Origin of the sequence: Rugamonas rivuli (assembly GCF_009380165.1) — a bacterium.
Lineage (GTDB): Bacteria > Pseudomonadota > Gammaproteobacteria > Burkholderiales > Burkholderiaceae_D > Rugamonas > Rugamonas rivuli.
This window is the reverse complement of sequence record NZ_WHUF01000005.1, coordinates 1-199,155: the sequence shown is the minus strand read 5'-3', so window position 1 is coordinate 199,155 and position 199,155 is coordinate 1. Positions and strand designations below refer to the sequence as shown.

Annotated in this window: 177 protein-coding genes, 7 tRNA genes and 5 pseudogenes; 113 read left to right on the top strand and 76 right to left on the bottom strand. The window is 62.1% G+C overall.

Features of this window, described 5'->3' with window-relative positions; all coding sequences use genetic code 11:
- Positions 1-232: 232 nt before the first annotated feature.
- Positions 233-1,831 carry an ATP-binding protein gene (locus tag GEV01_RS19565; RefSeq protein WP_175023145.1) on the top strand — a complete coding sequence of 533 codons (1,599 nt, stop codon included), beginning with the start codon at positions 233-235 and terminating at the stop codon, positions 1,829-1,831.
- 116 nt (positions 1,832-1,947) lie between these two features.
- Positions 1,948-3,054: a serine hydrolase domain-containing protein gene (locus GEV01_RS19560; protein ID WP_152807250.1), complete on the top strand. Its 1,107-nt coding sequence runs from the start codon at positions 1,948-1,950 to the stop codon at positions 3,052-3,054.
- A gap of 68 nt (positions 3,055-3,122) precedes the next feature.
- Here GEV01_RS19560 and GEV01_RS19555 read toward each other — a convergent pair.
- Positions 3,123-3,207 (bottom strand) — tRNA-Leu (locus tag GEV01_RS19555).
- Positions 3,208-3,549: 342 nt separating this feature from the next.
- Between GEV01_RS19555 and rnr the strand changes: the two genes are divergently transcribed.
- The 4 genes from rnr to GEV01_RS19535 all read left to right on the top strand — a co-directional run bounded on the left by rnr (position 3,550) and on the right by GEV01_RS19535 (position 8,366).
- Positions 3,550-6,048 carry a ribonuclease R gene (gene rnr, locus GEV01_RS19550; protein ID WP_152807249.1) on the top strand — a complete coding sequence of 833 codons (2,499 nt, stop codon included), beginning with the start codon at positions 3,550-3,552 and terminating at the stop codon, positions 6,046-6,048.
- On the top strand, positions 6,049-6,795 hold the full coding sequence (rlmB, locus tag GEV01_RS19545) for a 23S rRNA (guanosine(2251)-2'-O)-methyltransferase RlmB (RefSeq protein ID WP_116989836.1): 747 nt from the start codon (positions 6,049-6,051) through the stop codon (positions 6,793-6,795).
- A gap of 135 nt (positions 6,796-6,930) precedes the next feature.
- A complete protein-coding gene (gene cysE / locus GEV01_RS19540; RefSeq protein WP_070359162.1) occupies positions 6,931-7,677 on the top strand; it encodes a serine O-acetyltransferase in 747 nt (248 codons plus the stop codon).
- Positions 7,678-7,688: 11 nt separating this feature from the next.
- Positions 7,689-8,366 carry a YceH family protein gene (locus GEV01_RS19535; RefSeq protein WP_152807248.1) on the top strand — a complete coding sequence of 226 codons (678 nt, stop codon included), beginning with the start codon at positions 7,689-7,691 and terminating at the stop codon, positions 8,364-8,366.
- A gap of 10 nt (positions 8,367-8,376) precedes the next feature.
- On the opposite strand, the gene GEV01_RS19530 is transcribed toward GEV01_RS19535, so the two are convergent.
- The 4 genes from GEV01_RS19530 to GEV01_RS19515 are packed head-to-tail and all read right to left on the bottom strand — an operon-like array spanning position 8,377 to position 11,289.
- A complete protein-coding gene (locus GEV01_RS19530; RefSeq protein WP_152807247.1) occupies positions 8,377-9,111 on the bottom strand; it encodes a hypothetical protein in 735 nt (244 codons plus the stop codon).
- Between the two features lie 2 nt (positions 9,112-9,113).
- Positions 9,114-10,067 carry a hypothetical protein gene (locus GEV01_RS19525; protein WP_152807246.1) on the bottom strand — a complete coding sequence of 318 codons (954 nt, stop codon included), beginning with the start codon at positions 10,065-10,067 and terminating at the stop codon, positions 9,114-9,116.
- Complete coding sequence (locus GEV01_RS19520; RefSeq protein WP_152807245.1) at positions 10,064-10,921, bottom strand: ABC transporter ATP-binding protein; 858 nt, start codon at positions 10,919-10,921, stop codon at positions 10,064-10,066. Before GEV01_RS19520 ends, GEV01_RS19525 begins: the two co-directional genes overlap by 4 nt.
- Entirely contained in the window at positions 10,918-11,289 is a 372-nt protein-coding gene (locus GEV01_RS19515) for a GntR family transcriptional regulator (protein ID WP_152807244.1), read from the bottom strand. The genes GEV01_RS19520 and GEV01_RS19515 overlap by 4 nt, the downstream gene beginning before the upstream one ends.
- A 156-nt stretch (positions 11,290-11,445) precedes the next feature.
- Here GEV01_RS19515 and GEV01_RS19510 point away from each other — a divergent pair, with 156 nt between their 5' ends.
- Complete coding sequence (locus tag GEV01_RS19510; RefSeq protein ID WP_235914450.1) at positions 11,446-12,018, top strand: DUF1439 domain-containing protein; 573 nt, start codon at positions 11,446-11,448, stop codon at positions 12,016-12,018.
- Between the two features lie 24 nt (positions 12,019-12,042).
- Here GEV01_RS19510 and GEV01_RS19505 read toward each other — a convergent pair whose 3' ends face one another.
- The gene (locus GEV01_RS19505; protein WP_152807243.1) at positions 12,043-13,437 is read right to left on the bottom strand and encodes a DUF1501 domain-containing protein; all 1,395 of its coding nucleotides are present in this window, start codon (positions 13,435-13,437) and stop codon (positions 12,043-12,045) included.
- Positions 13,438-13,445: 8 nt separating this feature from the next.
- A complete protein-coding gene (locus GEV01_RS19500; RefSeq protein WP_152807242.1) occupies positions 13,446-14,981 on the bottom strand; it encodes a DUF1800 domain-containing protein in 1,536 nt (511 codons plus the stop codon).
- A gap of 141 nt (positions 14,982-15,122) precedes the next feature.
- Here GEV01_RS19500 and GEV01_RS19495 point away from each other — a divergent pair, with 141 nt between their 5' ends.
- From GEV01_RS19495 to GEV01_RS19485, 3 genes are all read left to right on the top strand, one after another.
- Positions 15,123-15,734, top strand: a complete 612-nt coding sequence (locus tag GEV01_RS19495) for a DUF6622 family protein (RefSeq protein ID WP_328595560.1) — start codon at positions 15,123-15,125, stop codon at positions 15,732-15,734.
- 79 nt (positions 15,735-15,813) lie between these two features.
- Positions 15,814-16,566 (top strand): tetratricopeptide repeat protein, encoded by a 753-nt coding sequence (locus GEV01_RS19490; RefSeq protein ID WP_152807240.1) that lies wholly within the window; start codon positions 15,814-15,816, stop codon positions 16,564-16,566.
- Positions 16,567-16,636: 70 nt separating this feature from the next.
- Positions 16,637-17,668, top strand: coding sequence for a dienelactone hydrolase family protein (locus GEV01_RS19485; protein WP_152807239.1), 1,032 nt, complete (start codon positions 16,637-16,639; stop codon positions 17,666-17,668).
- Here GEV01_RS19485 and GEV01_RS19480 read toward each other — a convergent pair whose 3' ends face one another.
- Complete coding sequence (locus GEV01_RS19480; RefSeq protein WP_152807238.1) at positions 17,669-18,445, bottom strand: substrate-binding periplasmic protein; 777 nt, start codon at positions 18,443-18,445, stop codon at positions 17,669-17,671.
- A gap of 78 nt (positions 18,446-18,523) precedes the next feature.
- On the opposite strand from GEV01_RS19480, the gene GEV01_RS19475 reads away from it, so the two are divergent.
- Positions 18,524-19,132, top strand: a complete 609-nt coding sequence (locus GEV01_RS19475) for a transglutaminase-like domain-containing protein (protein ID WP_152807237.1) — start codon at positions 18,524-18,526, stop codon at positions 19,130-19,132.
- Here GEV01_RS19475 and GEV01_RS19470 read toward each other — a convergent pair.
- Genes GEV01_RS19470 through GEV01_RS19460 form a run of 3 tightly spaced genes read right to left on the bottom strand, consistent with a single transcriptional unit; the run spans position 19,119 to position 21,066 of the window.
- Positions 19,119-19,895, bottom strand: a complete 777-nt coding sequence (locus tag GEV01_RS19470; protein ID WP_235914449.1) for a UDP-2,3-diacylglucosamine diphosphatase — start codon at positions 19,893-19,895, stop codon at positions 19,119-19,121. The genes GEV01_RS19475 and GEV01_RS19470 overlap by 14 nt on opposite strands.
- A 3-nt stretch (positions 19,896-19,898) precedes the next feature.
- Positions 19,899-20,393 (bottom strand): peptidylprolyl isomerase, encoded by a 495-nt coding sequence (locus GEV01_RS19465; protein WP_070359172.1) that lies wholly within the window; start codon positions 20,391-20,393, stop codon positions 19,899-19,901.
- A 43-nt stretch (positions 20,394-20,436) separates the two neighbouring features.
- On the bottom strand, positions 20,437-21,066 hold the full coding sequence (locus tag GEV01_RS19460; RefSeq protein WP_152807236.1) for a peptidylprolyl isomerase: 630 nt from the start codon (positions 21,064-21,066) through the stop codon (positions 20,437-20,439).
- A gap of 258 nt (positions 21,067-21,324) precedes the next feature.
- On the opposite strand from GEV01_RS19460, the gene cysS reads away from it, so the two are divergent.
- The 8 genes and pseudogenes from cysS to GEV01_RS19420 all read left to right on the top strand — a co-directional run.
- Positions 21,325-22,716 carry a cysteine--tRNA ligase gene (cysS, locus tag GEV01_RS19455; protein ID WP_152807235.1) on the top strand — a complete coding sequence of 464 codons (1,392 nt, stop codon included), beginning with the start codon at positions 21,325-21,327 and terminating at the stop codon, positions 22,714-22,716.
- Positions 22,716-23,375, top strand: a complete 660-nt coding sequence (locus GEV01_RS19450; RefSeq protein ID WP_152807234.1) for a DNA-3-methyladenine glycosylase family protein — start codon at positions 22,716-22,718, stop codon at positions 23,373-23,375. The genes cysS and GEV01_RS19450 overlap by 1 nt, the downstream gene beginning before the upstream one ends.
- Positions 23,376-23,439: 64 nt before the next feature.
- Positions 23,440-24,414: an acetyl-CoA carboxylase carboxyltransferase subunit alpha gene (locus GEV01_RS19445; protein WP_008447525.1), complete on the top strand. Its 975-nt coding sequence runs from the start codon at positions 23,440-23,442 to the stop codon at positions 24,412-24,414.
- Positions 24,415-24,477: 63 nt separating this feature from the next.
- Positions 24,478-25,896 carry a tRNA lysidine(34) synthetase TilS gene (tilS, locus tag GEV01_RS19440; protein ID WP_152807233.1) on the top strand — a complete coding sequence of 473 codons (1,419 nt, stop codon included), beginning with the start codon at positions 24,478-24,480 and terminating at the stop codon, positions 25,894-25,896.
- A 143-nt stretch (positions 25,897-26,039) separates the two neighbouring features.
- Entirely contained in the window at positions 26,040-27,287 is a 1,248-nt protein-coding gene (locus GEV01_RS19435; RefSeq protein WP_008447528.1) for an aspartate kinase, read from the top strand.
- A 113-nt stretch (positions 27,288-27,400) separates the two neighbouring features.
- Positions 27,401-27,493 (top strand) — tRNA-Ser (locus GEV01_RS19430).
- Between the two features lie 289 nt (positions 27,494-27,782).
- The gene (locus GEV01_RS19425) at positions 27,783-28,973 is read left to right on the top strand and encodes a tyrosine-type recombinase/integrase (RefSeq protein WP_152807232.1); all 1,191 of its coding nucleotides are present in this window, start codon (positions 27,783-27,785) and stop codon (positions 28,971-28,973) included.
- A gap of 345 nt (positions 28,974-29,318) precedes the next feature.
- Positions 29,319-29,486: pseudogene (locus GEV01_RS19420) on the top strand (IS110 family transposase); the annotation flags it as partial.
- Between the two features lie 90 nt (positions 29,487-29,576).
- Here GEV01_RS19420 and GEV01_RS19415 read toward each other — a convergent pair.
- Both GEV01_RS19415 and GEV01_RS19410 read right to left on the bottom strand, forming a co-directional pair.
- Positions 29,577-31,727: a peptidase domain-containing ABC transporter gene (locus GEV01_RS19415; RefSeq protein ID WP_152807231.1), complete on the bottom strand. Its 2,151-nt coding sequence runs from the start codon at positions 31,725-31,727 to the stop codon at positions 29,577-29,579.
- A 15-nt stretch (positions 31,728-31,742) separates the two neighbouring features.
- Positions 31,743-33,014 carry an HlyD family secretion protein gene (locus tag GEV01_RS19410; RefSeq protein ID WP_152807230.1) on the bottom strand — a complete coding sequence of 424 codons (1,272 nt, stop codon included), beginning with the start codon at positions 33,012-33,014 and terminating at the stop codon, positions 31,743-31,745.
- A gap of 432 nt (positions 33,015-33,446) precedes the next feature.
- On the opposite strand from GEV01_RS19410, the gene GEV01_RS19405 reads away from it, so the two are divergent.
- Both GEV01_RS19405 and GEV01_RS19400 read left to right on the top strand, forming a co-directional pair.
- Positions 33,447-33,800 (top strand): hypothetical protein, encoded by a 354-nt coding sequence (locus GEV01_RS19405; RefSeq protein ID WP_152807229.1) that lies wholly within the window; start codon positions 33,447-33,449, stop codon positions 33,798-33,800.
- A 1,471-nt stretch (positions 33,801-35,271) separates the two neighbouring features.
- Positions 35,272-35,478 (top strand): hypothetical protein, encoded by a 207-nt coding sequence (locus GEV01_RS19400; protein WP_152807228.1) that lies wholly within the window; start codon positions 35,272-35,274, stop codon positions 35,476-35,478.
- A gap of 329 nt (positions 35,479-35,807) precedes the next feature.
- On the opposite strand, the gene GEV01_RS19395 is transcribed toward GEV01_RS19400, so the two are convergent.
- The 3 genes from GEV01_RS19395 to GEV01_RS19385 all read right to left on the bottom strand — a co-directional run bounded on the left by GEV01_RS19395 (position 35,808) and on the right by GEV01_RS19385 (position 38,309).
- Positions 35,808-37,013: an IS110 family RNA-guided transposase gene (locus GEV01_RS19395; RefSeq protein ID WP_152807227.1), complete on the bottom strand. Its 1,206-nt coding sequence runs from the start codon at positions 37,011-37,013 to the stop codon at positions 35,808-35,810.
- A 616-nt stretch (positions 37,014-37,629) separates the two neighbouring features.
- Entirely contained in the window at positions 37,630-37,830 is a 201-nt protein-coding gene (locus tag GEV01_RS19390; protein ID WP_152807226.1) for a helix-turn-helix transcriptional regulator, read from the bottom strand.
- A gap of 125 nt (positions 37,831-37,955) precedes the next feature.
- Complete coding sequence (locus GEV01_RS19385) at positions 37,956-38,309, bottom strand: hypothetical protein (protein ID WP_152807225.1); 354 nt, start codon at positions 38,307-38,309, stop codon at positions 37,956-37,958.
- A 271-nt stretch (positions 38,310-38,580) separates the two neighbouring features.
- Here GEV01_RS19385 and kleE point away from each other — a divergent pair.
- The 6 genes and pseudogenes from kleE to GEV01_RS19355 all read left to right on the top strand — a co-directional run.
- Positions 38,581-38,883 (top strand): annotated as a pseudogene (kleE, locus tag GEV01_RS19380) (KleE stable inheritance protein); the annotation flags it as partial.
- A 68-nt stretch (positions 38,884-38,951) separates the two neighbouring features.
- Entirely contained in the window at positions 38,952-39,965 is a 1,014-nt protein-coding gene (locus tag GEV01_RS19375; protein ID WP_152807223.1) for a ParB/RepB/Spo0J family partition protein, read from the top strand.
- 121 nt (positions 39,966-40,086) lie between these two features.
- Entirely contained in the window at positions 40,087-40,431 is a 345-nt protein-coding gene (locus GEV01_RS19370; protein ID WP_175023143.1) for a KfrB domain-containing protein, read from the top strand.
- A 214-nt stretch (positions 40,432-40,645) separates the two neighbouring features.
- On the top strand, positions 40,646-43,489 hold the full coding sequence (locus tag GEV01_RS19365; protein ID WP_152807222.1) for a type VI secretion system Vgr family protein: 2,844 nt from the start codon (positions 40,646-40,648) through the stop codon (positions 43,487-43,489).
- A 26-nt stretch (positions 43,490-43,515) separates the two neighbouring features.
- Positions 43,516-45,867 carry a M23 family metallopeptidase gene (locus GEV01_RS19360; RefSeq protein ID WP_152807221.1) on the top strand — a complete coding sequence of 784 codons (2,352 nt, stop codon included), beginning with the start codon at positions 43,516-43,518 and terminating at the stop codon, positions 45,865-45,867.
- A gap of 2 nt (positions 45,868-45,869) precedes the next feature.
- Entirely contained in the window at positions 45,870-46,385 is a 516-nt protein-coding gene (locus GEV01_RS19355) for a hypothetical protein (protein ID WP_152807220.1), read from the top strand.
- Positions 46,386-46,419: 34 nt separating this feature from the next.
- On the opposite strand, the gene GEV01_RS19350 is transcribed toward GEV01_RS19355, so the two are convergent.
- The 3 genes from GEV01_RS19350 to GEV01_RS19340 are packed head-to-tail and all read right to left on the bottom strand — an operon-like array spanning position 46,420 to position 48,022.
- Positions 46,420-46,854, bottom strand: a complete 435-nt coding sequence (locus tag GEV01_RS19350) for a conjugal transfer protein TraM (RefSeq protein ID WP_152807219.1) — start codon at positions 46,852-46,854, stop codon at positions 46,420-46,422.
- Positions 46,854-47,579, bottom strand: a complete 726-nt coding sequence (locus tag GEV01_RS19345) for a nucleotide-binding protein (protein ID WP_152807218.1) — start codon at positions 47,577-47,579, stop codon at positions 46,854-46,856. The genes GEV01_RS19350 and GEV01_RS19345 overlap by 1 nt, the downstream gene beginning before the upstream one ends.
- Positions 47,579-48,022 (bottom strand): TraK family protein, encoded by a 444-nt coding sequence (locus GEV01_RS19340; protein WP_235914445.1) that lies wholly within the window; start codon positions 48,020-48,022, stop codon positions 47,579-47,581. Before GEV01_RS19340 ends, GEV01_RS19345 begins: the two co-directional genes overlap by 1 nt.
- A 280-nt stretch (positions 48,023-48,302) precedes the next feature.
- On the opposite strand from GEV01_RS19340, the gene traJ reads away from it, so the two are divergent.
- The 8 genes from traJ (at position 48,303) to GEV01_RS19300 (ending at position 58,352) form a co-directional block, all read left to right on the top strand.
- Positions 48,303-48,683: a conjugal transfer transcriptional regulator TraJ gene (traJ, locus tag GEV01_RS19335; protein ID WP_152807216.1), complete on the top strand. Its 381-nt coding sequence runs from the start codon at positions 48,303-48,305 to the stop codon at positions 48,681-48,683.
- Positions 48,684-48,709: 26 nt separating this feature from the next.
- Positions 48,710-51,100 carry a TraI/MobA(P) family conjugative relaxase gene (traI, locus tag GEV01_RS19330; RefSeq protein ID WP_152807215.1) on the top strand — a complete coding sequence of 797 codons (2,391 nt, stop codon included), beginning with the start codon at positions 48,710-48,712 and terminating at the stop codon, positions 51,098-51,100.
- Positions 51,097-52,998 (top strand): type IV secretory system conjugative DNA transfer family protein, encoded by a 1,902-nt coding sequence (locus tag GEV01_RS19325; RefSeq protein ID WP_152807214.1) that lies wholly within the window; start codon positions 51,097-51,099, stop codon positions 52,996-52,998. The genes traI and GEV01_RS19325 overlap by 4 nt, the downstream gene beginning before the upstream one ends.
- Positions 52,995-53,555, top strand: coding sequence for a conjugative transfer signal peptidase TraF (gene traF, locus GEV01_RS19320; RefSeq protein ID WP_152807213.1), 561 nt, complete (start codon positions 52,995-52,997; stop codon positions 53,553-53,555). The genes GEV01_RS19325 and traF overlap by 4 nt, the downstream gene beginning before the upstream one ends.
- Before the next feature lie 3 nt (positions 53,556-53,558).
- Complete coding sequence (locus GEV01_RS19315) at positions 53,559-53,792, top strand: conjugal transfer protein TraD (RefSeq protein ID WP_152807212.1); 234 nt, start codon at positions 53,559-53,561, stop codon at positions 53,790-53,792.
- The gene (locus GEV01_RS19310) at positions 53,789-57,004 is read left to right on the top strand and encodes a zincin-like metallopeptidase domain-containing protein (protein WP_456239007.1); all 3,216 of its coding nucleotides are present in this window, start codon (positions 53,789-53,791) and stop codon (positions 57,002-57,004) included. The genes GEV01_RS19315 and GEV01_RS19310 overlap by 4 nt, the downstream gene beginning before the upstream one ends.
- Positions 57,005-57,073: 69 nt before the next feature.
- Complete coding sequence (locus GEV01_RS19305; RefSeq protein ID WP_152807210.1) at positions 57,074-57,430, top strand: hypothetical protein; 357 nt, start codon at positions 57,074-57,076, stop codon at positions 57,428-57,430.
- Between the two features lie 10 nt (positions 57,431-57,440).
- Entirely contained in the window at positions 57,441-58,352 is a 912-nt protein-coding gene (locus GEV01_RS19300; RefSeq protein ID WP_152807209.1) for a hypothetical protein, read from the top strand.
- Here the strand turns inward: GEV01_RS19300 and GEV01_RS19295 are convergent.
- From GEV01_RS19295 to GEV01_RS19225, 15 genes are all read right to left on the bottom strand, one after another.
- Complete coding sequence (locus GEV01_RS19295) at positions 58,337-58,678, bottom strand: hypothetical protein (RefSeq protein WP_152807208.1); 342 nt, start codon at positions 58,676-58,678, stop codon at positions 58,337-58,339. The genes GEV01_RS19300 and GEV01_RS19295 overlap by 16 nt on opposite strands.
- A gap of 32 nt (positions 58,679-58,710) precedes the next feature.
- Positions 58,711-59,241: a hypothetical protein gene (locus tag GEV01_RS19290; protein ID WP_152807207.1), complete on the bottom strand. Its 531-nt coding sequence runs from the start codon at positions 59,239-59,241 to the stop codon at positions 58,711-58,713.
- 4 nt (positions 59,242-59,245) lie between these two features.
- Positions 59,246-59,803, bottom strand: coding sequence for a transglycosylase SLT domain-containing protein (locus tag GEV01_RS19285; protein WP_152807206.1), 558 nt, complete (start codon positions 59,801-59,803; stop codon positions 59,246-59,248).
- Between the two features lie 21 nt (positions 59,804-59,824).
- Entirely contained in the window at positions 59,825-61,432 is a 1,608-nt protein-coding gene (trbL, locus tag GEV01_RS19280) for a P-type conjugative transfer protein TrbL (RefSeq protein WP_152807205.1), read from the bottom strand.
- Between the two features lie 5 nt (positions 61,433-61,437).
- Entirely contained in the window at positions 61,438-61,638 is a 201-nt protein-coding gene (trbK, locus tag GEV01_RS31545; RefSeq protein ID WP_408014834.1) for an entry exclusion lipoprotein TrbK, read from the bottom strand.
- A 33-nt stretch (positions 61,639-61,671) separates the two neighbouring features.
- Positions 61,672-62,436: a P-type conjugative transfer protein TrbJ gene (trbJ, locus tag GEV01_RS19270; RefSeq protein WP_152807203.1), complete on the bottom strand. Its 765-nt coding sequence runs from the start codon at positions 62,434-62,436 to the stop codon at positions 61,672-61,674.
- Positions 62,437-62,502: 66 nt separating this feature from the next.
- Positions 62,503-63,864: a TrbI/VirB10 family protein gene (locus tag GEV01_RS19265; RefSeq protein WP_152807202.1), complete on the bottom strand. Its 1,362-nt coding sequence runs from the start codon at positions 63,862-63,864 to the stop codon at positions 62,503-62,505.
- Between the two features lie 5 nt (positions 63,865-63,869).
- The gene (locus tag GEV01_RS19260) at positions 63,870-64,358 is read right to left on the bottom strand and encodes a conjugal transfer protein TrbH (protein WP_152807201.1); all 489 of its coding nucleotides are present in this window, start codon (positions 64,356-64,358) and stop codon (positions 63,870-63,872) included.
- 2 nt (positions 64,359-64,360) lie between these two features.
- Entirely contained in the window at positions 64,361-65,257 is an 897-nt protein-coding gene (gene trbG / locus GEV01_RS19255) for a P-type conjugative transfer protein TrbG (RefSeq protein ID WP_235914443.1), read from the bottom strand.
- Between the two features lie 12 nt (positions 65,258-65,269).
- Positions 65,270-66,028, bottom strand: a complete 759-nt coding sequence (locus tag GEV01_RS19250; protein ID WP_152807200.1) for a conjugal transfer protein TrbF — start codon at positions 66,026-66,028, stop codon at positions 65,270-65,272.
- Positions 66,025-68,562 carry a VirB4 family type IV secretion/conjugal transfer ATPase gene (locus tag GEV01_RS19245; protein WP_152807199.1) on the bottom strand — a complete coding sequence of 846 codons (2,538 nt, stop codon included), beginning with the start codon at positions 68,560-68,562 and terminating at the stop codon, positions 66,025-66,027. The genes GEV01_RS19250 and GEV01_RS19245 overlap by 4 nt, the downstream gene beginning before the upstream one ends.
- Positions 68,559-68,870, bottom strand: coding sequence for a conjugal transfer protein TrbD (locus GEV01_RS19240; protein WP_152807198.1), 312 nt, complete (start codon positions 68,868-68,870; stop codon positions 68,559-68,561). Before GEV01_RS19240 ends, GEV01_RS19245 begins: the two co-directional genes overlap by 4 nt.
- A 2-nt stretch (positions 68,871-68,872) precedes the next feature.
- Complete coding sequence (trbC, locus tag GEV01_RS19235; protein WP_152807197.1) at positions 68,873-69,289, bottom strand: conjugal transfer system pilin TrbC; 417 nt, start codon at positions 69,287-69,289, stop codon at positions 68,873-68,875.
- A 13-nt stretch (positions 69,290-69,302) separates the two neighbouring features.
- A complete protein-coding gene (gene trbB / locus GEV01_RS19230; RefSeq protein WP_152807196.1) occupies positions 69,303-70,262 on the bottom strand; it encodes a P-type conjugative transfer ATPase TrbB in 960 nt (319 codons plus the stop codon).
- A 134-nt stretch (positions 70,263-70,396) separates the two neighbouring features.
- Positions 70,397-70,768 (bottom strand): transcriptional regulator, encoded by a 372-nt coding sequence (locus tag GEV01_RS19225; protein WP_152807195.1) that lies wholly within the window; start codon positions 70,766-70,768, stop codon positions 70,397-70,399.
- A 426-nt stretch (positions 70,769-71,194) separates the two neighbouring features.
- Here GEV01_RS19225 and GEV01_RS19220 point away from each other — a divergent pair, with 426 nt between their 5' ends.
- Genes GEV01_RS19220 through GEV01_RS19210 form a run of 3 tightly spaced genes read left to right on the top strand, consistent with a single transcriptional unit; the run spans position 71,195 to position 74,997 of the window.
- Positions 71,195-71,626, top strand: coding sequence for a nucleoside triphosphate pyrophosphohydrolase family protein (locus tag GEV01_RS19220; protein ID WP_152807194.1), 432 nt, complete (start codon positions 71,195-71,197; stop codon positions 71,624-71,626).
- A gap of 15 nt (positions 71,627-71,641) precedes the next feature.
- A complete protein-coding gene (locus tag GEV01_RS19215; RefSeq protein ID WP_152807193.1) occupies positions 71,642-72,799 on the top strand; it encodes a hypothetical protein in 1,158 nt (385 codons plus the stop codon).
- The gene (locus tag GEV01_RS19210; protein ID WP_152807192.1) at positions 72,799-74,997 is read left to right on the top strand and encodes a hypothetical protein; all 2,199 of its coding nucleotides are present in this window, start codon (positions 72,799-72,801) and stop codon (positions 74,995-74,997) included. The genes GEV01_RS19215 and GEV01_RS19210 overlap by 1 nt, the downstream gene beginning before the upstream one ends.
- A gap of 284 nt (positions 74,998-75,281) precedes the next feature.
- Here the strand turns inward: GEV01_RS19210 and GEV01_RS19205 are convergent, their stop codons facing one another.
- On the bottom strand, positions 75,282-76,313 hold the full coding sequence (locus GEV01_RS19205; protein WP_152807191.1) for a ComEC/Rec2 family competence protein: 1,032 nt from the start codon (positions 76,311-76,313) through the stop codon (positions 75,282-75,284).
- On the bottom strand, positions 76,310-78,742 hold the full coding sequence (locus tag GEV01_RS19200; RefSeq protein ID WP_152807190.1) for a hypothetical protein: 2,433 nt from the start codon (positions 78,740-78,742) through the stop codon (positions 76,310-76,312). The genes GEV01_RS19205 and GEV01_RS19200 overlap by 4 nt, the downstream gene beginning before the upstream one ends.
- 612 nt (positions 78,743-79,354) lie before the next feature.
- On the opposite strand from GEV01_RS19200, the gene GEV01_RS19195 reads away from it, so the two are divergent.
- The gene (locus tag GEV01_RS19195; protein WP_152807189.1) at positions 79,355-80,182 is read left to right on the top strand and encodes a hypothetical protein; all 828 of its coding nucleotides are present in this window, start codon (positions 79,355-79,357) and stop codon (positions 80,180-80,182) included.
- A gap of 56 nt (positions 80,183-80,238) precedes the next feature.
- Here the strand turns inward: GEV01_RS19195 and GEV01_RS19190 are convergent, their stop codons facing one another.
- Positions 80,239-82,935: a TonB-dependent receptor gene (locus tag GEV01_RS19190; protein ID WP_152807188.1), complete on the bottom strand. Its 2,697-nt coding sequence runs from the start codon at positions 82,933-82,935 to the stop codon at positions 80,239-80,241.
- A 309-nt stretch (positions 82,936-83,244) separates the two neighbouring features.
- On the opposite strand from GEV01_RS19190, the gene GEV01_RS19185 reads away from it, so the two are divergent.
- On the top strand, positions 83,245-83,571 hold the full coding sequence (locus GEV01_RS19185; RefSeq protein WP_175023141.1) for a FlxA-like family protein: 327 nt from the start codon (positions 83,245-83,247) through the stop codon (positions 83,569-83,571).
- A 3-nt stretch (positions 83,572-83,574) separates the two neighbouring features.
- On the opposite strand, the gene GEV01_RS19180 is transcribed toward GEV01_RS19185, so the two are convergent.
- Positions 83,575-83,650: transfer RNA gene (locus tag GEV01_RS19180), tRNA-Glu, on the bottom strand.
- 25 nt (positions 83,651-83,675) lie between these two features.
- Positions 83,676-83,751, bottom strand: a tRNA-Ala gene (locus GEV01_RS19175).
- A 401-nt stretch (positions 83,752-84,152) separates the two neighbouring features.
- On the opposite strand from GEV01_RS19175, the gene GEV01_RS19170 reads away from it, so the two are divergent.
- The 13 genes from GEV01_RS19170 (at position 84,153) to GEV01_RS19110 (ending at position 96,792) form a co-directional block, all read left to right on the top strand.
- A complete protein-coding gene (locus GEV01_RS19170) occupies positions 84,153-84,983 on the top strand; it encodes an alpha/beta hydrolase (RefSeq protein WP_152807186.1) in 831 nt (276 codons plus the stop codon).
- A gap of 25 nt (positions 84,984-85,008) precedes the next feature.
- Positions 85,009-85,254 (top strand): phosphopantetheine-binding protein, encoded by a 246-nt coding sequence (locus tag GEV01_RS19165; protein WP_070272855.1) that lies wholly within the window; start codon positions 85,009-85,011, stop codon positions 85,252-85,254.
- Complete coding sequence (locus tag GEV01_RS19160; RefSeq protein WP_152807185.1) at positions 85,251-86,486, top strand: beta-ketoacyl-[acyl-carrier-protein] synthase family protein; 1,236 nt, start codon at positions 85,251-85,253, stop codon at positions 86,484-86,486. The genes GEV01_RS19165 and GEV01_RS19160 overlap by 4 nt, the downstream gene beginning before the upstream one ends.
- Entirely contained in the window at positions 86,483-87,181 is a 699-nt protein-coding gene (locus tag GEV01_RS19155; protein ID WP_328595559.1) for a MipA/OmpV family protein, read from the top strand. The genes GEV01_RS19160 and GEV01_RS19155 overlap by 4 nt, the downstream gene beginning before the upstream one ends.
- Before the next feature lie 28 nt (positions 87,182-87,209).
- The gene (locus GEV01_RS19150; RefSeq protein WP_217428444.1) at positions 87,210-87,539 is read left to right on the top strand and encodes a hypothetical protein; all 330 of its coding nucleotides are present in this window, start codon (positions 87,210-87,212) and stop codon (positions 87,537-87,539) included.
- A 21-nt stretch (positions 87,540-87,560) separates the two neighbouring features.
- On the top strand, positions 87,561-88,475 hold the full coding sequence (locus tag GEV01_RS19145; RefSeq protein WP_152807183.1) for a sulfurtransferase: 915 nt from the start codon (positions 87,561-87,563) through the stop codon (positions 88,473-88,475).
- Between the two features lie 215 nt (positions 88,476-88,690).
- Positions 88,691-89,962: a dicarboxylate/amino acid:cation symporter gene (locus GEV01_RS19140; RefSeq protein WP_328595558.1), complete on the top strand. Its 1,272-nt coding sequence runs from the start codon at positions 88,691-88,693 to the stop codon at positions 89,960-89,962.
- Between the two features lie 21 nt (positions 89,963-89,983).
- Positions 89,984-90,985 (top strand): porin, encoded by a 1,002-nt coding sequence (locus GEV01_RS19135; protein WP_152807182.1) that lies wholly within the window; start codon positions 89,984-89,986, stop codon positions 90,983-90,985.
- A gap of 38 nt (positions 90,986-91,023) precedes the next feature.
- Positions 91,024-92,898, top strand: a complete 1,875-nt coding sequence (locus tag GEV01_RS19130; RefSeq protein WP_152807181.1) for a sensor histidine kinase — start codon at positions 91,024-91,026, stop codon at positions 92,896-92,898.
- Complete coding sequence (locus GEV01_RS19125; RefSeq protein WP_070272863.1) at positions 92,895-94,226, top strand: sigma-54-dependent transcriptional regulator; 1,332 nt, start codon at positions 92,895-92,897, stop codon at positions 94,224-94,226. The genes GEV01_RS19130 and GEV01_RS19125 overlap by 4 nt, the downstream gene beginning before the upstream one ends.
- A gap of 98 nt (positions 94,227-94,324) precedes the next feature.
- Complete coding sequence (locus GEV01_RS19120; protein ID WP_152807180.1) at positions 94,325-95,083, top strand: ABC transporter ATP-binding protein; 759 nt, start codon at positions 94,325-94,327, stop codon at positions 95,081-95,083.
- A 12-nt stretch (positions 95,084-95,095) separates the two neighbouring features.
- A complete protein-coding gene (locus GEV01_RS19115; RefSeq protein WP_152807179.1) occupies positions 95,096-96,295 on the top strand; it encodes an ABC transporter permease in 1,200 nt (399 codons plus the stop codon).
- A gap of 35 nt (positions 96,296-96,330) precedes the next feature.
- A complete protein-coding gene (locus GEV01_RS19110) occupies positions 96,331-96,792 on the top strand; it encodes a hypothetical protein (protein ID WP_152807178.1) in 462 nt (153 codons plus the stop codon).
- A 39-nt stretch (positions 96,793-96,831) separates the two neighbouring features.
- Here GEV01_RS19110 and GEV01_RS19105 read toward each other — a convergent pair whose 3' ends face one another.
- Positions 96,832-97,398 carry a carboxymuconolactone decarboxylase family protein gene (locus GEV01_RS19105; RefSeq protein ID WP_152807177.1) on the bottom strand — a complete coding sequence of 189 codons (567 nt, stop codon included), beginning with the start codon at positions 97,396-97,398 and terminating at the stop codon, positions 96,832-96,834.
- Positions 97,399-97,488: 90 nt separating this feature from the next.
- The gene (locus GEV01_RS19100) at positions 97,489-98,985 is read right to left on the bottom strand and encodes an MFS transporter (RefSeq protein ID WP_152807176.1); all 1,497 of its coding nucleotides are present in this window, start codon (positions 98,983-98,985) and stop codon (positions 97,489-97,491) included.
- A gap of 102 nt (positions 98,986-99,087) precedes the next feature.
- Between GEV01_RS19100 and GEV01_RS19095 the strand changes: the two are divergent.
- Positions 99,088-99,960, top strand: a pseudogene (locus GEV01_RS19095) (LysR family transcriptional regulator); the annotation flags it as partial.
- On the opposite strand, the gene GEV01_RS19090 reads toward GEV01_RS19095, so the two are convergent.
- A complete protein-coding gene (locus GEV01_RS19090) occupies positions 99,857-104,359 on the bottom strand; it encodes a DEAD/DEAH box helicase (protein ID WP_152807175.1) in 4,503 nt (1,500 codons plus the stop codon). The pseudogene GEV01_RS19095 and the gene GEV01_RS19090 sit on opposite strands and share 104 nt — an antisense overlap.
- Positions 104,360-104,493: 134 nt before the next feature.
- On the opposite strand from GEV01_RS19090, the gene GEV01_RS19085 reads away from it, so the two are divergent.
- Together GEV01_RS19085 and GEV01_RS19080 are read left to right on the top strand one after the other, a co-directional pair.
- A complete protein-coding gene (locus GEV01_RS19085; RefSeq protein ID WP_152807174.1) occupies positions 104,494-106,845 on the top strand; it encodes an FdhF/YdeP family oxidoreductase in 2,352 nt (783 codons plus the stop codon).
- Positions 106,846-106,849: 4 nt separating this feature from the next.
- Positions 106,850-107,770 carry a bestrophin family protein gene (locus tag GEV01_RS19080; RefSeq protein WP_152807173.1) on the top strand — a complete coding sequence of 307 codons (921 nt, stop codon included), beginning with the start codon at positions 106,850-106,852 and terminating at the stop codon, positions 107,768-107,770.
- Here GEV01_RS19080 and GEV01_RS19075 read toward each other — a convergent pair.
- Positions 107,763-109,202, bottom strand: coding sequence for an aminotransferase-like domain-containing protein (locus GEV01_RS19075; RefSeq protein WP_152807172.1), 1,440 nt, complete (start codon positions 109,200-109,202; stop codon positions 107,763-107,765). The two genes, GEV01_RS19080 and GEV01_RS19075, sit on opposite strands and share 8 nt — an antisense overlap.
- A 93-nt stretch (positions 109,203-109,295) precedes the next feature.
- On the bottom strand, positions 109,296-110,180 hold the full coding sequence (locus tag GEV01_RS19070) for a LysR family transcriptional regulator (RefSeq protein WP_152807171.1): 885 nt from the start codon (positions 110,178-110,180) through the stop codon (positions 109,296-109,298).
- Between the two features lie 122 nt (positions 110,181-110,302).
- Here GEV01_RS19070 and GEV01_RS19065 point away from each other — a divergent pair, with 122 nt between their 5' ends.
- Positions 110,303-111,412 carry an alkene reductase gene (locus GEV01_RS19065; RefSeq protein WP_152807170.1) on the top strand — a complete coding sequence of 370 codons (1,110 nt, stop codon included), beginning with the start codon at positions 110,303-110,305 and terminating at the stop codon, positions 111,410-111,412.
- 66 nt (positions 111,413-111,478) lie between these two features.
- Positions 111,479-112,147 carry a FecR family protein gene (locus tag GEV01_RS19060; RefSeq protein WP_152807169.1) on the top strand — a complete coding sequence of 223 codons (669 nt, stop codon included), beginning with the start codon at positions 111,479-111,481 and terminating at the stop codon, positions 112,145-112,147.
- Here GEV01_RS19060 and GEV01_RS19055 read toward each other — a convergent pair whose 3' ends face one another.
- Positions 112,148-113,152: a zinc-dependent alcohol dehydrogenase family protein gene (locus GEV01_RS19055; RefSeq protein ID WP_152807168.1), complete on the bottom strand. Its 1,005-nt coding sequence runs from the start codon at positions 113,150-113,152 to the stop codon at positions 112,148-112,150. It lies immediately after the preceding gene.
- 138 nt (positions 113,153-113,290) lie between these two features.
- Here GEV01_RS19055 and GEV01_RS19050 point away from each other — a divergent pair, with 138 nt between their 5' ends.
- Positions 113,291-114,208 carry a LysR family transcriptional regulator gene (locus tag GEV01_RS19050; RefSeq protein WP_328595557.1) on the top strand — a complete coding sequence of 306 codons (918 nt, stop codon included), beginning with the start codon at positions 113,291-113,293 and terminating at the stop codon, positions 114,206-114,208.
- On the opposite strand, the gene fur is transcribed toward GEV01_RS19050, so the two are convergent.
- Positions 114,171-114,623 carry a ferric iron uptake transcriptional regulator gene (fur, locus tag GEV01_RS19045; protein WP_008447620.1) on the bottom strand — a complete coding sequence of 151 codons (453 nt, stop codon included), beginning with the start codon at positions 114,621-114,623 and terminating at the stop codon, positions 114,171-114,173. The genes GEV01_RS19050 and fur overlap by 38 nt on opposite strands.
- Before the next feature lie 393 nt (positions 114,624-115,016).
- On the opposite strand from fur, the gene GEV01_RS19040 reads away from it, so the two are divergent.
- From GEV01_RS19040 to GEV01_RS19030, 3 genes are read left to right on the top strand one after another with little or no spacing between them, the layout of a single operon-like run.
- Positions 115,017-116,276 (top strand): porin, encoded by a 1,260-nt coding sequence (locus GEV01_RS19040; RefSeq protein ID WP_152807167.1) that lies wholly within the window; start codon positions 115,017-115,019, stop codon positions 116,274-116,276.
- Positions 116,277-116,287: 11 nt separating this feature from the next.
- Entirely contained in the window at positions 116,288-116,716 is a 429-nt protein-coding gene (locus GEV01_RS19035; protein ID WP_152807166.1) for a type 2 periplasmic-binding domain-containing protein, read from the top strand.
- Positions 116,713-119,367: a bifunctional diguanylate cyclase/phosphodiesterase gene (locus GEV01_RS19030; protein WP_152807165.1), complete on the top strand. Its 2,655-nt coding sequence runs from the start codon at positions 116,713-116,715 to the stop codon at positions 119,365-119,367. The genes GEV01_RS19035 and GEV01_RS19030 overlap by 4 nt, the downstream gene beginning before the upstream one ends.
- Here the strand turns inward: GEV01_RS19030 and GEV01_RS19025 are convergent.
- The 4 genes from GEV01_RS19025 to GEV01_RS19010 all read right to left on the bottom strand — a co-directional run bounded on the left by GEV01_RS19025 (position 119,354) and on the right by GEV01_RS19010 (position 122,153).
- Entirely contained in the window at positions 119,354-119,974 is a 621-nt protein-coding gene (locus GEV01_RS19025; protein WP_152807164.1) for a helix-turn-helix transcriptional regulator, read from the bottom strand. The genes GEV01_RS19030 and GEV01_RS19025 overlap by 14 nt on opposite strands.
- Entirely contained in the window at positions 119,971-121,197 is a 1,227-nt protein-coding gene (locus GEV01_RS19020) for an MFS transporter (protein ID WP_152807163.1), read from the bottom strand. The genes GEV01_RS19025 and GEV01_RS19020 overlap by 4 nt, the downstream gene beginning before the upstream one ends.
- Positions 121,198-121,272: 75 nt before the next feature.
- Entirely contained in the window at positions 121,273-121,929 is a 657-nt protein-coding gene (locus tag GEV01_RS19015) for a VOC family protein (RefSeq protein ID WP_152807162.1), read from the bottom strand.
- A gap of 5 nt (positions 121,930-121,934) precedes the next feature.
- Positions 121,935-122,153: a DUF6500 family protein gene (locus tag GEV01_RS19010; protein ID WP_008447627.1), complete on the bottom strand. Its 219-nt coding sequence runs from the start codon at positions 122,151-122,153 to the stop codon at positions 121,935-121,937.
- An 80-nt stretch (positions 122,154-122,233) separates the two neighbouring features.
- On the opposite strand from GEV01_RS19010, the gene GEV01_RS19005 reads away from it, so the two are divergent.
- Positions 122,234-122,755 (top strand): hypothetical protein, encoded by a 522-nt coding sequence (locus tag GEV01_RS19005; RefSeq protein WP_152807161.1) that lies wholly within the window; start codon positions 122,234-122,236, stop codon positions 122,753-122,755.
- On the opposite strand, the gene GEV01_RS19000 is transcribed toward GEV01_RS19005, so the two are convergent.
- The 8 genes from GEV01_RS19000 to GEV01_RS18965 form a co-directional block, all read right to left on the bottom strand.
- The gene (locus GEV01_RS19000; RefSeq protein ID WP_152807160.1) at positions 122,703-123,344 is read right to left on the bottom strand and encodes a Vat family streptogramin A O-acetyltransferase; all 642 of its coding nucleotides are present in this window, start codon (positions 123,342-123,344) and stop codon (positions 122,703-122,705) included. The genes GEV01_RS19005 and GEV01_RS19000 overlap by 53 nt on opposite strands.
- Positions 123,345-123,437: 93 nt before the next feature.
- Positions 123,438-123,938: a hypothetical protein gene (locus tag GEV01_RS18995; RefSeq protein ID WP_152807159.1), complete on the bottom strand. Its 501-nt coding sequence runs from the start codon at positions 123,936-123,938 to the stop codon at positions 123,438-123,440.
- Positions 123,939-124,452: 514 nt separating this feature from the next.
- Positions 124,453-124,788, bottom strand: a complete 336-nt coding sequence (locus tag GEV01_RS18990) for a hypothetical protein (protein WP_152807158.1) — start codon at positions 124,786-124,788, stop codon at positions 124,453-124,455.
- Positions 124,789-124,969: 181 nt separating this feature from the next.
- The gene (locus GEV01_RS30940; RefSeq protein ID WP_217428441.1) at positions 124,970-125,476 is read right to left on the bottom strand and encodes a hypothetical protein; all 507 of its coding nucleotides are present in this window, start codon (positions 125,474-125,476) and stop codon (positions 124,970-124,972) included.
- A gap of 23 nt (positions 125,477-125,499) precedes the next feature.
- Entirely contained in the window at positions 125,500-125,979 is a 480-nt protein-coding gene (locus GEV01_RS18980; RefSeq protein ID WP_152807156.1) for a hypothetical protein, read from the bottom strand.
- Positions 125,980-126,040: 61 nt separating this feature from the next.
- Complete coding sequence (locus tag GEV01_RS18975; protein WP_152807155.1) at positions 126,041-127,066, bottom strand: transporter; 1,026 nt, start codon at positions 127,064-127,066, stop codon at positions 126,041-126,043.
- 73 nt (positions 127,067-127,139) lie between these two features.
- Entirely contained in the window at positions 127,140-127,979 is an 840-nt protein-coding gene (locus tag GEV01_RS18970; RefSeq protein WP_070272655.1) for an HDOD domain-containing protein, read from the bottom strand.
- 195 nt (positions 127,980-128,174) lie between these two features.
- Positions 128,175-129,458, bottom strand: a complete 1,284-nt coding sequence (locus GEV01_RS18965; RefSeq protein WP_152807154.1) for a D-amino acid dehydrogenase — start codon at positions 129,456-129,458, stop codon at positions 128,175-128,177.
- Between the two features lie 101 nt (positions 129,459-129,559).
- On the opposite strand from GEV01_RS18965, the gene GEV01_RS18960 reads away from it, so the two are divergent.
- The 5 genes from GEV01_RS18960 to GEV01_RS18940 all read left to right on the top strand — a co-directional run bounded on the left by GEV01_RS18960 (position 129,560) and on the right by GEV01_RS18940 (position 134,457).
- Positions 129,560-130,057, top strand: coding sequence for an Lrp/AsnC ligand binding domain-containing protein (locus GEV01_RS18960; protein ID WP_008447634.1), 498 nt, complete (start codon positions 129,560-129,562; stop codon positions 130,055-130,057).
- 87 nt (positions 130,058-130,144) lie between these two features.
- Positions 130,145-131,707, top strand: coding sequence for a hypothetical protein (locus GEV01_RS18955; protein WP_328595556.1), 1,563 nt, complete (start codon positions 130,145-130,147; stop codon positions 131,705-131,707).
- A 54-nt stretch (positions 131,708-131,761) separates the two neighbouring features.
- The gene (locus GEV01_RS18950; protein WP_152807153.1) at positions 131,762-132,517 is read left to right on the top strand and encodes a transporter; all 756 of its coding nucleotides are present in this window, start codon (positions 131,762-131,764) and stop codon (positions 132,515-132,517) included.
- Between the two features lie 110 nt (positions 132,518-132,627).
- Complete coding sequence (locus tag GEV01_RS18945) at positions 132,628-133,113, top strand: hypothetical protein (RefSeq protein WP_152807152.1); 486 nt, start codon at positions 132,628-132,630, stop codon at positions 133,111-133,113.
- 33 nt (positions 133,114-133,146) lie between these two features.
- On the top strand, positions 133,147-134,457 hold the full coding sequence (locus GEV01_RS18940) for an NAD(P)/FAD-dependent oxidoreductase (RefSeq protein ID WP_152807151.1): 1,311 nt from the start codon (positions 133,147-133,149) through the stop codon (positions 134,455-134,457).
- Between the two features lie 4 nt (positions 134,458-134,461).
- Here the strand turns inward: GEV01_RS18940 and GEV01_RS18935 are convergent, their stop codons facing one another.
- Positions 134,462-135,181, bottom strand: a complete 720-nt coding sequence (locus GEV01_RS18935) for a sensor histidine kinase (protein WP_152807150.1) — start codon at positions 135,179-135,181, stop codon at positions 134,462-134,464.
- 80 nt (positions 135,182-135,261) lie between these two features.
- A complete protein-coding gene (locus tag GEV01_RS18930) occupies positions 135,262-136,884 on the bottom strand; it encodes a response regulator (protein ID WP_328595555.1) in 1,623 nt (540 codons plus the stop codon).
- A 224-nt stretch (positions 136,885-137,108) separates the two neighbouring features.
- Here GEV01_RS18930 and GEV01_RS18925 point away from each other — a divergent pair, with 224 nt between their 5' ends.
- Entirely contained in the window at positions 137,109-137,498 is a 390-nt protein-coding gene (locus tag GEV01_RS18925; protein ID WP_152807149.1) for a hypothetical protein, read from the top strand.
- 31 nt (positions 137,499-137,529) lie between these two features.
- On the opposite strand, the gene GEV01_RS18920 is transcribed toward GEV01_RS18925, so the two are convergent.
- From GEV01_RS18920 to GEV01_RS18910, 3 genes are all read right to left on the bottom strand, one after another.
- Positions 137,530-138,504: a diguanylate cyclase domain-containing protein gene (locus GEV01_RS18920; RefSeq protein ID WP_152807148.1), complete on the bottom strand. Its 975-nt coding sequence runs from the start codon at positions 138,502-138,504 to the stop codon at positions 137,530-137,532.
- A gap of 274 nt (positions 138,505-138,778) precedes the next feature.
- On the bottom strand, positions 138,779-141,001 hold the full coding sequence (locus GEV01_RS18915) for a hybrid sensor histidine kinase/response regulator (RefSeq protein WP_152807147.1): 2,223 nt from the start codon (positions 140,999-141,001) through the stop codon (positions 138,779-138,781).
- A 128-nt stretch (positions 141,002-141,129) separates the two neighbouring features.
- A complete protein-coding gene (locus GEV01_RS18910; RefSeq protein WP_152807146.1) occupies positions 141,130-141,957 on the bottom strand; it encodes a response regulator in 828 nt (275 codons plus the stop codon).
- Positions 141,958-142,275: 318 nt separating this feature from the next.
- Here GEV01_RS18910 and GEV01_RS18905 point away from each other — a divergent pair, with 318 nt between their 5' ends.
- The 5 genes from GEV01_RS18905 (at position 142,276) to GEV01_RS18885 (ending at position 144,467) form a co-directional block, all read left to right on the top strand.
- Entirely contained in the window at positions 142,276-142,503 is a 228-nt protein-coding gene (locus GEV01_RS18905; RefSeq protein WP_152807145.1) for a hypothetical protein, read from the top strand.
- Positions 142,504-142,693: 190 nt separating this feature from the next.
- A tRNA-Arg gene (locus GEV01_RS18900) sits at positions 142,694-142,770 on the top strand.
- A gap of 136 nt (positions 142,771-142,906) precedes the next feature.
- Positions 142,907-142,983, top strand: a tRNA-Arg gene (locus GEV01_RS18895).
- A gap of 241 nt (positions 142,984-143,224) precedes the next feature.
- A complete protein-coding gene (locus GEV01_RS18890) occupies positions 143,225-144,328 on the top strand; it encodes an acyltransferase family protein (RefSeq protein ID WP_152807144.1) in 1,104 nt (367 codons plus the stop codon).
- Positions 144,329-144,390: 62 nt separating this feature from the next.
- Positions 144,391-144,467: transfer RNA gene (locus GEV01_RS18885), tRNA-Arg, on the top strand.
- A 62-nt stretch (positions 144,468-144,529) separates the two neighbouring features.
- Here the strand turns inward: GEV01_RS18885 and GEV01_RS18880 are convergent.
- Together GEV01_RS18880 and GEV01_RS18875 are read right to left on the bottom strand one after the other, a co-directional pair.
- Positions 144,530-145,414: a PEP-CTERM sorting domain-containing protein gene (locus GEV01_RS18880; RefSeq protein WP_152807143.1), complete on the bottom strand. Its 885-nt coding sequence runs from the start codon at positions 145,412-145,414 to the stop codon at positions 144,530-144,532.
- Between the two features lie 76 nt (positions 145,415-145,490).
- Positions 145,491-145,694, bottom strand: a complete 204-nt coding sequence (locus tag GEV01_RS18875; RefSeq protein ID WP_152807142.1) for an entry exclusion lipoprotein TrbK — start codon at positions 145,692-145,694, stop codon at positions 145,491-145,493.
- Positions 145,695-145,777: 83 nt separating this feature from the next.
- Between GEV01_RS18875 and GEV01_RS18870 the strand changes: the two genes are divergently transcribed.
- The 13 genes from GEV01_RS18870 to GEV01_RS18815 all read left to right on the top strand — a co-directional run bounded on the left by GEV01_RS18870 (position 145,778) and on the right by GEV01_RS18815 (position 159,196).
- Positions 145,778-146,923, top strand: a complete 1,146-nt coding sequence (locus GEV01_RS18870; RefSeq protein WP_152807141.1) for an alpha-hydroxy acid oxidase — start codon at positions 145,778-145,780, stop codon at positions 146,921-146,923.
- Positions 146,923-147,801, top strand: a complete 879-nt coding sequence (locus GEV01_RS18865) for a class I SAM-dependent methyltransferase (protein ID WP_152807140.1) — start codon at positions 146,923-146,925, stop codon at positions 147,799-147,801. Before GEV01_RS18870 ends, GEV01_RS18865 begins: the two co-directional genes overlap by 1 nt.
- A 158-nt stretch (positions 147,802-147,959) precedes the next feature.
- Entirely contained in the window at positions 147,960-148,097 is a 138-nt protein-coding gene (locus tag GEV01_RS30790; protein WP_008447650.1) for a hypothetical protein, read from the top strand.
- A gap of 91 nt (positions 148,098-148,188) precedes the next feature.
- Positions 148,189-149,163: a TOMM precursor leader peptide-binding protein gene (locus tag GEV01_RS18860; RefSeq protein WP_152807139.1), complete on the top strand. Its 975-nt coding sequence runs from the start codon at positions 148,189-148,191 to the stop codon at positions 149,161-149,163.
- Between the two features lie 3 nt (positions 149,164-149,166).
- Positions 149,167-150,498, top strand: a complete 1,332-nt coding sequence (locus tag GEV01_RS18855; RefSeq protein WP_152807138.1) for a YcaO-like family protein — start codon at positions 149,167-149,169, stop codon at positions 150,496-150,498.
- A 12-nt stretch (positions 150,499-150,510) separates the two neighbouring features.
- The gene (locus GEV01_RS18850; RefSeq protein WP_152807137.1) at positions 150,511-151,359 is read left to right on the top strand and encodes a SagB/ThcOx family dehydrogenase; all 849 of its coding nucleotides are present in this window, start codon (positions 150,511-150,513) and stop codon (positions 151,357-151,359) included.
- Entirely contained in the window at positions 151,356-153,710 is a 2,355-nt protein-coding gene (locus GEV01_RS18845; protein WP_152807136.1) for an ATP-binding cassette domain-containing protein, read from the top strand. The genes GEV01_RS18850 and GEV01_RS18845 overlap by 4 nt, the downstream gene beginning before the upstream one ends.
- Positions 153,707-154,828, top strand: coding sequence for an ABC transporter permease (locus GEV01_RS18840; protein WP_152807135.1), 1,122 nt, complete (start codon positions 153,707-153,709; stop codon positions 154,826-154,828). Before GEV01_RS18845 ends, GEV01_RS18840 begins: the two co-directional genes overlap by 4 nt.
- 22 nt (positions 154,829-154,850) lie before the next feature.
- Positions 154,851-155,387, top strand: a complete 537-nt coding sequence (locus GEV01_RS18835; RefSeq protein WP_217428440.1) for a DUF2141 domain-containing protein — start codon at positions 154,851-154,853, stop codon at positions 155,385-155,387.
- Between the two features lie 10 nt (positions 155,388-155,397).
- Positions 155,398-156,072 (top strand): ABC transporter ATP-binding protein, encoded by a 675-nt coding sequence (locus GEV01_RS18830; protein ID WP_152807134.1) that lies wholly within the window; start codon positions 155,398-155,400, stop codon positions 156,070-156,072.
- Positions 156,069-157,301 carry an ABC transporter permease gene (locus tag GEV01_RS18825; RefSeq protein WP_152807133.1) on the top strand — a complete coding sequence of 411 codons (1,233 nt, stop codon included), beginning with the start codon at positions 156,069-156,071 and terminating at the stop codon, positions 157,299-157,301. Before GEV01_RS18830 ends, GEV01_RS18825 begins: the two co-directional genes overlap by 4 nt.
- A 75-nt stretch (positions 157,302-157,376) precedes the next feature.
- On the top strand, positions 157,377-158,048 hold the full coding sequence (locus GEV01_RS18820; protein ID WP_175023136.1) for an outer membrane lipoprotein-sorting protein: 672 nt from the start codon (positions 157,377-157,379) through the stop codon (positions 158,046-158,048).
- Positions 158,045-159,196: a porin gene (locus tag GEV01_RS18815; protein WP_152807131.1), complete on the top strand. Its 1,152-nt coding sequence runs from the start codon at positions 158,045-158,047 to the stop codon at positions 159,194-159,196. The genes GEV01_RS18820 and GEV01_RS18815 overlap by 4 nt, the downstream gene beginning before the upstream one ends.
- A 21-nt stretch (positions 159,197-159,217) precedes the next feature.
- On the opposite strand, the gene GEV01_RS18810 is transcribed toward GEV01_RS18815, so the two are convergent.
- Together GEV01_RS18810 and GEV01_RS18805 are read right to left on the bottom strand one after the other, a co-directional pair.
- Positions 159,218-159,580: a hypothetical protein gene (locus GEV01_RS18810; protein ID WP_152807130.1), complete on the bottom strand. Its 363-nt coding sequence runs from the start codon at positions 159,578-159,580 to the stop codon at positions 159,218-159,220.
- A gap of 67 nt (positions 159,581-159,647) precedes the next feature.
- The gene (locus GEV01_RS18805; protein WP_152807129.1) at positions 159,648-160,082 is read right to left on the bottom strand and encodes a hypothetical protein; all 435 of its coding nucleotides are present in this window, start codon (positions 160,080-160,082) and stop codon (positions 159,648-159,650) included.
- Between the two features lie 225 nt (positions 160,083-160,307).
- Between GEV01_RS18805 and GEV01_RS18800 the strand changes: the two genes are divergently transcribed.
- Positions 160,308-160,841 carry a hypothetical protein gene (locus tag GEV01_RS18800; protein ID WP_152807128.1) on the top strand — a complete coding sequence of 178 codons (534 nt, stop codon included), beginning with the start codon at positions 160,308-160,310 and terminating at the stop codon, positions 160,839-160,841.
- Between the two features lie 230 nt (positions 160,842-161,071).
- On the opposite strand, the gene GEV01_RS18795 is transcribed toward GEV01_RS18800, so the two are convergent.
- Complete coding sequence (locus GEV01_RS18795; RefSeq protein ID WP_152807127.1) at positions 161,072-161,509, bottom strand: GNAT family N-acetyltransferase; 438 nt, start codon at positions 161,507-161,509, stop codon at positions 161,072-161,074.
- Between the two features lie 89 nt (positions 161,510-161,598).
- Here GEV01_RS18795 and GEV01_RS18790 point away from each other — a divergent pair, with 89 nt between their 5' ends.
- Entirely contained in the window at positions 161,599-162,285 is a 687-nt protein-coding gene (locus GEV01_RS18790) for an SDR family NAD(P)-dependent oxidoreductase (RefSeq protein WP_175023134.1), read from the top strand.
- Positions 162,286-162,288: 3 nt separating this feature from the next.
- Here the strand turns inward: GEV01_RS18790 and GEV01_RS18785 are convergent, their stop codons facing one another.
- Together GEV01_RS18785 and GEV01_RS18780 are read right to left on the bottom strand one after the other, a co-directional pair.
- A complete protein-coding gene (locus GEV01_RS18785; RefSeq protein WP_152807125.1) occupies positions 162,289-163,260 on the bottom strand; it encodes a D-2-hydroxyacid dehydrogenase in 972 nt (323 codons plus the stop codon).
- On the bottom strand, positions 163,257-164,213 hold the full coding sequence (locus GEV01_RS18780) for a LysR family transcriptional regulator (RefSeq protein WP_152807124.1): 957 nt from the start codon (positions 164,211-164,213) through the stop codon (positions 163,257-163,259). The genes GEV01_RS18785 and GEV01_RS18780 overlap by 4 nt, the downstream gene beginning before the upstream one ends.
- A gap of 125 nt (positions 164,214-164,338) precedes the next feature.
- Here GEV01_RS18780 and GEV01_RS18775 point away from each other — a divergent pair, with 125 nt between their 5' ends.
- From GEV01_RS18775 to GEV01_RS18755, 5 genes are all read left to right on the top strand, one after another.
- On the top strand, positions 164,339-164,548 hold the full coding sequence (locus tag GEV01_RS18775) for a hypothetical protein (RefSeq protein ID WP_152807123.1): 210 nt from the start codon (positions 164,339-164,341) through the stop codon (positions 164,546-164,548).
- Positions 164,545-165,411, top strand: a complete 867-nt coding sequence (locus tag GEV01_RS18770) for an alpha/beta hydrolase (protein ID WP_152807122.1) — start codon at positions 164,545-164,547, stop codon at positions 165,409-165,411. Before GEV01_RS18775 ends, GEV01_RS18770 begins: the two co-directional genes overlap by 4 nt.
- A gap of 144 nt (positions 165,412-165,555) precedes the next feature.
- Complete coding sequence (locus GEV01_RS18765) at positions 165,556-166,797, top strand: efflux RND transporter periplasmic adaptor subunit (RefSeq protein ID WP_152807121.1); 1,242 nt, start codon at positions 165,556-165,558, stop codon at positions 166,795-166,797.
- A 5-nt stretch (positions 166,798-166,802) separates the two neighbouring features.
- Complete coding sequence (locus tag GEV01_RS18760; protein ID WP_152807120.1) at positions 166,803-169,991, top strand: efflux RND transporter permease subunit; 3,189 nt, start codon at positions 166,803-166,805, stop codon at positions 169,989-169,991.
- A 13-nt stretch (positions 169,992-170,004) separates the two neighbouring features.
- Entirely contained in the window at positions 170,005-171,498 is a 1,494-nt protein-coding gene (locus GEV01_RS18755; protein ID WP_152807119.1) for an efflux transporter outer membrane subunit, read from the top strand.
- A 92-nt stretch (positions 171,499-171,590) separates the two neighbouring features.
- Here GEV01_RS18755 and GEV01_RS18750 read toward each other — a convergent pair whose 3' ends face one another.
- Entirely contained in the window at positions 171,591-171,941 is a 351-nt protein-coding gene (locus GEV01_RS18750) for a hypothetical protein (protein ID WP_152807118.1), read from the bottom strand.
- Positions 171,942-172,144: 203 nt separating this feature from the next.
- Here GEV01_RS18750 and ligD point away from each other — a divergent pair.
- The 3 genes and pseudogenes from ligD to GEV01_RS18735 all read left to right on the top strand — a co-directional run.
- A pseudogene (ligD, locus tag GEV01_RS18745) lies at positions 172,145-172,899 on the top strand (non-homologous end-joining DNA ligase LigD); the annotation flags it as partial.
- Positions 172,900-172,988: 89 nt separating this feature from the next.
- Entirely contained in the window at positions 172,989-173,678 is a 690-nt protein-coding gene (locus tag GEV01_RS18740) for a PEP-CTERM sorting domain-containing protein (protein WP_152807117.1), read from the top strand.
- 215 nt (positions 173,679-173,893) lie between these two features.
- Entirely contained in the window at positions 173,894-175,378 is a 1,485-nt protein-coding gene (locus GEV01_RS18735) for a GGDEF domain-containing response regulator (protein ID WP_235914439.1), read from the top strand.
- A gap of 3 nt (positions 175,379-175,381) precedes the next feature.
- Here the strand turns inward: GEV01_RS18735 and GEV01_RS18730 are convergent, their stop codons facing one another.
- Positions 175,382-176,518 carry a thiolase family protein gene (locus tag GEV01_RS18730; protein WP_152807116.1) on the bottom strand — a complete coding sequence of 379 codons (1,137 nt, stop codon included), beginning with the start codon at positions 176,516-176,518 and terminating at the stop codon, positions 175,382-175,384.
- Between the two features lie 90 nt (positions 176,519-176,608).
- Between GEV01_RS18730 and GEV01_RS18725 the strand changes: the two genes are divergently transcribed.
- The 5 genes from GEV01_RS18725 to GEV01_RS18705 all read left to right on the top strand — a co-directional run bounded on the left by GEV01_RS18725 (position 176,609) and on the right by GEV01_RS18705 (position 185,702).
- Positions 176,609-177,181 carry a TetR/AcrR family transcriptional regulator gene (locus GEV01_RS18725; protein ID WP_152807115.1) on the top strand — a complete coding sequence of 191 codons (573 nt, stop codon included), beginning with the start codon at positions 176,609-176,611 and terminating at the stop codon, positions 177,179-177,181.
- Positions 177,182-177,288: 107 nt separating this feature from the next.
- Positions 177,289-178,935 (top strand): SulP family inorganic anion transporter, encoded by a 1,647-nt coding sequence (locus GEV01_RS18720; RefSeq protein WP_152807114.1) that lies wholly within the window; start codon positions 177,289-177,291, stop codon positions 178,933-178,935.
- Positions 178,936-179,063: 128 nt separating this feature from the next.
- Positions 179,064-181,640 carry an ATP-binding protein gene (locus tag GEV01_RS18715; RefSeq protein WP_152807113.1) on the top strand — a complete coding sequence of 859 codons (2,577 nt, stop codon included), beginning with the start codon at positions 179,064-179,066 and terminating at the stop codon, positions 181,638-181,640.
- Positions 181,641-181,695: 55 nt separating this feature from the next.
- Positions 181,696-183,900, top strand: coding sequence for a GGDEF/EAL domain-containing response regulator (locus tag GEV01_RS18710; RefSeq protein WP_152807112.1), 2,205 nt, complete (start codon positions 181,696-181,698; stop codon positions 183,898-183,900).
- Between the two features lie 62 nt (positions 183,901-183,962).
- On the top strand, positions 183,963-185,702 hold the full coding sequence (locus GEV01_RS18705) for a DUF885 domain-containing protein (RefSeq protein WP_235914438.1): 1,740 nt from the start codon (positions 183,963-183,965) through the stop codon (positions 185,700-185,702).
- Here the strand turns inward: GEV01_RS18705 and GEV01_RS18700 are convergent.
- A complete protein-coding gene (locus GEV01_RS18700; RefSeq protein WP_175023132.1) occupies positions 185,699-187,051 on the bottom strand; it encodes a reverse transcriptase family protein in 1,353 nt (450 codons plus the stop codon). The genes GEV01_RS18705 and GEV01_RS18700 overlap by 4 nt on opposite strands.
- Before the next feature lie 327 nt (positions 187,052-187,378).
- Here GEV01_RS18700 and GEV01_RS18695 point away from each other — a divergent pair, with 327 nt between their 5' ends.
- On the top strand, positions 187,379-188,668 hold the full coding sequence (locus GEV01_RS18695; protein ID WP_152807109.1) for a DUF945 family protein: 1,290 nt from the start codon (positions 187,379-187,381) through the stop codon (positions 188,666-188,668).
- 6 nt (positions 188,669-188,674) lie between these two features.
- Here the strand turns inward: GEV01_RS18695 and GEV01_RS18690 are convergent, their stop codons facing one another.
- Together GEV01_RS18690 and GEV01_RS18685 are read right to left on the bottom strand one after the other, a co-directional pair.
- Positions 188,675-189,571, bottom strand: coding sequence for an NAD-dependent epimerase/dehydratase family protein (locus GEV01_RS18690; RefSeq protein ID WP_152807108.1), 897 nt, complete (start codon positions 189,569-189,571; stop codon positions 188,675-188,677).
- A gap of 128 nt (positions 189,572-189,699) precedes the next feature.
- A complete protein-coding gene (locus GEV01_RS18685; RefSeq protein WP_152807107.1) occupies positions 189,700-190,389 on the bottom strand; it encodes a PEP-CTERM sorting domain-containing protein in 690 nt (229 codons plus the stop codon).
- Positions 190,390-190,572: 183 nt separating this feature from the next.
- Here GEV01_RS18685 and GEV01_RS18680 point away from each other — a divergent pair, with 183 nt between their 5' ends.
- Genes GEV01_RS18680 through GEV01_RS18645 form a run of 8 tightly spaced genes read left to right on the top strand, consistent with a single transcriptional unit; the run spans position 190,573 to position 196,195 of the window.
- Positions 190,573-191,445 carry an urease accessory protein UreD gene (locus GEV01_RS18680; protein WP_152807106.1) on the top strand — a complete coding sequence of 291 codons (873 nt, stop codon included), beginning with the start codon at positions 190,573-190,575 and terminating at the stop codon, positions 191,443-191,445.
- Between the two features lie 8 nt (positions 191,446-191,453).
- The gene (locus GEV01_RS18675) at positions 191,454-191,756 is read left to right on the top strand and encodes an urease subunit gamma (protein ID WP_152807105.1); all 303 of its coding nucleotides are present in this window, start codon (positions 191,454-191,456) and stop codon (positions 191,754-191,756) included.
- 11 nt (positions 191,757-191,767) lie between these two features.
- Positions 191,768-192,094, top strand: a complete 327-nt coding sequence (locus GEV01_RS18670) for an urease subunit beta (RefSeq protein WP_070272645.1) — start codon at positions 191,768-191,770, stop codon at positions 192,092-192,094.
- Position 192,095: 1 nt separating this feature from the next.
- Positions 192,096-193,796, top strand: a complete 1,701-nt coding sequence (gene ureC / locus GEV01_RS18665; RefSeq protein ID WP_152807104.1) for an urease subunit alpha — start codon at positions 192,096-192,098, stop codon at positions 193,794-193,796.
- 6 nt (positions 193,797-193,802) lie between these two features.
- Complete coding sequence (gene ureE, locus GEV01_RS18660; protein ID WP_152807103.1) at positions 193,803-194,303, top strand: urease accessory protein UreE; 501 nt, start codon at positions 193,803-193,805, stop codon at positions 194,301-194,303.
- Positions 194,303-194,983 (top strand): urease accessory protein UreF, encoded by a 681-nt coding sequence (locus GEV01_RS18655; RefSeq protein WP_152807570.1) that lies wholly within the window; start codon positions 194,303-194,305, stop codon positions 194,981-194,983. Before ureE ends, GEV01_RS18655 begins: the two co-directional genes overlap by 1 nt.
- 13 nt (positions 194,984-194,996) lie before the next feature.
- Positions 194,997-195,641: an urease accessory protein UreG gene (gene ureG, locus GEV01_RS18650; RefSeq protein WP_070272648.1), complete on the top strand. Its 645-nt coding sequence runs from the start codon at positions 194,997-194,999 to the stop codon at positions 195,639-195,641.
- Positions 195,638-196,195, top strand: coding sequence for a HupE/UreJ family protein (locus GEV01_RS18645; RefSeq protein ID WP_152807102.1), 558 nt, complete (start codon positions 195,638-195,640; stop codon positions 196,193-196,195). The genes ureG and GEV01_RS18645 overlap by 4 nt, the downstream gene beginning before the upstream one ends.
- Positions 196,196-196,197: 2 nt before the next feature.
- Here GEV01_RS18645 and GEV01_RS18640 read toward each other — a convergent pair whose 3' ends face one another.
- Entirely contained in the window at positions 196,198-196,818 is a 621-nt protein-coding gene (locus tag GEV01_RS18640) for a 1-acyl-sn-glycerol-3-phosphate acyltransferase (RefSeq protein ID WP_152807101.1), read from the bottom strand.
- A gap of 174 nt (positions 196,819-196,992) precedes the next feature.
- Between GEV01_RS18640 and GEV01_RS18635 the strand changes: the two genes are divergently transcribed.
- Together GEV01_RS18635 and GEV01_RS30785 are read left to right on the top strand one after the other, a co-directional pair.
- The gene (locus tag GEV01_RS18635; RefSeq protein WP_152807100.1) at positions 196,993-198,366 is read left to right on the top strand and encodes a sigma-54 dependent transcriptional regulator; all 1,374 of its coding nucleotides are present in this window, start codon (positions 196,993-196,995) and stop codon (positions 198,364-198,366) included.
- A 251-nt stretch (positions 198,367-198,617) separates the two neighbouring features.
- Positions 198,618-199,155 (top strand): annotated as a pseudogene (locus GEV01_RS30785) (hypothetical protein); the annotation flags it as partial.

Sequence of the window (199,155 nt, the reverse complement as noted above, 5' to 3'; positions counted from 1 at the left end):
GGGCACTGTACTGCTTTGCTGCTTTCCGTCGCTGCGTGTGCTGCAACAGAGGCCAGAATCATAGGGGAGCGGCGTGTCCGCGTCAAGAGCGAAATGCTGATTTTTGAGAAAGATTGCATGCGGCCGCACGGGAGCGCACCGGAGATTTTTCCTGCTTGCTTGTTTGCTCACACTTTCGTAAGCTCCTGTGTGCTACCCCGCCACCCGTAACAACCGGAGACAGGCAATGGACATGCTGAGCAGTTGGTTCGATAGCCAGGGTTTCATGCCGCACGGGCATTGTTTTTTGTGGATACCCTCGATACTGTGGATGAGCGTGATTTCCGACGCGCTGATCGCACTGGCCTACCTGACCATCCCGGTCACGCTGTTGTACTTCATCCGCAAGCGCCGCGACATGCCGTTCGACTGGATGTTCATCGCCTTCGGCGTCTTCATCCTGGCCTGCGGCGGCACCCACCTGGCCGACATCTGGGTGATCTGGCACCCCGACTACTGGCTGTCCGTGATCCTGAAGGCGATCACCGCCGTCGCCTCGGTGGTGACGGCCATCGTGCTGGTGCGGCTGGTGCCGGTGGCGCTGCGCATCCCCAGCCCGGCGCAGCTGGAAGCCGTCAACGCCGAACTGCTGCAAGCCAACCAGGACTTGCGCGCCGCCATGGAGCGCGCCGAGGTGGCCAACCGCGCCAAGAGCGCCTTCCTGGCGTCCATGAGCCACGAGCTGCGCACGCCGCTCAACGCCATCCTCGGCTATACGCAAATCCTCAAGCGCGACAAGGGCTTGAGCGCCTCGCAGCAAACCGGGGTCAGCACGATACAGCAGGGCGGCCAGCACTTGCTGGCGCTGATCAACGACGTGCTCGACCTGTCGCGGGTGGAGGCCGGCAAGATGGAGTTCCATCCCAAGCCGGTGGCGCTGGGCGAGCTGCTGTCGGTGGTGGCCGACATCATGCGCGTGCGCGCCGAGCAGAAGCAGCTGCATTTCGAGCTGGAGCTGGTGGCCGGCCTGCCGGTGGCGATCGACGTCGATGAAACCCGGCTGCGCCAGGTGCTGCTGAACTTGCTGGGCAACGCCGTCAAGTTCACCGACCGCGGCACGGTGCGGCTGCGCGTGCAGCCGCTGCCGTCGGCGCCCGGCGATGCGGACGATGTGGCGCAGCTGCGCTTCGAAGTGCAAGACGAAGGCATCGGCATCGCGGACGACCATGTCGAGACCATCTTCCGTCCGTTCGAGCAGGTGGGCGAGGCGTCGCGTCGCGCCGGCGGCACCGGCCTCGGGCTGGCGATCAGCGGCCAGCTGGTGCGGCTGATGGGCGGCGAGCTGAAGGTGGACAGCCGGCTGGGGCAGGGCAGCCGCTTCTGGTTCGACGTGCCGATGCGGGTGGTGGCCGCGCCGGCCGCCGTCAGCAGCGACGGCCATACGGCCACCGGCTATCTGGGCCCGCGCAAAACCATTTTGGTGGTGGACGACGTCGCCACCAACCGCGCCCTGCTGCGCGACCTGCTGGGCGCGCTGGACTTCCGCATGCTGGAGGCCGACAACGGCGTCGCCGCCCTGCGCCAGGTGCAGGCGCGCGTGCCGGACCTGGTGCTGCTGGACATGGTGATGCCGGACATGGACGGCATCGAAACCACGCGCCGCCTGCGCGCCGACGCCCGCACCGCCAACACGCCGGTGCTGATCATCTCGGCCAGCTCGACGCCGGAAGAGGAGGCCCGTTCGCTGCAGGTGGGCGCCAACGCCTTCCTCAGCAAGCCGGTCGACGAGCGCGAACTGCTGCGCGAGATCGGCGCCCATCTGCGGCTGGAATGGAGCACGGCGTTGCAATGAGGCCGCGCACATGACTTTCGGCACTCCCCGCTGACGGCGGCCCGGGCCTAACATCACTCATCGACTCGCCGCATGCACCGCACGCGGCGGTCACTATCTTTCGACGATGAGGTGACATGGTTACGCGACGCGACATGATGATGTTGGGCCTGGCCGCCCCCTGGCTGACCGCCTGCGGCGGCGGTGGTTCCGGCGGTGGCGCCGGGCCGGAAAACGTGGTCCTCTCGGCCATCATCGATGATGACTGGAACCGGGCCGCGCCGGAGGGCGAGGGCGTGCCGGCGGCGCTGATGCAAACCCTGCTGGCCGAGGGCGCGCAGATTCCATCGCTGCGCAGCCTGCTGGTGGTGCGCAACGCCCGCATGATTGGCGAGCGCTACTATGCCGACGGCAAATCCTCCGACCTGCGCCACATCCGCTCGGCCACCAAGACAGTCAGCAGCCTGCTGGCGGGGCAGGCGATACGCGACGGGAAAATACCCGGCGTCACCTCCACGCTGGCCGAGTTGCTGCCCCGGGAGATGGCCAGGGTGCCGACCTCGGTGGCCGGCAACGTCACGCTGGCCCAGGTGCTGCGCATGCGCAGCGGCCTGGCCTGGGATGAGGATGTCCACATGCAGGAGCTGCTGCACGCGCCCGACCTGGCCAGCCTGGCGCTGGGCTTGCCGATCGCGCCGCTGGGGCCGAACGGGCCGTACTGGAACTACAACTCCGCCGTCTCGCACCTGGTGTCGCCCATCGTCGCGGGCGCTTATGGCGAGGACACGCTGGCGGTCGCCACGCGCAACCTGTTTGCGCCGCTCGGCATCCGCCAGGCGGCCTGGCAGCGCGATGGGACCGGGGCGATCATCGGCTCCTTCGGCCTGCAACTGCGGGCGCGCGACCTGATGAAGCTGGCGTGGATGGCGCTCGACGGCGGCATGTGGCAAGGCAAATCGGTGGTGCCGGCCGCGTGGCTGAACGAGAGTTTCACCAATCACGTGCATATCGGCCCGATAGGCGATATGAGCGATGTCGGCTACGGTTATCTGTGGTGGCGCGGCATGCTGGGCGGCCACCAGGTGATTACGGCTTATGGCTTCGGCGGGCAGTTCGCCATGCTGGTGCCAGATTTGCGCATAACCATCGCCACGGCCGCGCTGTGGGATTTGCCGATAGATGAGGGCAGCAAGAACGAGGAACTGATATTCAACCTGATCGGCCGCTTCCTCTCCAAGCTGTAAAAGCCGGCAGGTAATGAAAAAAGCCGCAGGCCTTTTGAGGGGCGCTGCGGCTTTTTTGCGGAATTTTGTGGTGCCCACGGAGGGACTCGAACCCCCACACCTTGCGGCACATGGACCTGAACCATGCGCGTCTACCAATTCCGCCACGTGGGCACTGATGCTTCTAAACAACTCTGCTATTATAACGACGGGGAAGGTTTCGCGCCAGATGAGCTTTCGCTCCTTACTGCACATCAACCCTGTCTAGCAATTCTCACTTTGCCGCTGTTTTTCAACATTGTCGCTGCGAGAGACCAAGATTATAGAGGAATTTTGCGGGATGTCAAATGCCCCAGCATAAAAAATCCGCTCGGATTCGCATAAACGGCCGCAAATTAGTCAATCAGGGCGTTTCCAAGTACACTACGCCTGTCGTCGTGTCATATATATGCACCTGACGATTTTGCCAGGCCGGATTTCCTCTGAACACTGTCAATAATAACTACAGAAATACTTTTGAACCAATCTACCCATACCATTCCCAGCCGGGAGGAAATTCTCGGCATCTTCCGCAGCGCCAAGGCGCCGCTCGATCTGCGCGCACTGTCGAAGTCGCTGAAGGTCGCGACCGAGGCCCAGGCCGTGTTGTCGCGCCGGCTGAACGCCATGCAGCGCGACGGCCAGATCGTCTCCGACGACACCGGCCACTTCTCGCTGGCCACCGACACCGGCTTCATCTCCGGCCGCGTCAGCAGCCACAAGGACGGCTTCGGTTTCGTGATCCCGGATGAGCCGGGCGAAGACCTGTTCCTGCCCGAAAAGGAAATGCAGAAAGTCCTGCATGGCGACCGCGTGCTCGCCAAGGTCATCGGCGTCGACCGCCGCGGCCGTCCGGAAGGCACCATCGTCGAGGTGGTCTCGCGCGCCAACACCCACATCATCGGCCGCCTGCTGAACGAAAACGGCGCCTGGATCGTGGCGCCCGAAGACCAGCGCATCGCCCAGGACATCCTGGTCGAAGGCTCGATCGGCAAGGCCAAGTCGGGCCAGATCGTCAGCGTCGAATTGACCGAGCAACCGATGCGCTTCAAGCAGCCGGTCGGCAAGATCGTTGAAATCCTCGGCTCGCTGGACGACCCCGGCATGGAAATCGAAATCGCCGTGCGCAAGTTCGGCGTGCCGCATGTGTTCTCGGACGCCGCGCTCAAGCAGGCCAACAAGCTGCCGGACGTGGTGCGCGATATCGACCTGGCCGACCGCGTCGACCTGCGCGACGTGCCGCTGGTGACCATCGACGGCGAAGACGCGCGCGACTTCGACGATGCGGTTTACTGCGAACCGGTCAAGATCGGCCGCACCAACGCCTACCGTTTGATCGTCGCGATTGCCGACGTCAGCCACTACGTCAAGCCGAACGATGCGCTCGACGCCGACGCGCTGGAGCGCAGCACCTCGGTCTACTTCCCGCGCCGCGTGATCCCCATGCTGCCGGAAAAGCTGTCCAACGGCCTGTGCTCGTTGAACCCTGCGGTCGACCGTTTGACGCTGGTGTGCGACGCCGTCATCACCGCCAAGGGCGAGATCAAGGCTTACCAGTTCTATCCGGCCGTGATCCACTCGGCCGCGCGCCTGACCTACACCGAAGTGGCCGACATCCTCGGCAACACCAAGGGACCGGAAGCCGCGCGCCGTCCAGGCATCGTGCCGCACCTGCTGAACCTGTACGAGGTGTACAACGCGCTGCTGAAGGCGCGCACCGAACGCGGCGCGATCGATTTCGAAACCACCGAAACCTACATCGTCTGCAACCCGTCCGGCAAGATCGAAAAGATCATCCCGCGCACCCGCAACGACGCCCACCGCCTGATCGAAGAATGCATGTTGACCGCCAACGTCTGCGCGGCCGACCTGCTGATCCGCCACAAGCATCCCGGCACCTACCGCATCCACGCCAGCCCGACTGCTGAAAAGCTCAAGCAGGTCCGCACCTTCCTCAAGCAGGTGAACCTGAGCCTGAACGGCGGCGACAAGCCGACCGCCGGCGATTACGCCGAGCTGATGCGTCAGGTCAAGCAGCGTCCGGACGCGTCGCTGCTGCAAACCATGCTGCTGCGTTCGATGCAGCAGGCGGTCTACAGCCCCGACAACATCGGCCACTTCGGCCTGGCGTACGAGGCCTATGCCCACTTCACCAGCCCGATCCGCCGCTATCCGGACTTGCTGACGCACCGCGCCATCAAGGCCATCCTGCTCGGCAAAAAGTACGAGCCGAAAGTGGCCAGCACCAGTGTGCTGAACACCAACGTCTCGAACGCCACCCGCAAGCAGCAGGCCAAGGACAAGGCAGAGGGCAAGGAAAAGAAAGCCGCCGACCTGACCGTGTGGGACGCGCTGGGCGTGCACTGCTCGGCCAACGAACGCCGCGCCGACGAAGCGTCGCGCGATGTCGAGAACTGGCTGAAGTGCTACTTCATGCAGGACAAGCTGGGCGAGGAATTCACCGGCATCATCACCGGCGTGACCACCTTCGGCATCTTCGTGCAGCTGGACCAGCTGTTCGTTGAAGGCCTGGTGCACATCACCGACCTCGGCGCCGACTACTTCCAGTACGACGACGCCCGCCACGAACTGCGCGGCGAACGCACCGGCAAGAAGTTCCAGCTGACCGACCACGTCAGCGTGCAAGTGGTGCGCGTGGACCTGGAATCGCGCAAGATCGATCTGCGCCTGGCCGGCGCCGACGCGCCGCCGCCGCGCGCCGACAAGGCCGATGCGCAATCGAAGGACCGCAAGACCAACATCAAGCCGGGTCCGGCCGTGCCGAAAGCGCAGCCGGTCAAGGCTGTCGCCAAGAGCCCGGCGGGCAAGCCTGCCGCCGGCAAGCCGGCCGCCGCGAAGAGTACCGCCAAGCCCGCAGCCAAGGCCAAGGGCGGCCGCAAGACTAATGCCGGGGCGGCTGCCCCGGTAGCACCCCGAGCAGCGAAGACTGTCTCAAAAAGTAAAAAGAAGCGATAAATGAGTAAGAATAAAATGATTTTCGGTTTCCACGCTGTCACGTCGCGCTTGCGCCATGAGGCATCGTCCGTGGAAGAGATTTTTGTCGACATCGGCCGCGACGACCGCCGCATGAAGGACCTGATCGCCAACGCCAAGGCTGCCGGCGTGCGCGTGATGCCGGTCGATTCGGCCCGCCTCGACAAGATCGTCGGCACCCGCCGCCACCAGGGCGTGATCGCCTTCGCCTCGCAGCTGGCGCTGGCGCGCAACCTGGATGAACTGCTGGACGCCATCGAAGGCCCGCCGCTGCTGCTGGTCCTGGACGGCATCACCGATCCGCACAACCTGGGCGCCTGCCTGCGCGTGGCCGACGGCGTCGGCGCACACGCGGTGATCGTGCCTAAGGACCGCGCCGTGGGCTTGAACGCCACCGCCGCCAAGGTCGCATCGGGCGCGGCCGAGACCGTGCCTTACATCACCGTCACCAACCTGGCGCGCACCCTGCGCGACCTGAAGGACCGCGACATCTGGCTGATCGGCACTTCCGACGACGGCGAGAAAGGCCTGTACGAAGCCGACTTCACCGGCCCGACCGCGCTGGTCATGGGTTCGGAAGGCGAGGGCATGCGCCGCCTGACCCGCGAGACCTGCGACATGCTGGTCAGCATTCCGATGTTCGGTTCGGTTGAGAGCTTGAACGTATCCGTCGCATCCGGCGTCTGTCTGTACGAGGCACGCCGCCAGCGTATCGCCAAAGACATTTAAGCGATATGCACTACCGGCGGCCTGATACGAGGGTCGCCGGGTTACACTCCCGCCTCCCCCGAAGCAAGCCGCTTCCCAGCAACCACCGACCGAATACGCTACCATTAGCGTTTCAGTTGCAATCCCGACCACCCCATGTTCCATCGCCTGCGCCAAGACATTAACAGCATCATCGAACGCGATCCTGCGGCCCGCAACGCCTGGGAGGTGCTGACCTGTTACCCCGGTTTGCAAGCCATCGTCATGCACCGCTGGGCGCACTGGTGCTGGCTGCGCCGCATGAAATGGCTGGGGCGCTTCATTTCTTACCTGGCCCGCATCGTCACCGGCATCGAGATCCATCCGGCCGCCACCATCGGCCGCCGGGTCTTCATCGACCACGGCTTCGGCGTGGTGATCGGCGAGACCGCCGAGGTCGGCGACGACTGCACCATCTACCAGGGCGTGACCCTGGGCGGCACCTCGCTGCACACCGGCGCCAAGCGCCATCCGACCTTGGCGCGCGGCGTCATCGTCGGCGCCGGCGCCAAGGTGCTGGGCGGCTTCACGGTGGGCGAGTACGCCAAGGTCGGCTCCAACGCCGTGCTGCTGAAGCCCGTGCCTGCGGGCGCGACGGCGGTCGGCAATCCCGCGCACATCGTGCAGAAGGAGCCGGCGTCGGCGACCAGCGCCACGGCCAATCTGTTCAGCGCCTACGGCGTTACGCCGAACGGCGACGATCCGCTGTCGAAGGCCTTGCACGGCTTGATCAGCCACGCCGTCAAGCAGGAAGAGCAGATGGAACGCATCCTCGCCACGATGAAGGCGGCGGGCTTGCAGTGTCAGGGCGTGCCCGAATGTGATAAATTGAATTCCGACCAACTCAACAAGCTCGTTGAATAAGGATGATGTCTATGGAATCGTCGCCCGATGGCGCAGAAGTGCTGGACCCGTTTGAAATCCGCGTACTGGCCGTGCTGGCCGAAAAGGAAGCGCTGACGCCGGATAACTATCCGCTGTCGCTGAACGCGCTGGTGAATGGCTGTAATCAGTTGTCGAGCCGCGACCCGGTGATGGCGCTGTCGGAAGAGACGGTGGCCGAGGTGCTGCAGCGGCTGATGCAGCGCAAGTACGTCAACGGCATCACGCAGGCGGGCGCGCGCGTGACCAAGTACGAGCACCGCATGCGCATCAAGTGGTCGCTGGAGCAGGACAAGCTGGCCGTGCTGAGCATCCTGATGCTGCGCGGCCTGCAGACCGCCGGCGAGATCCGCACCCGCAGCGGACGCCTGCACGAATTCAAGACCGTCGGCGATGTCGAGCAGGCGCTGCAGTTTCTGATCGATAAATATCCGCCGCTGGTGTCGAAGCTGGCGCTGGCGCCCGGCACGAAAGAACCGCGCTACGGCCAGCTGCTGGGCGGGGAAGAAGCGCTGGCCCGCGAAGAAACCGCGGCCGGCCTGGGTGGCGTCGTGAGTCCGGCGGGGCAGGGCGGCCGCGTCGCCGCGCTGGAGCAGGAAGTACAACAACTGCGCCAGCAGGTCGAAGACCTGACGGCGCAGTTCGCTGAATTCCGCAAGCAGTTCGAATAAGGCCGGGCTTCTATTCGAACCTGAACTCGATCAAGGCGTCGCTGGAGTAGGTTTTGTCAGCCAGCGGCACCGAGTACATTTTTCCATACTCGTCGACCTTGAGCTCAAGCCTGCGGGCGCCGTCGACCAGCGTGGCGCTGGTGATGGGGCGGTCGCTGCGTACGTTCATGTTGAAGTCCTTGTACGAACACCAGTCTGTCGTCAGCGTGACGGTGTTGATCATCGCGCGTACCAGGAAGGGTATGTAGTTCTTCGCGATCGCCATCAGCACCCGGCACTCCAGCTGGATATCGCCCAGGCGCCGCATGTCCGCCGGCACGCCGGCGCTGCGCACGTCCGGCATCCAGCCGTAGTCGCTCTTCTTCCGGTTCAGCACCACATCGGCGTTGTCGTCCTCCGCCGCCCGGTTGCGCGGCAGGGTGAAACTGTGGTCCGCCGCCAGCGGCACCGCGATGTCGGTCTCGCTGCCGGACAGGCGCACCACCACATTGTCCATCGCGTCGGCGGGCGCCTTCCTTTTGGTGTGCAGGCGAAAGCGCAGTTGCTGCGCATTCGGCGCCAGCGCGTGCTGGCTGTCAAAGGCGTCCAGGCCGGACAGCATGTAGCGGTAAGGCTGCATTTCCGGACTGCGGGTGCCGTTGATGACGACCATCTGCTCCGAGCCTTCCGTTTCGGCCGCCGTGGCCGGCAGCGCCGTCACGGCGGCTGCCAGCAGCGCGGCGGTCATGAAGTGCTTGCTCGCCATGCTCAGCCTTCTTCGCGGCGGCGGCGCATCCAGACGGCGGCGGCGATCATCGCCACGCCGGCTGCCACGCCTATCCATACGCTGGCGCCGGTCAGCGTGCCCCACGATGCGTTGAAGATCGATTGCGGGACCTCCAGCTTTTGCATGTCATGGTGATTCATGGCGTTGTCGGCGTCGAACACCAGCCACGAACCAGGGATCACGCCGAGCAGGATGCGGTCGACCACGCGGGTGACGAACCAGCTGGCGTTGAAGCCGAAGTGCAGCACCTTCTCGGCCCACACCAGCAGCAGCGCCGTCGCCAGCGGCGTACCCACCGCCCACAGGAACACCTTGGAGCGCGCCATGCTCGACACCATCAGCAGCCAGCCCACCGTCGGCAAGGCCCACAGGATGTAGACCGGCAGCAGTCCCACCAGGCGCAGCGGCGTCAGGTACAGGTCCGGCGCGGCCAGCAATGCGCCGAACAGGTTGGTGCCGTGCGCCAGCACCGCCACGCAGCCGGCCAGCAGGATCACCAGCGACAGCACGATGCCGATCGCCATCGTGATCAGTGGTGCCACCACCAACGCCAGTACGACCTTGGACAGCACGGTGGTCAAGTCCGACACCGGCAGCGATTTCCAGAACAGCAGGCTGCGGTCGCGGCGTTCGTCGTGCAGCGCGCCCAGGCAGTAGAAGAACACCAGCAAGCCCAGCACCATCATCACCGGCATCGCCGACAACATATAGGCCTGCGACGCGGTTTCGACGATGCGGGTGCGCATCGCGCCTTCGATGGTGACGGTGCCGATCTGCACCGCCTGGCCCTCTTCGTTGAAGTTGACGTTATGCCCCAGGAAGATGCCGGTCAGCGCCAAGGCCGCGACCAGGCCGGCGATGACGATGGGCGCCCAGAACAGCATGCCCTTGTGCTCCCACAGCTCGCGCTTGATCAGCCATTTCATCGTTTTCATGCGTAGGTTCCTTTCATGGTCGCGACAAACAGGTCGGCAACGCTGGGCGTGCGCAATTCCCCGAAGGTCGACAGTTGCAGGCGCGGCACGCCATCGAACAGCATGATGGGCTTGCCGAACACGGTGCGCTGGCTCATCGGCTTGAGCGCGTTGGCGGCGGCGACGAACTGCGGCTCGACCATCACCTCGGTGAAGCGCTCGCCCACTTCATCCATCGACGCCGCCAGCGAGATCTGGCCATCCTGGATGAACATCAGGTCGGTCAGGATGTGCTCGACTTCCTCGATCTGGTGCGTGGTGATCAGGATGGTCTTGTTCTCGTCGAAGTAGTCTTCCAGCAGGTTCTGGTAGAACTGCTTGCGGTACAGGATGTCCAGGCCCAGCGTCGGCTCGTCCAGCACCAGCAGCTTGGCGTCGATCGCCATCACCAGCGCCAGGTGCAGCTGCACCACCATGCCCTTGGACATGGCTTTGACCTTCATGTCCGGGCTGAGCTTGGTGTTGGCCAGGTATTTCTCGGCCTTGCTGCGGTCGAAGCGCGGGTGCACGCCTTCGACGAAGTCGATCGCATCCTTGACCTTCAGCCACTTCGGCAGGATGGCGACGTCGGCGATGAAGCAGACGTCGTTCATCAGGGCCTCGCGCTGGGTGCGCGGGTCCATGCCCATCACCGACAGCTCGCCTTCGAACTGGGTCAGGCCCAGGATGGCTTTGAGGGTGGTGGTCTTGCCGGAACCGTTGGGGCCGATCAGGCCGACAATGCGGCCTGCCTCGACCGTGAAGCTGGCGCCGTTCAGCGCGGCCTGCTTGCCGTACTGCTTGCTGATCCTGGTCGCGGTGATGATGGCGCTCATGACGCACCTCCGGGGGCGGCGGACTTGAGCAGGGTTTCCAGTTCCAGGCCCAGACGGCGGATGCGTTCCAGCATCAGCGGCCATTCTTCGCGCAGGAAGCGTTCACGTTCAGTGGCCAGCAGTTTGTCGCGGGCGCCGTCAGTTACGTACATACCTAGTCCCCTTCTTTTTTCTACGAGTGTCTCGTCTACCAGCTCCTGGTAGGCGCGCGATACGGTAATCGGGTTGAGTTGATAATCCGCCGCCACCTGCCGTACCGAAGGCAGGGCGTCGCCCGGTTTGAGCAGGCCGTCGAGCATCATGCCGATCACTTTTTCCTTGAGCTGCCGATAAATCGGCGCATTGTCATTCCAGCCTATCGTGGACATACATGTGGTCCCCTAGTGTGTGTTGATGGAGTGGTGTTGTAGTGAACTATAACACTGTAATTAAAAAAAACAAGCGTTTCGTCAGGCATGTTGTTTTTTATTTGAGGCCGGCGGTGGGTCATAATGCCAGCGTTGCACACTCTTCCGAAAGACGACATGTTGAATCTTAAATCCTATGCCCGCCATGCCGCGCCGCTGATGGTGGCGGCTGTGGTGGCCACTGCGCTGGCCGCCTGTTCCACGCTGATCGGTCCGCGCCAGGTGGAATTGCCGCAAGCGCGCTTGCAGCAGAACCTGGAACACAAATTCCCCGTGCACCGCCGCGTGCTGGGCATCTTCGAGGTGGAGCTGAGCCATCCGCAGCTGGCCATCCTGGCCGACAACGACCGCGTCGCGCTGACGCTGGACGTGAACGTGTCGCCGCTGCTGGCACGCCAGTCGTGGCACGGCAGCATGGCGGTGTCGGGCCGGCTGAAGGTGGACAACGTGCGCAACACCATCTACATCAGCGATGCGCACATGGACCGTTTCACGGTGGACGGCATGGACGAGGGCAAGCAGAACCAGATCGCCAGCGTCGCCAATCTGCTGGGCGAGAACACGCTCAAGGACGTGCCGGTGCACACTTTCCGTCCGGAAGACTTGCGCTACGCCGGCGTGCAGTTCGTGCTGACCGGGATCAGCACGCGGCCCGGCGCGCTGGTCGCCAACCTGCAGCCGGCGCAGTAAGCCGATGCAGCGGATCCGGCCCGCTCAGACGAAGCCGAGATTGCGCGCGCTGGCGTTGTAGTTGGTCAGGTTGGGCAGCATGGCCAGCAGGTCGGTGTTCGACACGCCCAGCCAGCTGCCCAGCGTGGCCGCATACTGCTCGATCGAGGTGGTCGGCAGCAAACGGCCCTGGCCGACATCGTCCGGGCCGTCGCTGGCCACCACCGGCGCCTTGCCGTAGTAGCGGCCGCCCTTGACGGCGCCGCCCAGCATGAAGTGCATGCTGCCCCAGCCGTGATCCGAGCCGTCGTTGTTGCCGCTCAGCGTACGGCCGAAATCGGATGCGGTGAAGGCCGTCACCTGGTTCGCCACGCCCAGCTCCACCGTGCTCTGGTAGAACGCCGCCATGGCGTCGGCCACGCCTTTCAGCAGGCCCGGATGCACGCTGACCAAACCGTCGTGCGTATCGAAACCGCCCATCGACACAAAGAACACTTGCCGCTTGGCGCCCAGCGCCGAGGCGCTGGAAATCATGCGCGCCACCATCTTCAACTGGTCGCCGAGGTTGCTGTTGGCGGGGAAGGGCGTGTTGATCGCCGGGGCGCCGGCCAGCGCCGAGGTCAGCACGTCGTTGGCCGAGATCGCCCGCTGCGTCACGCGCGCATAGTCGGATTGCATCGGGTGTCCATGCGGCTGGGTGAGCAGCGTCTGCAACGCACTGCTGCAACTGGCCGAACCGAACAGCGGACTCTGCAAACCGCTGAACGGCACCGAACCCTTGGTCGACACCTGATACTGCACCGCCTGCTTCCCGGACAGGAACACGGCGTTGCCGGACACATTGATGCAGGTGAAGGTGGCGTTGCCGTTGCCGTTGCCCGATTCGAACAGGTCGCCCATGCGGCCGCCCCAGCCCGAAGTCGCGCCCTCCGGCATCGACGATTGCCATTCCGATTGCTGGTCGTTGTGCGAGAACAGCTTGGACGGCAGCGGCACCGACCTGGCCAGGTATTGCTGCTTGGTGGTCGGCTGCACCAGCGTGCCGACGTTGAGCAGCACGCCCATCTTGCCGGCGTTAAAGATCGGCAGCAGCGGCGCCAGTTCCGGCGCCAGCGCGTACTGGTGGGCGACGCCGTTGACGTCGACCGGAGGCGCCGCCGTGTTGAGCAGGGTGCCCGTCAGCGCGCTTTGCTGGTAGGCCAGCTTGGAGCGCAGCGCATAGTAGGCGTTGTAGCTGGCGGCGTCGTACGGCACCAGCGTGTTGGCGTAGTCGTTGCCGCCGTACAGGAACACGCAGACGATGGCCTTGTAGTCGCTGGCGTTGGCGGCCGCGGCTTCGGCCATGGCCGCCAGGTTGACGGCCAGCGGCGCGGCCACGCCGCTCATGGCCAGCATCGAGGCGCGCTGCAGGAAGGCGCGGCGGGAAGTATTGGTGGTCATGGCGGCTCCTATTGTTGGACCAGGTATTCCGGCGCGGCCATGACCATGGTCAGTGCGGCGTAGATGCGGTTGCGCAGCGCGGCGTCGGTCTTGGCGGACATGGTGTCGATGGCGCCGCGTATCAGGCCCACGGTGGCGCTGCTCAGCTGGCCGGCGGCCAGCACCAGGTTGATTTCGTCGACCAGCTGCTGGCCGTTGGCGGCCAGCGGCAACAGCGTGCCGTAGTCCGGCAGCACATCGCCCACGCCCTTGCTGACCGCGCGCTGCATGTAGTTGACGTAGCCGACCACCGAGGTTTCATTGGTCAGCTGGAATTCCGGCGCCACCAGCCCGGCCTTGGACACGGCGCTGTTGGGCGGCACGTAGCCGGGGCGGTAGAAGTTGAATACCGACGGCGAGCGCAGCGGACTCTGGCCCAACCGGCTGGACGCGTCGCTGGTGTTGCCGATGGCCCAGGCGTCCGAAGCCGAGGCTGCACTGTACGCGCGCGCCCAGCCGATGAAGCGCAGCATCGGCTCGCGCAGCTTGCCGTAGTTGGGGCCGATGTAGGTGTCGGCGCGCGCCTCGGGATCGAGCAGCAGCGCCTTGACCACCGCCGCCAGGTTGCCCTTGACGCCACGGCCGTCGTTGTTGAAGACGGCGGCGATGCGCGCCACGTAGGCCGGCGAGGGATTGCTGGTGACGAGTTTCTGGATCAGCTGGCGGCTGATGAAGGGCGCCACGTTGGCGTGGGCGTAGATGATGTCCAGCGCCGCCTTCAGCGCGTCGGCGCCGGACAGGCCGGCCGCCACCGTGCTGCCGAGGAAAGTGGAGGCGCCGGTCTCGTGCCGCTTGGGCACCTGCGTCATCGGCCGGCGCAGGAAGTCCGGCACGGCGTTGGTCTGGGTGCCCATGTCGAAGTCCCAGCCGGTGAGCACGCGGGCCAGGCCGGTGATGTCGGCCAGGCCGTAGGTTTCCTTGGGGGCGCCGTTGCGCAGTTGCGGCGTGCCGTCGGCGTTCAGCTGCACCAGGCCGATGCTGAACAGCTGCATCAGCTCGCGCGCATAGTTTTCGTCGGGCAGGGCGCCGGTGCTGGGGTTCTGCTTGACGTTGCCGCGGAAGGTCAGGTACTGGCCCATCGGCGCGCTGGTCGAGATCGCACCGAGCAGCGCGCGGTAGTTGCCGAAAGCGTAGTCTTCCAGCAGGTCCAGGTAGGCCGCCGCCGAAAACGACCGCCAGGGTGCGCCGACCAGGCCGTCGATCGCCACCACGCAGATTTCCGACAGCGCCAGCGTGACGCGCTGGCGCAGCGTGTCCGGCGCGCTGATCAGCTTGCGCCAGGCGCAGGCGTCGAAGCCGTTTTCGGAATTGCGGTTGGCGACATCGTTAAAGCCTTTGGCGATCAGCCAGTCCCAGCGGGTGCCGGAGCGGGGCGCGGCCAGTTGGGCGTCGATCCAGCCGGCGTAGCCCAGTGCTTGCACTCTGGCGATTTCGGCGCGGCTGGCGCCCATCGAGGCTTGCGCCAGAAAGCGGGCGGCGGCGGCCGCGGTCGGTGTTGGGGTCATGGCGAGGTTCTCCGTTGGGGGCTCGGATATTGCTATGCAGTAATTTATGCCGAGTTCGTTTGACTCGCCAGAAATATTTTGTAACCAGACATTGCCGTACAACGGTCGGGCTATTGATCGCCCGCATCTTGCGCGCTCCGCTTGCATTTCGCGCCGTTTTGCGGCATTTCGTCGCATCGTGGCCCGCGCCGTCGCGCCGCCGGGCATAGTGGCGTCACCTTAACCAGCCATGCGGAGCGGATCATGATGCAGCAGATTGTCAGCCACACCCCCATCTACGTTTGGGCCTTGCTGGCCTTTCTGCTCTATCGCGGCCTGTGGGCCAGCCGCGACCGCGAGATCAGCCTGCAGAGGCTGTTCATCATTCCGGCTGTGATGCTGTGGTTGTCGCTGTCCGGCACGCGTGCGGATGGCGTGCTGGGCGGCGGCGTCTGGGGTGTCTGGCTGCTGGGCTTGCTGGCCGGCGTGGCGCTGGCCTGGACGCTGGGCCGCGCCACGGTCATTCAGGTCAACCGCGCCGCCGGTAGCGTGCTGCTGCGCGGCAGCTGGGTGCCGCTGGTGCTGATGGCCGCCATCTTCGTGACCAAATACGCGGTGGCGGTGGTGACGGCCATGCACCCGGAAACCCGCAGCAGCCTGCCGTTCATGGCGGCAGTTACCAGCATGTTCGGCTTGTTCAACGGCGTGTTTGTCGGCCGCCTGGCGCGCTGTGTGGCGGCCTGGCTGCAATCGGCCGAGCCTGTGGCGGCTTAATGGATTTGCAACTTTCCTTGTAGTGCAGGGCAAGAGCTTCTACAATTCGCGACATTGACGAAATGTTGGAGCAAGCTTCATGACGATATTTGGAATTGGATTGCACGTGCTGGTGGCCTTGTTCTTCGCCGTGCACGTGATCCGCAGCGGGCAGCAGATGTACTGGCTGATGATCTTGTTTGCCTTCCCGCTGCTGGGCAGCGTGGTGTACTTCGTCGCCGTCTACCTGCCGGACTCCCGGCTGGAGCACGGCGCCCGCAAGATGGTGACGGCGGCCGCCCGCACCCTCGATCCGGGCCGCGAGCTGCGCGAAGCGCGCGACGCCTACGCCTACACGCCCACCGCGCAAAACCAGATGCGCCTGGCCACGGCGCTGCTGGAGGCCGGCAACGCCGATGAGGCGGCGTCGACTTACGAAGCCTGCTTGCAAGGCCCGTTCTCGGGCGACCTGGAAATCCGCTACGGCGCGGCGCGCGCCACGCTGGCCAGCGGCCGCGCGGCGGCGGCGGTGGCGCACCTGCAGACTATCCGCGCCAGCGACGCCAACTTCCGCGGCGAGCAAGTGTCGCTGCTGCTGGCCCAGGCGCTGGCCGCAGCCGGCCGCCAGGACGAGGCGAAGGCCGAGTTTGAATTCGCCCTCGGCCGCTACAACAGCTTTGCCGTGCAGGCCGAGTTTGCGATCTGGGCCGCCGGCAGCGGCGACGCGGCGCGCGCCGGCCAGCTGCACGCCGAACTGCAGCGCACCATGGAACGCTGGACCCGCCACACGCGCGACATGAACCAGGAATTGATACGCCGCCTGAACGCCGCGATGACGGCGGTGAAGCGCTAAACATAAAAAAAAGACAATTGCCTCGAAGTGTCATAAAATCAAGCATGGTTTAACGACATCGGAGTGGCAGATGAAGCGTAAAGCAATCCTCGCAAGTTGGTGGCTATCGGTGCTGGTCTTCGCCATGCCTGTCGCCCAGGCGCAAGACCAGACGACGGACCGCCGGGGAACCGAGCGGGTCAACTTCGACAGCTATACGCCGCCGACGATGTACGATCTGGCGCGCGAACGGCGCCAGAACTGGGCGCCGCAACCGGTCTGGGGCTACCTGACCGTGCCGCAAAAAAAGGAAAAAGTGCCGGCCATGGTGATCATGCACGGCAGCGGCGGCATCGAATCCAACACGCAGATGTGGGTGGCAGCGCTGAACCGCATCGGCGTGGCCAGCTTCGTCGTCAGCAGCTTCGAGCCGCGCGGCATCACCAGCACCGTCGTGAACCAGACCTTGCTGTCGCCCGCCGCCAACCTGATGGATGGCCTGCAGGCGCTGCAAGTGCTGGCCGCCGATCCGCGCATCGACGCCGAGCGCATCGGTGTCATGGGCTTCTCGCGCGGCGGCGAAGTGGCGTTCCGCACCGCCATCGAACCGCTGCGGCATGCGGTGATCAAGTCCGACCTTAAATTCGCGCTGCACATTCCGCTGTACAGCGGCTGCAACCAGATCTACTGGTCGCACCAGATTACCGGTGCGCCGATACTCAACCTGGTCGGCGGCATCGACGACTACACCGGCGTGGCCTCGTGCGAACGGCTGGCGTCGCTGTACGAGGGGGCCGGCGCCCAGATCCGTACCATCAAATATGACCATGCCTACCATTCCTTTGACGCGACCTATGGCGTCAAATTCCTGCCCAATGCGCCGACCACCATACCCTGCGGCGTGGTGCGCTGGGAGATCGACAGCTGGACCATCTATTCGGAGCTGACCGGCGGCATTCTCGATCCTGCGGCGCTGCCTGAGTTCTACCGCAAGTGCACCAAATACGGCGTGCATGTGGGCCGCAACACCGCCGCGGCGACGCAGGCGCGCAGCGACGTGGTCGCCTTTGTGCAGCAAGTGTTCTTCGGCATTCAGCCGACGCAGCAGGAAAACCAGCCCTGACTATTTCGGCTTGACGCTGTGGCCGGGGTTGTTCGTGCCCCCGGTCGCGGCGATGGCCTGGTTGAGCTTGGCCATGGTCTCGGCCGGCACGTCCTTGCTGCACAGGATGTGGCGTTTCATCCCCGGCGGCATGTCGGGGAAATCGTGGCGCACCGCCACGTGCAGCGTCTTCTCGCGTGCGCGGAAATATTCCCAGTCCTCGCGGTCGACGAACATGAACGAGGCGCGGCCCACCGTCAGCATGCGCATCATCAGCGTGGTTTCCACCGTGCGGCTCATGATCTGGTTCTTGCTGTCCTTGATCATCTGGTCCAGCGCCGGCCCGTAGGACACGCCTTCCACCACGCCCAGCGTCAGGCTGGGATCGTCCAGCAGCGAGCTCAGGGTCGGATGCGCCTTCACGCGCTGCACGGCGGCCTGCGAGATCAGCACCGTATGCGGCAAGTCTTCATGGATGGGCGAGGTGTATTGCGCCACGGCCTCGCGCTCCGGCAGGCGGTACCAGCTGATCGAGCAGTAGTTGGTGGCGCCATGCGTGAAGTTGGCCCAGATCCGCTTCTGCGGCTCGTTGACGAACTGCACGGGAACGCCGGCCACGCTGAAGATGTTCTTCACGCGCTCCAGCAGGAAGCCTTTGGCTTCGCCCTGTTCGGTGTAGTGGTAGGGCGGCTTGTCGCGCCAGGCCACGGTCAGCGGCGGCGCGCACCAGCCGCTGGCGCTCAACATGGCTGTGGCGGCAAAGGGCAGGCTGCGAAAGAACAGGGCGCGTATCGTCATGGGCCAATTATAGGACCATCCGCTGCGCCGGCGTGAGAACTGTGGGAAAATCTTGTACGTTTGATAAACAGGAGACCCATGAGCACCTTGCCGTCCGCCTTTGTCGCCGCCTGCGACGCCGTCGATTTTCATCACCCGGAAGTGCAGCGGCTGGCGCGCTCGCTGGCCGCCGCCACGCCGCGCGCGACCGCGCAGCGCTGCTTCGAATGGGTGCGCGACCAGATCGAGCACAGCATCGATTTCAAACGCGACGAGGTCAGCGTCGATGCGTCCGACGCGCTGGCGAAGGGCACCGGCCTGTGCACGGCGAAAAGCCATCTGCTCGTGGCGTTGTTGCGCGCCAACGGCATTCCGTCCGGCTTCTGCTATCAGCGCCTGACTTTGCGCGACGCCGGTTCGCCGTTCTGCACGCACGGCCTGGTGGCATTGTGGCTGGAAGAGGGCGGATGGTACCGCTGCGATGCGCGCGGCAACAAGGCCACGGTGCAGTGCGAGTTCACGCCGGGCGCGGAGAACCTGGCCTTCCCGGTGGCGAATGAGGGCGAGCAGTTGTACCCGCAGGTGTGGGCGCAGCCCTGGCCCGAGCTGGTGCGGCGCATGCGTGAATTGCCGTCGATCTCGGCCTACTGCGTGACGCCGATCGACGCCGCGCCGCCAACAGACGGCGTGGCGCTTACGCTGGAATGACGTTGCCGCCGAGGTCGTGGCGCGTGATGGCGCCGTGGCCGTCGATGGCGATCCAGCCGCCGCGCGGCGGCGTCGCTTCCGGTTCCCAGTCCGGCAGCACGTAGCGGCGCTTGCCGTCCACATGGTGCAGCGCGGGGCGGTGGGTGTGGCCGTGGATCATGACGTCGGCGCCGGTGGCGGCGAACACGTCGCGGATGGCTTGTGGCGTCACGTCCATGATCTCGTAGGATTTGTCGCCCTGGTCCTTGCGGCTGTTCTCGCGCATGCCGGCGATGATGGCCTTGCGCTGCGCCAGCGGCATCGCCACGAACTGCTGCTGCCACGCGGGCTGCCGCACCATGGCGCGGAATTCCATGTACTTGATGTCTTCGGTGCACTGGGCGTCGCCGTGCAGCACCACCACACGCTGGCCTGCGATATCGGTGACGAAGGTTTCCGGCAGCAGCGTCAAGCCTGCTGCGGCGGCGAACTGCGGACCGACCAGGAAATCGCGATTACCGGCGATCCAGTAGACGGCCACGCCCGCATCGCTGACGCGGCGCAGCGCGGCGATGATCTGTTGGTGCAGGGGATCGCTGATATCGTCGTCGCCGGCCCAGTATTCAAACAGGTCGCCGAGCAGATACAGTTGTTGCGCGCGCCGCGCATGCCGCTCCAGGAAGTCGAAGAACGCCTCGCTGGTGGCGGGATGCGCGGGCTGCAAATGCAGATCGGAGATAAACAGCGCGCAGGCCTGGCCGGCGCGCATGTTGGCATCGCTCATTAATTAAGCAGCCAGTTCGATCTTCTCGATGATGATGTCTTCTGCCGGCACGTCGGCGAACATGCCGCTGCGGGTGGTTTTGACTTTTTTCATTGCGTCGACCACGTCGGTGCCTTCGATGACTTTACCGAACACGGCGTAGCCCCAGCCGTCCTGGCCTGGGTAGTCCAGGAAGGAGTTGTTCTTGACGTTGATGAAGAACTGGGCCGATGCCGAGTGCGGTGCCGAGGTGCGGGCCATGGCCAGCGTGTATGGCTCGTTTTTCAGGCCGTTCTTGGCTTCGTTTTCGACGGTGTCGTCGGCTGGCTTCTGCTTCATGCCTGGCTCGAAACCGCCGCCCTGGACCATGAAACCGTCGATCACGCGGTGGAAGATGGTGTTCGAGTAGTGGCCGGCTTCCATGTATTTCAGGAAGTTGGCGACCGATTTCGGCGCTTTCTCGTCGTTCAGTTCGACGGTCATGTTGCCCATGTTGGTGGTGATGATTACGTTGGTCATTTTTATGTCCTGAGGTAGTTAAAGAAAACGGCAGGCCGCTATTTTACAGTTTTGGCTGGATCGGGGTCTTCAAAATCGTCGCCGACTTGATCACGACCGGGATCACCGGGATATTCTGGAAGCTGCCTTTGTCGTCGACCAGCACGCCCTTGATCTTGTCGACCACTTCCTGGCCCTTGATCACTTTGCCGAACACCGTGTAGCCGAAGCCGTCGCGGCCCGGGTAGTTCAGGGCGTCGTTGTCGGACACGTTGATGAAGAATTGCGAGGTGGCGGAGTTAGGATCGCCGGTGCGGGCCATGGCCAGCGTGTAGGTGTTGTTGGTCAGGCCGTTCTGCGATTCGATAGGCACCGGCGGGTTGGTTTTCTTTTGCTTGAGCTTTTCGTCGAAGCCGCCGCCCTGGATCATGAAGCCGTCGATCACGCGGTGGAAGATGGTGCCCTTGTAGAAGCCTGCCTTCACATAGGTCAGGAAGTTGTCGACCGATTTGGGGGCTTTTTCGTGGTTGAGCTCGACGACGATATCGCCCATCGAGGTCTTGATCTCGACCTGCGGCGTGGCATTGTTGGCGGCGGGTGCGGCAGGTGCGGCTGCCAGCGCGGCGCCGGACAGGGCGACGCCGGCAAACATGGTCATCAGTTTGGCGAACAGCGATGGCTGAGTTTGGTGCATTGTTGCTTCCTCATATAGGTTTTATCAGTGGGAATAGTCAGACTTGCCAAAAATCCTAAGACAGATTGGGTCTATGCTGTTTTTATCAATGCTATACTTGTTCATTCTACCCCTTAGAAGGTGGAAAGAATAACTACCGAGTGTCAGCCGGTCCCCAACGTGATGCAATGAACCAGGTGCGCCCCAACTGTGCCGCGCCCGGTTCTCGTATTGCCTGCGACCCCGACGCGCGCTTACAAGAGAATACGCAAGAGCCCGATGAGCAATTTAAAGATTTACAACACGCTGGCGCGTGACAAGCAGACATTCGTTCCCATCGAAGCCGGCAAAGTCCGCATGTACGTCTGCGGCATGACCATCTACGACTACTGCCACATCGGCCACGCCCGCATGATGATGGCGTTCGACGTCATGTACCGCTGGCTGCTGGCCTCCGGCTATGAAGTCACCTACGCCCGCAACATCACCGACATCGACGACAAGATCATCAAGCGCGCGGTCGAGAACGGCGAGACCATCTCGCAGCTGACCACCCGTTTCACGCAATACATGGACGAAGACACTGGCGCGCTGGGCATCCTGCCGGCCACGCTGGTGCCGCGCGCCACCGAATACGTGCCGCAGATGCTGGCGCTGATCGAAACGCTGGAGAGCAAGGACCTGGCCTACCAGGGCAGCGACGGCGACGTCAACTACGCCGTGCGCAACTTCCCGAACTACGGCCGCCTGTCGGGCAAGTCGCTCGACGACCTGCGCGCCGGCGAGCGCGTCGACGTCAACACCGGCAAGCGCGATCCGCTGGACTTCGTGCTGTGGAAGGCCTCGAAAGAGTCCGAGCCGGACGAGGTCAAGTGGGATTCCAAGTGGGGCAAGGGCCGTCCGGGCTGGCACATCGAGTGCTCCGCCATGTGCTCCGCGCTGCTGGGCGAACACTTCGACATCCACGGCGGCGGCGCCGACCTGCAGTTCCCGCACCACGAAAACGAGATCGCGCAGTCGGAAGGCGCGTTCGGCCGCACCATGGTCAACTACTGGGTACACAACGGCTTCGTGCGCGTGGATAACGAGAAGATGTCCAAATCGCTGGGCAACTTCTTCACCATCCGCGACGTGCTGAAGAAGTACGACGCCGAAGTGGTGCGCTTCTTCATCCTGCGCGCCCACTACCGCAGCCCGCTGAACTATTCGGACGCCCACCTGGACGACGCCCGCGTCGCGCTGACCCGCCTGTACACCGCGCTGGACGGCGTGGAAGGCGACGGCCTGGCGCTGGACTGGCAAGAGCCGCATGCCGTGCGCTTCGCCGAAGCGATGGACGACGACTTCAACACGCCGGTCGCGCTGGCCGTGCTGTTCGACCTGGTGAGCGAGCTCAACAAGTCGAAATCGCCGGCGGTCGCGCGCCAGCTGAAGGCCCTGGCCGGCGTCATCGGCCTGCTGGCCCGCACGCCGCAGGAGTTCCGCCAGGCCGCCGTCGGCGAGACCGACACCGATGGCGACGCCGCCATCGCGGCCCGGATCGCCCAGCGCATCGAAGCCAAGAAGGCGCGTAACTTCGCCGAATCGGACAAGATCCGCGCCGATCTGCTGGCGGCCGGCATCATCCTCGAAGACAAGCCTGACGGCACGACCAACTGGCGCCGCGCATAATGGTCAGCGCCAAGGATAACGAGGGCGCAGGCGGCCCGGTATCGGCCGTGCCGCCGTACTGGGAAGAGGCCAAGATCGAGCTCATGAAGCGGGACCGCATCATGAAAAAGCTGATCCCGCAATTTGGCGACCTGCACCTGGTCGGCCATGACGACCCGTTTACCACCTTGGCGCGTTCCATCGTCGGCCAGCAAGTGACCACCAAGGCGGCCGACGTCGCCTGGAAAAAGCTGCTGCTGGTCAGCCCGAAATGCACGCCGGCGCAGATCATCAAGGCCGGCGCCGAGCAATTGGCGGCCTGCGGCCTGTCCAAGCGCAAGACCGAATACATCCTCGACCTGGCCGACCACTTCAAGAACAAGCGCGTCCACACCAGCCAGTGGGACCAGATGGATGACGAAGCCGTCATCGCCGAACTGGTGCAGATCCGCGGCATCGGCCGCTGGACAGCCGAGATGTTTTTGATATTTAATCTGTTGCGACCGAATGTTCTGCCGCTCGATGACCCCGGCCTGATCCAGGGCATCAGCCAGAATTATTTTTCCGGCGAACCCGTCTCCCGCAGCGATGCGCGCGAGGTTTCGGCCAACTGGGAACCCTGGCGCACCGTCGCCACCTGGTACTTATGGCGTAGTCTGGACCCGGTTGCTGTAGAATAGATGCTCTAATCGCTGTGCGAGGCTTTTTCGTGCCCGCATGGCTGAGAATAATCACGGAGGTACAATGACCAAAACGACTTTCCTCAACTTTGAGCAACCGATCGCCGAACTCGATGGCAAAATCGAAGAGCTGCGTTTCGTTCAGGACGATTCGGCTGTCGATATCTCTGAGGAGATCGACCGTCTGGCCAAAAAGAGCCAGCAACTGACCAAAGACATCTACGCCAAGCTGACCCCTTGGCAGGTTGCGCAAATCGCGCGCCACCCGCAGCGTCCATACACGATGGACTACGTCAACGAAATCTTTACCGACTTCCACGAACTGCACGGCGACCGCAGCTATGCCGACGACCTGTCGGTAGTCGGCGGCCTGGCGCGCTTCAACGGCCAGGCTTGCATGGTCATCGGCCATCAAAAGGGCCGCGACACCAAGGAACGCGCGATGCGCAACTTCGGCATGCCTAAGCCTGAAGGCTATCGCAAGGCCATGCGCCTGATGAAGCTGGCCGAAAAATTCGGCATCCCTATCTTCACCTTCGTCGATACGCCGGGCGCGTTCCCAGGCATCGACGCTGAAGAGCGCGGCCAGTCGGAAGCGATCGGCCACAACCTGTACGTGATGGCGGAACTGAAAGTGCCGCTGATCGCCACCATCATCGGCGAAGGCGGCTCCGGCGGTGCGCTGGCGATTGCCGTCGGCGACGCTGTGCTGATGCTGCAATACGCAACCTACTCGGTGATCTCGCCGGAAGGCTGCGCATCGATCCTGTGGAAAACGTCCGAGCGCGCCGCCGATGCGGCCGAAGCGCTGGGCCTGACCGCGCACCGTCTGAAGGCCATGGGCCTGATCGACAAGATCGTCACCGAGCCGCTGGGCGGCGCGCACCGCGATCCGAAGCAGATGGCCACGCTGCTCAAGCGCGCGCTGGCTGATTCGCTGCGCCAGTTCCACGGCATGAAGACCAAGGACCTGCTGGAAGCCCGTCACGAAAAGCTGATGAGCTACGGTAAGTTCAAAGAAACCACGCCGCAAGAGTAATCGCGCGCGGCATGACACAACGACCGGGGGCGCATGCCCCCGGTTTGCATTTTGGAGCAGCAATTGAAGAAGCAACAGATCCCGACCCTGACCTCGACCTTTGAGCAAGCCGTCGCCGCCGCGCTGGCGCAGCAAGCGAATGCAGCAGCGGCGCCACGCATGGCCGTGGCCCTCAGTGGCGGCCTCGACTCGTCAGCGCTGCTCCACCTGGCGCACGCCTACGCGCAAGCGCATGGCGTGGCCTTGTACGCCTTCCACATCCATCACGGCATCAGCGCCAATGCCGACGCCTGGCTGAGCCACTGCGAGCAAGCCTGCGCCGCGCTGGGCGTGACCTTCGAAGCGCGCCGCGTGCAACTGGCGGACCAGCAGAAGAGCGGCACCGAAGCGGCCGCCCGCAAAGTGCGCTACGCCGCGCTGGGCGCGCTGTGCGCCGCGCACGGCGTGCCGCTGCTGCTGACCGCGCACCACCTCGACGACCAGGCCGAGACCGTGCTGCTGCAACTGCTGCGCGGCTCCGGTCCGGCCGGCCTGTCCGGCATGGATGCCGCCAACGCCGCGCCGGAACTGCTGGCCAATCCCGGCCTGGTGATGGCGCGTCCGCTGCTGCCGGCCTCGCGCAAGCAGCTGTCGGCTTACGTAGCCGAGCACGGCATCGCCCACATCAACGACGAATCCAACGACGATCCACGCTTCGCCCGCAACGCGCTGCGCCACAAGGTGATGCCGGCGCTGGCCGAGGCCTTCCCCGGCTTCCAGGAACGCTTCGCGCGCAGCGCCCAGCACGCGCAGTCGGCCCAGCGCCTGCTGACCGAGTTGGCGCAGCAGGACTTGGCGCTGTGCCTGGTCGACGACTGCATCGACATCGCCCAGCTGCGCCTGCTGAGCCTGGACCGCAGCTACAACATGCTGCGCCACTGGTTCGGCACCCGCAACCTGCGCATGCCGAGCGCGGCCTGGCTGTCCGAGATGCTGGCTCAACTGCTGGAAGCGCGCGACGGCGCCCAACCTCTGGTAACGCACCCCGATTGTCACGTAAGACGCCACCGTGATCGCCTGCACATCACACCCAAGCTGGCCGACCTGGAGGGCACGCGTGAAGACGAGTTCGACAAAACGCCGGGCACCACCTTCAGCTGGAACGGCGAGACGGAACTGGCGTTCCCGGCCTACGGCGGCGTGCTGCATTTCGACCCGGCCGGCGAAGACGAAGCCGGCCTGGACGGCGACTGGCTGCGCGGCCAGCAACTGCTGATCGAATTCCGCAAAGGCGGCGAGCGCCTGAAGCCGGCCCACAACCGTCCGACACGCGGACTCAAGTACCATTACCAGGCGCTGGACATTCCAGCCTGGGAGCGTTCGCGCCTGCCGGTGCTGAGCGCCGGCAAGCAGGTCTTGTTCGCGGCCGGGGTCGGAATGGATTGCAACCAGCTGGTAGGTGAGGGCGCTTCACGCTGGCGCCTGCGTTGGCAGGCTGTATAGACAATCACCCCTATCTGCCGAATTTTGTATGTAGATATGTCTATTCGGTATGACTTTATGAGTTTTTTGACTTGTTATTTTGCAGTGCGACATGTAGAGTTAAGGGTTCCATTTACCTTTATTTGAGCGGAAAACTCACTGTTATGGCTTTAATCGTGCACAAATACGGCGGTACGTCGATGGGTTCGACGGACCGTATCAAGAACGTGGCGCGGCGTGTCGCCAAGTGGCATGACGCCGGGCACCGCATCGTCGTCGTGCCATCGGCAATGTCCGGCGAGACCAATCGCCTGATCGCCCTGGCCAAGGAAATTCAAGAGCAGCCTGACCCGCGCGAACTGGACATGATCGCCTCCACCGGCGAGCAAGTATCGGTTGGCCTGCTGTCGATGGCGCTGCTGGCGATCGGCAAGAAAGCCGTGTCCTACGCCGGCTGGCAAGTCGCGATTAAAACCGATTCCGCTTTCACCAAGGCCCGCATCCAGTCGATCGACAATGAAAAGGTCAACCGCGACCTGGACGACGGCAAGATCGTCATCATCACCGGCTTCCAGGGCGTGGATGAGGGCGGCAACATCTCGACCCTCGGCCGTGGTGGTTCGGACACTTCCGCCGTGGCGATCGCCGCCGCGATGAAGGCCGACGAATGCCTGATCTTCACCGACGTCGACGGCGTGTACACGACCGATCCGCGCGTGGTGTCGGAAGCGCGCCGCCTGAAGGCGATCACGTTTGAAGAAATGCTGGAACTGGCGTCGCTGGGCTCGAAAGTGCTGCAGACCCGTTCGGTCGAATTCGCCGGTAACTACCGCGTGCCGACCCGTGTGCTGTCGTCGCTGACCGACCCCATGCTGGACCTGGAAGTAGAAGCCAACTCGGGCACCCTGATTTCGTTTGAGGAAGACACACATATGGAACAAGCAGTCATCTCCGGTATCGCGTTCAACCGCGATGAGGCCAAAATCACCGTACTGGGCGTGCCAGACCGTCCGGGCGTGGCGTACCACATCCTGGGCCCGGTGGCCGACGCCAACATCGAAGTCGACATGATCATCCAGAACCAGTCGGTCGATGGTAAAACCGATTTCACCTTCACCGTCTCGCGCAACGACTACCAGCGCGCCGTGGACGTGCTGAACGGCACCAAGGAAGAGCTCGGTGCTGCCAGCATCACCGGCGACGCCAAGGTATCGAAGATCTCCGTGGTCGGCGTCGGCATGCGTTCGCACGTGGGCGTGGCGTCGCAGATGTTCCGCACCTTGTCGGAAGAGGGCATCAACATCATGATGATCTCCACGTCGGAGATCAAAATCTCCGTGCTGATCGACGAAAAATACATGGAGCTGGCCGTTCGCGCGCTGCACAAAGCGTTCGAATTGGAAAAGGCATAATTTTTCAAAAAATATCGTCGGGTAGCCTTGACCAAATGTGTCTCGGTCTATACTATGACGCTCGTCTGCTCTAGCGCAGTTTGGTAGAAAAGACATAGTTGAGTAATCGACTAGGAGACGTGGCCGAGTGGCCGAAGGCACATCCCTGCTAAGGATGCATACGGCTTATACCTGTATCGTGGGTTCGAATCCCACCGTCTCCGCCAGTACACTAAAAACCCGCTTCGGCGGGTTTTTTTATTTGTACGTTCTCATAGGAGAAACGGCCTTTTTATTGTCCAGTGACGTCCGCCGTTGACCGCCCAAAGCCAGCACTCGCAGGGGGGTAGGCAGGGGGGTAGGATTTATGGCGGAACAGCGCTCCGTTGCGCCGTCGGAGGTCCATCGTGCCACCTTTCGCCGTCGGCAGTGCCTCGCAGCACACACCCGCAGCATCAAATGCTCATACAGGCCTGAGCGCTAAAATGACCTCTGCGCACCGCGCGAGGGGCGATCATGGTCCAAATAAACAGGCTGACAGCGCTGGGTGTCAGCAAGACACGGCAACCGGGCTACTACGTCGACGGCGGCGGCCTGCTGCTGCAGGTGTCCCGCACTGGCACCAAGAGCTGGATTTTTCGCTATACGCTCCATGGCAAGCGGCACGAGATGGGTCTGGGCGCCTGTAGCGTCGTCGATCTTGCGCGTGCCAGGGCGCTGGCCAGGGGCTGCCGGCTACAGATCGCCGAGGGCATCGATCCGCTGGCCGCGCGGCGCGTAGCAGCGACCGCCCTCGCGGCCGAGAACGCCAAGAGGATGACGTTTGACGAGTGCGCCGCCGCGTACATCGCCGCGCATCGGGCTGGCTGGCGCAATCCTAAGCATGCTGCGCAGTGGAGCAGTACGCTGAAAGCCTATGCGTCCCCGGTCATCGGTGTCCTGCCTGTGGCAGACATTGACACCAACCTCGTGGTCAAAGTGCTCACGCCGATCTGGAACACCAAAACGGAGACGGCTACGCGTCTGCGCGGCCGCGTCGAGAGCATCCTTGATTGGGCGACCGTGAGCAAGTTCCGGCATGGGGAGAATCCGGCGCGCTGGCGCGGACACCTGGACAATCTGCTGGCCAATCCGAACAAAGTGGCCCCGGTCAAAAACCATCCAGCTCTGCCTTGGCGGGAAGCGGGCGCCTTTATGGTGGCGTTACGCCTTTGTGTGGGCATGTCTGCGCGGGCTTTGGAGTTTGCCATCCTGACGGCGGCGCGGTCTGGGGAGGTGCGCGGTGCCGTGTGGGAGGAAGTGGATGTGCACGCGCGACTATGGATTGTGCCGGCGGAGCGGATGAAGGCTGGCAAGGAGCATCGGGTGCCATTGTCGGATGCAGCCTTGGCGCTGCTGAACGCATTGCCGCGTCGATGCGAATTGCTCTTTCCGGGAATGAAAGACCGACCGTTGTCCGATATGAGCCTTACGGCTGTGCTGCGGCGCCTGCAGCGCACCGATATCACCGTCCATGGCTTCCGCTCCACTTTCCGCGACTGGTGCGCCGAGGCGGCCGGTAACGCCTTTACGCGGGAGGTTTGCGAACATGCGCTTGCCCACAGCTTACCCGATCGGGTTGAGGCCGCCTACAGGCGCGGCGACCTGCTGGACAAACGTATCGCGCTGATGCAAGCTTGGGCCGACTTCTGTAGCAATCCCTATTAAGGAATCCCTGGGCGCACTAGGCGGCTCGGATGTCGCCGGCACCGCGTGCCGCTTATGATCAATAGACGTAAGCTGTTGGCCATTGGTCATTTTCGCCGAGGTCTAGGTTCCCTTCTTTGTGACTGGTTTGGTACCTAGCGCTCCCAAGTTTGACCGGGGCTGGCCATGAGAACGAGCCCCAGCTTGTGAAGAAAGGACATTACCTCGTTCTCCGGAACTCCTTGAATGGCAAGTGCTGCGGCATAGTTCGCCGGGTCGGCAGCTCGATTTAGCGGTGACAGGCTTTGTAGCATCTCTTCCAGATGGACAGCATAGGTGGACCCGGCCAAAAGTTGGGCTGCTGTTCCATCTCGACGTGGAAACAAAGTACTCAAGCTAGCGTTGTTCCTATCTGCCTTCGCGGCGCTACGAGACCCCGTATCACGGGCTTACTATGCCCGAAAGATTAGCCAAGGCAAGTGCCACAACCAAGCATTGATTGCTCTCGCCAGACGCCGATGCGATGTCATGTAAGCCATGATGCGAGACGGAACAGTTTATTGCCAGGCACCGCGTATAAATGCTGGACGAAGGACATAGGGACACCCCAGGTGCAAAACTGCGCTATGCAACCTTTTGTCCGTTTTCAGCATTTGCGACGGGGACTGCAGAGTCATGCACAACTTTTCCGCCCGTCAGTACAATTACCCGATCGGCTGTGGCGATCGTTTGGGGTCGGTGCGCAATGATAATTCGTGTGATGTCCAGTGCTTTGACCGCTGCGTTCACCTCATATTCCTTGTCGATGTCCAGATGGCTGGTGGCCTCGTCAAGGAACAGGATCCTGGGCCGTTTGTACAAAGCGCGTGCTAAGAGCACACGTTGCTTTTGTCCTCCCGATAGCACGGTGCCCATGTCACCCACCAGCGTGCGGTAGCCCATTGGCATGCCCTCTATCTCTGGGGCGATTGCCGCCATCTGCGCGCATTCCTCGACCCATTGCTGATCCACTTGGGGATCGAAGAAGCTGATGTTGTCGGCGATGGAGCCGGCGAACAGAACGTCGTCTTGCAGTACGGTGCCGACCATCCCCCTCAGTGCATCGATGCCCACCTGCTTGAGGTTAATGCCACCGATCAGGACATCGCCCTCGCTGGCAGGCAATATTCCCAACAGCACATTCATCAGCGTGGTCTTGCCACATCCTGATGGGCCGATGATGGCCACCGATTCGCCGGCTGCGATTCTCAGGCTGATGTCGTCGATGACATAGGGTTCTTGTTCGGCGTAGCGATAGCGCAGATTGCAGATCTCGATGTCTTCCGTTAACTTGACACACAGGTGTGATTCGCGGGTTCCGTGTAGATCCTCCGGTTCGGTCAGGACGATGTCCGCCAGCCGCTCGCCTTGCAGCTGCAGCATCTTCACCTCCATGAATTTGTCTATCAGTGAGCCCACGCGAGAGTCGAACTGCCCTTTGTAGGCGATGAAGGCCATCAACACGCCAACGCTGAAATTCCCATCCAAAACCATCTTGGCGCCAAGCCAAATGATTAGAATGTTTTCGATCCCAAACAGCACCCCATTGAGGAGCCGGTAAAGCAGCTGAAGCTTTTGCACGCGGACATCGGCATTGATCTGGTCGACCAGCAATGTTAACCAACTGGCGCGCCGCTCGTCTTGGCGTTGAAATAGCTTGATCGCCTTGACGCCGCGTACGGTTTCAAGGAAGTGGCTTTGCTGCTTGGCAGCATGGACGATTTGTTCTTCAGTTGCATTCAGCAGTGGCCGATACCAGGCCCAGCGGGAGAGGGCATAGAGCGCCATCGCGCCCACTGCGATCCACCCCAGAACCGCGCTAAAGATAAACATCACCACCAGCGTCACAACCGCCATGAGGCCGTCAAGGATCGCTTCCAGGAACGACGTCGTCAGAGTGTGTTGAATCTGATCAATCGTCCCGAATCGCGACACTACGTCGCCCAGATGGCGCTTTTCGAAATATTGCATCGGCAAGCGGATCAAATGAGTGAATACATTGGCGCGCCACTGAATATTGAGGGTCGTTCCCATGTACATGATCACCCAGGAACGAATTCCGCCCACCGCTTGCTGCATCAGCATCAACAAGCCAAAACCGAGCGCTAATGTTGTAAGCAGATCGCGATCGGCCGACACGATGACGTTGTCCAACACCCATTGCAGGAAGAAGGGACTGACCAACGCGAACACTTCAAGAGACATCGCCAGCAGCAGGATCTGGCTGAAGGAGCGCGACAGGCCGGTTATGCGGCCGGTCAGACTGCGCAGCCTGACCGGCAGTTTTTTTTCCCGAGGCTTGAAATTGGCATCGGGCCACAGCTCTAGCGCCACCCCGGTGAATGACTTGGACGCCTCGTCGAGCGACAGCTTGCGCATGCCGAAGGCGGGATCATGGATGGTAATAGTCTTGGTGCCAACCTCTTTGAGCACGACGAAATGGTTGAAATTCCAATGCAGCACGCACGGAAGTTTTAATCGCCCCAAATCTTCGATATCGAGCTTGAGAGGGCGCGTCCCCACACTTAGGCGATTGGCGATCTTGATCAGGTGTGCTAGCGTTGCCCCTTTTAGCGAGATCGGGAACCGTTGCCGCATGCTGGCCAGGTCGGTTCGGTAGCCATGGTAGCCAGCGACCATTCCAAGACAGGCCAGGCCACACTCAGTCGCCTCCGTTTGCAGGATCATGGGTAACTTGGCGCCGAAGCCGAAGCTAATGTCGGAGAGAAAGGACATACGTAAGTTTGCTTATCAAAGTTTGCCGGTAAGGCTGTACAGCGGTTCCAACACCCACTCGTAGAGGCGCCGACGTTCTTGCAGTATGTCCGCGTCAAGCGACATTCCTGCTTGCAGCTTTTGAGGCTGCCCATAGGCGTTCACGGTCTGAGTGACCAAATTGACGGTGATGCGGTACAACGGTTCGCTACCGAGGGTGCCGTTACCAACGGCGTTGGTCATGCTGGCGAGTTCGTTGCCGGACAGCGCGATCTTGGAAACGAACGCGACGCTACCCTGCGCCTGGCCGAACTTCTGGTAAGGGTAGGCTTGATAGCGCAGCAGCACCTTATCGCCAGGCTTGACGAAGCCAATAGCTTTGCTCGGTGCGTACAGCTGTGCCTGTAACCTCGCACCTGCGGGAACGATGCTGACCAATGGCTTGCTGCCATCGATCATCTGGCCAATTTCAGCTACGACCGCCGTCGCGATGCCTGCTTCCGGTGCCGTGAGTTCAAGCCGGCGCTTGGCTTCGCTTTCGGTCAACTCCTGGCTGAGACTGGTGATGCCTCGCTTAAGCTGCGCGAGCTGGTTCTGATGCCGCAGCGGCAGGCTTGTCAGCTCGTCTCGTTGGCTCGTCAGGTCGCGTCTGGTGTTGATGTGATCGCGTTCCAGTGCCTGCAGACGGGCTCGTTGATCGAGTAGGTCTGCCTGCTTTTGTTGTAACTGCTCTTTGGATATAAAGTTTTGCGCAGATAGGTCGCGCATCCGCACCACGGCGTCCTCTGCGAGTTTGATGCGGCTGGACTGGCCCTCGATCTGACTGTTGATCTTGGCCAGTTCCGATTCCAAGGCATCGATTTTCTTGACCAGCGCGGCGCTTTCGTCCTGTTGCAAGCGACGCGTCTTGTCCAGCTCATCCAGCAAGGATTCTTGACGGACGTTGACTTGTCTGCTGATGGACGCCTGTATGCCGCCTTGGGTACTGCTTTGGCGTTCGCTTGACAGAACATACAAGACGTCGCCCCGCTTAACGGCTTGCCCCTCGACCACATTCTTTCTCTCGACGATACCGAACTGAGGGGTGTAGATCTTTACTAGGCCCAAGTCAGGAAGCAACAGCCCGGTAACGGTGACACGCTTGGTGTAGGAGCAGAAAAACAGAAAAATAAGAATCACTGCCGCCAGCGCCACAGCGAATGTACATAGAAAGGAAAAAGTCATTGGGCGGACTAATACTATTTCACCAAGCCATCTGACTTGCCGCGCGTCGAGCGCTTCGGACCGGTATAACTGTTTGATGCTCATAAAATTCTTCGCGAAATAGCCTTTGTTGGTAATGGCGCCCTAATTTTTTTTATGAATAAATAGGACGGGCGCCGTGTGCAGTTGTTATTTTGTGACAAAAAATTATTATTCAGCGACAGCCCTTAAACTGGAGAGACGCGAAAAAATGCCCCTTTTTAGAAACAACTTGCGTTCCTCTAGTCGCAGATGAAACTTGTTTTTGAAGTTGTCCAGGTCGTATCTGGTCATAGAAATTAAGTCAGCATCGGTACCTCGATATTATGCTAGAACTGAAGCATTTTTCGAGGTTCGCCTCAGTCAAAAAAAGCCGTCGCCAAGATGAGTATTGAGTTAATCATCATGTGGGGTAAAAAAGCGGCGACAAAGGCAAGAAACTTGGATGCCTTTAGCCAAATGAGAAAAAGTATCGTAAAAACATAAAACGACCAGACCGTGCCAAAGAACCATAATGGTGAGATAAAACCATGTGCTGCACCAAATAACACAGCCAAAATCGTTGCGCACGCCGATTTATTAATTCCTATATTCCTTAGCAAGATCGCTAAGGCACCGAGTATTAAGGTCTCAAAAAGAGGAGCAAGCAATCCAACACCTAAAAAATTCAGAATTGTTAGAGTTTGTGCTGGGGCATTCAAGCTTGAATTATGGAAAAATAAAGAAGAGCTTACTATTGCGGTGGCATATAGTAGGAGAGACGGAATGAGCGTAAAAGGGATAGCAGAAAAAGTTGTCGAGAATAAACTGGACCTTCCGCTCTTGTCTAACCGTTTTGAAACAATATTATAAATTACTTCCATAGTATAAATTAGAAAATAGTAATCGATAAGAACATCTTCTTTGAGTCGGAAATGTCGCAAGTTTAACAGCGATTCCTAACCTAAGATGTTAGCCCATAAACTCACCCCTCTCTATGTTTTCGAGGAGCGCTAATACCGCTTTGGATTGGGGCGCGATGTTTCAAATCCTTCAATGTTTGTAGCAGGGAAAAAACTACTTACTTTGAGAAGGCTAAACAGTGCGCTTAGAGAAAAATCCGATGAGCTTTAGTGGATATGGTTTTGCAGGCCGACCGAATCGCATCATCATCCATGCGACTTAATGGAGGAATTACTGTACCTTTCAAAATCTCTGATGCCCTATATGAATTTATAAGATGAAAGCTTTATGTTATTAAGCTGAGCTTATCCAATTTTTCAATTTTTCAATAAGAAAAAATAGTGTGAAGAAACATGCGCTAATAAAAAAAGCTTTAAAAAAATTTAATGAACCATGAAAAGTCAAATCGTAAATCACAGATCCAAGTGCTGTAGCAATAAAGGTTTTTATATTTTTTTTCAATTATTTCTCCTCTCGGAGCCAAATAAAACATGGCGATGAGATATCAATGGGAATACTAAATCTAAGGAACTCGTATTTCGCGCCTTGTTTTATATTGCTAAAAGTTCATGAGATGTGTGTGCTTGATGCTTGATGCTAGAGGCAAGTGGTATAAGCGGTAGCGTAACCCAGATGTTTGGACTTGTGCAATATATTCGACTTTTAGCGAAGCTTCGGGAACCCCGGGAGAAACCACAACTCTGTCACGATGTCGAAGATCTGACGCTGACTCTGCCCCGATACTGATGATCAAATACGGCCAGTTTGCTGACCAAGAATGTGGAGCGAAGTTTAACGAGTTCGATGCGCTACGGACGCTGGAGCAGCGTGTCGACTTCGCTCCGCTCGCTGCGGCTGACGCCACAAGCGTTACATCTTAACTTGAATGTCGCCGCCTACAACTTGCAACGCTATCCCTACCGAGAGTCACCGGTATCGTGGCGCTGTAAAGACTAACGTCCTTCCGCACGGCCGAAATTGCTGCCCTGGACAAAATCTACAGAATCAGATCCGGGTAACGGCAGCGCCTCCACTCGCCGCGCAACTCTTTCAGCGTTCAACCCAGAATCTTCGTTTATTCGAGGCCCTGAGCAAAAGTCAAGTCGTTAGAATTGGATAGAATTGGTTTGTCGTTAGAATTGGATAGAATTATCTGGCCGTTAGAATTGGATAGAATTATCAGGCAGTTATAATTGGATAGAATTTCAAAATCAGAACGACAATGAGAATATTACATTTGTAAGATAAGCTAAATTGGAAACTTTTATTTTGTTTTAGCAATTTTAGTTGACAAAATAAAATATCTTATACAGACTCTCTTCGCGGCCTCTAATTAAGGCTGCGTATTACATGCTTTATTTCTGAAATCTTTGGAGGAAAAATGAAAGAATTGACACAAGCTGAAATCGAAGTAGTTTCTGGTGGTCGTTCTCTTGCAGGGGACATTGTCGTTGGCGCCCTCGGTAGCGCTTTATTTGAAGGCGTAAAAGCTTACGCTGGTTGGCTGGCCAATACCGGTCGTAGTAACGTCGGTATGCACATGACCCCGGAAATGACCGCCATAAACGGCGGTAATATGGGCGCCTAATCGCCTGTCTAATATGTGGATTCAATAGCAACACTGGCGGACAGCGAAGTGGACGCGACCGAACAAATCATTCGGCGTTACGTTGAAGGGAAACCAGCTTGCTGCAGGAAGAACGGCACCTTCAGGTGCCGTTTTTTATTTCAGTTCAATAATCGAGATTAGATGTGATTCCATCTGCCGCTTTTCTATCCTTCGCTTGCAGAATCCAACGGTTAGGTTTTGTTCCAGACGAACTACTATTCCAGCTGCATAGGCTTGCTAACAGTCATAATCAATCGTCCGGTCGATCACGTGTTTGACAAAAAGGGGGAGTGTCCCTATGTCCTTCGTCAAGCAGTTGTAAGCGGCGCGGAGCAATAAAGTATTCCGTCTCGCATCATGGCGTACATCACGTCGCAGCGACGCCTGGCGAGAGCGATCAGCGCTTGGTTGTGCCGTTTGCCTTGGCCGATCTTTCTCGCATAGTAAGCTCGCGAGACAGGGTCTCGCAGCGCCCCAAACGCCGGCAAGAACAATGCTCGTTTGAGCACCTTGTTCCCGCGTCTTGATGGATGTTTTCCGCGAATCGAAGAGCCTGATCGACGTGTGACCGGGGCCAGTCCAGCATAAGCGGCGAGGTGAGCGGCCGAGGCAAACGCTTTAGCAGCGACCTCTGTCAGGAGTCGGGCAGCGGTCCTGACGCCGACTCCTGGCATGCTGGTCAGGACCGAGTAAAGAGGGTGCGCTTGCACCAGTCGCTCAACTTCCTGGGCGACTTCATCACGCTGACTGCGTAGGGCCGCGAGCTGGTGTGCCAAGCGCGGCAAGACAATCGTGGCGGCGTTCGTTCCTGGCACAATCACCGTTTGCTCGGAAAGAGCCAAGCAAATTTCATGGGCCAAGCCGTTGCCCATTCTCGGCGCGAGCTTGCTGAATTTGTTCGCTAGGCTCTTCTCGCTGACGGCAGCAAGGCTAGCCGGTGAGGGATGCCGCTGCAGCAGATCCAGCACAGCCGGGTGGTCAAGCCGTGGGCCAAGTACACGCTCTAGTGCAGGATGGATTTGTGTCAGAAGTCCGCGAATACGGTTACTTGTCTGTGTAATTTCATCGGCCAGATCATCGTCACAGCCGCACAGCATGGTCAATTCCGCCAACTGTTCGTCATCGAGGCGAAGTGAACGCAGCGCATGTGGCATAGAGCGTGCCGCTTCGGCGATGATGGCGGCATCTCGCGCGTCGGTCTTGGCTTCGCCTGCGTGCAACTCCGCAATTCGGCGCATGGCAAGGCCGGGAAGATAAGCCACCAGGATACCCTCAGCTCTGGCGACGGTCACTGGCAATGCTCCGATGGTTGTAGGCTGATCAACGACCAGCAGCAGTTTGCCATGTTCCTTGAGACTGGAAATCAGTGCGCGCAGTCTCGTTTCGTCATTCGGCAGGGCTTTATCGAATAAGCGTTTGCCGACTCTGCTAAGTGCAACGGCATGGTGTTCGCCTTTGCCAACGTCAACGCCAATAAAAACGTCTACAGCATCGTAATGTTCAATCGCGTTCATGCGACCTCCCGCTACAAGAGGTTCTAATGGCCAAGGGCTTACGGCAGCAGGTCTCGGCATCCACGTTACGGATGGCCTCAGGCTTTTCCTGGAGCAAGTCCCTATCAGCGATCACCAGCCACCCACCAAGTTCGGTGACAACACCCCCCGGATCATGGACGACTGGGTGCAACAATCATGCCGAACTTGGCTGGCCAAAACCTTGAGGATCAAGGTCTGTATATAGTAACGGGGCGTTAAGAACTAAACAAGTCGACAGGGTCGACCACTAATGCCGCAGCAAGCTTTTCAACGTTGTCTCAGCGAGGCTACATTTTCATCCGCTGATAACTGCTGCTTGGGCCGAGCGGCCATGCCATTCAACAGCCATCCTACCGACTTTCTAACTCAAGCGATGGCAATGCTGTAGCCTGCCCCGCTGGTGAAAACGGATAGTTGTCTGCTTTAATCATCCAGCATACCGACGCTCACCTATTGAAAAAATGAAAATTTTGGTTTGAAAAAAACGTACAACAAGAAACGTTGAGCTTATCCAGGAATAAATAGCTCGCTGCTGCTGATCGATTTGATGCAATGCGTTGATCGCTGACCGATGAGAAGGCCCCTCGTCACTTGCCTATCTGCGACTGGCCTTGATGCAGCCTTCCGCCCACTGGATCACCTCGCTCCATATCCAGGCGGAGGAGCGTCCGCGCAGCTTGACTGGTGCGGGGAACTCGCCTTTCTTGATGGCGTCGTAGATGCTGCTTCGCGACATTCCGCAAATCGCGAGCACTTCCTTTATGCGGATTAAGCGCAGGTCGTGTTGGTAAATCATGGGCCGCCAGTCTTGGTGCGGCGTCGGTGGTGCCCCTGCAGAAACTTGGTTGCGCAAGCTGCTGTCCACCGGCGTACGCGCGGGCGTCCGACTTTCTTGTTTACTGGGGATCAAGTTGGCCACCTTTATCCCGGCGTGTGAGTCTCTGCATCACTGTGGACACATTGCGACTGAACGGCCTTACGGATGGCATCCATCATGTGATGCACCGCGCGTAGCGGAACGACCTCACGTTCCGCGCGCACGGGCCTGATCTCGTTGGCGTAGTTGGTGCAGACGTGCGTCATATCCTCTTCGCGCACTACTGCCAGCGCGTAGATTTCGCCATCGGATTGCGTCAGGAGTGCGCCGCCGCTGCCGGAGTGGATGGCATCGTCGACTGCGTCACGCAAGGCGTACAGTGCCGCCAGATCGCCGACTAACGCGCCGATGTCCTCGTAGCGGGATGGGACAAGAATATGCAAAATCAGCTCGCTCATGTCTTCCTCCAATTATTTTTGAAATTCGATATTTCGAAATTCATGATCGAGTATGTCGTTGACCGGATTGAGAGGCAAATAGAACGCGACCCTGATGTCGAATAGATCAATGTTCGACGGCGGCGCGGTGGCGTGTGACTTTAGCGGCTAAAACATTCGCCAGCCGTCGACCGGCGACGCAGCGCTGCCCTTTGATGCTGATCAAAGCGTGGATGTCTGACGGTGTGAGGATGGCTCTGACGCTGCAAAAAAACTGACGAGGGAGAGGGCCATGGGAAGGATCTTTCAATTTCCGACGCAGCCCAGAATGCGTGCCCGACAAACTTATGCGCCCCGCAAGGCTGATGCCAGCAAACCGAGGTCTGCCCTGAGCGAAAATCTAATCATCCAGATACTTGCTGGCGTGATTGTGTTTGTGGCGATCTGCACCTGGCCAATTTTGCGATGGCTGCTGTGCGCAGATTTGATTGTCCAAGTCCTCCGTATGGCTTTTCTCAGCGGCTGGGCAAGTTTTGCGGCTTTTTTGCACATTTTGTTTTTGGGCGTCTTGGTTTACGTGATCTTGTTAGTAGTACCGGCGTCACCTAAATGAACGACATAAGGTTCGGTCTCTTCAGGGAGTAGCATGACGGATTTTTTTAGATGACCGGCGCTATCAAAGAACGACGCGGCCCTAATGCCGTGCTGCGAAAGCTGCCGGCCCGTTCGGCGGGTAGAGGTGACATCGTGGCTGGCAAAGAGGGATCGCCAACGGCAGAGACGGCACATGGTGGGCCGCTCATGCTACGGCTCGACCTGATCGATGAAGACCCCCTTCAGCCGCGTACGAAAAATAATCCAGGCTTTTCCCCATCAAGTCTCACCGAGCTCTCCGCCGCGATCCTGCTGCGCGGCGTGAAGACGCCTATCTCCGTGCGTCCGAACTTTGACATCCCTGGACGTTTTCTGATCAATCACGGCGCCCGTCGCTTCCGTGCGTCGCGTCTGGCCGGGTTGACGCACATTCCCGGTTTCATTGACTCGAATTATAGCCAGGCCGACCAGGTTGTCGAAAACCTGCATCGTAATGAACTGACGGCGCGAGAAATCGCCGACTACATTGGCCGCGAACTGGCGAAGGGTCTGCGCAAGGGAGAAATCGCCCGGCAAATCAGCAAGTCTGCGGCGTTCGTTACGCAACACGCGGCGCTGCTAGACCTGCCGGAAGCGATTGCGGCAGCCTTCAACACGGGGCGCGTGCGCGACGTCACCTTGGTCAACGAATTGATATTCGTTCATCGCAAGGCACCGGCTGACGTGTCGGTCTGGCTGGCGGATGAAACGCAGGAAGTGACAAGAAGTTCCGTGCGCATGCTGCGAGCATTCATTGAGCAAAAGCTGGAACGACGTCAGCCTTCCGGTGCAACGGAGGGAGACGCGCCGTTGTTTGTGATCGCCGGAAAGCAAAATGATGCGAGTGACGGATCAGGGATGTCACAGTCTTTGCCGTGGGTGAATCCGGTGCTGGCGATACGGCATCAAGGCAGGGAAGGGCGGCTCCTGGTTCGGCGACGCCCTTCTTCTGCGGGCAAGGCCTGGTTGCGGTACGACGACGATTGCGCGTTGGTGGAGGTCGATCTTATCGACGTTCAGCTCATAGCGTTGGTGGAGGGCTAAAAATGCATGAGAACCATTGTATACAGATTTTGAATCGGGCCATGCCGCCTCTATCCTTGGCGCATGTCCCGATGATGAAAAGGACTGGCCACATGACGATCCTTAAGCGGGGACGTAGGTAATGAAGCAACGCATATTAGTGATGAATGGGCAGCGTATAGTCCAGAGCGAGTTCGACAATCAATGGACCACCACCAAAGTTGGCAAGGCCGGTCAACTTCAGCCCGGCATCTACAATCTTAGCGCGGCTGTTCCTGCCAGTAAGGACAAGACCTACGATGGCGTCGTGCTGCACTGCGATCAGGAGCATCTCTACCAGCAGGTAGGCAAAATCTGCATTCGTCACTCAGCCCATGATTTTTCGAAATTGCCAGCGATTGGAACTCATGCCGCTATTCGGTATGACGCCAATCAGGGTACAGCGGCTCAGGAAGGTGTCAATCGCGGCCGGGGCGTCAAACGGTAAGGTCCGCGCGCTGACGGCGAGGTCTGACGCCATTTAGTTCCGTCTTCAACGAAAGCGCTAAACGCGTGGACGCTAGAAAGCCACGTGGCCGAAGCAGAACAATTTCAATCGTGCGCCCTTGCTGAAAGCAAAATCGTCCTGTTTAATGTTGCTTGTCAATAAATAAATTCTGCAACTTCAGCAATGATAGATGCAACGTTATCCAGGCAAGCACATGAGTATCGCTTTACTTGAACAAATCACGACTGCCCTCGCGCAGTTTTCCAGCGCCACGCGGTTGTACGCGTTGAAGCTGGGTGACGATGGCGCTGACCTGGGTTCAGGAGGCTTGCTGGTGGAAGCCTTTTCCGCAGACGACATGGTGCAGGGTATCGGCGCGCGTGACATTATCGTGCTGTCGACCAACGCGCACTTGGAGCTTGCGCAGCTGCTGGGTAAGCCGGCCAGCCTCGAAGTGAGCCTGGTAGATGGCAGCAGAACCACCTTCAGTGGCGACATCACCCAGGCTGCCATGCTAGGCAGCGAAGGCGGTCTGGCGCGTTTCCGCCTGCGGCTGACGCCGTGGCTGTGGCGCCTGAGCCAGGTGCGCAACAGCCGCGTATGGCAGGACAAGACGGTGATTGAGATCGTCGAAGCGGTGTTCGCCGCCTATCAACCGCTGGCGCAATGGCGCTGGAGCGAAGAGGTCGACAGCTTCCTGGCCGACGTCTCCGCACGCAGCTATTGCTGCCAGTACCGCGAATCCGACTACGACTTCGTGCTGCGTCTGCTGACCGAGGAGGGCCTGGCCTGGCGCTTCGAGGAAACCGAAGACGGCTTGAACATGGTGCTGTTCGCCGACAGCAGCCAGCTCGGCGCCGTGCCCGAGGATGCCAGCAGCGCAGCCGGCGGCGGCATCCGCTTCCATGGTGTGCGCGCCGGCGAGAAGCAGGACACGATACAGGCCTTGCAGGCAAGACGTAGCGTGACGGCGACGTTGACGACCTTGCTGAGCTACGACTACAAATCCCGCAAAGCCGTCGCCGCCAGTGCGCCGTCCCAGCAGCAATACAAGAAACTGCCGCAGCTGGAAAGCTACGATGTGCCCGGACAATATGCGTACGCAAGCGGTGACCAGGCGCAGCACTACGCCTTGCTGCAGATGCAGGCGCGCGAGGCGCGCAGCCAGCAATGGCGCGGGCGCTCGACGGTGCGCACCCTGGCGGCCGGGCGTCGCATCAACGTCACGCAGGGGCCGCTGGCTGCCGCTGACGGTGCGGAGACTCCGGCTTATGCGGTGCTGCGCGTCACCAGTGTTGGCGTCAACAACCTGCCGTCGCCGGCCTCGCATGGGCTGGCCGAACTGTTCGGGCCGATTCCGGAATTGCTGGAGGAATTGGCGCCGGCGTATGACGACGATTTCGCATTGGTGATCGAGCAGGCGCGGCAGACCGGCTACGCCAACAGCTTTGAAGCGGTCGCCGCCGATGTGATCTGGCGTCCGCAACGGCCGGACAGCGATGGCCGCAACCATCACAAGCCGACCGCGTCGGGCGCGCAAAGCGCCATCGTCATCGGTCCCGACGGATCGGACCAGCCGGCCGGATCGGACGAGCTCCATTGCGACGCGCTGGGCCGCGTGCGCATCCGCTACCACTGGCAGGACAGCGGCGACGCGACCTGCTGGGTGCGCGTTGCGCAGCGTTCGGCCGGCGGCGGCATGGGCAGCCAGTTCCTGCCGCGCGTGGGACAGGAAGTGCTGGTGCAGTTCATCGAGAACGATATCGACCGGCCCGTCATCCTCGGCGCCTTGTACAACGGACAGGGCGAGGGCGGCGTGGCGCCGACCCCGGCGGGACAGGCGGGCGGCGACAGCCAGGCTGCGCTGTTCAATCCGGCCAGCGACCATGCACCTTCGGCGCAGGGTAATCTGGCGGCGGGCAACAGTCCCTTGTGGCACGGCGCGTCCGCCGATACGGCCGGCCATGGTAACGCGGCTGCGCAGTGGGGCGTGCGCAGCAAGGAGTTTGGCGGGACGGGGTACAACCAGCTGCTGTTCGACGACACCGATTCCCAAGGGCGCGTGCAACTGCGCTCGACGCACGCCGCCAGCGAGTTGACGCTGGGCCATCTGATCCATAGCGCGGACAATTATCGCGGCAGTCTGCGCGGGCAGGGCGCCGAGCTGCGCACGGATGCTTATGGCGCGGTGCGTGCCGGCGCCGGGCTGCTGGTTTCGAGTTATACGATCAGCCACAGCGCCAGCGAGCGTGAGCCGATGGGTGACAACACGGCTGGTATCGCGCTGTTAAAGCAGGCAGTGCAGTTGGGGCAGACCTTCAGCGAGGCGGCCAAGACGCATGAAACGGTTGCGCTGGCTACGCATATTGGCGCAACCAAAGCCGATAAGAGCGCGCTGGACGACAAGTCGGCGCCAATGAAGGCGATGCTGGCTGCGGTGTCGGGTATGGTTGGCAACCGCACTGTTGATGCGGCCAGGGCCGACGCTGGTAGCAAGAAAACAGCGCCGGGTGATGATCAATTGCCGCACGCCAGCTCGCCGATTATCGCGCTGAGCGGCAAGAGCGGCATTGGTGTCACCGCAGGACAGGCTGTGCAGTTGGTCAACGGCGAAACGATCTCGCTGATGAGCGGTGGCGACAGCCAGTTCGTCACCGGCGGCCAGATGCGCGTCCACAGCGGTCAGGCGTTTGGCGTGCTGGGCGGCGCGGTGAAAGCGGGAGAGGGCAACTTCGGCGTGCAGCTGATAGCGGCCAAGGACGCCATGGAGATTCAGGCGCAGGCCGACAATTTGAAGGTGCAAGCGCGCGACGAAGTCAACGTTATCACCGCCAATGGCGGTGTGGACTGGGCGGCAGCCAAGAGTATCAGCTTGTCGACAGCGGGCGGTGCGAACATCACCATTGAGGGCGGCAATATCACGGTGCAGTGCCCAGGTAAGCTTACCATCCACGCCGGCACGAAGAGTTTCGCTGGTCCGCAGCGCTTGGCATACCCGATGCCATCATTACCGCGTGCGGACTTTGTCCCTAACAAAAAATTCCCTTTCTCTTCCTAATGTTCCAGCAAAATACTATTTGACGCATGATTATCAGCCCTCCATTTTTGCCAACCCGAGCCGCCGGCGCGAGCGATGCGGATTACATCGCTGAGGCGATGCCTGCTGCGGCCGTCAACTGTCCCGGCACCAGCGTGCCGGAGGGCAGCTTTCCGGTTAGCCTGAAACTTGGTTGGCATGGCGGTAGCCACCTGCATGCGCCCACTGCGGGATCGGGTGTTTTACCTGTTCGCGCCGTGGCAGATGGAGAGATCGTTTATGCCCGGCGGCCTACCGCGCAGGTCAACGACGCTGCGCATCCATTGAATTACAACCCTTATGGCAACTCACCATCATGGACTGACGATGGCATGGTTGTCATCCGTCACCGCACCGATACCGGATCGGGTGCAAACGCCGAAACGGTGGAGTTCTATTCCATCTTCGTGCACTTGTCTGCCCTGCGGGGCAATGCACTGAAAGTGGCGCAAGGTACGGCTTCGGCCGCCGAGCACCGGCTGTATCGCAAGGATGAACTGGGCGCCGCAGGCCGTATCTATGGTTCGGCCGACCACCTTCATGTCGAAATTGTGTGTGACGATGGCAATTTGAATAAACTAGTCGGGCGCAGCAGCGGTGCGGTGGCGTTGAACGCAGACGGCCGCCATGATGCCGTGTTCGGTGAAGTTTATTTTCATGTTCCGGCTGGAGCTCACCTGTACGCCGACAAGCCAGCAGGTAATGTCACAGCGCCGGCGGCAGAGGCGACGGGAACCACATCGACCGATCTTATTATCGGCATACGCTATGCCAGCGGCGATGGAGCCGCCGCGCAACGAGGTAGCGCATGGCTGACCACTTATAACGCTGACGGTACCGTCATCGGCACACCTATCGAGGATCGGAACGCCGACTATGAGCTGTATGCTCGAGCGAGCGACATAAGTCACGCCTATCCGGAGAGCGCTCGTCCGGCACCTAGTGCCGTGTATGAACTATTGCGCTTTGGCCGCATCCTGAACGCGCCCAATGAGGTGCTGGCGCCAACTGATTGCCCGCATTGGCGCCGAGTTCAAGGTAACACCCAGTCTGGCTGGGTGAATCTCAACGCCGCTGGCGTCCATAAATTCAGCGATGCGGATTTTCCGGGCTGGAAGGGCTGGAAGTTAGTTGATGATGACACCGATGAGGACAGCAGGGCGGAGTCGGCGATGTTGCAAGCCGTGATTGAAGATGCCGCCAATGCCGATGGCCGCTTGTCACGCGAGGAATTGGAGCAGCGCATGGGGTTGCCCGATGTACGTATGGCGCTGTCGCGATGCGTTTGCAAATTTCCAAGTGAGTGGAACCGCGATAGCATCGATGCGCGTTGGGGGTGGTTGCAAGCCGATCCGGATTATGGTGTCACCGGTGAGGACTGGACCAAGTTGCGCTCCCATATTGCAGCATTGACGGTGCCTGCAGCATCACTGCCCGCCGCGTTGGTGGCCGCGCATTGGCACTTTCAACCGCAAGCATTCATTGCCCACTTCCGAAAATGCCAGTGGCTCAGTGCCGATGAATTTAGACAGCTGGTGCCACGGCATGCGATGCGCCGACATGCGGGAACATATTTATGGGAAGCGGTGCAAACCAATCTGGCCTCACCGACCTCAGTGGCCGCTAGCCAGCGGGTGGGCTTGAACCGGATGACGCGTAAATACGGCATCAATTCGCCGCTGCGGCTTGCTTCCTTCTATGGCAACGCGATTCAGGAGACACAATGGTTGGGTGTGCTGTCGGAAGGCAGCGGGTCTACGCTTTGGTATGCCCCGTGGTATGGACGAGGCTTTTTGCAATTGACGAATCCGGAAAACTTTATTAACTATTGGCGTTTTCGAGGCAGGCAGGTTCCGGACACGCTGAAGAATGCTCTGTCGCAGGCATACAGCGCTATTGCCAGTCAGCCGGTGGCACAACGTAGCAATGCCACGCTAAGCGACACGCATTATCCGCAGTTGACGGTGCAAATGCGCGGGTGGCGGGACGAAGTCAAAGGCGTCGCCATGGCAAATTCCACGGACTCCGGTTATGCACCTTCCGATAGCGCCGGTTTCTATTGGGCGAAATTGCGTATGGCGTCTTATGCCGATGTCGACCATGCTCTGTCACGAGTGTCGGTCACAACTAACCAAGGGGCCAAGGTATATTATCGAAGCCCGAGTTTCTGGCGCGCTTCGGCTGCGGTCAATCTTCCAGGCGCTATCAACAATCAATATTCCACGGCCCTGAATGGATTTGATGCACGGTGCGTGGCCTATGCGTATTCGCTCGCACTGTTGTCCGAGACGCTGTTTCCAGACGCTGCGGGTAATCTCACATTGATGTTCCCTGAAGGCTATTTGCCGAGAAGAGGTTAGCTATGAAACGAAATTATCTGCTGTCATTGATCGTCGTGTGTGCCGGGGCGATAGGGTGTCCCCAAGTTGGGATGTCCGCATCACAGGAGCTGACCATACCCAATTTTGATCCGGATAGCCCGGCCTGCGTTGTGAAGCTGCCTGATACGCCGACGCAATGTACGGTGGAGAGCTGTAAGCTGCCGCTGCTCAAAGGTTCTACGCTCGAAGCTTTGCAGCTTAACTTCAGTTGCCTTCCTAAGTCGGCTCCTACTGGATTTGAGAATCCGGCACCGGAGGTGAAAGTACAGTCTATTCGTGCGAAAAATTCTAAGGGTCATGTTTCCCTCATGGATGATGTGCAGTCGGCACCTGCAGAACGATTGCGGGAGTTGAATTTTTGCTTGTATGGGAAATTGAATAATTTTTGTGGGAACGCGAAGGTGCTCCGATTGAAGGACGGCGCCAAGTTGGATGGTACCAACACCGTTAAAGCGTTTATTCAAGGAATGGAACTGCAGAACGAGATATCAAAGTAAAGCGGCGATGACCCGTCACTTCATTCGCACAGCGTTACTTGAAAGACCACACAGCAGCTATGACGGCAACTGTTGTCAAGCACGAAGCGATCAGATTGAGCAACGCTGCCCGATGTGCTTCGCGCGCGTGGTTGGATACTGCAGCTAGCGCGTTATCCAGTTCGGATCGAAAAATCTTGGACGTGGCGCTGGCTCCCTCCTGCAGGACTTGGTCCATCGCGCACTTACTGGCAGCGAGCGCCGCGTTGACAACGCGCTCGGCTTTATCCTTTGCATCGGTTTGCCACCGTAACGAGACACCTTCCAGTTCTTCCTTGAACTGATCGAGTTGTGCTTGCTGTGCTGCCGCGCTGTCTTGCAGTAATCGGTTGTTGATTGTCTGCAGGACGAGGACGGGATCGTCCCGAGCCACGGCGATGCCGTGCTTCGCGGCGATTTCCCGGATTAACTCTTCGATTTGGTCGGCCATCAGATCACCGTCGCTTGGTCAAGTTGTTTGAACAGTAGCCCTTTGATGATCTTGATCCTTTGGCGCGTCATGATGGCGAGCGAGCTCAAAGCCAATGCTTCGTCAAACGTCAATCGTGCCCGCAACATGTCTCCGAGGTCCCGCCCGTAGGTTTCGTCCTTCAATTGCGGGATGCGTGCGATGGCCGAGACCCGGTGCTTGTTGGACAAATACGCTTTCATTTGCTCGAATCCCTTGCCCTCGTGTTCGATCGGCCCCCAGTAGGGGTTGAGCCAGGTCACGAACAACGTCTCGTCGGGGAATTGGCTGGTGAGATGGGCGAAGCCGCTGACCGTATCGAGCAGCGCCTGGCCGCCGGTGATTACCGTGTGCACGACCAGTTCATGTCCCATATCCGCCAACAGGGAGGGGACCTGATTGCTGATCAGGTAGTGCGACAGAGGTACGAAGGAACTGGCGCCGCTGTCGATGACCGCTGCACTGGTCAATGGTGCCAGCATTTCGATTAGCGCATCGAACTTGCGGGAATTGATCTCGTCGTCTTCCATGATCTGCAGGCGCTGTACGTCCAGCGCCTGGTAGCCGTGGAACGTTGAGTTGACCGGATCGATGTCGATGCATGCCGGCTTATCCGCCTTGCTTGCGATGTATTGAGCGAGAACTGTGGCAACTATCGATTTGCCGACGCCGCCTTTTCCCTGCAGGGTTATATGAATTCTGGCCATCACAAGAGCTCCTCTTTTTTTGGTGCAGAGTTGAAAACAAAGCCGGCCGGTTTGGTCGGCTTGACGGTGGGGGACGAGACTGCCCCCTTTGCCTGTTTGTTGCCTGCCTTTGCAGGCTCGTCCAGGAATTTGTGGACGTAGCGTAGAAAGCCTCCGTAGCTGAGTTCTATGCGCTTGGCTTCGCGCAAATTGCTCCAGATGGTCTTGGCTGCATAGCCGGCATCGAGTGCCGCGCGGACATCATCTCGCACCGCCAGGAATGCGACCAGATTATGGTCGCGCATGGCTGCTTCACGGCGCTTAACCCAGGCGCCAAGTTGGTCGGGATAGCTTTTCCCCATGTCGATCTCATCCTGGTATTTAAACGCTACTAAGTGCACATGAGATGAAATTTTCGCGCTACTGAATGCAATTAAACGCAACTGAATGACTACCGAGTGCAACTAACCGCGATTTTCTCGATACTTAACGCGTTTCGATATGTTGGCTCCTTCAGTTGCGTTCAGTTTGAGATTCCGCAAAGGTTAAATCGAAAGCCCGGGCGCACAATTTAGTGGAAAAATGCCCTCGAAAACGCGGGCAGGATATGTGAAGTTAGCTAACCGGCGCGCCGGTTATCTATCTTCACTTCCCTTATTCGCGCCTTCGGCGCTCAACGGGAACCTGCTCTGCGAGGCCAGGCCGCTGCCGCCGCCAAGTGCGCAGACCCAAGGAGTCAACACCATGGAACCAACCAGCAAAGCACCCACCCGGAAAGCGCTGCACCTGCGCGTGCCGGTGCTGCAGGAAGAGGCGCAAGCCATACGCCTGCTGGCCTCCAACGCAGGCCTGCCCGTGGCAACCTACCTGCGCAAGGTCGGCTTGGGCTACCGGGTGCACGGCATCCTGGACCACCGGCGCGTCGAGGAACTGGCGCGCATCAACGGCGATCTCGGACGGTTGGGAGGCCTGCTGAAGCTGTGGCTGACGGACGATGCGCGTACCGCCCGGTTCGGGGAAACAACCATCCTCGCAGTGCTGTCGAAGATCGAGGACACGCAGCGCGCAATGCAGGACATCATGCGCGACGTGGTCTTGCCGAATTCACCGCGCAAACATCTTTAGCGGCTAAAGCGACATGCGGTGCGACCATGATTGCCAAACAGGTCTCGATGCGGGCAATGAAGCGAAGCGACTACGCCAGCCTGGTGCGCTACCTGCTCGATACACAGAACAAGAACGAGCGCGTCGGCGAGGTCCGCGTGACAAACTGCCAGTCCGCCGACCCGGTGATCGCGGCCATCGAAGTGTTGAACACTCAGTCGCTGAATCGGCGTGCCAGCGGAGACAAGACCTATCACCTGGTGCTGAGTTTCCGCGCCGGCGAGCAGCCCGATGCCAAGACGCTGCGTGCGCTGGAGGACCGCGTGTGCGCGGCGCTTGGCTATGCGGAGCACCAGCGCGTGAGCGTGGTCCACCATGACACCGACAACCTGCACGTCCACATCGCGATCAACAAGATTCATCCGGTCAGGCACACCATGCACAGCCCCCACAACGATCACATCACGCTGGGGCGTATCTGCCAGACGCTGGAGCGCGAGCATGGCCTACAGCGCGACAACCACCGCCCCGGCAAGAAGCGCGCGGAGAACCAGTCTGACGACATGGAGCACCACGCGGGCGTGGAGAGCCTGATTGGCTGGATCAGGCGCGGTTGCTGGAGCGAGCTATCGAGCGCCACCAGCTGGGCCTCGCTGCACGAGGTCATGGTGGCCAACGGACTGAGGCTGCATGAACGTGGGAATGGCCTGGTCATCACCGCTGCCGATGGCACAACGATCAAGGCAAGCTCACTGGACAGGCAATTCTCGAAAGCCAGGCTGGAGGAACGGTTCGGCTGCTTCCATGGCGGTCCGGAGGCCAATGGCGAGCGCGAACCGGCCAGACACTATGAGCACAAGCCTTTCCGCTTTCGTGCCGATACGTCAGCGCTTTTCCAGCAGTACAAAGCCCGGCACGATTTCGAAGCGCTGGCGGGCGACCGCGTGCAGGAATGGGAGAGAGCCCGAGAGCGCAAGGCGCAGCGGATCGCCGCCATCAAGCGTCAGGGCAAGCTCAAACGGTCCGTCATCAAGCTGCTGTCGTGCGACAAGGTGAGTAAGCGCATTTTGTTTTCTGCTGTGTCCAGGACTCTGCTATCCGAGATCGAGCAGGCCAACCTCGAGTATTTCAAGGAACGCCAGCGCATCTACCTGAAATACAAGCGCGCGACCTGGGCGGACTGGCTGCATGCCGAGGCCATGCAAGGAAACGACGAGGCCTTGTCAGTGCTGCGTTCGCGCGAGGGCGCGAGCGGGAACGGTATCAATACACTGGCGGGCCGGAGGCCGGGCAAAGCGCAACGCCCGGCCGCCGCAGACGGTCTCACGAAGCACGGCACGATCATCATCTGCGCCGGCAAGACGGTGCTGCGCGACGACGGCGACAAGCTGGCCGTCACGCGCGGCTTCGAGGAGGCGGGATTGCAGGCGGCGTTGCGTTTTGCCGCGGAGCGCTACGGAACGTCCCTGCGCGTTGATGGCACGAACGAATTCCGGGAACGGATCGCGCGCGCCGCTGCGAGCGCCCGGCTATCCATCACGTTCGACGATGCCGCGCTGGAAGCGCGCAGGCGCGAACTCATTCAAGCGACGACCACCAAGGAGGCAAGCGATGAACCCAGACAGCACACACGGCAGGGACGACCTGCTGACAGCGGCATTCAGGCAGATGGAGGAGGGGGAATTGGCACCGCCTCACCAGTCCGAACCACCGGCAGCCGAAAGCCGAACGTTGACGGGCCTGGAAAAGCGCCGCCGCCCCAATCCCAGAACCGTCTGCGAAGGCTGTCCCAACTCGGTATGGTTCGCCTCCCCGGTGGAGGTGAGGTGCTATTGCCGGGTGATGTACCTCGTCACCTGGAGCAGCAAGGACCCGCAGCAGATCACCGCCTGCGACGGCCTGTTTCTGGGGCAGGACAGCTAGCTCGGAAGGCCGGCCGCGCGCAAGCCGGGCACGCGCCGGCGAAAGTCGCGCGATCGCGAATTGGCGTGAAGCCTCCGCCGGCGGGGCGTGGCCGCCTGCGCGAGCTGCACGATCCTGGCGCCGAAGGAGGCGGCGGCCCGATGCTGCAGGCCGACACGAAAAGCACCGCAATGCGCGACCGACAGAAAAACGCTTCCGCCAGCCAACCTGTTCCGCAGCACGAAACCTCAGCAATTGCAGCCTCGGCGAAGTACGCGTTTGAGCGGGAGCAAAGAAGGCGGACTTTGTCCGATATACCGAAACACATTGCCTATGATGGATTTCAAGGCCCGGCCGCTTTCGCCGGACTGCGCACCGTCGATGACCAGCAACTCGCCCTGCTGAACCGTGGTGGCGAAATCATGGTCGTGCCGGTCGATGAAGCGACCGCACGCCGGCTCAAGCGGCTTAAACGCGGCGACGTGGTGACGGTCGCCAGCCATGGCGCCATCAAGACCCAAGGGAGGAGCCGATGAAAGACCGCTTCAACAACGCCGTTGGGCCGCAGGTCCGGTTGCCGGCCAGGCGCACCAAGGTGACGATTCCGATCCTGTCCTTGCTGGTGCTGGGCGCAGGCCTGCAAAGCGCCACGCAATTTTTCGCGCACAGCTTCAGGTACCAGCCGGCGCTGGGCCGTCACTTCCATCAGGTCTTCGCTCCCTGGGACATCTTCAAATGGGCTGCCCGGTGGTACGGCATGTATCCCGATGCGTTCATGCGCGCGGGCAGCGTCGGGATTTGCGTCGCCGGGGGAGGGCTGGCTGCGCTGGTGGTGGTTAAGATGGTGATGGCGAATACCGCGCAGCCGAACGAGTATCTGCACGGGTCGGCACGGTGGGCCAACGTCAAGGATATCCGCGCCGCCGGCCTGTTGCCCAGGACGCGGACTTTGATGCAGCGGCTGTCCGGAAAGCTGGCGCCGAGCCATGGCGGGGTGTATGTCGGCGCATGGATAGACCGGAAGGGCCGCACACATTACCTGCGCCATGACGGTCCTGAGCATGTGCTGACCTATGCGCCGACCCGTTCCGGCAAAGGTGTCGGCCTCGTTGTTCCCACACTGCTGTCATGGAGCCGGAGCGCCGTCATCACGGACCTGAAGGGCGAACTGTGGGCGCTGACGGCGGGTTGGCGCCAGAAGCACGCGCGCAACAAGGTGCTGCGCTTTGAACCTGCGACTGCGAGCGGCAGCGTTTGCTGGAATCCACTGGACGAGATACGGGTTGGGACGGAGCACGAAGTTGGCGACGTGCAGAATCTTTCGACGCTCATCGTCGATCCTGATGGCAAAGGGCTGGAGACCCACTGGCAGAAAACCAGCCAGGCGCTGATCGTCGGCGTGATCCTGCACGCGCTGTACAAGGCGCGCGCCGAGGGGACGCCTGCCACGCTGCCGGCGGTCGATGCCATGCTGTCGGACCCGAACCGCGCGATCGGCGAACTCTGGATGGAAATGATCACGTATGCCCATGTCGATGACAAGAACCATCCCGTGATCGGTTCTGCGGCGCGCGACATGCTGGACCGGCCGGAGGAGGAAGCCGGATCGGTCCTGTCCACCGCGAAGTCCTATCTCTCCCTGTACCGCGACCCCATCGTGGCGCGCAACGTGAGCAAGTCCGAATTCCTCATTCAGGACCTGATGCACCACGACAGCCCCGTGAGCCTGTATATCGTGACGCAGCCCAATGACAAGGCCCGGCTTCGGCCACTGGTGCGGGTGATGGTCAACATGATTGTGCGCCAGTTGGCGGACCGGATGAATTTTAGGGAAGGCCGGTCCATCGCCCATTACAAGCACCGGCTGCTCGTCATGTTGGACGAATTTCCCAGCCTGGGCCGGCTCGACATCATGCAGGAGTCGCTGGGCTTCCTGGCCGGCTATGGCATCAAATGCAATCTGATCTGCCAGGACATCAACCAGTTGAAGAGCCGCGAAAACGGCTATGGCCACGACGAGAGCATTACGTCCAGTTGCCATATCCAGAATGCCTTTCCTCCGAATCGCATCGAGACGGCGGAGCATCTGTCCAAGCTGACGGGCCAGACCACGGTGGCGAAAGAGCAGATCACCACCAGCGGCCGGCGTACCAGCGCGCTGCTTGGCCAGGTGTCGCGGACGATACAAGAGACGCAGCGTCCCTTGCTCACGCCGGACGAGTGCTTACGCATGCCAGGCCCGGTCAAGGACGCCAACGGCGACATCACGCGGGCGGGGGACATGGTGATCTACGTGGCCGGCTATCCGGCGATCTATGGCCGGCAGCCGCTCTACTTTCAGGACCCGGTTTTCAAGGCGCGCGCCGCTGTTCCCGCGCCGGAAGCGAGCGACAAGCTGCGCGCAATGTACGACATGGAGGGAATCAAGCTATGAAAGGCCTCGCTAAGAAAGCTGGAATCGCTATCGCCGTCAGCGCGCTGGCGCTGCTGATCCAGGGCGCCTTCCTGTACATGCTTGGTGCGCGCATCAACACGACGCTGAGTATTCCTGTGGGCCTGTACTGGCGCGTCAGCGATCCGGTGACGAAAGGGCGTTACGTGATGTTTTGCCCGCCGCCGCTGGAAGTGTTCGATAAGGCGAAAGCGCGCGGCTACATCGGCGCGGGCTTTTGCCCCGGCGGCTATGGCTACATGATGAAGCAGGTCGCCGCTACGACGGACGACAGGGTGGAAGTGCATAGCGATGGCGTCCGCATCAACGGCCGGCTGCTCGACGACAGTGCTCCGCTGCGGGCCGACAGCGGAGGGCGCGTGATGCCGAAGTTTCAGGCGGATACCTACGTCTTGAGCGAACACCAGCTGCTGCTGATGGGCGACTGCAACGCGCGCTCGTTCGATGCGCGCTATTTCGGCCCCGTGCAGCGCCGCCAGGTGAAGGAAGTCATCACCCCGATTTTCACCTGGGGCCAACCAACCAGGACTGCGAGGTAGCCAATGAGCGAATCCAACAGAACGCCCGCTGCCGGTGTCGCCGGCGCCGATCCGGTGACGGAGGCGGTACTCAACGAAAAGCTGGCGGATGCGCAGACGCCAGGCTTTTGGGCTGAATTTGCGCCTGACGAAGCCGAACTGGCGGGGGCGTTCGAGGAGGCCGCGCTGGAAGAGGGCGATGCGGCGGCAAGCGATATCGACTCGCCCTCGCTGGAGGAAAACAATGCGAAGGAGTGACGATCATGAACGAAATGACCAGGTCATTTGTGGAAATGGTGGCTGACAGGTTGATCGAGCAGCTTAAGGAAGGTGTCGCCCCTTGGCAGAAGCCTTGGCAGCCCGGCGAGGCGGAAGCGTCGATGCCGACCAATCCGGTGACGGGCAACCGCTACAAAGGCATCAATGCGCTGCATTTAATGAGCCAGGACCGCGTCGACCAACGCTGGATGACCTACAAGCAGGCCGAGTCGATCGGCGCCCAGGTCCGCAAGGGTGAAAAAGGCACGCCGATCCAGTACTGGAAGTTTAGCGAGGAGCAGACGCTCACTGACGCGAACGACAAGCCGCTGCTGGACGCCGACGGTAAGGCCGTCAAACAGACGGTCAGGCTGGAGCGCCCGTCGCTGTTCATGGCGACCGTGTTCAACGCCGAGCAGATCGACGGCTTGCCGCCACAGATACCCCGCAAGGAACAGAGCTGGACTGCCAGCGAACGCGCCGAGGGTATCCTGAAAGCAACCGGGGCGGCGATCCTCCACGGAGAGCAGGACCGGGCATTTTATCGACCCGCGACCGATACCATTCATTTGCCGAACAGGGAACAGTTTGACAGCGCCGACCGATACTACGCGACCGCCCTGCACGAACTGGGGCACTGGACCGGCCATCCGTCCCGCCTTGACCGGGACCTGGTCCATCCGTTTGGCAGCGAAGGCTACGCACGCGAGGAATTGCGGGCCGAGATAGCCAGCATGATCGTCGGAGATGAATTGGGCATCGGCCACGATCCCAGGCAGCACGCGGCCTACGTTGGCTCCTGGATCAAGGCGATAAAAGACGATCCGCTGGAGATCTTCCGCGCGGCGGCCGATGCGGAGAAGATCCAGGACTATTTACTCGGGCTGGAGCGCAGGCAGATGCAGGAACACGACGAGGCGCAAAAGGTGGCGGACTTCATCGGAATGAATCAGAGACTACCGCCCGGCGCGGTTGTGCAGAACACGCTGGACGCCGAGCCGGAACTGAAATCCATTCTGGCGGATGAAGCGAAGATGAAGGCGCTGGATGAACGGGTCAATGCGCTCCTGCAGGGCGTCAACCGCTCGTATATCGACGAGACCCGGGCGGTGATCGCATCGACGCTGGCGCAAGCCGATGATCGGGATTCGTTTATCGCGTCGGAGTCGCTGCGGGCGGCCTACCCGGCGGTGCCCGATGCCGACATCGATGACGCGCAGATGGTCGCGGACTTCATCGCGGCCAACATGACTGTGCCGCCGGAGACTGTATCGGCTAACACGCAAGCCGCGCCGCCGGTATTGACGGCGATACTCGCCAGCGGCGCGCGGATGAAGGCGCTCGACACGCAGGTCGATCAGCTGCTGCACAATCTCAATCAGGCGTCCATCGACGAAACCCAGTTGATCATCGCGTCGACGCTGGGGCGCGGCGACACGCTCCAGCGCGCGGCAGCCTCCCTCACACGAGCAGGCACGGAAAGCCTTCCCACGACCAGCTCGGGCGAGACGGTCGTGGACGGGGAGACGGGGGACATGCGCCAGTCGATCGACGCGCCGTCGGACGGGAACGAGCGTGAAAAGGCCGCAGAGCTGGCGCGGCTCCGCGAGGAGGCCGTGAAGCATGATCCGCAGAGCACCGACGAAGATATCGCGGCTGCACGCGAGGCGCGCAAAGACGCGGAGTTCAATGCGACCCTGACTGATGCCGATCTGGTGCGCCGGATCGCGGAACTGGAACGATTCCGTTTGCTGGGTCAGCAGACGCCGGCTGGCGTGCCGACCTATCTGTCCGTGGCATACCAGGACAAGGACGAGGCCAAAGCGCTTGGGGCAAAATGGGATCGTAGGGAGCAGGCGTGGTACGTGCCGGCCGGCGCTGATCCTGCGCCGTTCGAGAAATTCGCCCGGCAAGGCCCTAAACAAGCGCCAGGCGGGCCTGAAGCCGAAGGAATGAAGTTACCCACCGGCGGCGCGGATGCAGCGCTGGCGGGCCGCATTTACCTCGCCGTGCCATATGGCGAGCGCCATGCCGCCAAAGCGGCCGGCGCGCACTGGGATAAGGCCGCCAAGTCCTGGTATGCGGGACCTGCGGCAAATATGGGAAAGCTGGGGCGGTGGAAGGTCAATAACGTGTCCATTCAGCAGAATCCTGCCATGACCCCTCGCGATGAATTCGCCGAGGCGCTAAGAGCGGTCGGGTGCGTGGTGGGCGGCGACCATCCGATCATGGACGGGCAAAGGCACCGGATCAGCGTGGCGGGAGAAAAGCATAGCGAAAAAGCCGGCTCTGGGTTCTATGTCGGCCATCTGGACGGACATCCCGCAGGCTACATCAAGAACAACAAGACCGGCGTGGAGATGAACTGGAAGTCGAAAGGGTACACGCTTGATCCGGAGCAGAAAGCCATGCTGTGCGCGCAGGCCGCGACCAGGCTGCAGGAGCGCGGCGAGGAGCAGACACGCCGATATGCGCAGACGGCTGACCGACTGGCGCGGCAGACGGCCAAACTGGTGCCTTTAACGAAACCGACGCCCTATCTGCTCGCCAAAGGTCTGGAAGCGATGCCGGGCGTGTTCACCGACCGGACAGGAAAAACGACATATGTTCCCGCCACCGATGCCGATGGCAAGCAGTGGACGACGCAATACATTCAGGAAGATGGCTCGAAGCGGTTTGCCAGGGACAGCCGGAAAACGGGATGCTTCCACGCCGTGGGAGGGATCGATGCGCTGGCCAGGGCGCCCGCGCTGGTGATCGCGGAGGGATACGCCACCGCCGCCAGCCTTGCGCGCTCGCTTGGCCACGCCACGGTCGCGGCCTTCGATTCCGGCAATTTGCCGGCCGTTGCGACGGCGCTGCATGCAAAGTTCCCGGACAAGCCGGTGGTGATCGCGGGCGATAACGACCTGCACCTGCAGGCCACCCAAGGTATCAATCCAGGCAGGAAGAAGGCGCAGGAGGCTGCACGGCTAACCAGTGGCCGCGTCGTGCTGCCGGTCTTCGCGCCCGGCGAGATCGCAAAGAATCCCAGGGACTTTACTGACTTCAACGACCTTGCCAATAAGAGCAGGCTTGGGGAGGAGGGACTGGGCCGGCAGGTTCGGCCAGTGGTCGCCGCCGCAGTGGAAAAGCATCGGGCAACGACAGAGCAGGAGTCCCAGGATCTGCGGCACTCGCTGGGGCAACGGCACACCATGAAGATCGGCTAGCCGACGGAATACAGGCCAGGTATTCCCATCCTGTTGAAGCAACGTGTTTCTATTTTGAGGAGAAAAGCCATGCATCCTATGATCCAGAAAACCTTCGGAGGACTGACGCCAAGCTACTATGCCCGTCATTTATTCTTCGGTTGTATCTTCCTCTTTCTGTATCTGTTCGTCGCCGTTCATGGACAGTCGATCAGTTTCGCGGGGGGATTCCTGGCGTTCCTGAACACCTTTCTTTATCCCTATGCGCGCTTTGCCTACGAAGGCGTTGTCGGCTACATCGTGGGGAAGAACGTCTTTATCCTGCCTGCGGGCTTGATGTTGCTGACCAAGGTCATTACGATGACCATGTGCTGGTTCCTGGCGGTCTTCATCGCACCGGTCGGACTGGCATACCTGTATGTTTATCACAGCCGCAGATTGCGTTAGGGGTATCTGAATGGAATCCGCACAGAACCGCATCACTGGCGAGGTTGTCGATGCGGAGCAGTTGTGGTTGCTCCACGTGGTGGACAAGGATAGTTATGTGTGCCGGGGCTGCGGTGTCAAGGTGCTGCCTGCGTCGTTCCGTCCGACCAACCTGGTTCGGCCTTACTTCACCGTCGGCAGCAATGGTGTTCATTTGCCTGAGTGTGATGTCGACGGCGAACAGCGACTGATCCAGCAAGCCCGCCAGGAAAGGGTGAGTACACCTCGCGTTGGTTTTCCGGCACCCTATCCATCAAAGCTGGTTCTGAAGGACTACCGTGAGGTGGTCGACGCCGGCACTCCCGATGACGATACGGCGCAAAGAGGACGGAGCGACGCTTCATCGCGGCCCCCGCGCAGCGCCTCAACCGTGCAAAGGAAGCGCGCGGTGTCGACGATACGCCAGATCTGCCGCACCTTCATCAATTTCCCATACGACCGCGATTTGGAGCTCAGCGTGCCTAGTGTTGAGGCCGATAAATACTACGCCGTTTTCAAGAAGCTGAAGTGGGACGAATTGCAGCGGTATCCCGACGCCAGGATATTTTATGCGGCGATGCGCTGGGGCAAACCGACCGATGAGGCCACACACATGGAGATCGGGTTGGATGCCGGCCAGCGGGAAGGAAGCAAGCTCGTCGTCGGGCATCGTGTGCGTATTGAGTGGTCCGGCTGGAGCGATGCCCGGAAGAACTCTGTTCGCAGGGAGCTGGAGGTGGCACGAGAGGAGGCTAAGCGAGCCTTCGAGGCGGGCCAGAAACAAAAGAAAGCCTTTGTTTTCTTTCTCGGGATCCAGGACGCGGTTGATCCTGTGCTCTTCCGCGTGGTTGACCATCGGCTGATCTGTTGTATTGTCGACGAGATTATCTATCCGAAATTCTGAGCGGCGACTGGCGTCGACGAAGTGGACTCTTCCTCGGCCTCCCGTTTCCACAGTGTTTTCTTTTCCGTCCCGAAGGTCACGGTCGTGATCCTGTCAGGAATGGGGATATAGAGGTCGAACAGGCCGCTTTTTCCCGGCCGGGTGAGGGCCATCGATACGAGGATGTGGACGGCATGCTGCTCTGGATAGAGGTCCACATGATCGGCGACGATTGAACTGTGAAAGATCAATCCCTTGACGTGCAACAGGTGATTTTCAGCCACCTGCACTTCGTCGATATTGTGGAAGGCAACGTCGGCGCATTCGGCAAATTCAATATGATTCATGTCGATTCTCCCTTCTCATACAGTTTAGCGCTTCATCTGCGGCGTGAGCGGCTTTTTCGCGGTAGGGTCTGCTTGCTGGATTTGCTGTTGCCGTTGCCCGCGTCAGCGGGCGTGTGGTTGCTGGGGATGCTCATCTTTCCGTGGGCGGCGACGGCATCCCGCTGGTTTGCCTCGATGATGGACTTGGCCAGCCTGGCAGGAGTGCTGACGAGCGCCGTCTGGTGGACCAGCTGCTCGCCGGTCGCGCGGCCCCAGGCCTCGGCCGCGAACGTGGAACATGGTGTGCGCAGGGTCCATGCCTGGTCCCCGCGTTGTCTATAGGTTTCAATGATTTCGAATAGACGGCGTTCCTGTTCGTGATCGATCACCTGGCTGCGTGTGGCGTTGGCTTTCAAGGTCGGCGGCTCGGCGTTTTCCAGCAGGCCATTGCCTTCGCCGGTGGGATTGTTTCCCCACGTCCCATAGGTCATCGATTGGCCGTCAATCGGGCAGTATTCAATCCAGCTGTGCCCGATACGAAGTGTGCCAGCGGTGGTTGAGTGGATTTTGAGTACGCCTGCCATGGTATCAAGGCGTTGGGGCTGGCGTTATCATGCGCGGGGTGTAGTAGGGCATCGCCAACGGCCGCTCGGCCGGGCCGGTGGCCGTCCTGGGTTCCGTGCCCTCAGGTCGGTGCGTCGGCGCCTGGAGACATTCTTTAGCGGCGCAGTGCTGCAACCAGGTGGCCCAGTGCGTAGCCCTGGTGATCAGATCCAGGCGGTAGCGGATGTTGTACCGGGGTGTGCGTGAATGATAGTTGGCCGCCCTGGTCCATAGATCACCCTGGTCTAACCGCAGGTGTTGCCTCAGCCGCCATGCCGCCAGGTCGTAGGCATAGCAGCCCGGCGCGGCAACCGCCTGCGAAGTGATCCCATACTGGGCAAGCGCTGACAGGTAGGCCGTGTTGAACTGCATCGGGCCGACGTCGCTGGTACCGTTGGTGTTCTTCATCCATAGGCCCGGCGTACCCGCTTCCTTCTCGGCGACAGCGAGCATGAGGTTGGCCGGGATGCCGTATCGGGCAGCTGCCGCGATGCTGCACGACACGCGCTCGTTCAACTGAAATGGGAGATCGGCGGAGGACATGACGGGAGGCCTATGCGGGGACTAGGTTTTGGACGGGTCGGAATCGTCGCCGTCTTTCCCGTCGCGGTCTCTGAAAGCGGAAATTTCCGCTTGCGGGTCGAAGTCGTCATTTTTACCAGCCGAAAGCGTGTTGGTGTCGGAATTGCCGTCTCCGCCTTTGCGGCTCTCACGAATAGCCGCTGCGATTTTTCCGCCGATGGTATTGGAGACGCGATCGTTTATGGAATTTTTTGCTACCTGGAACGCGCCACCAACAAGGCTTCGCGTCGCGCCACCGGCGATTCGGACCGCCTTGGCACCCGCGCTATTGTTTTTTCCTTTTCCGCTTGCGGACGAGGAGGCGCCGGATTTTGCTGCGCCGCCGCCGCCGCCGCCGCCGCCGCCGCCACTCCCACTGCCAGTGCCGCCGCTCCCATTCGTGTCCGAATTACCGGATTGTTGGGTGCTTTGACTGGACGAATCAGCAGATGAGGAACCCGAAGAAGGGGCGTCGCCACCCATGGCCTGCGCAAATGAGCTTTCGCCGGTATTCCCACCTTGCACCTCAGAACCCGACTGGCCAGACATGAAGTCTTGTGATAGCCCACTCGATTCGCTTTCAGCAGCACTCCCTTTTTCAAATGCAGCCATTAGCGCCTGTGCACCGCCGGCTATATTTGCCGCCGCGCCTCCAATTGCTTTGCCAACAGTCGAGATAGCTGCTGCTGCCATCGATGCCGCCGCTACTGCCGAGCCGGCAGTGAATCCGCTGCCAAGTGCGCCAGTTCCTCCTCCTGAAACCAGCCCTGCAAGCAAACCAGGGAGTTTATTGATTAGCGCCAGCATGACGACAACCACCACCATCACGGCGGCCATTTCATTTAGTTTCATGCCGGCGCTCATGCGGGAATAAAAAGTGTCGATAAATGTCTTCCCAACACCAACGAGCAACACCATCACCAAAAGTTGTGCACCGACTCCCAATACTGTTTTGAAGTAGCTTATGGCCATATCTGAGGTCCAGCGAGAACCGCCAAAGCCGAGAAAGAAAATTCCTGCGTAAGCTAACACCCACGCACTGATTAACAGGATCAGAATGTTCACAGCCATCAAGGCCAGTGAAAGTAATATGACAAGGCTGATCAGTACTCCTACAAAGCTTGCAAAAGGTGACCATACCGACGAGTTGTTGACTACTTTCGAAAAAATATCGAACCCGATGTCGACGATGCTACTTGGAGACGGAAGTGGATAACCGTAGGCGTGCGTTCCCGCGCTGGCGCTGCCACCAATAGAACGCATGGAGTCGATTATGGCAATTGCAATCGCTGGGCCGTTGTCTAGTAACCACCAGTAAAAGCCGGTAAAGATGGTGAACCTTACGAATTCTGCAAAGAACTCACCTACGTCGGCGCTTCGAAGCGCCATCATGCCAAATGTCCACACCATGCTAATCAATGCTAGCGTCCAGAAAAGACGGGTGGCGTGCAGCTTTATTACTGCGGCCCATGCGGTTGCTGCCGTTGCGTAAACATCGTGCACGTTATCCAGAATGTCACTGGTCTCAATTGTCGCGTGAGCCGCAATTGGGACCAGCATCAAGAATAACAACAGCGGACACACAGAGTTTTTGCAGAGTAGCTTTTCCATGTTGATTACCACCCTCTAGGCTTACTGGGCTTGTAAGTGCTCATTTTCGCGCAAAGATCGATGAATCTATTTCGCGCGGCTGTGTCGTGGATTTGCGTGTATTTTTCCGGCACGCAGTTTTGGTCATTGACTTCGGGCAGTTTTGGGTCCGCCTCAGTCCGTGTGCACCCCAGTAGTATCACGACCGTCAGGAGCGACGCTCCCATCAGGAAACGGGCAATGGATTGCATGATATTCACCTACCATCCACGAGCACGTGAGGGACGATACGTGCTCTCCAGTACGATTGAATCTGATGCGCGAGCAAGGGCTTCGCGATCCGCCTGTGCTTGAAAACGAGTTGCGATGACGTTCTGCTGTGCGATTAGTAATGCTCGAATCTGCAGCAGCTGATTGGCCTGCTGGCTGGCAAGTTGGTTTGCATATCCCACTGCCTGCATTTGGCCATTAGCACTCTGTGCTGCGGCCTGTAGTCGCTGGAGTTGCCTCGCGTCGGCTTCCATCGAATCTTGTTGCTTATCGAGAGCCAGCAGAAGCGCATCGGTCGATTTTTTCTCGGCTTGGGATGCGATTTCCTGAGATTGGTTTAATAAGGCCCAATCACCAGCAGAACACCCCCGCGTTGTGAAACATGGCGAACTTCGATAGCCGGCCGTGTCCTTGAATTTTCCGAGGTAAGCGCTGACGCTACCAAGATTGGTTTTGTAATACTGTAGCGTATCCATGGAAGCGCGGAGGTCGCTCATCGTTCTGGTCGCCATGTCCCAGATGTACATGGATGGCGCTACCGTATTCTGGAGCATGTTTTGATACTGTTGCAGTTGAGTCTGGTATTGCTGAATTTGCTTTAACGTGTGGGCGACATTCTCGATCGCTGTCACTGTATTCTGGGATAGGTTGACCCCATCAATGACGGGTAGCGCAGCGAATGCGCCCCCCGTCGGCATGCTCAACGCAGCAAAGGTTAGGCTGCCAAACAGTTTTTTTTGTGAGCTGAATTTCATGGTGACTTCTCCTTTTTGAGCTTGATGGGGCATGCGATGGGAAAACTGTCATTGCTGTTTTTGCCGTCAGTAGTCAAACGCTTTGTACGGCTTGGAGAACGTTAAGTCCTTGGTGACGACCACGTTGAAGCGGTAGCCCGGGCGGATTTCCAGGGTCGGCGAAATGCCCATATTCTTTGAAATCATTTGCGCGGTGACCGTTCCGAGTTGTTGACCAAGCGCCTCGCTCATCGCGCTGCGGGCGCTTTGGCGATTGGAGTACAGCGAATCGGGCTGACTTAGCGCGATGCCGGCGGTAACGCCAGACATCAGCAGGGCGGAGCCAAAGACGCGCAGGTAGTGGTTGTTGACCTGGTCGTGGAAACCGGCATAGCCGGCGCTGTCGGCGCCGGGCATGGCGCCGATGTCGAGTGCTTTTCCATCGGGGAAGACGATGCGTTGCCATGCGATCAGCACGCGCGCCTGTCCGTATGCGACTTCGCTGGAGTACTGGCCGATGAGGCGCGAACCTTGCGGTATCAATTTCCACCTGCCTGTAGCGGTGTCGAACACGTCCTGGCTGACCTGCCCAATTACTTGACCAGGGAGGTCTGAATTTATTCCCGAGATCAGTATGGCCGGTAGCACAAAGCTGGCCCTTATTTCGTAAGGTGAGCGGGGCGCTTGGGTTTGTGAATCCAGACGCCAGCGGTCTTGTTGCGAACCACCGTCGAACTGCCCGTAGTTCTTGCCGGAAGATGCCGCCATTTGCGGGCCTTGCTCCGATGGCACCGCACTTTGACTTCCCGTGCTGGCAGCGGATGCCGCAACCAAGCCTGCTTGACGTAGTTGCTGGACGCGGGCTTGATACATGGCGGTCGGATCGTCCTCGCCCGGCATGTCGTTTTGCTGAGGAGTCACGGCGCCGCCTCTCTGCGCAGCGGTCGGCGCGGAGCCGGCGCTACGTGGCGCCATAGCCTGAACGGTTGTCTTTGCTTTTATCGCTTCCTCCAGCATGTGCATCTTTTCCATCGCGACCAAGACGCGAGGATCTTGCTGCGGAGCCGGAGCAGGGGACTGCGCTGCCCCGGGCGGAAGCGGCGGCATCTCCAGCGCCTCGGGGTGAGCGACTGGGGCCGCCGCACTCGCGGCTGGACTATCCGGCGGGATCAAAGGAGCCGCCTTTGCCGCCGGAATAATGCCGTCCTTTTCCTGGCCGGCCAGTTCGGATGCAAACATGCTGGCGCTGGTGGCCTTTGTATCGTTTGTCTCTGGCGGGCGTTGCTGTTTCTCCGCGCGATCCGCCGCGACCAGTGCCATGATCAGCAGGAACCCCGCCAATAGGACGCATAGGATGTAAATTGGCAGGTTGTTCACCCGTCGCACGCCGCTGCTACCGGTTGGAGTGCCGGGGGAGGAATCCGGGGACATGTCCACAGCATCGGCCATAATCGCTACTCCTTGCGTACCCATGCGCCTGCAGGGTGAATGGTTTCGTTTTGCGATACGTAGGCGCGGCTTATCGTCTGGGTTCCCAGCGTCAGTGTGACGCGGTATAGTCTTGGCGAGGCGATTGCATCCAAGACGTAGTTGAACGGAGTGCTTGTCGCAGCATCGCTGGGGCTTGCCGCAGATAGCGCCGCACTGGTGATTGGCGGTGTGTCTGCCAAGGGCTGCACCTCCTGCAGTGCATATCCCTGACCGCGCAACAGTTCTACCAAGTGCTTGCCGAAGTTGTCGGTCATGATCTGTCTGAACTCCAGGCGGGTGCTGGCCGGCGGGTATAGAAGCACTAACTGGCGGGTTGCGTCGTCTGCCAGTAGTCGTTCTTGCGTTGGCGACGCATTCGCCATGAAGTTGCCGAACGAGGTGTCCGCCTTCTTGCTGCTGGCCGCGCAGCCCACGAGGAAGATCGCGATAGCTAGGGTGAGTAGGTTGCGCATCACTATTTCTCCCGAGTGATCGTGATACGATCCTGACTGCTACCCACGCCGGCGATCAGCAACGCCTTGTCGAACACGGTATCGACTATGTAGCGATCGCCCTGCACGCGGTAGTTCACCATGACCATTTCGGCATCGGTAAACCAACCGCCATCCTTGCGCACTACGAGCAGCGTCGGGGCCTCAGTCTGCGCCATGGCTGCTGGCATTTGAATAATGGTCTTGGTCCCGTCGTTGTAGACTCTTATCGGCTTCCAGGTCGCACTGCCTGACACGTCATAGGCGAAACTCAGATCGCCCAGATATTCGCCGGTCTGCGGTATCGTGCGTTCCTGCTTTTCCTTGACCTCACGGGTTTTGATGACGTTCCACTTTGCCAGCGCATCCTCTGTGTAAGTGAACGCGACTCGGGACATGAATTCCGTGCGGTGTGAGCGCAGCCGAAAATGATAGGTCCTGCGGTTGGTGGTAACAATCAGCGACGTTTCAAGGCCTATGTCCATGGGCTTGATGATCAGGTGCTGCACTTCCGCAGCGCCATTGCCTGTGATGGCCGGCTCCACGATCCAGCGGGCTGTATCCCCGAGGTGTATGGAGTTCACTTGTTCACCCGCCTGCAGTTCTACGTCGCAGACCTGAAGAACGGCGCAGACGATGCTGGGCTGCTGCGCGCCATAGAGGTAGCGGATGGTGCCGTCGGTGCCGATGGCGGGTCGTATGCCGGTGGGGCTGGCGCCGCGCCATTGCTGTGAAGCTTCCAGCGCGTCGCGCTCCTGCTGCGTCAGCGTCAGGTTTTTGCCGGAGAAGTACAGGTCGGCGAGCTTCTTGTCGGTTGGTTCCGCCGCAGTTGCGATTGTGCTGGTCACGCAGGCGAGGAAAAACATCATCTGTTTGTTCATGTTCTGGACTCCTTACAACTGTTTGGACCACGAGTAATCGCGTACGTAAATGCTGAGCGGGTTGTTGCGCAACTGTTCTTCGGTGGTCTGAGGTGTAGTGGGCGATATGTAGACGGTAAGTAGCGCGCGCATGCGAAATGGCTTTCCCTTCAAGGTGCCCTGACGATCACGCGCGGTCTCAATCCAGTCCACCTGCCAGGTGTCGGCAGTCTGGGGAAGGACTGAGGCTATTTCGATGCTGACAGTTTCGTTCCCCGCGCGTTTGAACGGGCTGCTTTCTTCCGTTCCATTTAGCCACTCGTTCGTTTTGGCCGTGGCAGGATCGTGTGCGGACAGCATGGAGTAGAGGCGAAAAACGGCTTTCCTCTGTAGCGCGATATCAGGCGTCACCATGCGGGAATCACTGACAAAGGACGCTACTGCCGCCCGAACGACACGGTCATTTAGTGCAGGCGATTGCTGCGCCGGAGCGACGGCGACGGGTTGTCCCAGCTTGTCTACTTCTACCACATAGGGTACGAATTTTGACTGGCTGCCGATATGAATAATTCCCCCGACGGAGGCCAGTGCGACGAGTAGCGATAGTATGGCCAGCAGTTGCCAGTTGCGGCGTGATGCGACGACGCCCCCGACATGGTCGTTCCATGTCCTGCGCGCGGACAAGTAGGGGTTCTCGTTTTCCCCTTTTCTTCGGCCGCCGTCGATAGCCGCCGCTTCTGGCATCACGTCGTTTGCGTTTTTACGCGCTAGGATATTTGGAAAGAGATTCATAGGTTCACCCCATAGTCTTGGAGGCTGAGTCCTCTGGACGACAGCCATTCGTGTATCCAAAGGTCGCCGTGTTTTGCCTCAAGCGTTTTAATGGCTGCTATCGATTCCTTGTCGGTGGCGCCCATGAACGCGAGCGCCAGCGGTCCAAGCGCCAGTTCATAAAGACGGCGCCCTTGTTCGGACACGAAGTAATACTGTCTCTTAGGGATTGCCGATGCGAGGATGTCGATCTGGCGATTGTTCAAGCCCATGCGCCTGTACAACGCGGCAGTGTCTTCGTCTCGGGCGTAAATATTCGGCAGGAAGATCTTGGTTGCGGTCGATTCAACGATGACATCCAGAATGCCGGAGTTTGCGGCATCTGAGACATTCTGGGTCGCCATAATGACCATGCAGTTTGCTTTCCCGAGTGTCTTCAGCCAGACGCGAATCTTCTCCCTGAAGACTTTATGACCGAGCATCAGCCAGGCCTCGTCCAGTATGATTGCTGCAGGCTGGCCTTTCAGGCTGCGTTCGATCCTGCGGAACAGATAGAGAAGCACCGGCAGGGCGTACTTGTCGCCGAGGTTCATTAGCTCTTCAATTTCGAACACGGTGAAATCGCTGAGTGCTAAACCGTCTTCTTCGGCATCCAGCAGATAGCCCATACACCCGTCGACCGTATACTGCCGAATGGCTTCGCGGATAGTCCTGTCCTGTATCGTCACCGAGAATTCGGATAGCGTCCTGGCACCGCTGGCGTGCATGTTCATCACCGCCTCGCCGATTTCATTGCGCTGGGCAGGTGTCGTTTCGACGTTGTTCAGCGCCAGTATCGTATCGATCCATTCCATCGCCCATGCCCGATCACTCTTTGAAGCCAGGAACTGGAGTGGGCAGAATGAGAGCTTGTCGTCGTCGCCGGCGACGTTGAAGTGCCTTGCCCGGACAGCCTTGGCGATTGGGTAGCTCGACATTCCCTTTTCGAAAATGTAGATCGTCATCCCCAAGTATCGACGCAGCTGCGCCGCTATCAGGGCGAGATGTGCAGACTTCCCGCTACGTGTTGGGCCGAACATCAATGTATGAGCAAGGTCACGCACATGAAGATTGAACCAGAACGGCGTGGCCCCTTGTGTGACGCATTGCATAAGTGCTGGCGCGTTTGGCGGGTACAGAGGGCAAGGGGCTTTTGTCTGACCTGTCCAGATTGAGCTGGTAGGCAGCAGGTCCGCAAGATTCAATGTATTGAGCAGTGGCCGGCGTACATTCTCGACGCTGTGGCCCGGCAGGCTACCGAGGTAGGCATCCATGGTGTTGATGGTTTCGACCCGCGCGGCGAACCCGAGCCGGTTGATCGCCTTCTCCACCTGACGAGAGGCTGCTTCCAGTCGTTCCCTGTCTTCGTCCATCAGGACCACTACGCTGGTGTAGTATCCGGCCGCTACGAGTCCACTATTGACTTCCGCAATAGCGGACTCCGCGTCGGCGACCATATCCACGGCGTCCTTGTCGATATGACCTGTATGGGTGTTAAAGACCTGATCGAAGAAGCCCCGGATCTTTTGGCGCCATTTTTTTCGGAACGTATTCAGATGGGCCAAGGCTTCATGCGTGTCCAGGAAAATGAAGCGGGAAGACCAGCGGTATTCACATGGCAGCTCCCCAAGTGCCGTGAGCATGCCTGGGGCCGAGTTCAAGGGGAAGCCTTCGATGGCAACGACCTGAATAAATTTTCGCCCGATCTTAGGCACGACGCCTGCGCGCAGTTCCTGTCCTCCGAGGACTGCATCAAGGTACACCGGATTGGTCGGCAACTGCACTGGATGGTTTAATCCTGTAATGCAGAACTGCAGCCATCTCAGGAAGTCGTCGTGAGTGACGGTCGTCCCGTCCTCGTTTGTTATCGTGGTTCCCATGAGCCGGTCGAGCTTCAGTGCAGATGACAGGCGAGACTGGACGTTGGCGCATTCGCGCTGGAAGTAGTCGATCAGCGCGTGCGTGCGCGCCTTGTGGTCAGGCGCGCTGGCTTCGTCATCAAACATCATCTCGACGAAGCGGCTTTGTGCAAGGAGCGGCGGGAGATAGGTGAGCGTCAGTACGAAGTAGCCCTCGTACATCGCGCCAAGTTTTTCAAAGAGACGTCGGCGTTCTTCGTCGATCGCGGCGGATACCGGGTCAGGAAATTGCGAGAGTCCTGCATTTGCGTACCCCGGCGCACTGCGACGCACAGCGTCCACGTGTATCATCCAGCCGCTTCCGAGATGGGATGTGGCTTGGTTGATTCGAAGGGATGTCCGTTCGCGGTATTCATCGGTGCTGCTTGCGTTATCGTCGCCCTTATATGCCCAGGCGGCCATGAACGAACCATTTTTTCCTACAATGACTCCATCCGCTACTTCCGCAGAGTAGATCAGCAGATCGGCCAATGAGGGCCCGGTCTTGCGGTGTTTTGTGAGCAGAGCTTCGGCGTTGATAGATCGGATGCGGCCATACAAAATCGCCAGCATCGCGCTGCCAAGGGCGGATATGCCGATCGTGAGCTGTTCGATCATTTGTATTGCCTCCCCTGGCTACCGGAGTTCGAGCGGAAGGGCGTGCTGCGCGGTGGATAGAACCGTACGTATCTCCTGTGCCGCAAGTACACCTGACGCATTTTCGGATCGTGCTTCGCCATCAGACGGCACCCATACAATGTGCTGAACCACAGCGTGAGACCGAACACGGTGGCGCGCAGCTCTTGCGCAGCGAAGATCAGCGCGAAGGCCAGTAAGCCGGCAAACATCACCAGTTCACGGTCGCCACCCATGAACAGGTTGTTGCGGTTGCCGGCCCGCCGGATCGGTATCGTACGCAGCGCCATGATCAGGCATCCCGGATCCCTGCAGTGCTCACGCCATCCGGCAAGTGATGATCCAGCATCGCTACTACCGCGCCACGGGCGAAGAATGTGCTCATCACGTTCTGTGCGCCGACGATCAGCGCCATGACAAGTACCAGGAAGATCAACGTTCGGAAGAAGCCGTTCAGATCGCCGCCGAAGATCAGGACCCCGCCGGCGATGACGATGCCGACGATGGACAAGGTGAAGGCAACTGGCCCGGTGACTGAGTTCCGAAGGTTTTCCAGCCAGCTTTCGTAGGGGAGGGAACCGCCGGTGCCGACGCTGGCCGATGCGTTCAGCGGGATCATCAATACCAGCAAGAGAGCGAACAGCAAAAAGGTTAGGGACAGCGCATCCTGCCGGCGTTGGGCGGAATGGCGATGAAACGGCTGATTCATGATCAATGTCTCCTCAAAGATTGTTGGTGATGTAGTGGCCGTCCGTGTAGCCGGTTACAGCAAGTACTTCCTGGACACTCCGACCTTCGGGCGTCCGTGCTATGTGGACGACCAGGTGAACGACTTCCCCAATGAGCGACTCGATGTCGGTGGGAGCGGATTCGTTGCGTGTAATGAGCGACTTCAGACGGATCAAACCTGCGGCCGGATTGTTTGCGTGCAGGGTGGCGGCGCCACCCTCATGTCCGGTGTTCCAGGCATCGAGCAAATCAAGCGCCTCCGGGCCTCGTACCTCTCCGACCAGGATGCGGTCGGGCCGCATGCGGAGCGTGGTGCGGAGCAGGGCGGTCATCGTGACATCAGATGTGGTGTGGTACTGCATGAAATTCTCGGCTGCGCATTGAATTTCGCCGGTATCTTCGATGATGAATATCCGTTCCGAAGGATCGAAGTAAACCATTTCGTTGATGATGGCGTTGACCAGGGTGGTCTTGCCCGATCCGGTACCGCCGACGACAAGAATATTTCGGTGGTCGGCCACAGCGCGCCTAATGGCGGTGCAGTGCGCGAGCGACAGGATGCCATTTGCCACATACTGCTCCAGCGTGAAAATGGCGATGGCTTTCCTGCGGATCGCAAACGTCGGCGCGGTGACTATCGGTGGAAGCTGACCCGCGAAACGCGAGCCGTCCAGCGGCAGCTCACCTTCCAGCGTCGGCTTCCCGTGCGTGACTTCTTTTCCGTGGTAGCCGGCCACTGTTTTGATGATGGCCTCGGCTTGCGCTGTACGCAGCGTGCCGATGCACTTCATGGATTCGCCCAACCGCTCCTGCCAAAGGCGCCCGTCTGCATTGAGCATGACTTCGACTGTCTTCGGATCGTACAGCGCAGCCAGGAGCAGCGGCCCCATGTCGCGTTCGAGCTTCTTCTTAGCCCGATCCTTTAGCGTCGAGAAATCTTCTGCATCAGCCATGATCGATATACCTTTGGTGCGTGAACGTGATGTCACTCAATCAAAGGCTATATCGTGAAAATCTCAGCGGTTTGACCCGGCACAAACGTTATGCCCATTTTGGAGCATTGGGCATGGCGCTGAGCAATAAGTGCTTACTTTTTTTGTGCTTGGGAAATCAGTTGCCGATTGGCTTGGTCCCACTGCTGTACAGTGAATGCTTGGTACTCAGTAAGGATGGCAGAAGCTCTGATGTAGCCCGCTGGTAGGGACGTTGAAGGTGGATTCGCCGACAGCATTGAAATCGATTGCCGGTCAAGGTCCGTTGTTTCAAGCAAAGCTGGCAAGGGTTCATTTAGTGCCTGCGCGATGGACTCCATGATTTTTAGGGACGGATTGGCTTTGCCATTGGTTAGATCCGACAAGAACGATATGGAAATGCCTGCCTGATCAGCTAGTTCGTACTTTGTAATCCCCCGCTCATCGAGCAGCCGTAGCACGTTGGTAAAGAAGATGAGACTGTACAAGGGGCTTCTCCGATCATTTAGCTGCTAAAAAACAGTGAGAATTTTCAAACGTAAGGTTAGCTTATCCGTATATTTTTCGAGCTGTATCTTTCGTTGGGGAGGGGCTCATCTCTTTGGTCTTTCAGTAGTCTGGCAGTATTGCCGCGCCGTTCTATGAGCTCTGTCACTTGCTACCCAGCTTTCCGCCTCAGTGGTATGGCCGGAAAAGACCCCGTAAGCGTAATCTAACTCATGGCCCTGCTAGTCCAAGTTCGTCGCAAATTCAGATATTTCGATCACTTTTGCCTAGAATTATGGCTCAAGGGCGTCTACAAGACTCGTGGCGATTCACGCGTGGTATCGAATTAAGTTGAGATATACTCAAGTGATTAAGGTATTGGAGTGATTGGCTAGCGGACAATTGCTCGTTCACATATGGAGAGCACGATGAAGAGAACTTTTGCGGAACGAATAGCCCTCATGAATTCGATGTACGGTCTACCGGCGCATTCGACGCCTACGATTCCAGAAAACGTCCAAGACCGGCTCAAAAAGTTCAAGGCGACGCTGGCCGATGAGGTGAACGAAATCGACGACATCGTAAAACTCGCTGACGACGGCGCTAGTAAGGAGGACGTTGCTGTGGCGATCGCGGACCTTCTAGGTGATGTAATCGTGTACTGCCGGTCGGAGGCATTGAAGTACGGGATTCCTCTTGAGCAGGTTTTAGACCTTATCATGGACAGCAATGAGAGCAAACTTGGGGCCGACGGAAAGCCCATTTACGACTCAAATGGTAAGTTCCTTAAAGGTCCTAACTATTGGCGTCCCGAACCAAAGATTCGCGAGCTTCTCGATTCAGCGTCAGCTAACACCTAGTTTTTTTTCATAGTTATGGACCCTATTGTTCTCTCAGATTTAAAGACACTCGCTGAGGTCGAGGCAGGACTTCGCTCAATTCACGAAAGCCCTGGCGCTGCGCTTCAGGTTAAAGGGGATGCGGTTAACAAACGTAACGGTGCTTTGTACGATGCTGCGCGTCTTCAGCTGTTTGTGACATGGGCGCGAGCAGCGAAGGACAAGACTATCCATTTTCATGCCTCGAATAACATCGATACTGTGGTGGAGAAGCTCTGTGATTATGCGCCAGGCATCGCCGCGCTTCGTATGGCGGCAGGTGTGCAAGTCGGTGACCAATTCATTGACCGTCGTGACGCGTTGCGGCAGGCCAGAGAAAAGATGCAATCGACGGATGATGAAGATTTCGGAAGTATCATCAAAGGTCGATGTATCGATATGACCTGTGTCAGCGGCATGCGCTTGCAGTATTTAGCGCCGCTATTCACGGCTCGATCTCCAGAAGCATCCAAGGATGCAGGAGCGATGCTGGCATTATTCAAGAAGCTATTTTTCCGCGTGAATCAGCAGGATCAAGAACTGGTGCCTGAGTCGTTCTTAAAGGCAGTTGGAATTTTTACGAGTGAGCTGTTCAGTAACACTCAAGAGCATGCGACGAGCGATTATCGCCATATCGATTACATCGCTCACGTCGAAGGATTCATCGCAAGTTGGGTAGTTATGGAAGAGCGACTCTTCAAGTCTGATTTCGACGGTCACCACAAGCTAAGGAATTTTTGGTCGCGTGAATCGTTGGTTTCGCGGGAAGCGTTTAGTGAACCAGGTATGAGCTCGATGAGGTGTCTACAGCTAAGCTTCTTTGATTCTGGGCCGGGCTTTGCGAGCCGAGCAACGGGGAAGCGGACTCGCGAATTGTCTAGGGACGAAGAACGAAATGTTCTAATTCGGTGTCTCCAGAAGAATTTTACAACCAAGCAGCAGACTGGAGCTGGGCAAGGCATTCCTGGCGTACTGGCGGCGCTTAAGGAGATCGGGGGGTTGATCAGAATTCGTTCTGGTCGCCAAGCAATCTTCAATTGTTTCGGTATGGGCGAGTCAAACCACCTTTTTGAATTCGACGACTGGAATAGCGATGAACTTGTTGAGGTCGCTGGTGCAGTGATTACGATCATCATTCCTTTGCGAGTCAATTGATGGACAAGTCTTTCTTCTTTAACGCCAAGAGCATTTGTCAACAGACTAAGTTTGCCATTGATGTGGCGTGCATGTTCTTCGATGGCCGTCGCGAAATATCCAGCGTCGAGTTTTTCTCTGAACTCCAGACTGCGTTGAAAAGCAATGATACAGTGCCAGATTGCATGGTTGTCATTGCGAGTCCAGAGGTGATCGTGTCGCTGCAACAACACTGGGGCTCAACGTCTCTCCAAGCGACCTTTGTGGCGCGCGGAGTTCGTAATCAAGTTCAGTATCTCAAGGCGTTTCACTTTTACGCTTGGGATGCGGAGCAGATAGTTGAGCACTACACTCAAGTGACCACTCCCGGAGCACCGCAGTTCACGCTAAACATCACTGATATCTTAAACCAAGGTTTAACTGACTTGGTCGCGCGAAATGATGTTATCCAAGTCGCGCCTGCTGGTCACGTGTTCAAGCATCCGTCTGGAACCATTAACAAAATCTTCATCCAGGCAAGGGAATTAGCGAAGTCTGAGCCTCAACTCTGCTTTATTGGGCGGTTGATTGTTGCTCGACTTGGCAACGATGTCAGAAGCGACTTAAGTATGGTGTTCATCGATACTATGAGCATCTATCACTATGTCCACGAGGCACTGAGGTTCTTGGGGAGTTCGGCCCGGATACTTAGCTTCCATTCCTATGATGATGTAAAGAAAATTGTCCCTCCATCTGAGCCCTACCTCGTGGTGATCTCCGCTTCTACGTCTGGAGGAATGGCTCGTCAACTTCATGAGAGTCAGGGCTTTGATGAAAGGAGGTTGGTGACGTTGGTCGATATGAGTTCCCAAGGCCGGAGTGGCTCGGTATTGGTTGCTTTGGACCAAGTCGACAAGCAGCTCAAGAAGCTAACGGTTAACGGAGCGGAGACGGAAATAGAATTAGTTGGCGAACACTTCTCTTCCAAGGCTAAGCCTCCACGTGCTGTGACGTTGGGTTTGCCGCATGCCCCTAAAGATTTGAAGGCCGCGCTTAAATACTTTGATGCAACCGGATTTTCTGGCATCAATGCCGGCGAGCAGCCCAGCCGAACCCGCGTTGTATCATTAACTCCCCCTGCGATCCAGGTGGACGACTCTTTTGATAACTGGTTGAACGCTGAAATTCGCTGGAGTGTTTCTGCGTCGATAGACTTTATCGTGCATACCAACGATGCCAGCTCGCTGGCACTAGCCAACCGTGCCTCAGCTATTCTTGCCGACGCCAAAGGGCATGGTCCGGTGCCGATCCTATCCAGCGCGGACATTAGTCAGGAAACACTGGCACTGGCGAAAGGTATTCTTGTCGTTACCGCGCTCGCGGGAGATGGCGGGCAGCTTCGTGAGATTAGCAGGGATTTGCGCGAGTACGTGGCGCCGCTTTTGCCACGCCATTTCCTCATCGGAACTGGGTTGCCGCAGTCAGAAGAGGCATGGGAGAGACTGAAGCAGTTCTTGGAGCGAAACACGTCACATCGGCGTTATGGCTTTTCTGCCAGATTGGTACTGCCAACAGGACCTGATAATCCCGATAATGCGTGGCGCGCTCTGCATGGGCTGGCCTCTAAAGCCGAAGTGGATCCCCTTGAGGCGGATTCGGTCAAGCCAGAGGTCGTAACTCAATCTCTGCGGTCTGCCGCTGATGCTTTGCAGGCTGCGAGCAATGGTTTCTTGGCAAAGCCCGATGGTACCGAGCTAAGTCTGTCTGAAGGATTTCTGTTCTTTGATGGCGTCTACCAAGACCGGCTCGCCGAGGTGCCACCAGCAGCAGTCTTTATGGCAATGAGCTGTGCTTTACAGGCTGCGCGCGAATGTAAAACGCCGGGGAATCAATTGAAGCCTTCTGGCTATGAGTCGGTTGTGATTTCACCAGAATGCTTCCTGCGATTTAATGACAATATCCTCCAGGCTTGCCTACTGCGGGCAACGCTTCCATCTGAGTTGGACTATTCTGCGAGCCCTCACTTGAGCAAGTTAATGAAGGAATTCTTGGGGAAAATATTTGACCGATACACTCACGCGTACGGGGCTGCGGCGTTAGAGTTCGCTGCGGCGTTGGCCACTGGGCACTTGAGACTGAAACAGAGTGATCAGGAGGAGCTGATCGACAAGGCAATTGAACAGTTGAGGGACGCCCCCTCACCTCTGCTTGGTTTACTGCTACTTGCCAGAGAAGCCTAGGGGGACCCAGGTCGCGTGCCGTGGTTATCATAACGATGGCAGCGTGTGCTGGATAATGTTGTCGCGTTTGTTCTAGATACAAAAAAGCACTCTAAAAGAGTGCATTTTTGCAATGGTGGTGCCCAGGCCGAAATCGAACCGGCACGCCTTGCGGCCGGGGGCGTACCTGCTACGGCTTTCGCCGCTTGCACAACGCAGTTTGGGGTCTGGAGCACGCCTTCACCATGCCTAGATGTTGTCTTGTCGATAGATGAAGCCGCTGATTTTGGCACGCGCCCGGCAATTCACACGGTCACGCGTACAAACGGGCCGATGCCGCACGGATACGAAGTGCGATACCTGGGCCAGGTTGGCGGTCGATTCTGCCATCTTGCCGTCAATGCTGTTTCGTAGTTAAAAATGAGCTCTGCATTGCTGTTCGATCCGATTACACGGGCGATCGCAGCCTGATCTGGATGTGCGTGTATTTTGCCATTTGTACTAATTGCAAAACGGCAGCACTCTATGAGGTTGAGGAGCGCTACTGAAGTATTCGACTGACTCCCATGGTGAGAGACCTTTAGTAAATCTATTTTCAGAACTTGATTGGGCCAATAGGTCGCCAGTGACTCGTAGATGACTTCTGCGTGGGCGTCACCGGATAGGAGGACCTGCTTGCGCGCGAACTTTAGCAGCAACGCGATGCTTGCCGCGTTCGATGCGGACTCGTCCGGCGGTGAGCGTGTTTCAACCAAGCTAAAGAATGACGACGGCGGCCAAGTGTCGTGGCGTCCAAGTCGATCTCTAGTCGTTGAATGATCGTTGTTCGGTGTGTCCGCTGGCCATTGTTTCGCCAGCGCGGACAATTCCTTTTCGGTTGGCGACAGAATCCAAATTGACATGCCACCAGGTAAGTCAACGCTCCTGCCGTCGTGGGTGGTGACTGCATTTTCCTGAAACGCTAAATTCCATGGAAGGTGAGTTTGGACAAGAATTTTGGCTAAGGCATCACTATGTCTTGGTCCAAGCAAATCACGGGGGAGCAGGTGTTTGTGCCCGTTGAACCAAATATCGTTGATCTTCAGCCAATCGGGTTTTTCTTCCAATAGGGCGATAATGCCGCCAATGTGGTCGAAGTCATAGTGGGTGACCACTATGACTTCGAGCGTCAGGCTACCAGCAACGCACGCCGCAGATAGTACTTCAAGCAAATAAGGTAATGTCTGCCTGGGCCCGCCATCGACGAGGATGTGACGTACTGGGGAGTGGCCGTAGCTTACGAGGATTGCATCGCCATGTTCGGCCTGGATCAGCTTCACTTCAAAGAAGTCGCTCATGGTTGCTGGCCTCCTCCCAAGCAGCAGTCCGCATCGCCGAAAGCAATTAGCGCCATGCCCAATGCGTTATTTTTTTCTAGGAACTCACGGCGCATGCTGGTGACTAACTCTCCGATTGTAACGGCCGCGCTTGCTGTCGATGCTGCCATCAATTTTGATGTCAGGTCGGCGGTAGCGATATTGGTAAAGCGGCCGAGCACGCTGGTGGTTGCGGCGATCACTACCTTCGCTCCTTCGCGCAGTAGTATTGCAGGTAAGCTGGCATTAGGTATGAGGCCGATGGCAGAATTACAGCCAATGGCGATCACGACCGGCTCGGAGTTGCCGATATGGGGGCGCCGCAGCGATCCCAGCGCGAGTTTTTCTTCGTTGCCAATATATAAATGGTTGTTTTCGATGTGCGGCACCAGGACTAGCAGTTTGGGGTGTATCGCAGCAATGGCTTGACTCCAGTCGTGCCAATTGTACTTGCGCTGCGCGTTGGCCAGTAATTCAATATCCTGTGTGCGTACCGTCGAAAATTGCGGGGGAACGTCGTAGTCATTGAATTCGTCGGCTCTGTTCGAAGCTGCAAACAGTACGCGTCGCAATTCGGCAATTCGATTACGACTGGAGAGGGCGGTGGCTTGCTTCAGCCATACTGTCTTGTCCATTGTTCTGTCCCAAGTCCGACGTTCAATTACCGAAGTTATGCCCAGGAATCCCATCGGACATAACTGATGCCGCGTAGCTCTAATTGAACAGTTTTCTCTCGCAATGCCTGATGTGAGACAGCCAGACCGGTCATCACACAGGGCGGCGTCTTCATTGTCGGGAATTTCACCATCGTAAAGACATTCAACAGGGAAATACCCGTTTGACGGTGTTGTCAGTTGCACTCTGTCCATGGTTGTAGGCCAACTAGGAGTTAGATCCTTCAGCGCATCCAACAAGAGTTTTCCGTTATTTGCTAGATTAAAGAGCGCAGAATTCAGAGCGGCTTTTGGCCTCAGACACTCTTCAAGTGCCAAACGCAACTGTTCGCGCGCCGATCCAATCTCGGTAACGTCCAGTTCCGTTAAGCGTATTCCTTCGCTGGTCAAGATGGTCGCGCTCGGCGTGTTCCCCAAGCTGTCGTTAACTAGCAAGGAAACATCAAAACGGGTTTTATGATGGTCAACTGGCGAGTTGAATACTTCAACAAAGAAAATGATGGCGTCACCGGCACGCCCTTGCAGCCTTGCTGTCTGGAGAATAGAGGCGCCGTCGCTGACTAGGAATCGAACATCGATCGCACGGTCTGCAGGTATCGCATAATCGAAAATGGCTGGCTCCGAGGCTCCGTTGCGAGGTAAGAACAAAGGAGCTGACCGTGGCTCAGAACCGACTTCAGTGAGGTGAACCTGTAACGGTTTCAGATCTTCATTCCAGTGGAGGTTTTGCTCCGGAAAAGCAGGGGGGGCGAATTTTAGTGGTGAGACGGGCTGGATGCTGATCTGCACATTAACGCTGCCATCTTGCGGGAATGCCATCACAGGCTGTCCATCGTGCTCGATCCGCGCATCCAATACGCGAATGGTGGGAGGTGGCGCCTCCATTCTTACCCCTTCAATTTCCAGATTCGGCGGCGGCAACTGTCTCCTCCGGGCAGGCGGTGCGAGTCTTGCTGAATCAACGGCTGCTGGGTTCTTCAGCGTTTCATTGCGTTCCCTCTTGCGTCTGGCCGACGGAAAGAAGGTGCGGTTAGACTGAACCATAAATGTTTGAGTTGACGCGAGGAAGACTCCACTCCGCTCGATTTCCCGGTTTGCTTGGCTCAAGGCCGAGTCAATGGGGGCCTGCGCCGCTATTTGTGCACCGAAAACCTGCAGCCAGAGATGAATGTTTGGCTGATCCGCAGGTAAAAAGATTGCACACTGGGCGCCAGTCCCCGCGCGTATTGTATCCACATGCGGGATTACCGCCTCCCGGTAGGTATCCAGGATAATCAGCAGTTCACTTGAGAATTGGTTCGTCAAGAGATCGTCTAGCGTGACAACTGCTATGGTCGCGGGTTGGTCCGATGGACCCCAGCTTGCGCTGGGGAGTGACTTGAGGAGTGGACTGGTGATCTCCGCCAGCCGCTCCGACGATGTGATACTCAAGCCTTGCTTGGTTGAGGCAGGTGGACGGCGGGAGCGGCGGTCTGTAGGCCATTCGACGAAGATGCGTTCGAGGTCGTAGGCGCGGGCGAGGTCGTCGCAAATTGCATGTATGGGCGGGACAGCGTCCCAGGAATATATAGCACGCTGGATCTTTAGACGCAGGTCGCCTTTACGTCTTGCGACCACCACCCGAAACGCTTGGGCTATTTCCAGTGCCGTGTTGAGATCAAGCCACTCGGACGCATTTAATACCGCCGGGTCTCCGCCCCATTCGGCAATTCCAGAGACGGCGACAGCGTCAAGCATAATTGTCGAAGCCGCGCCAGGGTGATGCCACCAAGTCCAGTCACCCCGCGCCAGTAATATGCCTAGTCCTGCACGGACTATAGGCCCAGCCAATGCTTGTTCGCCCAACCATGCGCTATCACTGGGTATCATTTTTATTCCACTTGTTAAACGTAGTTGCTATGTTAGCACTGCAACCAAAATTTACCTTGGGAAATTTACATTTGCTCTACGCACGATGGGCAGACGCTCAATGGCTGCGTCGCGGCCAAGTATAGCCATTCATGCGGTTGGCTGGATACCGTTGTCTATTAACGTAGACATTATGCTTGTTGATGCTAGTCAACATAGGTTGGAACGGTGCCCGTGGTTGAAAAGCGAGCGATAAGAGGGGGGTAAGCGAGGGGGGTAAGGCCATTTAGGCGGGTGTTTTCATAGGAGAGTTCGACGGACACCGTCTCCGCCAGTATTTTTAAAAACCCGCTTCAGCGGGTTTTTTCATTTCTGCCGATGCATATTGGAAACTATTTGGGCAAATGGAAATTGTCCGCTAGAGTGACTGTCAAGAGCTCTGATTTGAAAAAGAGTATAAACAGTTTGTAGGGAATTTGATTGAAGGGTAGGTATGCCACCATGGTGAAAACAAAAGAGGATATGCCGCATCCGATGTCTGCATTGCGGGAGCGCTATGCCTATCCGCCAGGTCGCCTGATGACTCAGCCCAAGGATGGCGGTGATGTGATTGAGATTGGCAACCGTCGCCTGCATGTGGCTGTGCCAAGCACCGCCGAATGGGCGCGCGTGGAAGTGCGTGCGCGTCACTCATCGGTGGCGCTGGACGAGTTTCACATGACCCTGCTGCGGTCCGGCGACGGCGAGGACAGGCTGCAAGGCCTGCTCTCCGCCGTCGTGTGGGGATATGTATCCGGTACTGACCTGGTCATTCGCCCCGAGCGGGCACTCGGCAAGGCGCGCATGCTGCTGCATGGTGCGGGCGCCAAGAAGGCGCAGTCGAGCGCTGAGGTATTGCGGCTGCTTGGCGTTGCCAAGATCGCTGCGGAGGCCGGCGACCTGGCAGCGGCGCTGCGTGCTTGCCTGGAAATCAAATTTCTCGGGCCTTCCTTTGCCAGCAAACTGGTGATGAAGCTGCGGCCGGATATTGCTGTCGTACTGGACGCGGTCATCAACGATCGCTTTCTCGGCCATCCTGATGCCGAGCTCGCAGCGCTGCATGGATCGATGGCGGCGAAACAGTCCATGGCGAGCCGGGAGCGGTTCGTGGCCCGCTATGTGATCTGGTGCGACTGGTGCACTCGCCAGGCGGCCTGGCTCAATGCGCGTAAAGTGACGTGGAAAGACTGGGATGGCAGCACCCACGCCTGGCGGGCGGTCGACATTGAGCGCGCTTTCTTTGCCATGGGGCGCGACGCCCGGCCGGAAGCCTGCGGCACGGCGACATAAAAAAGCCGCAGCGCTCTGGGTGAGCGCTGCGGCGGTTCAGTGTTACGGTGAGTGGATTAGAATGCGTAACGCGCGTTCACATACACATAACGTCCCACGACATCGTTCAAGCCTTGCACATAGGTGTTCACGTTAGCCGTGTTGGCATACACCATGGCCTTATCGAACGCATTGTTGATGCCTACGTTCACCGTCAGCTTAGGGTTGACTTTGGTGCTGTAGTTCAGATCCCAGACGGTGTACGAAGGAATGCGTGCGTTCGTCACGGCCGCATCCTGCGTGTGCGTAGGATCGTCGATGTTGAGCGTGCTGGCGGCGGTGCGTGCGGTCGCGGAGAACTGGCTCGTACCATACTCATACGCGGTGCTGAAGGAATTGCTCCAGCGCGGATGGTAGATGGAGTCCAGGCGGCTGACCGGCGCATCGTCAGGCGTGATGCTCTGATCGAACTTCAGCGTGCGGTTGATCACTTCGTTGAAGCGCAGCTTGCCGTACGCGCCCAGCGACAGATCATATTTCAGGTTCATATCGAAACCGGAAATCTTGGTCTTGCCGACATTGCTGTAAGGCGTGGTGATGTTGTTGATGCGACCCTTGTTCAGGCCCGGATGGGTGGCTTCCAGTGCCTTGTTGCGTGGATCGCGGCCGATCAGGGCGGCAAAGCCCGGGATGCTGTCTTCATGATCCAGCACGTATTGCGGGTCCAGCGCCTGGATGGTGTCGCGCTGGTCGATGCCATACCAGTCCAGCGACATGACCAGATCCTTCACCGGCTGCAGCACGATGCCAACCGAATAGTTCTTGGCCTTTTCCGGCTTCAGGTTCGGATTGCCCTTCAGGTATTGCTTGGGGCTGTAGGCGCACTGGGAGCCCACATAGCCCAGCGGACCGCAACGGGCCCAGTCGGCCACGCTGGCGTAGGCGGTGGTGGTGGCGCCGATCTCAGGCAGGGTAGGCGCCTTGAACGAGGTGGTGGCGGAGCCGCGCACCAGCACCGTTTCGGTCGGACGCCAGGCCAGTGCCAGCTTGGGGTTGTAGCTGTTGCCGAAGTCGCTGTAGTGGTCGGCGCGCGCGGCCACTTGCGCGTCCAGGTTGGCCAGCAGCGGTACCGCCAGCTCGCCGTACACCGAGTACAGAGTGCGCGACGCCACACTGCCGGTGGTGCCGTAGTCGACGATATTGCCCGCCAGCGTTTGGTCATCCGGCACGTCGTCGATCGATTCATGGCTCGCTTGCGCGCCCCAGGCGAAGCCTACCGAGCGGTCCTGCAGCTTGAACAATTCCGGCGTGCTCATCTTCCATTCAGCCGTGCCCAGTCGCGAGGTGGCGGCGTGGTGGATGGTGTGCATCATCGATTGCACCATGCTCAGCGAATTGGCCGGATTGAATGGATCGTAGCCGCCTTTGCCCAGCACGCCTTTGCCCAGCAGGTCGTTGGAGATATCCTTCAGCACGCCGTTGGTGGTGTCGTCGACCAGCTTGCTCTGGTTCAGGTTGACGGCAAACTCGCTGTCCCAGCCTTGTACCTTGCCGCGCCAGCCGCCGACCACGCGTGCGGTGGTGTTGGTGATGGTCTGGACGCTGCGGCCCGCTTCGGTGATGTCATGGAAGATCTGCAGGCGATCGCCGGGCGTGAAACCGTTGGTGGTGTCGGTCTCTCCAGGCAGGCCCAGCACGCCGGGATTGGTGGTGCCGGCGGTCGGCACCAGGAACTGGCTGCTGAAGCTAGGATAGCCTTGCTGGTAGCTCGACTTGTTGCGATTCAGGCCCAGCTCGGCGAACAACTCGTCGCCGCCGCCCAGGCGTTTGGTGACGATGGTCGAGACGCCGAAGCGCTGGATGGACGGCGTCAGGATGCGTTCCGGATTGGTGAAGCAAACCTGGTCGCCGGTGTCGGCCTTGCCGACCTGGCCTTTGCAGCCTGGAATGGCGTAGCCTGGCTCGCCATTGTCATAGTCGCGCACCCAGCCCTGGAACGAGGTGGTGGCGAGTTTGTTGGTGCCGCCGTATTTGCGGTAGTCGGGCAGGGCCAGCGCCGAGTGCTTGGAGCTGCGCAGCGAATTGCGTTTCAGCGCATCCACCGACAACAGCAGGTTGTAGCCGTCGGCGTCGATATCGCCCCAGCCCTTGGTGGCGCTGATGTTGCCGGTCGAGCCATCGCCCTTGATGTTTTCACCCAGGCGGCCGGCCACTTCCAGGCCCTGGTAGTTGGTGCGGGTGCGGAAGTTGATCACGCCGGCCACTGCGTCCGAGCCGTAGATGGCGGAGGCGCCGTCGCGCAGGATCTCGACCGATTCCAGCGCCGCCAGCGGCAGGGTGTTCAGGTCGACAAAGCTGTTTTCCGCGCCGTCGGCGAAGCCGTAGTTGGCCAGGCGGCGGCCGTTCAGCAGGATCAGCGTGTATTTCGGATCGAGGCCGCGCAGGCCGACGGAGGCGGCGCCGCCCGCGAAGGAGCTCTTGCTGTTGCCGTCAAGCTGGACGCCGATCGACGGCAGCTTGCTCAGCAGTTCGACGACGGTGGAGGCGCCGCTGCGGTCGATCTGGACGCGGGTGACGATTTCCACCGGGGTCGCGCCTTCGCCGGCGATGCGGGCGATGTTGGAGCCGGTGATGACGACCTTGGTCGGCTCGGAGGTTTTATCGCTGCTGGTCGCGGTCTGCGCTTGCACAGCGCCGGACAGCAGTGTGAAACCGGCCAGCACGCTCAGCGCCAGGCGGACGGAAAGGACTCCCTGTTTCTCTTTCAACTTCATTCATGCTCCCGAGTTTATATGTGTATGCGGTCGTGATTGACTGCGGACACCCGGCGGCTGTGTTGCAGCGCAAGGTGGGTGTTTAGTCTCACATAAGAAAGGGGCGTTTGCCAAAAGGAAAACAGTGTTATTTGTATAAACCATTTACAAAAGCTGTTTTTTTGCCACAGAAACGAAAGTTGGCCGGCTTGCCGCTTTCGAATCGGCGCTATGGTTTCTTTGATTTATACCGTTTACACCATCAAGAACATGATCGGATGAATTTATTGTTAAAATAATACATTTGAAAATATGGCATGGGAGGCGGATATGGTCACAGCAGTGGGAGCGGTCGGCGCCGGCGGCGCTTCGGGCGGCAACAGCGCCATTGAAGTGCTGCAAAGGAGAATGGGCGATTTGATGAAGAAGCTGCGGGAGGCGACCCAGGATAGGAGCCCGGGCGCGAAAGAGCGCCTGAAGCTGCTGCAGATCCAGATCCAGGCGCTGCAGACGCAGATCGAGCAACTGCAATCGGCCGCCGCGCAGAAAGCCGCGCTGGAACAGTTGAAGCATCAGCAGGAGTTGTCGGCCGCCGCCGCCCGCAAAGCGAAATCCAGCGATGCCACGGTAGGAAGCGTGGTCGATACGACCGCGTGATGATGGCGTCCCCAGGGGGATTCGAACCCCCGTACTCACCGTGAAAGGGTGATGTCCTAGGCCTCTAGACGATGGGGACTGTGAACTGCCAAATTGAAACACATTGGTGGAGGTAAGCGGGATCGAACCGCTGACCTCTTGCATGCCATGCAAGCGCTCTCCCAGCTGAGCTATACCCCCCTGTGTGCGGGCGAGATTATAGCCAAACGGTCTGCGCAAAGCAAAGGAATTTATCGCGTCGCCGGGCAGGGCGCTTTGCCTTTCCAATCTGTAATAAAGTGGTCATCCTGCCGATAGCCTGGAACGGCTAAAATTCGCCGACCCTACGGGCTGGATGATTTTATCCTTGAACTATTCCACTGCATCAATGTCAACGCATCGATGATCACAGCGAGCTGATCGGGCAAGCGTTGCACACCCTCGGCAAAAAAACTGCATGTCGACGGCATTCCGGCGCGGCGGTAACTGGAATTTCTGCGCAAAACGAGGGTATTATGACTCCATATATTGACGATCACGGCGACAGCGTCTAGCGGCCGTTCCTCGGTCAATAATAATAAGATTTTCTTGAACAGGGTAGTATGAAGACTATTGAATTGGCAGGCGGCCCACATGCCGTGCTGGCGCTGCACGGCCTGCTGGGCAACCCGCTGGAAATGCAGTATGTGGGCAAGCGCTTGCAACGTGCAGGATATACGGTGGTCATCCCGCTGATACCGGGTTATGGCTATTCGTCCGGCCAGGCCGACTCTTATCGGACCACGCGCAGCGAGCGCTGGTTCGAGGAAGTGTCGCGCCTGTTCGACCAGCTCAAGCAAACCCACGAGAGCGTGTCGGTGGTCGGTCTGTGTATCGGCGCGGTGCTGGCCTTGCGTCTTGCTATCGAGCGCGGCGACGAAGTGGCCGCCCTCGGCCTGCTGGCCACCACCTTGTCGTACGACGGCTGGAGCATTCCCAAGTATCGCTTCCTGCTGCCGCTGGCGTACTACACGCCGGCCCGCCACTGGTACTCCTACCAGGAGCGCTACCCTTACGGCCTGAAAAACGAAAACCTGCGGCGCTGGATCGCGCGCGAAATGAAGGTCAGCGATTCGTCGGCGGCCGGCGCCTCGCGCCTGTCGGCCGAGGGCATCTTCCAGGCCCACCGCCTGATCAAGCAGGTGCGCAGCCAGTTATCCAAGGTGGTCGCGCCGGCGCTGATCATCCATGCCGAAGAAGACGACGTCGCCAGCACCAAGAGTGCCGACCTGGTCGAACGCAGCATCAGCTCGCCGAGCCGCCGCAAGATCATCCTGCACGACAGCTACCACATCATCACCCTCGACAATGAGAAGGAACTCGTTGCCGACGAGACGATCGCGTTCTTCAACCAGCACCTGCCTGTCGAAGACGCACTGCTGAACCGCGCTTAACACATTCCATACTGAGACTATTTTTATGAATTCCTTTCCCACCGTAGCCAAACTGCTCGCCAAAAGCCTCGACCTGCCTGAAGACAAGATCCAGCCGCAAACCGAACTCGAAGCGCTGGGCGCCGATTCGCTGACCGTGATCGAACTGATCTTCGACCTGGAGGAAGAGTTCGGCATCGAAGTCGGCGACGAGCGTCCCAAACTGGTCGTGGTGCAGGACATCGCCGACCAGATCGATACCTACCTGGCCGGCAAGGCTGCCCAGGCATGACCGCGCAGCGCGTGGTGATCACCGGCCTGGGAGCGATTTCGTCCCTGGGCGTTGGCGCCGACCATAATTTCGAGCAGGCGCTGGCCGGCCGCAGCGGCATCGGCCTGTTGCAGCTGGGCGGCGACCGCCAGCGTCCGGGTACGCCGGCCGCGCAGATCCGCATTCCGTTGCCGGAGCTGGTCAAAACTTCCGAGCTGCCGGTGTTCGACCGCTTCGCGCTGCTGGGCTGGGCTGCCGCCAGCGAGGCGCTGGCCCAGTCGGGCCTGGACGCCACCGTCGCGCCCGAACGCAGCGGCGTGTTCTGGGGCAGCGGCATGGGCGGTGCGCTCACCGTCGAATCCGGCTATGTCGATTTGTTCGTCGAAGGTAAAACCCGCGTGCGGCCGATGTCGGTCGTGGCCGGCATGAACAATGCGGCTGCGGCGCAGATCGCGTTGCGCTGCGGCTTCAAGGGCAGCGTCAACAACTACAGCAGCGCTTGCGTATCGTCGGCGCAGGCCATCGGCGAGGCCTATCGCCACATCCGCCACGGCTACGCCGACCGCGTGCTGGCCGGCGGTTCGGAAGCCTTGCTGAGCTACGGCGTGGTCAGCGCCTGGGACGCCTTGCGCGTGCTGGCGCCTGTCGATGCCGAGCATCCCGAGCGTTCGTGCCGGCCGTTCTCGGCCGGGCGCGGCGGCCTGGTGCTGGGTGAAGCGGGCGCGGCGGTCATGCTGGAATCGCTGGAATCGGCGCAGGCGCGCGGCGCCACCATCCTGGGCGAACTGGTCGCCTACGGCACCAGCAACGACGCCACCCACATCACCAAGCCCGACGCCGGCGGCCAGGAGCGGGCGATGCGCCAGGCGCTGGAGCAGTCCGGCCTGCCGCTGTCGGCGATCGGCTACATCAACGCCCATGGCGCCGGCACCGCCGCCGGCGACGTCGCCGAGACCACGTCGATCAAGCAAGCCTTTGGCGAGCTGGCGCGCAAGCTGCTGGTCAGCTCCACCAAGTCCATGCACGGCCACACGCTGGGCGCGGCAGGGGCATTGGAATTCGTGCTGACCACGCAGGCCGTGCGCCACGGCGCCGTGCCGCCGACGGCTTTCCTCGACAAGTCCGATCCCGAGTGCGATCTCGACTACGTGCCGCGCGAATGCCGGCGCGGACTGGACTTGCAGGCCGCGATGTCGAACTCTTTCGCTTTCGGCGGCAGCAATGTGGCGCTGATCGTCAGCGCCTTCCGGTGAGCGCTCCGCATCGGCGCTGGGCCGCGCTGTCCCTGCTGTGCGCGGGCTGCGCGCAGGCGCAAGAGGCTGGCTACCATCTGGTCGGCGATGTCGGCCTGGGCGTCAGCGCCGCGCCGGTCGCGGTGGCGGCGCAGTCGCGCAGCACCGGCGTCGTCCCGTACCTCAACTTCGACTACGGCCCCGCGTTTGCGCGCATCGACACCTTCGGCGTCAAGCTGGCGCCGGCGGGCTACGGCAGCGTCGAGCTGGTGACGCGCGCGATGGAGGACGGCTACCGCGCCAGCGCGCCGCCGCAAGCACGCCAGAGTTCGTCGCTGCCGCTGGGACTGGGCACCTTGCAGGTGACGCCGGTCGGCGCCTTCATGGCCAATCTGTACCGCGACCTGGGCAAATCGCACGGCGCCATGCTGGACCTGATGTATGCGGCGGAAATCGAGCAGGGGCGTTACGCCTTCTACCCGCAGGCCGGCCTCGAATACCGTTCGTCCAGCTACGTGCGCTATTACGACGGCGTGGCCCGCCATGCCAGCAATCCGTTCGTCGGCCTGCTGGTGGAGGCGCACCTGGGCGGACACTGGTACCTGGTCGCCAACCTGCGCCGCAGCTGGCTGGACGACTCCATCCGCAGCAATCCCGCCGTGCGCCGGCGTTCGCTCGATTCCGGGCTGGCCGCGCTCAGCTACCGCTTCGATTGAAAATCTTCAACTTCACGCATAAACGATGATGAAACCAATTTCCTATCTTATCGCGCTGTTTGCTGTCGTATTCTCGATATCCGCCTACGCGGGCAACGCCGCCAAAGCGCCTCGCCAGGATGGCGGCAGCAGTAGCAGTATCGAGGTAACCGATGACGGGGGCGTGGCGACCATCCGGGGCAGTGAGGGTATCGCCCTCATGAAGGAAGACAAGTTGCAACTGACGAAGCGCACCGTTTATTTGAACGGCCGTTCCTACGGCACGGTGCCCGAGGTATGCGAAATCAAATACGTCGTAACGAAGACCGCGCGCACGCTGTATGTCGATGGCAAGCCGCGCAGCCCCGCTGCAAAATAAGGCAAGCCGCTCAGGCGCGCTATGAATACCGCCAGCAGCATTCCTCAAATAGCTGCCGCAGGCTTCCGCGCGGACCTGGTCCGTTGGCGCCAGCTCGTCACGCCGGGCTGGCTGGCTGCACTGACTGCGGGCGCGGCGGTCGAGGCTGCACCGGCGGCCGGCTGGCGCTTGTTCGAGGCCGGCTGTGACAGCGCGGCGCTATTTGAACAGTCCCACATTCCCGGCGCCGCGTATTTCGATACCGGCTGCATCGAGCAGGAACCCTTGTGGAATAAGGTCTCCGATCAGGCCATGCAGGCGCTGCTGCTGGCGCGCGGCGTGCGCCACGATACCACCGTCATCGTCTATGGCCGCAACAACCTGGCCGCCGCACGGCTGGCGCACCTGCTGCTGTACGCGGGCGTGGCCGATGTGCGCCTGCTCGATGGCGGCTACGCCCGCTGGCTGGCCTGCGGCCATCCTTGCGCCGCCGGCCCGGCAGCGTCCCCCGTTGCGGCAGCCGACTTCGGCATCGCCTTTCCCGCACATCCCGAATACCTGATCGGCACCGCCGAGGCGCGCGCGCTGCTGGCGCGTGGCGACGCGGTACTGGCCAGCATCCGCACCGAGGCCGAATTCACCGGCCGGGTTTCCGGCTACAGCTACATCGCCGCCGGCGACATCCCCGGCGCGCGCTGGGGCAGGGCCGGCGAGGACGGCGACGTCAACAGCATGAGCGCCTACCACCTGGCCGACGGCAGCATGAAGCCGGCCGCCGACATCGTCGCGCAATGGGCCGAGTACGGCATCGTCCGGGGCACGCCGACGGCGTTCTATTGCGGCACCGGCTGGCGCGCTTCCATGGCCTTTTTCTACGCCTGGCTGATGGGCTGGCCCGACATCAGCGTCTACGACGGCGGCTGGTTCGAGTGGAGCCAGACGGCGCCCGCCGTCTGAGCACTGTCCAACTTTCCATACAGGGCCACCGTGCGGCGTATGGATTTCGGGACGCCACACCCGCCCCGTCAAATGTTTCCATAATGAATTATATTTAGAATCAAGGACTTGCTTCCGAATTTAAGCTTGTTTCATGCTGGCACAACCATTGCTAACTAGCCCAGACCCACGGCGCATGCCGAGGGACTACGACAACAAGAATTTGGAGAAGCCAAGTGAAAAAGAAACGTCCATTAACCCTCTACATCCTGATCGCCATGGTGCTCGGCGTGCTGGTGGGGTATGCCTGCCACGACACGTTCCCGGACAAGAAGATCGCCGCCGACATCGCCGGCAACATCTCGATCGTCACCGATGTCTTCCTGCGCCTGATCAAGATGATCATCTCGCTGCTGGTGTTCTCCACGCTGGCGGTCGGCATTGCCCACATGGGCGACGGCAAGGCTGCCGGACGCGTCGGCATCAAGGCCATGGGCTGGTTCGTGATCGCCTCGCTGGTATCGCTGACGCTGGGCATGGTGCTGTCGAACTTCATGCAGCTGGGCACCCACCTGGGCCTGCCGCTGCCGCCGGTTGACGCCGCCACCGGCCTGAAAACCTCGGCCTTCACGCTGAAGGACTTCGTCAGCCACATGGTGCCGAAGTCGCCGATCGAGGCCATGGCCAACAACGAAATCCTGCAAGTGCTGGTGTTCGCCATCTTCTTCGGCAGCGCGCTGAGCGCCCTGGGCGAAGCCGGCGCCAAGCTGACCGCCGTGATCGACCAGCTGGCGCAAGTCATGCTGCGCATCACCGGCGCCATCATGAACCTGGCCCCGCTGGCCGTGTTCGCTGCCATGGCTTCGGTCATCACCACCAACGGCCTGGGCATCCTGGCCACCTTCGCCAAGTTCATGGGCGGCTTCTACCTGGGCCTGGTGTGCCTGTGGGCGCTGCTGATCCTGGGCGGCTTCGCCTTCATCGGCAAGCGCGTGTTCCGCCTGATGGCGCTGATCCGCGAACCGTTCCTGCTGGCGTTCTCGACCGCGAGCTCGGAAGCGGCCTACCCGAAACTGCTGGTGGCGCTGGACCAGTTCGGCGTGCAACGCAAGATCTCCAGCTTCGTGCTGCCGATGGGGTACTCCTTCAACCTGGACGGCTCGATGATGTACTGCACCTTCGCCGTGCTGTTCATCACCCAGGCCTATGGCATCGACCTGTCGCTGGGCACCCAGATCACCATGCTGCTGTTGTTGATGGTGACGTCCAAAGGCATCGCCGGCGTGCCGCGCGCCTCGCTGGTGGTGATTGCCGCCACGCTGAACCAGTTCCACATTCCGGAAGCGGGCCTGCTGCTGTTGATGGGCATCGACCAGTTCCTGGACATGGGCCGTTCCGCCACCAACGCGGTCGGCAACGCCGTCGCCACGGCCGTTGTCGCCAAGTGGGAAGGCGCGCTGGAAGAAGAAGTGCAGCAACCTGCCGTCGCCACGATGCGTGCGGCTTGAAAAAATAGAGGGGACTGAAAGATGCAAAAGTATGTGATCAGCGCACTGGCGCTGGGCCTGGTATCGGCCGCGGCGCAAGTACAAGCGCAATCGAGTGTGACCGTCTACGGCGTGGTCGACGCCGGCCTGGTGCTGGAGCGCGGCGGCGCCGCCGGCAACACGCAGAACATCAGCAGCGGCGTGGCCTCCGGCTCGCGCATCGGCTTCAAGGGCAAGGAAGACCTGGGCGGTGGCATGACCGCAGGCTTCGTGCTGGAGAACGGCTTCACCGTCGATACCGGCGCCGCCGGGCAGGGCGGCCTGCTGTTCGGCCGTCAGGCCTATGTGTGCCTGTCCAGCAAGGAGGCCGGCGCCATCAGCATCGGCCGCCAGTACTCGCCGTACTACAAGGCCACGCGCGACGTGGCCGATCCTTTCGTGATCGGCCTGGCGGGCAGTGCGCAGAATATCTTCTCGCCCAATTCGCGGGTCGACAATTCGGTCGAGTACACCACGCCGCGCTACAATGGCTTCTCGGCCGACGTGCTGTACGGCTTCGGTGAAGTGGCCGGCGACAGCGCCAAAAACCGCGCCATCGGCGCCGCCGCCAGCTACGACAACGGCCCGCTGAGTCTGGTGCTGGTCCATCACCAGCGCGACAACGCCACCGCCACCGCGCACAGCCGCAACACCATGCTGGCCGGACGCTACCGCATCGGCGGCGTCACCACCCACGCCGCCTACTCGCGCAACCAGGACTTGCTGGGCAACACCAGCAAGGACGGCCTGCTCGGCGTCAGCGTGGCGCTCGGTGCGGGCAAGCTGCTGGCCTCGTACGTCGACCATCGCGACGACTCGGCCGCGCAGCAGCGCGCGCGCCAGATGGCGGTCGGCTATGTGCATCCGCTGTCGGTGCGCACCGACCTGTACACCGCGTACGGCCACATCATCAACCGCAACGGCGCCAATTTCCACGTCGGCAATGCGACCGACAGTGGCGCCGGTACAACCGGACTGAACCTCGGCGTGCGCCATGTGTTTTAATGTGAGCGGATGAAACTACAATAACAACAGGGGAGCTTATGGCAGCAGCAGCGCAGACCGTCTTGCCGTCCGTGTCGGGAAGCCGGCTGCTGCGCCGGTTCGTGCTGTGGCTGCTGGTGCTGGTGTGCTGCCTCGGGCTGGCGCTGCTGGTCTGGCGCTGGACCGAGAACGCCGCCATCGACAAGCTGCGCCTAGCCGGCGCGCAACGGCTCGACAGCTACGCCGTCAGCCTGGAAAACCTGTTGTCCAAGTACGATTTCCTGCCCGGCACGCTGGAGCTCAACAAGGACGTGATCGCCTTGCTGCAGCAGCCCGACGACGAGCTGCTGCGGGCCGAGGTCAATGCCCATCTGGAGCAGTTGAACAAACTCTCCAAGTCCACCACCATCTACATCGTCAACCTGCAAGGCTTGACGCAAGCCTCCAGCAACTGGCGCGAGCCGGACAGCTTCGTCGGCGACAACGTCGCCTTCCGTCCGTATGTGCGCGATGCGCTGCGGCGCACGCCGGGCGGCTTCTACGGCGTCGGCACCACGCGCGGCGAGCCGGGCTACTTCTTCGCGCACGGCATTTATCACAACGGCCGCATGCTGGGCGTGGCCACCGTCAAGGTCAATATCGAGAAGCTGGAGAAGGGCTGGGTGCAGGGCACGGACAAGGTGATGTTGACCGATGCCCACGGCGTCGTCTTCCTGAGCTCGGTACCCGACTGGAAATACCACGCGCTGGCGCCGCTGGAGCCGGCCGTGCTGCAGGAGCTGGAAGTGTCGCGGCAGTATTTCTCGCACGCCTTGCTGCCGCTGGGCTTGCGTGAATTGCGCCAGCTCGACAACGGCGCCAGCATCGTCGCCACGCCGGCCCCGGCCGAACGCACACGCATGCTGAGCCAGACGCGTTCGCTGTCGCCGCGCAAGTGGCAGTTCGTCTACCTGTCGGACCTGGCGCCGGCCGAGGCCAGTGCGCGCAACGCCTTCCTGTTCACCTGGCTGTCCGAAGCCTTGCTGGTGATGCTGGTGCTGTACGCACGCCAGCGCCGCCGGCTGGGACGGCAGCGGCAGCGTGCCCGTCTGGACCTGCAGCGCGCCTACGACCATCTGGAAACCATGGTGGCCGAACGGACCGCCAGCCTGCAGCAGATGACGCACAATTTGAGCGAGGAAAACGTCGTGCGCCGGCATGCCGAACAAAAGCTGCGGCAGGCGCAGAGCGACCTGGTCCAGGCCGGCAAGATGGCGGTGCTGGGGCAGATGTCGGCCGGTATCACGCATGAACTGAACCAGCCGCTGACGGCGCTGCGCACCATGTCCGACAACGCCCGCGTGCTGATCGAGCGCGGCCGTCTCGATGAAGCCAAGGGCAACCTGGCGACCATTTCGCAGCTGATCGCCCGCATGGGCGCGCTGACCGGGCAGCTGCGCCAGTTCGCCCGCAAGGCCGACGCCAGCCTCAAGCCGGTGCCGGTGGCGGCCGCGATCACCGCCGCGCTGTTCCTGGTCGAGCGGCGGGTGGAGCAGGAGCGGGTCAATTTCCGCATGTCGATGCAGAGCCAGGACGTGCACGCGCTGTGCGACAGCAACCGGCTGGAGCAGGTGCTGGTCAACCTGTTCACCAACGCGCTCGACGCCATGGACGGCTGCGAAACGCGGCAGCTGACGGTGAGCGTGACGCGCAGTTTTCAGAAAGCGATGATCGCCGTCTCCGATACGGGGCCGGGCATACCGGAGGCGATCCGCAACCATTTATTCGAACCATTTTTTACAACAAAACCGCAAGGGCAGGGGCTGGGCCTGGGGTTGGCGATTTCCGAGCAGATCATCCGCGAATTTGGCGGCATGCTGCTGGTTGAATCGACCACCGCAGGCGGGGCCCGGTTTATCATCGAACTGCCGATTGCGGAGCCGGAGACAACATGAAAGTATTATTGATTGAGGACGACGCCACCGTGCGCGCAGGCAGCGCGCAGGCGCTGGACCTGGCGGGCATCGACGTGCAGGCCTTCCATACCGCCGAACAGGCACTGCCATTGATTACGCCGGGCTTTGACGGCGTGGTGGTCAGCGACGTGCGCCTGCCCGGCATGAGCGGGCTGGACCTCATGGCGGCCGTCAAGGCCATCGACGCGCAACTGCCGGTGGTGCTGGTGACGGGCCATGGCGACATCACGATGGCGGTGGGCGCGATGCGCGACGGCGCCTACGACTTCATCGCCAAGCCGTATTCGTCGGAGCAGTTGACCGAGGTGGTTCAGCGCGCGATGGAAACCCGGCGGCTGGTGCTGGAAGTGGCCGCACTGCGCCACCGCATCGAGCACGGCGAGGGTATCGAAGCCACGCTGCTGGGCGATTCGGCCGCGATCCGCGATCTGCGCCGCCTGATCCTGGACCTGGCCGACGAGCCGGCCGATGTGCTGATCTACGGCGAGACCGGCACCGGCAAGGAAATGGTGGCGCGCTGCCTGCACCAGTTCAGCCGGCGGCATCAACGCAACTTCGTCGCCCTGAACTGCGGCGCGATACCGGAGACCATCTTCGAGAGCGAAGTGTTCGGCCACGAATCGGGCGCCTTCACCGGCGCGGCCAAACGGCAGGTGGGCAAGATCGAACACGCGGACGGCGGCTCGCTGTTCCTCGACGAGATCGAGAGCCTGCCGATGGCGTTGCAGGTGAAGATGCTGCGCGTGTTGCAGGAGCGCTACGTCGAACGCCTGGGCTCCAACAGCCCGGTGCCGGTGGATGTGCGGGTGATCGCGGCGGCCAAGGTCGATCTGAAGGAATGGTCGGACCAGCAGAAATTCCGCAGCGATCTGTACTACCGCCTGAACCTGATCGTATTGAACCTGCCGCCGCTGCGCGAGCGGCGCGAAGATATCCCGCTGCTGTTCGAACACTTCCTGCTGGGGGCGGCGGCGCGCTACAAGCGCACGCCGCCGCCGGTGCCGGGGCCGTTGATGCAGTCGCTGATGGCGCACGACTGGCCGGGCAATGTGCGCGAACTGCGCAACATCGCCGAGCGCTTCGTGCTGGGATTATCAAGCGGCGCCGACGGCCTGCTGTCGGCCCGCAGCATGGCGCCGCTGCCGTTGGCGGATCAGGTAGGCTGCTTCGAACGCGCCGTCATCGAGCAGGAGCTGCGCCGGGCCAGCGGCAGCGTCACCGAAGTGAGCAACGCGCTGGGCGTGCCGAAACAAACGCTGTACTACAAGATGCAAAAGTACGCGCTGACGCCGGACGACTACAAGTAAGTCAATAATTTCCACAATGCAGTATTGCCATATCAAGTATATAATTTGTCCACGCAGCAACAGCGAAGGCGCTGGTCTGTTTAGTCAAAAGGGCAAACATGATAGAGGCAGTGGGGCTTAAGAAAGACTTCAAATCGACCGCCAAAGGCGCCAAGGGCCAGACGGTACAAGCGGTTAAATCGGTGTCGTTCACCTGCCGTCCTGGCCAGGTGCTCGGCCTGATCGGTCCCAACGGCGCCGGCAAGACCACCACGCTGCGCATGCTGTCCAGCGCGATTGCGCCGACCGCAGGCGAAGTGCGGGTGCAGGGCTTGCGCCTGACTCAGGAACAGATGGATGCGCGGCGCCAGATCGGATTCCTGTCCGGCCATACGGGTTTGTACCAGCGCCTGTCGGTGCGTGAAAATATCGAATATTTCGGCCGCGCCTATGGCCTGCGCGGCGCCGCACTTAGCGGCAGGACCGATCAGCTGATCGACCAGTTCGGCCTGCGGCAATATGCCGATCAGCAGGTCGACAAACTCTCCTTTGGCAACAAGCAGCGCGCGGCGATCGCCCGCACGGTGGTGCACACGCCGGCCATCCTGATCCTCGACGAGCCGACCACGGGGCTCGATATCCTCGGCGCCAAGCTGGTCAACGATTTCGTGCTCGACTACAAGCGCAGCGGCGCGGCGGTGATCTTTTCCACGCACCATATGCACGAGGTCGAAGACCTGTGTGACGAAGTCTGCATCATCAACAGCGGCGTCAGCGTGTACGAAGGTCAGGTGGCGGCCTTGCTCAACGAGACCGGCACCACCTCGCTGCACGGCGCTTATCTGCACAAGATCACCACTCCCCAAGTTTCAGCGTAAAGGCCTATCCCCATGTGGAATGTGTTTTATAAAGAATTGCTAGAGGTGCTGCGCGACAAACGCACGCTGATGTTCATGCTGCTGATGCCGGCCGTGATTTTCCCGGCCTTGACCTTCGGCTATATCAAGCTGGCTTCAGACAAAGCACAGCAGGAAGGCACGCGCGAGCTGCGCTATGCATTGGTCGCATCCGATGGCGCGCCGTTGCTGCGCGCGGTACTGGAAGCGTCGCCCTTGCTCAAGCCGGTGCCGGCCGCAACGGAGGAGGCCGCTGTTGCCGGCATCCGGGCCAAGCAGATCGATTTCGCCTTGATCTACGGCGCCGGCGGCGAGCGGGCGATCCTGGCGGGACAGCAACCGCAATTGTCGCTGCGCTATGACACCGCCATCGTGTTCGACAGTGTCGGCAAGCGCATCAAGCCGCTGTTGTCGGCTACCTATACGGACAAGCTGCGCAGCGAGCGCCTGGCCGTGCTGGGCGTGGCGCAGGGCGCGTCCGCCTCGCTGAGCGAGCCGTTCACGCTGCAAGTGAGCAGCACCGCCAGCGACCGCCAGGAGCAGGGCGAAAAGATAGGCGCGATGATCCCTTATCTGCTGTTCACGATGGGATTGTTCGCGTCCATCGCGGTGGCCATCGATATGGGCGCTGGCGAAAAAGAGCGCGGGACGATGGAATCATTGCTGCTGTTGCCTTTATCGCGTGCCAGCCTGGTCGTGCCCAAATTCCTGGTGATACTCTGCGCCGCGGCGATTTCCGGTGGCATCGGCATCACGTCGATGGGCATCTGCGCAAGCTACGTGCTGGGCAATGCGGGTGGTGAGTTGAATGCCATCACCCGATATATCCAGCTGCCCGAGCTGTTGATGCTGGGCTTGCTGATACTGCCGGCGTATGCGATGGTCTCCGCGCTGCTGCTCTCGATTTCCTTCTATGCGCGCAGCCACAAGGAAGCGGCCAGTTATTCGCAGCAGACCATGATCATGGTATTTTTGCCGATCATGGCATCGATGCTGCCGGGGATGAAGCTGGGCGACGGCTGGTCGCTGGTGCCGATCATCAATACCTCGCTGGCGATCAAGGAAGTAGTCAAGGGGACCATCACGGTAGCGGACTACGCCAGCGTCTTCGCATCGACGCTCGCCGTCGCGGGCTTGCTGCTGGCGCTGAGTGTGTATTGGTGCAAGCGGGAAGAGGTGCTTTTCCGTTCGTAAGGCAATTTCGAATCAGAGAGAATTCAGGAGCGTAGATGGCATTTTCACTAGAGGTTCAGAGCGATGTGCGTCCAGCCAACTTACCTTCGATATGGGTACAGGCCTTGGCTCAACATGGCATAGCAATCGAGTTTCCACCAAATTTTTTATCTGAGTGTGAAACAGGCGTGCTCATTATGAAGGTATTGGCCGCGCCGGCCGCTCTCACGAGAGAAGACGTGAATGAACCAGCGTCGGCGTATTTCGAATTTTGGACGGATGAAGATGGCTTTGGATTTAGTACGGCTAGCGGCCGTAGCACCTTAGACTTCGCGGTTCAATGTCTCTGCGCTGCTACATTGGCTGATCACCTTGATGCAGTATACGTCGATCCACAGATGGGGAAATCAGCCAGGGGAGCAGACGCACTATCCTTGGCAATGGAAGAGATTAAGTACTTTATCAGTACGCCAGATGAAGAGGTTTACCGGAAGTTCGTCGGCTGGAATACTCTCTAGCTGGCTTTTGTCGGCCAACAGCGGGCCTGACCGATTGGGCTACTCTCTTTCCGGCACCGGCACGTTGAAGCCGTTCAGCGTGACCGACACCAGCGCATACAGCCCGACCAGGTAGATCAGCTCATTCGTGCCGTGCTGGCCGAAAGTGTGGATGGCCAGGCGGTACACGGGTTCCGGCAGCGTACCGCCGCGGCTCAGTGCATAGGCCATGTCGTAGGCTATGCTTTCTTCCTTGCTGAGGTCCGCTGGCTTGACGTCCGCCACCAGCGTGGCCAGGCGTTCGGCCGACATGCCTTCGCGCTCGGCGACGGCGATGTGGGCGTAGATTTCGTAGGCCGCGTTGTAGCTGGCGCCGACCACCAGGATGGCGATCTGCCGCACGTTGTCGGGCAGCTTGGCGTTGGCGGTCATCGCCAGGGTCAAGTCCCAGATCGCCTTGCCGATGCCTGGTTCGTGCAGCCATGGATTCCACGGCCCCATCAAGGCGCCATCCTCGCGCACGGCGATGAAATCGTTGAAATTGCTGGTGATACCCTTGCGCATATTGTCGTACAGGGATGCTTGCTCGCGCGTCAGGTCTTGCGGGGCGATCAGGGGCAGGCGCATGGCGATTCCTTCGATGGTTGAATTGGCATCCTGCAGCGTAAGCAGGAACCGCCGCGCGCTCTGTACGCTATCGCACCATGGCGGCCGTTGTTACACTTTGCACTCGCGGCGACCAGGCTCGGCCGAGAAGACAAGATAGCTGCTCACGGCCAGCACAAACACGCTGACCGCACCATACGTCATCACGCTGCCGAAGCCGGACACCAACGCCGCCGTGATGCCGTCGCCGGCTGCTGCCTGGGAGTCGCCGGCGGCGATCTTCTCCGCGAACAGCCGCAGGCTGGCGCTCTCCGGCATGTTCAACGTGTTGCGCAGATGCGTGATGATGCCCTCCACCAGTATGCATCCCATCAAGGCAATGTTGAAGGCCAGCGAAATCATGCGGGCGCTGGTGTCCGCACCCGACGCCATGCCCACGCGGTCGGCCGATACGGACGCCGTGACCGTATTGGTGACAGTGGTGTTGGTCAGGCCCAGGCCTATGCCTGCCAGCACGCATCCCGGCAGGATCAGCGAACCCGGTTGTGTGGACAGGCTGCCGATCTTCATCAGCACGAAGCCCACGCCGATGACCGATAGCCCCAGCGGTATCACGATGCCCGACTGGTAGCGTTGCGACAGACGCTCCGCCACCATCGGCACGAACAGCGTGGGCAGGGTATAGGCCAGCAGGGCCAGTCCGGTCTGCACGCTGTCGTAGCCGAGCCCGACGTGGAAATAGATCGGCAGGTAAATGATGAACGGCCAGAAGCTGAAATTCATCCCCATCGAACCCAGAAGCGCCCCGGAAAAATGGTGGCTCTTAAAAGCCGAGAAATCGATCATGGGCCGCTTGCTGACTTTCTCCGCGACGATGAATCCGGCGAAGCTCACAACAGACAGCCCGATGATGCCGAGCGCGGACCAACTGGTGAAGCCAAGCACCGGCCCCTGAGTGACGAACAGCACCAGGCAGAACACCGCCAGCGACAGCGTCACGATCCCGGCAACGTCCAGGCTTTTGGCATGCGGATCGCGCGATTCCTGCACGCCCGCGCGGCTCAACAAATACGTAATGACGGCCAGCACTCCGTGCACGAGGAACACCCACTCCCAGCTGGCTAACGCCAGGATAGCGCCGCCGATGATGGGGCCGAAGCCCAGGCCTGCGCCGAACACAATGCCCCACCACGCGAACGCCGCGCCGCGTTCACGCCCGTCCCGGAACTGGGTGGACAGGATGGCGATCTGGCAGATCAGCATCATCGCTGCGCTCATGCCTTGGAAAAATCGGGCGACGATCAGCACGGCCGCACTGCCGGTCAATCCGCAAACCAGCGACGTGACGCCGAACGCCACGATGCCGATGGTGAACATGCGCTTGCGGCCATAACGGTCGGCCAGCGTGCCGACGGCCATCAGGATGGTCGTCATGGCGATGGTGTAGGAAGCCATGACCCACTGGAGCTGCCGGAAGCTGGCGCCCATCACGCGCTCGACAGTGGACAGAATCGGTGGAACGCTGGAGATTTCCAATCCCAGCATCAAGGCGGACAAACAGATAGCGGCCAGGGCAAGCGTGCCTTGGCGTAAAGAGGTAACAGTCATGAGCTACTTTCTAAAGGACTGGAGTGAACGGTAACTGTAGGGAAGACTCATTCATTCCACAATGCTATGATTGGCTATATCAGTAACAACAGATTCGAATAGATGATGAACAGAGTGACGTTGGATGTGGAAGCGGTGCAGGCGTTCGTCACCATCGCCGACTTTCAGAGCTTCACCAAAGCGGCGGAAGCGCTGGGTACGACGCAAGGCGCCATCAGCGTGAAATTGAAGCGCCTGGAAGAACGCCTGGGGCACAAGCTGATCGAACGCACGCCCAGGCTGGTGCGGCTGTCCGCGCAGGGGGCCGTGTTCCTCAATGCCGCACGCGATTTTATCGCCGCGCATGACAGCGCAATCTCTGCGCTGTCGTCAGAGCGCCGGCGCTTCCGGCTTGGTATCGCCGCGCATGTGGCTGGGCCGGAGGTGCCGACCTTGCTGGCACGCCTGAATGAACGCGACCCGGCCTTGACCATCGAAGTACGACTGGAAAATTCACGCAGCCTGCTCGATGCTTTCGACAACGGCGAACTGGATGCGGTGATCGTGCGCCAGGAAGACGACGGCCGCAATGGTGAGGATCTGGGGCCGGAGCACTTCGGCTGGTTCGCCGCGCCGGGTTTCAACCAGCGCTGTGGGGAGCCGCTGCGACTGGCGGCTTTGGCGCCTGGCTGCGGCGTGCGCGATATCGCCACGCGCGCATTGAACGGCGCGGGCATAGCATGGGTCGAAGTCTTTGTGGGCGGCAGTGCTGCTGTTGTTGCTGCCGTTTCGGCCGGGTTGGCGGTGGCGCCATTTTCCTGCCGCCTCGCGTCGGCTGACGTGATCGAGGTCGGTCAGCTGCTTGGATTGCCGGACTTGCCTTCGTCCCGGATCATGCTGCATTCGACCTTGTCGGATCAACGTTCTCGGGAAGCCTTGCGGACGTTGGCGGCCGCGTATCGGGAGCATAGGCATGCACCAGCGCGTGGTGCAGCGCTTCCCGATCTTCGGCTGAAGGCTGGTAAAGGTAGTTGAATTTTCCGGCCACCATGGTCGCTACCGGCAGCCCGTCGCGGAACAGCACGCGGTTGCCGGCCAGGGCGGGGATTTTATCGCCGGGCAGCAGCGTGCCGCACAGATTGAGCGGGTCGATGCCGGAGATGCACGCCAGGCTGCCGTCGTGTTTGCGGCGGCGCATGTCGCGCAGCAGGGGTATGGCTTCGGGCAGGGCGAACTGTTCTCCGGACAGGCCCGCGATGAAGCGCCCGCCGCGTATCTCGCCGCGCGCTTCGAGGCGGTGGTAGATGGGCAGCAGCTCGCGCCACGACGGCATCCATGCGGCTTCGCGCTCTAGCAGCCGCCAGAACATCACGCCATAGCGCCGCAGCAGCGTCATGGCGATGTGCTCCAGCGTTGCGGGATCGGTGCGCGGTTTGCGCGGCGGGGCAGTGGCGCGACCTGCGTTGGCCTTGCCGCCGGCGGGCGAGGGCGCTATGCCGTCGATACCTGCGGCGATCTCGCTCACGCGTTCGCGTACGGTCACGCCTTCCCCGCGCCGGACCAGCGCCCAGCGGCCGGCTTCCTCCATGGTCGGCGCCGCGCCTGCGCCACGATGGCGGCGCTTGTCGTTGCTGGACTTCTTGTTCGCCGGTAGCAGCATGGCGCGCAGACCGACGAAACTGTCGGCGTTGACCAGGCCTGTCGCCACCAGTTCGCCCAGGGTGTTTTCCAGTTCCACCGGCAGCAGGCGCGCATCGTGCGACAGCTCGTCGAAGAACATGGCGCCGTCGCGCCGCAGCGCTTCCAGCACGCGTGCGGCGCGCGGCGACACTTCGATCTCGCCTGCGACGGCTGGCAGCGCGTGCCACAAACCCAGCTGACGGCGCGGCAGCAGCACCAGCGGCGTATTGCGCACCGGCCCACCGGCGGCGCTGGCCGGTGCGCCGATGCGCGTCCAAACCAGTTTGCCGCTGCGGCACAGATCATCGAGCCAGGACTTCGAATAGTCCCGCATGCGCAGCGACAGCAGATCGCTCTCCCACGCGCCGGCGCCGGCTTCGTAGCCTTCCAGTTGGGCCAGTAGCAAGGGTAGCGAATCCTCGCCTTGCAGTTGCGTGTCCGCTGACAGGTGCTGCCAGTCGAACAGGAAGCGCATGAAGTCCTGGCGCTCCACCGGTTCGATCTCGCGCCGCAGGCTCTTGATGGTGTAGCGGTGGATGCGCGCCAGCAGGTGGCGCTCGCACCATTCCTCAGGGCCGGCGCCGGGCGTGAAGCGGCCGCGCATCACATAGCCTTCGCTTTCCAAATGGGTGAGGGCGATGGTGGCGCTGCTGGCGCTCAAACCCAATGCGCCGGCAATCGCGTCCACCGTCAGCGGACCGAAGCCGCTCAGCCGGGCACGCAGGATTTCGACCAGCGCGGTGTCGGCGGTCCATTCGTTGTCGTTGTCGATGCTGGCGGGCGGCGCGGCCAGCGGTGGCGTGGACCGCGCCTGTGGATACGCGGCCTGCACGCAGGCCAGGCGCTCCAGCGGCACCCAGAAGTCGAAGCCGCCCGCTTCATTGCGCATGCGCGTCGCCCGTCCTCCGGCAGCCAGTGCATCCAGCCAGCCGATCCAGCCATCGTTGGCAGCCGCCTCCGCATGCGTGATGCAGGCCAGCGACATCAAGGCCTCATGCATCTCGTCTGCATTGCGCGCATTCGGCCAGGCTTCCTCCGCCACGCTGGCGATGGCGCCCGCATCGAGCGCGCCCAGGTCGTCGGTCGATGCAGGATCGGTCCAGCGCCGGTTGATGACGGCCTGCGTGCGCCGCTCCTCCAACGGCGCATCGTCGAGGAAGGCGTAGGGACGGGCATTGAGAATCTCCATCGCCAGCGGCGACGGCGCCGGCAGGTCGCGCGCCAGCAGCGTCACTTCGCCCGCCTCCATGCGGCGCAGCAGGGCAAGCCAGCCCTCGCTGTCCATGGCTTCATGCAGGCAGTCGTCGAGCGTCTGATCTACCAGCGGATGGCTGGGCAGCTCACGCTCGCCGACGATATTCTCCAGGCACGCCGCCTGGTCGGGGAAGACGGAAGCCAGCAGATCGTCGCTCTTCATGCGCTGCAACTGCGGCGCCACCTTGCGGCCGCCCGCGTAGCGCGGCAGGGCCAGCGCGGTCGTGGCGTTCCAGCGCCACCGCACGTTGAACAGCGGCGCGTCGAGCAGCGCCTGGATCAGTATGTGTTCGGCGGTGGCGGAACGCAGGTAGCGCCACACCTCGTCCAACGGGAAGCTGTGCGCGATCGACAGCGACAGCACGATGGCATCCTCGGTGGCGGCGGCCTGCAATTCGAAGTTGAAGCTGCGGCAGAAGCGCTTGCGCAGCGCCAGTCCCCAGGCCCGGTTGATGCGGCTGCCATACGGCGAGTGCAGCACCAGCTGCATGCCGCCCGATTCGTCGAAGAAGCGCTCCATCACCAGCGTGTCGCGGGTCGGCAGCGCGCCCAGCGCGGCGCGGGACCGGGCCAGGTACTCGACGATCTGCCGCGCCGCATCCTCGCCCAGGCCGAGATGCTCGTACAGCCAGTCGACGGCGCGCTCGATGGCGGCCACGCCGTCCGGGGCCGCGTCCGGGCTGCCGGCCAGCTGCCGCTCGATCTCACCGCGCAAACGCGCAACGCCCATCGACAGCTCGTCGCTGCGGCCCGGCGCTTCGCCCAGCCAGAACGGGATATTGGGCGCCGCGCCATGCGCATCCTCCACCCGCACCTTGCCCGCTTCCACGCGCTGGATGCGGTAGGAGGTATTCCCCAGCTGGAAAACGTCGCCGGCCAGGCTTTCGACTGCGAAGTCCTCGTGCACCGTGCCGACCATCTGGCCCTGCGGCTCCAGCACCACCGTGTAGTCGGCGTTGTCCGGGATGGTGCCGCCGGAGGTGACGGCGGTGAGCTTGCCGCCGCGCCGGCCGCGCAGTGCGCCGGCCACCGTGTCGCGATGCAGATAGGCGCCGCGCACGCCGTTGCGGCCCGTGTAGCCCTCGGCCAGCATGCGGATCACGGCGTCGTAACGGTCGCGGGGCAACAGGGAGTAGGGCGCAGCGCGGCGCACCATGGCGAACAGCTCGTCCTCGCCCCATTCGCAGCAAGCCACTTCGGCGACGATCTGCTGCGCCAGCACGTCCAGCGGCGCGACGGGGATGTGTAGCAGGTCCAGTTCATCGCGGCGCACGCAGTCCAGCAACGCCGCGCATTCGATCAAGTCGTCGCGAGAGGTCGGGAACAGCCGGCCCTTGGGCAGGCCGCCCACGTGGTGGCCCGAGCGGCCCACGCGTTGCAGCAGCGCGGCGATATTCCTCGGCGATCCGATCTGGCACACCAGGTCCACATCGCCGATATCGATGCCCAGCTCCAGCGAGGCGGTGGCGATCAGCACCCGCAGTTCGCCGCGCTTGAGGCGCTGCTCGGCATCGAGCCGGTATTCCTTGGACATGCTGCCGTGGTGCGCCGCCACCAGCTCCGCGCCCAACCGCTCGCCCAGGTGGCGGGCCATGCGCTCGGCCATGCGGCGGGTGTTGACGAAGATGAGCGTGGTCTTGTGCAGCACCGACAGTTCGGCGAGGCGGTCGTACACGCGCTCCCACACCTCGTTCGGCATCACAGCCTCCAGCGGCACCGGCGGCAGCTCCAGGCCCAGGTCGCGCGCCCGCACATGGCCGACGTCGACCACCGCGCAATCGCCGCCCGCGCCGACCAGGAACTGCGCTACCAGCGACAGCGGCTTTTGCGTGGCCGACAAGCCCACCCGCACCGGCGGCCGCGCGCACAGCGCATCCAGCCGCTCCAGGCTGAGGGCCAGATGGCTGCCACGCTTGCTGCCGGCCACCGCGTGGATCTCGTCGACGATCACCGTTCGCACGGACGACAGCATGGCGCGGCCGCTGTCTGAGCACAGCAGCACGTACAAGGACTCCGGCGTCGACACCAGGATGTGCGGCGCGCGGCGGCGCATGGCGTTGCGTTCGGCCTGGGTGGTGTCGCCGGTGCGCACGGCGCTGCGGATGCCGTGGTCGGCCAACCCCATCGCGGCCAGCTCGCGGCTGATGCCTTCCAGCGGCGCCACCAGGTTGAGACGGATATCGTTGGACAGCGCCTTCAACGGCGACACGTACAGCACCCGCAATTCGTCGGGCAGCGAACCGCTTGCGCTTTCGGCCACCAGCGCGTCGATGGCGGCCAGGAAGGCGGTCAGCGTCTTGCCGGAGCCGGTGGGCGCTGCCACCAGCACCGGTCGCCCGCCCTGGATCAGCGGCCAGGCCCGCCGTTGCGCCTCTGTTGCCGATGGGAATGTCGAGCGAAACCATGCCGCCACGGCGGGGTGGAAGTCTTGCCACAGGTCGGAGGCGGACGGTTTGCGCATGCCGCTATGGTTGGCGATGTCGCGCCGGATGTCAATCGTGGCGACTGTACTGCATGGCGACGATGCGATCTGTACCCGCGTGGAGGGGGCGACGGGAATTATGCTCACCCATACGACATCAAGGAGCATCCGCCATGGAAGACAGCAAGCCGCCAGCCCCCGCAGGCAAGATCGAACCCTACACCCATCCCGCCGCCGGCTGGGGGGCGTTGAAGTACGTCGCGCTCAACCTGTTCAAGGAGCGGGTCAGCGGCGTCAATTACAAATCGCTGTTCGCGCAGAACCAGCCGGACGGCTTCGATTGCCCGGGCTGCGCGTGGCCCGACCGCGAACACGGTTCGACCTTCGAATTCTGCGAGAACGGCGTCAAGGCGGTGGCTGCGGAATCGACCAGCAAGCGCGTGACGGCGGACTTCTTCGCCACCCACACCGTGGCCGAACTGCTCCAGCAATCCGACTATGAGCTGGAGCAGCACGGCCGCCTGACACGGCCGATGCGTTATGACGCCGACAGCGACCGCTATGTGCCGGTATCGTGGCACGAAGCGTTTGCGCTGGTGGCGCGCGAGCTGCAGGCGCTGGACCATCCGGACCAGGCGGCGTTCTACACCTCCGGCCGCGCCAGCAACGAGGCGGCCTTCCTGTACCAGCTGTTCGCACGTGCCTATGGCACCAACAACTTTCCCGACTGTTCGAATATGTGCCACGAGGCGACCAGCCGGGGCCTGCCCGGCACCGTCGGCATCGGCAAGGGCACGGTGACGCTGGACGATTTCGAACATGCGGATACGCTGCTGATCTTCGGCCAGAATCCCGCCACCAACCACCCGCGCATGCTGGGCGAGTTGCGCGAATGCGCTCGGCGCGGCGCCACCATCGTGTCGATCAACCCGCTGCGTGAGCGCGGGTTGGAGCGCTTCACCAGTCCGCAGCATCCGGTGGAGATGCTGACCATGTCCAGTACTCCCATCAGTTCGATGTTCATCCAGCCGCGCCTGGGCGGCGACTTCGCGCTCATCAAGGCGCTGGCCAAGCGATTGCTGGAGCTGGACGACCACGTGCAGCTGGATGGCGGCAAGCGCTTGCTGGACCTGGACTTCATCGCCCATCACACCACCGGCTTCCAGGAGTTCGCGCAGGACTTGCGCATGGAGAGCTGGCCGCTGCTGATCGAGGAATCCGGTGTGCCGCGCGAGGAGATCGAAAAACTGGCCCAGGTCTACATACGCGGCGAGCGCGTGATCGCCACCTGGGGCATGGGCCTGACTCAGCATAAGAACTCGGTGCCGACGATACAGATGCTGTCCAACTTGATGCTCATGCGCGGCAATATCGGCCGGCGCGGCGCCGGTCTGTGTCCGGTGCGCGGCCACTCCAACGTGCAGGGCGACCGCACGGTCGGCATCGAGGAACGTCCGACCGAGGCCTTCCTCGACCGCATGCGCGAGGTCTTCGATTTCGAGCCGCCGCGCCATCATGGCTACGACGTGGTGGCCACCATCGCGGCGATGGCTGAGGGGAAGGTCAAGGTGTTCGTTGGCCTGGGCGGCAACTTCGCCGTCGCCACGCCGGATACGCCGCTTACCTACAAGGCCTTGCAGTCCTGCGAGCTGACGGTGCATGTCGCCACCAAGCTCAATCGCAGCCATCTGATTCACGGCCGTCAGGCGCTGATCCTGCCGACGCTGGGCCGCACCGAGATCGATGTGCAGAACGGGGTGCCGCAGGGTGTGACGGTGGAGGATTCGATGAGCATGGTGCACATCTCGTACGGCATCAACAAGCCGGCGTCGGAGGAGCTGTTGTCGGAGATCGCCATCGTGTCGCACATGGCCGAGGCCACGCTGGGCAGCGGCGCCGGACGCGGACGGCATGCGCTGGCATGGCCGGACTACCGCGACGACTATGCGCGCATCCGCGACGATATCGAGAAGGTGTTCGACGACTTCTACGACTACAACGCACGCGTGGCGGTGCCGGGCGGCTTCCATCTGAAGGTGGCCTCGCGTGAGCCCGAATGGAACACCGCCAGCGGCAAGGCGCAATTCGTGCCGCACGCGGTGGAACGCGACACGCCGATCGCGCGCGCCCGCATCCGCTACGGCGAGCGCCTGATGGTGATGATGACGACCCGTTCGCACGACCAGTACAACACCACCATCTACGCGCTGGACGACCGTTATCGCGGCGTGTTCGGCATGCGCCGGGTAATCTTCATCAACCAGGCCGATATCGACATGCTGGGCATGAAGGCTGGGGACTGGGTCGATGTGCGCAGCGTGTGGGATGACGGCGTGGAGCGCCGCGCCGACGGCTTCATGCTGGTGGCCTACGACATTCCGCGCGGCTGCATAGGCGCCTACTACCCGGAGACCAATCCGCTGGTGCCGCTGTCCAGCGTGGCCGATGGCGCCGGCACGCCGACGTCGAAGTCGATCCCGGTGCTGTTGTCGCCGGGCGTTATTCCGGCTAACGGCGGGAAGTGAAGCCATGATAGTCCGTCCATCCGCCAACTGGCTGCGCATGCTGTTCGTCTGGGACGGCTCGGTGCTCAAGTCCATTATTCCGCAACTGCTGCTGATACTGGCGATCAGCTCATTGGCTGTGGCGACGGACGGCCGCATCGCCGGCATCAAGATCCCTCTGGATACGGCGCCGTTCCCGCTGGTCGGCGTCAGCCTGGCGATCTTCCTCGGCTTTCGCAACAACGCGGCGTATGCGCGCTTTGTCGAGGCCCGGCAGATCTGGGGCCGCATCCTGATCGCGGCGCGTTCGCTGACGTCGCAGGCGCTGACCTATCTGCCACAGGAGGACGACGGCTTCGCCCGCAAGCTGTTCGTGCGGCGCCTGATCGCCTTCGTCTACGCGCTGACGCACCAGCTGCGCGGTACCGATCCCAGGCCGGACCTGGCCCGCTACCTGAACGAGGAAGACCTGGAACACTTGAGCGGCATGGACTACATCCCCGTGGCGCTGCTGGATCGCCTGCGCCTGATGCTGGCGCGCGCAGCCCGCAAGGGGCAGGGCCCGGAGCAGATGCTGTGGATGCTGGACGCGCAGGTGGGCGAGCTGGCGGCGGCGGTGGGCGGCTGCGAGCGTATCAGCAATACGCCCATCCCGTATTCCTATGGGGTGCTGGTGCACCGCACCGTCTACCTGTACTGCTTTCTGCTTCCTTTCGGCCTGGTGGACGCCATCGGCCTGGCGACGCCGCTTATCTCCGTGTTCGTCGCCTACACGTTGTTCGCGCTGGAGGCCATCGCGCAGGAGATTTCCGAGCCCTTCGGCACCGACCCGAACTGCCTGGCGCTGGATGCGATGACGCGCACGATCGAACGCTCGCTGCTGGAGCAGTGCGGCCAGCCCAAGCCCGAGCCGGTTGTCGCCAATGCAGCCTACAACATCAATTGACTGTCAATTCGCCCGCCAGTTGGCCCAGCATGCGTACCGCCGCGTCCACCTCGGCGCTCCACGGATAGCTGTAGTTCAAGCGGATGCAGTGCTGCCAGGCGTCGCCGGTGGCGAACATATTGCCGGCGCCGATGCTGATGCCGCGTTCCTGCGCCCGGGCATACAGCTCCAGCGCGCGCACCGACGGCGGCATCGTCACCCACAGCAGATAGCCGCCGGCTGGCTGCGTAACGCTGGTCCCCTGCGGGAAGAAGCGGCGCACGGCGGCGGACATGATGGCGGCCTGCTGCGCGTAGGCCTTGCGCAGCTTACGCAAGTGGAAATCGTAGCCGTCGTTCTTCAGGTATTCGGCAATGGCCAGCTGCGGCAGCGCGGCGGTGTTGAGCGAGTTGAGGAACTTGAGCTTCTCCACCTGCGCGCGGTAGCGGCCCGGCAGCGTCCAACCGATGCGGTGGCCGGTGTCCAGGCTTTTGGAGAATGAATTGCAGTGCAGGACCAGGCCGTGCCTGTCGTACTGCTTCAACGAGCTGGGATGGGTGTCGCCGTAATACAGCTCGTGATAGACATCGTTCTCGATCGCCGGCACGTCGTGCCGTGCCAGCATCTCCACCAGCGTGCGTTTGCGGTCGTCGCTCATCATGAAGCCCAGCGGGTTCTGGAAGTTCGGCATCAGTATGCAGGCTTTGACGCCCTGGCTGACGATGGCGGATTCCAGCGCGGCGATGACTATGCCTTGTTCCGGATCGGTGGCGACTTCCAGCACGCGCATGCCCATGCGCTCCAATGCCTGCAGCAGCGCGTAATAGGTCGGCGATTCCACCGCCACCAGGTCGCCCGGCTGCGCCACCGCTTGCAGGCACAGGTTGATCGCTTCGGTGGCGCCGGTGGTGATGATGATTTCGGCCGCATCCACTGTCAGTCCGTTCTCCAGATGGCGGCGGGCGATCTGGCGTATCAGCTCCGGATTCCCCGGCGGCAGATCGGACAGCTGCTGGTTCTGGCCCACGCGCCGCGAGACGACGCCCGCATGGTAGTTGAGCCGCGCCCAGGGGAAGGCCGCTGGATCGGGGAAGGGCGATCCGAGGGGAATGCTGCCCTGGCCGATGGAGCGCAGCGTCGTCAGCACCAGCGTGCTGGTATCGAGTGCCGGCGCGCGCGCCAGGTCGGCCGGCGAGAGCGGTGCGGAGATGGCGTCCTTACGCGCCGGGGTATCCGGACGATGGCGGACAAAGTAGCCGGACTGCGGCCGCGCTTCGATGATGCCTCGGCTTTCCAGCAGCAGGAAGGCGCGGATCACCGTCGAGATGCTCAACTGGTGGTGCTGGGCGGTCTGGCGCACCGACGGAATGCGCTCCCCCTCGCGCAGCACGCCTTGCGCGACCTGGTCGGCGATGGCTTCCGCCAGCGTTTCGTAGAGTTTCGCGGTTTTCATGGCTAACAGCGTAACGGAAACTGCGCGCGGCCGCCACTATCGGCAGGACTGCTCCTGTAGTGGCGTGGCTATTTGGTGCGGATCCGCTTGCCGTCAGATCCTCATGTTCTGCACGACGTAGTCGATGAACACGCGCAGCTTGGGGGAGGCGTAGCGGCTGGCGGGCCACAGCATCGTAAACGTCACCGTCTGCTCCATGTAGTCGGCCAGGATGATTTGCAGGCGCTTGTCCTTCAGCTCATCCTCGATGATGAAGGTGGGCAGGAAGGCGATGCCTTCGCCCTGCAGCAGCGCGTAGGTGATTGCTTCGACGGTGCTGCAGGTCATGCGCTCGTTCAGTTGCGGTTCCGGTTCACCGTCCGCCAGCTTGAAGGGCCAGCGCTCGATGCGGCCGCTGGCCGGGAAGCGGTGCAGCAGGCAGTGGTGCTGTGCCAGTTCGCGCGGGTGCGAAGGCGTGCCGTGCTTCGCCAGGTAGCCGGGTGAGGCCACCACCACCTGCGGGCAGGCGCCGATGCGGCGCGAGGCCAGACGCGAATCGTGATGGGAGCCCGTGCGGATCACGGCGTCGTAGCCTTCTTCGATGATGTCGACCATGCGTTCGGACAGGTCGATCTCCAGTGCGATGTCGGGATAGCGGCGCATGAAGCCTGTCAGCGTCGGCATCACCAGGCCGGTGAGCTGCGGCGTGCTGACCCGCAGGCGGCCGCTGGGCGTGCCGGATAGTTCGGACAATTCGGCCTCCGCCGCTTCCACTTCGCTGAGGATGCGGCGGCAGCGTTCCAGGAACAGTGTGCCCTCGGCGGTGAGGGTGATGCTGCGGGTGCTGCGGTGGAACAGCCGCACCGCCAGCCGCTGCTCCATGCGGGCGATGCTCTTGCCCACGGCGGACGAGGAGATGCCGAACTGCGTGCCGGCCTTGGTAAAGCTGCGCGCCTCGGCGACGGCGACGAACAGTGAAATGCCGCTCAGGCTGTCCATAGATCACTCGTGATTGGGAAGGATTGCGGAAGTATGAGTCCGATATCTTTGGAATTGCAAGCTATTTATCTTCAATGTGGGAAGCCTTACATTGGCTGTATTCCCAACTTAGTGAGCGAATCATGAACAAGCTGATGTCCCCTGTAGCAATCGGTCCTTACACCTTCAACCACCGCGTGGTACTGGCGCCGCTGACCCGCATGCGCGCCGAAGCCGGCGCCCGGCCTGGCCCGCTGATGGCCGAATACTATGCGCAGCGCGCCTCGCAGGGCGGTCTGCTGATCGGCGAGGCCACCATCGCTGCCGAAAACGGCAACGGCTATCTCGGCGCCCCTGGTCTGTATGACGATAGCCAGATCGCAGGCTGGAAACTGGTGACGGAGGCGGTGCATGCCAGGGGCGGCAAGATATTCCTTCAGCTGTACCATGCTGGCCGCCAGTCCAACAAGGATGTGCAGCCGGCAGGCAGCACACCGGTAGGCCCGTCGGAAGTGCCACATGGCGGCGTGGCCTACACGTCGGAAGGCTGGGTGCCGAACACGCCCAACCGGGCGTTGACGATTCCGGAAATCGAAGGACTGGTCGAGAGCTTCCGTTTGGCCGCCATTCGTGGCCGCGAGGCGGGCTTCGACGGTGTTGAACTACATGCTGCCAACGGCTATCTGTTCGACCAGTTCCTGCAGGACGGCAGTAACAAGCGCACCGATATCTACGGCGGCTCGTTTGAAAACCGCGCGCGCTTCCTGCTTGAAGCTACCCGCGCTGTGATCTCGGTCTGGGGCAGCGACAAGGTGGCGGTGCGGATCGGCCCAAGCGGCAGCTGGGGCGATATGTCGGACCGTGATCCCGAGGGCTTGTTCAGCTACGTGGCGGAACGGTTGTCGGAATTGAAGCTGGCCTACCTGCACCTGATCGAACCGCGCATCGCCGGCAATGTCGAAGATGAGACGCGCAGCCAGGCGCCGGTGGCCGCACAGCTGATACGCAAGCACTACGCGGGCACCATCATCGCCGCCGGTGGCTTCGACCAGCAATCGGCCGAAGCGATCATCGCAGCTGGCGATGCGGACCTGGTGGCATTCGGCCGCCACTTCATCGCCAATCCGGATCTGCCTGAGCGCCTGCGCAACGGCTGGCCGCTGAACGAGTACGACCGCGAGAGCTTCTTCGGCGGCACGGCGGCGGGCTACACCGATTATCCGTTTTACCAAGCGGAGGCGCTGGCGGCTTGAACTGTCTAATCCGATCAAATGCCGGCCGTGGTATAAAGGCCTGTTGACTTTCGGGGAAGGTGACTCATGTCGATCAAGTTCGTATTGGCGTTGTTGATGTGGTGCTGTGCGGCGCTGGCTTCGGCGGCGCAGGTGGCTGGCGTGGTGGCGCAAGCCAGTGGTCCGTTGACGGCGCGTTCGCCCTCCGGTGCGGTCAGGCAGCTCAAGTTGCAATCCGAAGTGGAAAACGGCGACACGCTGGCCACTGCCTCCGGCGCCTGGGCCACCATCCGCTTCATCGACAACAGCGAACTGACGCTGAAGCCCGGTACCACCATCGCCGTCGAACAGTTCTCCTTCGATGGCGACAAGCCGGAGGCAGACCACGCGGCCTTCACTCTGGTGAAGGGCGGCCTGCGTTCGCTGAGCGGCTTGCTCGGCAAGCGTAACAAGGAAAAGTTTGCGATGAAGACGCCCAGCGCCACGATCGGCATTCGCGGCACGACCTTCTTCCTCGAATACCTGACCGGCAAGGGCGATGCCGATCCGTCGCCGGGACTGGAGCCCGGCCTGCACGTGCACGTCAGCGCTGGCGGCATCTCGATCGACAACGAGGCCGGCCACTTCCAGTACGATCCCGGCCAGTTCGGCTTCATCAAGAACAACAGCACCCGGCCGGTGAAGATGTTCGCCAATCCGGGCATGCAGTTCGCTCCGCCGGCCTCGTTCGGCGAGGCCGATACCCTCAAGCCTTAATTAAGCCTCCGCCACCTGCACCACCACCTTGCCGCGCGCCGTGCCTTCGGTAAGCGCGGCGTGGGCGGCGGTGACGCTGGCAGCGTCCAGCGTGTAGATGCCGACATCCAGCGCCACCTTCAATTTTCCAGCCGCAGCCAGCGCGCCTGCTTGCAGCATGATCGCGCCGTGGTGCGCGCGGCCTTTGCCCGACAACAGCGGCAGCAGCGTGAACACGCCCGAATACGTCGCGGCGCGGAACGACAGCGGCGCCAGCGCATGCGTACCCCAACCGAGACAACTCACCACGTGGCCGCCGTACTGGCGCGCTGCGCGGAACGATGCGTCCAGCGTGGCGCCGCCCACCGTGTCGTAGACCACGTCGTAGCCTTCGCCGCCAGTATGCTGCTGGACGTATTGTTCGACGCTAGTGCTCTGGTAGTCGACGAAGGTAGCGCCCATGTTCTCGATGACGGCGCGCTGCCCGGCGCTGCCGGTGGCGTAAACTTCCGCTCCTAGCGCCACCGCCAGTTGCACCGCCATGTGGCCAACGCCGCCCGCGCCGCCATGCACCAGCACCTTCATGCCCGCACCGACACGTGCGCGATCGACCAGGCCTTCCCAAGCGGTGATGAAGATCAGCGGCATGGCGGCGGCTTCGCGCATCGACATTTGCTCGGGCACGTGCGCCAGCAGGTCGGCGTCAACCGCCGCGTACTGCGCCAGCGAGCCTTGTACGCCGCCTATCCCGCCCGTCATGCCGAAGACGCGGTCGCCGCGTGCGTAGCCTTGCACGCCTTCACCCACACTCTCGACGATGCCTGCGATGTCGATGCCCAGCACTGCGGGCAGTTGTGCGCGGGCGTGGTCTGCCTTGCCGGCGGCGATTTTGGTGTCGAGCGGATTGATGCCGCTGGCGATCACGCGCACCAGCACCTGGCCGGCGGCTGCGACAGGGCGGGCGACCTGCATATCCGACAGCGGGGCGCCAAAGGCGTTCAGTACGACGGCTTGCATGGTGTTCATGGTGCTGCTCCTTGATGGTTGGTTGATGGAGCTATTCTGCGGCCGCACGGCTGCGCGAAAAAGTGGGCGCCGCCGCATTCAGTATCCCGGAATCGTGAATAATCAGGCTAGAATCGCCTTATCAAACAGGGAGAAACCGTGGACCGTCTGGATGCACTGAAGGTGTTTTGCGCCGTCGTCGATGCAGGAGGCTTCAGCCGCGCTGCGGCCAAGCTCGGGATTTCGACATCGTCCGTGACCCACCAGATCGGCGTGCTGGAGGCGCACTTCGGCGTCAAGCTGCTGAACCGCACCACGCGCAGCATGTCGCTGACCGACGAAGGCCGTCGCTGCGTGGAGCAGGCGCGTGTCCTGCTGGCGGAGATGGATGAACTGGAAAGCAGTATGAGCGACGCCCATCAGACGCCGCGCGGCAGCCTGAGGGTGGACATGCCCGGCATATTGGCGCGTCAGTTCGTGGCGCCGGCCTTGCCGCGCTTCCTGGCGGCGTACCCGGAACTGAGCGTGCGCCTGACGGCCACCGACCGCCTGATCGACATGGTGGACGAGGGCGTGGACGTCATGCTGCGCATCGGCGAACTACCCGATTCCGGCCTGGTGGCGCGCAGCGTTTTCAAGAACCGCTACATCTGCTGCGCCTCGCCGGACTTCATCGCTCGCCACGGACGGCCGCGGCATCCGGATGAACTGAACGATCTCCCTTGCCTGAACTTCGTCTATCCCAAGGCCCGCCAGCTGCGGCCGTGGACCTTCCAGCAGGACGGCCAACCCTTCACCAGCATGCCGCGCGGCGCAGTGGCGATGGACCACGTGGAATCGCTGATCGAGATGGCGGTGCAGGGCGGAGGCGTGGTGCAGCACCTGTCCGTGTCGCTGATCGAGCCGCTGCGCAGCGGCGCGCTGGTGCCGCTGCTGGAGCAGTGGCAGGCGCCGGGGCCGGATGTGTCGGTGCTGTACCAACAGCGGCACCAGCGCGCCGCCCGCGTCGCGGTGTTTGTCGACTTCGTCGACGCGTTGTTCAAGAACGCCGCAGCTTCCGTCCCGCCAGCGGATTGATGGTGCCGGCGCAGTCGCCGCAGAAACCATACAGCGACAGCGAGTGCTCATGCAGCACGAAATTACGCTCGCGCGCCACGGCCTCCTGGCGCTGCTCGATTTCGGCGTCGAGGAACTCCTCCATGCGGCCGCAGTTGGTGCAGATCAGGTGGTCGTGGTGGCCGCCTTCGTTCAGCTCGAACACCGAGGCCACCGATTCGAAATGCCGCCGTATCAGGATGCCGGCATCGGCAAACTGCATCAGCACGCGGTACACCGTGGCCAGGCCCATGTCGATGTTCTCCGCATGCAGCAGGCGGTAGACGTCATCCGCGTTCAGGTGCTTGCTTTTCGATTCCTGAAACAGCTGCAGTATGCGCAGGCGGGGCAGGGTTGCTTTCAATCCGAGCTTGCGCAGCTCTTGAGGAATATCCATGTATCTCCATAATGATAATGATTCTTATTCTCATAATATATGGAATTTATTTTATTGGCAACCGTCTCGGAAGATGGTCGTCGAGACAATACATTCGATAGCTGGATGCTATGCAAATTAATATTTAATTATTAAAATCCGTGGTTTTTCGATAGATTTTTTGGTGTTGTGCTCTAATCCATCGACAGTTGCCGTATGGCAGTATAAAGTGACTGCATCCGATTCAGTTCTTCGGAGCGGCGCCTTAGCCACGTGCCTCGCGTGTTAGCCGCGACCTTCCCACCTTGTTGAGTTTTTCCCCGTCCTTGCGGACGGCGCTCGCGTATTCGCGCGTCCTGAACACGGTGCACTTGGCAGAACATGCCGTATGTAGACGACAGACAGGAACCACGAATGACCGTTGATTTTTCACCGCTGCGCACCGCCAGGGTCGCGTTGACCTTTAGCTTGACGATGCTGGCCTGCGCCATGGCGCAGGCCGACGACACCGCCGCCGCGCCGCTGTGGACCTTTGGCGGCTACGGCACGCTGGGTTTCGTGCACAGTAACGACAGCCAGTCCGATTTCACCGCCAACGTGCTCAATCCCGGCAACGCCGGCGCCAGCCACGAATGGAGCGCCACCGTCGACAGCCGCCTGGGCATGCAACTGGGCCTGAACCTGAACAGCCGATGGTCGGCCGTGCTGCAGGTGGTGTCCGAGCGCACGCTGCAAAGCGGCTACGCGCCGATGGTCGAATGGGCCAACATCAAATACCAGGCCACGCCGGACCTGAACCTGCGGGTAGGGCGCATCGCGCTGCCGCTGTTCCTGGCGGGCGACTACCGCAAGGCCGGCTATGCGCTGCCGTGGGTGCGGCCGCCGGTCGAGTTGTACGGCGCTATCCCGATCAGCAACAGCGACGGCATCGACGCCAGCTACCGCTGGAGCGCGGCGGGCGTCCACAACGTCACCCAGGTCTTTTTCGGCCGCACCGACATCGCAGTGACGCCGCAGGCGCACGCCACGGCGCGCGCGATGACGGGCCTCTCCAACACCACCACCAGCGGCGCGTTGACCGTGCGCGCCAGCGCAATGACGACCGAACTGACGGTCAACCTGGCGCGAGAACTGTTCGCCGGCTTGAACCAGTTCGGGCCGCAGGGCATGGCGTTGGCCGCGCGCTATGACGTCAACGCCAAGCGCGCCGACGTGGTCACGCTGGGCGCCAGCTACGATCCGGGCGCCTGGTTCCTGATGGGCGAAGTGGGGCGCATGAATGCCCGTTCCTACCTGGGCGACAAGACCGCCGCCTACCTCAGCGCCGGCTACCGCTATGGCGACCTGACGCCGTATGCCGGTTACGCGATGTCGCGCTCGCGCACGCCGGCCCGTATCGACGGCCTGGATTTGCGCGGCCTGCCGCCGCCGATAGCCGCTGCCGGCGCCCAGCTGAACGCGGGCCTGAACCAGATGCTGGCCACGATTCCTCACCAGCGCAGCATCAACGCCGGCCTGCGCTGGGACGTGCGCGCCAACTACGCGCTCAAGCTGCAGTACGACCGATTGACGCCGCTGCGCGGCTCGAACGGTACCTTCATCAACGTGCAGCCAGGCTTCCAGTCCGGCCATCCGATCAGCGTGATCAGCGCTTCGGTCGATTTCGTATTCTGACGGAGGATGCCATGACTATCCTCCGCTTGATACTGCAAGTGCTGCTGCTGGCGCTGGCCTGCGCCCATGCCGGCGCGGCCGAACTGGTGGTCATCGTCTCGGCAAAAAATCCGGTGATGGCGCTGCGCGCCGACCAGGTGGCCGACATTTTCCTGGCGCAGACCGGCCGCTTCCCCGGCGGCGATGAAGCGATGGCGCTGGACCAGCCGGTCGGCAATCCGCTGCGCGATGAGTTCTACAGCAAGGTGGCGGCCAAGTCGCCGGCACTGATGAAGGCTTACTGGACCAAGATGGTGTTCACAGGCCGCGGCCAGCCGCCGCGCGAGCTGCCCAACAGCGCCGCCGTGCGTAAGATGGTGGCGGAGAATCCGTCGATGATCGGCTACATCGACCGCGCGGCGCTGGACGCCAGCGTCAAGACCGTGCTGGTGGTGCGATGAAGACCCGGAGACTGCGGCGCTGGCTGAGGCGCGGACTCGATACGCACTTCTCGCTGCCGCTGTTCGCCTTGCTGCTGCTGGTGGCGATCTGGGTGGTGACTTTCCACGAGATCGACGCCGAGCGCATGCATGCGCGCGAAGCCGCCACCGATACGCTGCGCGAAATGATGGGCACCTACGAGGCACAGGTGGCGCGCAGCCTGGACGGCATCGACCAGACGCTGCGCGTGTTGAAGTACGCCGTCGAACGCAAGGGCGCGCTGGGCGCGTTGCCGGAACTGGGCCGCGAAGGCCTGCTGCCGCCGGGCGTGGTGTTCGTGGTCAGCATCGTCGACCGCAACGGCCTCACCGTCGCCAGCAACCCCAAGGCGCTGCCGATTTCGGTGGCCGATCAAAGCTATTTCAAGTTCCACCAGGAGCGCGACAGCGGCGCCACCTTCGTCAGCCACGCCACGCGCGACGCCGCCAACACCGAATGGCATTTGCACTTTACGCGCCGGCTGGACGACGATACGGGCAACTTCGCCGGCATCGTCATCGTCGAAACCGATCCTGCCTATTTCACCAGCAGCTATGAGCGCAGCCGTCTCGGCGAGCACGGCATGCTCGGCCTGGTGGGCGGCGACGGCGTGGTGCGCTCGCTGCGCATCGGCGACAAGCTGACCTTCGGCCAGCGCATGGAAAAAATGGCCGGAGAGATCACCGTCATGGACGGCGTACGGCGCTACAGCGGCATGCGCGAGCTGCACGGCATTGCGTTGAACGTGGTGGTCGGCCTGGCGGAGAAGGAGCTGATGGCGGGATTCGAACGCCAGCGCCGCGAGAAGATTGCGGAGGCCTCGGTGGCCAGCACGGTGCTGGTGATTAGCACGGCCTTGCTGTGGCTATGGTCATGGCAAGGTGCGCGCAACCGCGCCCGCGTGCGGCGCGCGCAGGAAACCTATGCTGCGGCTTCGGCGGCCAGCCTGGATGCCTTCTTCGTCATGCGCGAAGTGCGCAACATCGCCGGCGAGATCATCGACTTCGTCTTCGTCGACGCCAACTCGCGCGCCGAGAAAATGACCGGCTACACCAAGGAGCAGCTACGCCTTATGACGCTGTGCGGCATGATGCCGCAGGCACGCGACAACGGCATGTTCGAGCATCTGGTACACGTGACGCGGGTCGGTGGCGTGCATGAACAGGAATGGGAGAGCAGCATCCCGCAACTGCGGGCGCGCTGGCTGCACCAGCAGGTGGTGCCGGTCGAAGGCGGCATCGTCGCCATCGTGCGCGACATCAGCGAGCGCAAGCTGGCCGAGGAGCGCATGCAGCACCTGGCGCACCACGATACGCTGACCGGCCTGCCGAACCGCAGCATGATCGCCGACCGGCTCGGCCTGACCATTACGCAAGCGGGCCGCCACGGCGGCTCGGTGCTGGTGGCGTTTATCGACCTCGATGGTTTCAAGCTGGTCAACGACGGCCTGGGACACAACGCCGGCGACGAGCTGCTGAAAGTGGTGGCCGAACGCATGAGCGGCTGCCTGCGTGCCGGCGACATGGTCGGCCGTTTCGGCGGCGACGAATTCGTGCTGGTGCTGAATGAGCCGCGCCACGGCGCAGACGCCGCGCCGGTGCTGGAGCGCGTGCGCGAGGCGGTGCTGGCGCCTATCACGTTGAGCGGGCAGGATGTACAGGTCAGTTGCAGCATAGGCGTGGCGGTCTATCCGCACGACGGCGCCGACGCCGATACGCTGCTGATGCACGCCGACGCCGCCATGTACCGCGCCAAGGACATGGGCAAGAACAACTGCCAGTTTTACACCCGCGAGATGAACGCCTGCATCGAAGAGAAGCTGGTCATGCTGGAAGGCCTGCGCAGCGCGCTGGACGAAGGCCAGTTCCGCCTGGAGTACCAGCCCAAGGTGGACCTGCGCACCGGCCGCATCTTCGGCGTCGAGGCGTTGGTGCGCTGGGAGCATCCGGAGCATGGCTGCATCGGGCCGGATCGATTCATCCCGCTGGCCGAGGAGAGCGGGATGATCGTCGCACTGGGCGAGTGGGTGCTGCGCACCGCCTGCCGTCAGAACAGGGCCTGGCAGGATGCCGGCCTGGCTCCGATGCTGGTCTCGGTCAATGTGTCGCCGCGCCAGTTCGAGGAACAGCGGTTGGTGGAACGCGTAGCGCAGGCGCTGGCCGACAGCGGCCTGGCGCCCGAATGGCTGGAGCTGGAGGTGACGGAAGGCGTCATCATGCGCGACCTGCAGCAGGCCGTGGCCAAGATGGCGGAAGTGCGGGCGATGGGAGTGTCGCTATCGATCGACGATTTCGGCACCGGCTATTCGAGCCTGTCGGCGCTGAAGTCCTTCCCGATCAGCACCCTGAAGATCGACAAGTCCTTCGTCCGCGATCTGGGGAGCAGCGACGGTGATGAAGCCATCGCCAGTTCCATCATCGATCTGGCGCACCGTCTGCGCCTGCGCGTGATCGCCGAGGGCGTGGAGACCGAGCAGCAGCGCGCCTTCCTGCGTCAGAACGGTTGTGACGAGATGCAGGGCTATCTGTTCAGCCGTCCGCTGCCTCCGGAGCAGCTGCGGCAGCTGTTGTTGAACCAGGCATTGCCGCCCCGGTCGTCGCTGGCCGCGCTGCTCGACGCTAGAGCGGCTTGATCACGTAGACGCAGCGGCGGGCGCCGTTGAGCATATGCTCGACGCGGCCCACCGAACACTCGGGGCCCAGCACGCGCTGGAACACATCAAGCTCCGAGCGGCAGAATTTCTGGCACTGGCGGGCGGCGGCGCAGATCGGGCAGTGGTTCTCGATCAGCAGCATGCTGCCATCGTCCTGGGCTTCCACTTCGGCCATATAGCCTTCCGTGGTGCGCGCCTGCACCAGCGCCGCCACGCGTTGCGGCAGCGTGTCCGACGCTTGCAGATGCTGGCGGTATTGCTGTTCGCTGGCCGCCTCGCGCGCGCCGATCAGCTTATCGAGGCCGGCGTCGCCGAACAGGCCGCGCACTTGGTCTATCAATTGCAGCGTCAGGTCGGCGTGGCGGTCGGGGAAGCGGGCGTGGCCGGCGTCGGTCAGCAGCCAGCGCCGCGACGGGCGGCCCGGCTTGTCGGCCACTTCTTCATACGTCACCAAGCCTTTTTCCTGCCACGATTCGAGCTGCCTGCGCGCGCCCATCGAGGTCAGGTCCAGCAGGCCGGCCAGCTGCTGCGCGGTTTGCGGGCCGCGCGTCTTCAGCAGGAACAGCGTTTGTTCGGCGGTGTTCATTGCAGCGCGCCTTCCAGTTTGTCGCGGTCGTCGCGGGCCATGCTGGCGTGCCAGGTCTGCATGCGCCAGGCCGACCACGCGGTCAGCATCGCGCCCAGCACCAGGATCAAACGCGTATCGATCAGGGTGAGCACCGCGCCGACCAGGGCCATGATGATATTGGCCAGGCAGAAGGTGGTAGAGATCAGGCCCATGACGGCGCCTTGTCCGTGTGCGCCGAAACGCTCGGCACACCAGTTGGGCACGATGGCGTTGTAGATCGAATGCGGTATGCCGTACAGGATGATGGCGGCGATGCCGATCCAGGCATTGCTGGCCGCGAGCAGTCCGATGAGCGAGGCGGTGATCAGCGCGAAGCGGCGGGCCCTCAGCAGCGGCTCGCCCTTGAAGGGGCGGCCGGCGAACATGGTGGTGGTGGTCATCACCGCGCACATGGCGGCGGTGGTCCAGGCGATGCCGCGCGCGCCGAAGCCGGGCACTTCGACCAGCCACAATGGATAGAACTCGTAGAACGCCGTCACGCCGCAGGTGTAGGCCAGCGTGACGATGAACAGGTTGCGCAGGTCCGGTTCGCGCAGCAGGTTCAATGAATGGCGGTCGCGGGCCACCTGCCACCACGAGGTGGTCGCCAGGGATGGTGCTTCGACCGGCAGCACTGCGGCCACCAGCACGGCCACCAGCAGCAGCGCGGCCACGGCGATCCAGAACGGCACGGTGATGCCCCACACCAGCGTAATGCCGGCCAGCAGAGGTCCGGCCAACCAGCCCATGTAGAAGGCGCCGTTCAGCCATGACAGCGCTTTGCGGCGCAGGTCGCCGTCGAGGCGGTCGGCCAGCATGGCGCGCGCCACCGAGCCGTTACCTTCCAGTAGACCGGTGATGAAGCGGGCGACGATGAACAGCGGGTAGGATTCCAGCAGCAGCGCGCAGGCCGTCGCGGCATGGCCGATGGCGGCGCCGACTGCGGTGATCAGAAGCACCGGGCGGCGGCCGTAGCGGTCGGACATGGGGCCCAGCAGCGCGGAGCCGATCAGCAGGCCGAGCGGGTTGATGGTCAATGCCAGGCCGAACAGCAGCTTGGGTGGCAGGCCGAGGAATTGGTTCAGGCCATTGCTGACGCCTGCGGCGAACAGCGGCGGCAGGATGGGATAGGGCAGGGACGCGCCTATCGTCGAGAGCAGCGCCAGCAGGCAGGCGGCGCCGATCAGCAGGGGTGTTTTCATCGTCTTTGTTCCATTGAGGCAGTAGCGCTACTGTAGGCGCATACGGCACATAAGTAAACAAAAATGTTTATTTATTCAAAGGTGCAGGAGCAGCGGCAGATCGGGGCGGCAGTCGTGCGTTGTGCCTTGCGCGCCGTGGTCGAAGCAGATTTCCATCAGGTAGGCGTCGCCTTCGCGCAGCGTTATTCCGGTGTCGCGGCAAGCTGCTTGCGCCGGTGCGGACAGCGCTTGCGGCGGCAGTGTCAACGTCACCGAGGTGATGGCGTTGACGCCGGCCGGGTGCTGCAAGGGCTGGCGGCGCGCTTCGGCGTAGCTGGCCGGCGCCACGCCTTTGGGCAGGTGGAACCACATCGGCTCCGATGCCGTCGCGTCCGCGCCGATGTCGATACGCATACCGGGCGGCAGATAGGATGGCGCGTACTGCCAGCTCGGAAAGGGGGCGCTGTCGTTGTCGTTGCCGCTGGGGCGGAAGCACACGCCGAATGGGCAGGCCGGGCTGCCGTCGGCCAGGCGTTCGGCCAGCAGGGTGGGGCTGGTTTGCGCGTTGCGCACTTCTTCATCATCGGCGATCCACAGCAGTTCGAGGAAGGCGTTGTGGAAGAAGAAGCGGCGGTTCTCCGTGCCCTGGCCGGGGTGGCGGTTGCCGGAACCTTCGGCCAGGCCGAGGGCGCGCAGCTGTTCGGCTTCCGGTGCGCCGGCGCGGGCGCGGATGAACAGGTGATCGATCTGCATGGCGCTTATTGCTGCTGCTCGATCATGGTGCGGATCTTGACGGCCTTCTCGAAGTGATCGAGTTTGTGCGTGCGTATCCACCATTCGGCCGCTTCCATCAGCAGCTCAGGATCGTCGTTCCGGTTGGCGAAGAAGGCGTAGAACGACAGGCCGACCGTCTCGCCTTTTTGCGCGATCTTGTCGTTACAGACGCGGATGATTTTTTCTCTCAGTTGCTGGCGCACGTTGTGGATTTCCTCTCTTTGACGGGCCTTCACTATACCTTGATGCGCTATGATGCGGCATCACTCTTACACTGAATCACATGAAGAATTGGTTTGTCAGCCAGCGCGGTGCGTATTTTTTTCTGCTGCTCGGCATCGGCCTGATGCTGCTGTTCGTCGCGCTGGAGCGGCACTTCCCGCGCGCCGATCAGCTGGAGACGGCCAGCGGCCGCGTGACGTGGTCGCGGGCTGCGCAGGGCGGCTTGTACTTTACGCTGGGCGGCGAGGAGCGCCAGTTCGTGGTGTTCGTCAAGGGCGATGCGGACCAGCGCCTGCGGCTGGCGATCCAGGATGCGGAGGCTTATCCGATCAAGGTGCGCTTCCATCCTGAGCAGGTCAGCAGCCCCAGTTTTGTGCCGGGGCGGTTTTATGCGGTGTATGGCGTGAGCGTCGGCGGCAAGGAGGTCTCCAGCCTGGCCGTGGTGCAGGGCAGCTACCGCCGCGACAATCTGGTTGCGCTGGCGATGGGCGTGCTGTTCGCGGCCTACGGCGGTCGGCGCGTCTGGAACCTCAGGAATGCGGTCGCAGGCGCTCCAGCAGATCGATATCGCCGGCCACGATGAAGTCCAGGTTGGCCGTGATGTGTTCGACCGGCCAGTCCCACCACGCGATCGCCTGCAAGCGCGCGGCCATGTCCGGCGCAAAGCGCTCCTTTATCTGCTTGGCCGGATTGCCGCCGACGACAGTGTAGGGCGCGACGTCGCTCGTGACCACCGAGCGCGATGAGACGATGGCGCCGTCGCCGATCTTCACGCCTGGCATGACCAGCACGTCGTAGCCTATCCAGACATCGTTGCCGATCACCGTGTCGCCCTTGTACGGCAGCTCGCCTTGCGCGGGCATGACTTGCTCCCAGCCGTTGCCGAAGATTTGGAACGGATAGGTCGAGATGCCGGACAGCTTGTGGTTGGCGCCGTTCATGATGAACTTGACGCCGCGCGCCAGCGCGCAGAATTTGCCGATCACCAGCTTGTCGCCGATGAAGGGGAAGTGGTACAGCACGTTGCGCTCGAAGTTCTCCGAGTCCTCGGGATCGTCGTAGTAGGTGTAGTCGCCGATGATGATGTTCGGGTTCTTGACCGTGTTTTTGATGTAGCAGACTTGCGGGAAGCCTGTCATCGGATGCGGGTTATTCGGTGATGGTCCGTTCATTCATTCTCCTTACGTGTACTAGCGTCGACCTGACACAACGGGGCAGATGACAGGGGGCTTCCGCAGCCGCTTACAGCCATCTTGAAGCAAGCTTCAATGATTGATGGTAGACACGAGCTCGTTTGCGCGTTTATATGATTGTGTGTCGGTTGCGGGAAAATGCAGTGCGAACGATAGAATTTGTGGCGGCATTCCGTCGGCTGTAAGGTTCAGTTCGTAAAAAACTGGCTGTCCATCACTGGCGGTAGACACAAATCGAACCTGAACAAATTTCTGAATTTCCCGTTGCATATGTTGATGCGCAATTACTTCCAATTTGACACTTTTACCATCAGGTAGAGTTGCGATAGGATGTATCGTCGAAAAACCACCAAGACTGTCGTCGATTCGCTTTAAGGTGTGCTCAGTGGCGATGATATCTCCCCTTTCGCCCTGGGCAAATAAAACAGCAGCGTCCTCGTAACGTTGATGCTGTAACGCGTCTATAAATTTGCTGGCGACAGCGGTGGTGTTTATGTCACTGCTTGTAGCTGCATTGGAAGCAAACGATGTGCAGAGCACAAGGGTGCCAAGGCTGAATAACTTCAATTTCATTCTCAATATCCCATATTCGAGGCAGTCATCTGACCGTCATTTATCAAAATTGTCCGCTTGTGGCCGGCTTCAGCCAAATTTTAAATACACGGCTCTGAGACTATCTTGCCGCCAATTAAGTGTTCCGAGCATCCGCTTGGCATAGGCAACGTAGGCGCACAAATGCCTGGTTTCGCAGCCTTGATCTTCACGGGAGTGCAATCCCCTTCGCACTCGCTATCATCAGAACATGCCTTGCCCGAATCATTCGTTTTAATTGCACAAAAATAGAACTGGCCCATCGGAAAGAGAATCCATTTCCCACCCCGCTCCGCGCACTGCTGCTTATTCTCCGGCGGCCTCGGCTTTTCGACTACTTTTGACTCGCGCGCCGAACTGCTCAAGGCGAATAGCGCTACGATAGCTAATAAAATGCTTCGAGTCGTCATGCAATTCGTTCACAAAAAATAGGGGCCTGTCCGGCAAGCCAACTCCGTCTGCTGATGGCCGATAGCGAACGAGGTTAAAGCAGCGCTCAGCGAAAAACGCCAACCACGTTATAGACAAACCCGCCGAACATCAGAGCCATCGACAACCACATTGCTGGCAGCAGGCTAGGAGGAAACAACTTGGTGTAGGCATTGCGCTCCGCGCTGTCGTCGAGACGGACCGGCATACGCGCAACGCGGAAGAAGTCGCCGTAGGGGACGAAGGCCCAGATGCAGCAATATAGGCCTAGGCCAGCGCGCATCAGGGCGTGGCCCAGCTGGCCGCCCAGAACCAAAAATACGGCATTTGCGACCAGTGCGATACCGACAATGGAAGCGGCTACGGAAACAAGGGTCGTACGGTTCGGTTGAAATCGCATCATCTTTACTTTCAATGGTTCTACGAGCAGAGCCACATGATAGCGCCGCGAACAAAGAAAACATACTCTTCAATTCTCACACGTCACCGTTCAATTTTCAGCGTTCAAAGACGATGTGGACCTATATGCATGCGATTGTAGGTCCGCTCTTGGCCGAACCCCGTCGCCATATGATCCTTGCAAGTCATTGTGGCGGGTGCGAGAAAGACCAGCCGTACGGGAACCGCTCAGCAAGTGCTTTCAATGCATCCAGATGCCTGTCACGCATATTGTTGAAATACGTTTGATCGTCACGCTGCGGATCGCGTTTCACGTGCATTAGCTCGTCACAGAGTGCACGGCCTTGCCAGGGTTTAGATACCAAGACGGCTTTCGCTCTATCTAAGTGCTGCTGGAGTTTGGGAGAATTTACCAAGCTAGTACCAAGGCGAGTATTGGACAATTCGGGGTATTGAGCTACGCACGCGATGACGGTCGGCAGAATCCACAGATCGTCGTCTTCAGAACTCCAGCCGGGGGCGGACACAAACAGCGCGCACAATGCGATAGTTATCTTATGACGCCGCATGATTTTTATGTTCCTTATATGGTCTTTAATTGCAACGCTACGGAAGCTACCGACCTGAAGCGTCTTCCCAGCGCAGGCCCGAACCGTCGCGGTGACAGGCCACTTCTGGCCGAGGCCCGACATCGCGCCCGATGATGAGGGGGCGGCTATGCTACAACATCTTCTGCCTGGCATTTCCATGATGCCCAGTTGAGCACAGCCGAAAGCAGCAGCCAAGATCCAGAAAAGGCAGAAGCGAAATGAGTTTCAAAATTTTCACAAAATTCAGTCGGCATTTGAACGGCTTCTGCCTTGTTGAAAACTGCGTAACACAATCCGCTCTCAAAATACGCGTTCAAATGATGCACCGGCTCACCTGACGGTGAAGCATCAGGAAGGATGCCGGTAAAACCAAAGACTATAGCAGCGGCTCCGAAAAGGGCCATCGCCGGAAGCATGTATCGAAGGGGACGCGGAACAACTCCATTCCACTTATTTGCTTTCTTCTGCCGCCTATACTCAAGTGTTGCACCAAGGGAGATGATCCCAACGTACATTGGGAACGCAGGCAACCACGACATGCTTATGGTTCGAGAGGCCAGCAATGCAGACAGCACAATCGCTCCGGCGCAAAGTGCGTTTGACATCCTGAGAATACTTCGGTCTGTAATCATGTAAGCGAATTATTAGGGTTCAGCACTACCACACCTATGACACATCGCGCTGGCGGCGGAAGGCCAGCCAGCCGGCGATCAGCGTGAAGCTGGCGACGATCGCCACCACCACCCAGAAGCCCTCGGGATCCTGCGCCAGCGGTATGCCGCCGACGTTCATGCCCAGCAGGCCGGCGATGATGTTGATCGGCAGGGCCAGCACCGTCACGATGGTCAGCACGAACAGGCTGTGGTTATTGCCTTCGTTGACCAGCGCCGCAATCTCTTCCTGTATCAGCTTGATACGCTCCTGCAGCGAGGCCATGTCCGCCAGCACCATCGAGAATTCCTCGGTCGATTCGCGCAGCTCCTGCGCGTCGATCTCGGCCACCCAGACCGGTGGCCGTTGCAGCAATCGGAACAGCGCCGCCGGTTCGGGCGCCAGCAGCCGTTGCAGCCGCACCAGCACGCGCCGCAGCGCGCCCAGGCTGGCGCGTTTGGTTTTCAGTTTGCCGGCCAGCAGATTGTCTTCGATCTCGTCGACCGTGCTGATGGCGTTGCGGACGATCTTGATCAGCGCATCCGCCTGGTCGCGCAGCAGGTGGATCAGCAGTTCGACCGACGAGCGTATCGGCTCGCCGTTGCGCACCGCGTTGCGCAGGCCGTCGACGGCCTTCAGCGGCTTGCGCCGCGCGCTGATGACGATCTGCTTGTCGACGCTGAGCCACAGCGTGGAGATGTCGGACGGCTCGAACGAGAAATCGTGCAGCACGTCGTTGACCACGGCGATCAGCGTGTTGTCGGCCATCTCGATGCGGGTCGAGCGCGGGCCTTCGTGCAGGCTTTCGTAGAATTCTTCCGGCAGCGCCGTGTGCTCGTGCAGCCACTTTTCGCTGGCGGTGTTGGCCAGGTTGTAGTGCAGCCAGATGAACTCCTGCGGATGCTGCTCGCGCGCGGATAGCCACTCGCGCGCGGCGTCGGCGTCCAGCGGCAGGCCCTTGCTGTCCGGCGCGCGGCCGAACAGGTAGCCGCAGACCAGACCCGATGAATCGGAACCGTAGGACAGGGGCGCATTCTGCATTCAAGATCTCCGTGATGGTGGCGGCCATCAGGATAGCAAATTACGCCCGGGTGGGGTGAGATATCCTAGTCGCTCAGACCAGCAGCGCGGCGTTCATCTCGATGGCGTCGATCTTCGCTTCGGCCAGCATGGATTCGAGCTTCTGTTCGTCGATGAACAGGTCGATGGCGGAATCGGAATGCGGCGGCAGATCGCGCTGCGCTTCCTGCAGCGGCGACTTCACCGGCGTCAGGTGATTGGCCAGCAGCAGCGTGTCGAGCAGGGTGTCCGGCGGGATGGACATGAAGCTGTCGCGCAGGCCTTCGATGGCTTCGGCCACCGGCTCCGGGATGCACAGCTTGCGCATCACTTCGCGGGTGATGATTTCCTCGCTGGCCGAATGCCAGTTTTCAGGATCTTCTTCCAGCAGGCCGGGGAATTCGTCGGCGCGCGAGAGCAGGTAGAAGCCGCCCACCTCGTGCACGATGGCGGCGAACAGCGCGGTGTCCGGGTTCACGCCCGTGACCTGGCGCGCGATGATGCGCGACAGCGCGGCCACGGCGATGGTGTGGTCCCACAGCTTTTCCGCTTTGGCGCGCAGCATGGGGTCGACGATCTTGCTGCCGAACTGGCGCACCACCATGGCGGCGGCCAGCGCGAACAGGTTCTGGTAGCCGATGCGCATGATGGCGCCGCGGACGTTGGTGATCACCGGTGCGCCGGAGCGGTTGAACATCGCCGAATTGGCGATGGCGACGGTGCGTGCTGCCAGCAGCGGTTCCGCCAGCACCAGGCTGATGGCCTTGTCCACCGGGCACTCCGGATCGTCGAGTGCGAGTTGTACGCGGAGTGCCGCATTGACGCTGGTTGGGAATACCAGTTCACCACGGATGGCCAGCGCCGCGATATGGCCGAATGCTTCGAGTTTATTCATGATCAAAATTATACGCATGCGCAGCCCCAATCTCAACGCCATCATGGGCTGAGGACGGCTTCTTTGCGCGGCAGGAGGCTGCGATGCGACAGTGTGGGGTGGGAAAAGCGGCGGCGCGGGGAGGGCGCGGCGGGCAGGGGAGCCGCGCGCGGCGCCGTATCAGGGGCCGCGCGCGGGGGAAAGCGTGAAACGGTATCAGGCGTTGGCCAGCTGCGGACGGCGCGCGCCGGTGTCGCGGCTGTAGCGGCTGACGGACAGGTCGTCGGACAGGATGGCCGGGCGGCGGGCCGAGATCAGGTCGGACAACAGCTGGGCCGAGCCGCAGGACATGGTCCAGCCCAGCGTGCCGTGGCCGGTGTTGATGAACAGGTTGCGCAGGCCGGTGCGGCCGACGACCGGCGTGCCGTCCGGCGTCATCGGACGCAGGCCGGTCCAGAAGCTGGCCGAGGCGGTGTCGCCGGCGCCGGGGAACAGGTCGTTGACCACCATCTCCAGCGTTTCGCGGCGGCGCGGGTTGAGGCGGGTGTCGAAGCCGGCGATCTCGGCCATGCCGCCGACGCGGATGCGGTCGTCGAAGCGGGTGACGGCGATCTTGTAGGTTTCGTCCAGAATGGTCGAGACCGGCGCTGCCGAGGCGTTCACGATAGGAACGGTGATCGAGTAGCCCTTCAGCGGGTAGACCGGGATTTTGACCAGGTCCTTGAGCAGGCTGGTCGAGTAGGCGCCCAGGGCGACCACGTAGGAGTCGGCCGTCACCAGCTCGGCGCCGCACTGCACGCCTTTGATTTCTTCGCCTGCCTTGACCAGGCCGGTGATATCGACGCCGTAGCGGAATTTGACGCCCAGCTGTTCGGCCATCGCGGTCAGGCGGGTGGTGAACAATTGGCAGTCGCCGGTTTCATCGTTGGGCAGGCGCAGGCCGCCGACCAGCTTGTTCTGGTCCAGGCCGGGTTCGGCGGCGACCAGTTGTTCGCGGTTCAGCAGTTCGTAGGGCACGCCGGTTTCTTCCAGCACCTGGATGTCTTTGGCGGCGTCGTCCAGCTGCTTCTGCGTGCGGAACAGCTGGGTCGTGCCTTGCTGGCGGCCTTCGTATTCGATGCCGGTGGCGGCGCGCAGGGCTTTGAAGCAGTCGCGGCTGTACTCGGCCAGGCGCACCATGCGTTCCTTGTTGACGGCGTAGCGTTCGGCATTGCAGTTCTGCAGCATCTGCCACATCCATTGCAGCTGGAACAGGGTGCCGTCCGGGGTGATCGACAGCGGGGCGTGGCGTTGCAGCATCCATTTCATCGCCTTGAGCGGGATGCCGGGCGCGGCCCATGGGGAGGCGTAGCCGGGGGAGATCTGGCCGGCGTTGGCGAAGCTGGTTTCCAGCGCGGGACCGGGTTGGCGGTCGAGCACGGTCACGTCGTGGCCGGCCTGCGCCAGATAATAGGCGCTGGTGACGCCGATAACACCGCTACCCAAGATTACAACGCGCATGACAGTCCCCCGAATATTATTGAATACCAGATATTCCGCTATGGTATGCTTGTATCACTAGTATTTGTTACTGTATAACTTGATAAATTCAGTGGATTTTCATGCGAATTCAAAAGGAATCGGTCCGCAGCCTCGATAAACTGGACAGAAAGATATTGCGCATCTTGCAGGAGGATGGGCGGATCTCGATGAAGGACTTGAGCGAGCAGGTGGGCTTGTCGATCACGCCGGCCATCGAGCGGGTCAAGCGCATGGAGCGCGACGGGGTGATCACCGGCTATCACGCGCGCATCGATCCGCCGGCGCTGGGGGCCAAGCTGCTGGTGTTCGTGGAGATCACGCTGAACCAGAAGTCCGGGCCGGTGTTCGAGCAGTTCCGGCGCGAGGTGTTGCGCATTCCGGAGGTGCAGGAGTGCCATCTGGTGTCGGGCGATTTCGATTACCTGATCAAGGCGCGCATCCACGAGATGGCCGAGTACCGCAAGCTGCTGGGCGATATGCTGCTCAGTTTGCCTGGGGCGGCGCAGTCGAAAAGCTATGTCGTGATGGAGGAGATCAAGGAGACGCTGATACTGTCGACCGAGGTATCGCCAGGTTGAGCCGCCTGGCCGTTCGCCAGCTAACGCAGCAATCGCGCCGCTTCAGTTAAAATGCCATAACGGCATTATTTACGAAGTGGAGCAAGTGTGAACAATCAGCACGGTACTCCAGGCAGCACCCATGTGGTCAGCGTGCATACGCTGGACGAGCATATGTCCAGCGACCAGAGCTTCAGCTCGGCCTACGCGCGCGCGGTCGGCGCCATCGCCGGCAACGAGGGCAGCCTCACGCTGGCCCAGTTCGCCGCCGTCACCGACATCGCCGGCGACGGCAAATCCTCCGCAGTCTTCACCGCGCTGGTATTGAACGCCATCGAATCGGGCGTGGACGTCGACTGGGCGCTCAATGCGCTGAGCCGCAGCAGCGGCGGCATCGACCAGGCCGCGCGCGAAAACGCCCTCAGCATGACCATCCCGCTGCTGGCGCTGCACGGCGCCGACGCCCGCGCGCTGGCGCAGCGCCTGGCCAAGGCCTTGTCGGCCCGGCTGTCGCCCGAAGACCTGAACCGGCTGCCGCCCACCGAAGAGCGCGGCATCCTCGCCAACCTGGGTGAGCAGGCCCGCCGCCTGGTGCGCGGCCGCTCGCTGGCCGACGCCGTGGCCGACTTCGGCCGCCATACGGGGCAGCCGGTGCTGGTCGAGCACGCGCGCAATTTCCAGTCCGGCGACATCGACCATCTTCAGCTGCGCGAACTGGTGGGCAGCACCACGGCCGCCATCGCGCACGACATCAACGTCTATCTGGAGCAGGCGCGCATGCTGTCGGTGGGGGAGGCCATGGCCGCCACGCTGATCAGCGCCGCCAACGACCTGAAGAACCAGGTGCTGCAACGCCTGACGCTGGTGGACCAGCGCATCGCCTACGAGCGCCAACTGCTGCTGGAGGAAATCGACGACGCCGTGCACGATGCCGGCAACGCCATCGAGCTGGCGATCACTGATCGCCTCAACACCGACCAGTGGAAAGACGAGGATGTGTGGGCCAGCATGGGCCGCCAGCAGTTCGGGCAGGAGATGGAGCGGCGGCTGGACCGCATCGTGCGCCGCAAGGAGCAGGCGCTGCACCTGATGCAGGAAGACCTGCGGCTGTTCCAGCAGGCGATGCGGCTGAATCAATCGTCGGTGTTCCAGCGTCAGCACCACTCGACGCTGGCCAAGCTGATGCCGCGGCTGCGGGTGGGCACGCGCATCGTCAACAGCGTGGATACGGCGGCCAACGTCACCCTGATGAGCGGTGCGGTGGTCGCGGCCGGCACCGGTACGGCCGCCTACCTGATCGGCGCGGCGGTGGTGCTGCCGGTGGTGGCGCCGGTGGCGCCGTTTGTCGGCGGCGCGGTGCTGCTGGCGGGCGCGTTCAAATGGTTCAGCGACGGCGGCAAGCGCAAGCGCACGGAAATCCGCGACAAGCGCGCCGCCTTCGAGGCCGAGCTGCGCAAGCAGCTGCAGGCGGCCGAGCTGAGTTTCAACGCCCAGCTGGACCAGGTGGCGCAAGGCTTCCACGACTCGGCGCTGCAACTGCTGACGCCCCTGTTGCTGGAGGCGGAAGCGGCCGGCCGCGTGCCCGGCATGCGCCAGCGCATCGCCGACCGTGTCATCACCCAGGCCCAGGCCGCCATCCGCCAGCTCGACACCGAGCTGTTGAAGGGGTAGCGGTTGAGTCTGATGGCGTGCTACGCTGGCGCCATAGCCTAACCAGGAGCTGCCATGAAAACGTATCTTGCCGCCGCACTTAGTCTGCTGCCGCTGCTGTGCCAGGCCCAGGACGGGCCGCCCATCACGCCTTACCGGCCGTCGGTCTCCAGTCCTGCGCAACTGCCCGCGGCCGGCCAGCTGGAGCTGGAGCTGGGCGGCTTGAGCAGCAAGTCCGACGACGGCCGCCGCAACAGCCTGCCATATGCGCTGAAGCTGGGTTTCAACGAGCAATGGGGCGTGGTGCTCAGCGGCGAGGGCCTGGTGTCCGCGCCGGACGGCGACGGCGGCCGCGCGCGCGGCATCGGCGATACGCTGTTCGTGCTCAAGCGCGCCTTCATCCTCGACGAGGGCAGCGCGCTGGGCCTGGAGCTGGGCGCCAAGGCGCCAACCGCCAAGGACAGCATCGGCAGCGGCCGCGCCGACTACAGCCTGAACGGCATCTGCAGCAAGGACATCGGCACCGTGCACATGGACGCCAACCTCAACGCCACCCGGCTGGGTGCGCATGACGCCGGCACGGGCAGGACCCAGACCGGCTTGTCGGCCTCGTTTTCCACGCTGATCAGCGAGCGCTGGGGCGTGACCGGCGAATGGTCGGGCACCCGCCGCAGCGGCGCCGACAGCACCGCGCAAGTGCTGGTGGCCCTCAGCTACAGCCCCAGCAAGCGCTTGACCGTGGACTTCGGCATGGCCCATGGATTGAACCACGCGTCGCCGGATTGGGCGTTCTTTAGCGGTGTGGTATTGCCGTTGGCGCAACTATGGTGAGAGATTGTGGCGAATTGTGTACGCTAGCGTACGGATAGTCGCCTGGGGCTTTGGTACGATTTCAAGTGAGCAAGTTCGCTCAGCCACGATTACAAGAAAAGAAGGCAACCATGAAAGCCAAGATCCTTGCCGCCAGCTTGCTGGCACTGTCCTCCGCAGCGTTCGCCCAGGACGTCGGCGTCTCCATCAGCATCGGCCAGCCCGGCTTCTACGGCCGCCTCGACATCGGCGATTATCCGCGCCCGCAGGTGATTTACCGCGAGCCGGTGCTGGTCCAGCGCCCGGTACGCTACATCGAGACCGCGCCTATCTACCTGCGCGTGCCGCCCGGCCATGCCAAGCACTGGGACAAGCACTGCGGCGCCTACAACGCCTGCGGCCAGCGCGTGTATTTCGTCCAGGATGGCTGGTACCAGAACCAATACGTGCCGCGCTATCGCGAGCGTCACGGCGATGCCTATCGCGAAGGCCGCCGCGATGAACGACGGGACGACCGCCGTGATGACCGTCGCGACGACCGCCGCGACGATCGCGGCGACGACGACCACGGCAAGGGCCACGGCAAAGGCCATGGCAACGGCCACAACAAGGACTGACCACGCGGCGCCGGCCGCCTACAGGAGACACGTTTGCAGAGCAACATCTTGATCGTAGGCGGCGGGGCGGGCGGGCTGGAGCTCGCTTGCAAACTCGGCCGCAAACTGGGGCCGCAGGCGGTCACGCTGGTCGACAGCCGCCTGTTCCATATCTGGAAACCGTCGCTGCACGAGGTGGCGGCCGGCACGCTGGACGTGCACCAGGAAGGCCTGTCCTACCAGATGCTGGCGCATGACAACGGCTTCACCTTCGTCTACGGGCCGATGCTGGCGCTCGACGCGGCGCAGCGGCAATTGACCGTCGGCGCCATCTACAGCGGCACGACCGGCCAGGCCGAGCGCGAAGAAGTGCTGCCGCAACGCCGCATCGGCTATGAATCGCTGGTGCTGGCGGTCGGCAGCACCTCCAATTATTTCGGCGTGCCCGGCGCGGCCGAACACACCATTTCCCTGAACGCCACCGAGGACGCCGAGCGTTTCCGCCTGACGCTGCTCAAGCTGCTGACCCAGGCCGAGCTGCAGAAAAGCACGCGCCCCGAGGCCGGCGTCGACATCGTCATCATCGGCGGCGGCGCCACCGGCGTCGAGCTGGCGGCGGAATTGCGCGAAGCCAGCGGCGTATATGCCGCCTACGGTTTCCGCCAATTGAAAGCCGAGCGCGACGTGCGCATCACGTTGCTGGAAGGCGCGCCGCGCATCCTGGCGCCGTTGCCGGAAAAGGTGTCGACGGCGGCGCTGGAGCTGCTGCACCAGCGCGCCGTCAAGGTCGTCACCGACACCCGCGTCACAGCCATCGGCGCCGATGCCGTCACGGCCGGCGACACCGTTTATCCGGCACAGATCGTGGTGTGGGCGGCCGGCATCAAGGCGCCGGATTTTCTCGCGCAGCTGGGCCTGCCGACAGTGAAGTCGGGCCAGCTCGACGTCGACGCCCGCCTGGCCGTCAAAGGCCATGCGGACATCTACGCGCTGGGCGATTGCGCCGCCTGCGCCGGGCCGGACGGCAAGCTGGTGCCGCCGCGCGCGCAAGCCGCGCACCAGCAGGCCGACTATCTGGCCGCGCACTTCCTGCGCCGCCGGCAGGGCAGGCCGCCGCAGGAGCGGCCCTACGTCTACCGCGACTACGGTTCGCTGGTGTCGTTCGGCCAGACCACGTCGGTGGGCAGCCTGATGGGATCGTTGAAGGGGCTAAGCTGGTTCGTCGACGGCATGGTGGCGCGGCTGATGTACGTCAGCCTGCACCTGATGCACCACCGCGCCGTGCTCGGCACGGTGCGCACCGCCGTGCTGGCGCTGGCGCGCTTCCTGATCAAGCGCAGCACGCCGCTGGTCAAGCTGCACTAGCAGTTCAGCTTGCCGGCGGCTTGGGCAGCACCATCGTCAGCGTGACGCCGCGTTCGGCGCCGGCCGACAGCGTCAGCGTGCCGCCCAGGTAGGCGGCCCGTTCGCGCGCCGTGCGCAGGCCGAACTTGTCGCCGATGCGTTCCAGCGCGGCCGCCACCGGCCCGCTCAGGCCGACGCCGTTATCCTTCACCGTCAGCATGACTTCATCCTCGTTGTCGTCGACGATGACGTCGACCTCGGTCGCCTGCGCGTGCGCGATGATGTTGCGCAGCGCTTCCTCCAGCGTGTGCAGCAGCACGATGCCGTGGCTGCGCGGGCAGCTCAGTTCGTCTTCGGGCAGGCTGCAGCGGGCGGCGATCTTGTGCTGCTGGCCGAACTGCTCGACCGCCTCGCTCAGCGCCACGCGCACGCCGAGGAATTCGAGCTTGTCGTTCCACAGCTTGATCTGCATCTGGCGGTTGGTTTCGACGATTTGCAGCAGCAGCTGCTTCATGTGGGCGGCGCGGTCCTGCAAGGCCGGCTCCTGCGGCATCTTCTGCATCAGCAGGCCCAGGTGCATGGTCAGCGCCGTCAGCGACGAGCCCAGGCTGTCGTGCAGCTGGCGCGACAGCGAGCGCCGTTCGTTGTCCCAGCAGGTGTGGACGTGGCCGAGCAGGTCGCTCAGGTCGGCGCTGCGCAGAGTGTCCTGCTGGTGGTGTTCTTGGTGCTGTTCTTGTGGCGACATGGTTTCTCTCTGGGCGGACTTTGCGGACTTTTGCGGATCATACCCGAGCTTTGCAAGTCATGGCGCACTATGGCAAGCGGTCACTGCTTGACGGGCACCGGCACGCAAGCGCCTATCACTTCCATCAACTGATCGATGTCGACCGGCTTGACCAGATGGCGGTCGAAACCGGCTTCCATCACGCGCCGCAGATCGTCGGCCAGGCCGTAGCCGGTCAGCGCGATCAGGCGGATGCCGGCGGTGGCGGGGTCGGCGCGCAGGCGGCGCGCGACCTCGTAGCCGTCGATGCCGGGCAGGCCGATGTCGACCAGCGCCACGTCCGGCCGGCGGCGCACGGCGGCTGCCACGCCTTCGTTGCCGTCGGCCGCCGACTGCACTTCGTAGCCGTAACAGCCGAGCATCATGGTCATCATTTCGCGGCCGTCGTCGTTGTCCTCGATCAGCAGCACGCTGGGCAGGCCGTGCTCGCCGCCGGCCTCGGCCGGTTGCGGCGCCGGCGCCGCCTGGTGTTCGATGCGCGGCAGGCGCAGCGTGAAGGTGCTGCCGCCGCCGGGGCCCTTGCTGGCGGCGGTGACTTCGCCGCCGTGCAGGTCGGCCAGGCGGCGCACCAGCGACAGCCCGATGCCCAGCCCGCCTTGCGAACGGTCCAGCGTGCTGGAGCCTTGCACGAACACGTCGAACACATGCGGCAGCAGGTCGGCGGCGATGCCGACGCCGGTGTCGCGCACGCTGAGCACGACGTCGTCGTTCTCGGTCCAGGTGCGCACTTCGATGCGGCCGCCGGACGGCGTGTACTTGAGGGCGTTGTCGATCAGGTTGCTGGTGATCTGCTCCAGCCGGGTGGCGTCGCCGTCGACCCAGCCCTGGTCCAGGTCCTGCTCCAGCTGGTAGTCGGCGCTGCGGCCGGTGGCGCGGTAGGTTTCCAGCGAGGCCGCGACCAGCGCCGCCAGGTCCAGCGGCGCGCGGTTGAGCAGGATCTTGCCCGACATCGCGCGCGACAGGTCCAGCAGGTCGTCGACGATGCGGCCCAGGTGCTGGCTCTGGCGCTGGATGATTTTCTTGGCGCGCGTGACGCCGTCGGCCGATACGCCGGGCAGGCCGATCAGCGAGGCCGCGCTGCTGATGGCCGACAGCGGATTGCGCAGCTCGTGGCCCAGCATGGCCAGGAACTCGTCCTTGGCGTGGTTCTGCCGTTCGGCCGACTGCCGTTCCTCGATCTCGCGCGTGAGTTTCTGGTTGGCGGCGGTCAGCTCGGTGGTGCGCAGGCTCAGCTGGCGGGCCTGCTTTTTCAATTCCTCGTTCTTCATCGCCAGCGCCACGAACACCGAGATCTTGGCGTACAGGATTTGCGGGATCACCGGCGTGAACAGGAAGTCGACGGCCCCGCGCTGGTAAGCCTTCAGCCGGTCGAGTTCGTCGGCCAGGAAGGCGGTGATGAAGATGATGGGAATGTCGGCCGAGCGCGCGCGCTGGTGGATCGCTTCGGCGGTTTCAAAGCCGTCCATGCCGGGCATGTTGACGTCCAGCAGGATCACGGCGAAGTCGTGCATCAGCACCTGGCGCAGCGCCTCTTGGCCCGAGCGGGCCGCCAGCACTTCGTAGGATTCCTGTTCCGCCCACTGCGTCAGCAGGCTGGTCAGTGCGAACAGGCTGTTCGCGTCATCGTTGACCACCAGGATTTTGGGTTTTTCTGTTTTAGGCACGGGGTCTCTGCACGATGCTGAAACTGCGAAATCTTCGCGGCCTTAAAGCTGCCAGAGAAGTGGGTAGTGGACACCATTTCATGATAACAATTGCATATATGAATGTCAAAAATGGCCGTTCAATCGAACGCGGCTGCGGGGCGCCGCGCGAGTGTTCGATTCCGTACAGACCCCGCCGCTGCGGACTGCGACAGTGGCGGCCTACCCAACTGAAAGGAATCATCATGAATATCGATACTGTCGTGGATAAGGAGTACCTGGGCCTGAGCTTCCGCGCGCTGGCCGACGCCCCGACCAGCGCACTGCGCGGCCTGAGCGCCAAGGATGCCAAGGCGCTGGCGCAGGCGTTCAACGTGCACACGGTGCGCGAACTCGCCAACCTGGACTTCGTCAAATGGGCCAGCGCGATCACCACGCTGGCCGAGCATGAGCAAGCCACGCCGGAAGAGCAGGCCAAGGAAACCCTGCTGGACGGCGGCCTGGAGATGACGTTCCCGGCCAGCGATCCGGTGTCGGTGGACGCCGGCATTACGCGCATCGAAGTGGCGCCGGACAAGGTCGATGCGCATGACGACCACCAGCATGCGGGCAAGATGGAGGAAGCGGCGCACTAAGCGCCTGGCCGTGCCGTCCGGCCCCGGCGGTTCAGGCCGGGGTCGGCGACATCGTGTGCGGTTGGGGCGGAGTGCGCATCATCTGCGCGGTGCAGCAGCGGTTCTTGCCGGAGCGCTTGGCTTCGTACAGTGCGCCGTCGGCCACCGCGATCACCGAGGCCACCTGGTCGGCGTCGTCCGGATAGATGCCGATGCCGATGCTGGTCGACAAGCGCAGCGTCAGGCCGTTGATGACATAGGGTTCGGAGACCGCCTCGATCAGCTTGGCGGCCGGTTCCTGGGTGTCGCCCAGCTGGGCGATATTGCCCATGACGATGACGAACTCGTCGCCGCCGACGCGGGCCACGGTATCTTCACGGCGCGCGCAGCCGACCAGGCGCTGCGCCACCATCTTCAGGATCTCGTCGCCGGTGGCGTGGCCGTGGGTGTCGTTGATGGCCTTGAAGCCGTCCAGGTCCAGGTACATCACGGCGGCCTTGTTTTGCTGGCGCGTGGCGTGCTGCAGCACGGTGGCGATGCGGTCTTCCAGCAGGCGGCGGTTGGGCAGGCCGGTCAGCGGATCGTGCAGCGCCAGTTCCTGCTGCTGGCGGCTGTATTGCGCCAGCTCCTTGTACAGCAGGCGCACTTCCAGCATGTTGTGGATGCGCTTGTGCACTTCCAGCAGGTCGAACGGTTTGCTGATGAAGTCGCGCGCGCCCGCTTCCAGCGCGGCGATCTTGAAGCTCGGCTGGGCGGTCAGGGCCAGCACCGGCAGGTAGCCGCCCTGTTCGATTTCCTTCAGGCCCTTCATGACCTGGAAGCCGTTCAGGCCCGGCATCTGCAGGTCCAGCAGGATCAGGTCGTAGCATTGCTGGCGGTGCAGCGGGCAGACCTGTTCGGGCAGCATGGTGGAGGAGACGTCGGTATAGCCGGCCTCGCGCAGGATCTCCAACATCAGTTCGACGTTGTCTGCGCTGTCATCCACCACCAGTATCTTGGCGTTCAGGATTTCTTCTCGGCTCGGCATATTATTCTCTGTCTGTCTCAAAGGGGCCATTCCGGCCAGAAATTTATAGTCCCACGATCATAGCGCAGGCGTCCGTGTTGCGGCGCACACAAGCACATGGTATTTCCGTGTGGCAATTAATTGTACCCGTTTTTTCGTATTTTTGTAGTTTATCAACTGATCTTCAGATTGCTTGTAGGACATTGCCGCGTCTGCGAGTAGGAATAGAATAATTTCCGTGTGGCAATAATATTCACAGCCATTAACAGGCTAATATCGAGGCTGCCATCGCCGCTCAGGCGTGCCGGTGGCTGGCCCCCATGGCCGCCACCTTGGCGATCAGCTCATTCGGCTCGACCGGTTTGGAAATATGCGCCAGGAAGCCGCTCGACAGCGCCTTGATGCGGTCTTCGGAGCGGGCGAAGGCGGTCAGCGCGATGGCCGGCAAATCGCCGCCGCGCGCCGGCCCCAGCGCCCGGATGCGGTCCAGCAGGCCGTAGCCGTCCACTTCCGGCATGCCGAGGTCGCTCACCATCAGGTCGGGCCGCGCATGTTGCAGCAGCGTCAGCGCTTCGGTCGCGGTGGCGGCGGTCAGCACGTCGGCATTGCAGTCGTTGAGGATGCGCTTGATCAGTTCGCGCGCGTCGTCCTCGTCGTCCACCACCAGCACTTGCAGGCCGGACAGGTCGTGCGCGGCCGCGCGGTGGCCGTCGCCGGCGCCCAGCGGCTCGTCGTAGCCGTGGCGGCGCGGCAGGCGCACCGTGAAGCAGGCGCCGCGGCCTTCGCCCTCGCTGTCGGCGTCCACCGTGCCGCCGTGCTGTTCCACCAGGTGCTTGACGATCGCCAGCCCCAGCCCCAGGCCGCCGTGCTTGCGGGTGGCGGTGGCGTCGGCCTGGCGGAAGCGCTCGAACACATGGTCGAGGAAGGCGGGGGCGATGCCGATGCCGCTGTCGCGCACGGCGATGGCGATCTGGTCGCCTTCGCGGTGGATGCGCACGTCGATGGTGCCGCCGGGCGGCGTGAACTTGATGGCGTTGGTCAGCAGGTTCCAGAAGATTTGCTGCAGGCGGCTGGCGTCGCCGGCCACCAGGCCGGGCTTGGCGTCGAAGTGCTTGTTGATGCGGATCTGCTTGGTCTGGGCGGCGGGGCGCACGGTGTCGATGGCGGCGGCGGCGATGGCGGCCGGCGCCAGCGACAGCATTTCCAGCCGCACCTTGCCGGAGGCGATGCTGCTCATGTCGAGCAAGTCTTCGATCAGCTGGGCCTGGGCGCGGGCGTTGCGCTCGATGGTTTGCAGGCCGCGGTGCAGGTCGGCCTGGTCGCGGCTGCCGCGCCGCAGCACCTGGGCCCAGCCGAGGATGGCGGTCAGCGGCGTGCGCAGCTCGTGCGACAGCGTGGCCAGGAATTCATCCTTCATCTGGCTGGTGCGTTCGGCGTCGGCGCGCGCCTGGCGTTCGCTGTCGAGCAGGATCTTGCGCTCCTCGGCGGCACGGCGCGAGGCGTCGTACAGGCGCGCATTGTCGATCGCGACGGCGGCCTGGGCGGCGATGCCGCCGATGATGCGTTCGGTGCGCTCGCTGAACATGTCCGGTTCCGGATGGCCGAAGAACAGGCAGCCGATCACCACGCCCGAGCGCAGCGCCACCGGCACCGCCAGGTAGCTGCGCACCGGCGGCTGGCCGGGCGGCGTGGCGCGGCAGGGATGGTCGCTGGCGTAGCGGGCGTCGGCCGGCAAGTCGTTGCTGCGCATCGCCTCGCCGCCGCGCAGGCCGTCGCTGGCCAGCGCATCGTCCTGCGGCCGGCCGAAGCTGGCGTAGCCGGGCGGGGTGCAGCTGGACAGCGTGTGCAGCACGCGCGCCTTGCCGTGGGCGTCGGCGCCGTGATAGAAGAAGGCGCCGTAGCGGGCGCCGCTGATGCTGGTGGCGGCGTCGGTCACTTCCTGCAGCAGCGGATGCAGGTCGCGCGTCGAGGCCAGCGCGTTGCCGGTGCGGTTGACCAGTTCCAGCACGGCGGTCTCGTCGCGCAGCGCTTCCTGCACGCGCTTGACCTGGTCGACGTCGGTGCTGGTGCCGAACCAGCGCAGCACGCGGCCGGCGGCGTCGTGCACCGGGTTGGCGCGCGTGAGGAACCAGCGGAATTCGCCGTTGGCGCTGCGGATCGGCACTTCCAGTTCGAACGGCAGGCCGGTGGCGCGCGACAGATCCCAGCGTTCCTGCATGGCGCCGACGCAATCGGGCGCGTAGACCTGGCGCCAGCCGTCGCCGCTCATCTGTTCGGCGGTGGTGCCGGTGTAGGCGTACCACGGCTGGTTGTACCACACCATGGTGCCGTCCTGCTCGGCAATCCACGCCAGCTGCGGCATCGAATCGGCCAGCGCCCGCAATTCCATCTGGCTTTGGCGCAGCGCTTCCCGGGCGTTCAGCAATTCCTGCTGGACGCTGGAAAAGGTCTGGAGCTCGGCGTCACCCGTCGGGGTTTGGGATGGAGTGGCGTCGGTGGGCTCGTTCGGAGGAATCATGTGGGCTTCATGCTGCCGCGATGCTGGCGCGGCCGCCGGACGGCGGCGCGTCAGGCTAACGCTGGACGTTTTACGGTAGCTTCATTGTAGCCCCATCTCCCACCGTGGCTCCGCACGGTTGGTGGCGTTCAGGCCTGGGTGTTGCCCATGCGCCGGGCGATCTGCTCCAGCGCGGCTTGCAGCTGTTCGATGTCGTAGGGTTTTTGCAACGACTGGGCGGGGAATTCCAGGTGGCGGGTCAGCTCGTCGCCGTAGCCTGAGGCGAACAGCAACTGCAGCGTCGGCGCCTGCTGCAGCGCCTTGCGCGCCAGCTCGACGCCGGACATGCCGGGCAGGCTGACGTCGGTGTACAGCACGTCGAAACTCTGGCGCGACAGTTCGGGCAGGGCGTCTTCGCCGGTGGCGGCGGCCTGCACTTCGTGGCCGAGCGCGCGCAGCGTCTCGCACACCAGGTAGCGGGCGTCGGCATTGTCCTCGACCACCAGCATGCGCAGCGGCCGCGTGGTGTCGGCCAGCGGCGCGGCCTGGGCCGGCGCCAGCGTGCACAGCACGCCGGCCACCTGGCCGGCGGCGTCGCGCACCGGGGTGTAGTACAGGTCCAGCGGCAACTGGGCGACGCCGTTGTTGCGCCACGCCGGCAGCATCACGCCGCGGTAGCTGGCGCTGTCGCCGGCCCAGCCCTGGCGGATGGCGGCGCCGTTCCAGCTCCAGGCGGCCGGCTGGATCGACGGCACGCTGCCGCCGGGCGCGCGCAGGCTCGACAGGCCGATCAGCGCCGCGTAGGCATCGTTGTACACCATGATTTGTTCGGGGCCCCACATCAGCAGCATGGCGCTGGGGGAATTGAGCAGGATGTCCACCGTCAGGCGCAGCGGCAAGGGCCAGCCGGCCGGCTCGCCGAGGGCGGTGCGCGACCAGTCGGGGGAGGGCGGCGCGACGGGGGCGGATGATGTCATGCTGGGGCAACCTGTCAGTATGTTGTCTTGGAAGGCAAATCTGACCGCATCGTACACTAAAAAAAAAGCCCGCTACAGGAGCGGGCTAAATCTATTTCCTTGGAGGAGAATAGAGGAGACAGGTGAATGATGCGGCAGCGCCCAAGGGAAAGCAAATTCTTTCTCATGATGAGCGAGATCACTGGCATGAATGAAGCTACCTGCAAGCCTTGAAAATCCTGGGTTTGTGAGCGAAATGTTCATATTTTGTATCGCGCGGGCGCGCGCTGCGGATACACTGGATGGCGTAGCGGCGCGGTGCCGCAAAAGGGAGGCGCGATGGCGACGGTAGTGAAGCACAGGAAGGTGAAGATTGTTGTGCTGGAACAAAACGAGCAGATCGCAGGCACTTGCCGCGAGGGCGATATCGCCATCATCAACGATCCGGCGGGCTGGTGGATCAAGTTCGTGGGCGAGGGCGGCCATATCGATTGTTATGGCGTTCCCTATCCTTCCTATAATGAAGCATTGTGGTCGGCCAAGGCGGCGGCCGAATTCGGCACCTGACAGAGAGTGCTGGACAAGCCGGGGGAGTGTCCCTATAATGCTGCTTCTTTCGAACGGCATGCCGCTTGAAAGAGATGCAGCAAAGCAGTTAGCACAGTGGTTGATTCGGTGTTTTACATATCGAACCAATTAAACGATAGAAAATATCGAACTTTGCAAAACGAAATTAATGCTTTATAATGTTGCTTAAGCGGCTGTAGCTCAGCTGGATAGAGTACTTGGCTACGAACCAAGGGGTCGTGGGTTCAATTCCTGCCAGCCGCACCAAAATTCGTAAGTGAGAGGGCCTGAAGAGAAATCTTCGGGCCCTTTTGCTATTAGTGTAAGACCTTGAAACGGATTGCAAAATTTCTTCAAGGAATTCTTCGCCAAACAAGAAAACGCTGTTATAATCTTGTTTTTCGCGGCTGTAGCTCAGCTGGATAGAGTACTTGGCTACGAACCAAGGGGTCGTGGGTTCAATTCCTGCCAGCCGCACCAAAATTCGTAAGTTGAAAGGCCTGAAGAGTGATCTTCAGGCCTTTTGTCTTTTCATCTCCCCGGACAAGCCGTGTTCCCGCAATGCGGAATTTGTCGCGGTGCGGTAATGTTGATTTCCTGATTGTAATTAAATCAATTTTGCCGAAGTAAAAAAATGTACAAAATAGCAGTGTTCTCTTGTACATTTACCCTTTATGCCGCCTTTTTCGGCTAGCGTCGTTGTTTTCTTCTGGATAAAGTTATGTTGACCCTCCAACAAACCTCAGCACTGTCAAATCATCGCCCGACGGGGTTTGATTATCTTCGCGTCCTGCTTGCTGTGTGCATCGTCGCATGGCACTCGGTCTCTATTGTCTACGGGGACAAATACGTGGGGGACTTTGTTCCCATGCGTCCGCTGATCCTGTTCCTGGTCCCCAGCTTCTTTGCCCTGAGCGGCTTCCTGGTGTCGGGCAGCCTGTTCCGCACCAACCATCTGCCTACGTTCCTGACCTTGCGCGTGATCCGTATTTTCCCGGCCCTGTGCTGCGAGGTGGTGATTTCCGCCCTGATCATCGGCGCCGCGCTGACCACGCTGCCGATACAGGAGTATCTGTCGCATCCCATGGTGCATGACTACTTCCTCAATGTGCTGGGCATCATCCACTACACCTTGCCCGGCGTGTTCACCGCCAATCAAACCGACTCGGTGAACGGCCAGCTGTGGACGATTCCGTTCGAGCTTGAGTGCTACATCGCCATCGCCATCCTGTATCTGCTGACCTTGCACCGTCGCCCGCGCGTATTCGTGGTGGTGCTGGCTGTGCTGACGGTGCTGGCGACCGCGCGCGGCTTCACCCGCGATCTGGGCGATTACAACTTCCGGCCGACGGGGCGCTCCGTGGTGTGGGCTTTCCTTTGGGGCGTGGCGCTGTACGCGCTGCGTGAAAAAATCCGCCACAATAAATTTATTCTGATCGCAAGCATCGCGTTTGCCTGGCTGATGCTGCAGTGGCGGGAAGGCGAGTACCTGGCCGCGCCGGCGATCGCCTACATCACGGTGTATATCGGCCTGATCGATTTCAAAAGGTCGTTCGTGCTGTTTGCCAGCGATATTTCCTACGGAATTTACCTGTACGGTTTTGCGGTGCAGCAGGCGGTGTACCAGGTGTTGCCGAATTTCCGCACCTGGCACGAGAACTTCGTGATTTCGCTGGCGATCTCCATGGTGTTCGGCTATCTGTCGTGGACCTTTGTCGAGTCAAAAGTGATGAACAGGAAGAACGATGCCATCCAGTTCGTGAATTCCTTTACCGACCGCGTCAGCTCGATCGTGCGCAGCATTTTCGGCGTCCGCCAGCGCTGATGCAAAAAAGTGTCCAGGGGCTCTTCTTGATTTGAGTTTCCCCTGCTATAATATTGTCTTTCGCGGCTGTAGCTCAGCTGGATAGAGTACTTGGCTACGAACCAAGGGGTCGTGGGTTCAATTCCTGCCAGCCGCACCAAAATTCGTAAGACGAAGGGCCTGAAGAGAAATCTTCAGGCCCTTTTTCTTTGTGCTGCCGATTTAGCCTGCGCGAGCCTTGCGGCGGCGCGCCAGTGCGCCGATCAGGCAGGCGCCGAACGCCAGCATCGCGATCCCCGACGGCTCGGGAACTGCGCTCGGAATATAGCTGGTCTGCAGCGCATAGTCGGCGGCGTAAGCCGCGTCGATGGTGATGGTCGGGGACAGGTAGGCGCCGAACTTGTAATATTCGGTGGCGTACTGGTTGACATCAGGGTTGCTCGAATAGAGGTAGCCAGTGGCAACCAGTTCAACGAAGTTGTTGTTATTGGGCGTGACCCACAGATCGAACGACGAATCGAAGCTATGGGCCAGCGTGCTGCTGCCGCCATTCTGCGGGGTGAAATTATTGGTGCCGGTGACCTTGGTAATGCCCCAGTCGAAATTGCCGTCCGTTTGCGCGCCAAGGGTACGCACATCGTCATCGGCCTGCCCGCTGACGCCGGTGACGAAACTGGCCTTCACTGCGACGTTGGGAGTGTTCGGGGATAGCGAGTAGGTGTCCGGAACCAGCGGGGTGAATCCGTAATCCGCCGTAATCGATCCTTTGGTGTTGATGTGCACCAGCACCGGTTGCTGCGAGTTGCCGATGACTGACCAGCGGAAGTTCATGCCCAGATTGTAGACGCCCGCCATATGCGAGGCGGAGTTGCTGGTCGATGCCTGGAGCGCGATGAATGGGGCGCCCGATTGATTGGCGCCAGCCGTGGCGCTTGCCAAAGCCGTAGGCGCGCTGAGGCGATTTTCGCCGAATTTGTCCGACTGCTGATAGACATAGTCGCCTAAGGTGACTGTCGAGCCGACCAGGGCTGGCGGCATCACGGGAACGGCCGCCTGAACCTGACTTGCTGCTGCCAACACCAGCAATGATGGAATAATGTTTTTCATGGGAACTCCGAATCTGAAGGAGTCCTAGTTTAATATTAATATTGTGTATATTGCAACTTACATTAATATCAAATCATTATTTTTTTTCGGCGGCCTGAGCGCATTGCGCCGATAGGATGGCGCGCGTGGTCGCGTCGCTGACGCTGCGGATGGCGTCCGTGGTGCAGTGTGCGGCGCTGACCTGCATGGGCACGGCCTGCCGGCTCAGATTGCGGTAGCCGATGATGCCGATGGCCGCGGCGGCGATCAGCGTCAGCAGGGCGTTGGATTTAGCTTTCAAAAATCATCCCTTCTTTGATAGTGCTTCCATGATACACGGGCCTCGTGCGATGATTATCCGATCATCGTCCCGGAGGAGCGTGCATGACCATCATCACTACCGTTGAAGACCTGCGTGTCTTGGCCCAGAAGCGCGTGCCGCGCATGTTCTACGACTATGCTGATGCCGGCTCTTGGACCGAGTCGACGTACCGCGCCAACGTCGACGATTTCCAGACCATCAAATTCCGCCAGCGCGTGGCCGTCAACCTGGAGAACCGCTCGCTGAAGAGCACCATGGTCGGCCAGGACGTGGCGATGCCCGTGGCGCTGGCGCCCACCGGCCTGACCGGCATGCAGCACGCCGACGGCGAGATCCTCGCCGCCAAGGCCGCCGAAAAATTCGGCGTGCCGTTCACCCTGTCGACCATGAGCATCTGCTCGATCGAAGACATCGCCGCCAATACCAGCAAGCCTTTCTGGTTCCAGCTGTACGTGATGAAGGACCGCGAATTCATCAACCGCCTGATCGACCGCGCCAAGGCCGCGCGCTGCTCGGCGCTGGTGCTGACGCTGGATTTGCAGGTGCTGGGCCAGCGCCACAAGGACTTGCGCAACGGCCTGTCGGCGCCGCCCAAACTGACCATCGCCAACATCGTCAACATGGCGACCAAGCCGCGCTGGGTGATGGGCATGCTGGGCACGAAGCGCCGCAGCTTCGGCAATATCGTCGGCCATGCGTCGTCGGTGTCGGACATGTCGTCGCTGTCGTCGTGGACCAGCCAGCAGTTCGACCTGAGCCTGTCGTGGAAGGACGTCGAGTGGATCAAGCAGCGCTGGGGTGGCAAGCTGATCATCAAAGGCATCATGGACGCGGAAGATGCGCGGCTGGCGGTGGAGAGCGGCGCCGATGCGCTGATCGTCTCCAACCACGGCGGCCGCCAGCTCGATGGCGCGCAGTCGTCGATCGGCGCGCTGCCCGGCATCGTCGATGTCGTCGGCAAGCAGATCGAAGTGCATATGGACGGCGGCATCCGCTCCGGCCAGGACGTGATCAAGGCGCTGGCGCTGGGCGCCAAGGGCGTCTACATCGGCCGGCCTTTCCTGTACGGCCTGGGCGCGATGGGCGAAGAGGGCGTCAGCAAATGCCTGGACATCATCCGCAACGAGCTCGATCTGACGATGGCTTTCTGCGGCCTGCGCGATGTCACCAAGGTCGATAAAAACATCCTGCTGCCGGGTAGCTACTGATGAAGCAGGGCTTACGCGGCGAGGGTTTGTTGCGGCAGGGCGTGGCCAGCCGCAGCGCATTGTCGGTGGCGATGCTGCGCGCCGCCCATCAGTTGATCGACCAGCCGCTGGTGTTCGACGATCCGCTGGCGCTGGCCGTCCTCGGCCCGGAGCACGCGGAGACGGTGCGCAGCACGCCGGAAAAATTCGACACCGGCATCATGCGCGTGCTGCGCGCTGCGATGGCGGTGCGCAGCCGCTTCGCCGAGGATGAACTGGCGGCAGCGCTGGAACGCGGCGTGCGCCAGTACGTCGTGCTGGGCGCGGGCCTGGACAGCTACGCCTACCGCGATCCCGCGCCCGGCCTGAGCGTGTTCGAGGTCGACCATCCCGCCACCCAGCGCTGGAAGCGCGGCTTGCTGGAGCAGGCCCGCGTGGCCGCGCCGGCGTCGCTGAAGTACGTGCCGGTCGATTTCGAGCGCGACGACCTGGCCGACAAGTTGACGGCGGCCGGCTGCAAGCTGGATGAGCCGGTGTTCTTCTCCTGGCTGGGCGTGACCCTGTATCTGACCAATGACGCCGTGTTCGACACGCTGGCCTTCGTCGCCGGCCTGCCGTCCGGCAGCGGCATCGTGTTCGACTATGGCGTGGTGCCCGAGCTGCTCAATCCGATGGAACGCATGGGCATGGCCTACTTCGCCAAGAAGTACGAGGCCGAGGGCGAACCGTGGATTTCCTTCTTCGCCCCCGAAGTGCTGGCCTGCGAATTGCGCGCGCTGGGCTTCGGCGACGTGTCCGACCATGGCGCCGACCAGCTGCGTGCCCGCTATCTTGCAAGCCGCAACGACGGCCTGCAGCTGGGCGGCGGCACGCGTCTGATGCGCGCCCATGTCAAATGAATTTGGATGAATTAGAGTTATTGTTCTAGTATCGTTGTATTTAATGCTAAAGCTTACCGTGCGGCAATAGCAGCGTGCTAATCTCGATTTCGGCGCTTTCTTATGCGTAAAACGCATGTAGGGCCGCCTTTCATTCACTTCTAAAATAGGAAAAAGAAATGGAAATCCTGATCGACACGACCTTCATCTCGATTACCGATTCGACCGAATCGGAATACCTGCAAGACGACATGAGCGGCGCTCTGGCTGATGTCAGCGTTTCGTGCTGCACCTGCTCCTGCTCCTGCTGCTGCTAATTGCCAGCTGGTGGGCGGGATGGCGGCGCTGCCGTCGTCCCGCCTTTCCGCAGGTGCGCCGGATGAATGTTCTGACGAATAGGTATTCCCAATGAATGAATCACTTTACGTTTCGCCGCTGGCGGAAATCACCACGCTGGGCGACGACAAGATCGCCATGTCCGTGGTCGGCCGCCGCTTCACGGTCGAAGACAAGGTCGGCATGCTCAAGACCATACTGGACCAGGCCGGGAAGGGCGTGCAGCTCTCCGCACTGACGGAGTCCATGGCCGACAGCTTTCCGCCCGAGGCGATCGAGGCGGCCGTAACGGCGCTGGTCAACACCCGGGTGCTGGTGCGCGACGACGCCCGCGCCGGCGGCGACGCCACCCATCAGCATCTGCAGCACCGGCGCGAACTCGATGCGCTGATCCCGCGTGACCAGCTGGCCGCCTACGACCGCGCCAACTGGCTGCTGGTGCTGGCCGGCGAGGGCGCTTGCGCCGATGCGCTGGCCGAGTCCATGGCGCAGATGAACGTGCCGCTGCAACGCGTAAGCCGCGACGGCGCGCTGCCGGAAACTGGAGACAAACGCGCGCTGCTGCTGGTGTGTTCCGACTTCGAGGATTTCGCCACCTTCCGCGCGATGAACGCCAAGGCGGTCGAGCGCGGCCTGGCCAGCCTGTATCTGGGCATAGACTGGAGCACCGTGCAGTGCGGCCCGATGGTGATGCCGAAGGCGACCGCCTGCTACGAATGCTATTTCCACCGTGTGCGCAGCACGCGCAAGTTCGTCGCCGAATTCGACGTGCGTAGCAAGCCGGAAAACATCCTGTACCACGCGCTGCCTAGCAGGCTGGCGATCCAGTTCGGCGTGGCCGAGGCGTCGCGGTTGGCGCTGCAATACCTGAGCGGCACGCTGGACAACCTGCAGCACAGCGTGTTCAGCGAGATCGACAGCCTGACCGGCGAGACGCATCGCAGCCGCGTGCTGCGCCTGCCGCGTTGCGCTTGTTGCGGCAATGCCAGCACGGCGCGGCCGGTCGGCACCGTGTTCCAGCAGTCGCTGCTGCGTCGCCGGGCTTAAGCCATGGAACGCCTATCCGACGCAGCGCGCCTGGCGCTGATTCATGAAGCCCTGGTGCACCGCCGCCACGGCATCATCACCACCTTGCTGGAAGAGACCGAGCATCCCGATGCGCGCGGCCTGTTCGTGTTCAACGCCCTGATGGTCGACGTCAAGGCGATGATGATCGACCCCTCACGCGCCAAGCCGAACAACCCGACCAGCGACCGCGCCAGCCTGGCCGGTTCCGGCGCCGCCTTCGACCGCACCTCGGCCCTGTGGGCGGCGTTCGGCGAGGCGATCGAGCGCTATTCGGCCGCCGTGCATTTCGACGACCAGCTGCACTACGCCAGCCAGGCCGAATTGGGCGCGGCGGCGGTGGGGCTGGAGCGGTTCGTGCTGTTCTCGCCCGAGCAGTACGCGGCTGAGGGCTTTGAATTTTCAGCGCCGGATGCCGACGTCACCCGCGCCTGGGCGCGTGCGACGGATCTGTGCGACCCGGAGCGCGAGTGCTATGTGCCGGCGCAGATGGTCTATCTCGGCATGCAGGTGAAGAACCAGCGCGAGATCGTGTTCCAATCCTCGTCGACCGGACTGGCGTGCGGCATGGACGAACAGCGCGCCATCCTGAGCGGCTTGTGCGAAGTGGTCGAGCGCGATGCCTTCGCGGCCATGTGGCAGATGCGCTATGCGCCGCGCCGCCTGGAAGTGGGCGCATCGGCGCGTGCGGCCTTGCTGCCCGGCGTGCAGCGTGCGCTGGACCATCCGTCGCTGGACGTGCGGCTGTGGGACATCACCACCGATGTCGGCCTGCCGGTTGTGCTGTGCCTTGCGCGCAGCCGCAACGACGGCACCATGTCGCTGGGCGCGAGCGCGCAGCTGGGCGTGGGCCAGGCGATCAACAAGGCGGTGATCGAAGCGCTGCACGGCTATTGCTGGGCGAGTTCCATCCTCGGCGCGGGTACGCCGCTGCCCGAGCGCAGCGCCATCCGCAATCCGGGCGACCACTTCGCCTACTTCCTGGAGCCGTCGCGCCAGCAGATGATGGACTTCCTGTTCGAGAACGCGGAGACCATCGACAGCGGCGACGCATCGCTGCACCAACTGGCCACGCTGGACGATCTGCTGGCGCGTTTGCGCGCCATGGGCCTGCCGGCGCTGGCGGTCGACGTCACCTCGGAGGATATCGCCAGCCTGGGTTTCTGCGTAGTGCGCTCGCTGATCCCCGGCCTGCATCCGCTGCTGTTCGGCGACGGCATGTTGAGCCGCGACGAACGCCGCCTGCTCCAGATCGCCCGCCACTGGGGCCTGGCCGAGGTGCCGCCGCCGAATACCGATCCTCACCCATTCCCTTGATGCGGACCTCACATGAACCATAGTTTGCAAGAACTGCTGCCGCCGCAGGCCATGGCGGGCGATTTCGACATCGACGATCCGGCCGAGATTCTGCACGAGCAGACCAAGTTCCATCGCGCCACGTTGGCGGGTCAGGTCAAGAACATCGTCCGCTACCTGCGCCATCCGGCTTTCATCGCGCGCGGCGCGGCCGGCTACAACGTGTTCGCATCCTGCCCGAAGATAGCCTTGCCGGAGCCTGACCTGGCGCTGGGCGAGCTGGCGGCTGCGATGGCCGGCCGCACCAGCGCACGCGGCTTCGCGCCGGCACTCAGCCTGCGCGAAGTCTCCAGCCTGCTGCACCACGCGCTGCGCGTGAACCGCTACCGCAGCAGCGACGCCGCGCCGCACGTCAAGCTGGCGTTCCGCGCCTATCCGTCGCCGGGCGGCCTGTATCCGACCGAGTTTTACTTCTTCCTGAACCAGGTCGAAGGCGTTGAGCCGTGCATCGCGCACTACGACGCACGCGAGCACTGCCTGCGGGTGTTGAGGCAGCAGGACGGCGACGCTTTCGGCAGCGCCGAGGTGCGCGGCGGAGAGCAGTCCATCAAGGCGCCGCTGGTGTGCGTGATGACTAGCGTGCCGCAACGCGCCACCGCCAAATACGGGCCACGCGGCTATCGCATGGCGCTGCTCGAAGCGGGCCACGCCTCGCAGAACCTGTGCCTGGCGGCGCAGGGGCTGGGCATGGGATCGCTGGTCTACGGCGCCTACTACGACGATGAACTGGCTGCGCTGCTCGATATCGATGGCGTGACCGAGACCGTGGTGTCGGTCATGCTGCTGGGCCGCGAGGCGCAGCCGGAGACCGCCGCGCCATGAACGACAATGCCATCCGTGTGCTGGGCGATACGCCGCAGGTGGCCGGAGCCAGTCTGCGGCAGGGCGCGTTCGCGCTGCTGCGTCATGCGGCGGCGGGCGAGCGCGATGCCGCGCTGGCGGAGCTGGACCAGCTGTTTGCGCTGAGGGGCCGTTTCCACGCCTATCCGCTGCTGCTCGATATGGTGGCGGGCAAGCAGCCGTGGCATGCGAGCGGCTCGCTGTTCGTGCTGGATGCCGCGCCGCTAGCGCCGGCATTGCAGGCTCACTTCGAAGAGGCGATCGCCTGTTGCGCCGCTTTCCTGGAGCTGCCCGCGCCGTGCATCCTGCTGCAATGCCGCGCGGAGAGCCGCGACCTGCATCTGACGATGGAGAGTTTCCCTGGACTGGCTGTGCTGCGCCTGTCCACGCTGTCGCCCGGCTACCCGGACGATCTGCGCGCGGTGCAGTTCCATGAAGTGGCGCACTGCTTCCTGACTTGCGGCGTGCGCTTGCTGGATGAAGGGCTGGCGCATTTCTTCGCCAGCCGCTACGCGGGCGCCACGCTGCCGGCGGCGAATATGGAGCTGCTGCCGGCTATGCGCACGCTGTTGAGCCGCAGCGCCGACAGCATGTTCGGCGAGAGCGTGGACAGCGATCTGGCGGTGTACAAGTCGGCCTGCCGCGTCGGTGCCGATTTGCTGGAGGCGATTTATGCGCTGGGTGGGGCAGGGCGCATCACGCGCTTGTTCGCCGCCGTGGCGCGGGCCGGTTCGGAAGCGCAGATCGTGCGGCTGGTGGAAGAGGCCAGTGGACAGAGTTTTCCCGCCGTCGCCCGCAACGGTGGGCCGAGCGCGGCGCAGGCTGCGCTGGTCGAGCGCGCGCGCCAGGCCGTGTTCACGGGATGGATCAACAAGAATCCGGCGGACATCGACGAGGCCATCGCCACGCTGGAGGCGGACGATGTCTATGCCGAACCGGCGCTGCTCGACAGCCTGCTCGGCGCCCGCATCAATCGCGCGCTGTTGCAGGTGAATTTTGCGACGCCGCCGACGGCTGATGAACTTGCGCGGCTGGAGTTGCTGCTCAAGGCTGCGGAGTGTTTGCCGCAAGGGCGGTTGTGGCTGTGGCGCGGCACGCATGCGATCCTGATGATATTGCTGGCCCGGCCGAATATCATCAAGGTCGCCAGCGCGGGCCAGCAGGCGATCCAGGCTTTCAACAAGGCTGTTCAGCTGATACCGGACGATCCAGATTTGCTGGTGCAGCACGCATCGTTGCTACTGCATGCACCGCCCGCATACGGCGGCGACCGCGATCTGGGCGTGAGCAAGCTGCGGCAGGCGATGTTGGATCCGGTCTACCGCGAACATGCACGCCAGGTCTTGCTGGAGTACGGCATCGAGACGCCAGCGGAGGAGGCCACCGTAGCCGCAGCGGTGCCGGTTGCTGCGCCAGCGCCCGACGCAGCGCCGGCCCCCATACTGCTGGAGCTGAGCGGCGTTGAGCTCCGCTTGTCCTCATCCTTCACGCTGCGCCCCGGCGCGCTGACGGTGCGGCGTGGCGAGCGCGTGGCCTTCATCGGCCGCAACGGCAGCGGCAAGTCCATGCTGATGGAGACCCTGCTTGGCCTGCGCCAGCCAGACCGTGGCACGGTCGCACTGCATCTTGGCGATCCACGTGACGCGGCCACACGCCAGCGCATCGGCGGTCTGCTGCAAGGCTACGACTTGCCAGGCCAGACCAAAGTGCGGGAGATGATGGCGCTGCACCAGGCCATGTACCACCGCACCGAGGCCGCAGTCACACGCGCACTGGGATTGGACGAACTGCGCGACCGCTACTGGCAGCAGCTGTCGCGTGGCCAGAAGCAGCGCCTGATGCTGTGGATGGCGCTGGCCCACGTGCCGGAACTGGCCATCCTCGACGAGCCCTCGCTGGGCCTGGACGAATGGTTCGCCCGCGCACTGCGCGAACTGCTGGCCACCTTGCCGATAACGCTGCTGGTGATCTCGCACGCGCCATCCGACCTGCTGGGCATGGACCGCATCTGCTGCATCGACGACGGCCGCATCGTTGCCGAGGGCACGCTGGCGTCGCTGATGACGCAGCGGGTTGGCCAGTTCAAAGGCGTGTTGCGCCAGGCCTTGCCGGAGCCGGCATTGGAAGCCTTGCGCGCGCTGCCAGCACTGGTGCAGCCGCCGCGTGAACGCGACGGCGCCTGGGAGCTGTTCGGCGGCGCCGGTTTCGACCAGGCCTTCCGCCAGTTTATCGAACAACAGCGTATCGGCACATTCAGTCTGGAGCCGGTGTCGGTCGAAGACTTCCTCGCCGACGTCACGCAAATCGCGCCCACAACGGGGCAGTCAACATGAAAATACTTCTGCATTTGATCAAAGCCGACCTGGCCATGTTCTTGCGCGGGAAGCTGGCGCTGTTCTGGACCTTTGCCTTCCCCTTGCTGATGCTGGTCATGCAGATGGCCTTGTTCGGCCAGGACGTCAAGCTTGGCCCCGTGTCGCTGGCGATTGTCGATCTCGATCGCAGCACCGAGAGCAGCGCCTACCTGCGGCAATTGCAGGCCGGCCTGCGCCAGCAGCACAGCGTGGACTTCTCACCGGTGACGACGCCCGTCAACAGCGCCGACAGCGCCACCGCGCAAGCCGACTTTGTGCTGACGGTACCAGCCGGCTTCGCCGCCAACGTCGCCGCCGGACGCACCACGGATATCGCGCTGCGCAGCGGCCATGGCGCGGGCGCCGCGTTCGACGCCGCCTACGGCCTGCTGCGCGGGTACAGCGACGCCTATAACCTCAACGGCCTGAATGCGCCGCCGCGTGTGGCCCTGCCACCGCCGCCGGCCGCCGCCGAGCAGGCGCTGGACTACCGCCTATTCCTCGTCACCGGCCTCGCCGGCATGGTGATACTGTCCACCAGCCTGATGGGATTTGCCGGTCCGTTGGTGGCCGCGCGCGAGGGTGGCATGTTCCGTATGTATCAGCTGTTCCCGATGCCAACCGGCGTCGTGGTGGCCGCATGGTGCGTATCGCGGCTGTTGATCGTGCTGGCCGCCAGCCTGGCGATGTTCGTCGCCGCATGGGCCATCTACGGCGTGCGCGTCAACGCGGACGGCGTGCAGGTGGCGGCCGCCATCGCCATGCTGGCGCTGGGCGCCGGCGCCTTCCTGGCACTGGGCCTGCTGATCGCGGCCATGACGAACAGCGTGGCCGCCGCCACCATGTTCTGTAATCTGCTGTATTTTCCGCTGCTGTTTTCGGGTAATCTCATGGTCCCGCTGGGTGGCTTGCCCAAGCTGGCCCGCGAGGCGCTGGACTGCCTGCCGCTGAACGCGATGATGTCGAGCATACGTCGCGGCCTCACCGGCGGCATGGGCTGGAGCACCGATATCTACAGCGTGGCCTTGCTGTCGGCGATGTTGGTGGCCTGCCTGGCGCTGTCGGCGCGGCGCTTCACATGGATGCCGCGCTCCTGATTGCAGTTGAAAGAGATATGAAATGAACGTACCGAATCGATCGAAAGAGCAGGATGCCCAAGAGGCCCTGGATACGCGCAGCAAGCTGCGGCGCCTTCCGCTCATCGCCGGCATGAGCGTCATCGCTTGCGCGGGCGTGGTGCTTGCCGTGCTGTTGACGCATGTGCAGAAGACGGCCCTGGTGCAGGCGCCAGCGCCCGCTGACGGCGCCAGCATCACCATCAAGTTAAGCGGCGTCGCAGGAAACAAGGGCATGGTCATGGCGGCCTTGTGCGACAAGGCGACCTTCCTCAAACGCTGCCCGTACATGCAGACGGTCGCCGCGTCGCCTGTCGTCAGCCTGACCTTCGACGGCGTCAAGCCCGGCATGTATGCGGCCATGCTGTTCCACGATGAAAACGGCAACGGTGAATTCGACCGCTCGCCCAACGGCATGCCGCTGGAGGGCTACGCGTTTTCGCGCAACGCCAAGGGCAACTACGGACCGCCGTCATTCGAGCAAGCGGCGTTTGAAGTCAAGGCAGGCAAGGCGGCCGTCGACATCGACATGGTCTACTGAGAGGAAGCGGATGGCGGCCATACTGGAAGTTGACGCGGTATCCAAGCATTATCTGCGAGGCGGCGAGCGCATCGTGGCGTTGGACCAGGTGTCGTTCCGCATCGATCAACCCAGCGTGACGGCCATCGCCGGTCCATCGGGCAGCGGCAAGAGCACCTTGCTCGGCATGCTGGCGCGCTTCGACCGGCCGGACAGCGGCAGCATCAGCGTCGACGGCGAACGCCTGGACCTGATCGCGGAAACGCAGCTGGACCAGTACCGCAACCGCAAGCTCGGTTTCGTCTTCCAGCAATTCAATCTGGTCGGCACGCTGACGGCGCAGGAGAACGTGGAGCTGGCGCTGTCGCCGCAGGCGCTGTCGCCGTCGGAACGCAGCCGCCGTGCAGTCGCCGCGCTGGAGATGGTGGGCATGGATCATCGTTTGAAGCACGAACCGTCCGAGCTGTCGGGCGGGCAGCAGCAGCGCGTCGCTATTGCGCGGGCTCTGGTCAATCGTCCCAGCCTGGTCATCGCCGACGAGCCGACCGGTAATCTGGACGGCAAGACGGCGCAGCAACTGCTGGAGTTGATCGACAATCTGAATCGCCAGGTCGGTACCACCTTCGTCATCGCCACCCACGATCAGCGGGTGATGGAGATGGCGCATGGCGTGGTGCGGCTGGCGGACGGCAGGCAGGTCGCATGAGGCAGTGGCTGACGCTCGCGCTGCGCAACGTACGGCGCAATGGACGGCGCTCCTTTCTGCTGGGCGGGACGATAGGCGTCGGTACGCTGGCACTGCTGCTGTTTGTGGCCTACATCGCGGCATCGTTGGATGGCCTGCGCGAGAGCACCATCCGCAGCGGATTGGGACATGCGCAGTTGGCCGGAGAAGGCCAGTTTGACGGCTACGCCGAGCAGCAGCTGCAATATGGATTGGAGCGGCCGGTGCTGGCGCGCGTGGAAGCGCTGCTGGCGCAGGAGCCGCAGGTACGCCGCGTGGTGCCGCGTCTATCGTTCGCTGGTCTGGTGTCGAACGGCGCGCGCACGCTTAATTTCGAAGGCAGCGGGGTGATGCCGGACCGCGAGCGGCAAGCGTTCGGCGCCTTCCAGACCTTGGCTGCCGGAGCGCCGCTGAGCGCGAAGCCGGAAGGCCGCTATCAGGTTTTGATCGGCAAGGAGATGGCGCGGCGCCTGGCGGTCAAGACCGGTGATTCGATTACGTTGATGACCACCACCGTCAACGGCAGCGTCAACGCGATGGATCTTGAAGTCGTGGGAGTGGTGGCGACAGGTATCCCGCAGACCGATTTGTATCTGCTGCAAATGCCGCTGGAAACGGCGCAGGAACTGCTGCGTACGACCAAGGTGTCGAGTGTCGCCGTGCTGTATCAGGACACTGCGCAGGCCGACGAAATATCGGTCCGCTTGCGTGGCGCGCTGGCCGGTGCGCGGGTCGAGCTGCGGACATGGCAGGCGCTGGCGCCGTTGTATTCGCAGGTGCTGGCCTTGTACCGCAACCAGTTCCTGGTGTTCGGCATCGTCATCTGCATCATCGTCTTCCTTGGTGTGGCGGCGATGACGCTGACCACCATCTATGAACGGGGCAGGGAGATCGGTACCATGCGCGCCATGGGCATCGGCCACGCGCTGGTGCGACGCTTGTTCGTCATGGAGGGCATGCTGCAAGGCCTGTTCGGCGCTTGTGCTGGGGCACTGCTGGCGTTTGCCTCCATCCTGCTGATCAACGCCGCGCATATTGAGCTGGCGCCGCCGCCCGGCCGCAACGCAGGTGTGCTGCTGCAGATGTTGTGGGTGCCGTCGTACAGCGCGGCCATCATCTGCGCCTTGCCGCTGGTGGCGATGCTGGCCGCGTGGACCATCAGTCGCCGCATCGGCCGCATGCCGATCATGTCTTCTCTTTCCATACAGTGAGCCAGCTTCATGCCATTTCCATTTGACCGTGTCCGCTGGTTTGTAGGCTGTGCTGTTTTGGCGGCATGTCCGGTGATGGCCGCGCCACCGCCGGCGCAGGAGATCCTGCGGCAGGTGGACCGCTACCGCATGCCGTTCGATAGTTTCGAGGCGGCAGTGCGCATCGTGCCTGTGCAGAACGGCCAGGAGCAGGAGCCTGGCACCTACGTGATACGCGGCGCGAATCACAATCAGGTATTGGTGGAGGCGACCAGCGTCGACCAGCGCGGCCAGAAGTTCCTGACCACCGATGCCGGGATCTTTTTCTACGCACCCCGCACCCGGCGTGCAATCCGTCTGACGCCGCTGCAAACGCTGCGGGGCAAGGCGTCGATCGGTGACTTGGCGCGCATCAGTTTCACGAACGATTACGACGCCGTGACGATGGACACACCGCCGGCATCCTGCACAGGCGACTGCGTTGCGCTGGCCTTAAGCAGCAAGAACGAAGCGGCCACCTACACGCGGATCACGCTGCTGGCGACCAAACAGCGCGGCCAGTATGTGCCGTTGAAGGCCATGCTGTATGTCGCCAGCGGCAAGCTGTTGAAGATCGCGGAGTTCGATACGGCCACTGGCGGCCTGCCGCCAGTCACCCGCTATTTCGATCCACAACTGCCGGCGGAGCAGACCCGCGTGGTGTACGAGAAGATCAAGACCATGGAATTCTCCGCCAGTACCTTCAACCCGCGTAGTCTGGAACAATGAGCGGTCGCCGTTCAGCGTTGATGGCGGGGCTGCTGCTGTGCGGCGGCGCGCAGGCGGACGAAGACTGGCTGGGCGGGTTCGCGCTGGCCAGCCAGGAAGCCACGCGCTTGCAGGCGACGCCGCTCAATGTCGATAATTTTCTGGCGATCCCCGAGAAAAAAACCACGCTGGCAGGGCTGCTTGAAGGCCGCTTTCACGATCTGACCTGGCGCGCGCGCTTTGAAACCTGGCGCAGCGACGTCGATGGACGGCATAGCGGTTCCTCGGGAACGCTGCAGGAATTGAACCGCGTGTTTCAACTGACGCCGGCGGTGACGCTATCGCTCGGCAAGCGCTTGTATGCGCTCGATCCGTCTTTCGTGAACCAGCCGCTGGGCTTTCTGCAAAAGCGTACGGACCTGAGCGACCCGCTCGATGAACTGGGTCAGTCGGAAGGCCTGCCGATGGCGGTGCTGGGCTGGACCGGCTCCCAGGCCAGCCTGACGGCGATCTACAGCAAGGACGCGGCGCGGCATGCGGATGGCTACAACCGTGGCGTTGAGCAGTCCATCGTCAGGCTGGGATACGAGTTCGAACAACTGAGCGTGAGCATGCTGCTGCGCCGTGCCAGTGGAGAGTCCAACGGCATCGGCGCGACGCTGAGCGGGGCGATGGGGGAACATCTGTCGTGGTATGGATCGGCGTACGGTGCGCGTGACACGCGGCGCGCGACGGCCGGATTGACATATACCTTGCCGGATCTGCCGAAGCTGCAACTCGAATATGCCTACGATGGACGCGGCATGTCGGACGGTGAGTACGCCGGGTGGCTGGCGCTGATCGACCGCAATCAATCCTTGCCGCTGCCGGACATCGCGCGCAAGGGCTTGCAGGCGCAGGCCGCGCAGGTGCTGACCAGCCAGGGCGCGCGCCAGCGCTATGTCAGCGTGACGCTGGCGCAGACGTTGGGAGACTGGGAACTGGGCGGAGGTGTGTACGCCGGCCGCGACGACCACAGCACCGTGTGGCATGGCACTGCGGACTATCGTTATTCACCGCGCACTACATTGATGTTGTCGGTACTGCGCCAGACCGGCGACGCCCGCTCCGAGCGAGGCCTGTCGCCATTAAGCAGCAGGCTTGCCTTCCGGGTGCGCCGGTTGTTTTAAGACGGAGAGACGCTCCGCACGTCAGAGCAATTTGACGGTTGTTGCCCATACGTGCACGTGTGAAAACTCTGCGGCCCGCGATTCGACGTAGTCGTTGATGATTACGGCATTGCCGCCCAGGTTGCAGGTCTTGGTCTTCAACTCGGCATATGCCTGGTCTTCCAGCTTCGCATCGCCGCCAAAGAACACATTTCTTTGCACGTGGGATTCGATCTGCGCGAGTGTTTCGAATTCCCGATCAGGCTTGGCTTTCTTGAAGAAGGTAACTTGGCACGCAGGCTGGTCCGTCTGGTACTTGGACTCCAGAACGCTAATTGTACTGGTCGTCGAGCACGCGCTCAGCAGCATGAGTGGCGCGGCTAGGGCGGCGATCCGCTTCATCATATGGCCTGTCCTTTGTCGATCTCGATAATTGAAACCACCTGCCTCTGGAGGCAGGTGGGGGCAGGCTTTATTTCACCATTTTTACCATCTCGTCCACCACCTGGCACGACCACGCCTTCTGGCCAGCGCCGCCGACGAAACCGGTCTTGGTGGCGACGGTGACGTAGGTCTGCTCCGGCGTCATGGCGTTCCAGTTGATGAACAGCTCTTCGCCGCCGCTGCCGACCAGCACGCCGATATGGCGATTGCGTTGTGCCTTGATCGATTTTTCTTGCTCAGTCTCTACCGTGGCATCGACGGCGACCAGTACTTTTTTGGCGATGTCCTTGGTGCGTGCGGCATCGGCGCCGAGCAGTACCGCTGCGTCGTAGCAATCCTGGGCCTTCTGAGGCGTATTGACTTGCAGCTGGCTGCTGTAGGTCATTTTGCTGGTGTCCATGCCGGCGCAGCCGGAAACCAGGGCCGCTACGGCGACGAATGCCGGGATACTCAATGCTTTCATATTTCTCTCTTTTGTCATTTGGATGGTGTTGCGAAAATCGGTCGCACTCTAACATTTTGCTTTCAGGAAAAACTTCACCAATTGTCACGAATTGGAATATCAGAGGTTTAATCCTCGCTTCGATACGAAAGGTGCTGTCTGATGGGACAAACCAATACGCGCTGGTTATTGAAAACAGCAGTGGTAAAGTCATGCCTTGAGCATCTTTAAAGGGCAGGTCGATTGATGAAAGCACTCGTCGTTTTCGCTGCATTGGCGATTGGCTTTGCGCCTGCGGGCATGGCGCAAACTCGTCGACTCCCCGCCATTGAGCAAGGCATCTATCATCCTGAGCCGCCTTTTGAAAACATCAAGCAATCGTTTTATATTCGAGAGCGTGAGCGGCCGCTTCTGAATCTCATTACCGATGCAAGCACCTCGATTGCCCTGTTTTTGATCGATGCCCATAATGCCTTGCCTGGTACTTCCAAGCTTCTGGCCGAGACGAGTGGTGGCCTGCGGCTGCCGCCCATGGCCACTGTCGATAGAACTATGCGTTTTGTTGGCACGGGTCTTTACTGCTGGCAGAGCAAAGACGACGATCATCTGGAGTTTTTGATCGAGTGGGCCGATATCACAACCAATGCGCGCTACACCGACTCCTACGTGTTTGCGCGACGCGGGCCTGGCTGGCATTTTGAAAAACACGGCAGCATCCCGCCATGGCATTGGACACAGACTGAACGTTATTTTCAGCGGGCGTGCCCATCGGATAGCTGAGGCTCAAGGAAATTGTTTTCGATATGTGTCTATCATTCCATGATTCCATACCCGTCTGCGAGAAAATACATTTCGACTTGCGCAGCCGTGCCTTCAAACAGGGACGCTCCCGTAGCCCATGTGCCAGCGATGTGAGCCGGCAGGCCTTCCGCCGCATGGGCCGCCATGTGAAACGAACTGTACAGCACGATCAACTTTAACCACGAAGTACGCATTGTGTTCCTCTCGATTTATCCTGCGCTCGCCAGCAGATAATAAGCGTCGTTACCTTCGACCCGCTCCCGGCGCCATCCCTGCGAGGCATAGAACTGGTCCGCCCTGGTTCCCATTCCGGTACTCAGGCGAACAAACTCATTGCCCTGTTCGAAAAGCCATGCGGTGGCGATGTTGAGCAATTGCTTGGCGATCCCTTGGCCCTCATATTCCTGCGCCATGAACAGCGCCCAGATGGACGAATCGGTTTTATTCGCGTAGCAGAATCCGGCGATCACGCCATCCACTTCCGCGACCCAGCCGCGGCCCAGCAGCTCCAGATAATCCTCATACATTTTCTGGGTAATGCGGCTCGGGTCGGACAGCACATTTTCGCGAACAGCCAGCCGTATCGTCGACATCGCAGGAATGTCATGCGCCGTCGCCTGGCGAAAAACTATTTGGGTTTGTGGCATCGCTGTCCTTATTCGGCTAATTGGGTTTCGATTTAATTATGCATTTAATATATTCTATTAGTTTAATTAACTATAAGGCTGGCGTAAAGATGAAGGCAATTATTACTGGCGGCAACCGAGGCATCGGGTTTGAAATATCGAAGAAGCTATTGAGCAAGGGGTTTGAAGTGCATGTCTTGTCCCGGTCGGGCGTCTCTGCCGCCATGGACGGTTTAACTTCGTGGACGGCAGACGTTTCTGATTACGAACAGGCGCTTCAGATTGTCGAGAAGATCGGGACGCCAGACGTCTTCATCAACAACGCGGGCATGATGAACGCGAAGACGGCCAGCGATTACGACAGCGAGGCCATCCTCCACACGCTCAATATGAACCTGATCTCCGCCGTGCGGCTGAGCGTTCATGTGGCGGAACGGATGGCGGGCAAGGGCGGTGGCCGCATCGTCAGCATGGGGTCGATTGCCGGCGAAATCGGCCACCCGGACATCTGGTATGGCGTTTCAAAAGCGGGCCTGATGAATGCGATGCGCTCACTCGCGCGCACCTACGGCGCCAGGGGCGTGATTGCCAACTCGGTCGCGCCGGGCCCCGTCGAAACGGACATGATGAAAAACATCCCGCAAGACAGAAAGGACCGTCTGAAGGCCGCGACCATCAGTCAGCGATTCTGTCTGGCGGAAGAGGTTGCGGAAACGGTCAGCTGGCTTGCAACCGACGCACCGGCGTTCATCAACGGCGACGTGATCGATATGAACAACGGCACCAATTATCGATAGCCGTCAGCCGACCACGTTCCTGGGCGCACCCGCCACCCACGCTTCGATGTTGTCGATCAGCTGATCCGCCAGCACCTGCATGGCCTGCGAGCTGGCCCAGGCCGAATGCGGCGTCAGGATGAAGTTGGGCAGTCGCAGATTGAGCAGCACGTTGTCGGCCGGCGGTGGTTCCTGCACCAGCACGTCGAAGCCTGCGCCGGCGATCACGCCGCTGCGCAAGGCGTCGGCCAGCGCCATCTCGTCCACCAGGCCGCCGCGCGCGGTGTTGATCAGCAGCGCGCTGCGCTTCATGCGTATCAGCTCTTTTGCGCTGATCAGGTTACGCGTCTTGTCGTTCAGCGGCAGGTGCAGGCTGAGGATGTCCGAGGTTTCCAGCAGCTCGTCGAAGCCTACTTCGCGCACGCCGTCGCCTGCCGCATCGGGCAGCGGCGAGCGCGTATGCACGATCACCTCCATGCCGAAGGCCTTGGCGATGCGCGCCACCGATTTGCCCAGCGCCCCATATCCCAGCAGGCCCAGACGGCTGCCCGCCAGGTCCGCGATCGGATGGCCGAACAGGCAGAAACGGTCGGACTTCTGCCACAGCCCCGCCTCGATATCGGCGCGGTACGCCACCAGCTGCCGCCGCAACGCCAGCATCAGCGCGAAGGTGTGCTCGGGCAGCGTGTGCACCGCGTAGTTGCGGATGTTGGAGACCACGATGCCGCGTTCGCGGCAGGCCGCCAGGTCGACGATGTCGGTGCCGGTGGCGGCCACTGCGATCATCTTCAGGTCCGGCAGCTGCGCCAGGTCGGCGGCGCGCAGCGGCACCTTGTTGGTGATGGCGATGGTGGCGCGCGCGTCGCGCAGGCGCGGCATGGCGTCCGCCGCCTTGGTGGCGGCATGCTCGGACCACGCATGCGCGAACGCAGGCTTGCGGATGTTGGCGATCACGCTGTCGCGGTCGAGGAATACGATGCGGTGGGCTTCAGTCATATGGCAACCTCAAAAGGAGTCGGGCGCGTTGGTGGTGCGGCTTTCGGCAGGCGCATGCCCGGGTGGTTGGAAAACAGTTCGGCGACCCATTCGACAAAGACACGCACCTTGGCCGACAGGTGGCGGTTCTGCGGGTAGACCACGTGCACCGGCAGCGGGTCGGTGCTCCAGTCGTCCAGCAGCTGTTCGAAGCGGCCGTCCTTGAGCATGGGCTCCATCATAAAGTTCGGCATCTGCAGGATGCCCAGTCCCGCCAGGCCTGCTGCGATGTAGGCATTGGTGTCGTTGACGGCGATGTGGCCCGGCAGGGCGACCTGTATCCGGTGGCCGTCGCGCGAGAAGTCCCAGTCGAACAGCTTGCCGGTGCGGGAGGAAAAATAGTTCACGCAGCGGTGGCGCATCAGCTCATCGGGATGGACAGGCCGGCCGTAGCGGTCCAGGTAGTCCGGCGTGGCGCAGGTGACGAACTGCAGGATGCCGACGCGCCGCGCGATCAGGTTGGAATCCCCGAGCACGCCGCCGCGCACGGCGCAGTCGACGCCTTCCTCGATCAAATCGATGGTGCGGTCGCTGCAGCCCAGCTCCAGCTGGATGTCCGGGTAGCGCGTGAAGAAGTCGGGCAGGGCGGGGATCAGCACGTCGCTGGCCAGGCCGGTGGGCGCATCGACCCGCAGCCGCCCGCTGGGGCTGAGCCGCGTGCGCGACAGCGATTCCTCGGCCTCGCGCACGTCCGACAGGATGCGCAGGCAGCGCTCATAATAGGCGGCGCCGTCGGCTGTCACGCTGACCTGGCGCGTGGTCCGGTGCAGCAGCTTGACCGACAGCGTCGCCTCCAGCGACTGGATCAGCGTCGACACGGTGGCCTTGGGCAGCTGCATATTGTCGGCCGCGCGCGTGAAGCCGCCGGCGTCGACCACCTGTACGAACACTTCCATCGCTTGTAGTTTATTCATCTTTGAGTCCCATTGTTCGGAATCCTGAACAATCAATTCGACATTGCACTATTTATCAGATTGTAGATCAAGTTTAAGATTGCTGTACTGCACCAAGAAAGTACATTGAAGGAAAGGGGTTCAACATGAAATATCGGGATGGAATTTTTGCAACGATCGCACTGGCGCTGACTTCGGTCGCCCTGGCGGGCGTGGTCTATACCGATGCCTACTCGCAGGCGGCATCGGCCGAAGCGAACGGCGTTCGTGCCCTGACCGAAGCGGCCGCCGGCGACACCATCGCCTGCGCCGATACGGCCATGCTGTCCAGCGCCGCGGATACGGTGCAGCGATGAGCGCAATCGTCGAGCCTCTGCCGCAGCTGTCTGACCTGCTCAAGGTCCGCAACCTGGAAGTGCGCGGCGCGCAAGGCCCCCTGGCCGGCCGCCTGTACACCAGCGGCGAGGCCGGCATCAAGCGTGACACCTTGACCGTGTTCTTCCATGCCGGCGGCTTCAACAGCGGCGACCTGGAAGATGCCGACATGTTCCTGCGCCACATGGCCGACGACACCCCGGACAGCGCCGTGCTGGCCGCCGCCTACACGCTGGCGACGGTGCAGCCTTTCCCGGCCGCCGTCGAGGATGCCCACGCCGTGCTGACCTGGGCCAAGAAGAACAAGACCAAGCTGGGCTGGACCGGCAAGCGCCTGGTTGTGGCCGGCATCGAAGCCGGCGCCAACCTGGCGGCGGTCTGCGCGCTGATGTCGCGCGACCGTGGCGGCCCGGCGCTGGCCGGCCAGATCCTGGTGATGCCGATGCTCGATCCGGGCCTCAGCACCTGGTCGATGCGCGAAATGCAGAACGCGCCTGAATTGCTGGACGTGGCCGACGCCTGCGCGGCGGCCTACCGTGGCTACCTGCCGAACGCGGCAGACCGCACCCATCCATACGCCTCGCCGCTGCAATCGAGCCGTCTGAAAAACCTGCCGCCGGCACTGATCCTGTCGGCCGAAGACGACCCGCTGCGCGACGAAGCGGAACAATATGGCGCGAAGTTGATTGCCTGTGGTGTCAAGACCACCGTCAACCGAATGCCGGCAGCGCCCCTGAACGAAGCAGGGGCGCGCAACGAATGCGCGTGCAAGTGTTACGCGCTGGGAGAAATCGCCAGTTTCATCGCTGGCCTGGAACGGTCTGAGACACCGCCAGCCGCATAGGGTTCCCCAACCTTTAAGCAGTATCTGCAATCACGTCCCCACTGGCTTGCCGGCGGGGCGCTAGTACCGTGTTTTCTCGCAATTCGTTGAGGGCAACCGGTGCCGCCGTTTCTATTAATTATTTTCATATAAAAGGGAATAAACATGAAAACCATTAAACAATTCACCGTCGTAGCCCGGCCGCTGGCCGCCGCTATGGCGCTGGCGGGACTGGCCGCTTTTGGCCTCTCCGGTTGCGAAGACGCTACCGGCAAGACAGCTGAAGCACCGGCCGCCGGTGGTCCTCCGATTTCGGCCGCAGTGGTCGTCGAGAAAACCATCACCGAGACCCAGGAGTTCTCGGGCCGTCTGGAAGCGATCGAGCAAGTGCAGATCCGTCCGCGCGTCGGCGGCTTCATCACCGCGATCAATTTCAAGCCTGGCAGCGAAGTGAAGAAGGGCGAAGTCTTGTTCGTCATCGATCCGCGTCCGTTCCAGGCTGAAGCCAACCGCGCCGAAGCGGCAGCCGGCTCGGCCCGCGCCAAGGCCGATCTGGCCAAGGTGGAACTGGTCCGCGCTGAAAAACTGCTGGCCGATAAAGCCATCGCCCAACGCGAATACGACGCCTCGGCATCGAGCCTGAAGCAGCTGGACGCCGACGCCCGCGCCGCACAAGCGCAGTACGAAGCGGCCAAGCTCAATCTGAGCTACACCCAGGTGACGTCGCCGATCAACGGCCGCGTATCGAAAGCGGAAATCACGCTGGGCAACCTGGTCGACGCTTCGGCGGTACTGACTTCGGTGGTGTCGCTGGAGCGCATCTACGCTTCCTTCGACGGCGATGAAGACACCTATCTGCGCGTTGGCGCCGCTGCCCATCAAGGCAAACCGGCCACCGTGAAGATCGGCCTGGCCAACGAAACCGGCTTCCCGCACGAAGGCAAGCTGGAATTCGTCGACAACCAGCTCGATCCACGCAGCGGTTCGGTGCGCATGCGCGCCACCCTCAACAACACCGACGGCGCGCTGGTGCCAGGCCTGTTCGCCCGCGTGCAACTGGCCGGCTCCACCGGCGCCAAGTCGGCGTTGATGATCAACGACCGCGCCATCAGCACGGACCAGAACCGCAAGTTCGTGTTCGTGGTCGACAAGGACAACAAGGCCGAATACCGCCCTGTGACCCTCGGCCCTGCAATCGATGGCCTGCGCGTGGTGCGCGACGGCTTGAAGCCAGGCGAGAAGATCGTCGTCAACGGCTTGCAGCGCGTGCGCCCTGGTGCGCCGATCACGCCAACCGTGGTCGCCATGGATTCCGATCCGCTGGCCGCCAACGTGCCGAAAACCGAAGTTAAAAAAGATGAAAAAGTAGCGGCGGTCGCAACCAAGACCGGCACTTCCAAGGAATAAAAACTATGAACATCTCTCGATTTTTTGTCGACAAGCCGATTTTTGCGGCGGTACTGTCGATCATTATCTTCGTCGCCGGCCTGATATCGATCTTCAAGCTGCCGATCTCGGAGTACCCGGACGTGGTGCCGCCATCGGTGGTGGTGCGCGCGCAGTATCCTGGTGCGAATCCGAAGATCATCGCCGAAACCGTGGCCGCGCCGCTTGAGGAACAGATCAACGGCGTCGAGAACATGCTGTACATGTCCTCGCAAAACACCTCGGACGGCGCGCTGGCGCTGACCGTCACCTTCAAGATCGGCACCAACGTCGAGCAGGCTGAAACCCAGGTGCAGAACCGCGTTCAACGCGCGCTTCCGCGTCTGCCGGAAGAAGTCCGCCAGATCGGCGTGACGACCGTGAAGTCGTCGCCCAACCTGACCATGGTGGTCCACCTGCAATCGCCGAACGGCCGTTACGACGACCTGTATCTGCGTAACTATGCAGTGTTGAACATCAAGGACCAGCTGGCGCGCTTGCCTGGCATGGGCGAGGTGCAGCTGTTCGGTTCCGGCGACTACGCGATGCGTATCTGGCTCAACCCGCAGAAAGTGGCACAGCGCGGCCTGACCGCCAGCGATGTCGTTGCTTCGATCCGCGAGCAGAACGTTCAAGTTGCTGCCGGTGTGATCGGCCAGGGCCCGACCAAGGGTGCGGACTTCCAGCTGACCGTGAACACGCAAGGCCGTTTGCAGAGCGAAGAAGAATTCGGCAACATCATCCTGAAGACCAATGCTGACGGCGCGGTAACGCTGCTGAAAGACGTGGCCCGCATGGAGATGGGTTCGAACTCGTACGCGCTGCGCTCCCTGCTGAACAACAATTCGGCGGTGGCGATCCCTATTTTCGAAGCACCTAACGCCAACGCGCTGCAGCTGTCGGCCGACGTGCGTGCGACGATGGCCCGCCTGTCGAAGGATTTCCCGGAAGGCGTCACGTACAGCGTTGTATATGACCCGACCCAATTCGTGCGCGAATCGATCCGCGCCGTGATCCACACCCTGGTCGAAGCGATCATTCTGGTGGCACTGGTGGTGATCGTGTTCCTGCAAACCTGGCGCGCATCGGTGATCCCGCTGCTGGCCGTTCCCGTGTCGGTGGTGGGTACCTTCGCCGTCATGCTGGGCTTTGGCTTCTCGATCAACACGCTGTCGCTGTTCGGCCTTGTGCTGGCCATCGGTATCGTGGTCGATGACGCGATCGTGGTGGTGGAAAACGTCGAGCGGAATATCTCCAACGGACTGTCGCCGCATGACGCGACCATCCAGGCGATGAAAGAGGTGAGTGGTCCGATTATCGCGATTGCGCTGGTGCTGTGCGCCGTGTTCGTGCCGATCGCATTTGTGTCGGGTCTGTCCGGCCAGTTCTACAAGCAGTTCGCGCTGACCATCGCCATCTCGACCGTGATCTCGGCATTCAGCTCGCTGACCCTGGCTCCGGCCCTGGCCGCCGTGCTGCTGCGTCCACACGATGCACCGAAAGATGCGCTGACCCGCGTGATGGACAAGATCTTCGGCCGCTTCTTCGGCTGGTTCAACCGCTTCTTCAACCGCGCTTCGAAAGGCTATGAAACCGGCGTGACCGGCGTGTTGAAACGCAAAGGCGGTTCGCTGGTGGTGTACGCCATCCTGGCCGTGGCTGCGGGCTTCATGTTCAAGATCGTGCCTCCGGGCTTCGTTCCTGCGCAGGACAAGCAGTACCTGATCGGTTTCGCACAACTGCCGGACGCCGCTTCGCTGGACCGTACCGACGCCGTCATCCGCAAGATGTCGGACATCGCCAAGGAAATCCCTGGCGTGGCTGATTCGGTGGCTTTCCCTGGCCTGTCGATCAACGGCTTCACCAATGCGCCTAACGCCGGTATCGTGTTCACCCCGCTGAAACCGTTCGAAGAGCGCACCAAGAAGAGCGAATCGGCTGAAGCCATCGCTGCTGAAATCAACAAACGCATGGGCGCCATCGAAGGTGCGTTCGTGATGGTGCTGCCACCGCCGCCAGTCAATGGCCTGGGCACCACCGGTGGTTTCAAAGTGATGGTCGAAGACCGCGACAACTTGGGTTACGACGCGCTGTACAAGGCGATCCAGGCAGTGCAGATGAAGGCATGGCAGAACCCTAAACTGGCCGGCGTATTCTCCAGCTACCAGATCAACGTGCCGCAGCTGTTCGCCGACATCGACCGCGCAAAAGCCAAGCAACTGGGCGTGCCGCTGCAAACGATCTACCAGACCTTGCAGATCAATCTGGGTTCGCTGTATGTGAACGACTTCAATCAGTTCGGCCGTACCTATCAGGTGCGCGTCCAGGCTGACCAGCAGTTCCGTTCGCACGCTGAAGACATCGCCCAGCTGAAAGTCCGCAACGACAAGGGCGAGATGATTCCTCTGTCGTCGCTGATGCGCGTGAAAGACAGCTATGGCCCGGACCGCGTACAGCGTTACAACGCCTACGTCGCAGCCGAGATCAATGGCGGCGCCGCTCCTGGCATCTCGTCGGGTGAAGCGCAGGCTGAAATGACCAAGATCCTCAATGAGGTTCTGCCGAAAGGTATCGGCTACGAATGGACGGAACTGGTGTACCAGGACATCCTGTCCGGTAACACGATGATGTATGTGTTCCCACTGTGCGTGCTGCTGGTGTTCCTGGTGCTGGCTGCCCAGTACGAAAGCTGGACCCTGCCGCTGGCGGTGATCCTGATCGTGCCGATGTCGATCTTCTGCGCGCTGGTTGGCGTGAAGCTGACCCACGGAGATAACAACGTCTTTACGCAGATTGCCTTGTTCGTGCTGGTTGGTCTGGCCTCGAAGAACGCGATTCTGATCGTGGAGTTTGCACGCGAACTGGAACACCACGGCCGTACCATCGTTGAAGCCGCGCTGGAAGCCTGCCGCCTGCGTCTGCGTCCGATTCTGATGACGTCGATCGCATTCATCATGGGCGTGCTGCCGCTGGTGTTCTCGCACGGTGCGGGTTCGGAAATGCGTCATGCAATGGGTGTGGCGGTGTTCGCCGGCATGCTGGGCGTGACCTTCTTCGGCCTGTTCCTGACGCCGGTGTTCTACGTCCTGCTGCGCAAGCTGGCGGTACGCCTGGAGAAGAAAAAACCTGCCGTGGCTGGCGACGCCGCTGCGGTAAAACTGGAAGGGACTCACTAACATGAGCAACTCGATGAACAAGCTGCATATGATCGCTAAAGGTGTGGCGCCTGTATTGGCAGCCTTGCTGATGACCGCATGCGCCGCGCCGGAATTCAAGCAGCCTGCGATGGACGTGCCGGTCGCGTTCAAGGAATCGCAGCTGCCGGCCACTGTCAAAGTGGCCGCCGACGGCAGCACCTGGAAACAGGCGCAAGCCGCCGAAGCGCAGCCGCGTGGCGAGTGGTGGCTGGCTTTCAACGATACGGCTCTCAATGAGCTGATCGCCGAAGCCACCCGCGCCAACGCCAACCTGGCCGTGGCTGCGGCCCGCGTCAAGCAGGCCCGCGCCATCGCCGGCATCGCCGAGGCGGATCGCATTCCGCAGGTCGGCGTCAACGTCGGCGCACAGCGCCAGCGCCAGTCCGACGTGGCGCTTGGTCTGCCGGCCGGTACGCCGGTCGCTCCGGGCAATGTGTTTTCCGCCAACCTGACGGCCAGCTACGAGGTCGACCTGTTCGGCCGCGTATCGTCGAACGTCAGCGCCGCCCGCAACGACGCCGCTTCCGTGGAAGCGACTTACCGTTCGGTGCTGCTGTCGGTGCAGGCTGACGTGGCGCAGACTTACTTCCGTCTGCGCGCCACGGATGCTGAACTGGAAACGCTGAACCGCACGGTGCAGACCCGCGAAGAAAACGTCAAGGTCAACCAGCGTCGCTTCGACCTGGGCGACATCGGCGAATTCGATCTGTCGCGTGCCAAGACCGAGCTGGCAACTTCGCGCGCCGAAGCCATCGGCCTGCAACGCCAGCGCGTGACGACCGAGCATGCACTGGCGGTCCTGCTGGGCAAACCGGCGGCCAGCTACACGGCCGGCGCCAGCCCGCTGCTCGACACGTCGCTGCTGCCGGTGATCCCGGCGGGTCTGCCGTCGTCGCTGCTGGAGCGTCGTCCGGACATCGCCGCGGCACAGCGCGCGATGGAAGCGTCCAACGCCCGCATCGGCGTCGCCAAGGCGGCGATGTTCCCGGCGCTGGCCTTGAACGCCAATGCGGGCGGCGCCTCGGGCAATACCGTGGCCGACGTGTTCAAGTGGAGCAGCCGTTCGTGGGTGCTGGGCGCGCTGATGTCGATGCCGTTGATCGATGGTGGCCGCAACAAGGCCAACATCAATCGCAGCGAAGCGGCGCTTGAGGAATCGGTTGGTACGTATCGCCAGAGCGTGCTGGTGGCTTTCGCGGAAGTGGAAGACAACCTGGCGGGCCTGCGCATCCTGGCTGGCCAGACCGCGCAGATCGAAGATGCCGTCGTTTCGGCGCGTCGTTCGGCCGATCTGGCGCAGAAGCTGTACACCGCCGGCCGTTCGAGCTACCTCGATCTGCTGGACGCACAGCGCAATCTGGCGTCGGTGGAGCGTAGTGCGGTGCAGCTGCGCGGTAATCGCGCTGTCACCACCGTGGCGCTGATCCGCGCGCTGGGCGGCGGCTGGGATGGCGCCAACGCGCCGCAGAAAGTCGCGCAGCGATAAAACTGCAGTTGTAATGAAAAAGCCTGTGCACGCGTGAGCGGCACAGGCTTTTTTTATGAGCAGCGGGCTGGGGGCCGCCGCGTACTTCGGAATTACTTGGTGACGACTGGAGCAGGGGTAGCTGCTGCTTCAGCTTTCTCGGCCTTGGCGTGTGCCTTGGCTTTGGTTTTGTGGGCTTTGGCGTGGGCGTCGGCCTTTTCGGCTTTCTCTTCAGCCTTGGCGACGGTCACGTCTTTCTTGGCTTCGGCTTCTACCTTGGCGGTTTTGGCTTCGGCTTTGACGGCGGCCTTGGTTTCTTTAGCGTCTGCCTTGGCGACGACTTTGGTTTCCTTGGCTTCTGCTTTGACGGCGGCTGCTGGAGCGGCTGGCGCGGTGGCTGGGGTCTGTGCAAAAGCTGCGGTAGCGAACAGGCCGGCGATCAGGGTAGCGATAAGTTTGTTCATGATGAAATCCTCATTCAGGTTGATTTAGAGCCGGGACAATTCCCGTGTCACTGAGCGAAAAACGCGGCCCGGATCGCTGTCGTTGACGGGCTTTACAAACGCTTACAAGCTCGCCAGATTGCTTACATGTTCGCCAGCGTACGGAATCGGCCGCCGCCCGGGCATACGCTGGCGGCATGGGAGACTCGCTTAAAACCGCCGGTGAGGGCAGGCTGCCCGCCACACTCAGGATCAGCAACCCGGACCGCGTGATCGACAGGCAAAGCGGCGCCACCAAGATGGCGCTGGTGCGCTACTACGCGCTGGTCGGCGCGCTGATGCTGCCGCACCTGAAGGGACGCCCGGTGTCGCTGGTGCGCGCGCCGGACGGCGTCGGCGGCGAACTGTTTTTCCAGAAGCACGCCGAGACCGGCAAGCTGCCCGGCGTCAAACACCTGGATCCCGCGCTCGATCCCGACCATGCGCCGATGCTGGAAATCTCGACCGAACGGGGTTTGCTGTCGGCCGCGCAGTGGAACGTGATCGAACTGCACACGCAGAACGCCAACGCCGCCAATTACGAGAAGCCCAACCGCATGGTGTTCGACCTGGACCCGGGGAAGGGCGTCAGCTGGCGGCAAGTGAAAGAGGCGGCGCAACTGATGCGCGCCTTCCTCGATCACCTGGGCCTCCCGGCCTTCCTGAAAACCAGCGGCGGCAAGGGCCTGCATGTGGTGGTGCCGGTCAGGCCCGGCTATGCGCCACCACGGTGGCCGCGTGGTCGGCGCGCAGCCGGCCGGGCCTGGGCATCTCGGTACCGCTGGCATGGGATGAGCTGGATGGCTTGCGCGGCGCCGATCAGTGGACCGTGGCCAATGTGCACTCGCGTCTCGATGTGGGCAATACCCCCTGGGATGGCTACGCTGAATCCGCCACAGGGCTGGCGGCAGCGATGAAGAAGATCGGGTCTAAGTTATGAGTTTCTATGGTGAAATTATTATTTAATATTGACAATGCTTGTTGTAAATGTTCTAATGCTGGCTTGACACCTATCCAGGAAATGCCCCGATGAAAAAGCTGCCCATTTTGTTAGCCGGTCTGACCATGCTCGGCTCTGCCCACGCTACCGTCTATCAATTTGATTTCACAGCCAAAATCCAGGAAATGGTCGAGTTCTCGCCGCTGACCTTTACGGGTGGCGCGGTCGCTTCCAGCACCCTGTCGGGCAGCCTGGTTTCCGTCGGCGACAACATCACCGGCCACTTCAGCTACGATACCGAGACCGGATTGTTCAGCAGCGCCGGCGGCAGCGCCATGTACGCGGCGCCTGCGGCCCAGAACAGCCTGGACGCCAGCATCGGCGGCAACAGCATCGGCCTGAGCGACACCACCTACAGCAGCACCAATGTGCAGGTCGCCAATAACGCGACCATGCTGGGCGGGGCCGATGGTTTCGGCATCGCCAACGTGTCGGCCAACGCCTTCGCGTCGCAGATGATGGCCTTGAGCTTCTTCGACAAGTCGGGCCAGATCTTCAACGCCTCGGCCATGCCTGGCGAGCTGGATTTTTCCGGCTTCAACCAGTCGAGCTTCTACTACACGTATTCGTCCACCGCCACCCATGCGATGATGGGCGCGAACGGTGCCCTGACGTCGATCACTGTCACCGAAGTGCCGGTGCCGGTTCCCGAGCCTGAAACCTATGCGATGCTGCTGGCCGGCCTGATGGCGCTGGGCTGGAAGGCACGCCGCCGCTAAGCCGTCGCCAGACAAGCATCAAACCGCCAAAGCGCGCGTACGGTTCCTACCGTCGCGCGCTTTGTCGTTTCTGTCTCCCTTGCCCGCGTTTGCGGCAAAACTGCGACGCAAAACAAGTTGCCTCAGGAAATAATCTGATCTTTAGTACAAAAAATATTGCTAATTATGAACTTTATGGCACACTACTGGGGGGATACAATTTTTATATTAAAAGCATGCGTAGGAGCAACATGATGCCGCACCGGACCAATAGCGTAGGCGTGTTTTTTAACGCCAATGGCGAGCGACGCTCGGAGTTTCAATCCTGCTGCGGAGAGATGTTCTCCCAGCTGACGATGACCGAGCATGTCGAGGCGACCGCTGCGGCGCTCGGCAAGCGCCCGGTGGATTTGCTGGTGCTGGACCTGAACGGCTACGAGCAGCTGAGCGAGCTGGCCGGCGTCGGCGCGCTGATCCGCGGCCGCGCGGGTGCGCCGGTGCTGGTGCTGTGCGCCTACGAGCACAGCGCCTGGCTGCCCGAGCTGATGACCTACGGCCAGTTCGACTACCGCATCTGCCCCGTACTCAACGACGAGCTGCAACAGGCCGTGGAGCAGGCGCTGGCGGTGCCCGCCGATGCCGCCGCCGCCCTGCAGCAGGAATTGCTGGACAAGGAAAAAGAACTGCGCGACCTGCTGGGCGTGCAGCGCAGCCTGCAGCGCGCGCTGAGCGGCATCGACACCATCGAATCGATGTCGGCCCAGATCTGCCTGGCGCTGTGCAATTTCCCCGGCGTGCGCCATACGGCCGTGCTGCACATGAAGGAGCGGGGCGACCTGCAACTGGTGGCGCAGGAATCGCGCAACCACCTGGACCTGGCGCGCTTGCTGCAGCGGCGCGACCGCCTGCTGCAATCGCCGCTGCGCGACGTCTTCCCGCCGCTGCTGGCGGTGTCGCGCGGCGAGATGGTGCTGCTGGACGCGCCGGAAAAAGCCGGCGACCCCGAACTGGCGATGACGCTGCACGACCGCTGCGTGCGCATGGTGCTGGCGCTGCCGCTGCGCGCCGAGCCGGGCGGCCCGGAACTGGGCGCGATCTGCCTGATGTTCGACCGCCACATCACCTTCTCGCGCGAGCAGTTCGCCTGCTTCAGCAGCCTGGCGCAGTTTGTCAGCTTCGGCCTGGGCATGAGCGAATTGAAGCACCGGAATGAAGAACTGTCCGGCCAGATTTCGCAGATGAGCACCGTCGACAGCGTGACCGGCGCCGCCAACCGCCGCGCCGGCGAGGACATGCTGGACAACGAAATCCGCCGCGCGCGCCGCTACGGCCTGCCGCTGGCCGTGCTGTCGTTCGACGTCGCCAGCTTCCAATCCGTAAACGATTTATACGGTTCCCCGGTCGGCGACCAGACGCTGCGCGTGGTGGCGGACGTGGTCAAGAGCCGCTTGCGCACCTCGGACCTGCTGGCGCGCATGCGCGGCGAAGAGTTCCTGATCATCGCCACGCATACCACGGCGGCCGACGCCAAACGCCTGGCCGAAAAGCTGCGCGGCGCGCTGGCCGAAGCGGACCTGCCGCGCACCGCCGAGGTGGTCGTCAGCCTGGGCGTGACCCAGGTGGGCGCGGACGAGGGCAGCGCCACTGTCCTCGACCGGATCGATGCGTCGCTGCACCGCGCCAAGCGCGCGGGCCGCAACTGCATCGACGTGACGGAATAAGCCTCAGATCTTTTCCAGCACCGTCGCAATACCCTGGCCGCCGCCGATGCACTGGGCGGCCAGCGCGTAGCGGCCGCCGCTGCGCGCCAGCAGCGCCGCCGCCTTGCCGGTGATGCGCGCACCGGTGGCGCCCAGCGGGTGGCCGATGGCCAGGCCGCCGCCGTCGATATTCAACACCTCCGGCCTGATCCCCAGCTCGCGCACACAGGCCAGCGCCTGCGATGCGAAGGCCTCGTTAATCTCCGCCACATCGATATCGCTTGCCTGCAGGCCGGCCAGCCGGAGCGCCTTTTGCGTCGCCGGGATCGGACCTATGCCCATCAGCGCCGGATCACAACCCACCGCCGCCATCGAGACGATGCGCGCGCTCGGCGCCAGGCCGTGCTTGCGGGCGAAGGCTTCGGTCGTCACCAGCACTGCGGAAGCGCCGTCGGTCAGCGGCGACGAGGTGCCGGCCGTGACCACGCCGTGCTCGGGATCGAACACCGGCTTCAGCGCGGCCAGCGCCTCGACGGTGGTGCCGGGGCGGATGCAGCCGTCTTCGGCGATCACTTCGCCGGTGGCGGTGGTGATGGGCACGATTTCATCCTTCAGCAAACCGGCGGCGCGGGCGCTGGCCGCCTTCTGGTGCGACTGGACGGCCAGCTTTTCCTGGTCGGCGCGCGCCACCTCGTATTTGCGGGCGACGTTTTCCGCCGTATCGCCCATGCTGATGTAGGCGTCGGTTTCGGCCAGCAGCTGCGGGTTGGGGGAGAAGTTGTAGCCGCCTTGCGGCACCATCGTCATCGATTCGATGCCGACGCACAGATAGGCCTCGCCCAGTCCCGCCTCGATCTGCGCGGCGGCGATGTGGATGGCCGACATCGACGAGCCGCAGAAGCGGTTGATCGTCATGCCCGGCACCTCGTGCGGAAAGCCCGCCAGCAGCGCGACGATGCGCGCCAGGTTGTTGCCCTGCGAGGATTCCGGGTAAGCGCAGCCAAGGATCACGTCGTCCAGCAGGCGCGGGTCGAGACCGGTGCGCTGGATGAGGCCCCGCACCACCTGGGCGCCCAGGTCGTCGGGACGGACTTCGGCCAGCTTGCCTTTGCGGGCGAAGTGGAAGGGGGAACGGGCGTAGGCACTGATGACAGCTTTCATGGTCCAACTCCTTTTAAATGATGGTCGTAATGATTGATATATTACGCTCATAATGTATGATGTCAACAGGTGCACCGTGGGGAGACAAACATGAAGGTAAGCAGGGAACAAGTGGCGCTCAACCGCGAGCGCATCGTTGAAACGGCGGCGCGGCTGTTCCGCGAAAAAGGCTACGACGGCATCGGCGTGGCCGACCTGATGAAAAACGCCGGCCTCACGCACGGCGGCTTCTACGGCCATTTCGCCTCCAAGGAAGACTTGCTGGCCGAGGCCACGTCGCACGCGCTCAAGCGCTCGGTCGAGCGCTGGCAGGGTTATGTGGAGCAGGGGGCTGACACCGCGCTGGACAAGATCGGCGCCGGCTACCTGTCGGTTGCGCATCGCGACGGTCCCGCGCTGGGCTGTTCCGTGACCTCGCTGGGGGCCGACATTTCACGCCTCGGCCCCAAGGCGCGGCATGCGCTGACCGAAGGCGTCAGCGCCCAGCTGGCCGTGCTCGAACCGCTGATGCCCGGCGACGGCGATGCGGACCAGCGGCGCCAGGCCCTGGCGACCTACGCCGCCTTGGTCGGCGCGATTGTCCTATCGCGGGCGGTGGACGACGAGGCGCTGTCGCTGGAAATCCTGCAGGCGGTGCAGGCCTCGCTTCCGCAGCGCAGGTGATGCTTATACGTTTTTCAGATTACGTAATGTAAAAAACGTGCTTAGGGCTGGGCTGCCCGGGGCCGATCGCGTAGACTGGCGGTATTTTCAAGCACCACGGATACACAATGCTGCATTGGTTGAAGCACTACCGGCGCGAACTGCTTGCCGGCGATATCTCCGCCGGGCTGGTGGTGGCGATGATGATGATCCCGCAAGGCACCGCGTACGCGCTGGTGGCGGGCCTGCCGCCGGTGGTCGGCATCTACGCCAGCATCCTGCCGCCCATCATTTACGCGCTGTTCGGCAGCAGCATGACGCAATCGGTGGGACCGATGGCCATCATCTCGCTGATGACGGCCACCGTCATCGGCCCGCTGGCGCCGGCCGGTTCGGCGCTGGCCGGCGTGCTGGCGGCGCAGCTGGCGCTGATCTCCGGCGCGGTGCTGCTGCTGTGCGGCGTGCTGCGCATGGGCTTCCTGGCCAACTTCTTTTCCCGTCCCGTGATGAGCGGCTTCACCGTCGGCTCGGCGCTGGTGATCGCCTTCGACCAGTTGCATACGCTGCTGGGCGCGGAGCTGCCGCACCTGCACGCGCCGAGCGCCGCGATGGGCGTGACCGCCTTGCTGCTGTTGGTGCTGTCCAAACAATACCTGGCGGGCCTGCTGAAGCGCTGTGGCATGCCGGCCGGCGTGGCCGACATCGCCGCCAAGCTGGCGCCGATGCTGGTGGTCCTGGGCGGCATCGTGCTGATGGCCACCACCGATCTCGCGGCCATGGGCGTGCGCACCACCGGCACCATCCCCGGCGGCCTGCCTCACCTCAACCTCGCCAGCTCCAGCGCGCATTGGAAGCCTTTGCTGCAACCGGGGCTGCTGATCGGCTTCATCATCTTCCTGATGTCGATGTCGGCCGCGCAGTCGCTGGCGCTCAAGCGCAACGAAAAGCTGGTCAGCAACCATGAGCTGATCGGCCTGGGCGCGGCCAACGTCGCCAGCGCTTTGACCGGCGGCTTCCCCGTCACCGGCAGCCTGTCGCGCTCCGCCGTCAACTTCGCGGCCGGCGCCAACACGCCGCTGGCCAGCCTGATCACCGCCGCGCTGCTGGCCTGCGCGCTGATGGCGCCCACCGGCTGGCTGTCGCTGCTGCCATTGCCGGTGCTGGCCGCGACCATCATCGTCGCCGTGCTCGGCCTGCTGGAACTGGGCATCCTGCGCACGGCCTGGCAGTACGACCGCGGCGACGTGCTGGCCTGGGGCGCGACCTGCCTGGGCGTGCTGGTGCTGGGCGTGGAGGCGGGCGTGGTGGTCGGCGTGGCGCTGTCGATGGGCACCCTGATCTGGCGCGCGAGCCGGCCGCACATCGCGGTGCTGGGCCGCATCGCCGGCACCGAGCATTTCCGCAATGTCGAACGCTATCCGGCCGAGACCCGGCCGGAACTGCTGGTGCTGCGCATCGACGCCAATCTGTTCTTCGGCAATATGGAGGCGGTGGCCGAGCGCATCGAATGCGAGCTGGCCACCCACGCCAGCGCGCGCCACCTGGTGCTGGTGATGACGGCGGTCAGTTCGATCGACACGTCGGCGCTGTACGCGATGTCGGAGCTGAACCAGAGCCTGAAGCGGCGCGGCATCGGCCTGCACCTGGCCGAAGTGAAGGGGCCGGTGCTGGACCGCCTGCGCAACAGCGAGCTGCTGCGCGAGCTGAACGGCCGGCTGTTCCTGAGCACCGCCATCGCCTGCGACCATTTGCAAACTGCCAAGGATGTTGCTTGAACGTGCAAAAACTTGCTGTTCCTGTAATTTAATCCTTTTGGGCAATAAAATGCATGGACTTCGGGTCGGTTTGAACCTATGATTTAAGTCGAAGGTATCCCAGACTAACCCTAAAGAATGGTTTTCAGATGTTGGAGCGCTTCGCCCGCCGTGCAGGAAGAGTATCGATAGCCGTGTTCGTCAGTGTGACGCTGACCGCGGTGGTGACGCTGGTATTGACTACTTTTGCCCTGTACTTCTACCAGGTCGAGCGCGCCCAGCGCTGGGAGCAGCTGCACAAGACGCTGGCCAACAGCGCCGATGAGCTGGCCGCCGCCGTCGCGCTGCCGGCCTGGAACTTCGACGAAACCCAGATCGTCACCATCATGAAGAGCGGCTTGAGCAACCGCGACCTGTACGCCAGCGCAGTGGCGCCGGTGGCCAGCAACCACCCCTTCATCCTGACCCGCAACGACCAGGCGCAACTGGTCGCCACCACCCGCATGCCGGACGATCCCGAGCTGCTGTCGGTGCAGCGCGCCATCGTCGCCGGCGGCCAGAACATCGGCACCATCACCGTGTACGCCTCGCCGGCCGGCCTGATCGAACAGCTGCGCCAGCGCCTGTACACCATCGCCGGCATGATCTTCGTGCTGGTCGTGACGCTGGTGGCCAGCCTGTACCTGCTGCTGTGGCAACTGATCCTCAAGCCGCTGACCACCATCGAACGCTATGCCGCCAACGTCAAGGCCGGCCAGAATCCGGGCGCCTTGCCGCCGCGCGACTGGTTCTTCGGCGAGCTGAAAACCCTGAACGCCTCGATCCGCGAGATGGTGCGCCTGATGGACAGCCGCTACGTCGCCATGCACGCCAGCGAGGAGCGCTTACAGATCGCGTCGAGCGCGGCGGCGATCGGCATCTGGGACTGGAACATCATCAGCGACGAAGTGGTGTGGGACGAGCAGATGTACCGTCTGCACGGCGTCGAGGGGCAGAAGGTGGCGCGGCCGTTCGACCTGTGGCTGACCATGATACATCCCGACGACGCCATCCCGACCGAGGCGCTGCTGCGCCAGGCGCTGAACGGCCAGGCCGAATTCGATGTCGAGTTCCGCGTGGTGTGGGGCGACGGCTCGGTGCACCATCTCAAGGGCGACGCCATGATCTTCCGCGACGCCGACGGCCAGCCGGCGCGCATGGTGGGCGTCAACTACGACGTCACCGCCAGCCGCGTGGCCGAGCAGGAGCTGCGCCGCCACCGCATCCACCTGGAAGACCTGGTGGCCGAGCGCACCAATGCGCTGTCGGTCGCGGTGCTGCAGGCGCAGGCGGCCAACCAGGCCAAGAGCATCTTCCTCGCCAATATGAGCCACGAGCTGCGCACGCCGCTCAACTCCGTGATCGGCTTCTCGCGCCTGATGGCCGACTCCAAGAACATGCTGCCGGAAGAGAAGCGCAACCTGGCCATCATCCACCGCTCCGGCCAGCACCTGCTCACGCTGATCAACGACATCCTGGAACTGTCCAAGATCGAGGCCGGCCGCGCCGTGCTGCAGACCGAGGTGGTGGGCCTGGAGGACATGCTGCAGGAAGTGATGGACATGGTCAGCATGCGCGCCGGCCAGACCGGCGTGGAGCTGGAGCTGGACGCCGCCGGCCTGCCGCCCGGCGCCCGCGTGGACGGCACCAAGCTGCGCCAGGTGCTGCTTAACCTGATGTCGAACGCGGTCAAGTTCACGGGGCAGGGCAAGGTCACGCTGCGGGTGCGCGGCGCCATGCGCAATGTGTCGAACGGCGGCCGCTGCGAGCTGGAATTCGAAGTCATCGACAACGGCCCCGGCATCTCGCCGGCCGACCAGGCGCGTATTTTCGAGCCCTTCATCCAGGCCGAGGGACCGGGCGCGCATGAAGGCACGGGCCTGGGCCTGACCATCTCGCGCGAGTTCGTGCAGCTGATGGGCGGCGAGCTGACGGTGGAATCGGCGCCCGGCGCCGGCGCCACTTTCCGTTTCACGATCTCGGCGCAGGTGGCCGACGGTGCGCCGGAAAACGGCGACGACGAAGTGGCCGCATTGGCCCCGCCGCAGCGTGGCCGCCGCATCCTGGTGGCCGACGACAATGCCGACGGCTGCGCGCTGCTGGAAAGCCTGCTGCAACCGCTGGGCTTCGAGGTGGCGGTGGTGGGCGACGGCGCGCAGGCGCTGGCGATGGTCGATGTCTGGCATCCGGACCTGGTGTTCATGGACTGGCGCATGCCGGCGCTGGACGGCTTGAGCGCGACGCGCCAGATCCGCGCCAACGCCGCCGGCCCGCAGCCGAAGGTGGTGGTGCTGACGGCGTCCGCCTTCGCCGAGGAGCGCGAGGAGGCGCTGGGCGCGGGCGCCGATGAGTTCATGCGCAAGCCGGTCGAGCAGGACCAGTTGTACGCGGTGCTGGAGCAGCAACTGGGCTTGCAGTTCCTGCGCCGCCATCACAGCCCCCGCCAGGCCTTGCCGTCTCCGCTCTCGCGCGACGACCTGGGCCTGCTGGAGCCGGCCCTGCGCCTGCAACTGAAGACCGCTTTGCAGGAGCTGAACCTGGCGCGCGTGGCGCTGCTGCTGGCGCCATTGCCGCAGGAACTGGGGGAAGTGGTGGAGCGCATCGAGCACATGATACGGCTGCACCAGTATCCGCAGCTGTGCGCATTGCTGGACGAGGCGGATAACGAACTGGAGGCGCAAGCCTGACGGGTATATGATAGTGGCTGTCAATATGGCAGCAAACCAGGCGAGAGAGTTTTACATGCATCGGGATTTGTCGGAACAACACACCAAGGGCGAAGTGCTGATCGTGGAGGACACGCCGGCCTCGCTCAAACTGCTGAGCGACCTGCTGACCGAAGCGGGCTACTACGTGCGTCAGGCGCCGAACGGCGAGCTGGCCTTGTGGACCGCGCAGTCACGCCCGCCGGAGCTGATCCTGCTCGACGTCCGCATGCCCGGCATCGACGGCTTCGAGGTGTGCCGCCGCCTGAAGGCCTCGCCGGAACTGAATCAGGTGCCGGTGATCTTCCTGTCGGCCCAGCATGACACCGACGACAAGGTGCGCGGCTTCGCGCTGGGCGCCGTCGACTTCATCGCCAAGCCTTTCCAGGCCGAGGAAATCCTGGCCCGCACCGACGCCCACGTGCGCCTGGGCCGCGCCCAGCAGGCGCTGGCCGCCGAACGCGCGCTGCTGGAAGAGCGCGTGGTCGAGCGCACCACCGAACTGGCCGCGCTGGCCGCCTCGCTGGAAAAGGAGGTCGAGCAGCGCCGCGCCAACGAGGAATTCATGCGGCTCTCCAGCCAGGTGTTCGAGGCCACGCAGGACGCCATCGTCGTCACCGACCGCGATGCGCGCATCGTCGCCACCAACCCCGCCTTCACGCAGATCTCCGGCTACAGCGCGGAAGAGGTGGTGGGGCAGAGCGTGGCGCTGCTGCACGCCGGCGAGCCGGACGCCAAATCCTTCGAATCGATGGCGCAGTCCATCGCCAAGACCGGCCACTGGTCGGGCGAGATACTCGCGCGCCGCAAGAACGGCGATACCTATCCGGGCCTGCTGAGCGCCTCGGTGGTGCGCGATGAACAGGGCCACGTGATCAACCACGTGGCGGTGTTCATGGACATCACCGAGCGCAAGGCCGAGCAGCACCTGATCGATTTCCTGTCCAACCACGATGCGCTGACCGGCCTGCCGAATCGCCTGCTGGCACGCCAGCGCTTCGAGCAGACGCTGGCCGCCGCCCGCCGCGAGCACCGCTGCGTGGCCGTCATGTGCCTGGACCTGGACCGCTTCAAGAGCATTAACGACTCCTACGGCCACGACGTCGGCGACAAGGCGCTGCAGGTGGTGTCCAAGTTCCTCAGCGAGACCGTGCGCGAGGGCGACACCGTGACCCGCCAGGGCGGCGACGAATTCCAGATCATCGTGTCGGACGACGCCCAGCTGGGCGCGACGATGGCGCTGGCGCAGAAGATCCTGGCCGGCCTGCGCAAGGAGCTGGTGATCGACGGCCAGCAGATCACCGTCACCTCCAGCATCGGCATCGCCGTCAGCCTGACCGACGGCGACAGCTTCGATGAGCTGGTACGCAACGGCGACACGGCGCTGTTCCGCGCCAAGGAGATCGGCCGCGACAACTACGCCTTCTTCACCGAGCGCATGGACGCGGAAATCCGCGACAAGCTGGCGATCCAGGGCCAGCTGCGCGGCGCCATCGCCCGCGACGAATTCGAAGTGCACTACCAGCCGCAGATGTGCCTGAAAACCGGCGCCATGGTGGGCGCGGAAGCGCTGCTGCGCTGGGATAACGCGGTGCTGGGCAAGGTGCCGCCCAACCGCTTCATCCCGCTGGCCGAGGAATACGGGCTGGTGAACTCCATCGGCGAATGGGTGCTGGAGAGCGTGTGCGCGCAGATCAAGGTGTGGCACGACCAGGGCCTGGGCGACATCAAGGTGGCGGTCAACCTGGCCGCCGGCCAGTTCGCCAACGACGCCACGGTGCCGTATGTGGAAAGCACGCTGCGCAAGTTTGGCATCGCGCCCGAGTACCTGGGCCTGGAGATCACCGAAGGCACGGTGATGGGCGATCCGAACAAGGCGGTGGCGGCGCTGCGCCGCCTGAAGGACATCGGCGTCAGCATCTCGCTGGACGACTTCGGCACCGGCTATTCCAGCCTGAGTTACCTGAAGCGCTTCCCGATCGACGTGCTGAAGATCGACAAATCCTTCGTCGACGATGTCACCACCAACGCCAACGACGCGGCGATCGCGCTGTCGGTGATCTCGCTGGCGCACAACCTGAACATGCGCGTGATCGCCGAGGGCGTGGAAACGCGCGAGCAGGTGCAGTTCCTGACCGAACGCGGTTGCGACGAGATGCAGGGCTACTTCTTCAGCCGTCCCGTCAACGCCGACGCCTTTACCGCGCTGCTGCGCGAACGCCGCAATCTGCTGGACATGTGATCAACCCTTCCCACTGGAGTGTTATGGAAAAGAAGTTCAGTGCCGCTATCGCCGGCGCATGCATGCTGTTAGCCGTCGCCGCCGTCAATGCGCAAGCCGCCGAGCCGGCCGTCAAGCCCGGTCCCGCCGACGCGCAGTTCAAAGCCATCTACACCCAGGAGTGGAAGTGGCGCATCAGCCAGAAACAGGAAGAAGAGGAAGATGACGACAACGGCGTTTCCTCGTCGCTGCCGCGCATCGACGCCGCCACCCAGAAGAGCCGCCTGGCGTACTGGCAGGGCGTGATGAAAAAGCTGGACGGCATTTCGCAGGACAAGCTGTCGGCGCCGGAGCGCATCAACTACCAGGTCTACAAGGCGCAGATCGCCGCGCTGATCGCCGGCCAGGTGTTCCGCGAATACGAGAAGCCGCTGAACGCCGATTCGGCCTTCTGGTCCAACATGGCGTCGGGCGCGCGCAAGCCGCTGACCAACGAGAAGCAGTACCGCGACTACCTAAAGCAGCTGGCCGATACGCCGCGCTACTTCAACGAAGAGATGGACAATATGCGCGCCGGCGCCGCACGCGGCTTCACGCCGCCGAAAGTCACGCTGATCGGCCGCGACGCCTCGATCACCTCCGTCACCGACGCCAAGACGCCGCAGGACACGGTGTTCTACCTGCCGTTCAAGACCATGCCGGCCACGATGCCGGCGGCGCAGCAGGAAGCGCTGCGCGCGGAAGGCGTGAAGGCGATCCAGGCTTACATACTGCCGTCGTATCAGAAACTGTTGAAGTTCATGCGCGAAGAGTACGTGCCGAAGGCCCGCGAGGAGCTGGCGGCCGAGAGCCTGCCGGACGGTAAAGCCTACTACCAGTCGAAGATCGTGGAGTTCACCACCACGGCGATGAGCGCGGACCAGATCCACAAGATCGGCCTGAGCGAAATGGCCAAGATCCGCGCCGAGATGCATGACGTGATCAAGCAGACCGGCTTCGAAGGCGACCTGCCGGCCTTCCTGCAATTCCTGCGCACCGATTCGCGCTTCTACGCCAAGACGCCGGAAGAGCTGCTGATGCGCTCCGCCTGGGTCGCCAAGAAGTTCGACGCCAAGGTCGGCCAGTACTTCGGCTACCTGCCGCGCCGCCGCTTCGCCGTGATTCCGGTGCCGGACGACCAGGCGCCGTTCTACACCTCGGGCCGTGGCGGTCCTGGCGTCTACCTGGTCAACACCTACAACCTGCCGGCGCGCGCGCTGTACTCGATGCCGGCGCTGACGCTGCACGAATCGGCGCCTGGCCACGCCTTCCAGATGCCGGTGGCGATGGAGCAGAAGGGCCGCCCGCCGTTCCGCAACGCCTATATCTCGGCCTATGGCGAGGGCTGGGCGCTGTACTCGGAGCGCCTGGGCGTGGAGATGGGCATGTATGAAACGCCGTACGAGGTGTTCGGCATGTTGAGCTACCAGGCCTGGCGCGCGTCGCGGCTGGTGGTTGACACGGGCATCCACAGCAAGGGCTGGACCCGCAAGCAGGCGCAGGACTACCTGCACGACAACACCGCGCTGTCGGACCATGAGATCGAGACGGAGGTGGACCGCTACATCTCCTGGCCGGGGCAGGCGCTGTCGTACTACCTCGGCGAGATGAGCATCATTAACGCGCGCAAGAAGGCCGAGGCGGCGCTGGGCACAAAGTTCGACATCCGCGCCTTCCACGACACGGTGCTGCAACTGGGTTCCGTGCCGCTGCCGGTGCTGGAGGCGCGCATCGACCTGTTCATCGCCGAAGGCGGCAAGAGCCCGTATCCTAACCTGGACTAGGCCCATGCAACGGTTGCCAGCAGCCGTTGCAATTTGACCGCCCGACTTGCGTTGACCATCTTCACATACGAAATCCTGCCCGCGAGGTAGGCGCGGAAGTCGGGATGGCTGTCGCGGTTCTGCGTAGCCGGTCCATGCCGCACGCAGTTCGTCAGCGTGGCTTTGAGCCTGTCGTATTCGTCGCGCGCGATGTTGGGATGCGCGTTGACGACAACGCCCGTGACCTGCTGGCGCGTCCCCTCGCGCATCAACCGCGTCTTGCGGGTGTTGATGCGGAATCCTTCTTCAAGCGCAATCGCGGCCACCTGGATATGAAAGCGTTCGGCGGCGCGCGCGAAATCGCGGTCGCCGGAGAACGCCAGGTCGTCGGCATAGCGGCTGTACGACGCGCCCATCGCCTGTGCCAGCGCTTCGAGGCGCACGTCGAGACGGTATGCGCATAGATTGGCCAGCGCCGGCGAGCAGGGGGAGCCTTGCGGCAGGTGAGGGGACTTCAAGGCCTGGCGCTCGGCCCATGTGACCGAAGCGCCATCGTGGGTATCGCGGAAGACGCCGTGCGGCGCGCGGTTGACGCACACGCGCGCCAGCGCTCCGGCGACTTTGTCCGGATAGCCCAGCTTTTCAAACAGCGCGTGGATGCGCGACAGTTGAACGCTCGGGAAAAAATCCTTCAGATCCATGCGGATGACGACGTGCCGGCCTGCGTGCAGCGTAGCGTGCGTCAGGCAGGAATGGCCGCGCCGGAAGCCATGTGCGGCCGGATGCGGCGGCAGCGGATCCAGGATCTGGCGCAGTATCTTTTGCTGGATGCTGCGCAGCCGTTCCTTGGGAATCTCGATCAGGCGCAGGCCGCCGCTGCGCTTGGGCACCCAGCGGTAGTGGTAATGCTGGAGGCGCGATTCCTTGTCGCCGGCAAGGCGCCATTGGTCGGCGAACCATTCGAGCGCGCCGACCGGTTCATCCAGCCAGGCGGCCAGGTCGCCGACCGTGCGCAGTTCCGGCAGCGCGAGCGCGGCGAGCCAGGCATCCCTGGGCGGGCGGATAGGCGGATCGATGCAGTAGCGGCGTACTGGCGGCAGTTCCATCGGCTCCGGCGCTTCATCGTCGCCGTCGTCGTCATCGGCGTTATCGTGGCTAAGCAGTTGCAGCAGGATGCCGGCGATCTCGTGCCGGCTGAAGTAGTAGAAGTTCTCGCCTGTCCGCTCGATAAGCGCTGCGCAAACCTCGGACGCCCATGGCGGCGGCGCACCGAAAACACGGCCGCATGCCGCGATCAGGCTGTCCAGGTTGCGCTCGGAAGCGAGCATCGTATCGGCAAGCGCCAACACGGTAAGTTTTTTGATGGTCATTCGTAGCGAAAAGGAGCGGAGAGCCTTCAACGAGTCTCGTGATGCGTGAGCAGTCTTGCGTGGAAACGCAACGCGGCTCATGCGGCGAAGTGCTGAACATTAAACATCCCACGGGGTAGCCCCGTAGAGGCTGTCCCTGCACGAGGCAAAGACAGACCGGCTTGAAGGTTCCGCCCCGCCGACACGGTAGCGGAGTTTTAATTAAAAATCAACGGTGAACGCAAGCTAACCGATATGTAATTCTAAAGTGACAAAGCGCGTATATTCGGGCGAAAGCGGATGTGTAGAATCGCGGCCCTACAATAACTACTTCCTCCGGGCAACACGTTGAAAACATCGATCACCGCAGCAACCATCGCCGGCGCCTTGCTGGCGTCTACCTCCGTTTATGCCGCCGCTCCAGCACCGGTGGCCGCTACGTCCTCATTCATGGACGCCATCTCCGCCGCCGGCAAAGAACTGAACCAGGCGATGGACGGCCAGCGCGACGTCGTGAAGCGGATGGACATCTATGCGAAGTTCGAGTTCTCGCCGGCGCAGCGGCCCAAGCTGAAAGCGGTCTTCGGCAACGAGCGCCCGTTCCCGGTGGTGCGCAGCGTTGGCCCGAAGGGGCAGGTCATCTACACCTCGAAGCTGATGCCCCATGCGTATCTCGACCAGAATGGCACGGCGTTGTCATGGTCCGAGCTCAATAGCCGATCCGTCGCCAGCAAGGCTGGAACGGCCCTCGATACGGTCATGTCCATGCAGTCGATGTCCATCGTCGGCACGGCAACCGCTGCCATGCTGGAAAACCTGAGCGGCGATTTCAAACAGATGCGGGGCCCGGACGGTATTTGGTACGGCAACTTCAATGCGAAACTCGGCTCACTGGTGATACGCACGGCGGACGCGGGCGGCACGGACCTCAAGGAGACGGTGCGGCTTGACGATCTCGCTGCCCGCATCAACATCGAACGCCGTGGCAAGAAGGCTGATCTGGTGTACGGCTTTTCCGTTCAGTCGATACGGTTTGGCGGCGACCGTGTGGATCGCGCCAATATCGGCATCCGCGTCACGAACCTGCCGGCGCGGGCGATGGAGGACATGGAAAAGGAAATGAACAAGGTGCAGGGCAGCGGCCTGACGGAAGACGCGCAGACCCAGGTGCTGACGAAGTCGATGCTGGACTTCGCCCAGAGGATGGTGAAGAGCGGCGTCAGCGTGGTGATCGACGACATCAGCGCCAGCTATCGCGGCAACACGGCGTCGATCAAGGGCCGCGTCGATTTCGACAAGGTGGTGGATGCCGACTTCAAGTCGCCGACGGAGTTTGTCAAGAAGATCGTCGCCCGCTTCGACGTGCGCCTGCCGGTGGCCATGGTGAACGATGTGTCGCGCGCGATGGCGGCCAAGCAGGTGGACCCATCGACGCCCAATGTCGCCGACGTGGTCGACATGGCGGGCAAGAATCTCGCCGCCATGGCGGTCGGCAAATTGCTCAACGAAGGCTATGCCGTGATGGACAAGGACGAGCTGCGTTCGGCCATCGAGTTCAAAAACGGCAAGTTCACCTTCAACGGCAAGAGCATTGCCGTCCCCGGCATGCCGGCGCCTGCTGCGGCGCCAGCACCGTAACAAGCCTCAGGCGCGCAGCATGTCGCCCGCGATCCAGTCCAGCACTGGCGGGCGATGCGGCGTCCAGCCCAGCTGCTTGCGTGCGCGTTCGCCGCGCACGCGGCTGTTGGAACCCAGGCCGTACGAGGCCATTTCATATCCCCATTCTTCCTTGGCCTGCTCCAGCGGCCAATCCTGCGGCTCGCCCAGTTTCAACGCGCGGGCGATGGCCGTGCTCATGTCGCGGAACGAGGCCTCGCCGCTTTCGACGAAGTAGAACGCGCCCGCTTCGGTCTTTTCCAGTGCCAGCAGATACAGGTCGACCACGTCGTCGATGTGGACGTTGGACCAGATGTTCAAGCCGCGCCCCACATGACGCACGATGCCGCTCTTGCGCGCCTGCTTGAGCAGGCGTGGCAGCTGCACGCTGTCGCGCGGCAGCGCGCCGTGGCCGTAGATCAGCGTATTGCACAGTACCGTCGAGCGCACGCCACGGCCGGCGGCGGCCAGCACCAGGTCGTCGATGGCGACGCGCGCGGCCTTGTCGGCGGTGGGAGCGGGAAGTTGGTCTTCGAGGTAGATGCGGTCGGTGCCTTCGCCGCCGGAGGCGTCGCCGACGATGCTGGAACCGCTGGTGTGCAGGAATACCTTGCCGGAGCCGGCCAGGGCGTCGATGAAGGCTTCGACGGCGGCGCGGTTGTCGCTGCTGGCGGCGTTGATCACGGCGTCGGCCGCCTGCGCCTGGGCGATCAGCAGATCGCGGTCGTTCAGCGTGCCGACCACGCCGGTCACGCCGATGCTGGCCAGGTCTTGCAGCTGTTCCGGTTTGCGCACCAGGCCCGTTACCTGATGGCCTGCGCGTACCAGTTCCGCTGCGATGGAACCGCCGATGAAGCCTGCTGCGCCGGTGACGAATACTTTCATACTGTGCTCACTTAATCAGATCGAGAAGCAAACAGTATGGGGATGAACGCCGCGCGCAAAAAGGCCGCGCGGCGCAAAGTACTATTGATTACGGCGCAAGTATCAAGCTTAAGTATCAGGCTTTAGTCTCAGGCTTGAACTTTGCGCTGCTTGCGCTTGGCGACCACGCCCAGCAGGGCCAGGCCGCCCAGCAGCATGGCGTAGGCGTCGGCTTCCGGCACCGGCGCGGCGGCCACGGCGAAGGACAGGTTGTCCGCGTAGCCGTCGTTGTAGGAGCCGGCGTTGCGGGTCAGGTCCAGCGTGATGCCGACGTTGAGCGTGCCGACCGGGATGTAGCCCTGGGTGTCGCGCAGCAGCAGGCCGGTCTGGTTGCCGCGATCCGAGTTGGAGACCGGGCCGACGCTGGCGCTGGACAGCGCTGCGCCACCGGCGCCGTAGAAGGTCGCGGTCAGCTTGGCGTTGTCGTTCTGCGAGTCGTAGCCGCCCAGCCAGGCCGACAGGTCGTAGCGCGTAGCGCCGGTGTTGATCGCCGCGGCCAGCGACGACAGGTCGATGGTCTGGCTGGCGGTCGACAGCGCCGCGTAGCCGCCGCCGAAGAAATAGGTGCCACGGTCGGCAGGGCCAGGATCGGCAGGGAAGGGGAAGCCGCCGGCTGCGCCGTACTTGACGACTTCGAACTGCGGCGTGGCGTTCCAGCCGGCGACGCCGTTTTCGGCATTGCCGTTAGCGATCAGATTGGAGCCGAAGGTGGTGGCCTGTGCGGCCGGAGCCAGTGCCAGGGCAACCGTCACAGCGGCTGCAAAAGAAGTGAATCGCATGGTGGTCCTTAAACGGGGATAAAAAATGGTGCTTATTTTACAAGCAAAATAGACAAAAGTAAAACCTTGCCGCAAGCCTGGCTGCACCGCCATGGTGCGAAACGTTCGCTTTGGTGCGAAAAATGTTCTTACGGCGGTTGTAGCCCGCGATTCCGCTGGCACGACGATTGCATTACGTCCGTCATGCCCGATACCACCGCATCCAGAGAACTCGCCGCCGGCCAGCACAGCGCCTGGCAGGCCAGCCTTACCCTGGGCTTTGCCGATGACGGCGGCACCACGCGGCTGTTCGACAATCGCCACTACGGGCCGCTGCGCGTGCAGAAGGCGCTGTATCCCGAAGACCCCAAGGTGTGCCACGCCATCGTCGTCCATCCGCCCGGCGGCGTGGTTGGCGGAGACCAGCTGTCGATAGAGGTCGGCGTCGGCCCGCGCGCGCATGCCTTCATCGCCACGCCCGGCGCAGCCAAGTGGTACAAGGCCAATGGCAAGGTGTCGCGCCAGTGCGTGCGCCTCAACGTGGGCGCGGATGCCGCACTCGAATGGCTGCCGCAGGAGACGATCTTTTTTGATACCGCTAACGTGGTGCTGGAGCAGCACGTCGAACTGGCCGCAGGCGCCACTTATCTGGGCTGCGAAATCCTCTGCATGGGCCGGCGCGGTTCCGGCGAAAGCTTCAACACCGGCACCGTGACCCAGCGCAGCAGCATCCGCCGCGACGGCAAGTTGATCTGGTGGGAGCAGGGCGCGATGCTGGGCGGACGGCTGGACAGCCCGCTGGCGCTGGACGGCAAGAGCGTCTGCGCCATACTGGTCGCCGCCGGCAAGCCGCTCGCCGCCGCCGTGCTGGCCGCGCTGCTGGCCGACATCCGCGCCGATATTCAAGCCGACGGCGGCCACCTGTTCGGCATCACCCACACCAAGGGCGTGCTGGTCGCGCGCCACCTGGGCGACGACAGCGAAACCGCGCGCCGCCTGATGCTGATTGTATGGCGCCGTTTGCGCCCGCACCTGCTGGGCCGCGTGGCTGTCACGCCGCGCATCTGGCAAACCTGAGAACAACCATGGACCTGACACCAAGAGAAAAAGACAAGCTGTTGATCTTCACCGCCGGCATCGTGGCGGAACGCCGCCTCGCGCGCGGCCTGAAACTGAACTATCCGGAAGCGGTGGCGCTGATCACCTGCGCCATCATGGAAGGCGCGCGCGATGGCAAGACCGTGGCGCAGCTGATGTCCGAAGGCACCCGCATCCTGACCCGCGCCGATGTGATGGAAGGCATACCGGAGATGATCCCGGACATCCAGGTCGAAGCCACTTTCCCCGACGGCAGCAAGCTCGTTACCGTCCACAACCCCATCCCCTAAAGGAGGTCATCATGATCCCAGGTGAATATCTGCTCGAAGAGGGCGAGATCGGCCTCAATGAAGGCCGCGCCACCGCGACCGTCGTGGTGACGAACCAGGGCGACCGGCCGGTGCAGGTCGGATCGCATTTCCATTTTTTCGAAGTCAACACGGAGCTCAAGTTCGAACGTTGGAAGGCTTACGGCATGCGCCTGAATATCGCCGCCGGCACCGCCGTGCGTTTCGAACCGGGCCAGCAGCGCACGGTGGAACTGGTGAAGCTGGGCGGCGAACAAAAGGTCTATGGCTTCAATGGCAAAGTCATGGGCAAGCTCGATCCCAATCCACCGAAGGGCTGACATGGCTACAATCTCGCGCCGCGCCTACTCGGAGATGTTCGGCCCCACCAAGGGCGACCGCATCCGCCTGGCTGACACCGAACTGTTTATCGAAATCGAACACGATTACGCCACCTACGGCGAGGAAGTCAAATTCGGCGGCGGCAAAGTGATCCGCGACGGCATGGGCCAGTCGCAGCGCGTGGCCGCCGATGTGATGGATACGGTGATCACCAATGCGGTGATCGTCGACCACTGGGGCATCGTCAAGGCGGACATCGGCCTGAAAAGCGGCATGATCGCCGCCATCGGCAAGGCCGGCAATCCGGACATCCAGCCGAATGTGACGATGGCCATCGGCGGCGCCACCGAGATCATCGCCGGCGAAGGCATGATCGTCACGGCCGGCGGCGTCGACACGCACATCCACTTCATCTGCCCGCAGCAGATCGAGGAAGCGCTGATGAGCGGCGTGACCACGATGATAGGCGGCGGCACCGGTCCATCGGCCGGCACCTCGGCCACCACCTGCACGCCGGGGCCGTGGCATCTGCATGCGATGCTGGGCGCGGCCGACGCCTTCCCGATGAACCTGGGCTTTCTCGGCAAGGGCAATGTCTCGCTGCCGGAGCCGCTGGAAGAGCAGGTGCGCGCCGGCGCCATCGGCCTGAAGCTGCACGAGGACTGGGGCAGCACGCCGGCCGCCATCGACAACTGCCTGTCCGTGGCCGACCGCATGGATGTGCAGGTCGCCATCCACAGCGACACCCTTAACGAAGGCGGCTACCTGGCCGATACGCTGGCCGCGTTCAAGGACCGCACCATCCACACCTTCCACACCGAAGGCGCGGGCGGCGGCCATGCGCCGGACATCATCGCGGCGGTGGGCGAAGCTAACGTGCTGCCGTCTTCGACCAATCCCACCCGGCCGTTCACCGTCAACACGCTGGACGAGCACCTGGACATGCTGATGGTCTGCCACCATCTCGATGCGGGCATCGCCGAGGATGTGGCGTTCGCCGAGTCGCGCATCAGGCGCGAGACCATCGCGGCGGAGGACATCCTGCACGACATCGGCGCGATCTCGATGATGTCGTCCGATTCGCAGGCCATGGGCCGGGTTGGCGAGGTGGTGATGCGCACCTGGCAGACCGCGCACAAGATGAAGGTGCAGCGTGGGCCGCTGGCGCCGGATTCATCGCGCAACGACAACTTCCGCGTCAAGCGCTACATCGCCAAGTACACGATCAACCCGGCCATCACGCATGGCATCGCGCATGCGGTGGGGTCGCTGGAGGTGGGCAAGATCGCCGACCTGGTGCTGTGGAAGCCGGCCTTCTTCGGCGTCAAGCCGCAGACGATTTTAAAAGGCGGCATGATCGCCGCCGCGCAGATGGGCGACCCGAACGCCTCGATCCCGACGCCGCAGCCGGTGCATTACCGGATGATGTTCGGCGCTTTCGGCGGCGGCTTGAAAAAGTCGTTCACCTTTGTGTCGCAGGTGGCGTTCGATGCCGGCATCGGCGACCAGCTGAAGTTGAACAAGACGCTGATCGTCGCGAAGAATATGCGCGCGCTGCGCAAGTCCGACATGATCCACAACGGCGCCACGCCGAAGATGAGTGTCGATTCCGAAACCTACGAAGTGCGCGCCGATGGCGAGCTGCTGGTCTGCGAAGCCGCAGCCACGCTGCCGATGGCGCAGCGCTATTTCCTGTTCTGAGGACTTATGCTGACACTGCACACCAAAATCCCAAGCGCGGACATCATCGCGGCCCAACTGGTACTGCCCTATGAACTGCGCGAGAAGTGCCGCCTGCGGGCGACGCTGGACACCGGCGAGGACGTCGCCGTGTTCACCGTGCGCGGCACCGTGCTGCGCGACGGCGACCTGCTGACCGGCGAGGACAAGCGCGTGGTCAAGGTGGTGGCCGCGCCGGAGCCGACCTACAAGATCACCTGCGCCGATGCGCACACCTTGCTGCGCTGCGCTTTCCATCTTGGGAACCGCCACACGCAGGCGCAGGTCGGCGACGGCTTCCTGCGCATCCGCGCGGATGCGGTGCTGAAGGAGATGCTGGCGGGGCTGGGCGCGACGGTGGTGGAGGAGAAGGCGGCGTTCGAGCCGGAGTCCGGCGCGTATGGCGGCGGGCACTCGCACCATCACGACGGTCCGCTGGCGCCCATCCCGCTGCGCCAGAAGATCCACCGCCCCGGCGACACGGCATGATGCAAGCCGCGGCGCTGCTCAACCTCCTGCAGTTCGCCAGTCCGGCGCTGCCGATCGGCGCGTACAGCTATTCGCAGGGGCTGGAGGCGGCGCTGGAATCGGGCAAGGTCCACAACGCCGACACCGCACGCGCCTGGATACTGCGCCATCTGCACGAAGTGGTGGCGCAATGGGAAGCACCGGTGTGCTGGCGCCTGATGCAGGCCTGGTCGCGGCGCGACTGGTCCGCAGCCTCGGAATGGAGCGAACGTTTCATCGCCTCGCGCGACAGCGCCGAGTTCCGCGCCGAGACCATCCAGATGGGCTACTCGCTGACCAAGCTGGTGGCGGAACTGAACATCGTCGACGCCGACATGCTGGCGCAGTTGCAGCGCGAGCCGGAAGTCGCGCTGCCGACCGCCTTCGCCTGCGCCGTCGCCGCCCTGAACATCCCGCACGACGCCGCACTGCTGGCGATGCTGTTCGCGTGGGCCGAGAACCAGGTGCTGGTCTGCGTCAAATCCGTGCCGCTCGGGCAGGTGGCGGGCCAGCGCATCCTGCTGTCGCTGCGGGCCGACATCGAAGCCGCCGCCCGCCATGCGCAAACCGTCGGCGACGACGATATGTGCAACTGGGCGCCCGGCCTGTCGCTGCTGTCGATGCTGCATGAAGTGCAGTACAGCCGTTTATACCGATCTTAATGAGAGAACCAACATGACTCCAAATTCGAATCCCCTGCGCGTCGGCATCGGCGGCCCGGTAGGCTCCGGCAAGACCGCCCTGTGCGAGATGCTTTGCAAAGGCATGCGCGACCATTTCGACATGGCCGTCATCACCAACGACATCTACACCAAGGAAGACATGGAGATCCTGCTGCGCGCGGACGCGCTGCCGGCCGAGCGCCTGATGGGCGTGGAAACCGGCGGCTGCCCGCACACGGCGATCCGCGAAGACGCGTCGATCAACCTCGAAGCCATCGCCCGCATGCAGGCCGACTTCCCCAATCTTGATCTGATACTGGTCGAATCGGGCGGCGACAACCTGGCCGCCACCTTCAGTCCGGAGCTGTCGGACCTGACGATCTACGTGATCGACGTGGCCGGCGGCGAGAAGATTCCGCGCAAGGGAGGCCCCGGCATTACCCGCTCCGATCTGCTCATCATCAACAAGACCGACCTGGCGCCGCACGTCGGCGCCGACCTCGATGTGATGGCGCGCGACGCCAAACAGCAGCGCGGTGCGCGGCCGTTCGTGTTCACCAATCTGCGCAGCGGCGACGGAGTGCAGGCCGTCATCGATTTCATCCGCGAACAAGGCCTGCTCGGCCAAACCCCACACTTTGCACAGGAGATCCAATGAAGAACAAACGCATCGCGGCGCTGGCCGCACTGGTACTGGTCAGCGCCGCCGCATCGGCCCACCCGCAGACGGGCGGCGCACACACGCATGGCTTCTTCGACGGTTTCGTCCATCCGTTCACCGGCCTGGATCATCTGCTGGCGATGCTGTCGGTGGGGATCTGGAGCGCGCGCCAGTCCAGCGCACGATGGCTGCCTGCGACCTTCCTCGGCATGCTGCTGTTCGGCGTGTTGACCGGCGTGGCCGGCCTGACGATACCGGGGCTGGAGACGGGCATCGCGCTGACGGTGGCCTTGATGGGCGTGCTGATCGCGGTGGCAGCGCGCCTGCCTGCGGCGATGGGAGCGGTGATGGTCGGCGCGTTCGCGCTTTTGCATGGCAATGCGCACGGCCACGAACTGCCGGCGGCGGCCAGCGCCATGGGCTTGCTGGCGGCGAGCGCGCTGCTGGTCTACGGGGGAAGGGTGCTGGGCCAGGTCAGCCCGGCGCTGGCGCTGAAGATTTCCGGCGCCGCGATTGCCGCCACCGGCGTGATGCTGGCGGCGACGGTCTGAGGTTAATCGCGCGTTTCGGTGCGGCGCTCTTGCAGCACGATGGGCGCCGCGTTCTTCGGATACAGGCCCTGGTGGCCTTCGAAGCCGGCGCGGATGGCGGCCATGTCGGCCTCCTGGTCGCCGGTCGGGAACACGTGATCGACCAGGCCTAGCGTCTTGTTCGGATAGTCGATATACACCAGCACCAGCGGCACCTTGGCCTCCAGCGCCAGATGATAGAAGCCGCTCTTCCAGTTCGGGCGATAGCCGCGCGTGCCTTCCGGCGTGATGCCGACCCAGTACCAGTCGGCCGCGTTCATGCGCTGCGCCTGCAGCTTGATGGTGCCGCTAGGCGTGCCGCGTTCGACCGGTTCACCGCCCAGTGCGCGGAACCATTTGCCCATCACGGGCAGTTTGAACAGCGAATCCTTGGCCAGCCAGCGGAACGGCAGGTTCAGCGCCCACTTGCCGAACAGGCCGACCATGAAGTCCCAGTTGGACGTGTGCGGATAAATCACGGCGATGCCGCGTGGGCCGGGCAATGGGCGATACAGCATGCGCCAGCCGAACAGGCCCAGTACGCGCAAGGCGGTGCGCTGGCCCCAGCTCGGCAAATCAGCCGGCTTCAGTTGAAAATCGCTCATGTACTTTATCCCGTCTTTGTTTTTAACTTATTTTCACTATTGACAGGCTGGCATACCCCTCGTCAAAAAAACTGCGCAGGCATTCTATATTGATGCCGAGGTCGCGGCAAGCTCCTTCTATTTTTACTGAAATTGAAAGCTTGAACTTTCCGCACGCTTTTTCGTCCAATCGTCATGACGAAAAAATCCATACTCTGCATAACAATCGGGAATCTCGCCATACCGGCAACGCTGAGCGCAGCAGTACAGGGATGGGACGTATGCAGTGCGGCGACGCTGGCCGAGGCCCGCCGCCAGTTGAAGGTGCGTCCGCTGCTGGTGGGCGTGCTGCTGGTGGAGGAGCATGACGACCAGCTGTGCGCGGCGATGGACGGCTTCCTGCACGAGCACTGGGATATGCACTGGATCGCGCTGCTGCATCCGCCCGCGCTGGAGTCGGCGGCGTGGCGGCGGCTGGTGCACGATCACTGCCGCGACTTTCACACCTGGCCGCTGGATGTGGAGCGCTTGCGGCACACGCTGGGCCACGCGCACGGCCTGGCGGCGCTGTGCCGCGCTGCCGATGGCCACGGCCGCATCCAGCCAGTGCCCGCGTTGACGGGAGAGTCCTCCGCCATCGCCAGCCTGCGGCGGCAGATCGTCAAGGTGGCGGGCGCCAGTGCGCCGGTGCTGATCTGGGGCGAAAGCGGCAGCGGCAAGGAGCTGGTCGCGCAGGCCGTGCACGCTCATTCGCCGCGCCGCGCCGGTCCGTTCGTGCCCATCAACTGCGGGGCGATTCCGGCCACGCTGATCCAGTCCGAATTGTTCGGCTACGAGCGCGGCGCCTTTACCGGCGCGGCGCGCGAGAAGCGCGGGCTGATCGAGGCGGCGCAGGGCGGCTCCATCTTCCTCGATGAAATCGGCGACCTGCCGATGGAACTGCAGGCCAACCTGCTGCGCTTCCTGCAGGAGAAGACCATCTACCGCCTGGGTTCCACCCACAGCATCGCGGTCGACGTGCGGGTGATCGCGGCGTCGCACGTCAACCTGGCGCAGGCGGCGGCGCGCGGCGCGTTTCGCGAAGACCTGTACTACCGGCTCAATGTGCTGGCGCTGGATGTGCCGCCGCTGCGCGAGCGCAAGGAAGACCTGCTGCCGCTGGCCGAACATTTTTTCCGTGCGTATTCCAGCGAGCGGGCGCCGCGCGTCAAGGGCTTCAGCGGCCGTGCGGCGCAAGCGATCCGCGACTACGACTGGCCCGGCAATGTGCGCGAGCTGCTCAACCGCGTGCGGCGCGCGATGGTGATGGCCGAGGGACGGTTGATCCTGCCGCAGGATCTTGGGTTGAGCACGGACCAGGCGGCGCGTGAATCGGCGCCGCTGGACGACGCCCGCATCCGCGCCGAGCGCGACGCCATCGACGCCAGCCTGCAGCGGGCCGGGCGCAACATCACGCTGGCCGCGCGCGACCTTGGTGTATCGCGCATGACGCTGTATCGGCTGCTGGCCAAGCACGGCATTCCGGCGCCGTCGCGTGTTTGTTACACCGCCGGTTCGCCGTCGAAATAGCGGCGCTTCGCTCTGGCGATGAGCTGAACGCAGCTGCCGCGCTGTCACAGCGGTGTGACGCTCAGCGCCGGAACGTGGGCGGCAGCGTCCGCGCCGCATCGGCCGCGCTGGCGAATTCTCCAGGGTTATCAACGGTTTGCGCGAACGGTGCCGGTGGTGGCATCAAGTTTGCGAAAGAGAGGGGAGCCGGGATAACGGTCCCCTGGCACCCATTCGATTAACCGTACACCTTGTTTAGGTAGGGAGCAGCTATGAAAAAAACTTTAATCAGCGCAGCCATCGCGCTGGCGTTTGGTGCCAGTGCGGCGTACGCACAAACCACCACGCCACCGACGGTGGCGCAGTCCGGCGCGGGCGCGCATGCGAACGCTGGGTCTTCGGCGGTGCAGGACAGCAGCAACAAGAACAACAATAACAACAGCACCGGCGGCTCGGCAGCCAGCGCGATCGGCGCCGTGGCGGCCAACAACGGCGGCACAGCCACGTCCTCGCTCACCAACGCGTACAACACTTCGACGGCCACTGCCACCAGTGCGCTGACCGGCACCGTCACCGGCAATACCGTGCATGACATCGGCAACCGTGCCGACAACAGCGGCAATAGCACGGGCGGCGCCGGCACTGGCGGCACCGGCGGCGCGGCTACGGCGGGTGCCGCCACCGGCACGGGCGGCTATGGCGGCGCCAGCACCGGCGGCAACGGCGTGGCCGGCGGCGCGGGCGGCAACGCCACCAACGGCAGCGCCACCAACGGCTCGCCGACGGTGGGCGGCAGCGTCGGCGGCGCGG

Bases quoted from the DNA above. Each gene is read 5' to 3' on its own strand.
- GEV01_RS19565 (WP_175023145.1), top strand. From the start codon at position 233: ATGCTGAGCAGTTGGTTCGATAGCCAGGGTTTCATGCCGCACGGGCAT.
- GEV01_RS19560 (WP_152807250.1), top strand. From the start codon at position 1,948: ATGGTTACGCGACGCGACATGATGATGTTGGGCCTGGCCGCCCCCTGG.
- rlmB (WP_116989836.1), top strand. From the start codon at position 6,049: ATGAGTAAGAATAAAATGATTTTCGGTTTCCACGCTGTCACGTCGCGC.
- cysE (WP_070359162.1), top strand. From the start codon at position 6,931: ATGTTCCATCGCCTGCGCCAAGACATTAACAGCATCATCGAACGCGAT.
- GEV01_RS19535 (WP_152807248.1), top strand. From the start codon at position 7,689: ATGGAATCGTCGCCCGATGGCGCAGAAGTGCTGGACCCGTTTGAAATC.
- GEV01_RS19530 (WP_152807247.1), bottom strand. From the start codon at position 9,111: ATGGCGAGCAAGCACTTCATGACCGCCGCGCTGCTGGCAGCCGCCGTG.
- GEV01_RS19525 (WP_152807246.1), bottom strand. From the start codon at position 10,067: ATGAAAACGATGAAATGGCTGATCAAGCGCGAGCTGTGGGAGCACAAG.
- GEV01_RS19520 (WP_152807245.1), bottom strand. From the start codon at position 10,921: ATGAGCGCCATCATCACCGCGACCAGGATCAGCAAGCAGTACGGCAAG.
- GEV01_RS19515 (WP_152807244.1), bottom strand. From the start codon at position 11,289: ATGTCCACGATAGGCTGGAATGACAATGCGCCGATTTATCGGCAGCTC.
- GEV01_RS19510 (WP_235914450.1), top strand. From the start codon at position 11,446: ATGTTGAATCTTAAATCCTATGCCCGCCATGCCGCGCCGCTGATGGTG.
- GEV01_RS19505 (WP_152807243.1), bottom strand. From the start codon at position 13,437: ATGACCACCAATACTTCCCGCCGCGCCTTCCTGCAGCGCGCCTCGATG.
- GEV01_RS19500 (WP_152807242.1), bottom strand. From the start codon at position 14,981: ATGACCCCAACACCGACCGCGGCCGCCGCCGCCCGCTTTCTGGCGCAA.
- GEV01_RS19490 (WP_152807240.1), top strand. From the start codon at position 15,814: ATGACGATATTTGGAATTGGATTGCACGTGCTGGTGGCCTTGTTCTTC.
- GEV01_RS19485 (WP_152807239.1), top strand. From the start codon at position 16,637: ATGAAGCGTAAAGCAATCCTCGCAAGTTGGTGGCTATCGGTGCTGGTC.
- GEV01_RS19480 (WP_152807238.1), bottom strand. From the start codon at position 18,445: ATGACGATACGCGCCCTGTTCTTTCGCAGCCTGCCCTTTGCCGCCACA.
- GEV01_RS19475 (WP_152807237.1), top strand. From the start codon at position 18,524: ATGAGCACCTTGCCGTCCGCCTTTGTCGCCGCCTGCGACGCCGTCGAT.
- GEV01_RS19470 (WP_235914449.1), bottom strand. From the start codon at position 19,895: ATGAGCGATGCCAACATGCGCGCCGGCCAGGCCTGCGCGCTGTTTATC.
- GEV01_RS19465 (WP_070359172.1), bottom strand. From the start codon at position 20,393: ATGACCAACGTAATCATCACCACCAACATGGGCAACATGACCGTCGAA.
- GEV01_RS19460 (WP_152807236.1), bottom strand. From the start codon at position 21,066: ATGCACCAAACTCAGCCATCGCTGTTCGCCAAACTGATGACCATGTTT.
- cysS (WP_152807235.1), top strand. From the start codon at position 21,325: ATGAGCAATTTAAAGATTTACAACACGCTGGCGCGTGACAAGCAGACA.
- GEV01_RS19450 (WP_152807234.1), top strand. From the start codon at position 22,716: ATGGTCAGCGCCAAGGATAACGAGGGCGCAGGCGGCCCGGTATCGGCC.
- GEV01_RS19445 (WP_008447525.1), top strand. From the start codon at position 23,440: ATGACCAAAACGACTTTCCTCAACTTTGAGCAACCGATCGCCGAACTC.
- GEV01_RS19435 (WP_008447528.1), top strand. From the start codon at position 26,040: ATGGCTTTAATCGTGCACAAATACGGCGGTACGTCGATGGGTTCGACG.
- GEV01_RS19425 (WP_152807232.1), top strand. From the start codon at position 27,783: ATGGTCCAAATAAACAGGCTGACAGCGCTGGGTGTCAGCAAGACACGG.
- GEV01_RS19415 (WP_152807231.1), bottom strand. From the start codon at position 31,727: ATGTCCTTTCTCTCCGACATTAGCTTCGGCTTCGGCGCCAAGTTACCC.
- GEV01_RS19410 (WP_152807230.1), bottom strand. From the start codon at position 33,014: ATGAGCATCAAACAGTTATACCGGTCCGAAGCGCTCGACGCGCGGCAA.
- GEV01_RS19400 (WP_152807228.1), top strand. From the start codon at position 35,272: ATGAAAGAATTGACACAAGCTGAAATCGAAGTAGTTTCTGGTGGTCGT.
- GEV01_RS19395 (WP_152807227.1), bottom strand. From the start codon at position 37,013: ATGAACGCGATTGAACATTACGATGCTGTAGACGTTTTTATTGGCGTT.
- GEV01_RS19390 (WP_152807226.1), bottom strand. From the start codon at position 37,830: ATGATTTACCAACACGACCTGCGCTTAATCCGCATAAAGGAAGTGCTC.
- GEV01_RS19385 (WP_152807225.1), bottom strand. From the start codon at position 38,309: ATGAGCGAGCTGATTTTGCATATTCTTGTCCCATCCCGCTACGAGGAC.
- GEV01_RS19375 (WP_152807223.1), top strand. From the start codon at position 38,952: ATGACCGGCGCTATCAAAGAACGACGCGGCCCTAATGCCGTGCTGCGA.
- GEV01_RS19370 (WP_175023143.1), top strand. From the start codon at position 40,087: ATGAAGCAACGCATATTAGTGATGAATGGGCAGCGTATAGTCCAGAGC.
- GEV01_RS19365 (WP_152807222.1), top strand. From the start codon at position 40,646: ATGAGTATCGCTTTACTTGAACAAATCACGACTGCCCTCGCGCAGTTT.
- GEV01_RS19360 (WP_152807221.1), top strand. From the start codon at position 43,516: ATGATTATCAGCCCTCCATTTTTGCCAACCCGAGCCGCCGGCGCGAGC.
- GEV01_RS19355 (WP_152807220.1), top strand. From the start codon at position 45,870: ATGAAACGAAATTATCTGCTGTCATTGATCGTCGTGTGTGCCGGGGCG.
- GEV01_RS19350 (WP_152807219.1), bottom strand. From the start codon at position 46,854: ATGGCCGACCAAATCGAAGAGTTAATCCGGGAAATCGCCGCGAAGCAC.
- GEV01_RS19345 (WP_152807218.1), bottom strand. From the start codon at position 47,579: ATGGCCAGAATTCATATAACCCTGCAGGGAAAAGGCGGCGTCGGCAAA.
- traJ (WP_152807216.1), top strand. From the start codon at position 48,303: ATGGAACCAACCAGCAAAGCACCCACCCGGAAAGCGCTGCACCTGCGC.
- traI (WP_152807215.1), top strand. From the start codon at position 48,710: ATGATTGCCAAACAGGTCTCGATGCGGGCAATGAAGCGAAGCGACTAC.
- GEV01_RS19325 (WP_152807214.1), top strand. From the start codon at position 51,097: ATGAAAGACCGCTTCAACAACGCCGTTGGGCCGCAGGTCCGGTTGCCG.
- traF (WP_152807213.1), top strand. From the start codon at position 52,995: ATGAAAGGCCTCGCTAAGAAAGCTGGAATCGCTATCGCCGTCAGCGCG.
- GEV01_RS19315 (WP_152807212.1), top strand. From the start codon at position 53,559: ATGAGCGAATCCAACAGAACGCCCGCTGCCGGTGTCGCCGGCGCCGAT.
- GEV01_RS19305 (WP_152807210.1), top strand. From the start codon at position 57,074: ATGCATCCTATGATCCAGAAAACCTTCGGAGGACTGACGCCAAGCTAC.
- GEV01_RS19300 (WP_152807209.1), top strand. From the start codon at position 57,441: ATGGAATCCGCACAGAACCGCATCACTGGCGAGGTTGTCGATGCGGAG.
- GEV01_RS19295 (WP_152807208.1), bottom strand. From the start codon at position 58,678: ATGAATCATATTGAATTTGCCGAATGCGCCGACGTTGCCTTCCACAAT.
- GEV01_RS19290 (WP_152807207.1), bottom strand. From the start codon at position 59,241: ATGGCAGGCGTACTCAAAATCCACTCAACCACCGCTGGCACACTTCGT.
- GEV01_RS19285 (WP_152807206.1), bottom strand. From the start codon at position 59,803: ATGTCCTCCGCCGATCTCCCATTTCAGTTGAACGAGCGCGTGTCGTGC.
- trbL (WP_152807205.1), bottom strand. From the start codon at position 61,432: ATGGAAAAGCTACTCTGCAAAAACTCTGTGTGTCCGCTGTTGTTATTC.
- trbK (WP_408014834.1), bottom strand. From the start codon at position 61,638: ATGGGAGCGTCGCTCCTGACGGTCGTGATACTACTGGGGTGCACACGG.
- trbJ (WP_152807203.1), bottom strand. From the start codon at position 62,436: ATGAAATTCAGCTCACAAAAAAAACTGTTTGGCAGCCTAACCTTTGCT.
- GEV01_RS19265 (WP_152807202.1), bottom strand. From the start codon at position 63,864: ATGGCCGATGCTGTGGACATGTCCCCGGATTCCTCCCCCGGCACTCCA.
- GEV01_RS19260 (WP_152807201.1), bottom strand. From the start codon at position 64,358: ATGCGCAACCTACTCACCCTAGCTATCGCGATCTTCCTCGTGGGCTGC.
- trbG (WP_235914443.1), bottom strand. From the start codon at position 65,257: ATGAACAAACAGATGATGTTTTTCCTCGCCTGCGTGACCAGCACAATC.
- GEV01_RS19250 (WP_152807200.1), bottom strand. From the start codon at position 66,028: ATGAATCTCTTTCCAAATATCCTAGCGCGTAAAAACGCAAACGACGTG.
- GEV01_RS19245 (WP_152807199.1), bottom strand. From the start codon at position 68,562: ATGATCGAACAGCTCACGATCGGCATATCCGCCCTTGGCAGCGCGATG.
- GEV01_RS19240 (WP_152807198.1), bottom strand. From the start codon at position 68,870: ATGGCGCTGCGTACGATACCGATCCGGCGGGCCGGCAACCGCAACAAC.
- trbC (WP_152807197.1), bottom strand. From the start codon at position 69,289: ATGAATCAGCCGTTTCATCGCCATTCCGCCCAACGCCGGCAGGATGCG.
- trbB (WP_152807196.1), bottom strand. From the start codon at position 70,262: ATGGCTGATGCAGAAGATTTCTCGACGCTAAAGGATCGGGCTAAGAAG.
- GEV01_RS19220 (WP_152807194.1), top strand. From the start codon at position 71,195: ATGAAGAGAACTTTTGCGGAACGAATAGCCCTCATGAATTCGATGTAC.
- GEV01_RS19215 (WP_152807193.1), top strand. From the start codon at position 71,642: ATGGACCCTATTGTTCTCTCAGATTTAAAGACACTCGCTGAGGTCGAG.
- GEV01_RS19210 (WP_152807192.1), top strand. From the start codon at position 72,799: ATGGACAAGTCTTTCTTCTTTAACGCCAAGAGCATTTGTCAACAGACT.
- GEV01_RS19205 (WP_152807191.1), bottom strand. From the start codon at position 76,313: ATGAGCGACTTCTTTGAAGTGAAGCTGATCCAGGCCGAACATGGCGAT.
- GEV01_RS19200 (WP_152807190.1), bottom strand. From the start codon at position 78,742: ATGCTTGACGCTGTCGCCGTCTCTGGAATTGCCGAATGGGGCGGAGAC.
- GEV01_RS19195 (WP_152807189.1), top strand. From the start codon at position 79,355: ATGGTGAAAACAAAAGAGGATATGCCGCATCCGATGTCTGCATTGCGG.
- GEV01_RS19190 (WP_152807188.1), bottom strand. From the start codon at position 82,935: ATGAAGTTGAAAGAGAAACAGGGAGTCCTTTCCGTCCGCCTGGCGCTG.
- GEV01_RS19185 (WP_175023141.1), top strand. From the start codon at position 83,245: ATGGTCACAGCAGTGGGAGCGGTCGGCGCCGGCGGCGCTTCGGGCGGC.
- GEV01_RS19170 (WP_152807186.1), top strand. From the start codon at position 84,153: ATGAAGACTATTGAATTGGCAGGCGGCCCACATGCCGTGCTGGCGCTG.
- GEV01_RS19165 (WP_070272855.1), top strand. From the start codon at position 85,009: ATGAATTCCTTTCCCACCGTAGCCAAACTGCTCGCCAAAAGCCTCGAC.
- GEV01_RS19160 (WP_152807185.1), top strand. From the start codon at position 85,251: ATGACCGCGCAGCGCGTGGTGATCACCGGCCTGGGAGCGATTTCGTCC.
- GEV01_RS19150 (WP_217428444.1), top strand. From the start codon at position 87,210: ATGAAACCAATTTCCTATCTTATCGCGCTGTTTGCTGTCGTATTCTCG.
- GEV01_RS19145 (WP_152807183.1), top strand. From the start codon at position 87,561: ATGAATACCGCCAGCAGCATTCCTCAAATAGCTGCCGCAGGCTTCCGC.
- GEV01_RS19135 (WP_152807182.1), top strand. From the start codon at position 89,984: ATGCAAAAGTATGTGATCAGCGCACTGGCGCTGGGCCTGGTATCGGCC.
- GEV01_RS19130 (WP_152807181.1), top strand. From the start codon at position 91,024: ATGGCAGCAGCAGCGCAGACCGTCTTGCCGTCCGTGTCGGGAAGCCGG.
- GEV01_RS19125 (WP_070272863.1), top strand. From the start codon at position 92,895: ATGAAAGTATTATTGATTGAGGACGACGCCACCGTGCGCGCAGGCAGC.
- GEV01_RS19120 (WP_152807180.1), top strand. From the start codon at position 94,325: ATGATAGAGGCAGTGGGGCTTAAGAAAGACTTCAAATCGACCGCCAAA.
- GEV01_RS19115 (WP_152807179.1), top strand. From the start codon at position 95,096: ATGTGGAATGTGTTTTATAAAGAATTGCTAGAGGTGCTGCGCGACAAA.
- GEV01_RS19110 (WP_152807178.1), top strand. From the start codon at position 96,331: ATGGCATTTTCACTAGAGGTTCAGAGCGATGTGCGTCCAGCCAACTTA.
- GEV01_RS19105 (WP_152807177.1), bottom strand. From the start codon at position 97,398: ATGCGCCTGCCCCTGATCGCCCCGCAAGACCTGACGCGCGAGCAAGCA.
- GEV01_RS19100 (WP_152807176.1), bottom strand. From the start codon at position 98,985: ATGACTGTTACCTCTTTACGCCAAGGCACGCTTGCCCTGGCCGCTATC.
- GEV01_RS19090 (WP_152807175.1), bottom strand. From the start codon at position 104,359: ATGCGCAAACCGTCCGCCTCCGACCTGTGGCAAGACTTCCACCCCGCC.
- GEV01_RS19085 (WP_152807174.1), top strand. From the start codon at position 104,494: ATGGAAGACAGCAAGCCGCCAGCCCCCGCAGGCAAGATCGAACCCTAC.
- GEV01_RS19080 (WP_152807173.1), top strand. From the start codon at position 106,850: ATGATAGTCCGTCCATCCGCCAACTGGCTGCGCATGCTGTTCGTCTGG.
- GEV01_RS19075 (WP_152807172.1), bottom strand. From the start codon at position 109,202: ATGAAAACCGCGAAACTCTACGAAACGCTGGCGGAAGCCATCGCCGAC.
- GEV01_RS19070 (WP_152807171.1), bottom strand. From the start codon at position 110,180: ATGGACAGCCTGAGCGGCATTTCACTGTTCGTCGCCGTCGCCGAGGCG.
- GEV01_RS19065 (WP_152807170.1), top strand. From the start codon at position 110,303: ATGAACAAGCTGATGTCCCCTGTAGCAATCGGTCCTTACACCTTCAAC.
- GEV01_RS19060 (WP_152807169.1), top strand. From the start codon at position 111,479: ATGTCGATCAAGTTCGTATTGGCGTTGTTGATGTGGTGCTGTGCGGCG.
- GEV01_RS19055 (WP_152807168.1), bottom strand. From the start codon at position 113,152: ATGAACACCATGCAAGCCGTCGTACTGAACGCCTTTGGCGCCCCGCTG.
- fur (WP_008447620.1), bottom strand. From the start codon at position 114,623: ATGGATATTCCTCAAGAGCTGCGCAAGCTCGGATTGAAAGCAACCCTG.
- GEV01_RS19040 (WP_152807167.1), top strand. From the start codon at position 115,017: ATGACCGTTGATTTTTCACCGCTGCGCACCGCCAGGGTCGCGTTGACC.
- GEV01_RS19035 (WP_152807166.1), top strand. From the start codon at position 116,288: ATGACTATCCTCCGCTTGATACTGCAAGTGCTGCTGCTGGCGCTGGCC.
- GEV01_RS19030 (WP_152807165.1), top strand. From the start codon at position 116,713: ATGAAGACCCGGAGACTGCGGCGCTGGCTGAGGCGCGGACTCGATACG.
- GEV01_RS19025 (WP_152807164.1), bottom strand. From the start codon at position 119,974: ATGAACACCGCCGAACAAACGCTGTTCCTGCTGAAGACGCGCGGCCCG.
- GEV01_RS19020 (WP_152807163.1), bottom strand. From the start codon at position 121,197: ATGAAAACACCCCTGCTGATCGGCGCCGCCTGCCTGCTGGCGCTGCTC.
- GEV01_RS19015 (WP_152807162.1), bottom strand. From the start codon at position 121,929: ATGCAGATCGATCACCTGTTCATCCGCGCCCGCGCCGGCGCACCGGAA.
- GEV01_RS19005 (WP_152807161.1), top strand. From the start codon at position 122,234: ATGAAGAATTGGTTTGTCAGCCAGCGCGGTGCGTATTTTTTTCTGCTG.
- GEV01_RS19000 (WP_152807160.1), bottom strand. From the start codon at position 123,344: ATGAACGGACCATCACCGAATAACCCGCATCCGATGACAGGCTTCCCG.
- GEV01_RS18995 (WP_152807159.1), bottom strand. From the start codon at position 123,938: ATGAAATTGAAGTTATTCAGCCTTGGCACCCTTGTGCTCTGCACATCG.
- GEV01_RS18990 (WP_152807158.1), bottom strand. From the start codon at position 124,788: ATGATGCGATTTCAACCGAACCGTACGACCCTTGTTTCCGTAGCCGCT.
- GEV01_RS30940 (WP_217428441.1), bottom strand. From the start codon at position 125,476: ATGTCGGGCCTCGGCCAGAAGTGGCCTGTCACCGCGACGGTTCGGGCC.
- GEV01_RS18980 (WP_152807156.1), bottom strand. From the start codon at position 125,979: ATGTCAAACGCACTTTGCGCCGGAGCGATTGTGCTGTCTGCATTGCTG.
- GEV01_RS18975 (WP_152807155.1), bottom strand. From the start codon at position 127,066: ATGCAGAATGCGCCCCTGTCCTACGGTTCCGATTCATCGGGTCTGGTC.
- GEV01_RS18970 (WP_070272655.1), bottom strand. From the start codon at position 127,979: ATGAATAAACTCGAAGCATTCGGCCATATCGCGGCGCTGGCCATCCGT.
- GEV01_RS18965 (WP_152807154.1), bottom strand. From the start codon at position 129,458: ATGCGCGTTGTAATCTTGGGTAGCGGTGTTATCGGCGTCACCAGCGCC.
- GEV01_RS18960 (WP_008447634.1), top strand. From the start codon at position 129,560: ATGCGAATTCAAAAGGAATCGGTCCGCAGCCTCGATAAACTGGACAGA.
- GEV01_RS18950 (WP_152807153.1), top strand. From the start codon at position 131,762: ATGAAAACGTATCTTGCCGCCGCACTTAGTCTGCTGCCGCTGCTGTGC.
- GEV01_RS18945 (WP_152807152.1), top strand. From the start codon at position 132,628: ATGAAAGCCAAGATCCTTGCCGCCAGCTTGCTGGCACTGTCCTCCGCA.
- GEV01_RS18935 (WP_152807150.1), bottom strand. From the start codon at position 135,181: ATGTCGCCACAAGAACAGCACCAAGAACACCACCAGCAGGACACTCTG.
- GEV01_RS18925 (WP_152807149.1), top strand. From the start codon at position 137,109: ATGAATATCGATACTGTCGTGGATAAGGAGTACCTGGGCCTGAGCTTC.
- GEV01_RS18920 (WP_152807148.1), bottom strand. From the start codon at position 138,504: ATGCCGAGCCGAGAAGAAATCCTGAACGCCAAGATACTGGTGGTGGAT.
- GEV01_RS18915 (WP_152807147.1), bottom strand. From the start codon at position 141,001: ATGATTCCTCCGAACGAGCCCACCGACGCCACTCCATCCCAAACCCCG.
- GEV01_RS18910 (WP_152807146.1), bottom strand. From the start codon at position 141,957: ATGACATCATCCGCCCCCGTCGCGCCGCCCTCCCCCGACTGGTCGCGC.
- GEV01_RS18905 (WP_152807145.1), top strand. From the start codon at position 142,276: ATGGCGACGGTAGTGAAGCACAGGAAGGTGAAGATTGTTGTGCTGGAA.
- GEV01_RS18890 (WP_152807144.1), top strand. From the start codon at position 143,225: ATGTTGACCCTCCAACAAACCTCAGCACTGTCAAATCATCGCCCGACG.
- GEV01_RS18880 (WP_152807143.1), bottom strand. From the start codon at position 145,414: ATGAAAAACATTATTCCATCATTGCTGGTGTTGGCAGCAGCAAGTCAG.
- GEV01_RS18870 (WP_152807141.1), top strand. From the start codon at position 145,778: ATGACCATCATCACTACCGTTGAAGACCTGCGTGTCTTGGCCCAGAAG.
- GEV01_RS18865 (WP_152807140.1), top strand. From the start codon at position 146,923: ATGAAGCAGGGCTTACGCGGCGAGGGTTTGTTGCGGCAGGGCGTGGCC.
- GEV01_RS30790 (WP_008447650.1), top strand. From the start codon at position 147,960: ATGGAAATCCTGATCGACACGACCTTCATCTCGATTACCGATTCGACC.
- GEV01_RS18860 (WP_152807139.1), top strand. From the start codon at position 148,189: ATGAATGAATCACTTTACGTTTCGCCGCTGGCGGAAATCACCACGCTG.
- GEV01_RS18855 (WP_152807138.1), top strand. From the start codon at position 149,167: ATGGAACGCCTATCCGACGCAGCGCGCCTGGCGCTGATTCATGAAGCC.
- GEV01_RS18850 (WP_152807137.1), top strand. From the start codon at position 150,511: ATGAACCATAGTTTGCAAGAACTGCTGCCGCCGCAGGCCATGGCGGGC.
- GEV01_RS18845 (WP_152807136.1), top strand. From the start codon at position 151,356: ATGAACGACAATGCCATCCGTGTGCTGGGCGATACGCCGCAGGTGGCC.
- GEV01_RS18840 (WP_152807135.1), top strand. From the start codon at position 153,707: ATGAAAATACTTCTGCATTTGATCAAAGCCGACCTGGCCATGTTCTTG.
- GEV01_RS18835 (WP_217428440.1), top strand. From the start codon at position 154,851: ATGAACGTACCGAATCGATCGAAAGAGCAGGATGCCCAAGAGGCCCTG.
- GEV01_RS18830 (WP_152807134.1), top strand. From the start codon at position 155,398: ATGGCGGCCATACTGGAAGTTGACGCGGTATCCAAGCATTATCTGCGA.
- GEV01_RS18825 (WP_152807133.1), top strand. From the start codon at position 156,069: ATGAGGCAGTGGCTGACGCTCGCGCTGCGCAACGTACGGCGCAATGGA.
- GEV01_RS18820 (WP_175023136.1), top strand. From the start codon at position 157,377: ATGGCCGCGCCACCGCCGGCGCAGGAGATCCTGCGGCAGGTGGACCGC.
- GEV01_RS18815 (WP_152807131.1), top strand. From the start codon at position 158,045: ATGAGCGGTCGCCGTTCAGCGTTGATGGCGGGGCTGCTGCTGTGCGGC.
- GEV01_RS18810 (WP_152807130.1), bottom strand. From the start codon at position 159,580: ATGATGAAGCGGATCGCCGCCCTAGCCGCGCCACTCATGCTGCTGAGC.
- GEV01_RS18805 (WP_152807129.1), bottom strand. From the start codon at position 160,082: ATGAAAGCATTGAGTATCCCGGCATTCGTCGCCGTAGCGGCCCTGGTT.
- GEV01_RS18800 (WP_152807128.1), top strand. From the start codon at position 160,308: ATGAAAGCACTCGTCGTTTTCGCTGCATTGGCGATTGGCTTTGCGCCT.
- GEV01_RS18795 (WP_152807127.1), bottom strand. From the start codon at position 161,509: ATGCCACAAACCCAAATAGTTTTTCGCCAGGCGACGGCGCATGACATT.
- GEV01_RS18790 (WP_175023134.1), top strand. From the start codon at position 161,599: ATGAAGGCAATTATTACTGGCGGCAACCGAGGCATCGGGTTTGAAATA.
- GEV01_RS18785 (WP_152807125.1), bottom strand. From the start codon at position 163,260: ATGACTGAAGCCCACCGCATCGTATTCCTCGACCGCGACAGCGTGATC.
- GEV01_RS18780 (WP_152807124.1), bottom strand. From the start codon at position 164,213: ATGAATAAACTACAAGCGATGGAAGTGTTCGTACAGGTGGTCGACGCC.
- GEV01_RS18775 (WP_152807123.1), top strand. From the start codon at position 164,339: ATGAAATATCGGGATGGAATTTTTGCAACGATCGCACTGGCGCTGACT.
- GEV01_RS18770 (WP_152807122.1), top strand. From the start codon at position 164,545: ATGAGCGCAATCGTCGAGCCTCTGCCGCAGCTGTCTGACCTGCTCAAG.
- GEV01_RS18765 (WP_152807121.1), top strand. From the start codon at position 165,556: ATGAAAACCATTAAACAATTCACCGTCGTAGCCCGGCCGCTGGCCGCC.
- GEV01_RS18760 (WP_152807120.1), top strand. From the start codon at position 166,803: ATGAACATCTCTCGATTTTTTGTCGACAAGCCGATTTTTGCGGCGGTA.
- GEV01_RS18755 (WP_152807119.1), top strand. From the start codon at position 170,005: ATGAACAAGCTGCATATGATCGCTAAAGGTGTGGCGCCTGTATTGGCA.
- GEV01_RS18750 (WP_152807118.1), bottom strand. From the start codon at position 171,941: ATGAACAAACTTATCGCTACCCTGATCGCCGGCCTGTTCGCTACCGCA.
- GEV01_RS18740 (WP_152807117.1), top strand. From the start codon at position 172,989: ATGAAAAAGCTGCCCATTTTGTTAGCCGGTCTGACCATGCTCGGCTCT.
- GEV01_RS18735 (WP_235914439.1), top strand. From the start codon at position 173,894: ATGCGTAGGAGCAACATGATGCCGCACCGGACCAATAGCGTAGGCGTG.
- GEV01_RS18730 (WP_152807116.1), bottom strand. From the start codon at position 176,518: ATGAAAGCTGTCATCAGTGCCTACGCCCGTTCCCCCTTCCACTTCGCC.
- GEV01_RS18725 (WP_152807115.1), top strand. From the start codon at position 176,609: ATGAAGGTAAGCAGGGAACAAGTGGCGCTCAACCGCGAGCGCATCGTT.
- GEV01_RS18720 (WP_152807114.1), top strand. From the start codon at position 177,289: ATGCTGCATTGGTTGAAGCACTACCGGCGCGAACTGCTTGCCGGCGAT.
- GEV01_RS18715 (WP_152807113.1), top strand. From the start codon at position 179,064: ATGTTGGAGCGCTTCGCCCGCCGTGCAGGAAGAGTATCGATAGCCGTG.
- GEV01_RS18710 (WP_152807112.1), top strand. From the start codon at position 181,696: ATGCATCGGGATTTGTCGGAACAACACACCAAGGGCGAAGTGCTGATC.
- GEV01_RS18705 (WP_235914438.1), top strand. From the start codon at position 183,963: ATGCTGTTAGCCGTCGCCGCCGTCAATGCGCAAGCCGCCGAGCCGGCC.
- GEV01_RS18700 (WP_175023132.1), bottom strand. From the start codon at position 187,051: ATGACCATCAAAAAACTTACCGTGTTGGCGCTTGCCGATACGATGCTC.
- GEV01_RS18690 (WP_152807108.1), bottom strand. From the start codon at position 189,571: ATGAAAGTATTCGTCACCGGCGCAGCAGGCTTCATCGGCGGTTCCATC.
- GEV01_RS18685 (WP_152807107.1), bottom strand. From the start codon at position 190,389: ATGCGATTCACTTCTTTTGCAGCCGCTGTGACGGTTGCCCTGGCACTG.
- GEV01_RS18680 (WP_152807106.1), top strand. From the start codon at position 190,573: ATGCCCGATACCACCGCATCCAGAGAACTCGCCGCCGGCCAGCACAGC.
- GEV01_RS18675 (WP_152807105.1), top strand. From the start codon at position 191,454: ATGGACCTGACACCAAGAGAAAAAGACAAGCTGTTGATCTTCACCGCC.
- GEV01_RS18670 (WP_070272645.1), top strand. From the start codon at position 191,768: ATGATCCCAGGTGAATATCTGCTCGAAGAGGGCGAGATCGGCCTCAAT.
- ureC (WP_152807104.1), top strand. From the start codon at position 192,096: ATGGCTACAATCTCGCGCCGCGCCTACTCGGAGATGTTCGGCCCCACC.
- ureE (WP_152807103.1), top strand. From the start codon at position 193,803: ATGCTGACACTGCACACCAAAATCCCAAGCGCGGACATCATCGCGGCC.
- GEV01_RS18655 (WP_152807570.1), top strand. From the start codon at position 194,303: ATGCAAGCCGCGGCGCTGCTCAACCTCCTGCAGTTCGCCAGTCCGGCG.
- ureG (WP_070272648.1), top strand. From the start codon at position 194,997: ATGACTCCAAATTCGAATCCCCTGCGCGTCGGCATCGGCGGCCCGGTA.
- GEV01_RS18645 (WP_152807102.1), top strand. From the start codon at position 195,638: ATGAAGAACAAACGCATCGCGGCGCTGGCCGCACTGGTACTGGTCAGC.
- GEV01_RS18640 (WP_152807101.1), bottom strand. From the start codon at position 196,818: ATGAGCGATTTTCAACTGAAGCCGGCTGATTTGCCGAGCTGGGGCCAG.
- GEV01_RS18635 (WP_152807100.1), top strand. From the start codon at position 196,993: ATGACGAAAAAATCCATACTCTGCATAACAATCGGGAATCTCGCCATA.